This is a genomic window from Lancefieldella parvula DSM 20469, from assembly GCF_000024225.1.
Classification (GTDB): Bacteria; Actinomycetota; Coriobacteriia; order Coriobacteriales; family Atopobiaceae; genus Lancefieldella; species Lancefieldella parvula.
Map to the genome: position 1 here is coordinate 173,014 of NC_013203.1, position 230,686 is coordinate 403,699.

Consider the following 230,686-nt stretch of genomic DNA (forward strand, 5'->3'; position numbering starts at 1 on the left):
ATCCGCTCTCTAATGGCAGCCCTGAATGAGCAGCAAGCAGAGCTAGAGCGACTTGCAGCTGCCGGCTTGGTTACCGAGGCCGTTCCACAGGGCGTTCGCATGGCCGATGGTTCTTTGGAAAAGGCTAGGAGTGCAAGTTCTTCTCGCCGTGCGCCAGTGTATCGTGAGGCAGAATCTGCAGCTTACGAGAAGGTCCGCTACACCAAGGAGATGCAGGAAGCGGGTTACACCATTCTGGCTCCACAGATGGCACCGATTCACTTTGAGCTGGTAGAGGAGTTGCTGAAGGGTGCGGGCTATAACGTTGTGCTGTTGCCTTCAGTTGACCAGGGTGCCGTTGACATGGGTCTTCGTTACGTTAACAACGATATTTGCTACCCATCTATTCTGGTTACAGGTCAGATTATGGAGGCGGTGCTTTCGGGCAAGTATGATCTGACTAAGACTGCAGTCCTGATTTCGCAGACTGGTGGTGGCTGCCGTGCAACCAACTACATTGCGCTGATTCGTAAGGCGCTTAAAGATGCAGGCCATCCAGAGATTCCAGTTATTTCTATCTCCGCTGCTTCTGGTCTTGACGAGGACAACCCGGGATTCAAGCTCTTCAAGCCTGATTTGCTGATCAAGGCAGTCTATGCGTTGCTTTACGGCGATCTAATCATGCAGCTACTGTATCGCGTACGTCCATACGAAGCTGTCAAGGGCTCTGCAAACGAGTTATATGACCAGCTCATGGCCGATATGCGTTCCAAGATCAATAGAATTTCTCGCAAGGAATTCTACAAGCAGTGCCAGCGTACCATTGAGTTGTTTGACAGTCTGCCAGTGGTGAACGATCGACAGAAGCCACGTGTTGGCGTTGTCGGTGAGATTCTGGTTAAGTTCCACCCAACAGCCAACAATGAGCTGATCAAGGTCATTGAGTCCGAGGGTTGCGAAGCAAACGTTCCTGGTCTGGTGGACTTCTTCCTGTTTGGTCTCTCTAATGCAATCAATACGCATAAGGAGCTAGGCACCACGTTCAAGAGCCGCATGACGCATATCGCAGGAATTAAGATGGTTCAGGGTCTGCGCGCGCCAATCAATAAGATGCTGGAGAAGTCAGAGCGCTTTGAGCCGTACCCCAACATTGATGAATTGGCCGAGAAGGCTGGTCAGATTCTTTCGCTCTGTAACACGATGGGCGAGGGTTGGCTGCTTACCGCAGAGATGTGCGACCTTATTGAAACGGGTACACCAAACATTGTCTGTGCTCAGCCGTTTGCCTGTCTGCCAAACCACGTTGTTGGTAAGGCGGTTATTAAGCGCTTGCGTCAGATGCATCCTGAGTCCAACATTGTTGCCGTTGACTACGATCCGGGTGCGTCTGAGGTTAACCAGCTTAATCGTATTAAGTTGATGATTTCGGTTGCTAAGGAGAATTACAAAAACGGTGTGAATGGCGAGTTTAAGCTAGAAAACGCTGATGACCCTGTTACTAATGACGCAACTATGCCGTATACCGGCCGAGATAAGTATGGCCTAGATTCCGTTGTTCGCGAAGGCGGACATTCTTGCTCGTCGCATCATGTATCTGCATTGGAAGCAACTGGCGCTAATTTGGGTGATCATGGTCGCACGGCATCTGACCACGGAAAAGATTACGGTTCTATTAGGCTTTCTGAGGAGCAGATAGCTGCAATTGAGCGTGCCAAGAAGAAGGCAGGCGTCAAATAGGTGTGCATCACGTAAGGCGACTTGCGTGTTATAGCTGCTTGACGCTCTTGCGTGAAACCACGGTGGTGTGGAGCTGCGAAATACAAGGTGCGTAATGTGCGTCAGTTGTCTGGTCAATGAGGCGTTTAACTGCAATTTCTCCCATTTCATGCTTGGGAACGTGCACAGAGGTTAGAGAAGGCTGAATCAACTTACAGATGCGGTCGTCGTCAAAACCTACAACCGAGACATCGCTTGGAACTTCAATGTCCAACTCATGCAGAGCACGGACAACGGTAGCTGCCAAGCTATCACTTTCGCAGAAAAATGCGGTGGGTAGCGAGTTACGCTTTTGCTCCAGCCAATCGACCAGTTGGTGATAGGCCTCTTCGGGAGCCGAGTCAACAAGCACGCGATTTTCCTCGGCAAACGGGAATCGCATGTCGTCGAGAACGCGGCGCATACCGTGCTCACGCAGGGGATAATTCTTGCAGCGCTCCACGTGTCCAACGTATCCGATGACTTCATGGCCGTGCTCAACCAATAACGTGCACGCACGATATGCTGCGGTTTCGTTGGCGGTAACCACACAGTCAAACGGCAGTTTGTCACTCCAGCTATCTACGATTACTAGCGGTAGGCTAAATTCTTCCAGTAAGGAGAACTGATCGTCTGAGACAATCTCGGTGGCGAGAAGAACAATGCCAGCCCCCTCGTTTTGTTCCAGTTCCGCGATGTTTTTTCTACTGGTAACAGGGTCGGGGAGGTCTAACGTAACCATCGCCGACGGCAAACCAAGTCTACGAGCAGCTCGTTCAATGCCGGTATAAACTGCCGATTGGAAGGTGCTTTCGTCAACAATGTGGCCGTTGACACGTGCAATCGCAAAAATAATGCGGGAAATTTGAGTCGAGCGACTATAGCCAAGGCGGGTGATTGCCTCAAGGATGATATTAGTTGCCTTAGCTCCGACATTACCTTTTTCGTTGAGGACATTAGAGACAGTTGCAGGAGAATAGCCTGTTTCAGCAGCTATATCTCTAATGCTTACTCTCGTCATGGCGTCCCTCTCAAATATCAAAATAAACAGTTCAACTATTACGTTAAAAATGTTTTACCTGTAAGTTCAATGTAAAACTTATACATTCACTATATAAAAATTGTACATATAAAACAACATGGACAATCTTGTTTAATTTGTTTACAATACCTACATTAAGTGTTTAGACACCGAGAAACCTGGGCAATAAACAGGTAATATCAACCACATATCAGGGCGAGAAAATCTCGTTCTGTCTCAAAGGAGAAGATATGAAAAAGGTAGTCGTAGCTTGTGGTTCCGGTATCGCAACCTCTACTGCTGTTGAGGCAAAGGTCAAGGATCTTCTTGATTCAAACGGTCTTGCTGGAGCTTACACCATTGTTAAGTGCTCCATTGGCGAGGCAGTTAGCCAGTGTGCAGATGCAGATATTCTCATTGCAACTACTGAGGCGCCTGCAAGCATTACGTGCCCATATGTTAGCGGCGTTCCTTTTCTTACCACTATTGGTAAGGCAGCTGCTGAGCAGCAGATTCTTGATATCCTCAAGTAAGTAGTTCGGTAATGTACACCCGCTTGCCAACGGCAGCGGGTGTTTGTGTTTTGTTCGAAAGAAGGTAAGTGTGGAAGTAGTAATTTCATTCTTCTCGTTCCTTCAGGGCCTCGGTGTTGCAGTCATGATGCCAATCATCCTGACCATCATCGGTTGTGCTCTGGGAGCAGGCTTTGGTAAGAGCCTTAAGGCTGGCCTTATGGTAGGTGTTGGCTTTATCGGCCTTAACCTTGTCATCAACCAGCTGTTTGGTACCGCAATTGGACCTGCAGTTCAGGAAATGATTCACCGCTTTGGTCTGACTCTTAACGTCATCGACGTTGGTTGGCCAGCAGGTGCAGCAATTGCACTTGGCACCACCATTGGTCTGGTTATCATTCCTTTGGCACTCATCGTTAACCTGCTTCTTGTTTTGGTTAACTTCACTCAGACTGTCAACGTTGATATCTGGAATTACTGGCACTACGCATTCGTCGGTTCTCTTGTTGCAAATGTTACCAACAACATCATGCTTGGCTTTGCTGCAGCAATCATCGATGAGGTCATCCTGCTTGTTCTTGCTGACGCAACTGCAAAGGATGTCCAGAAGGCGCTCAACATGCCAGGCGTTTCTATCTCTCAGGGCTTCTCGCTTGCTTATGCTCCAGTTGCTATGGGTCTGAACTGGCTGATCGATAAGATCCCTGGTGTTCGTGACATTGACATCGACGTCGAGTCCATGCAGAAGCGCTTTGGCGTCTTCGGCGAGCCACTGTTCATCGGCACCGTCATCGGCCTCATCATCGGCTGCGTTGCATACTTCGACGCTGCTGATATCGCAGGCTCCATCACCAAGATCCTGACCATCGGCGTCACCCTTGGTTCCGTTCTGATTCTTATTCCTCGTATGGCAGCTCTTCTTATGGAAGGCCTCCTGCCAATCTCCGAGGCAGCTTCAAACTTCATCCAGCAGCGCGTTAAGAACCGCGGCAACATCTGGATTGGCCTCGACTCTGCAGTTGCAGTTGGCCACCCAGTAACTCTGTCTCTGGCTCTTATCTGCATTCCTCTGATGGTTCTGTTTGCACTTCTGCTTCAGCCAGTTGGCAATCAGACTCTGCCATTTGTTGACCTTGCCGCTGGCACCTACATGCTCGCAGTCGCAGTACCTGTCTGCAAGGGTAACGGCTTCCGCGGCCTGATCATCGGCATTGTTTCCGTCATCATCGGCCTGCTGATCTCCACCGCTCTTGCTCCACTCATCACACAGTCTGCAACTCAGGCTGGCTTCGACATCGCAGCTGCAGTTGGTAGCACCGGCGTTGCTGGTTCTTCCCTGATCACCGTCCTTTCCGACGGCGGCAGCCCACTGTCCGGCCTGTTTGTTCTGTTCTCCAGCATCAACCCAATCGTTGGCGTTGTAGTAACTGGCGCAATCGCAGTTGCACTTGCAGTGTGGAATCGCAGCCGCATCCTCAAGGAGGCTGCTGCAATGCACGAGGCTCAGGAGGCTTAGTCCCGAGCAGGCCTCGTTGCCTACAAAAAGTCGCAAGGAGGCTCGTCCAGGTTTTGCTTGGCGAGCCTCTCTGTTTACCGCTTAACCCAAAAGGCGAGAAACCATGTCTACTCCAGAGTCCTCTTCAACCAGCAAGCGCTCGTCGGCCGACGCCGCTGCAATCGCCGTTGCGACCGCGACCAAACCGGTCACGTACACATACAACCGACGTCGTTACGTCATTGACGTGCTACTGCCCAACTACGTCTCGATAGTCGTACTTATTGCAGCAATTATTTTGTTTGCGCTCGGATTTATCCGCTGGTTGATGCTCTTTTTGGCTGTGGTTTGCCTGTATTCGATTCTCAACGCGTTTCTCGCACATGCCTATCCTGAACAGGTTATTCTCGCCCCAGATTCAATCACATTTGTAACGGGTAAACATAAATCAACTTACAAGTTGTCTCAAATTACGCAGATTCGCGTGCGAGAGGCCTCGCAAGGACTGCGCTCGTACGTACGCATTAACAAGGCCACTCCGCTGCAAGGTCGCTTCTATTTGACCTGTGCAGATATGACCGATGCGGAGGGTAATGATGCACGAGAGGTCTATAAGTTGCTACTGGACCTCGAGGCAAAACTAGATCCTAACGGATTGCGCGTGCGAGCGCGCAACCAGCAACAGAAAGGGGAGTAGCAATGGCTACAACCGACGCTGAGCTCCTAAAGCCCGAGCTCGTTTTCTTTGACATTGAGGCCAAGGACGCCTTTGAGCTGTTTAATCAGCTGGAGACTCGCTTGAGCAATCTGGGCTATATCAAAGATACCTGGAAAGAGGCAATTTCAACTCGCGAGAAGAACTATCCAACTGGACTTGCTTTTCCTGCAGGTGAGATTGCAATTCCACATACCGATCCTGTCAACCTTGAGAAGCCTTACATCGCAATCGTAAAGCCATCCAGCCCAATTAACTTTGAGCCAATGGGTGGTGACGGTGACACTGTTCCAGCCAAACTTGTCATTAACCTGGGTATTATGCGTGATGGCGGTCAGGTAGAGATGCTTCAGAGCTTGATGGGTATCTTCATGGATGAGGCAAAGTCTGCCGATGTTTTTGGTCAGACCACCGCAGAAGGCATGGTCGCCGCGTTTTCCAAGTATCTCTCCGAGTAGTTTAATTGACCCGAAGTCGTGTACCTGCTGTGATGCTTGATTTAGAGAGGATAACAATGCCTGAAACTATGTCTAACCAGCTCCCTGATGTTGCCGAGCGCTTCATGCGCTACGTGCAGGTTGATTCCCAGTCTAATCCTGAGAACGATACCGTTACGCCTTCCACGCCTGCTCAGCACGAGATGGCTCGCTACTTGGGCGAAGAGCTCAAGGCGTTGGGCTGCACTGATGTCACTGTCGACGAGCATGCTTACGTTACCGGCACTTTCGCCGCATCTAAGGGCGCTGAATCGGCTCCTGCGCTGATGCTTTGCTCGCACCTGGATTCCGTTATTGATGCGCCTGCTTCGGGCATTAAGCCGCACGTCGTCTATTACGAGGGTGGTGACTTGGTTGCTGGCGTTGTTAACGGTAAGACCATCGCTACTACACAGGAACAGGTTCCTGACCTCAAGGATTTTGTGGGCATGGACATCATCTGCTCCGACGGCTCCACGCTGCTTTCCGCTGACGATAAGGCCGGTGTGGCAGAGATTTGCGCCTTGCTCAAACGCCTGGGCGACAACCCTGAGCTTGCGCATCCAACACTTAAGATTGCATTTGTCCCTGACGAGGAAATCGGTCATGGCGCAAGTCTGCTTGACCTAGAAAAACTCGGCGCAGCTTACGGCTACACTGTTGATGGTGAGGCGCTGGGAGAATTTAACTACGAGTGCTTCAATGCAGCTCATGCCGATGTCTATTTCAAGGGTGTTATGGTTCACCCTGGCAGCGCCAAGGATGTCATGGTCAACGCGATCACCGTTGCGTCTGAGTTCCAGCAAATGGTTCCCGCCTTCGAGCGTCCCGAGCACACCGAGGGTTACGAGGGCTTCTACCATCCAATTGCCATCGAGGGTTCCGCATCTGAGGTTAAGCTCAGCTACATTGTCCGCGATCACGATTCCCAGATTTTTGCCAATCGTCAGCAGGTTCTGCAGGATATTGCTGCGTTTCTGAACAAGCGCTATGGCGAGAATACCGTCCGCGTTGAGATTCATCAGGAGTATCGCAACATGGCCGAGAAGTTTGATGGCTATGAGTTTCTGATTGATTATGCTCTTGAGGCAAACCGTGAGGTTGGTATTGAGCCTAAGCCTGTTGCTGCTCGCGGTGGTACCGATGGTGCTCAGCTTACGTTCCGTGGTCTGCCATGCCCCAACATTGCTACCGGTGGATACAATGCTCACTCTGTGCGCGAGTTTATCCCCGTGCCAAGCCTCAAGGTCACCGTTGACCTTTTGGAGAAGCTTGTCGCTAAGTTTGCTACCCGCGGCTAAAAGCTCTGCGTGACCGTACCGCGCTTGCGCTGCACGCGCGTGCGTTGCCTGCGTCCGCGCAATGTACTCGCGTTCATATAGCCGTTTGACGTGCTGCTTTGCCACTCATTGCTTGATTACTACCGTCTACGCTCTCGTTCACCCTTGTCAACAAATGGTGAGTGGGAGCGTAGCATAATTATGAGAGGTCATTGTTCTTTTTTGTGGAGGGAGGCCGCAATGCTCTCAGTATTTTTTGGAATTATTGCCGTTGCGGCGCCCATCACGGCTGCAATTTTGGAGCACTCGGGTAACGTTGGAATTTCCGAGCGACGTCATAGTCACCACGATACATATGTGACTCCCGCTGCACTTACGCGTTCACTCATCATTGATATGGCGTTTGTCAGTGCAATTGCGGTTATTCTGGGATGGCTCTGCTACGTTAACGTATTTACACCAAACCCAGATATTGTTATGGCGTTCTTTGCATCTTTTTCAACTGTTATGTTTATGGCGTGGTACATCTTGAGTCGTTATAAGGTTTCGCTGTTTGATGATGAGATGGTCATAGTTCCTTTTGTGGGTTCAGAGATTAATATCAATTACCAGGACATTAAGCGTATGGAGTGGGCTGGCGATCGCCGCGGTTCTGGATTTAGAGATCTTTTAATTTGGACTTCAGATACGTCAAAGGTACGTCTCTCGGGTATGATTGGACTAGACCAAGTGCTGCTTAAGATTGATCGCTTTGATGTCTTGGCGCATAGCTCAACTAGGTAAAAGTGCAACGCCGTAGTTTGGAGTCGTGCCGGCTCGAGTTGCTTCGGTGTAGAGCTGCGTTCGCTTGGGGTGCGACGCGCGTCGCGTTTGCCCAGCTACACAGCATGCAGTAACGGGGGACGTTTGTGATTAAGCTTGTTTTATCTGATATGGACAACACGCTAGTGCCTTTTGGAAATAGGCGTGTGTCGGACTTCACGCGCAAGGCTATTCACACGCTCCTTGAAGAAACGGACATTGCATTTGGCCCGTGTACCGGCCGAGATTACGTTGAGTTGATGCGTCTTTTCAGCCTTGATGAGGCATGCATGCAAACGGGAGTCATGTCAACGGGTAAACGCGTGCTGTACAGAGGTAAGACCATCTCGCTTTCTATCTTTGATCACAAAACGTTGCAGGGTGTCGCAGACGCTCTTGCTGACGAGAAGAACATGTTCTTGGTTTGTTATCCCGAGAAGACCAACCTCTTCAATCCGGCATATGTTGTAGGTCCGCTGGACAAAGACATTCTTGCCGATTACGAGCGCAAATTGGTGTTTGTCTCGGGTATTGTTGATCAGGTTCCGGATGACGTCGATTTTGTCGCCGCAACAATTGCCTGTCCAGGCACGGAGAAGGACATGGAGCGCTGCCAAAAGAAAGTTGCCGCAGCTTGTCCTGACGTGTATACCATGTCGGTAGTTCCACAGTGGTTTGATGTGCTGCCCAAGGGCATATCTAAGCTGACTGGGTTTGAAACACTCCTAGAAAGAACAGGCATTTCTCCTGAAGAAGTACTCGTTTTTGGAGACGGCGAGAATGACGTTGAGATTTTAAGTAAAGTTCCGCACTCAGTGGCGGTGGCAAATGCAATTCCGGAGGTTAAGCAGGTAGCAAAGCATCACGTAGGTGCATCTGCAGACGATGGTGTTGCACATGCTCTGCTTGAGCTGGTGCGCGCGACAAAAGCAGGGGAGACTCCCCGTTTTATGATGGAGAACTAGCATGATTAAACTCATTGCATCGGACATGGACGGTACACTTTTGGACCAGAATTCCGAGGTTCCGCCAGAGACATTTGAACTCATTGAAGAGCTGCACAAACGTGGTGTTCACTTTGTAGCAAGCTCTGGTCGTCGTTACGACACACTGCGTTGGCTGTTTCAGCCGGTTGCAGACAAGATTGACTACGTGGCTTCTCTTGGTACGCAGGTCTATGTAGAGAACGAGGTCATCGACCGCGAGGTTTTCTCGTCAGCCTCTATTCGAGCACTGTTTGAGTTGTCGTCTGAGTTTGACTGCATTCATTTGGTTGTTTATGACCGCACTCATACGTATCTACTGGACGATCAGAGTTCGTTTGTACGTGAGTTGGACAAAGACTTGCCTAACGCCGAGCGTGTATTTGATCCGCCTTCACCTGACGTTAGTATCATCAAGGCTGCTGTTTGTTGCGATTCTAGGGCTCGCTCTATGGATATGGCCATGATTCTTGAGCGTGAGATGGGCGACAGATTGTCGTTCATGCCTTCTGGAGAGACGTGGATTGACGTGGTACCTCGTGGTGTGAACAAGGCTACAGGACTTGAGCAGATTCGCAGGTATTACGGCATTTCTCGTAATGAGATTGCTGTTTTTGGCGATTCTATGAACGATTACGCTATGCTGCGTTATGCGGGCACTGCTTACGTTATGGACAACGCTCGCTACGCACTTAAAACAATTGCTACAAAGGTTATTGCTCCTAATACTGAGCAGGGTGTGCAGAAAGAAATGCGTCGTATTTTGGAAGAGTTGGCGTAGTAAGAGCTGTTGCATAATATGAATTGTCATAACAAGGAAGAATCAGTTGCTGCAGTAAGCGCATGACTTGAAGTAACTTTTGTGAGCAGTTGTTTGCTCAATTGTTCGACGTGACCATTTGGCGATAATTTCATACCGTTGATCCCATTCTTTTCTGAATCTGATGTACTTATTTCGAGAGTCGAAATAAGGTAGTACAGACAGAAATAGAGAGGAGGGGATGCGCATGTCAATCGTCAGTACTAAAGACATTGCATATTCTAATAAACGCGCAGTTATTCAGGCATTATGCGAGAAAAATGCTCTGTCTCGTGTTGAACTAGCGCGTGAATTATCTCTTTCTCCTAGTACCGTTACTACTATTGTTCACGATTTGCTTCAGTCAAAACTGGTTGAGGAAAGTTCAGAACGTGTAGTTACCGCTGGTAGATCAAAGACGCTTCTGCAACTTGCTCCAGAGTTTGGTCTCTTGGGGCTTATTAGGGTTTCTCGCCAAAAACAGGAACTTGTGCTTGTTGACATGGCTCTCAATGAATGGGCTCGTACCACGTTATCAGAGGAATTTCCTTCCGGAGAAACTCTACTTGAAGGTACTAAGGTTGCTCTTACAAACCTTATTGTTGATGGAGCAATTCTTAAAGGAATTGGAGTTTTGCTTGAAGGAGACGTGCAGGAATCAGAACTTTCCGTTATGTATTCGACGGGACATGATTCGGCAACAATTTCTCTGGTACAAGCGTTGGAGAGTACTTTTAGGGTAGTAGTGAAGCAGTTTGAACAGAGTGATTTTGCACTGTCTCAAGTAGAGAGTGCAGACAACATTGATGATATTGCTTCGTATTTTCATCTTTCATTTGGAACTCGAATAGTAGCTCAGGTTGTTTGCAATAATGTCCTCCTTCCTATGAAAGAAGGGTTAAACGCAGATGTTACTCAGCAGCTTGTGACTGCAGATGGTCTGCAGCTTGATAAATTAATGAACCTTGTCCGTACAGTTCAGAGTCTATTTTCCTTTGATGCTGTGGTTGTGTCTGTGCCTGAAGAAGATAGTTCTACTTCTTCGTTTAAGGCAGATGCGCTGAGTAAGGCGTTGTCAACTCCTGCGATTTTGGCACAAAAGTTTGCTCAGTTTGAAAATTTTCCAAAACTGATAGTAACAAGAATGACTTCAAGAAACTTACTAAAGGACGCTGTTTCTGCCCTTAGATTAGTTTGTCTTTGTCCAGAAACTGTTCAGCTTTGGAAACGAGTGCTTGTTTCTGGTTGGCATCCAGTAAGTTCTGCGTAGCAAATCAGCAAGGTATCTGTAGGGAAGTAGTGCGTTATATGCTGCACTGGAACAAAGGTGTTTCTCGACTTTGTCTGCTCATCAAAGTCGTCAACATGGTGCTCATGCATCTATAGAAGTGCGTGTAGGTTATTTTAAGGAGAGATAGCTGCATCTGCTATCAAACAATGTGTTCCTAAGGAGGAAACATGGTTCAGGGTATTTTGATCCTCTTGGTTTTTGTAGCTGTCGCTGCATTAATGATGACCAAGAAGATCCCAACTCTGCTAGCCCTGCCACTGATGGCTATTTTGATTTGTGTCATCGCGGGCGTTCCAATGTTTGGAAAAGATGGCGACGGAAAAGAAATTGGTTGGCTAACATCAGTGTTTGAGGCTGGAACCGTTCGCATGGGCGCCGCAATCATGGCTGTTATTTTTGGCGCATGGTTGGGTCAGCTTATGAACAAGACTGGCGTTACTGAGACAATTATTAAGAAGAGTGCAGAGCTTGGTGGCGATAAGCCCCTGGTAATCACTTTAATTATGTCTGTTGCGGTCGCTGTCCTCTTTACTACACTTTCTGGCTTGGGATCAATCATTATGGTTGGCTCAATTGTTTTGCCAATTTTGATTTCTGTTGGTGTTCCCGCAGCTAGTGCAGCATGTATCTTCTTGATGTCATTCACCACTGGTCTGGCGCTTAATATTGCTAACTGGACAACTTTTGCTAAGCTCTTCAATCTTGATATTGCTCAGGTTCAGGGTTTTGAGGTATATCTGGCTGTTGCAACTGGTATTGCAACTTTAATCATGATTATTGTTGAGTTTAAGCGTAATGGTATTAAGTTTGCCTTCAGTGCTCCAGTTACTGAGCAGAGCAACTCTAAGCAGCTTACTGGTGTTGCAGGCGGTCTTGCAATGCTGACTCCATTGATTCCTATTGTGCTTGTTGCTTTCTTGAAGGTCCCTGTTACCCCAGCATTTACCGTTGGTATTCTGTGGTGCTTGCTGTTTACTTCTAAGAGCTTTAGTAAGGCAATGAATCTTTTGGCAAAGACCTGCTATGACGGTGTTACCGACGCTGGTCCTGCAATTATTTTGATGGTTGGTATTGGTATTCTCTATCTTGCAGTTACCAATCCAACGGTTAAGGCAGTTCTTAATCCATTCCTGCTTGGCATCATGCCACAGAATCTCATTGCATACATTATCTTCTTTGCGGTTCTCTCGCCATTAGCCTTGTATCGTGGACCTATGAACATGTTTGGTCTTGGTTCTGGTATTGCAGCTCTTATCATTGGTCTGAACACCTTGAATCCTCTTGCTGTTATGGGTGCATTCCTGGCTGCAGAGCGTATCCAGGCAGGTGGCGACCCAACCAATACTCAGAACGTTTGGACTGCAAACTTCTGTGAGGTTGACGTCAACACTGTTACTCGTAAGATGCTCCCTTATCTCTGGGTAGTTTCCATCTTTGGTGTAATTCTGTCTGGTGTTCTGTACTTCTAAGCTCTGACCTTGGGACGAGAAGATCCTTTGCGGTCTTCTCGTCTCGTTTTATCTTTGCGGCTGATATGTTGCTGCATATCGAGGAGGAAACGTGAAAGTTCGTATTGGAATTGACGTTGGCGGAACATTTACCGATGCTGTTGCCATCGACAATGATACGTACGAAATTATCGGCACGGTTAAAACGCCTACCACGCATACCGCTGAAGCAGGTGTTGCTGCAGGTATTGTGCAGGTGCTTCATGATGTGATGGAGCAGCATAGCATTAAACCCGAAGATGTTGTCTTCATTGCTCACGGCACCACTCAGGCCACAAATGCTTTACTTGAGGGTGATGTAGCTCAGGTTGGTATTGTGACGCTTGGTAGTGGCCTTCAGGGCGCTAAAAGTAAGAGCGATACTAATGTTGGAGATATTGAACTTGCTGCCGGTAAATTCCTGCGTACCAAAAATGCGTTTGTAGATACGTCTTCTGACGTTGAAGCCGGCATTAAGAGCGCAATTGAACAGCTTTTCTCGGATGGTTCAACTTCTTATGTTGCAGCTGAAGCATTTAGCGTAGACGATCCAACTAACGAGAATGCCGTTATTGCAGAATGCTCTGATAGAGAACTTCCTGCTACAGCCACAAATGACATCTCTAAGCTTTATGGTCTGGCTATTCGTACCCGTACAGCAGTTGTTAATGCATCCATCATGCCAAAGATGCTTGAAGCTGCAAACATGACTGACAAGAGTATTCGTGAGGCTGGTATTGAGTCGCCACTTATGGTTATGCGTTGTGATGGTGGTGTAATGACCGTTGATGAGGTTCGTCATCGTCCAATCCTTACTATTCTCTCTGGTCCCGCAGCTGGTGTAGCTGGTGCTTTGATGTACGAGAAGCTTACCGACGGACTGTTCTTTGAGGTTGGTGGCACTTCCACCGATATTTCTTGCGTTAAAGATGGCAAGGTTATGGTTAAGTATGCGGAAGTTGGTGGCCATAAGACGTATCTCTCGTCATTGGATGTTAGAACCGTTGGTATTGGAGGCGGTTCTATGGTGCAAATTTCTGATGGTAAGGCTGTTGATGTGGGACCTCGTTCTGCCCACATTGCCAACCTGGATTACGAGGTTTACACCAACGCAGAAAAGATTGTGAACCCACGTCTGGTTGCTGTTCGCCCTATGGATGGAGATCCTGAATACGCAGCTATTGAGTGTGATGACGGTCTTCGTGTTTGCTTGACTATGGCCGGCGCAGCAAATCTTGCGGGCTTTGTTCCTGAGGGCGATTATGCTTGCGGTTCTGTTGAAGCTGCTCGTGCGGCATGGGCTCCTCTTGCAGAGAATATGGGTGTGAGTGTTGAAGAGGCAGCAGCTCAGGTTCTTGCATTTGCCGCAAAGAAGAACGGTGCTGTAGCTGAACAACTTATGAAAGACTATGGCATGGACCCTCGTACAACCGTTTACGTTGGCGGTGGCGGTGGCGCTTCCACTGTTGTGTCACACTTGGCAAAGAGCATGGGCCATACCTTCCGTATTGCTAAGAACGCTCCTGTTATCTCAACTATTGGCGTTGCTCTTGCAATGGTCCGTGACATGGTTGAGCGTAGCGTTACCAACCCATCTGACGATGATATCGTTAGCGTCAGGCGTGAGGCAGAAGCTCGCGCTATCAAGATGGGCGCTGCTCCTGGAACCGTTGAGGTTACTGTTGAGGTGGATACACAGCGTCACGTTGTCCGTGCAATTGCTGTTGGTGCTACTGAACTGCGTAGTAAAGATGTTAATGCCACACGTCTGAGTGCAGATGAGCTTAAGAAACTTGTGATAGAGAATCTTGGCGAGGGTGCAGAAAACGTTTCTGAGGTTGCTCATTCTTCCGAGCTCTTTGCCTATACCGCAACCACTACAGAAAAGAAGCTCTTTGGTCTTCTCACCAAGAAACGCACTGCTCTTCGTCTTATTGATTCCGAGGGCGTTATTAGACTTCAGCGTCCTAATGCTGAGGTGCTTCAAGAAACTATTAGTTCATGGCGTAAGGGCGTAACAGCGCTGGTAGAGGACTTAACTGTATACAACGATGGCGGCGCTAATCTGCCAAACGTCTATGTTGTGGTGGGTAAGCGTATCATCGACCTTTCTGGAATGACTTCGCTTGAGCAGATCTTGAGCCTTGCAGCGGTAGAGCTGGGCGGTTATTCATCTGACGAGCCTGTTATTATTGCTGCCACACTTCGTTTGGGCGATTAGACTGACATGCAGAACGCAAAACACACTCTGGCGAGAAAATCGGCAAACCTTGAAGCGGAGTCTATTTCTGATTCTGCTTCACGGTTTCCTTTTCCAACTCGTGAGCTTGCTCTTAAAGAGCTCTCGTGGGATCGCTATGTTATGCGGATTCCTGAGGAGGATAAAAAACGCATAGTTGATTTAGCTTGGTCAAAGGGCGAGTGTGCTGCACATATGGTGTTTGAAGAGTCAAATGGTCAAAGTGACTTCTTTCAAATTTGTAAAGATGCAGGTATGACTATTATCAAAAAAGATATTGATTGCGTATATGGAAACCAGCGCTATTTCAGTGATTACGTTTCTGGTACAAAAGAAATCACACTCTACGAGCAGTCATGCGCGCTGTGGGCAAAACAAAATCAACTTGACTTGCATGAAGCTCAAAATCTTATTTTGATGCATGAGTTTTTTCATGTTTTGGAGACAACTCGACTTGGATTAACGAGCAAAGAATATACCGTTCCACTGTTTACCATTGGTCCTTTTAAGTTGGGAAAAACGGGCATTCATGCACTATCTGAAATTGCAGCGCACGCATTTACTAACACTTACTATGGTTTATTAAATAGCTCTTCTGGCTTAAATAGCGTTTCTGACACAGGAGGAAGCAATGATTCATAAAGAAATTACCTGGAATAACCTACGAATTCCTGTTGTTGGAAGTTTTGATGTAGTTATTATTGGCGGCGGTGTTTCTGGTTCTGCCTGTGGAATTCGCTGTGTTAATGAAGGTCTTTCAACGCTCATTGTGGATAAGTCAAACTTGCTAGGAGGATCTGCTACACGAGCGCTTGTATGCCCGATGATGCCTACGTATGTCCGTCACCTGCCTGTTCTTTCTTCCATTGAGCAAGAGCTTTTGGCTTCAGGTGACGCTACGCGTGATAATTACACTACCATGATTTGGTTTGCTCCTGAGCGCTTGGGAGAAGTATATGAGCAGCTTTACGCTGCTAAGGACGGTCAGATTCTCTACGATACGTCTCTTGTAGCTGTAGTTTTATCTGATTCTGATGGCGAGAAAACCATTACGCATGCAATTCTCGCCTCAACCGAGGGCCTGATTGCAGTAGCTGCTCAAACGTGGATTGATGCATCTGGCGATGCGGTTTTGTCCAGAGCTGCTGGCGTACCAGTTGCAGCTGGTGATAAGGATGGCATTAATCAGGTTTGCAGCCTGCGTTTTACCATGGGTGGTATTGATGTTGAGCGTTATAGGGATTACGTGCTTTCGCTTGATGATCACTTCTCACCATTAGTTGATGGATATTTCTTTGAGTCTGCAATGGTTGCGGGTAAAAATTTTAAGCTGGAGCCAAAGTTCCGCGAGGGAATTGAAGCAGGCATTCTTGAAGAAGAGGACTTGCGCTACTATCAGATTTTCTCGCTTCCCGGAAAACCAGGTTGCATGGCATTAAACTGCCCACATATTGCAAGTATGCGTACAAACACTACGGGAGCTGCACGTTCCAATGCAACGATTGAAGCTCACGCCCGCATTCGCCGGCTTGTTACTTTCCTGCAGCGTATGATGCCTGGATTTGAACAAAGCTATCTTATGGAGCAGGCTTCACTTTTGGGTGTTCGTGAGAGCTGGCGCGTTGAAGGCCAGGTAATGTTGACTGAAGAGGATTACGTTAACCAGGCCCGATTTGATGACGGTCTTGTTCGTGGCGATTGGTACATTGATGTTCACTCCAATAAGGGTGGACTCTTCCATAAAAATACGTACAAACAAGGTGACTATTACGAGATTCCGTTCCGTTCGATGGTCACCAAACATATCAGCAACCTGGGTGTTATTGGTCGTTGTATCTCTACGACTTTTTTGATGCAGGCAAGTGTTCGCATTATTCCAACGGTGACCGATATGGGAGATGCTATGGGTACAGCGTGTGTTCTCGCAAAACGTACGTCAACACCATTGGCCAAATTGGATGGCGCGGCGGTTCGTGCAGAAGTAGAACAAATGAAAGCGTTGAATTTATGATTGCCGCCTGAGAACTACAAAACCTGTGATAAACTTCTACAGTCATGGGCGATTGGCGCAGTGGCTAGCGCAGGTGCTTTACACGCACAAGGCCGGGAGTTCAAATCTCTCATCGCCCACCATAGAATTTCATGCGGCGCCTTCGGGTGCCGCTTTTTTATCGACTGCTTTTTTCTTATAAAATCGTCACCTTTTTGTAAGTTAGTTCGATGGTATCAATTAGGTATGTGGCGCATTATAAAAATGCAGATAAAAATAAAGACGATGTTGTTAAATCCAACAGAGTAAGGGCAACATACTATGAATTTGTTAACAAAAATTGCAGTCGGAAATGTACGCCGTAATCTTAGCGACTTTGGGGTTTATTTTGCTGCATTGGCAACGGGTGCTTGCCTTATGTATTCATATGCAGCGTCTGGGGATTATTTGTTTGCCTTGGTGAATGACGAATCGGTCCGTTCACTTTTTGTTGCGGAGGCAAATTATAGCCTGGCATTTGGTATTTTGCCTTTTTTGGTGTTTTTGAATGTTACGTCATACGCAAATAAATTTTTGATTCGTCGGCGTCTTCCTGAATTTGCTCAATATGAGTTGGCAGGTCTCGAAAAGAAAGATGTCATTAGGATATTGCGATATGAAACTATTCTGGTTTCAGGAAGTGCGCTCATTGGTGGAATTGTAATAGGTATTGCTATTTCGCCATTTGTAGAAATGATTGTAAGCTGGTCGTACGCACTACCAATGAAATTTGTTGTTGTTGCTTCTCCATTGGGTGCCATTGTGACAACAATAATATTTTTTATAACAATGCTCGTGCTCTCTCGGGGTAGTAAACGCATCTTAAAGAAGTCTACGTTATTGCAGATGATGTCTGCAAAAAAAGAAAATGATTCATCAAAACCACTTTCAATTTCACGAGCAATTTTTGACGCATGTATAGGCGTTTTGTTGCTGGCAATTGTTTATGTTGTGTGTGCTCAGGCTCCGTTTGCCTTTATTGGTTTCATGATTCCCTTTGGTGCCTGTGCCATTTTTGGATCATTTTTTGTATTCCGCTCAACACTTGTGTTACTTCCACGTATTCTTAAGAAAATTCCAGGTATATGGTATCGAGGTTTAACCGCATTTTCTGTGCGTCAAGCTGAAGGTGTCGCACGCAACGCTTCCAAAGCTATGACGTGTTCAGCAGCCCTATCTTCTGTAGGTATGTGCATGTTTGTCTTTGCCGTTGTTCTTCGTACTCAAATTTTTGAGGTAATTTCTTCACAGGATATGAGTGCTTCGGATGTTTCTGGACCTTTTGGCGTTATTGTATTTACCTGCTCTTTTTATGCGGTTGTGTTACTTGTATTTTCTTCTGTCATCTTGGCAGTCCAACAGCTTTCACTTGCTGCAGATAATAAAGAGAGGTATTACAAGCTGTATGAATTAGGAGCTTCTCGAGAAATACTTTCAAAAAGTTTGCTCACTGGCGTACTGTGCAATTTTTTGCTCCCGGGTATTTTTACCGTGATCCATGCAATTTTTGGACTTAATGTTATTCGTTTTATGAGCGTAGAAATGTTCCAAACTGCCATTGAGCCAAGTATTTGGCCTGTTGCATTACTCACACTTTTTGGTTTTGTAGTGTATTTCTTTATTACGTATATCGGAGCAAAAAAGAACGCATTATCAATGCATATTTAGTAATTGCATTAAAGGTAGTGGCAACAAATACCAATAAGTAGAACAAAGCAATACCAACAAGAGCAACAATAAAGTGTTTCAGAGGGTGGCGTACAGACAGGTATACTAGAGGCGTTTTAAAAAGAATTGACTGCTTTTTATGCAGATGTGAAAAGGAACGCTATGAAGTCTGACTCTACGCTGCAATCTAACGCTTCTTCGCAACCTTTACGTTCGTATAATCGTGCGTGGGACCAGATACGACCGGTTACGTTAGAACGAAATCTTATGAAGAATGCTGATGGATCTTGTTTGGTTAGCTTTGGTGATACGCGTGTGCTTTGTGCGGCCACCATTGAAGAAGGAGTTCCCGCCTGGCGTCGTGCTTCTCGTGCTGGTTGGGTGACTGCGGAATACGCAATGCTACCAGCATCAACAAATCAGCGTACTAAGCGAGAGCGCGCCAACCGTAAAGGTCGCTCTATGGAGATTGAACGTCTTATCGGGCGCTCCCTGCGTTCTGTTGTGGACCTGAATCGTCTTGGCGAGTACACCATTACGCTTGACTGCGATGTTCTCCAAGCAGACGGTGGCACTCGAACTGCCAGTATAACCGGTGCGTGGGTGGCGCTTCATGATGCGCTTTTTTCGCTTGTCGAGAAGGACGTCTTGTCCAGACTTCCCCTTACAGGTCAAGTAGCGGCAATTTCGATGGGCGTAGTTGATGGACAAGTGTTGCTTGACCTGGACTATCCTGAAGACTCACATGCAGATATTGATATGAATCTTGTAGGTACCGAGTCTGGCCAGATTATTGAGGTTCAAGGTACGGGCGAAGGTGGACCGTTTGATCGCGAGAAACTCAATCAACTTTTAGATGTTGGCCAGGCAGGAATTGCTCATCTTGTTGAGCTGCAAAACCAAGTTACTGGATTTAGGGAGTAAGCATGAGTCAGGATAACGCTACTAACCAGAATACTAAGGCTGTATTTGATCCCAACAAGACCATAGTTGTGGCAACGGGAAACACTCATAAGTTAGTTGAGATTGAGGCAATTCTTTCTAAAGTTATGCCTGGTATAAGTTTTGTTGCCCTTGGTCAACTGGGTGATTTTCCTGATCCAGAAGAAAACGGAAAGACTTTTCGTGATAATGCGTTAATTAAAGCAATGGCTGCACTTGATGAGGTAGATTGTGTAGCAGCTATTGCTGATGACTCTGGTCTTTGCGTAGATGCTCTTGATGGCGCTCCTGGAATTTATTCTGCACGTTATGCAGGAGAGCATGGTAATGACGCCGCTAACAATAAGAAACTGTTGGCTGAGCTTGCTGATGTTGCAGACGCTGAGCGTACTGCACGCTTTCACTCAACTGTTGCCCTCGTATATCGTGACGGTCGCGTACTTGTAGGTGAGGGAGACTGTGAAGGCGTTATTGGTCATGAGCCAAAGGGCTGCAATGGTTTTGGTTACGACCCGCTGTTTTGGCCGAATGATGCACCAGGTAAAGCTATGGCAGAACTTTCTCCCAATCAGAAAAATGCTATTTCCCACCGTTTCCATGCACTGCAAAATCTCTCAGAGCAAATTCTTCATTAAGTCGATGAGCGGTAGTTCAATCAGCTGTTTCACATGATAAACTGAGTGTCATTGAGAATTGCGATACCAAAATTAAGGTATTGAAAATAGAAGCATTGAGTGCTGTTTTGCAATGTTTATGGCAATGCAAAACACTTCATTTATGGAGGTAAGCATGAGGATTGTTCGTACACGTGATTACGAGGACATGAGTAGAAAGGCAGCAAATGTTATTTCCGCTCAAATTATTCTAAAACCAAATTGCATTCTTGGTTTGGCAACTGGTTCCACACCAATTGGAACATATACGCAGCTTGCCGAGTGGAATAAGAAGGGCGATTTGGATTTCTCGCAAGTTTCTACGTACAACCTCGACGAGTATCGTGGGCTTTCTCATGAAGATCCTCAAAGCTATCATTATTTTATGCGTAAGAATCTTTTTGACCTGGTAAATATTGATATTGAGAATACTCATGTGCCTGACGGATCAAATCCTAATGTTGCAGAAGCTTGCTCTGAGTATGACGCTCTTGTTGCTGCGGCAGGATATCCTGATCTTCAGCTTCTTGGTATTGGTCACAATGGTCACATTGGCTTCAATGAACCAGACGATCATTTCTCTAAGGGTACGCATTGCGTTGATCTTACTGAGAGCACTATTCAGGCAAATAGTCGCTTGTTTGACCGCATGGAGGATGTCCCTCGACAGGCGTATACCATGGGAGTACAGACCATTATGTCTGCTCGTAGTATTTTGGTTGTTGCAAACGGTGAGGATAAGGCTCAGGCCGTCTATGACATGTGTTACGGCTCTATCACACCTCAGTGTCCTGCATCCATCTTGCAGCTCCATACCAATTGCACTGTTATTGCTGACGAGGCGGCACTTTCACTCTGTCCTGCTCAGTAGGTGTGCTTTTTTAAAAGGAAATCGCAAATAAAGCTTTATGGCGAGAAACCCACGGTAATGACAACATGCCCGTGTTCTTCTCGTGTCATTTTTTGTACAGCTTGAGATTTTGTTCGCGAGCACGTATAGTGGAAACTTGGCTACTGTGACTATTGTTTGTTGATTGGGACAAAATTCCTATAAGGCTTTTCGTGTGTTGAGTCCAGGAAGTTCCAATTAACTTGGAGGATAGATGGAAAACGAGATTCCGCCAGTTAATCGTGTTGATGAGATTCATCAGAAGCTTCTTGAGCTTCAGGGTCAAAAAATTAAGGTTAAAGCTAATATGGGACGTTCTCGCATTATTGAACGGACCGGCGTTCTGGTGAATGCTCATCCATCTTTATTTATTGTAGAAGTTGGCGAGCGTCGCGGTCGTACTGCACGTCAGTCTTATCAGTACGTTGATGTTTTGACCGGTACGGTTGAACTTTTTGACGTTGAAACTGGCGAGCGTCTGTTTGATTTTGAGTTTGAAGAGTAATTAGTAGCACTATCTAGTGAATAGTACTCTTATGACTGCTTCTACGTCTTATAGTGGACGTCAATCCGCACAAGTTCCTTGCAAGATTAATCTTCATCTGGGTATTCATACTCAGAAAAATCAGCGAGGCTATCATAAAGTTGATTCACTTATGGTTCCCGTGGCCATCTACGACACCGTTACGGTTAACGATGCACCGGAGCTTACGGTAACGCACGATCCTACACTCTGCGTTATACCTGAACGTACAACCACGTGGAAAGCAGCTGTACTTTTAGCGCACAAGCTGGGAATTTCTCCTGATGTCTCTATTGACGTGCATGTACACATTCCCGAGAAAGCCGGTTTAGGTGGATCGTCTGCCGATGCAGCTGCAACGTTGCGCTTGCTTGCTGAGCGTTGGGGGGTTGACTCGTTAGATCCGCTGGTAGTTGATGTGGCAAAGTCTGTTGGAGCCGATGTACCGTTCTTCTTGGATCCGCGTCCTTCTCTTATGCTTGGTGCTGGCGATACGCTGGAAGAGGCTTATACACCTACATGTGACGCACCGCTTGTCATTGTATTACCTGCAGAAAAGGGTATTTTGACACAGGCCGCCTATGATCAGTTTGATGTTGCTCCAGAGCCACCAGCATCGTATGAAGCACTCGCTTCATTGTTTACTTCTGGCGAGAAAACCGTCCAACAGGTAGCTGATTTACTGTTTAATAATCTGGCGCCAGCTGCAAAAATACTTGAACCGCATGTTGCTGAGGTTGAAGCTTGGCTTAAACAGCAGCCAGGTGTTCTTGGGGCTCAAGTCTCGGGTTCTGGTAGTAGTTCGTTTGCACTTTGCGAGTCTCAGGATGCAGCGGACGCTATTGCTGACGCTGCTAAGGCAATGGGATGGCGGGGCTATTCCACTCAATGTGAGTTGTAGTTGCATATTATTCACACAACACATTGGCTACCTATTTCTCGCATTGTCGTGCGATTTCTGCTAAAGTGACGTTTGCGTTATCGTGTGGTAAGCATGTTTGATGCACACATTTTGTGTGCATCATGGCGCGCATATTGCTGTTGTCTTAAAGGCAGCAGGTAAGTGATTCGGGTTGTGGCTCAGCTTGGTAGAGCGCTCGGTTCGGGACCGAGAGGTCGCTGGTTCAAATCCAGTCAACCCGACCATTTTTTCATCAAACTTTTTAACTTTTAATACTTGATGCTTTGCAAAAAATACAGATTTTTGAAGAAATCAGGTGCGATGGCTTATCTCGTATAGGAGCCTTATTTTTTTGAACTTTACTTCAATATCATATGAACAAAATGAATGTTATGAACGTTTTTCTTTAGCAAAACATAAATAATTTTGCACAAAATAAACACAAATAGACTACAATCAGTTATTGGTATTGCTTACATGAAGGGACGAGCACTTAGAGCATAACTGTGGTGTAATCGCGATGAGCACCAGTGGCGTATATCTGTTCGTTCGGAATGCAGTTCCTTCAGGATGCAGCGCGCATTTTGTTGAAAGGGGTTTTATATGCCTGTTGTTGAGTTTTTTGTAAACGTGCTATCAACACCAGCCATCCTAGTTGGCCTAGTTGCCTTGCTAGGTTTGGCACTCCAGAAGAAGCCTGTTGAGGACCTTATTAAAGGTACCCTTAAAACCATCGTTGGCTTCCTTGTTCTTTCTGCAGGTGCAAGTTTCTTGCAGTCCGGCTCTCTCCTTGCCTTTGGCGAAATCTTCAACTTCGCTTTTGACATGCAGGGCGTTGTTCCAAACAATGAAGCCGTTGTTTCCTTGGCACTTGGTGAGTTTGGTCAGGCAACCGCAATCATCATGTGTATCGGTATGGTCCTGAACATTGTTCTCGCACGTTTTTCTCGCTTTAATTACATCTTCCTCACCGGTCATCACACCCTTTACATGGCAGCCATGCTTGCTATCATCCTGCACGTCGGCGGCCTTTCTGGCTGGATGCTCTACATCTCCGGCGCATGCCTGCTTGCTCTGATTATGGTTCTGTCTCCTGCTTACTGCCAGCCAACTATGCGCAAGGTTACTGGTAGTGATTCAGTTGCTCTTGGTCATTTTGGTGGCGTTGGCTATTGGCTTGCTGGTATGGTAGGTAAGCTTTTTGCTTCCGATCGCGAGAATAGCACCGAGAATATCAAGTTCTCCAAGCGTCTTATCTTCCTGCGCGACAACACCGTTTCTATTGGTCTGACCATGATTATTATGTTTATGGTTATTACTGGCGTTGCTGTCAGCCGTGGCCTTTTAACCATGGTACCTGCAGGAACTACTGCGGCAGAGTTTGCTTCTAACCCACAGTATGCTGGTTTCCAGCATCTCGCTGACCTGTTGAACATTGGTACTGAGACCACCACAAATTGGATTGTTTGGGCATTTACTCGCGGTCTCTCCTTTGCTGGCGGTGTTTACATCATTTTGTCTGGTGTCCGCCTGATTATTGGCGAGATTGTTCCTGCATTTAAGGGTATTGCTCAGAAGCTTGTTCCTGGCGCAAAGCCTGCAATTGACTGTCCAATCGCATTTACCTATGCTCCAAACGCCGTTATTATCGGCTTTTTGAGCTCCTTTGTTGGTGGCATCCTTGGCCTGCTTATTCTTGGTGTTATTAACGCACAGATTGCTGCTGTTGCTCTGATTCTCCCAGGCGTTGTTCCTCATTTCTTCTGTGGCGCAACTGCAGGCGTTTTTGGTAACGCAGAGGGCGGCATCAAGGGCTGCATCGCCGGCGCATTTGTTCATGGCTTGCTTATTACCTTCCTGCCTGCACTGTGCATGCCAGTCTTCACCCTCATGGGCTTCACTTCCGCTACCTTCTCAGACGCTGACTTCTCCGTCATGGCTCTGATCTTTGGTAACGTTGCCTTGAACGTTCAGGGTGCAATTCTTACTGGTATTTGCGTTCTTTGCTTCTGTCTTCCAATCATCTTCAACTTTGTTGCTCCTAAGAAGGCAGTAGAGCAGAAGTCCGAGTAGTAATCCGCTCACAGAATTGCAGCTAAACATCGAGGCAACTGCAATGAATGAGGGTAATATTTAGGTATCTAGGTCGGGCCTCGTCCTTGGATGGGGCTCGACTTTTAACTCAGAAAAATCCACGTAAACCCACATATCATGTGTGGTGAATTGAAAGGGGCATGTATGGCTATCCAGAAAATTCTTTGTTGTTGCGGAAGTGGACTTGGCTCCAGCCTTATGGTTGAGATGCAAATCCAGGATGTTTTAAACGAGCTGGGCATAAGTGGAGTTGAGGTTGAGCACTCAACGGTTTCCGACGTTACTCCTGGTGCAGCTGACCTCTTCATTGTTGCTCGCGATCTCGAAGATTTTATCGCTGATATTCCAGATAGCGAGAAAATCATTCTCTCCAACATTCTTGATAAAGACGAAATGAAGGAAAAGCTTACCGAGAAATTTGGCCTGTAAGCGCGGTTCCCTTACGCGGCACCGACTCGCATATGGCGCGCACTCACATGCGGCGCACTTGCACGCCGCGCAGAAGCGCACGTAGCACGTGAAAGGAAATTACATGGACGTCGACCTTAAACAGGTTGCTCGTGAGGTGCGCAAAAGCATCCTCACGCAGGTTTTTACGGCCAAATCCGGACATCCCGGTGGCTCGCTTTCTGCAACAGAAATCTTGACGTATCTCTATTTCAAAGAGATGCATGTAGACCCCACCAAGCCAAATTGCTGCTGCAGGGACCGCTTTGTGCTCTCAAAGGGTCACGTTACGCCAGCGCTTTACGGCGTTTTGGCCGAGCGCGGCTTCTTCCCCAAGGAGGAGCTCAAGACCTTCCGTGCGCTCAATTCGCGCCTTCAAGGTCACCCCAACATGAACGATACCCCCGGCGTTGACATGAGCACCGGCTCTCTGGGCCAGGGTGTCTCCACTGCCGTTGGTATGGCGCTTGCCGGCAAGAAGTTCAACAAGGACTATCGCGTCTATGCACTTCTGGGCGACGGTGAGATTGAGGAGGGTCAGGTCTGGGAGGCCGCAATGTTTGCAGGCAACCACCAGCTTGATAACCTCACGCTTATTGTTGATAACAACAATCTGCAGCTTGATGGCACACTTGAGCAGATTAACACGCCGCAGCCAATTGGCGAGAAGTTCAAGGCGTTTAAATTCCACGTTATTGAAGTGGCGGATGGACACGACTTTGATCAGCTTGCAGCGGCATTTGCTGAGGCTCGTACCATTAAGGGTCAGCCGACCGTTATTATCGCCCACACCGTAAAGGGCAAAGGCGTCTCCTTCATGGAGAACCAGGTAGGCTGGCACGGCAAGGCTCCTAACCAGGAGCAATACGAGCAGGCTATGAAAGAGCTTGAGGGAGAGGTGGCATAACATGGCAGACGTACAGAAGATTGCCACCAGAGAGGCATACGGAAAAGCTCTGATTGAACTTGGTAAAGAGCACGATGACCTTTTGGTCTTCGACGCTGACTTGGCAGAGGCTACTCGCTCCGGAAAGTACGGCGAGGAGTATCCTAATCGTTTTGTGGACTGCGGCATTGCTGAGGCTAATATGATTGGTATGGCAGCCGGTGTTGCAGCTACTGGTCACAAGGTCTTTGCAACTTCGTTTGCAATGTTCACTTCTGGCCGTGCGTTTGAGCAGATTAGAAATTCGGTAGGTTATCCTCACCTGAACGTTAAGATTGGCGCTACTCACGGAGGACTCTCGGTAGGAGAGGACGGCGCCACTCACCAGTGCAACGAGGATATTGCTGTTATGCGTACCATCCCTGGCATGACGGTTATCATCCCATCCGACGCTGTTGAGGCCGAAGCCGCTGTCAAGGCTGCTTACGACCATGACGGTCCTGTCTACATGCGCTTTGGTCGCCTTCCTGTTCCTGTGTTCAACACCAACCCTGATTACCACTTTGAGCTTGGCAAAGGCATTGTCCTTAAGGAGGGTACTGACGTTACGCTGGTAGCCTGTGGCCTTATGGTTCCCGTGGCTCTTGAGGTGGCCGAGCAGCTGGCAGCAGAGGGTGTCAACGCTGAGGTCATCAACATCCACACCATTAAGCCTCTGGATACCAAGCTGATCGCCGCTTCTGCAACAAAGACTGGCAAGGTTGTGACTATTGAGGAGCATTCCGTCATTGGTGGTTTGGGTAGTGCAGTTTGTCAGGCTCTTTCCGAGAATACCCCTGTTCCAGTCAAGGTCATCGGCGTCCAGGATACCTATGGCGAGTCCGGACCAGCACTTCAGGTTCTTGCTAAGTACGGCCTGGATACTCCAAGCGTTCTCGTATCCGTTAAGGAGTTCTTGAAGTAAGCACTTGTGACCTCGGTGTACGTTACCGTGTTCCGAAGAATCGCTGAGGACCATCGTATAAACAAAGCCCTTCTCGTTATCTGGCGAGAAGGGCTTTTTACGTGTAGAGAATTTGTAGTGCCACCAGATTGTCTACTTTTATCCTGCCTTATCCCGCCTGAAATGTGCAAAGAATCTGTATTTGAGTCACCGATTCTTTTGCAAAAACAGGCAAATCCACAGATTCTTTGATGTTTTCAGGCAGAATTTACAGATTCTTTGCAGGAATCAGGCTTGCACTTAACTTCCGCCGTCCATTTGGCGAGAAACCCCGTCTACTAGCAGCGTTTCCGCACAAGAAACCCGGCATCCAAACGAAATGGATGCCGGGTTGAAATTGCTTTGCGATCAGAACTTGCGCTCCAGCACGCAAGCGCCCCGCGCGTGCCCGAGCCTTACTTGTACTCGTAGAAGCCTTTGCCAGCAGCAACGCCCGTCTCGCCCTTGTCAATCTTCTCCTTGAGAAGCGCAACAATACGACCCTGTACAGACTCTGGGTCTTTAGCTGCAGGGTTCATTAGAGCAACGTTGTATGCGGTGACCAAGCCAATGATGTCCAGAATCTGGAATGGACCCTTTGGAGAGCCAGTGCCAATGCGCCAAGCCCTGTCGATGTCCTCGACGTCACCGACGCCGTTAGCCCAGAGCTGTTCAGCGGAAACCAGAAGAGGTACCAGCATGGAGTTCAGTAGGTAACCAGGCTGCTCCTTCAGGACCTTGACTGGAATCATACGAATGCTTGCTGCAAATTTGACGACCATGTCAAAGTTCTCTTGAGCGGTGCCTGCGTGACCCATTACCTCGCCAATTGGGTTACGCCAGATCTCGTTAGCAAAGTGGAGAGCCAGGTACTTCTCGGGACGACCAGTAGCTGCGGCAAACATGCTTGGAATCATGGTTGAGCTGTTGGTTGCAACAATAGTCTTCTCGGGCAGATGCTTGGCTAGCTCGGTGTAGAACTCAATCTTCTGCTCTGGATTCTCTGCGACAGACTCGATGACAAAGTCTGCGTCACCAAAAGCCTCGTCCCAATCGGAGGTGAGCTTGAGGTTGCTGTATGCGCGCTCTACCTGCTCTTTAAGCTGGTCGAGTTTCTCTGGAGTAATCTCGTCCTGAGCAATAAGACCGTAAGCGTAAGCCTTAGGATTGGTCTTCATAGCCTCAAGAGTGTTCAGATATACCTCTCTGAGGTGCTCAATCTTTGGACGAGCGCGCTCAATTGAAGCCTCGGACCTCAGCCAAATGGTGGTTTTGTAGCCGCGATAAGCAGTCTGGAATGCAATCTGGCTGCCCAGCACGCCGCCACCGGCAACAACAACGTTCTTTACCTGCGAAATGTCCATTGGACTATCCTTTCTACAAGCGTGGCGAGAAATGCCACGCGAACTGTCTACCATCCCTATACCCTAGAAAGTTTCTGTCAGACATTCGTTTGAAAAGTTTTCGACTTTTATTTAAATCCTACAAATCACTTCTTGGCGAGAAACCACATCTATCGTTTGCAGTTCTTAGGTAGAATAGAGGCGTGCAACCAGCAATTGGTTTCAATGTAGCTCATCGTCCGGTTTCGACACGGTCACTCGCTTGGCTTCAACGCAGCCGTTCGACTGAGCTTCAGCAAAATCATCGGCTGTAATTTAATAAAACGCCAGGCATAACGCTTGGGAAGAATAGAGGCATCATGATCGACGGAACATACAAGATTCAAATGGATTCTCCTGTTGGAGCCAAAGAGGGCACTGCTGTACTCATCACATCTGGTGAGAAACTTACCGGCTCTCTAACTGCCATGGGTGTTCAGATTGATATTGAGAACGGTAAGGTTACCGACAACTCGTTTACCTTTGGCGGCAAGCTTGAGTCTTTTGTGGGTCCTGTTATCTTTGCTGTTGGCGGCTCTGTTGAGGGTAATACCATTCAAGGCATTGCCCACATCGCTAACCGAGACTTCGTGTTTACAGGCACAAGGGAGTAGTTAAGGTAGCTGCACTTGTATTTGATTGATTACTCTGCAGTAATAAGCGCTATTTATAATTGAAAATGCGTAGCCTAATATAATGTAATTTTTTACAATTAGTTAGTGTTGAATTAGCTAATTAGAGCAATCGTCTGAGAGTGAGCGGAATATGCCTTGTGATAAGAAAGAGCTTCTAGAATTTGTCTCCCGCTGGCAAGGCAGGGGTTATGAAAAAGGAGATACTCAGCAATTCTGGCTACAGCTCTTACGCACTATTGGTTATCTCAAGGTAGATGACGTTCTCTTTGAATTTCACGTCTCATCTGGTGGATTTATTGATGTATGGATTCCTGACGCTGGAGTTTTAATTGAACAAAAGGCTCTTGGTATTGATTTAGACAAAGAAGAACTCCGTCAAGGTAAACAAAAGACACCTTTAACCCAAGCACTTGATTATGTTGACGAGCTTCCTAGGCTAGAGCAGCCTCGCTTCGTCATTACGTGTAATTTCTCTACCTTTAGAGTGTATGATCGTGATGCACACGGAAGGTCGCAACTTCCTAATAATGCATTCGAGTTCACTCTTGATGAGCTTGCAAGCCATCCAGAGTATCTTGCTTTTATCAATGACCCCACTAACAGCCGTCTTGAAAAAGAAAAGACGGTATCCATTAAAGCAGGAGATCTTATTGGAAAGCTCTATGACAAACTGCGTGAAGGATATATTGACCCTGATTCAGAAGAGTCAATGCATGCATTAAACGTACTTTGCGTACGTCTAGTATTTTGTTTATATTGCGAAGATGCAGGACTCTTTGGAAAAGACGCTTTCTATAACTATCTGAAAGATGTTCCAGCAAATAGAATCAGAACGGCACTAAAGAACCTGTTCCATGCATTAGATACTAATTTGTCTGATCGAGATCCGTACGATCTTGAAGTAAAGGCATTTCCTTATGTAAACGGTGGACTTTTTAGAGATGACTCTGAGATTCCTAATTTTACAGATGAAACAAAGAGCTTCTTGTTGGATGAAGTTTCTTCCCATATTAATTGGTCACAGATTAGCCCTACTATCTTTGGTGGAATTTTTGAGTCAACTCTGAATCCAGAGACTAGACGTTCCGGTGGCATGCACTATACCTCACCAGAAAACATTCATAAGGTAATTGATCCACTCTTTTTAGATGACCTTAAAGAAGAGCTTAAGTCCATCTGTACAGAAGAGGGAACAACTCCCCGTAAACGTGAAAATGCTCTTAAGCGTTTCCATGAGAAAATCTGCTCTCTTACTTTCTTTGATCCTGCTTGTGGCTCAGGCAACTTCCTTACCGAGACCTACACTTGCCTTCGTAAGTTGGAAGATACGGTTCTTAATGAGCTTAGAAAAGGCCAGACTGGCTTTAGCCTAGGAGATGAAGAAGAAACAGGAAAACGCGTTTCTTTGAATCAGTTCTATGGCATTGAGATTAATGATTTTGCTGTAACGGTTGCTGAGACTGCACTTTGGATTAGTCGCCTTAAAGCAAACGGTGAAACATCAATGTTCTACGATGCTGGTGGTGATGACTTCCCATTAAGTGAAAAAGCTCATATTGTTGAAGGCAATGCTCTCCGTATTGACTGGAATAGCGTATTGCTAGCAAGTGAATGCAACTACATTATGGGTAATCCTCCTTTTGTTGGTTATTCTAATCACTCTGCGGAACAACAAAAAGATCGAGCAAGCTTATTCGGTAAGGTGAAAACTGTTGATTATGTAGCTTGTTGGTATAAGAAGGCAGCTGATTACATTTCCAATTTTCCGATTCACTGCGCATTTGTATCAACTAACTCAATCTGCCAAGGGCAACAAGTACAGCCTGTATGGGAGCCATTGTTTAACAGTGGTATCCATATTGATTTTGCATGGCAAACGTTTGTATGGAGTTCTGAGGCTTCTATTCAAGCTCATGTTTACGTGGTAATTATTGGTTTCTCACGTTTTGGATATCAAAATAAAACACTATATCTTAGAGATGGTGTTAAAAAATTATGCTCTAACATCAATGGTTACCTAATGGACGGACCTAACATTTTTATAGATAAGAGAAACAAGCCAATTTGTAATATACCTCCCATGATCGGTGGTGGTAAGCCTTCTGATGCCGGAAACCTGATTCTGGAACCTTATGAAAGAGACAAGCTTCTTTTAGAGGAACCTGCGGCAGAGAAATGGATTAAGCCATTCTCGATGGGTAATGAATTTATAAATAATAAAGAGCGCTTCTGTCTTTGGATGGTGGGAATCACACCATCTGAGTTAGCAGGCCTACCTTTGGTATCTAAACGTGTGGAAGCTGTGCGAGAAATGCGTCTTGCATCAAGTAAAGCTGCAACCCGTAAAAAAGCAGAAACTTCATGGTTATTTGATGAGATAAAAGAACCAACCAGTGAAAATTTCATTGTAATCCCCGTAGTTTCATCTGAACGACGTTTTTATGTTCCTACGGGATTTGTAAATAACGGGCTAATTCCTGGCAATAAGTTATTTTTTATCGATGATGCTACGTTGTATGATTTTGGAGTAATTAACAGTCAATTTCAAAATGCATGGATGAGAACTGTAGCAGGTCGACTTAAGAGTGACTATAGCTACTCCAATACTATTGTTTATAACAATTTTGTATGGCCCGAAGCGACTGTTGAACAAAAGGATGCTATTGAAAAGACTGCAAAAGCAATTCTTGACACAAGATCTAAATACTCTAATCAATCATTGGCCGAGTTATATAATCCTGATAAGATGCCGTCTGATTTGCTTGCTGCGCATAAAGCTAATGATGTTGCGGTTGAAGCTGCTTATGGTGTTGATTTCGATGGTGATGAAGAAAAGATAGTTGCACATCTTTTCAAACTTTACGCTGAAAAATTAAGATGTTTGACTTAAGTCAAACATCTCTAGTGTATTAGGATACATTTTCATTAGATTTTAAAAGATTGTATTGAACTGAAATAAATCTCTTTTGTGAATTATTTTAGTTCAATATAATAATTATATTAAAAATTGCTTCCATAGACTAAATCAAATTAAAAGGCTATTGCTGTTGTGTTACTTGGATGTTATTCCTTTTCCAAAGGCCAATCAATCAAATAGTCACCATCAATCCCCCCTTTATGGGTGAAGCGAGATAGCTCATCATTTATTTTAAGTAAAATACTAATTAGCGCCGCTAGCATCATGCAGTAATCATATTGCATTTCTTGATTATTAAAATCAGTTATTGCTCCAGAGCCATGATTGTATTTATTCCTTAAGGCTAGAGAATTGCTGAATTTTGCGTTATTGAATAAGTATGCTAAATAGTCGGCTTCATCAGGTGAAAAAAATCTATCTGTGTACTTAATAATCTTTTTAGACACTAAAGATTCAATTTCATCAAAAGAAAAATCACTAAAATTTGCTGACCCCCGCATCCAAATCACTGCAAGTAAATTTGATTGTGGAGTTGGGCGCAAAAATTTATTTTCATTAAATTGTATGAATTTGTTTTCAACTAAATAGTCGATAGAAGGATAAGAGGTTTTATGAAAGTCTTTTACCGTTAAATCGAATTTATTCATAAGGCTAAATAAATTACGACCTCCTTCTGGATGTGTTGGTGAATAAGCAAGCAGTGATTGGTCACTAAGGAGCAAACTTGCTGGTTGGATAAATTCAATATCCTCTATTAGATATTTTCTATTAAAAAGAGAAGGTATTTCTGTAAAATCTTTTATTGTGATAAAAGGAAAATAATTAGTATCAATTGAATGATATTCTGTGTAAAGAATAAACGCTTTAAGAATACGTTCAATTTCAGGTCCTATTGCTTTGCATTTATCGAGCAAAGATGTCTCGTCGGTTGGTAGGCTGATACTAAAGCCTGTTATATTAAATTCTTTGTTGATGTAGTCGTTGAAGAACCATTCGATTGCACTTTCAAGTCGTATTCCCTGGTCCTTTAATATTTTATGGTAACCAGAAATTTCTCCAATTTTAAGAAAAATATCGAGATATGCCTTAGAGGTTATTTTGTATTGATTATGATAATGTGGTCCAAAGATTTTTAGCAGTGTTGGTATATCCCGAGAGTGTGAAGAAGAACTTATAAGGTTGTCTTTGTCCAAGAAATCAAACACGTAAATAAAGTTATTAAGTATTGAGGCGTAATTAGTATATTTTTGAAGCCACTGCTGACTAAAGGAACAGTTGAGAATATTGTTCTCAAATTTATATTTTTTACAAACTTTTTGTTTTTTACAAAAATAAACTGATGATCCGTAACGTACTCCACCGTTTTTATCTGAGATGATTTCGCTAGTCAAAGATTGATTAATTCTTTTTGCCGTAGTTCTAACTTCGGGAGATGGGTTATATTTACTGTTGGCACAAGCAGGCCAATTAGAAAGAACTTCAGTATAATTAGCATTTATTTCCGACTGTTTATCACCAAGATAGTTCAGCATAATTTGATTAATCCTGTTGTTTGTGAGAGATTTTGGTAAAAAGATTTTTTCATTTTTATAAATAGCGAATGCACTAATTATACATTTTGCTGCAATTTTGAAATTAGTTTCCATAGCTTCCGATAATATTTTGTCGTATTTAGTGGAAACTTGATTATTTTCAATTAGTTTTGGAATTTGGTTGGGGTGATTTTTAAGAAAATTTTGCATATCTTCTTCAAGAGTGATTTCCCAAAACTTTAGTAGGAATATAAAATCCCAAAATTGTTCAATATATTGAATTTCGATTTCATTAAATGTTCTCGAGAGTCCCTGTTCATTAAGAGTAATTGTGGTCGTCCGACACGCTTCACTGAAAATTTTATTAACAGATTTAGATGATATTATTGGACAGGTATCTGAAAAATATGAAGTATTATGCTCGTAGATTAACTTGCATTGATAGATTTCAATAGCATCGTTTATATTTGAAATATCTTCAACAGATGAATCTCTTAATATTTCAACTGCTCGATTAAAATAATAAGATGCCATTAAATCTTCCCGAGGAAAATATATTGCGCGCTTTTCATTAAAATCAGTGGGCATAGGTATCCTTTTTATTTGACCTAGTAAGTTAACTTTACTTTTATGAAACACGAAATCAAAGTAGCACAGAAGCAATTGACTTTCCGAAATTACTTCGTCTTTTTCCACCCACCGATAAAACTTAACCGTTCATGTAAACCCTACCTGTTTTAACGGGTGGGGTTTCTCGTCAGACATATAGTTAAAGTACTGTGCTTTTGACATGCAGAAATAAGAGAAAAGAGGCGAGAAATGCAAAAGTTGCAGAAACGGTTTACTGCGTTTTTGAGTATGTTTATGGCTCTGGTGCTCTCGTTTATGTTGGTAGGGTGCAACGTGGCGCCTTCTCAGCAAGAGAACAAGCCTGCGGAGCAAACGCAGCAGAAAGAGCTTACAACTGGGGCGCTTGCTGCTACGCATGAGACCAAGTTTGGTGGTATCTATCTGGATATTACCATCGAGGACTTTAATAAGATGGGCTTTGAGTTTGGTGATAGCGTAGACGTTACGTTTAGCAACGGCTACAAGCTTATCGATATTCCGTACTATAACGGCTACTATACCAAGACTGGTGAAGCTTTGATTAGCGGATATCCCGGATATCCTCATATTGACGTATGCGTGAACAACGGAGATCCTCTGTGGGAGACCGCTGGTCTTAAAGAGGGCGATACCGGCACCGTAACTCTGCACGAGAAGCAGAAATACGCAACAGTTCAGAAGGCTCTTGGCGCAACATACACTAAAAATCGCTCTGACTATGCAAGTGACGAGGTCTTTGCCAACTTCCGCGCTATGAGGGGCGGAAATATGGCAGAGAACGTAATGTATCGTTCGGCTTCACCTATTGATAACCAGAACAATCGTGCTCCTTATGCTGCCGAGCTTGCTCAAAAATGCGGCGTTCAATACATTTTGGATCTTGCTGATAGCAATGAAGAGATTGAGGGCTATTACCAGAAAGCCGATTACGATGTTTCTTGGCATAAGGGACTATATGAGGCCGGAAACGTTACGGCTCTGGACTTGAATGCAAATTATCGTAGTAAAAAGTATGCTGAGCGTCTGGTTGCAGGCTTGCGCGAGATGATTAAGCATGAGGGACCATATCTTACTCACTGCACGGAAGGCAAGGATCGTACGGGCTTTACCTGCGCTTTGCTTGAAGGCCTTTGCGGTGCATCGTATGAGGAAATGCGCGATGACTATATGGCTACCTATGACAACTATTACGGTATTAGCGAGAAGAACGACAAAGCTCGCTACGATGCTGTCGTAGACGTTAAATTCAACGACATTGCTCTTTGTGTTGGTGGACAGCCTCTGGGTGGCTCGCTTGACGGTTTAGATTATGCAGCTGGTGCTCGTAAGTATCTGACCGACGCTGGAATGACTGATGCCGAAGTCGATCAGCTTATTGCAAAACTGACAAAGAAGTAGTGGTAGCGGGTTGCAGCTACAAAGAACTGACGGATAAGAATCCTGGCGAGAGAAGCGATTTTCTCGCCAGGTTTTTAATAGAATGGGTAAGTACTGTTTTCATTATTCTTTAGTTTGGCGTTTCTAATCAACAAATGAATGGATACATATGGAGTTTACGATTAAAGAAATTGTTGATAAGAAAGAGAAAGCAACAATAGCTCAAGATATTCTGAACGATTTACCAGAATGGTTTGGGATGCCAGAGAGTACTAAGGAATACGTGGATGACTCACAAGATAAACCGTTTCTAGCATGCTTTATTAATGATGAGTCAGTTGGTTTTATTGTTTTGAATGCTACGAGTAAAGACTGTGCGGATATTTTTGTAATGGGAATCAAGAAAAAATATCATCATAAGGGTATTGGAACAAAGTTAAATACTGCTTATGAGGCCCTGGCAAAACGGCTGGGATATACATTTTCTCAGGTAAAAACTGTCGCGATGGGACACTATAAGGAGTACGACATAACTAATCAGTTCTATATTTCTATGGGATATAAAGAGCTGGAATGTTTTCCAACTTTATGGGATGAATGGAATCCTTGTCAGATTTATATAAAGTACCTCGGGGATTAATGAGTGTTTTAAAGGCTGGCAGTAGGGGTGTCTCTTATGAAAATATATTATGATCATGGAAAACTTAAGATAAGGAGCATGCTGGAAGGCGATGCTCAGGCAATCATTGAAGTATTTCAATCGTATGGTTGGAATAACAAAATAGAGACTTATCTTGGATATTTCAGAGATCAAGAGACGGATATTCGTAATGTATATATAGCTGAATATGACGATAAAATCGCTGGATATTGTACCTTGCTGTTTGACGCTCAGAGTGGACCTTGGAAAAAGGAAGGCAAGCCAGAAATATCAGATTTAAGGGTGTTTGATGCATATCAGCAAAAGGGCATTGGTAATATTCTTTTAGACGTTATAGAAAAAGATGTCGCAAGATTTTCTGACGAAATAACTCTTGCAGTTGGTCTCCATTACGGTTATGGAAATGCCCAGCGATTGTATGTTAAAAGAGGTTATGTGCCTGACGGATCTGGAGTATGGTACAACTCTGAGGTGCTTGAACAGTATGCTGAGTGTTGCAATGACGATTCGCTTGTTCTGTATATGAATAAAAAGTTACGTTAGAAGTTTGTTTTGTTAAGATTTATGTTGGATTAGGCACATAGATACTTTGTGCAAATAAGGGATTCTCATTTAGAATTTTAAATGGTTTATCCTAATAAAATGGCCCACCGCATTTCAGGACGCATTGCGTAGCCTTGGGTGGGCGCTGATGTAATAGTTATATTTTAAGTCTTCCACTTGTCTATCGAGAAATAATTAGAAAAACTATACATAATATTTAGTCTTTAAGGCGTTTTTTAGATTTGCGATACAAATGTGGTATCGAATGTTTCGTTGAGCTTTGGTTAGCATCCGGAGACAGTCATCTTTTCTTGGCGTATAGTTATAGAGTTACAAGAAGAAATATTGATGTGATACAAGGCGTTTTGCGCCGAGAAGAGTGTTTATGCTTGCTATAAAAAATGATACGAGCGTGGTGCTTGCGGTTGATACGTCAACGGACATGTTGGCGTGTACGGTCGCGCGTCTGACCAAGCGCAATGCCGACGCGGCGGTTGCGGCTGCGGCAGACGGCGCAAGCGCGGCGGACGGTGGGTTCAACGTTGAGGTACTGGCGTCAACAGATCACCTGTGCCGCAGGCAGGCAAACGTGGAGCTTGTAAGCTCGGTCCAGGAAGCGCTTGTCGCGGCTGACCTAACTATGGCTGACGTCGATGCTGTTATCGCAGGTAGAGGACCTGGTTCGTTCACAGGTGTCCGTATTGGCGTGGCAACTGCAAAGGGCATCTCCTGCGGTTCTGGCCTGCCACTTTATGGCGCAAGCGCTCTTGATGCTATGGCGTTTAGCGCGTGGAAGGTGGGCGTGCGCGGCACCGTGGGTGTTGTTGCAGATGCCATGCGCGGCGAGGTCTATCCGGGCATCTACCTGCTGGATGACGCCGGAGCACATAGAACGTTCCCGGTAGAGACCGTCTTCAAGGCAGACGCCTGTGTGGAGGAGTGGTCGAGCAGGACTGATAAGGACCAATTCACGCTCACAGGCAATGGTTTAGTGAAGTACCGTGAGCGTTTTGAGCGCGCGGGTTTCTCGACATACACCGATGAAGCAACGTGGTTCCCAACAGGAGAAGGCCTGGTACGCGCGGTGTGTATGCCCGAGTATCAGCAGGCGGGCGCGGGCGATCCGGCGCTGGTGCTGCCCATTTACACGCGACTTTCGGATGCGGAGGAGTCGGAGCGCAAGCGTTTGGGTCTGAAGGAGCCTGCAACGGTGGCTCTGACCGGCGTGGATGATGAGCTGGCTAATATTCACCTGCAGCTTCGCCCGATGACAGTGAATGATCTTGATCAGGTGGCGGAGCTTGAGGCAGCAACGTATGCCAAAGCTGCGCATTCTACCTGGTCAAAGCAGATGTTTTATGACGAGCTTTCGGGTGTAGGTCGTAGTTGGTGGTTGGCTCACGACCGCGGAACGGTTATCGGTTTTGCGGGCGGTCGTCTGGCGGGAGCTCAGTTTGAGGTCGAAGAAGTGGTGGTCACGCCCGAACGTCGCCGCCAGGGCATTGCATCCAAGCTGGTAGAACGTGTGGCGTACGATGCTCAGATGCTGGGCGCGTCTGCGATTACCCTTGAGGTGGAGGAAGATAACGCTCCAGCTCAGGGTGCTTATAGCAAGCTGGGATTTACTGAGGTTGGTCGTCGTCCGGGGTATTACGGTTCGGATTGTGCAGCGCTATTGATGACGGCGCAGTTGCCTCTGGCAGTTGGCGCTGGCTTTGAAGCCAGGAATCCTGAGCCTCATACGTCAGTACGTCCATGGCCTATTGTTGCAGGTGAGCGCTCTGAAGAGACGCTTGCGGCACTGCGTGAGGCAGGGGATTTGATCCTCAGTCTGGAGTCCTCCTGCGACGAGACTGCCATGTGCATCATGGATTCACACGGTGTGGTCTGTGCAAACGTTGTCGCAACTCAAATTGACTTCCACGCCCGTTTTGGTGGCGTCGTGCCCGAGATTGCTTCTCGCAAGCATACCGAGGCTATTGTGGGTCTCTTTGAGGAGACCATGGCCCGTGCGGGCGCTCATTTTGGATGCGATACGCTAGTGCCGTCTGACCTGGCTGCCGTTGGTGTTACCGCAGGTCCTGGTCTTGTTGGTGCGCTCGTTGTGGGCGTGGCATTTGCCAAGGGCTTCTGCGTGGCTACTGACCTGCCGCTTATTCCCGTTCATCACCTGGAAGGTCACCTGCTGGCCAACCTGTTTGAGACACCAGACCTGGAGCCACCGTTTGTGGCAAGCTTGGTCTCAGGTGGTAATACTATGCTGGTACACGTGCGTGCCTGGGGAGATTACGTGGTTCTGGGTTCCACTATTGACGACGCCGTGGGTGAGGCCTTTGATAAGGTTGCTAAGGCGCTTGGTCTGGGCTATCCAGGTGGCCCTGTAATCAGTAAACTTGCAGCTCAGGGTAACCCTAAGGCTATTCATTTCCCGCGTGCAATGATGCACAGCGGCGACTATTCCTTTAGTCTCTCGGGCCTAAAGACTGCCGTTATCACCTATATTGAAGGCGAGAATCGCGCTGGTAGAGCTATCAATCTGCCCGACTTGGCCGCTTCGTTTGAGCAGGCTGTTATTGACGTACAGGTTGCAAAGGCTAAAACTGCTGTTGAGGAGACAGGTGTCTCCGATTTTTGCGTGGGTGGTGGCGTTGCTGCAAACCCCGCACTTAGAGCTGCATATAAAGAAACCTTTGGTAAGATGGGCGTTCGAGTGACAGTGCCTCCGATGTCGGTTTGCGGCGACAATGCCGCAATGATTGCCGTGGGTGCTCTTCGCAGTTATCGTACGCAGGGTTTCTCGCCATTGACCTTGGATGCAAACCCCAACGCGCAGCTGGGATTGTGGTCGTCGGATGCGGCACCCGTTATCCCAAGCGGCATGTAAGGAGACCATTGTGCAAGACGGATTTATCAAAGTTGCAAGTATTACGCCGCGCGTCCGCGTTGCCGACGTTGCGTTCAACGTGGAGAGTTGCCTGGCTGCTATTGAAGAAGCTGCAGGTAATCGCGGCGCTAAGGTGGTCGTGCTGCCTGAACTCTGCATTACGGGCTACACCTGCGAGGATCTGTTCTGGCAGGATGCTCTCCTAGACGCTGCCGAGCGCGGACTGGTTTCTATTGCTGCTCGCACGGCTGACGTTGACGCGTTGCTGCTGCTAGGCTTGCCCGTTCGTGTAGCTAGCAAGCTCTACAACTGCGCCGCTGTCCTTTTTAGGGGAGAGCTTTTGGGCCTGGTTCCCAAGCGCTATGTGCCCATGTACAACGAGTTTTACGAGGGTCGTCACTTTGTTTCTGGTCCTAAGACCGTTACTAGCGTGGACTTTGGCCTGTTGGGCGAGGTGCCGTTTGGTACCAATCAGCTGTTTGCATGTGACACTATCCCTGAGCTGGTCGTGGGTGCAGAGATTTGCGAGGACCTTTGGGTGCCCATGCCACCTTCAAACTCACACGCCGTTGCTGGTGCTACGCTAATCTGCAACTTGTCTGCGTCGCCCGCGCTGGCTGGTAAGTCTGCGTACCGTCGTCAGCTGGTTGCACAGCAGAGCGCGCGTCTAATCTGCGGTTACGCTTACGCTAGTGCAGGTGAGGGTGAGTCTACGACTGATTTGGTTTTCTCGGGCCATAATCTTGTTGTCGAGAATGGCCGTGTGCTTGCCGATTCTGGTGTGTTTGGCGAGGGTATTGCAGTATCTGAGATTGACGTGTTGTCGCTTGCGGCTGACCGTAGACGCACCTCGACGTTTGAGGTTGCTCCGACGCCGGAGGATTACAAGCACCTGACCACGTATTTCTCGCTGGAGTTTGACGGCGAGGGTGAGGACAGCGCGCACGATGCTGCAAGTTGCGGCCACGACGGCGAGGGCAGCGAGATTTCGGTGCGCACACCGCTGACCAGATTCGTTGACCCGCATCCGTTTGTGCCTGCGATGGACGATGCACGCGCAACACGCTGCGAGGAGATCCTATCAATTCAGGCTCACGGTTTGGCTTCGAGGCTGGCACACACCGGCTCTGACCACGCGGTTATTGGCATTTCGGGTGGACTTGACTCTACGCTGGCTCTTCTCGTTACCGTGCGAGCTTTTGACCAGCTGGGATACGATCGCTCGGGCATTGTAGCTGTGACGATGCCGGGATTTGGCACCACAGACCGCACGTACACTAACGCTATTGAGTTGGTGCAGTCGCTTGGCGCTGACCTGCGTGAGATTTCCATTGTTGATTCAGTGTTGCAACACTTTGCTGACATTGATCATGACCAGGACATTCACGATGTTGTGTACGAAAACGCACAGGCTCGTGAGCGCACGCAGATTTTGATGGACGTTGCCAATCAGGTGGGCGGCATGGTCATTGGCACGGGCGACCTTTCTGAGCTGGCACTTGGTTGGGCAACGTACAACGGTGACCAGATGTCCATGTACGGCATAAACGCTTCGGTGCCAAAAACGCTGGTCAGATATCTTGTTGATTACTGCGCCGACACGTATGAGGAGCAGGGCGAGGATGAAATTGCTCACGTTTTGCGCGACGTTTTAGATACGCCAGTTTCTCCTGAGTTGCTGCCGTCTGCGGCGGACGGTTCTATTGAGCAGAAGACGGAGGACTTAGTTGGCCCTTACGAGCTGCACGATTTCTTCTTGTTCCATGTGCTTCGTCACGGAAGCGGCCCACTAAAGGTTTTGCGTCTTGCCGAGTGTGCATTTGGTACAGATACTGACCACGAGGTTTACGACCACGAGACCATCGTGCATTGGTTGAAGGTGTTCTATCGTCGCTTCTTCTCGCAGCAGTTCAAGCGCTCGGCAATGCCCGACGGACCAAAAGTTGGCTCGGTTTCACTTTCGCCACGCGGTGATTTACGCATGCCGTCTGACGCTTCCAGCTCGCTTTGGCTCTCTGAACTGGAGAGCTTGGACGCGTAAAGTGCCTGGTATCTAGACGCTTACCTCTTGTGATTGCGCTCTAGCCGCCTGTTTAATGTGTACTAGTTATAGCTTGTTCGTACCCTAGCCGTTCGCACATAACCGCTGACGGTCTATACTGCACGCCCGCAGAAAATCTAAGTCGGTTTTGTAAGATTTTCACAATATTTTGTATAAATTGTTTTTCTGTGTGGAATAACTAATAGCGTTGGAAAAGGGCGCTTGACGCCAATATCGGGCTTGGCCCGAAAGGGAGGTTTTCATTATGAATTTGAAGCCACTTGGAGATCGTGTTTTGGTAAAGCCTGCTCCAAAAGAGGAGAAGACATCCTCTGGTCTCTACATTGCATCCGCAGCTCAGGAGCTCCCTCAGCGCGGTGAGGTTCTTGCAGTTGGAACTGGCAAGCTTGATCAGAATGGCAATCGCATTGCTCTCGATGTCAAAGTTGGCGACCAGGTATTTTATGGCAAGTTCGGCGGTACCGAGGTCAAGGTAGACGGTGAGGAACTCCTGCTTCTCCGTGCTGATGACATCCTTGCAATCCTTGAGGACTAGTCGCTTGCAGCTTGTTCGCATGTTTTGTTCACGTGTAAATTCAGCTATTTTGGAGGAATACTATGGCTAAAGATATCGATTTTGGCACCGACGCTCGTGCCAAGCTTGCTAAGGGCGTAAACACCCTGGCAGATGCCGTAACCACCACCCTTGGACCTAAGGGTCGCTACGTTGCACTGCAGCGTTCTTATGGTGCACCAACTATTACCAACGACGGCGTTTCCGTTGCTCGCGAGATTGAGCTTAAGGACCCAGTAGAGAACATGGGTGCACAGCTGGTCAAAGAGGTTGCAACCAAGACTAACGATACTGTCGGTGATGGTACCACCACCGCAACCTTGCTTGCACAGGTTATTGTTAACGAGGGTCTTCGTAATGTTGCAGCTGGTGCAAATCCAATTGCAATTCGCCGCGGCATCGACAAGGCTGTTGAGGCTGTTGTCTCCCAGATGAAGGGTATTGCTAAGGAGGTCTCAACCAAGCAGCAGATTGCTTCCGTTGGTACCATTTCTGCAGGTGACCCTGTCATTGGTGGCAAGATTTCAGATGCTATGGACGTTGTCGGCAAGGATGGCGTCATTACTGTTGAGGAGTCTCAGACCTTTGGTATTGACATCGACACCGTTGAGGGTATGCAGTTTGACAAGGGCTATGTTTCCCCTTACTTCGCAACCAACAACGAGACTCTCACCGCTGAGCTGGACAATCCTTACATTCTGATGACCGATAGCAAGATCTCCTCCATCCAGGACATCCTGCCTATCCTTGAGGCTGTCCAGAAGCAGGGCGCACCTCTGCTCATCATGGCTGAGGACGTTGACGGCGAGGCTTTGACCACCCTCATCCTTAACAAGCTTCGTGGCGTTCTGAACGTCTGCGCAATTAAGGCTCCTGCATACGGCGACCGTCGTAAGCGTATGCTTGAGGACATTGCTGTTCTCACTGGTGGTCAGGCAGTCATCAAGGAGCTCGGTGTTAACCTCAATGAGATTACCGCTGACATGCTCGGCCGCGCTAAGTCCGTCAAGGTTACCAAGGAGACCACTACCATCGTTGGTGGCGCTGGTTCCAAGGACGCAATTGACGAGCGTATTGCTCAGATTAAGGCTGAGATTGACAACACCACTTCTGACTTTGATCGCGAGAAGCTCCAGGAGCGTCTTGCTAAGCTTGCTGGCGGCGTTGCCGTTATCAAGGTTGGTGCAGCTACTGAGGTTGAGCTCAAGGAGATTAAGCACCGCATCGAGGACGCACTTCAGGCAACTCGCGCAGCTGTCGAGGAGGGTATTGTTGCAGGCGGCGGCGTTTCCTTCCTGGCTGCATCTTCTGTTTTGGATAGCGTTCAGACCTCTGATGCAGACGAGAAGATTGGTGTTGAAATCATCCGTAAGGCACTTGAGGCTCCAGTTCGCACCATCGCTAACAATGCTGGTTTCGAGGGCAGCGTAGTTGTCGAGAAGATCAAGGCACTCCCAGCAGGTCAGGGTCTTGATTCTGCAACAGGTCAGTATGGCGACATGATTGAGATGGGCGTTCTTGACCCAGTTAAGGTCACCCGCACCACGCTTCAGAATGCAGCTTCCGTTGCATCCCTCATCCTCATCACTGAGGCAACTGTTTCCGAGATGCCAAAGGACACCACCATCGAGGAGTCCATTTCTCGTGCAGCTGCTCAGGGCGGCCAGGGCGGCATGTACTAATCTGAACCTTCGGGTTACTTCAATCGGGTCCAGCCTTTCGCTGGGCCCGATTTTTTCTACCACCACAGTTATCTGGCTAGAAGATGGTTTTGTCACAGAAAAAAGATTGTCTTGCTGCAAATTTAACGCTCACTCGCTTAGCACCTATTAATCGAAATCGTATGAATGTGGCGTCATTTGAGCGGAATTATTAGTCGTCACAGGTTAAAATGTTTATTTGCAATTGCGGTTGCAATTGTGACTGCGACTGCGGCTACATCCACAACTGCTACTGCTCGGTTGGTCCGTCCGAACAGCTCGCACGTTTGAACCATCGCTACGCGCCAAAGGAGAGGAGGCACCATGGCTCAAAATCATAACGAGGATCGAGATTTTCTCGACGACCTTATTGATATCCAGGATTCCCTGCGGGTGCTTTCTAATCCGCTTGACGCGCTGATGGGAAGCTTGTCTGTTGATCCAAACACAGATAAGCCGTTTGAGCCGATGGACTACAAAGAAATCCCTTGGTCAAACGCTAACCGTTGTCTGAGATGTGCCTCCGGAAAACCTGAGGCATGCTCCCGCTGTCTTGATGTTTGTCCAGCTAATTGCATTGATATCCATAATCAGTCTGTCCGCATTGACGATGAGGCTTGTCTCCAGTGCGGTCTTTGTGTTGCCGCATGTCCAACCGAGACGTTCAACACGCGTCGTCACACTTCTCGCATGCTGTATGACCAGGTGGCTCGTGCAGCTTCGGCATACGAGCAGTGCTACATTACCTGCACACGTGCGCTGGGGAGAAAACCTGAGGGCAACGAGATTTGTCTGCCCTGCGTGGGTATGCTCTCCGCTGATATCTGGTTCTCGATCCTTACAGACTTTGACAACGTAAGTGTTTACCTGCCTCTAGGCGTTTGTGACCGCTGCCGCACTACCACTGGCGAGGAAGCATATTCTGAAGCCATCGCCACTGCTGAGGAGTGGACGGGCGCCACGGTTGGCCTTGAGGTCGACGGCAACAACCTCAACCACAATTTCACGCGCGCCTATATTCGTTCGCAGTTTATTTCTAACGCAATGAACGGTGCTGAACGCCTGGTATCTGCATCAACGCCTGTTCTTGCGGGTGCCAAGGCAATCGCTGACCGCATTAACACTCATGCTCGCTCTTTAGATAAACTTCAGACGCAGCTTGATGACGTGATGGGCCTGCGTACTACTGATATGAGGCAGTCTATGCTTACGCAGGATCGCCGTTTGGTTATGGGCGCGCTCCAGCACGATCCAGACCTTGCTCCTTACGTTAAACTTAAGGCTCCTATTTGGGATTCCAGCAAATGTACGGTTTGTGGCGACTGTAAAAATACTTGCACTACCCATGCAATTGATATTGATGAACGCGGTAAGCTGACCATCAAAATGCCGTTCTGTGTTAACTGTGGTGCCTGTGAAATTGTCTGTCCGGAGCCTGGAGCACTTACGATGGTACCGATGAATACCTCTGAGCTGGTCGTTCGCGATCGCAAGGCTGAGGAGACCGAGCGTCTTGAGGCTTTGGCTCGTCGTAAGGCTCGCTTTATTTTTGACACTGGCAAGGAACAGCTCAAACATCTGACAGACTCGCTTGCTGAGGACTCAGATGCGGATCACGCCGCAAACTCCAGTGTAGACCCTGCAGAGGACCCTGCGAAGAATTTAGGCGACGCCGCACAACAGTTGCCAAAAGAGGATAATAGGGAGTAGCAAGCACACACAGCACAACGCTTCTAGCTCCACGTTTTTCTCGCGAGAAACACAAGTAACCGTAACCGTCCACCGACAATAAGAGGACTCACATGTCGCTTTCAATTGGTATCGTTGGTCTGCCAAACGTTGGTAAATCTACGCTGTTCACCGCACTGACCCGCAAAGGTGGTCTGGCTGCAAACTATCCGTTTGCTACCATCGACCCTAATGTGGGAATTGTTGACGTGCCCGACGCAAGGCTCCAGAAACTGGCCGAGATTGTTAATCCTGGTCGTATTATGCCTGCAACCGTTGAATTTGTGGACATCGCTGGCCTGGTCAAAGGTGCAAACGAAGGCGAAGGCCTGGGCAATCAGTTCTTAGCAAACATTCGCAACACCGATGCTATCTGCGAGGTTGTTCGCTACTTCAAAGACCCTGATGTCATTCACGTCGAGGGCCGCGTCAATCCTGACGAGGACGTGGACATCATCCAGACGGAACTTATCCTCGCTGACCTGGGAACTATTGAGCGTGCTCTGCCTAAACTGGAGAAAGAGGCCAAGCGCGATAAGGACCTCCAACCCAAGCTCAACGTGGCAAAGCGCCTTCAAGAGTGGCTGAATGAGGGTAATCGTGCCGCAGACATGGAGATGACTGACGAGGAGCGCCTGGCTGCTAGGGATTTGTTCCTGCTTACTATGAAGCCAATCCTGTACGTTGCGAATGTTGACGAAGACATGCTCACCGAGCCAGCTCCTGTTATTAATGGCGTCCAGTCAATCCCTGTTTGCGCAGGTGTTGAGGCTGAGCTGGCTGACCTTGATCCAGAGGAGGCTGCAGAGTACCTGGAGTCCTTGGGACTTGAGCACTCCGGCTTGGAGACGCTTGCTCAGGCAGCGTACAAGTTGCTTGGTCTGCAGAGCTACTTCACTGCTGGTCCTATGGAGGTTAGGGCATGGACCGTTCGCATTGGCGCCAAGGCTCCCGAGGCTGCTGGCGTCATCCACTCTGACTTTGAGCGCGGCTTCATCAAGGCAGAGGTCGCCAGCTACAACGATTACGTGGAGCTCGGCGGCGAGGCTGGATGCAAAGCTGCAGGCAAGTTGCGCATTGAGGGCAAGGATTACGTGGTCGAGGATGGCGACGTCATGCACTTCCGCTTTAACGTCTAAGCAACAAAAACGCTAACAGTAAACGTAGAACGGGCGAGAAGATCGGTCTTCTCGCCCGTTTTTGTGTGGAGTGTGGTGGCGCTGTTGGTCGCATGTTGTTGCTTCCGACCGCGCATTGCTTGGGATGCGCGATACTGCGAGTCGTTAACGCTTTGGTGCCTGATCGGTGCCTAGGACCACGGTAATGTCCGTGTCAGTGGGGTAGGTACCGTCGTTTGCCTTGATGTTTGCAGTAGGGATGTCTAGCGCCTTTGCAACACCAACAGCCTTAGCCAGGCCTGTGCGTGTGCCGTCGTAGACAATAATCGAGTTGCTTGGATGCTCTTGCGAACTGTCGGCGTAGGCGGTGTAACCCTTTGTCTTCAGGATGCCAGCCTTCTGAGCTGCAAGTCCTTGAACATCGGTACCGTTGAGTACGGCAACTTCTCCGGTGTAGTCCGGCTTAATGTTGTCGGTTGCGGAAGCGTCACCTGCAACGGTACCAGCAATACCTGTGGTTTCATCGGTACTTGCATCTTCCAGAGGAGGCAGCGCCTGGTTTACGCGGTCCATCATGGTCTTCCACGCGTCCTTATCAACAATCTCATACCAGACATCATCGATAAGCTCAGACGTTGTCGGCGTACGTGCGGAATACATATCCTTGGAGGTGTCCAGGCCTCTTAAAGACATAGCTAAGCCTACGATATCGGTAACGTTAAAGTCGGTGGTTACACTTTCAGCCATGGTGGAAACAGCTCCCGACATAGAAACAGGATCCAGCTTTAGGACTTTCTTGGCAATAGCCGTTAAAATCATGCGCTGGTTAGCCGCACGGTAGAAGTCGCCGGCGCCGTAATTGTCGTACGCGTGGCGACTGCGAGAAAGGCCAAGTGCTTGCTGTCCGTTAAGCTGCTGCTCTCCCGCGGGTAGATCGATGCCAGAATATTGCATGTCGGAAACAGCTACGGGCAGGTTGACCGTAATACCGCCAATGGAGTCCACAATTTTGGTGAATGACTCAAAGTCTACCTCGGCATAGTGCGAGATATTAACGTTTGCCAGTTTGGAAACGGCTTCGACCATTCCGGACGCACCGCCGTAGCTGTACGCGGAGTTAATCTTCTGTTTTCCGTGTTCTCCCAGGTCAACCATAGTGTCTCGTGGAATAGAAATCAACGTAATTTTCTTGTTCTTTGGGTCTACGCGGGCAAGAATGATAGTGTCGGCGCGGAAGTTTGCGTTGGAATCACCCCAGTTCTCTGCGCGTCCCTCGTCCTTATCCACGCCAAGAAGCAGCATGTAGAATGGATCAGATGGAGCAACTTGTACCAGCGTAGCCTGCAAGTTTGCGTCCAGACCCTGACGGAGTTTTGAGTTGGTATCTAACATCCACCAGGCAAACGCTATACCTGCTACCAGTAGCAACGTTCCCAGGATGCCCCCAAAAATCTTAAGGCCACGACCGCGAGAAGATCCTTGGCGCTTCTTGGAATACGCACCAACGCCCTCAGCACGTGAAGGAGCATGGCTGACGGCGCCAGCACGATGTGATGCATAGCGGGCGTTTCTTGGCTGCGTAGCAGGGTTATCCTCTGGCCACTCGTCACCCACATTGGTCTGGCCAATCAACGGCTCGCGAGTAAACCTGGATCCGTGAGATTCTGCGTGATTATTGCGAGCAGAGCTAGCACCAGCACTTCGAACACTGCCCAGCGTACGAGGCTGATAGCCACCCTGATCATATGCGTCATAATCGTCCTGTGCGAAGTCCTCTGTATCGTACTCAGGGGTATCTTCGTATCTATCACGGCTGTTGCGACCGCGATTCTGAGATGAATGTGACCTTCTGGCCATTGGGGCTCCTTTGTATTTAATCTGCGATTTGCCCAATGCGTTTTGTCAAACATCTACTATACGCAATTTTGCGTTTTTGTGCTTCATAGAAACAAACCTGCCACAAAAAATCCCCGCTCCAACAAGTGAAGCAGGGATTTATTACGCGAGAAGTTCGTGCAGCTTGTATTACTTACGGTGACGATTCTTTAGAGCATAGCCAAGAGTTGAAGCAACGCTACCAACAGTAGCTACTGCAACAAGAGCAATCTCGGAAACTTCGCCAGTCTCTGGAAGCTTAGATTGCTTCTTTTTAGGTTTCTTTGGAGTCTCTGATGGAGGAGCTGCAGGTGGAGTGTTCGGCGGGGTGGTTGGTGGAACGGTTGGGGTTTTCTCGTTCTCAACAGTCTTGATAACGCCGCTTGTTGCAGAGACGGTTAAGTTGTAGGTATCAGTACTAAGTTCGTAACCGTTAGGAGCGGTAATCTCTTGAACAGTGTAAGTGCCTGCAGGAAGCTTTTCGGTAGTAGCAGTGCCGTCCTCACCTGTGGTGATAGTCCAGGTCTTGGTTGGATCAGCAACGCTGGTTACCTTAAAAACAGCGCCCGCAAGCTTGGTGTTGTGGTCATCCTTATCAACCTTAATGACGCGGATGCGAGCGACGATAGTAGAAGTACCTTCTCCACTGGAAGTTGCATTACGCCAGACCCAGTCAGAGCTGTACTCAGGTTTATCGGAATACATCTTGATGAGGTTACGCAGGGCAACGCCAGGAACGTAGGTGGTTCGATACATAAACTTATAGCTCTGACCATTACTGAAGTCTACGCCGGAAAGATCAAGATCAAACGACTTACCATCAGGAGAAATGGTAATCATGTCGTCGGTAATTGGAACACGGTGAGCGGTACCTGGAATGGTTGAACCGTACTCATCAAAGACACCAGTCCAAAGTTCAAAAGAGCCTGGAACGTAGGTAATCTCTGCAGGAAGGTCTCCGCCACCCCAGTCAAGGAGCTGATCGTGAAGGTGGACATTGTTGAAGTTACCGCGGGAGAAGTTGATACGACCAGTCCACTGAATCTCGTTTGCGTTGCCTTCGATAACCTTTCCCCACTTATAGAGATACTCGGTATCAATAACGCCAAGAGCGGTGACGTCAAACGTTACAGGAACAATGTTGCCAGAAACAGTAAAGTTAAAGGTCTTGCCGGTACCTGTTTGAATACGTTCTGAATTAATGGTAAAGCCAAGACGGACACTACCACGCAGGTCAGTGTGATTGTTAACGTAGTCGGTAAAGACAACACGCATGGTTCCGCCAAAACCATCAGCACCTGGGCTGACGTGAGCAACTGCCATAACCTCACCAGTTGCTGCATCAGTGATGTTGAAGGTAGATGCAGGATGAGCCGCAGTAAACCTCATAGTGTCAGGAAGGGTGACGTCAAAGTAGTCACCAGGCTCAACATGAGCATTAGCAGAGGCGTCCCAGTTCATTGCAATGGCATAAAGATTTGCCTTGTTGACAACAGTGGTTGGGTTACCAAAACGGTCTTCAATTCTAAAGTCTGTAATGGTTGCAACAACCGCCTTAGGGGCGCCCGTTGCGCCTTCAACGCTTGTGGGCTCAGCAAAAGCTAATTTCACTGCAAGAGGAAGCGATAGAGCAAGAACGAGGACAAAACTAAAAAGCTTTAACAGTCGTTTGTTCATCAGGACTCCTTTGCTATTGATGTATTCATTTTGTATCAATACAAGGAGAATTTAGTTGAGAATCTGTGTATATCCTTTTTGTACATATATGAAGACTATTTTGAGCACATGGGGTTTCTTGCCAAGGAAATACGAGTGTCTTTTGTTTGCGTAGAATAAGAAGACTTTTTGGCGTGGGCAATCTCTTGTGGTGCCATCGGCTGGTTGAAGGTATTATTAATAGCAATAAATTCGTGGTAGAGATATGTGCCCATACGTGCGACATTGTGCGCCGGCGCAGAATCCAAGAGTGACCGGGAAACCGGAGAAGCGGAGTTATGCATGAGTGAGTCCAGGCCCAAGCAGTTTGTTGCAGTTCTAGACTTTGGTGCCCAGTACGGCCAGTTAATTGCACGTCGCGTGCGCGATCTTAACGTCTACTCCGAGATTGTTCCTTGTGATATTTCCGCAGATGAGCTTCGTGAGCTTAATCCATCTGCGCTTATTTTGTCCGGCGGCCCTGCTTCCGTTTACGCCGAGGACGCGCCAAAGATTGACCCAGAGATTCTGGAGCTTGGTATTCCTGTCTTTGGTTTCTGCTATGGACAGCAGATTATGGCGGTTACCCTGGGCGGCACTGTTGGACATACCGAGAAGGGCGAGTATGGCCCAGCTCATCTGACTCGTGCAGGGGAGAGTCGTATTTTTGACGGCACCGCTGAGCAGCAGACCGTTTGGATGAGCCACCGCGACGCTGTCTCTGAGGTTCCAGATGGCTTTACCGTTACCGCTTCTACCGACGTTTGCCCTATTGCAGCTATGGAAAACGCTGCTAAGAATCTATATTCAACTCAGTTTCATCCAGAGGTCAACCACACCGAATGTGGTTCCCAGATGCTTTCTAACTTTCTATTTAATATCTGTGGCTTTGAAAAGACTTGGACTATGGACAACATCATTGAGCAGAAAGTGGAGGAGATTCGCCAGAAGGTTGGTAATGGACGTGTCATTTTGGCGCTCTCCGGTGGCGTAGACTCTTCCGTTGTTGCCGCTCTTGTCCATCGTGCTATTGGTGATCAGCTGACCTGCGTGTTTGTCAATCACGGTATGCTTCGTAAGGGCGAACCAGAGATGGTTGAGCAGGTCTTCTGCAAGCAGTTTAACGTGCCTTTGATTCACGTTCACGCGGAGGAGCGCTACGCAGAGCTTTTAGCTGGCGTTACTGAGCCAGAGAAGAAGCGTCGTCTGATTGGTACCGAGTTCTGGAAGGTCTTCTTTGATGAGGCTCAGAAGCTGGATGGCGTTCAGTTCCTGGCACAGGGCACCATTTATCCTGACATTATTGAGTCTGGCGCTCGTAAGACGGGCGGTAAGGCTGCAACCATCAAGAGCCACCACAACCTGATTCCATTCCCAGAAGGCGTTCACTTTGACCTGATTGAGCCTCTGGATCACTTCTTCAAGGACGAGGTCCGCGCGCTGGGCGTTTCTCTTGGTCTGCCAGAGAACCTTGTCTACAGACAGCCTTTCCCAGGTCCTGGTCTTGCTATCCGCATCATTGGTGACGTTACCCCAGAAAAGCTGGAAATTCTTCGCAACGCAGATGCAATTGTCCGAGAAGAGATTGACGCTTACAATGCTCAGCTCTTTGACGAGACAGGCGATCGTAACTCCGAGCACAGTGTTTGGCAGTACTTTGCTGTGCTACCCGACATTAAGTCCGTTGGTGTTATGGGTGATGAGCGCACGTATGCTCGTCCAGTTATCCTGCGCGCCGTTGAGTCCAGTGACGCTATGACCGCTGACTGGGCAAAGCTCCCATATGAGCTGCTAACTCGCATTTCTTCTAGGATTGTTAGCGAGGTTGCTGGTGTTAACCGCGTAGCATACGACATTACTCCTAAGCCACCTGCGACTATTGAGTGGGAGTAGCCTAAGCACTCATCGAAACCATTGATATTATTGATTATTCTAAGGTTTCAAGTGGTTAGCTGAAGTATTTTTGAAGTACTTTTTCATAAGAAAAAAGTGGTAAGCCTCTTTCAAGAGAAAATAATTAAGCCAACAGAGTGTAAATTCTGCTGGCTTTTAATTTTTTATTCATAGTAGATTGCGATAGGATGAATGATTTTAACTTCGTCTTTATTTATAATTTCAGGGAGAATAGCTGAGTTTATTTGGTTTATTATTTCTGCAAATATTGGCAAATTTTGCTTAATATTTCTATGAATAATATTTGTAATATAACCAAATACTTTTATTTTTCCGCCATATTTAAATGATGACATTTGTATATCATCCCGAATAAATTCATCTGACAAAGTAACAATACAATCATTTATACAGAGAACTCTTTGATAAGGTATTATTTTTGTTATGATGTCAATTAATTTTAACGCATTGCTATATTCTGATTCTTGCTCTTTTCTAAATGCTGCAAGTTTATTATCTATCTCTTTAATTATTTGCTTTTTATTTGGTGTTCCAGTTGTTAATTTTGATTTTTCATTTTCGGTTTCTTTAATTAGATTTTCCATAGATGAATCAATTAAAAAATTTATAAAATTTGTATCACTAAATAACTCTTTGTAGTATAAGAAATCGAGAATATAAAATGAGTTGAAAAGTTCTATGAATTTACCTATATTTCCGTCTTTTAAATCTTCATGTTTATTTATGTGATTAATTAATAAATTAAAAGCATTGTCATGTAACATTTTTGTTTCAACTTTGTTAATCAACGTACTGTCTTTATTTGCTTTTAAGCTTTTAAAGATATATTCAACTTTCCCTTCTATTCCTTTACCCAATAGGGTGAAATCAATAGCTGCATTTGGGCTAATTGAGTGGGAAGATTCTTTACTGGATTCGTTAATTTGTTGTGTATTTTCTTCATTCGTTTTTATTAACCCATCATATATTTGAGCAATATATGAATTTAATGTTTCAGTATCAAGATATATAAATCTCCTCATAATTTTCTCCTTATTACCATTCCAAGAAATTCATAATTACATTAATCATAATTTCTTTTTCTCCTGATTTTGATTCTGCTAATAGTAAAGTAATTGCAACTAAGGTGCTGTCAGAAATTATTTTTTCATTATCCTCAAATAGTAAATTATTTTTGTTTAGGAAATGTAGGAAGATACTTGTAGCGATTCTTTTGCATCCATCAATAAAAGGATGATCTTTGACTATAAAATAAAGAAGGTTTGCTGCTTTTTCTTGAACAGATGGATACATATCTTCTCCAAATGTAGTTTGATAAACGGAACCAATAATACCTTCTAATGCACCTTTACTTTTCTCCTTACCAAATATAGTTGATGTAGCACTAAACGCCATATTATCATTAGATAAGATTTCTGATGATGAATTATATGAAGCTACCCTTGAGATATTAAATCAAGGAATTATGGAAGATGTCATCGCAAGAATTATTGAGAAAAAACAAGTGTAGAAAATGGTGCATTAGTTCTTAAGGAATCCACAGTAAATTATTATGTATTAGATGAAGTAATGCCATATGGAGACTTTTTAAAACAAATACAGTCTGATACAGGACTACCTGTGCAAGTAATGCATAGAGCATTATGTGAATATCATAAATCAAATAAGCTTGATAAAGCATTCTTTAATAGGAGAATACACTAACTAACTTTATTAAAGCCTTTCAAACTTGGTTTGAGGAAGCCTTTCTAAAGAGATTTTCATATAAGGCTTTGCGCGTAGATTCTTTAGAAACAGCTCTGATGGATATTAATGGTGAGCCAAAAGATGAGATTGTACAAGGAGCAGTAGGAATTATTAGAGATGATAACCTTTCAGTCCCTGATAACTTCTTGGATGACAAAGTGATTTTTGATAGTCCTAAGGAAAAGATAGCATCAAAGATAGTAATATTGATAAGGTTGTAGTGTTCGGAAAAATTCCAAGAAGAAGTGTTCAGGTGCCTCTGTATTTTGGTGGAACAACTAGCCCAGATTTTATGCATGTCATTAAGAAAAATGAAGATACTGAAATCAATTTGATTGTTGAAACCAAAGATGTGGATAAGGAATCAACATTGCGTGTTACAGAAAAATTGAAAATTGAATCAGCTAAGAAATTCTTTGGAGAACTGAAAAAAAAGAAGGTATTAATGTTTCCTTTGAAAAAGCAACTTAAAGATGATGATGTTGTAAATATGATTAATAAGCTTGTGCGATAACTTAAGATGAAAGATGTATAGTCTATTTTTTGAAGGGGGAATTTTAAAATGGCTATAGCTAAATGGTATAAAATTGATTTTCATACGCATACTCCAGAGAGTAGGTGTTTCCCAGATAAATCTATTACGGCAGCAAGATGGTTACAGGCTGCTAAAGATAGCGGATTGAATGCTGTAGTTGTAACTGATCATAATTCAGTTGGATTTATTAGTGAAATAGAAAAAGTCAAAAATCAATTTGAGGAGCTTAATCCTATTAAGGGTAATCTCTTTAAAGTTTTCTATGGTATAGAATTATGTGTTTCAGCTGAGTTCACACATATACTTATAATTTTTGATGACAAAATGTCAGTGACTGAAATTGAAGATGCAGTCATTGGTTGTTTGGGATTAAAAAGAAATGATTGGGCAAATACGGAGATAAATGTTTCTGAGGATAAATTAAAAAAGTTATGCCAAGAATACGAAAATAAAGTGTTTGTTATACCTGCTCATTTTGCATCAAATAAAGGCTTAGGAACATGTAGAACAAATGCAATAAAAAAATATCAAGAGTTTGTTAAGTTTTCAGCCGTAGAGGTTAGAAATTCTACAGATGTTAAAGAATATAAAAACAAACTAAATAATAAAGTGATTAATGAAGCTGTTTTAGTAACTGGATCCGACAATCCGTCAAATAAAGACGAGACTCAACATTCTATTGAAGGGTTTGGAAAGATATTTACGTGGATTAAAGTTTCAGATTTATCATTCAATGCATTAAGACAAGTTTTTATTGGTCCTGAACATAGATGTATAAATTGGTTGGATTTAGAAGCAATTGGCATAGATTATAATCCAAACAATATATCATTTAATTATATATCAGGGATAAACTTTAAGGGCATATCACATATGACTGATATGAATATAAGATTTTCACCACATCTAAATTGCATTGTTGGTGGAAGGGGAACTGGAAAATCAACACTTGTAGAAGCTATTAATTATGGCGTAGGTAATGAGTCTGATTTAAAAAGATGTAATTTAATGGAAAAAACTTTTGATAAAAGCGGGTCAATTAGTACTTTCTTTAATTTTGGGGAAGTAAAAGCATACAAGGCAAATTGTATTAGGAGTGGAAAGCAAACTGTTTTAACAATAGAAGATGATAATGGTGTTGTAGATAATCCACCAGAATTTAAAATAGACTTCTATGGTCAAAAGGAAATATTTGGATTAATAGAGGATGATAATGATATAAGTAGCAGTGATATAAGCCCATTGATAAAATTGATAGATGATAAAGTGAAAGCGGAGTTGTTTTCATATAAAGATGATATTGAAAATTCTATATCGAGCATGGTATCCTTATCAAATAATTACAAAGCTAATCGCAAAAAAATCCAAGATATGCCTGGAATAAAAGCCGAAATAGAAAAGAGTGAGGCTATTCTAAAAAAATTCCAAGCTAGTGGTATTGAAAGTGCTCGTGCAGAATATGAACAAACTGATAATGTTATTAAAACAATTAATGAGAAAGTTCAAACTGAAAAAGAGGTTATTAACGAATCTATTCAAAGATTTTCAGAACTAAAGGAAGATTTAAACAGAGATATTTTAGTTTTGTTGGAAAAGTTAGGTAGCGATGATGAGAATATCCAAATAGTTACAGAATTAAAAGATATAAACGATGAAATTATAAATCATGCTAATAATAAGATAGATTCTTTAAGCAAATTAGAAGAAAAATTTAATTCTTCAAATATTTACAATAAATTAAAAGTTGATTATGAAAAGTATAAAGAAGCGGTGGAAGAGGTTAATAATACCGGTGGGGAGAACATTGATTATATACAAAATCAATTGCAAAATAATAGAAACCGCTATGATCAATTAAATCAATTGCAGCAACAACAACGGATTCTTAAAGAGAAAATTAGGCAATCTATATGTGATTTTGTGGAAAAAAGGATTAAATTGTCTGACAAAAGAAAACATGTAATCCTTGAGTTAGGACTTGATACTATAAAAATTGAGATTGTTCCTTTGGGGCATATTTCAAGATGGAAAGCAAATTTACAAAAGGAATTTGGTAAAGAAGGAATATTTGATTCTGAGTTTGAAAAACTATCAGAAAATGTTTTATCAAAAACTAATAATTTTGAAAACTATAAAAAATTCCTTGAGTTTTTATTAATTGATGATACTGGAGATATAGAGTGTCTTTATGAAGATATAAAAACCGATCCAAGGTTTAATAAACTATGGTTAGATAAGCATAAGAACGATACATTAAGTTCAATGGTAAAAATAATTCCTGAAGATAAAGTGAATATAAAAATTTTAGAGGATTCTGGTGAAATTGATATAAATGATGGCTCTCCAGGTCAAAAGAGTGCAGCGCTACTTGCTTTTATTCTTAATAGTGGAGATAGCCCGTTAGTGATAGATCAACCAGAGGATGATTTAGATAACAGTTTAATATATAGTTTAGTTGTTACATCCATTAGGCGAATGAAAAAGAAACGTCAAATAATTATAGTAACTCATAATCCCAATATACCGGTATTAGGAGATGCAGAAGGAATATTGATTTTAGATAGAGATTCCTTTGGCAAAGTTACATTTAGAAAAGATAAGAAGGCGGGCTGTATAGAAGAACAAGTAATAAAAGAAGGAATTTGTGAAATAATGGAAGGTGGAGAAGCAGCTTTTAAAAAAAGAGAAGAAAAATATCTAAGCCTTCTGGGTTGATAATTAGTACAATTTATTTTATTGAAGTATTTTGCTTAAAAAGTACCTATAAAAATAAAGGAAACACAAAATGTATGCGAATAAGAATCTTGCAAATGCTTATTTTATAATGGGTAACAGACTTTATATGAAGAGTGGGAGTAGGGAAATAGCCCATTTCATCTAGTCTCATCCTACACGTCTAGTCGTGGTGATTAGCAACTAATAGCCTGTATTAGACAAAGCCACTGGGACTTTTGGGGAGTGGAAAATGCTAGAAAGCCCTGAAATCTTCGAGTTTTGGGGCTTGTTTTATGGGTGTTAACCCGCGGAAATACTCTTCACTCCACTGTGTTGGGGTGACGCGTTGCGACCCGTTGCAAAGAGAAGTGACTAGATGCCAAGACATGCCAAAGCGAGAAGAGTATTTTCATCGCGTTTTTTAGCCGCATGGGCATTTTAGGACGAACCATGTAGTCATTTTGTAGTCACCACGCCTTTTCAGCCCTCCGTTTCGCAAAGCCGCAGGTAGAAGTGAAGAGCGACAAATCGAGAAAATTCTCGTTTTCCGGCGATTCCGGGCCGTTTTCGGGGTATTCGGAAAGCCGTTTGTCACTCTCAACATCGTGTGCAATAGGCGATTTCGGGCCCGTTTTGGCCCCCGAAAACCGGCAATAGTAATGCGAGAGTGACGATTTGCGGCAAAGAAAAGGGGCACTGCAGCGTCCCCGTAAGCGCTCTACGCTCTGCCCTAGCCCATGAAACGGGCCTTCCAGGACTCGTAGTCGCCCTCGTCTATCTCGCCCGATGCAAGCTGGTCCCTCATGCGTTTCCATGCCTTGAGGGTCTGCACGGCCTTCTGCGAGCCTTCCTTCTTGGGATCGGGCGCTATGGCCACCCCGTCTTCGGTGACGACGGGTATGAGGCTCAGCTCCCTCTCGTAGCGGAATAGGACCTCGAGAGTACCCCTCGCGCCGCTTACGCCTATCTTGCGTATGGAGTCGGCGGCGACGTCGTCGACTTCATCGCCCGTGACGAGGACGACCTGGTCTTCGTCCACTGCCAGGTCGCACAGAACGGCGGCGAGGGATTTCCCGAGGAGGACGCGGACCGCGCGGCGCTCGAACGGCTCGCGGCTGCCTACCTCGTCGAGCACCTGGACTCCGAGGAAATCCGGATTAGGTTCGACGTTGTGAGCATGTTCATCGTCGGCGAGAGTCGGGCGCTTCTCCGTCACCACCTCAACGCGCTCGGCACGCTCTAAGCGCAGGGCATCCCTGGGAGCTTCGGCTCCCAGGGCGCTGGCTATGCTCAAAGCATGTCCATCATCTTCAATATGACGCTTATGCGGGCGATTGAAAGCAACGGTCTTGCCCAGATTCAAATCGCAGTTTGTCGGCCTGTTGGACGAAGGCCGCGAACTCTTGCTGAGCATCAAGTGAAGGAAGGGAGACGATAGTGGTACCAACAATTTTTGCGTTAAGGTTCTTCATTGTCTGTCCAACGGCTTTGCTTTCAAGGGCGTCCTTGAAAGACGGAAATGACAGCACACGTTGGAGATAATCAGGGCGACACTGCGCTGATGGACGGACAATCATGCTGCCTGTGCCGCACAAATAGCCCTCTTCACAAACAACCGCACATCTGCCAATTTCACCTCGGCGTCCAAGAACAATATCGCCAGGTTTAAGGTGATAGGTCTCCATTTCGTCATACTTACTGTCACTGATTGTGAGGTCGTTGTCAGGAACTATCTTTCTGCCTGCCATATGAGACGGATTAACAAGCGCGTGCCCGCCAGTGATGTAGTCTTGCTTATGTAGCGAGCTACCAAAAGGCCCAATTCGCAGTTCGCAGAAGTCCTTGATGTAATGTTGCGGCCAAGGCGAGCTTTCATCAATCGGATCCCCGAACATCTCGACAAACCGGGATTTGACGAGGGTGTCAAGGCGAGATGTTTGCTCCTGGGTTATAGCAATCTGTTGGTTGATTTTATTGAGTACGGCTGTTTGCGCAGACAAAGTTTCCTCATTTGGAATGGCTATCTCAATTTCCGAGATCTTACTCAGCTTGATGGAGGGAAAAGAGGGGTTTTCGATTAGTCGATTGGGCTTATTGTATTTGAAGTAGTGCTGAAGAAAAGTCGACATGGAGCCTTTGGGTGTCACGCAAGCCAAGTGCGAAACGACATAACATGGTCGTTCAAGGGTATAGACGTAGCCTTTTAGGCATGACATGCCGCTCTTCGCAAACAACACTGTTCCTGCAGGAAATAACTTGAGCTTGAGCTGCTTTGCCGTCGGCTCATCAACCTTATCAAGCATATCGTAATCGCCGTTCTTGATAAGGCCAGATAAACTACCTGCCCTAACAAAAGGAATCCCCTCTTCAGAAAAATCGCTTGCCTTCGGTGCGACGTTTCCAGTGGTAACGTTTGCGATGTCCCCAAGCCGAACTCGCTCGCCGACAAATTGCGGTTTGGCATGGAATCACCAGTACAGTTCGTTCTTTGCCTAGGCGATAAATTTTCGATGGGCTTGTTTGACATTTTCTTGGTCAACCATCGCGTAACACAGTGTGGTATCTATCTTGCTATGTCCCAACAACACCTGCACCTGCTCTATTGGCATTCCTTTATCGATGGCTCGAGTGGCCATGGTTCTTCTGAATTTATGTGGGTGCACCCTCGGAAGCCCGAGAGATCTGCCCAGCATGCGCAGTCGCAGCTCTACCCCGCTAATTTCAAGGCGCTTCTTTGTTCCATCGAGTGAAATAAACAAAGCAGGGTTCTCATCATGGCGACTATTTAGGTACTCATGCAGGTGCACTTTAGTACGCGCATCAAAATAGACTCTGCGCTCCTTGTCGCCTTTGCCTCTCACTACGCATTGCCTGCCCTCAAAGTCGATGTCTTCTCGATTGAGTCTCACAAGCTCGCCAACGCGCATACCCGATGAAGTGAGAAGGTCTACGAGCGCTAGATCTCGAACGCATGTACATCCATCACGCATGGTTTCAAGTTCGTCATCAGTGATTACGGGCTTGATGTTCCGAGGAGAACGAATCTTCTTAATGCGCCTTACAGGACTCTTCAGGATGTAATCCTCCGCCTCAAGCCAAGAGAAAAGGCTTGAGATAACCCGCCGCACGTTGTCGACCGTGATTTTAGAGACGCCTTTACGTTGCCCGTACTCAATGAGGTAGCTGCGCACTTCCTCAGTTGTTACCTGGCGAAATCCCGTTGTGATGTTCACCATGTAATGATGCAGAACACTTGCGTAGTAGCTTATCGTGCGTTCAGAGCATCCCTCCAGTCGCTTGGCTGCATAAAACGCATCAAGCATCCGCTTATTGCTCATCGATGTCTTTGCGTCTGCCCTGGCCGCATCATCATCCAGGCATTGGCGCAACACTGCGTGAAGGAGGTCCCTCTGACTTCCGCTCAGTGCTCCCTCCATCAAGTGTTCAATCCTGCTGATTGTCTGCTTGTATTCGTTCATAACCCATCCTTTCCAGAATGGGCCAGGCAGGGATGCGGGCGGACGGGCGCGACTAGCGCCAATTTTGCTTGGCCTAGGCGTACGTCCGCCCTCAGTTAAGCGGCAGGCGTGGTAGCGTTGTCGTTTACCGATTGAATAATCTGCACGAGGCGTCGTTGCCTTCTTCCGTCGAAGAGCCTTACGAAGCTCTGCGGTTGATCAAATGGAGGCTTGCCCAAATCGGCCAAATCCATAAAGCCATTGGTCTCTACGTAGTCGACGATCTTGTGAACGAAATCCATCTGCTGGCGCGAAAGAGACTCGTCTCCTAGAAATTCCGCAAAAGCATCCATCGCGGCTTCATGCGAAAGACCTGCAACTTGCCGTACAAGCTTCCCGAATGGAGTGTCACCATAAGCGGCTCGATAGTCCGCTTCATTACCTAGTTCGACCGTGAAAATACGCTCCAGCTCATTGAGCTCGAAGGAAGTCATCTGTTGGTTGTGATGAATCTTGGCGATTACCGTGTGGTTCGCATTCTGAGCGATATAGCGACTTACCTTTAGCTTATAGTCCTCGAAATCCTCTTTAGGGCTAATAGCATCGCCCTCGCAGCGTCCAACAACGGAGTCGGTGACTCGCGTTTCCACCATCAGAGGCCTGCTGTCGCCGATGAGGAACTTCATAAGGTCACGCAGCTCTACGCGTACCTCTTCAAGCGTGATTAGACTTGCACTCTCAAGGAAGCCCTCGGATGTAACGCGTTTCAGGAGATCCATTTTCTCCCGCACCTGGGGAATGCTTGCCTTATTTTGCAGCCTCACGGCAATGCCCACCACGCGTGTGCGATGGTTTTCTGTGTTGGTTCCACTTATGAGCACCACCATATAGGCATACATGAGCGCATCGAAGCGCAATGAGAGCTCTTCTTCACCATCTGCACGCACTAGAGGGGCGACCTTGTTGAGGTCTGCTATATCTACGTCCTCGAGGACTTGATATGAAGGAACTTGCGAGAACTTGTCAACTTCACGGATGTGCAATTTGACCGCAGCAGTAAGCGGTTCCTTAACGCTTTGGACTTTAACCGCCATTTCCTGGACTACTCGGACGCGCCACTCCTGGTAATCATCAGATGCGAAATCTGCTCCCTGCAGGGCTTGGGCAAGCAGAGCCTGACGCTTGAAAACCTTCTCCTGCATGCTTTCCGGGTTAGCACCCTCTGCTAACTTTTGCTCCTGGCGGAAAAACTCGAAGTTACCGCACCAGTCGAAAATGAAGAAGTGCTTCTTGTCTTCGTATTCTCCAGACACTTTGTCTTGGGCATGTATTCCCTCACAAAGCCTGGTTCCACGTCCTATCATCTGCCAGAACTTGACCTTCGACTTCACTTGCTTGAAGAACACGAGGTTAACGACTTCGGGCACGTCGATACCCGTGTCCATCATGTCGACAGACACGGTGATGGTGGGCATTTCCTTCGTCTCGAAGTCAGTAATAACAGTTGGGGCGTAATCGTCCGTGTGCACAACGCGCTTGCAAAAACCTTGTGCGCCAAACTTCGGATAGAGCTCGTTGAAGCGTTTGACGATTATCTCTGCATGCTTGCGGTTCTGGGCGAAGATGATCGTCTTTCCTATGTGCTCGCCGCCCTTGATTTTGATTCCCTCATCCATGAGGGTCGTAAGGACGAGATCGATTGTGTGCTCGTTGAATACAAAGCGGTCTAGCGCGCTTGCCTCGACGTAATCAGGTGCGGAAGTTCCCTGCGCTTCCTCCCAGTCATCGTCGTAGCGCTGGCGATCTTCCTCCGATAGCTCGTCATATGTGATGCCCTTGGAGAGAAAGTTCGTCTGGACCTCGATGTTGTAGTAGGGGACGAGAACCTTGTCTTTCTCAACCGCGGTCGCATACTCGTAGAGGTACGTTGGGATACCGCGTTCGACTTGGAAGAAGTCATAAGTATTGCGATCGACTTCATCTTTGGGGGTTGCCGTGAGCCCAACCACCGGTGAATCGAAGTAATCGAAAATGGCGCGGTATTTTTTGAAAATAGAACGATGGGCTTCGTCAACGATGATGAGGTCGAAATGAGCCGGCGTAAACAGGCGCGCATCCCCATCTCTCTTCACGTCATCTACCGCATTCAATATGGTGGGGTACGTGGAGAATACAATGCGTGCATCGACATTCTTCGCCTTGTCATCGGTCTCACAAAGGTTGCACACGGTCATTGTGGTTAGGTAGTTTTGGAAGGCATTCTTTGCCTGTCGAACCAATGCAACACGGTCTGCAAGGAAAAGAACGTTAGTCACCGCTCCCGCACGGGAGAGCACGTCCACCAAACCTGCTGCGGTTCGCGTCTTTCCAGTTCCCGTGGCCATAACGAGAAGGCTTCTCCGATGCCCTTCTTCCATATTCTGGCACACGGCTTCAATGGCCTCTACCTGGTAGTAGCGGTTTCGCCCGCCGCCAGCAATGTCGCGATTGACGGGCACGGTGGAAAGATTCTTTACCTTACCGCGCCTGTTCATAAGGCGCTCGAGATCTTCTCTGCCAAAGACGCCCGAACAGGCACGAGGTGCAGCAGTTCCGTCATCCATGAAGCGCGTCTCAAAGCCATTGGAGAGGAAGACGAAGGGTCGGTACCCGTACTTCTTTTCCAGGCAGTTTGCATAGAGACGAGCCTGTTGCTCACCTTTCAAGGGATCGTACATGGTGCGCTTGGCCTCGACGATTGCCAAGGGCTTGCCATTCCTGCCCAGAAGTACGTAATCGATAAATCCAGTACCCGTGGGGTTCGGCATACCGCTAACTTCAGCCTCGGTCTTTACACTGTCATCGAGGTTCCAACCTGCATATTCAAGATCAACATCGATATAGCGCTTGCGCGTCTCATATTCGGGAATCTCATCCGGATTGAAATGCGTTTCCTCGGGGCGCTGCTCCTTGGTTTCGCTGAACTGTGCCCGCTGTGCCCTCACCTGCTCTTCCAGTTGGGCTATGCGAGCATCTTTTTCTGCATTCTCCTGCAGGGTCTTTCGCAGTTTCTGCTCGTCAAGCGCCTGTTTCAGGACGGGAATCGCCTTGGGATCAAAATGGCGCTCCTCGTAACTTGGCCCATAGCAGTAGTCAATCCACTCAACGAAGTTAAAAAGTCCTGCTAATGCAGCGAGGGCATCGCGTGCATCAATTTGCCGTTGGGTGTGAGCCGCGTTGTTGCCGAGCTTCCAGATGTAGCGCAGCTGGCCCCAGGTAGTAGTGTCCATGGCATTCTTGAAGCTTGCCTCATGAATGAGGGAGGCGAGGTTGCTACGCCATGGCTCGTTCATTGTTTCGTCGGCCGCATAAACCCATTTGACGGCAAGTTCCATCGCCTTACGGCATGCAAGTGCGCACATAGCGGGACTTGATGCGAAGGTGCGTTCTGCATCTTCGCAAGCGCCAGAGAACATCTCGTACTCTTTAATGTCCTTAAGGAAGCTGAAATTCATGATGTTGTCCTATATCGCGAAGTATTCCTGAGCGAGACTGTCGTACAACGTCTGGAGTTTTTTCTTCTGCTCTTCTGCTACAACTCGCAGTTTGTCGACCTGCCGGACAAAGGTCGCGAACTCTTGCTGAAGAGATGGAGGGGGCACGCAGAACATTTTTCTTGATAGAGCTGTTTTGTTAAGGATGCCTTTGAGCTGCATGTTGATATCAGAGCAAAGATAGTCTTTTGAAAGCGACAGCATCCAGTAAAGATACTCAGTCAAGATTCCATCTGCAGGAATAATCGCATTTATTTGTTGGTTGAATGCTACGGGTCTATCGGCAATCGCCACTTTGCCTATGGATTTAACGCTTCCTGCAATGCATGACATCAGCACGCTTCCTGATGGAGCAATCCTGCCCGCAGATGCCCCGTCCTCAGAAAGCGATTCAGCTGCCTTTGTAAGCACTGGGGTTGATGTGATGTTGTCTGTTTTAATCCATTCAATATAGTCGCCGTAGTACTCAGGTTTTTTTCTTGATGGGGTATTCCCTGTGATTATTTTGGCAAAGCTATCTAGGCGCGACTTCTTATTCGAATTTAGAGCGATTGGGTCCCCGAACATCTCGATAAACCGGGATTTGACGAGGGTGTCGAGCGAAGCAATAAATTCTCCTCTTGCCTCAATCTGCTTTTCAAGTCGCGATAAGACAACAAGTCTTTTTTCCTGTACATCAATACTAGGCAAGGGCATCTCAAGCAAGCTAAGTGCATCGAATTTGAGATTGCTGCGCACGGTACCAGACGACCTAAACGCTATCTGGTTGAGTCCAGGCTTACTCTTGAGAAATCGCAGCAGGTAACCCGGCGCCAGATGTCTCGTATCAACCGAAAAGACTACATAGAGCGGGCTTACAACCACTCTATCGGCAGACTCTTGTAGTGCAATTGAACCTACGTTAATACGAGACGGGTTATAGGCAAGCATTCCTCTTTCGACAAGGCGATATGCTTCCAGTTCCTTGCTAAAGACCTCTTTGGAAAAGTATTCAGTTGATGGTACGAATCCATGTGAGTTCGTAACACTATATACATCCGTGCACTTTGCACCCTTATTTCTTTTGCCCGCAGCGCTAACAAAAGATGTAAGTCTCACTCGCTCGCCGACAAATTGCGGTTTGCTAGTCATCTAGCCCACCGCCAAGCACCTTCTTGAGCTCTGCAAGACCTGTCGCCATTTCCTTATTCAGCTCGTCGAGCTCTGCCACAATCTGTTCCGTAGGAGGATATTCAATGCGCTCGTACTCAGTCTCAACGTACTTGTTGAAGCTGAAGTCGTAGTCGTTGTCGATGATGTCCTGCTTGGAGACGAGGAAGCTCTTCTGCTTGCGGTCGCGTTTCTCTTCACTTTCCAAATGAGCCCAACGCTCCAGAATGTCTGGCACGTCGTTGTGGGCATCATCGATATCTCGCTTGTCATCGAGTGTGTAGCCGTCGCCCTCCATGTTGTAGAGCCACACCTTGTCAGTGCCACCGGCATTGGTTTTCGTGAAGACAAGTACAGCGGTACTTACACCGGAATAGGGTTTGAATACGCCGCTTGGCATGTAGATGATGGCGCGCAGCTGCTGGTTGTCAACGAGCTCTTGGCGCAGCTGACGATACGCCTTGGAATTGGTGCGGAAGAGCACGCCGTTGGGAACGATGCATGCGCAGCGGCCGCCCACTTTGAGCATACGCAAAAAGAGCGCCACAAAGAGCAGTTCGGTCTGCTTGCTGTTACAAATCGCCTTGAGGCTTGGTGCGATGTCTTCTGTGTCGACGCTACCTGTAAAAGGCGGGTTGGCAAGCACGAGGTCGTACTTGTCGCTGGTGGTGTTTTGCTTACTTACCGAATCAACTAGCTTGATGTCTGGCTGGCTAATGCCGTGCAGCATCAGGTTCATAGCGCTGATGCGGAACATGGTCTGGTCGGTCTCGCCTCCAGAGAACTGATGACGACCCTCCGCAACAACATTGCCATCCGCGTCCTTCTCCGCCGCCTCACCGGCAAAGACTGTCCAGTCATCGTCTTTCATAGCTGAGTCATTACGAAGATGGTCGGCGGCACTGATGAGAAAGCCCGCCGTACCCATGGCGGGGTCGCAGATGCGCTCACCGGGACGGGGATCGACCATAGCAACCATCATGTCGCGGATGTGTTTGGGCGTGCGGAACTGACCATTGGTGCCAGCGGTGGAAAGCTTGGAGAGCATGTATTCGTAGAGGTCTCCGAGATCATCCATGTCGTTCTCGAAGTCGTTCATGAGAGAGTCGATGCCCGAGACTGCTTTCTGCAGGGTGCGTGGGTTGTTGATGCCGAAGGTGGCGTCACGCATGCTGCGTGCAAAGGGCGTGTCATCATGCAAGGTTTTGATGAAGGGAAAAACCTTGTCCCGTATGGCTTCGAGCATTTTTTCCGGCGCCATGTTCTTGATGGAGCACCAGCGCATCTCCTGCCCCTCTGACGTCTGAGGGAAAAGGTACTCCTGCGGAATGCCAAGCTCTTCCATGCGCTCTGATTCTAGTTCCTTATCGTCGAGCGAACGGATGAACATAAGGTAGGTAAGCTGGGTGATAACTTCCTGCGGGTTGGTGATGCCGCCTTCCCACATCCTCTGCCAAACGTCGTCTACCTTGCTCTTGGTTGCTCCGGTAATCATGAGTGCTCCTTTTTGGTGGTGTAATCAGAATCGTTCCGTAAATCAGTGCATTGCTATTTGGTCAAACGTGCTGAAGAGCAGCTGGTCGCTCTTCGCTTCCGCCAGGCGATAGAGCTCCTTACGCTTTTGCGTGTTCTCGAAGAGCTCTGCAAGCAGCTGCTGCACGCTTTTCGACGGAGTGAGTACTGGTATGTCCAAGATGTCCTTCTTCTTGAGAAGCTGCAGCGTCACCCCCTTGCTCTCGCTCTGCAAAAGCTGTCGTGTCTGAGGCAAAGTAAGAAATGCAGCTAGGTATCTCATGTCGATGTCTGCATCAGGAAGTGGTCTGATGATGAGCCCAAATGAAGTGACCAACAGACCCTCATGTGCGCAATCGATATAGGCACAGTCATAGGGGGTTGATGTCTTTAGAATTACATCACCACAATGTGTGAGGAGATCTTCTTTTACTGCAGAGACCTTCGCTTCCACGAGTTCCTGATTGATGACTCGTCCGTTTTCTATTGCTTTTGGAACAAGGACCTGCGTTGCGTGAAATGGGACACCTTTTGTCTGCCGCTTCGCACGGCTAACGGGTGCGCCGGTCTTGACCGAACACAGTGCACCCAAGTGTTGATATGCAGCAGGCATCTTCGCTCCTCTCTTGAAGGACGGATTTTTGTTCTTACCATTATGAACATTTTATTCAAAATTATCGTTGGGTCAAGTGATAAACTGTTCTTATCGGTATGAACATCTAGGTGCGTATAGCGAGGAAATACACATGGATGACCTGTCACAGAACTCTTCAGAATCAACCGAGGGCAATAGCCCATTCAGCGGCCTGGCAAAGGCAATCAAGCAAGATGGAAGCTTCCCTGCGAGTTCATTTGGAAACGGAGCGTTTTCCAATGCTATTTTGGAGCATTCGAAGATACCCGAACCAGATTATCCGTACCTTATCGATGCTTCACCTACGGACTATTTACTTAAACCTGACTGGAACCAGCTAATCATCATAGGAAACGGCTTTGACCTAGAGTGCGGACTACACTCGACCTACCGTGATTTCTTCGCGTCGAGGCGGAAGATTCTTCTTTGCGAAACAACCCCGGGTAAACGCAGCGAACAAAGCTGGGGTAAATGCCTGAAGGAAGCTGGGATATCGGCGTGGGAACTGATTCTCCAAGACAAGTACGAGTCGTATTGGTACGACATCGAAAGAGCCATCAAGGACTGGGTTGCATGGGACTATACCAGGATTGGATTCCCTTCGAAAAATACTGCCATTGTCCTGCAGTACATTAAGAGCGGTGCAAAGTCGGACCAGGCCGACCCCGACAGGTTGGTAGGTGCTAAGGTCGCCCGCTATGTCGAGGACACGCATCCTGCGGCTGAGATTAGAGGTTGGGAGGCGGAGGACGTCTATGACTTCCTCCTTGAAGAACTACACGCTTTGGAGCATGAATTTGCATCTTACTTGAAAGGTGAGATTGCGCGTAGCAGCGACTATAAACAAAACGCTATCAGGCTCATGTGGAATCTTCTAAATGACGAGTTTCCAAAAGACAGCGATAAATACGAAATTGAAGAGTCCGTGCTCAGCTTCAATTACACAAGGCCCTTTGGCAGTCAGCTAGGGAGGGCCCCACGCACAAACATTCTCTCTAATGTGCATGGCAGCATCGAAAAGGACAACATCGTATTCGGCATAGACGGTAGTGATTGCATGGGCCTCAACAAAGTTATTGAGTTCACTAAAACCTATCGTCTGATGGCTTTGGGAAGCCCCGATTTCAGCCGAGTCGTCCATGGCGATGGGAAAAGCCCGATGAGTCATTCAACGGATTTAATTAAATTCTACGGGCATTCGCTTGCAGATTCAGACTATTCGTACTTCCAAGCGATATTCGACAGAGTTGGCCTATACAGTGGGAACACGCGCCTTGTCTTCTACTATCGCCCTCACAAGCTAAGAGATGGATCAATGCGCTCCGAGAAGGACGTAAGAGAATCCACAATGAAAAGCGCTATCAAGTTACTCACCGCCTACGGGAGGACAATGGAGAATGTCGATCATGGCAAGAACCTTATTCACAAATTATTGCTTGAAGGGCGTTTATCGGTGAAGTTACTCCCCGATGACGAAGTTGTTCCCATAGGCTAAATCCCTATTCGCTAATCAATGCGTGCTAAGACCATAGCTTAAGTTATCTGTCAAATGTAGCACGAAACCGTGCTGTATCGTAGCACAATCTAAACGATAGCAAGCTTCCTATGTCGTACGCACAAGGCGCACGCATAGGGCTTGGGTCGGTGGCGGCAATAAACCCTTCGTCAGCGTATGCGTTGCCGTGGGGCCGTCTTGCGACCGAGCGTCGCGGCCCTCCGGCCGATGACGCTGCGGGGGGGATGCCCCGCGCCCCTGGGAGGCAGGCGCCCTCCGAGCACCTGCCCTGAAGATGAAGAACAACGATGAACGGACGCTGTGAGTGCGTATACGTGAGGCTCACGCCCGGCGAGAAGGACCGGGCGCTCGACTTCGCGTCGCGAAACGGCCTCACTGTCTCGTAGCTCGTTCGCGCGCTCGTCCAGCTGCCCGCCGACTGCATGGTGGAAGGCACCCGCACCGCCGTGGTGCTCGACCGCGCCTCCGCAGGTAGGCTCGATCGCGAGATGCGTTGCTGGGGAAACCGCTACAACCAGGCCGTGCACGCGCTCAACCGCATCGCCTACTACGCCGCGCGCGACAGCCTCAGGACCCATGAGGCGCAGCGGCTGCTGAGCGTCGTGGTGGGAAACCTGGAGGATTTGAACGTCGCCGTCGTGCAGCTGCGCGAGGAGACGCATGATCTCTGTAGTCACGCAATCGTGAGCGTGTAGCCGTACCCTGAGAGAAGTGCATATCCGGCCATACGAGCGCTCGTGCCGTGTAGCGCTACCTCGAGAGGGATGGACGCGTCCTGGCAATTGACTTCCTGAACATCGACGCCCCGGTCTCCAGGGTGAGGAATGGCTTCGAGGACCACGGGCGCATCGACTGGTGGTGCGAGATGGACCGCACGCGCGCTGCCTTCGGAAACGATGCCGCCTGGAACGGACACCGCGCGCGGCCATGAGGTTCCAGATCAGATGTCGTTGCCCATGGCGCGAAGCGTCTCGTCTAACTCGTCTTTTCTGACACGCAGAAGTCTCCCGATCCTTATGGCGGTGGTCCACTGCCGTTTGATGAGCTTGTAGATCGACGTCTTCGATACGCGCAGGTATTCCGCGACCTGTGGCACGTCTACGAGGTCGTTGGGCAGGTCGTTCGCCTCGGATGTCGAGGAGGCGGCAGATTCCCGTATCTTCGCCCCGACATTCTCGAGGCTTTCGGCATCATTATCCGATATTCCGATAGGCGTCGGGAATGCGTCTCGTGGCATCTGGAGGATGTCGTCGTTCATGGGATGGTCTACCGTCCTTTCTTCTGGCATCTGGTGCGCTTGGGTCGCAACAAGGTCCAAGGAGTCGCGTTTCTTGGACGTGACAAGCAGAGAGATGCCTAATGGGAGGCGCGTGCGCAATGTCCCAGTGCCAATGTTGACCAACCGGCTGAAACAGGACGAGAAATCTTTCTGAGGTGGGATAATACAATAGTGAATAGGAAGAACACAGAAAGGGGTATCTAGTGAAAAAGCAGCTCGTCATTGTCGCAAACGAAAAATATCTAAAGTATGCAACCTACCTGCAGGGTCTCATTAGCTGTATCGACGATGAAGAAGACAGGCAAGTCGGCACCAAGGACGGTGCAGTATCTGCCGTTATTTGGGACGAAGAGCACCATAAGGCGAATTCAAAAAGCCTGGCATCTGGCAATAGCGTTGTATTCTTCGGCGACAGCGAGTATGTCCGCAAGAACTGCTCCGAAATCAATACAAAGTTTTCGAAGTTCGGCATGACCTATGGTTGGCTAGGCAACCATGCAAATCTCTGCGTGGCCAATGATACACTGAACGAAGATAATGCTGCTGATTTCTATCAGATGGCCGAAGAATACGGAAAGCGCTTCGAAAAAGAACTTTCGTTCTTGTTCAGTCCCAAGAGGGATAAGGAGATTGGGAACGACGTGGTCGATCACGCAATTGCTGTCGTTGAGTTCGCTTTCCCCCCGGCACGTATCGTCGATCTTGTCATGAACAGGGGTAAATCCTCTAAGCTTTCCAATAGGTTGGCCATGGCGATTGGAAAAGGCGTTGACAAGACAAAGAATGCCGAAGCCGTCGACCAGCAGTACACCTTGCTCACCCTGGTCTTCTACATGGATAGTCTCAGCGAATTCCTGGGCATCTAACATGAACGGTTTTGAGGAGGGTTACTCATTCTATGCCGACTCGAGCGGGGCAAACGTCGCTGCTCAAATGGGTAACCTATGGGTCGGAGAAGTAAATGCAGCAATAGACACACTCAGAAGTGACCTTCTCGAGTTTTCAACAAGTGGAAAGACTATCGATACGTTAAGCGGCGATCTTGCTGAATTCTGGCATGCGGACACTTACAACATCGACGCAATCCTAAACGGATCAGAAAATCGCGCGCACGTTCCAAGATCAACTAGGTTCGCCTCGGCAGATGTGGAGCTTGACACGGGCGAGTCTTTCCAAGTCAAGTACTGCCAAGATGGCGCCCACAGCGCGAAAGCTCACGCCGTTTCCTACAATGAAGCTTCTCGAAATCCTAGTACCTCAAAAGGAGCCACCGAAGCAATCCGAGCTGGAGCAAATCCCAACGATTCTGTTTATAAAGGCATGGGAAGGGTTATTCCCGAGGGACAAAAAGAAGATGCTGTCAGAGAGCTGAAAAGGAGAATTGCAAAAGAGTCCGTAACGAGAAAAGAGCAGGTCAGCCGGCTCGAAGAAACGCGAGAAGCGTTGACGGATACGGTCGGTAATGGGGATGGTGTCAAATCCAAATCACTGTCCAGAGAGGCTTCTAAAGAACTCGCTCGAGAGGTCAAGGAAGGAAGAGTCGACCTTGACGCGAAAGACATCAGCACTGAGCAGCTTGTAAAGCTCGAGCATGTTATGAAGTCGTCTCTAAAAACAGGAATGACTGCTGCGACTATTGCCATGGCCGTTAAGGCAGCACCGATTATTGTATCGACGATTAAAGATGCAGCTATTGAGGGTCGCATCGATGTTGATCAGCTTCTGAATGACGGGGCAGACACTGCAAAAACCGGCGCAGGGGCATTTCTTTCGGGAACCATTACGGCAGCTTTGACAGAGTCTATGAAGTCAGGACTTCTCGGTGAGACCTTCAAAAATGCATCTTCTGAAGCTGTTGCGCTAGCTGTTGTTCTGGCAGGAGAAGGCCTGCGAGAAGGATATCGTCTTGCCAAGGGCGAAATCACGTAGGTGCAGTTTACTGAGATCATTTTCCGCAAGTCTTATTATGCGCTGATTGCCATGGGCGGGGGTCATTTAGGGCAGGCTCTTATTCCTGTTCCTGTTATCGGATACATGCTCGGCAGCTTGGCAGGTTCTCTTGTTGGCGGAATAACCTACGAAATTGGAAGTACTGTGTTTGTTGGCCTGTGCGTCAACAGAGGTATGACGTTTTTCGGATTGGTTGAACAGGATTACACGCTTCCCGAGAATGTACTTAAGAGCATCGGCTTGGAAGTGTTTGAGTATGAGACCTTTGAATTCGAGAAGCCGGCATTCGAAACTTTTGCGCCCGAAACCCTGGCACTCGAATCATCTCGTCTTGATCAATTTGAAATCAGGTATTCGCGCAGGGGTCTTATCGCCTTCAACAAAATTGGTTATATCTAGCAAAAGCTACCTGCGACTATTCTTTGAGCATATGATGCTTCAGCAAGAGAAGATAGACCTCAACTGCACAAAATTTTTTCATATTTTTATTATTTGAGCGAATTATGTTATTTATAAATATTGCCGATATCGGCAATAAATATCCTCTTTTGCTATAATAATCTCATCAGTTTTTGCCGATAGGGAGGTGAAGCTCGATGGGATTTCTTTCTGTAGCAGAGGTTGCTGAGCTCTGGGGCATATCTGAGAGAAGTGTTCGCAATTACTGTGCTAATGGTCGCGTGCCGGATGCTTTTCTCGTGGGAAAAACTTGGAACATTCCAGCCGATGCGGCAAAACCTTCTCGAAAAAATGCTAAAACATCGTCAACAAGTTCGCTGCTTTCACGCTTGATTGAAGAAAAGCCCTCAAAAATAAAGGGCGGCATTTACCATAAGATTCAAGTTGAGCTTACCTACAATTCTAATCACATTGAGGGAAACAAACTCTCCCTTAATCAGACGCGCATGATTTTTGAGACGGCGACTATCGGTGTTGAAGAAAATCCTGTTCACATTGATGACATCGTAGAAACTCAGAACCACTTTCGCGCTATCGATTACGTGATTGACCATGCAAAAGACCCCCTTACAGAGGGCATTATCAAAGAACTTCACCGTATTCTTAAAACAGGAACAACAGATTCTGTAAAAGATTGGTTTGCTGTTGGAGGTTACAAACGCCTACCAAATGAGGTTGGTGGGCGAGAAACCACTCTTCCAGAAAATGTTGCTAAAGAGATGAAATCGCTGTTAAGGGCATATAACTCAAACAGCTCTCATACCTTTGAAGACATTGTTGATTATCACGTTCGTTTTGAACGCATTCATCCATTCCAAGACGGAAATGGACGTGTCGGCAGGTTGATTATGCTTAAAGAATGCCTTACCCATGACGTTGTCCCGTTCGTAATTTCTGATGACATTAAGTCTTTCTACTATCGAGGGCTCTCTAAGTGGAATAAGGAGAACGGCTATCTTCTTGATACGTGTCTTACAGCCCAAGATAGATTTAAAGCCACGCTGGATTACTTCCGAATTGCCTATATAACTCGCTAAAATAGAGTGGATTAATTAAAACTAATCGTTTCTGTGACACTCCCAGAAGCATACGATTGGAGCTTATATATGTGCGGCATCGTTGGTTTCACCGGACACCAAAGTGCAAAAGATATTCTTATTGAAGGTCTTAAACGTCTCGAATATCGTGGGTATGACTCTGTCGGCATCGCTTTGCAAAACGCTACCAATAAAGAACTTACGGTCGTACATCGCGTAGGAAAAGTTGCGGGATTAGCTGAAGCGGTGGAGTACCTCGATAACGTAAGTCCCTGTGGCATTGGACATACCCGCTGGGCAACGCATGGTGCTCCAAGCGAGCGTAATGCTCACCCACATACCTCTTGCGATAATAAAATTGCTGTCGTACATAATGGCATCATCGAGAATTTTGCCGAACTCCGTGAGCAACTTGAAGCTCATGGGCACAAATTCCGCAGCGACACCGATACTGAAGTTGTCGCTCACCTTATTGAAGAAGCCTACAGCGGCAACCTTCGCGATGCTGTTGCCAAGGCATGCTCGCAGATAGTAGGAACCTATGGACTTGCTGTTATATGCTCTCAGGAACCTGGTCGCATCGTAGTTACTCGTAAAGATTCCCCCATCGTCCTTGCACATGGCGAGAAGGGCAGCTACGTTGCATCCGACATCATCGCGGTTATCGAAGCCTCCCGAGACGTTACTGTCCTTGGCGACAACGAGTTTGCCGTTATGGAGCCCGATGGCATCAGCTACACCGATGCTGAAGGCAATCCTATTCAACCTAAAGTTATGCACGTCGATTGGGATGTTGACGTTGCCGAGAAGGGCGGCTACCCCGATTTCATGCTCAAAGAAATCCATGAGCAGCCACGTGTTATCCGCGACACCCTTGCAGGACGTCTGACCAACGGCGTACTTTCCATTGATGAGCTAGGTATGTCCTTGGAGCAGCTCCGTTTAATTGATCGCGTTTATATCATTGCTTGTGGAACCAGCTACCACGCCGGTCTTATCGCCCGTCAGCTTATCGAAGGCTGGGCACGCATACCTGTCGAAGTTGAAGCTGCAAGCGAATTTCGTTATCGCAACCCCATTATTACTCCGTCAACGCTGGTAGTTGCCGTTTCTCAGTCCGGTGAAACTGCTGACACTCTCGCAGCCATCCGCGATGCCCGCATCAAAGGGGCCAAGGTTTTTGGCATTACCAACGTTATTGGTAGTCCCGTGGCCCGTGAATCCGATGGTGTTATTTATACTAAGGCTAACAAGGAGATTGCCGTTGCCTCAACCAAATCTTTCCTCGGCCAGATTGTGAGCCTGACGCTTCTTGCCATGGTTCTTGCGCAGGCAAAAGGAAAGCTCTCAATCGCTCAGATACGCCTGCTCTTTAAGGAACTTGCCGATACCGCCGAGCAGGTCGAGGAGGTCCTCAGCGATACAAAGGCTATCGACATCGCAGCGCAGGCCTGCAAAGATGCTAATGATGCCTTGTTCATTGGCCGCGGCATGGGGGCTGCCATCTGCTACGAAGGCGCCCTCAAACTCAAGGAAATTAGTTATCTTCATGCCGAGGCATACGCGGCCGGAGAGATGAAGCATGGCCCCATTGCACTTCTGTCCAAAGGCTATCCTGTCATTGCCGTAGCAACTAACTCCCCGGTATACGACAAGATGATCTCCAATATCCAGGAATCCCGAGCACGCGGCGCCATGATTATTGCCGTAGCAACCGAAGGTGATCAGGAAATCAAAAAGCATGCCGACTATGTCATCTACGTGCCTAAAGTCAGAGATGCCTTCTCACCAATCATTGCCTCGGTACCTCTCCAGCTTTTTGCGCGCTCCATGGCTCTTGCACGCGGCTGTGACGTTGATAAGCCAAGAAACCTTGCAAAGTCAGTAACGGTCGAATAAGACACTGACGAGCCTGAAGAACGGCGGAACAAAACCTCAAAAAATTTTCTAAAATCTTCTTGACAACTATTACGACTCTCGATATATTATGTATAACGATATAACGTTACTCGATATATCGAGAGTCGTAGTTCTGTTTTTCGTCATAGTTACACAACGAAAGGAGGGGTTATGGCAAAGGCAATCGATTCCGGTACACTCACTGAACCGACGTTTTACATTCTTCTTTCTCTTTATCAACCTATGCACGGATATGCCATTATGCAAAACGTCCAAGAGATTACTGACGGTCGAGTTGCCATCGGAGCGGGCACACTTTACGGTGCCATTAATTCGCTCATTGAAAAAGGTTGGATAGAAGCTCTGCACAACCAACCCAGCGACCGTAAAAAAGAGTACCGAATCACTCAGCAGGGCAAGCAAGCTTTTTTGCAGGAAGTTAATCGACTACAGGCACTTCTCGCTAACGCACAAAACGTCATCAACACAGCCAATACAAAGGAGTCTTGATTATGAGCACCTCAACAACAATCAAAAAATTCTTTACCGACTTTGATGCAGAAGAAGCATGGCTCAATCAAATGAGCGCCCAGGGTAAAGAGCTGGTTAACTATCGCGGCGGAACGTACACATTTACTACAAGCGAGCCTCATATGTGGCAATATGCCATTGAGATCTTGGGTACAACCTCAAAAGAAGGTCGCGATTACCTCAGCTTCCTTGAAGACATGGGTATTGAAACCGTATCCACCTATGCCGGCCGAGCTTATCTGCGCAAGAAGGATGACGGAACCCCCTTTGTTCTCCACAGCGATCTGAAGTCTCGCATCGCCCAAGCTCAAAAGGCCAATTTTTGGCCCCCCATTATAATTACACAACTTTTCATTGTACTGGCACTTTGTGTAAACGGAGTTTTCCAACAGGTATCTCCTGTCGCCTTCGGCATTCTCGCTGGAATAGGTATTGCATTCATAATCGCTGCGGCTATTGAATTCTTTGTTTTTGCAAAACCATATCGCAAGCGCATCCGCCAGCTAAAGCAAGAGCTTGCTATTAAAGAGTAGCGAGAAGAACTTGTCGTAATGTATGTGATAACTGTTCAGTAATTGTCATGTAAACTTAGTCTTAGTTGATACAAAGTGTCATACAAACAGGGCCACATCTTTCGATGCGACCCTGTTTTGTTCTTACCTGTGAGATCTAGCCAATGGGAGTGTTATTCGCGCCGGCCTCTACGACGAAGGTATATTCCGCCACCAATGAGAACCACTGTTGTAGAGGCAAGTGCGATTGCAATACCTGTAGCGTTCGAGTCCCCCGTATAAGGGACAACTCCACCGGATTTCTTAGCAGGTTTTCTGTTGGACTTTTGAGGTGTGTCTTCTTTTGGCTTAGGGGTATCGTGAGGAACTTCTGTATTGGTAATGGTAAAGCCTGTTGTGGCGCGAGCGGATGTCCTTGTTGATAATCTTGCCGACAATTTCCTCAGCAACTGTCTGCATGAGACAAGAATTTCGGATACACGATCAATAGATGGGTTTCTCGCCCCACCAAGTCCCTCTTGTCTTAATGCGTTTCCAAAGCTACTATGGTTTTAACAGTCTGCCGGAGCCTTTGGCAAGCGCCGGTACGAGAAGGGATCAGGTGCATGAAGAACTAGCGATACTCATAAACCCGAATACATGTAACGTCGCCGACGGCTATCACGGGTGTAGCATCGCTTATTCATGTCTTAACACACGCTAAATAACGATATCTTTGCAGTTAGACATATTCAAAGTTAGATACAGTTAAAATTTATAATTTGCATGCTGCTCCGCATAGCCTTCGGCAGAACCGAGGTATCATGCAGCTTAATCTTTCAAATATTGAATATATCTATCCATCAGCGGTAGAGCCTACTTTATGTAAGGTGACTGCTACGCTTCCAGAAGGATGGACAGCTTTTGTTGGCGATAATGGCTCTGGCAAGACAACACTTGCACGTATTGTGTGTGGTTTGTTGCAGCCTGACGTGGGAGTTGTGAGCCCTTCGCTTTTCTCGACATATTGTGCTCAAAGTGCAAATGAACCTCCCAGTAATCTCTTTGATTTTGCGGTTGCTTATGATGACCTGGTAATAAGGTTAAGAAACGAATTGTCTATTGAGGATGATTGGTCTTGGCGCTTTGACACACTTTCTTGCGGGCAACAGAAGCGTCTTCAGATTGCGTGCGCACTGTGGTCTACTCCTGATGTACTTGTTGTTGATGAGCCTACCAACCATGTTGACGCATCCACTCGACATGCTTTGTTTACAGCGTTGTCAAAATTTAAAGGCGTTGGCGTACTCATTTCTCATGATCGAGAATTGCTTGATGCGCTTTGTTCGCAATGTCTGTTTATAACAAACGGTACAGCTACTATGCGGCCTGGTGGGTATTCGCAGGCATCTTCGCAGGTAGCTTTAGAGCGTTCAAGTGCAATTCATGCTCGAGACATAGCGCAAAAAGAGAAGGCACGAACAGAGCGAGAAGTTCAACGTCGTCGAGAAGAAGCATCTCGAGTACAAGCACGTAGGAGTGGAAAGGGTATTGCAAAGAACGATAGTGATGCAAGAGCAAAAAAGCGCCACTACATTGTTTCTGGTCAAGATGGAAAGGCGGGCAAGTTGTCCGCTCATATACAGAGCAGGCTTGAAAAAGCAGAGGATAACGTTGCTAACAGTAAAGTTGAAAAACGGTATGATGCTCACGTGTGGCTTGACGCTGAACCGAGTAGGAGAAAGGTTCTCTTTAGGATGGAACCTGGCCACATTTCCGTTGGTGAGTCTTTGCTTAGTTTTCCAGCACTTTTTATAGGTAATACAGATCATATTGGACTTGTTGGGGACAATGGATCTGGCAAGACTACTCTGGTTAAGAAAATTATCGCGAGCATTTCCGCTGATATGAGCCCTATTGATATGAGTTCTATGGATGCAATCTTTGCAAATATGGGTGGAGCGGATACAAAGGTACTGTATATTCCTCAGGAACCTGATATAGCGCAGAAAGAAAACACGTTGAAGAAAATACGAGAGCTTCCCAGCGCTCAGCGAGGACAAGTGCTTTCTACTGTGGCGCAACTTAACTCAGATCCAGATTGTATTCTTGAGGGAGATACCGTAAGTCCAGGTGAAATGAGAAAGCTTATGCTTGCGCTAGGTATTTTAGATTCTCCAGAACTTGTAATTATGGATGAACCTACTAATTATCTTGATCTTGGATCCACAGAGGCTCTTGAGCAGCTACTGTCCGTATACCCTGGGGCGCTTTTGCTTGTTTCACACGACGCATCGTTGGTAAGTTCGGCTACGTCCTTAACCTGGAGAATACAAAAGTTAGGGGACGGTTATGAGCTTGTAGTAGATTAGTGCATCAATTTTATGTGGCGAATTACTGTGCAGTGACTTGAAGTCTTTAAAAAATTTTATTTTAAGAATTGTTATAAATTTTCAAGCACACTACAGATATTGTCCACAACAGAACAAAGTACATCAAAGCTTTTCCCACTCGCATAGGTACAGACTGAAAGAGTGCATTTGTCTTTGTACGTAGACGCCGCCAGTTGAAAATAGGGCACTGGTTTATCTGCAGTAGCAATGAAAGCATCTGAAATAGAAACTCCTTGGAATACAAGGAGTTTCTCATCCATTTTTCCTAAATTTGTATATGAAGTTATGGGGACAGAAATAGCCCTGGAAAGTAATCCTTTTACAATTGAAAGGGGAAGAATGCGATATAAGATATGCAGCAACATTGGTTCCTTCAGACAGGAACTACTGTTCTTTTGCGTATGCATTTGTGTAGTGATTTCACGACAAATCTCGTCAAAGGTGCTATTGTCATTAAAGTTGATATGACAGTAATAATTCCCCGTTAAATTACAGATAGAGTTACGTGTGTCTGTACTAAATTTACGAAGATCAACTGGGCACGGAATAGTAATGTTATTCCATTGAAACATATCGTGCAGTGTTAACAGATATGCTGCAAGTAAAATATCATTAATGCTTGGTTTGTGTTCATTGGTGCAAGAATGATATTGCTCTAATTTAGATATGCTAATTTGCCTAGTTATGAGATTTGGCGTGCGACTACTCTCATTAAGCGGTAGATGTAGTTTTGTGCTGCTATGTTTTTGCGTCTTTGAGCATAAAATCTTTATTTTTTGCCCCATGGAAAACCTATTAATTACTTGAGAGAAACTTCTATCTCTATTTATTTGTTCTTTTATTTCAGTACCCGAATATAATTCAGCTAAAAGATATAGTAATTGCTCAAATCCTCTTCCGTCACAAAGTAAATGGCTTGCGATTATACAAAGAGAGTCTTTTTCTTCTCCACATAGCCAGTAAATTTTTAGTGGTAGATCAATTCCAATTTTAAGAGACGTTAATAATGAATCATTTTCTAAAGTTGAGAAATCATTTTTAGCAGATATGGTTGTTAATAAATCCTCACATGAAGCATGAGAATCTGTAGCCCATGTTCCTTTTTGAACTTTGTACTTACATAGTAAAATCGGATAAGTTGAAGCTAATTCTTCTATAGCACGTTTTAATTTGCCGCCTTGTAACTTTCCATTAAAACGGATACATCCTCTAATAATGGGATTTTGGACAAAGCTGTACATGTATTGCATGTAATCAAATGGCTGACCTTTTATATCCATAAGACATCTATGTCCTTAAACCGCCACTACATTATCTTTTTATACTGATTAACGTAAAATTCAGGACTTATCATCATGATGAGCTCCTTTCTGTACAAAAATATCTTGTCACTAATCAACCAATTAGACAATGCATCAGATACTTTTATATTGGGTTAAAACCATCTTTTTTGCTGTTTTTCTCTGGCAGAGTTAAAGAAGTGCAGACGGTTACTACAAGAAGTAGTTTTGAATAAGGTTTATACAGTGGAGACCATTGAGAATTGTGAGGTACACTTATAGGTAAATAGTTAGTCATTTCTAACATATTTGTTATCGAATGGAGCTGTTTTGTATGGTTAGTAACAGCAGGAAAAAAGATCATCTTCCCATATTTGGCGCTGGACCAGCATATGTGATTACTATTGTGGCTCTAACGATAGCTGGTATTGTTTTATCTCAGCTGGGGATTTTACCGTATCTACGTATTCGTTCGACTATCATTGTTCTTCATTCTTTAGGTACGATTTGTTTTATTGTGGGTATTTGGCTTTGGGTGTCTGCTGCCATTAAAGAGAAGCTTCAGGATAAAATTGTGGCAAATAAATTGGTAACGACTGGTGTATATTCTGTGGTTCGCCACCCAATTTATTCTGCATTTGCATTTGTTTTGACAGGTATTTTATTGATTTATAGCAATCTTTATTTGCTGTTATTGCCATTTATATATTGGGCCTTTTTAACAGTTCTTATGAAAGCCACAGAAGAAAAATGGCTTGTAGATCAGTTTGGTAAAGAGTATGAGGATTACTGTAGACAGGTTAATCGCTGTATCCCGTGGTTTCCAAAGCGCTAGACTTAAGGCATTAGAGAAGATAGTTAAAAGGAATTATCAGCTTAATTCATGTACTTACACGTATATGAATTAAGCCGATATATGGTATTGGGCAAAATCTATAAGTTTTAATATAAATCTGATGTTTCTAACCAATTTCGTAACTTGTTAAAGTCGTAATCACCCTTGAGGGCAATTCCTTTCTTTATGGTAGATGCGTTACATTCTCTTTCATAGTCTTCAAGCATATGACCAAATCCTCCGCCACCATGTGTGCAGAATGGAATAACTGTCTTTTTGCTTAAATCTGTTGTTCTTAGAAATGAAAGAACAGGTGGAGCAAAGGTTTTGAGCCAGTTTGGAGAACCAATAAAGATTGTTTCAAAATCATCAATGTTTACTGAGCTCTGGCACAGTTGAGGACCATAGCCCTTCTCTATTTGGCTTCTTACTTCTTTTATTGCTGTGTTATATGAAAAGGAATATGGGTCTTGAGGTTTAAGCTCTAGTAACTCTCCGTCTGTAATAAGTGCAATATCTTCTGCAAGTTTTCTTGTTATGCCTGAGTAAGAGTAATAGACAATCAGAGGTTTCATAATTATTTCCATCCTTGAAGAAGGGCGTCAAGCCCTCTTTCAAATTGCGTACTGAAGTTCCATTTGCCCTCCATTATATCTCCAATGAGCATACTGAGTGAATCAAGCTCATCAGCCGGCAGAGATTCAATTGCTTCAGAGAGACTAGGAGCATCTTCTTCGGAGGTGCTTCCCACAGGAGGTACAGCTTCCGAAGCAGAAAAACCCGTGGTATATACCGTAACAGCGGTTGCAATTCCAAGCATATCTAAAGGTGCAGAAAAGCCAGTTTTTGAAAGATTCGCGAGCATCTTAGCAAAAAGCGAGAGCTGTCCAGGAGTAGAAATCGGGTGAGTAAGCACTAACATAATGGCATTTGGATGCTGTAGAAGCGTGTCATGTAGTGACACCGCATAAGCACGTAGGTAGTTTTGCCAGCTCATTTGACCATAAACTTCTGTATTACGCTCAATACCAGAGATAAAACTTTCCAGAGCACGTCTCAGCACCTCCTCAGAGACGCCTTCAAGCAGTGCAGACTTGTTTGGTACGTGCCGATAAAAAGCAGCTTGGGAAACACCAAGGCGTTGTCCAAGCGCTCGAAGAGAAAGAGAGGACAGACCCTTTTCGTCTACAAGAGCAAGTGCTGTCGAGAAAATCTTTTTCTTTGAAAGCGTACGGCTCTTGGATGAAGTTTTAGTCAAGCTTTTTGTAGCGTTCTTTGCGGAACTTCCAGCTGGGCTCTTAAGCGACTTGCTAGGCACCTGTCCTCTTCCTTATTTAACGGGATTGTTGACCTTTCTTAAACGTAAATTGTATCACCACAAGTATTGTAAGAATTACAAAGAATATCCCAAGCATGCCAATTTGAGGCAATACGTCAGTCATACCAGCACCATCTAAACTGACTGCATGAACTGCATTAAGTGCCCAGTAAGCTGGTGAGAATTTTGCCACGGATTGAGCCCAGTCTGGAAAACTTGAAACAGTACAGAAAGATCCACCGATTCCTGCAGCAAGCATACCTACGATGTTAGAAAGAGACAAAGCAATGTCTTCTGTGGGCGTCCAAAGAGCAAGCGCTACACCTAAAGCAGCAAGAACTGCTGAGAATGTAAGGATTACCAAGATAAGTGCCACAACGTTTCCGGTTGGTCGATATCCAAAAATTAGTGCACCAAGACCAAGAACGGTAAGAACTTGAACGGCTTGTATGAGGTAAGCAACAAACGCTTTTCCTGCAAGAATTGTGCCTTGAGGAGTTGAGGACGCTTCCAGACGAGGCCACATACCCCAGGCATATTCACGGAAGAAAGATTGAATGATAGTTTGTACCGAGAGGAAAGAGAAAAATATAGCCATACCAGGTATTGCTTGTTCTACTCCCGTGACGTTGGTATAACCATCGGCTAAAAGCATAGATTTAAAAGCAGGCTCCATAAAAGGAATCATAACAAGAGGGAAGATGCTCAGAATGAGCGTAGGAGTTGGGTCCATTAGTTGGAGGCGAATATTAAGTCGTACGACTGCTGCAAATTGCTTAAGCGTTGTCATGATTTGTCTCCTCTCCAACAATCGATAAATATGCGCTTTGAAGGCTTGCCTGTGATATGTGTACGTTTTCTAGGGTGTTTTCTCTTAGAGCAGGATTGGCGAGAAGATCAGCAATGGCGCTTCCTGCATCGTTTGCATTGTTTTCTCGCAAAAGTTTCACGCCGCTGCTTTGCCAACCGTCAATAGAAGGAACAGGTTGTGAGAATTGCAGACTGACCGAGCTGCGTGCGTAGTTGGTAATAATCTTTTCAAGTGAACCTTCTGCTGCAATGCGACCGTTATGTATGATTGCAATATCAGCACCAAGTTCTTCAAATTCTGCTAGGTAGTGAGAGGTGTAAATGATTGTTGCACCATTTTTGGCAAGTGATTGCATGGTATGCAAAATGCGGCTGCGCGCTTCAACATCAGCTCCTACCGTTGGCTCATCCATAAAGATAACCTTGGGCTCGTGCATGATGGCCATACCTGAGTGTAGCCTTCTTTTTTGTCCACCGGATAGATGACGGGCTCGCTTGGTTTTTTCGCTTGTAAGTCCTAACAGCTCCATTACTTCTTCTGCTCGTGCAAATGAGCGCTTGCGAGAAAGTCCCTCGAGCTGTCCGTAATATGTAAGGTTCTCCATGACGGTAAGGTCAGGGTAGATTCCAAGGTCTTGTGGAGCGTATCCAATAAGATGGCCTACCGATTCTTTTGCAGGATTCATTCCACAGACGGAGATAGATCCTGAATCTGCTTGTCTAAGTCCGCAGAGTATTTCAATTAAGGTTGATTTTCCAGCTCCGTTTTTGCCGAGAAGACCAAGTATTTGACCAGGCATAACTTTGAGGTCTACACCACAAAGTACATGGTGGTCTCCATAGCTCTTTTGCACCGCGCTGAGTTGCAGGGCGGGGGAGCCTTTCTTTATGTCAGACACAAAAACTCCTTTTAGTACTGTTGATAACGGTTTATTGCTTTCGTCATCAGAGATTTCTTTTCAATAAGTTAACACTGTTAACTTATACCGGCGAGTAATATGTTAACAACGTTAACTTAAATGTCAAGAAGATTTTTGAATTGAGATAGTAATGGAGTTAATTACATGCGTGTTTGCAGGTATTTAGACCTATAAGGGCTCTGTCAGTATGGAGAAGTCCTCATTTTCAACAATGACGGCTTGTGAGTTATTTAATGGAATTAAATTGATTTTCTCGCCATAAACTTTGATTGTTTGAGCAGTTGTTTCAACAAAAGGAAACTCGCCATTATGGGGGAGGACATAATAGTCTACAAGTCCCATACCTGAGTAGTTTGTGAGTTCTGTAGCAACCGTCTTGTTATCCATGATTTGATTGTACGAGATATCTGGACAAGCAATTATCGCCCCTGCAGATTCACCAATATAGAGCGTGCCATCTTGGACCTTTTGTTTGATAAGATCGAGAAGACCGTTTCTTTTTAGTTCTTGTAAAAGATAGAAGGTGTTTCCACCGGATATGCATAGGCATCCGGAGTTTTTGATGGTTTGTACACTCTTGTTATGTGGAGTTGTTGCGACGTCAAGGATGGTTACGTTATAGCCGTTTTCTTTCAGTGCTGCTATTCCCTCATCAACATAGCCTCGGTATTCTTCTACATTAGCGGCTGTAGGAATAAATAAGATTTCCTGTATATCATTTTGGGTGAGGAAGTTCTGAACAAGTTCTTTTGTACCTGCTAAGTAGGACGTAAGAAAGAGTTTCATTGCACTCCTTTGCCGTATATTACGTGAGTAAGATTCTTCGATAAAAAGACAAGTTTTATGATATTTATACTATAGTGAGTCAATTTCATTTAAATAAAGTGTCCAACCAATCAAAAACGACATTATGGGCAAGTCTCAAATTGTTAACTTGACAATGAGCGTCTGCACCACTTTCCGCTTCAAATACTTGAATTTTCGTTTGCGGATTTTTGAATCTAAGCGCTTCATAGATTACCTTAGTTTGGTGTTGTAATTCAGCACTTTCGCCTTCTCCCATAATAAACAGGCAAGGACATTGAATCTTTTGATAATCTACAATCTTTGCACGGTCGAACACCTCATCGATAGCGCTCTTAAAATCAGAGGTGCCAAACTGCCAAGAATATTTTTTAAGGTTTAAATTTGCAGATTCGTTTAAATTTCCAGCTAACTTTAAAATAGTATTCATTAACCAACTGGGAGTTTTTAAGCTTGATCCAAATTCTTTTCTGAACACTTCTGCAACGTCGTAAATGGGTGTACTAGCAATCCAAGCATGAATTCTTGGATCTTTTTCAACGGCTTGCGCAGTAAAATACCCTCCTCCACTGACACCATAAATAGCTAGGTAATTCAGTTTAGAATTTCTATTTTCCAACCAGTCTATGCATAGCGAAATTGGAGCAGAGGCGTCCACATCAAAGACTAGCTCTCTACTAGGGTTGCTCCCTTGACCAGGAAGGTCAACCATTAGAACATTATATTTTCGTATCCATCCAGGATATCCTGCAAAGTAAAATAAGTCTTCACGATAAGTATCACCGCCGCCAATCATAATCAGTGTTGGGCAATCGTCGCCGGTGTGAAGATAGTAACCAGGCAAATAGGAATCTTGGTAAGTAATGGTTAGTTTTTCAATTGGTGCACCTAGCGAATGAATTGCGTTAGAAAACGCTTGCTCCATTTGGTGAACGGTAGACAAGTATTCATCAGAAAATGGATTTATAAACTGGATTGCCGAACGAAGGGAATAGGTTTGTGCTAGATAATACTGAGCTTTTGTTTGTTCACTTAAATCTGAATTGCTTGCTTTTTGTTTAAGATAGTTTCCATGTGATAAGAAGATATTTTTCCAGTCATCAGGTTTTGGTGATTTTCCTAGCTTTTGAGTAAGAAAGTAAAGTTCTCCGTGAGAAAAGCCAAAAACTTCACCAATTCCCAACAACCAATTAAAGAAGAAATCCGTATCACCATTTTTAAAATATATCCGAGTAGACTGTCTTTTTAAAATGACTTCGTTCTTCTTCATTATTTTCCTCCTTTTTAGGTTATTTTAATTGCTTATGCTACCGAATCAATAGTCTTTATTAGATAACTAGATGTATTGATTGCAATCCTACGCTTAGCATTTTTGGAAATAATGAAATAGATGTTCTTTAATGAAGTCTCATTAAAGAACTCTTACTTGTTGTTTAGTACTATTTCATATTTGTTCTATCTGTTCTATAACAAATATGGTAAAATAAGCTAACTTGATAAGATATGCAGATTTCTACTCGATTAATATAAAAGGGAAGAGGCGTGCGTGATTATACGTATTGATCAGATGGATCAAATGCCTGTTTATCAGCAGATTCGCAATCAAATCGTTGCAGCCATTGGGCAGGGTGAATTGTGTCCTGCAGATAGACTCCCGAGTGTACGTTCACTTGCAAGTGATCTTGGCATAAATATTCATACGGTAAATAAGGCATATGCCGTACTAAGGGATGAGGGATATCTTTTTATGCGGGGGCGTTCAGGCGCAATTGTGGCAGATTTTAAACAGACTGCTACACCTGAGCGTATTGCGATAAATTCAGACGAACTCGCAGAAAAGCTCCAACAGCTCGCTTTAGAACATCGTGCTCAAGGGGGAACTAAGGAGTCATTTCTAGAGATTGCACATACACAAGCTAAGTACGCGTTCGCCTAAGGGGGCGCATTGGTAATGGACATCATTTCAATTAGTGCACAGACAATAGTAACGTTTGTAGTTGGATTATTTCTTACTTTCATTCCGTATATAACACGCCATAACGAGTGTTTTGCTGTGACGGTACCAGTTTCTGCTCAAAAAGATTCACGTATGATTTCTTTAAAGAAACGCTATGTTGTGGAAATGCTTCTTACAACAATACTAGCAACCATTTCTTCTGTGATAGCAGGGAAGTTACTAACAACTAATCAAACTATAGCCGGCTTAACTCTTCTATATAGTGCTTTAGTGATTCCTGCAATTGTCTCTTTTGTGTTAATGTTGCATGCCCGTTCTAAGGTAATAGCCCTTAAGAAATCTGAAGGTTGGGATTTCGAGCAACATAAGATGACTGCTAGTGTTGTCGAAAAAGACTTCCCGAATCCAATCTCTTTAAGATGGAACCTTATGTATATTCCTATTATTTTGGGAACAGTTTGCTTGGGATTTGTTCTTTATCCGAGTATGCCTGATATGTTGCCTATGCACGCCGATTTCACAGGAACAATTGATAGCTACACGCCAAAAACGTTTGGTAGTGCCCTTGGATTTCCTGTTGCATTTGAAGTCTTCATGGCGGCATGCTTTATCTTTTCTCATTGGATGATTGTGCATTCAAAACATGCGGTTGATCCTAGTGAGCCAGCTACTTCTGCATTTTCATATGGAGTTTTTGCTCGTGCTCAGAGCATATTTCTCTTCATAATAGGCTTACTTATAAGTGGCGGTCTTGGTGTTTTGTTTATTCTTGCATCAGCAGGGCGTATTAGTCTTGGACAAGTGGGATTTATCGCTGAAATTTTTGCTGTGCTTACCGTCGTTGGTATTTTGGTACTTTCAGCTGTCTATGGTCAGTCAGGTTCACGAGTATTTAGGAAGTTAGACCACAACGAGAACTACCTATCAGATGAGGATAGACATTGGAAACTTGGCGTCTTTTATTTTAACCGTGAAGATGCAAGCATCTTTTTACCAAAACGATTTGGTGTTGGATGGACTATGAACTTTGCACGACCAGCTGTTTGGGTAATTATCGTGGGTCTTATTATTTTTCCTATAGTTTTTGTTGTACTTGTTTCTTATTTGGCGGGGTAAGGATATAAGGGTTATTTATAAGGGCTCTGTTAGTGTGGATGAGATTTCATTTTCAACAATGATTGCTTGTGAGTTATTTAATGGAATTAAATTGATCTTCTCGTCATAGGTCTGATTGTTTGTGTGGTTGTATTGTGGCAAGACTTACATTAGAATACATTGTAAGATATTGTTAGCTAATGTAGTAAGGAATTATGATGACTATTGCTGCTACAGAATCAATTTCTGCGAAGCTTCGTAAAGATGAAAAAGATCGTTTTTCTGTTATCTGCGATGAGATTGGGACATCTCCAAGTAATGCCATTCGCATGTTTGTGTCTGCGTTCAATCGTCGTGGCGGTTTTCCTTTTGATCCATCTAATCCTTATGGATTTGATGCTGAGACACTTGCGGCAATGGATGATGCGGTGGTTGGTAGGAATCTTTCTGGTCCTTATCGTTCTGTCAAGGAAGCCATGGATGCTCTTAATAAGGAGTAGACATGCTGGAGCTGAAATTTACAGCTAAATTTAAAAAGGACTATAAAAGGGCACAAAAGCAGGGTAAGGACCTTAAAAAGCTTGAGAAAATTCTTGAGAAGCTTGTATGTAGAGAAGAACTTCCTAAATCAGCGTGTGATCATTCTTTAGGAGGAGTGTATCGAGGACATCGCGAATGTCATATAGAACCTGATTGGCTTCTTATCTATCGTATTAATGAAGATGAATTTATTCTTGCTGCTACACGCTTAGGAAGTCATGGCGACTTGCTAGGGATGTAAATTTTTGAAACTAATAATGTAGTTTGTAACAATGAGGTAAAAGTCTTGCGTTGCGTTTTTCACCAACTATGATGAACAAGCCATTGGATAGTAAGTTTTTGTTGCTCTTTGGTAAATGCGTGGTTGAACACCTCATCGTGGAGCCAGCGTAATGTCTTTTTTGAAAGAAATTTTTTCATTTCTTTTTCTCCCTGGTGCATAACTCCGCTTATAAGACAAGGGCTTTTATCAGCTTTTTGAAGGACGCCGATTTCTTTGAGAGTTGAATTAGATAATCTGATTTCATGACATTGGAACAGAGGATCTTTTCCTTCAATTGCTTCAACAATGTCCCAAAAAGAAATAGACTGAGGAGATTTGGCAAGACGATAGCCACCCTTTATTCCAGGAGACGAAAGAACAATACCGGCTTTAGAAAGTTGGGTAAAAGTCTTGGATAAATAACTTTCAGAAATACCTTGAAATTCAGCAAAATCACGTACACGAATACTTTTATTTTCATTTAAATCAACCATGTATAGTAAACAATGAAGTGCGTATTCTATACCAATAGAGAATTTCATAGGTTATTCCATTTCAGCTAATTATAGATACAACATATCGGCGATACGTTTTTGGTGTTGATTATAACAAAAAGCTACGCATAGACTGAACTATAGAGAGTTTGTATCTGTAATTAGTTTTTAAGGGGTGTAAGACATGTTATCCGAGAAATTTTTTGAATGCTTAGATAAAGACGGCATTGTAGCAATTGCAACTGCAAATGAAGAAGGACAGGCTCATCTCGTTAATACGTGGAATAAATACATTATTGTTACTGAGGACGAGAAAATACTTATACCATGTGCGGGTTTTCATAAGACCGAGAAAAACGTGGCAAATAATTCTTATGTAGAGATGAGCATAGGTAGTCCTGAGGTAATGGGAAGAAATTACATGGGCGCAGGTTTTCATTTAACGGGAACGGCTGAATTTCATTCAGATGGACCACTTTTTGAGCGCATGCATCAGGAACGTAGTTTTTGTAGCCGAATTATGGTGTTTACGCCAGAGACATGCAGGCAGATGGTTTAAATGGAGCTTGATTTCTAGTTCATGAAATGTGTGTAATACCGATAAAGAATAATTAATTTTGATAGTATCATCAAAATTGAATATGACAGGTGGTTTGGAAAGGCGGCGCTATGAAAGCTCTCCTTGTTGTTGATGTACAAACTGATGTTATGAGATTTCGCGATACCAGAGGACTTATTGAGGCATGTAATGACCGGATTAGTCATTATGCACCAGAAAAGGTTATGTATGTCGTGCATAAGATGCCCTGGGAGCGTGCCTCAAAAAAGAAAAAATTTGGTTCTGGACTTTTAGTTGTTTCGGATCGTGTATTTGATAAACGAGTGGGTAATGCTTTTTCAAATTCTCAGCTATTACAGACTCTTAAAGATGAGCAGGTTGATGAAGTTGAGATTATTGGCATTGATGGTAATCATTGTGTCAAGGAAACCGCGCTTGGTGCTTTAGAGAATGGTTTTAAGGCAATAGTTAATGAGCGTGCAGTTGCATCAATGAATAAACGAGAGTTTGAAGGTACAAAACAACAATTGCGTGATGCAGGAGTAGCTGTTATTACTGAGTAGATTTTGTAATTTAATTGTTAACATGGGCGTTTGTTAAAGATTAAGGAAAAAATTGAAAGCGGCAATAGTGTATTATTCCAAGCATCATGGCAATACAAAGAAGCTGCTTGATGCAATAGCACAAGAATATGATGTAGAGCTTATTGATGTGTCAAACACTAAGGTGTTTGATTTATCTGAGTATGAGGTAATAGGTTTTGCATCAGGTATTTATTACGGAAATATGCATAAATTGGTTCTTCAGTATGCTAAGAAAAATCTTCCTTTAAACAAGAAGGTATTTTTCATCTATACCTGCGGAAATATAAATAAAATATATATGAATGCCATTAAGAGCATTGTAAAAGCAAAGCATGCAGAAATTTTAGGAGAGTATGAATGCTTTGGCTTTGATACCTTTGGTCCTCTTAAATTGCTAGGTGGAATAAGAAAAGGCCATCCAACGGTAGAGGAAATGAACAGAGCGGTAGAGTTCTATACGGGAATTGTAAACAAGTAAGGATGTGTATACGTAGGAATGTACATCTGTGCTTTTGCCGTTTAACTACCGTTTACCGCAAATTTATATAAGGTAAAACTTGGGTCAGATATTCTCATATAAGATGTGTACAAGCTAAATAGATTCCGAATAAGCGCAGGTTCGGAGGAGTTATGTTTCATTTTGATCGCAAGCTCCAACAACAAGAGTCTGACACATCATCTGCTTCTGATAACACAACAGATGTTATTTCTCGTATAGGAGTAATAACCCCTACTGAAGATGAAGAAGATGCAGAGGCACGCGAGGCATATGAAAGCCTTATGCGTCATCGCAAGATTCGTCGTAGAAAAAAATTTATAAAAGTAGGCATTGTACTGGGTATTGTTGTGCTAGTCGCAATACTGGTAATACTGCGTTTGTTGCAAGATGCCAATCAAGTCGAGGCTCCTGTTACAAGTACTACATTCATTACGCGTGGAGAATTCATTGACTCCGTATCTGCTTCAGGTTCCATTAAGCCAATTTCTTCAACGGTGGTGACTCCTGAGGTCAATGGAATCATACAGGACGTGCAGGTTACAGAAGGTTCAACGGTTAAAAAGGGCGATAAACTTTTTACCATTAAAAATGATGAGCTTGATAAAGCGGTGCGCAAAGCTGCACAGCAAGTAAAGGCGGCCGAGAACGAGGTCAGCAAGGCTCGTTCTGCTTTGGTTTCTGCACGCAACGGTGTCTCCGAGGTAGGTGAGAATGGTCAGGAGGCAAATGCTGCGTCCGGTGCGGCGGCTGTTGAAGCGGCTGAAGCAAATCTTGAGAGTGCTCAGATTGCACTTGAGGAGGCTCGTTCTGCCTATAACGACGCAGTTGACCAGGCAGATAAACGTGTAGTCACCGCGCCCTGTGATGGTACGGTTATTGTGATGAACGCGGTAAACGGTGCTTCTGTTGGTTCGTCTGCACCAGGCTCTGGTAATAGCGGTCCTCTGATTACTATCGCAGACCTTTCCCAAATGAAGGTAAACGTCCAGATTAACGAGGTAGATATTTCTCGTATCGCTGCTGACCAGAAGGCGCAGGTTACTTTCACTGCCTTGAGAGACCTATATTGCGACGCGGTTGTTACTCACGTTTCTGCTGTTTCATCTAGCGGAGCCGACGCTAGTACAAGCTATGATAGCCCTGGTCGCTCTATTGTTTCCTATACCGTTGATCTTCTCATTAGTAGCCCTGATGCGTCCATCAAGCCAGGCATGACCGCCAACGTGGACATCATGATTCAGCACATGGACAACGTTTTGACTGTGCCTCTTGTTGCCGTCATGGACGATGGTGATGGCGCTTACGTTAACGTTGTTACTTCTCGTGACGAGAAAGGCCATCTGCAGGTTAAGCGCGTACCAGTAACCGTTAAAGCACAAAGCTCCACGACGGCTGTCATTGAGGGCGCCGGCATTGAGGACGGTACTGAGGTAATGATTGGCGGCGGCAGCGGTCCGTCTCAGGGTGCGGATATGGACGCTCCAGAAGGTGCAACAGCTGGCTCGACAGGCTCTAAAGACTCCAAGTAGGCGACGCATATGTCCAAAGTAATTGAGGTACATAAGCTGCATCGCATTTATGAGACAGCTGCGGGTTTGACGCACGCTCTACGAGGTGTTTCACTAACTGTGGAGAAGGGTGAGTTTCTCTGCATTATGGGTCCGTCTGGCTCGGGTAAATCAACCCTGATGAACATCTTAGGCTGCCTAGATACACCTACTGCTGGTTCGTACAAGTTAGAAGGACTTGAAGTTGCGGATCTTTCTGATGATGATCTAGCAGAGATTCGTGCCACGCGTCTGGGCTTTGTTTTCCAGTCGTTTAACTTACTGCCGCGTACTACGGTGCTGCGAAACGTTACGTTGCCGCTCATCTACTCAGACATTCCTGCAAAAGAACGAGAGCTGCGTGCTTGGAAGGCACTACGCTCCGTTGGTCTGCCCGAGGAATACTACGAGCATAAGTCTAATGAGCTTTCCGGTGGTCAGGTGCAGCGTGTTGCAATTGCTCGTGCGCTTGTTAACGACCCGGCGGTTATTTTTGCTGATGAACCAACGGGTAATCTTGATTCCGCGACAAGTGAGATGGTTCTTAACACGTTTAAATCTATGCAGGAGCGTGGCAAGACAATCGTGCTAATTACCCACGACCCTGAGACTGCTCTGTGGGCTGATCGAGTAGTGCATATTCGTGACGGTCGCTTGCTTACTGACGAGCAGGAAAAAGAGTTTGTGAAGCATCACACTGCACAGACTTCAACGGACGTGCAAGCCGCAACGGGTGTGCAGACTGCAGTAGACGTACAGACCGCGACAGGAGGTGCCACGCTATGAGACTGATGGATCTACTGCGAGAAACCCTGTCCGCTCTCAATGCTAACCGCGGCCGCAGTCTTCTGACGGTGCTGGGTATTGTTATTGGCATCAGCGCGGTTATTACTATGACGGCATTGATTGACGGCATCAAATATTCGCTGGTCAGTTCATTGGGTCTCAACCAGTCGCGTATGGTCATGATCTACGCGTGGCCAGACCGTGAGGTTACACAACAAGACCTAGAAATGTTGCAGCTCAGCGTACCTGGTTACGAGCTTGTCACTGGCATTGACTCTACAATGGCCCACATCAGCTCAGCTGAGAAGCAGTTTGACGCGCGAATCATCGGTTGCACGCCTGATTACTTTACTGCCATGGGCCTCAAGGCATCCGTGGGTTCACTTTTCACAAAGTCCGACGTAGATGACAAATCAAGAAACGTTCTTCTCGACAAAAAGTCTGCCGAGAAACTCTTTGGTAGTGCAGATGCATCTATTGGACAGGTTGTTCGTATTGATAACGACAGCTACACCATCGTTGGTGTGACAAACGGTGGTCCAAATGCTGGTGGTCAAGGAGAAACGCTGCTGGCTTATATGCCGTACTCCACGTATTCCGTGCGTCTTACGGGTACCAAAACTATTAGTCAGATCTTTGGGTACGCTCGCGAAAATGTTGACATGAAGGCACTTGCGGATAAAACAAAGTCCTGGTTACTGGATTGGTTTAACATTCCTTCTGCGCAAGCTGAAGATCGCGTGACGGTTATGACGCTCTCGTCCATCATTGAACAGATGAACGCCACGTTGATGTCGTTCCAGATTTTGGTTACCGCTACGGCAAGCATCTCGCTTTTGGTTGGCGGTATTGGCATTATGAACATGATGCTTACCAACGTGACAGAACGCATTAGGGAGATTGGCCTGCGTAAAGCCTTGGGAGCTCGCGCGTCCGATATCACCAAGCAGTTCCTGTGCGAGTCTATCTTGATTTGCATTATGGGTGGTGTGATTGGTATTGCCTTGGGTTACGCCGGAGCATGGGGATTGGCTGGCTCATTTAGCAGGATGATAACGATTGATACGGGTATCACGCCCATTATTACCCCAACCATCGTGATGGTTACCTCGGGGATTTGCATTGGCATTGGATTGATTTTTGGCTACTGGCCTGCTCGTCGTGCCTCAAAGCTCAATCCTGTGGAGTCGCTCCGATATCAATAGCAGTGAGTGTATATAGATTTGAGATGTTTAAGCCTTCTTGATGATCAACCTTTCGGCGCTTTTGCCAAAGAAATGGTAACCGCTACCGCCTTCACTAATGCAGTCAAGTACTTCGTCAGGCTTGGTGACCAAAACGCCACCCATCATAGTGACACCATGTGTAAAGAAGACGTCTGGCAACATACTTGCAGTTGGTCCAGTGACCACTACTTCTGCACCAGGTTTTACAAGTTGTAATAAATCGGGTAGCGTATCATTGAGCACTGTAACACCAGTAATAACCACAAGGTCAGCATCGGGGATGTAGAGATGCGCATCTTCAGGTGGAGCGTAGTGGTCAAGTTCGGCACCTTTAAGCGTACGTTTATCCATTTCAAGTACTGTGAAGTCGGCATGGGACTTGATAAGACGTTTGAGAATAGGAACGAGCGCACCTACAACAACGGTTTTTCCCTCTACAGGAATTTCTACTTCATCAAACGTGTTCTTATCGAGTTCAAGGGCATAGCCGCCTCGTTTTGCCTCACCAGCATTCCAGCAACTTGCAGAGAGCGCATTTAAGGTGGCAATAGCAAGAGTTTTTCGCAAGATATTGTTGCTGTTGAGATCAGCAAGAGTTTCTTCAATGGAGCGTTTGGTTAACCTGCCTGAAAGCGGCATAGCACGAGCACTTGAGGGACAGCAAACTGCTTGTGGTATTTCTTTAACGGGAGTAAAGCACAGTCCACCTTGGCCATCGCTAAGTTTAACGCCGGAGAAAAAGAGACCAAAAACTGCGCGTTCAATGGAAAGGTCGTTGATTTTCTCGCCAAGAATATCCTTTACCTTGGTTGCAGTTTCTTCGAGCAGGAAGTTTCCCATTCTTTCTCCATTCCAATGCATTATTACATGCTGTTATGAAAATACTAACCTTTTAGACTTTATACATTTTGGCATACATGCAAGATAAAGAATTTTTATCAGATTTATCTAAAGTATGAGTTTATTAAGAATCAAATTGTTTTTGTTGTTAGAAATTTCGAGCAAGTACACTTTGTGTTTGGGTATAGTACCTGAGTTCGTATTTTTTTAGGTTCTAATGTCAATAAAGGCATGGCTAAGTAGAAAGCGTTGTATGAAATGGGTATTGTTTCAGTTCATACTAATAAACATCAAAAGTTGAAGCGAATCGATATAATTGGTGGAGTTGTTTTTGCCGTTTTAACGGTAGCCATTATTACAGTTTTCTTTACTAATAGCATGTTCTTTGAGTGGGCATTTGCCCGTCATCACAATACGTTAAGCTGGTATATTAGGCCTCTTTTTATTATTCCAATAGCTCTTGGAGCGTTCAAGAGGTCATACACCATTACTTTTGCGTCAATATTTTGTTTGTTTACAAGTATGTTCTGGTTTCCGGAACCAGCAGTAGTGGATAAGAGCGTAGACGGTTTTTTGAGTTTTGAGAAAACGTATCTTACAAGCGGTTGGTCTCTAGATAAAATTATTGCTCTTATCGCAATTATTCTGTTCTTTATATTCTTGATCTATACAACATGGAACAGAAAATGGAAATGGCTTTTGGTGGTAATTGCTGCTGGTGCGGTGCTAAAAGTAATTCATAGTCTTGTCTTTAGTGGAGAAGATGCTCTATCAATTGTGAAGCCTGCAGTATTGGGGTTAATTCTCTGCGTAGCAGCCGTAGTTTTCTTTGTGAGAAGAAGAAATAATACAGACAATTCAGGCCAGTAGGTAAGTTGTATTGCATAAGATAGTGTCTCTTATAAATCAGTTTAAAAGTCGCATATGGTACTTTTTATCAGTGATTTAAATACACGATATACGCGTGTTAAATCTTCTACAGGAACGTACTCATTTGGTTTATGAGCACGTTCAAGTTCTCCAGGTCCATATGACATACATTCTGTATTTCTGCAGGTGGATGCAATTACAGCGGTATCGGTATATCCAGTAAAAATATCGAGCTTTGCAGGCGTATTGCAAGATTCTGCACACGAGAGAAGCTGTGCGAGAAGTTCTGAATCCTTGGGAAGGACAACGGAAGGCCTATTTCCCGTAATGTCATAGCTGGCGTGAGTACCGCAAATCTCTGTTTGGGCTCGCTTGATTGCTTGTTGCACTATACGCTCTGCAGCTTGCGTTGTTGTAGGGGGTGCTAAGCGCATGTCAACCCAGAGTTCGGCTTTATCAGGAACAACGTACGGTTGATACCCACCCAAAATCTGCCCAAAGGTTACCGTTGATGATCCAAGCTCTGGATGAGTGGGTAGGCTCTGCACTGCAGTTCGTATCTCATTTATAACAATTGCCATTGCAGCGATAGCATCAGCACCTTTCCAAGGGGTGCTTGCGTGAGCTGTGATTCCGGTAACAGTAATTTTGAACCAGGTTCGACCTTTGTGAGATCCACGGATGGCGTTGTTTGTAGGCTCAGCGTCAAGTACCCAGCCTTTCTCGCCAACCCAACCAGCGTCTATAACACGTTCAACGCCGCGCATATTAGCTTCTTCGTCAACTGTGAAGATGACAGAAAGAGATTTTTGTGGAAGTGTCTTTTGTGTCTTGCATGTCTGACAAGCGTCTCTAAAGGCGAGAAGTGCACAGGCAAGCCCCCCTTTCATATCACATGAGCCTCGTCCATACAGCAGCCCATCTTTATATACGGGATTGAATGCAGGTGTTTCAGAGTCCCAGCCATCGCCATCAGTTACGGTATCCATATGGCAGATAAATGTCAGGTCTGATGGGGGGAGTGTAGAGGAATCAAATGATGTGGTAGCACTGGGGATTGTTGCCCTAAGGCAACGTCTATGAGGAAAAACTTCAACTTCTTGGATGATAGGAAACATCTCTTTTTTATTGGGCAGTGAAAAAGAACACGAGTTAACAATCCACGTTTTAATAAATGTTTCAATCTCTTCTTCATAAGAACCAGGATCAGTACTTTTAAGAGCAACAAGTTGTGCTGTCATTTTTGCAACTTCTGGTAGGTTGTTAGGAAGTTTGGATGCGTCAAAATTAGTTCTGCTTGACATGCTGTTCATCTCTCAAATTAACCGATTACCGAAAAAGGGTTGCTACTTGTATAAAAAAGATTACTCTATCTATGTCTAAATAATAGTTAGGTTACAAAACTTTTCATTAGATTTTGTAGTAGCGATGTTTGTTTAAGTAGGTTGTGGTGTGTAGGTTGGCCACAGAATATAAAGAACCACAAGTGAGAGAGGGCACTATGGCGGATTCAAAGAAATCCATTTTGTTTCAATGGGATGGGGTACCGTCTGTTGGCGAGCTTATTCCACTTTCATTACAGCATGTAGTTGCAGCTGTAGTGGGCATCATTACACCTGCAATTATTATTGCGGGTGTTTGCAACCTTGCGCCAGCGGATAAAACACTGCTTATTCAAGTTTCGTTAGTAATGTCTGGATTAGTTACTATTTTGCAGGCATATCCACTCTTCGGCAAGTTTGGTGCAGGGTTACCGATAATTATGGGCACAAGTTTTGCCTACGTACCTACCTTGCAAGCTATTGGCGCCGCTAATGGAATTGGGGCCATTCTTGGAGCTGAACTTATCGGTGGTATCGTTGCTGTTTTGTTTGGTTTCTTCTTTAAGAAGATTCGTGTGTTATTCCCTAATGTTGTAACAGGTACCGTAGTACTTTGCATTGGTCTTTCTCTATATAGCGTTGCTATTGGATATATGGCCGGTGGTAAGAGCTCAGCAAACTTTGGTGCTCCTCAAAACTGGATTGTTGCTCTTATTACTCTTGCTGCATGTATTTACTTCAGTAATTTTGCTAAAGGTGTTTTCAAGCTCGGATCTTTACTTTTTGGCATGCTCGTAGGTTATGTTGTTTCCATTCCTTTTGGCATGATTAACTACGAGTCTGTAGTCAATGCTTCTTGGGTTGAGCTTCCTCACTTTATGCCTTTTGCTCTTGAATTTGTTCCAGCAACAATTGCTTCGGTAACTATTGTCTTTATTGTTGCTGCACTTGAGGCTGTTGGTAACATGACTGGTGCAACGGTAGGCGGTATGGATCGTGAACCCACCGATACAGAGCTTACTGGTGGTCTTGTTTCTCAGGGTGTTATGACTATGGTTGGTGCTTTCTTTGGAGCATTCCCAACTTCAACATATGGTCAAAATGTTGGTATCGTGACACAAACTCGTGTTATTAATCGTCGTGTTTTTGCGGTTGCAGGTGCAATCCTTTTGGTAGCCGGTTTGGCTCCAAAGTTAGCGGCAATTCTTTCAGGCATTCCTCAGCCTGTTATTGGCGGAGCTACTATTAACGTATTCGGTACTATTTCAATGACTGGTATTCGTATTCTTTCTAAAGATGGTCTTACTCCTCGTAGAGCAACTATCGCAGGTTTGTCTCTTGCGTTAGGTATGGGTATTACCATGACGTCTAACTCTCTTGCAGGTCCTGGAATGCCTGCGTTTATTAATGAGGTATTTGGACATTCTGCTATTGTTGTTGCAGCGCTTTCTGCCATTATTCTTAATCTTGTTCTTCCTAAGGGTGGACCTGATAAGGAAGTTGTTGAAGCGGTTGAGGGAGCTGCAGAAGTACAGGAAGAAGCAGTTGGAGCATTGTATAAATCAGCTGCGACAGGTGTACCTGCAGTTGAGCATAAGCCAGGTTCTGTTAAGGCGTATAAAACAGGCTATAAGTCTGAGTAGTGAGGATTTACCTTAGTTTCTCGCCTTCGTTTTAAAGATTACCTCCCATTTCTTAGATAATAGGAAATGGGAGGTTTTATTGTTGGCGATATGTTACCTACAACTATGAATTTTGATTCTTTGCCTCGTCAAGATAGCTATAAAGAGTGTACTTTGAAATGCCAAAATAGGAACAGACTTTTTGACCTGATTTGGTAATAAGAAATGCTCCAGAATCATTAAGAAAACGGATTGCTTTGATTTTGTCATCTTTTGTCATAAGAGCAACGGGGCGCCCAACCATGTGTACGCTTTGATCAATAAGCTCATCGAGAAGATCGGTTACGTTATGTGGAATGGTCTGCGGAGTTTCTTCAGATGAATTACTGGGAGTAATGAGACCACGTAAGGATTCTTCCATTGCAGAGAAAAGTGCAATGTCGTAGTTAATAGCAAAAATTGCGATTGGTTTGTGTTTCTCGTCACGTAGGTAAATAGTTGTTGATTTGAGTATCTTGCCGTCTTCTGTTTTGGTGAGATAAGAGGGAGAGTCATGAAGCTTTTCTGGATTTGAATGGAGTGCTTTGAGTACTACGTTTGAAGGGCCATCTCCGATACTTCTTCCTGTTATATGACCATTCTCAATAGCAACTATGGTATGAGCGGGATCTTTACTCTGAAGATCATGAACAACAACCTCACAGTTTGAGCCAAATTGTAGAGCAATACCCTGTGCAAGACGTTTTAAAAAGTCAATTTGCTGCATGTCCATAGTGATGTACTCCAACTACGCAGATTAGTTTCAAAGATATTTTAAACAGTTCTATCCTAACAGGTTTTGTTTATGCAGAAATAGAACACTGTGTATATGTATTGATTAATGTGGCAAGAAACCGTTTACGCCAAGATTTGACCGTACACCGATAAGTTAGTTACTTTGACAAAATTTATGAGAATATAAACCAAATAAAAAATTAGAATATAAAACAAATTGTTTGTTTTGGTTTTTGCACAAAAGGGAAGTCGGGCTCTCTTTAATATATGTCCGAACGGGGTGTCGGAGAGGGCACATCCGTCATTTTATACGCCGTAGCTGATCTGCGGCACGTGGCAAGGAGTTCCTATGCTGCTTATTGTGAACGGTCGTGTTATTACGCGCGACGAAGCTCATCCGTACATTGAAGATGGTGCCGTAGCAATTGAAGGTCAGAAGATTGTTGCCGTTGATACGCGTGCGAAACTTGAAGCCGCCTATCCCGATGCAGAAAAGCTTGACGCGCATGGCGGCGTCATTATGCCAGGTCTTATCAACTGCCATACTCATATCTATTCTGGCTTGGCACGTGGTCTTGCTATCAAAGACTGTAACCCTCACAACTTCCTTGAAAATCTTGAGCAGCAGTGGTGGAACATCGACCGTCATTTGACGCTTGATGGAACTCGCGCTTGCGCTTACGCAACTATCCTTGATTCACTGCGAGATGGTGTTACTACTATCTTTGACCACCATGCAAGTTTCTGCGAGATTCCTGATTCACTTTTTGCTATCAAAGACGTCGCAAAAGAGCTTGGTATTCGTGCTTGCCTTTGCTATGAGACATCTGATCGTGATGGAGAGGCCAAGCGTGATGAGTCTATCGCTGAAAATGCTGCCTTTGCTAAATGGGCTGCAGATGAAGATGACGATATGATTGCTGCTATGTTTGGTGGACACGCCCTCTTCACACTTTCCGATGAGACGCTTGATAAGATGGTTGAGGCCAACAACGGTCTTACTGGTTTCCATATTCACGTTTGCGAGGGCATGGATGATGTGTATGATTCCGCCCTTAATCACGGAACCACTGCGGTACATCGCCTGCTTGATCATGGTCTTTTGGGCGAGAAAACCATGCTTGGTCACTGCATCCACGTGACTCCTGCTGATATGGACATTCTTGCTCATACTCATACCAGTATTGTCAACAATCCTGAGTCCAATATGGGTAATGCTGTTGGGTGTGCACCGGTGCTTGAGTTCTTCAAGCGCGGTATTGACGTATGCATGGGCACCGATGCATATACGCACGATATGCTTGAATCGCTTAAGGTCTTTTTACCTATGCAGCGTCATAACGCTTGCATGCCAAATGTTGGTTGGGTTGAAGCTATGACCATGCTCTTCAAGAACAATGTCAAGATGGCCGAGAAGTACTTCTCAACAAAGTCCAACGGCAAGCCTTTGGGTAAGCTCGCACCTGGTGCTGCTGCTGACATTGCAATCTTTGATTACAAGCCATTCACGCCGTTCTCTGACGAGAACATCGACGGTCACATGCTTTTTGGTTTTGAGGGCAAGAACTGCCGTACTACTATTGTCAACGGTAAGGTTCTCTATAAGGACCGCGAATTTGTTGCGTTTGATGAGGACAAGATTAATGCTTGGACTATGGTTGAGGCCAAGAAGCTTTGGGGAGAGCTCAACGGCCGCCAGTATTAAGTCGGTATGACGAGAAGAACTTTGAAAGTTCTTCTCGTCTTGCGCATATGCGCAAATAGGGCGTCGCCCGCGGACGCCATAAGTGCGGGGACTATAACTCACATTGGTTAAAAGGAGAGGAACCAAAATGAGCGACATTATGCGTCCCATGAAATTCGACCATCTGATGAATTGGATTTTAGATGAGTACGAAAATCAGAAGACTATCTTTGGAATTCATGCATTTGCCAAGACAGCTGGAGCTGCTCGTCCTATTTTTAACGAGAAAATTGAGACCCCATTTGGTCCTGCAGCGGGCCCCAATACACAGCTTGCACAGAATATCGTAGCATCATATGTTACTGGTGCTCGTTTCTTTGAGCTTAAAACAGTTCAGAAAATGGATGGAGAAGAGCTTTCAGCTTGCGTTAATAAGCCTTGTATTTTGGCATCCGATGAGGGATACAACTGCGAGTGGTCTACGGAGTTAACCGTACCTCAGGCATTTGATGAGTATGTCAAGGCATGGGTTATCTGCCATATTCTTTCTCGAGAGCTTGGCCTGGGAGATGCTGACGGTTTTGTCTTTAATATGTCCGTTGGATATGACCTTGAAGGAATTAAAACTCCTAAGGTAGATAAATATATAAATGACATGAAGGATGCCTCTGAGACTCCTGTATTTAAGGAGGCAATTGCATGGGCAAAAGCTAACATTAATCGCTTCCACAATGTTGACGAGGCATTTATTGATTCCATTCCTTCTCGTATTTCAGATTCTATTACAGAGTCAACTCTGCATGGTTGTCCTCCAGATGAGATTGAGCGAATTGCTTCCTATCTCATTACCGAGAAGCACCTCAATACCTTTATTAAGTGCAATCCAACACTTTTGGGATATGAGTATGCACGTAAAACGCTGGATTCTTTAGGATTTGACTACATTGCCTTTGATGATCATCACTTCCTAGAAGATTTGCAGTGGGCTGATGCAGTTCCTATGCTTGAGCGTCTTATGAAACTGTGTGCAGAAAAGGGTGTTGAGTTTGGTGTCAAACTTACCAATACCTTCCCAGTAGATGTTACTCGTGGCGAGTTGCCAAGCGAAGAAATGTATATGTCTGGTCGTTCTCTTTGGACCTTGTCACTTTCACTTGCTAAGCGTCTTTCTGAGCAGTTTGATGGTAAGCTTCGTATTTCGTACTCTGGCGGCGCAGACTATAACAACATTAAAGATCTTGTTGATACAGGTATTTGGCCTGTTACTATGGCAACTACCATTTTGAAGCCTGGCGGCTATGAGCGCATGACGCAGATTGCTGGACTCTTTGCAGATGAAAATACGGAAGCATTTTCTGGCGTTGATGTGGCAAAGGTATCTGCCTTGCTTGAAAGTTCGCTCAAAAATGCACGTTATCACAAAGAGATTAAGCCACAACCTGATCGTCACGTACGCGGGGCGCTTCCGCTGACTGACTGCTTTATTGCGCCATGTCGTGATTCTTGTCCAATTCATCAGGACATTCCAGGATATCTTAAGGCAGTAGATGAAGGCCGTTATGCTGACGCCTTACACATCATTCTTGAGCGCAATGCCCTTCCTTTTATTACCGGTACTATTTGTCCTCATACCTGCACAAATTCCTGCATGCGTAATTACGTTGATGAGCATGTTCATATTCGTAGCTGCAAACTTACCGCCGCAGAGAACGGCCTTATGGAAGTCCTTCCAACACTTGCCTCTCGTGGTGTGGTTAAGGATAAGAAGGTTGCTATTATTGGCGGTGGTCCCGCTGGTCTTTCGGCGGCATCTTTCTTATCACGCGCAGGTATTGAAGTAGTTGTCTTTGAGCGTACTAATAAACTGGGCGGTATTGTTCGTCACGTTATTCCTGGTTTCCGTATTTCTGAGGAAGCTATCGATAACGATGTCAAGCTGTGCCAGGCATATGGTGCAACCTTTAAGACAGGCGTTGAGGTTACAGATGTAAATACTCTGCTTTCTGAGGGCTATACCGACGTTGTAGTAGCAATTGGTGCATGGGCTCCTGGTCGTAAGACCTTGAAGTCCGGCGAGGCTCTGGATGCTCTTGAGTTCCTCGAGGAGTTTAAGCGTGCACCTGAGTCCGTTAACCTTGGCACTGACGTAGTTGTTATCGGTGCCGGTAATACTGCTATGGATGTGGCTCGTGCAGCAAAGCGTGTTGCTGGTGTACAAAATGTACGTCTGGTATATCGTCGTACCAAGCGCTATATGCCTGCTGATGAGGAAGAGCTCCAGATGGCCATTGATGATGGCGTGGAGTTCATGGAGCTTCTCGCCCCAGGAGATTTGTCCAATAATCATCTTACCTGTGAGGTAATGAAACTTGGCGCTCCTGATGAGTCTGGTCGTCGTCGTCCCGAGGGTACGGGCGAGTTTGTGACGGTTCCTGCAACCGCTGTTATTACAGCAGTTGGTGAGCAGATTGAGTCTAATCTTTATACCACCTCTGGAATTGCCCTTGACGAGAAGGGCCGTCCAGTTGTGGACAATAATCTTCAGACTTCTCTTGCGCACGTCTATGCAGTTGGTGATGGACGTCGTGGTCCAGCAACTGTTGTCAAGGGTATTGCAGACGCTATGACCGTAGCCGTTGCCATTGCAGATTTCAATTTCTCAAGCAAGGAACTTTCCAACCTTGAGGAAGACGTTGCTAAGATTTTTGGTAAGCGTGGACAGCTTTGCGGTGATACTGATGCGTGCGAGCAGTCACGTTGTCTTTCTTGTCCTTCGGTATGTGAAGCATGCGTTGAGGTATGTCCGAACCGTGCTAATGTTGCTATTAAGGTTCCTGGTGTTCAACAGCAGCAGATTATTCACGTTGATGGTATGTGTAATGAGTGCGGTAACTGTGCCGTGTTCTGCCCATACTCTGAAGGTCGTCCTTATAAAGATAAGTTCACTGCATTTTGGAGTCGTGAAGACTTTGACAACTCTGAGAATGAAGGCTTCCTTCCAACTGCAGACGGTTTCTTAGTACGTCTTGATGGCAGCACAGCAATTTATAACGTTGACGATGAAGCTTGTGGTCTTCCAGAAAATATCCGCAAGATGATTGTCACGGTAAGAGATTCTTATAGGTATCTTTTAAATGCATAGCTATGTGACGGTTGGTAAAAGTTTTACCAACCGTCTACGCTAAAAAGAGAGAGGGGAGCAATCTAAAGCTATAGATTAAAGCGATAAAAATTATTGATTTGTAATGCATGACAAAAATGTTCAGTTAGCGGGTTTGGGGTACGACACACAACATTCTCCCAGACACGTAAGGAGTGAAAATGGCCGAAGAAGTAGAAGAGTATACCTTTACGGTAAACGGAGAAACAATTACTACTACAAAAAATAAATCGTTGCTTCGTTTTCTTCGAGATGATTTACATCTTTTATCGGTAAAAGATGGTTGTTCACAAGGCGCTTGTGGAACTTGTACGGTTGTTATTGATGGTGTTGCCACGCGTGGCTGCATTATGAACACTAAGCGTGCACAGGGAAAAGTAATTGAAACTGTAGAAGGCCTTTCTCATGAGGAGCAAGAGGCTTTTGTGTACGCTTTTGGTGCAGTTGGAGCTGTTCAGTGTGGTTTTTGTATCCCTGGCATGGTAATGAGTGGCGCAGCTTTAATCCGTCGAAACCCTAATCCAACTGAAGCAGAAGTTAAAGAAGCAATTAAAAATAATATTTGTCGATGCACTGGATATAAGAAAATTATTGAAGGTATCTTAAAAGCCGCACGTATTCTTCGTGGAGAAGAGCAAATTGATCCAGACCTAGAGCGTGGCGATAATTACGGTGTTGGTTCAAAAGCATTCCGTGTTGATGTTCGTGCAAAGGTACTTGGATATGGTAAATATCCTGACGATGTTACCAATGTTGATTTCCCAGATATGGCGTATGGCTCGTGTGTACGTTCCAAGTATCCTCGTGCACGTGTGGTAAAAATTGATACAACAGAGGCAGAGGCTCTACCAGGTGTTGTTGGAGTCTTAAAAGCTGAAGACGTACCTGTAAATAAAGTTGGTCACATTCAGCAGGATTGGGATGTATTTATCCCTGAGGGTTCAAATACACGTTATTTGGGCGATGCACTTTGCATGGTAGTCGCAGAGGATGAAGAGACTCTTGAGGCTGCAAAAAAACTGGTAAAAGTTGAGTATGAAGAGCTTCCTATTGTGCGTAATATTGAAGAGGCTGCTGCTGAAGGTGCTCCTCTTGTACATACAGAAGCAGAAAGTAATCTTTGCCAGAGCCGTCATATTACACGCGGTAATGTTCAGGATGCACTTAAAAATTCTGCTCACATTATCACTAAGCATTTCTCGACACCTTTTACTGAGCATGCATTCCTTGAGCCTGAGTGTGCTGTTGCATTCCCCTATAAAGACGGTGTAAAGATTCTTTCTACCGATCAAGGCGCCTACGACACTCGTAAAGAAGTTGCCCACATGTTTGGATGGGATGAAACTCCTGATAAGGTAGTTGTAGAAACCATGCTGGTAGGCGGCGGATTTGGTGGAAAAGAGGATGTAACTGTCCAGCATATTTCTGCATTGGCTGCTTACATTTTTAAGCGTACGGTTAAGTGTAAATTTACTCGTAACGAGTCGCTTATCTTCCATCCAAAACGTCATGCTATGGAGGCAGATTTTACACTTGGCTGCGATGCTGAAGGTCACCTTACTGCTCTTGATTGCGATATTTATTTTGATACAGGAGCATATGCGTCACTTTGCGGACCAGTTCTTGAACGTGCTTGTACACACGCTGTTGGTCCGTATAAGTATCAAAATACTGATATCCGTGGTTATGGATACTATACTGATAATCCACCTGCTGGTGCATTCCGTGGCTTTGGAGTTTGCCAAACTGAGTTTGCTCTTGAGGAGCTCATGGATCTTCTCGCCGAGAAGGTCGGTATAAGTCCTTGGGAGATGCGCTGGAGAAATGCAGTTGCTCCTGGAGATGTACTTCCTAATGGTCAGATCTGTGATCAGTCAACGGCACTTAAAGAAACACTTCTTGCAGTTAAAGATGTATATGAAGCCCATAAGGGACGTGCTGGTCTTGCCTGCGCTATGAAAAACTCTGGTGTTGGCGTTGGTCTGCCTGACGCAGGTCGTGCAAACATTCGTATTGAAGACGGCAAGGTTGTTGTCTACTCTGCTACTTCAGATATTGGTCAGGGTTGCAATACAGTCTTTTTGCAGGATGTTGCTGAAGCAATTGGCCTTCCAAAGTCAGTTATCGTTAACGGTGAGTGCTCTACAGAAAATGCACCTGATTCAGGTACTACTTCTGGCTCTCGTCAAACGGTTGTTACCGGAGAGGCTGTTCGTGGCGTGGCGTTTTTGCTGCGTGATGCGCTTTTGGATATTGAAGCCGGCAAGGAAGTATCGTCTGAGCCTGTTGAGGCACACGGTGATGGAAAGACTATTGTGTACTCTGATGGTCGTCCTTACGAGGGTCTTGGATACGCAGATGGTAAAGCATTGGTTGCAGGTGCAGGTATTCATCCAAAGGATCCAGTTGCAGGCTTGAAGAAGCTTGAAGGTCATGAGTTCCGTTATGTTTACTTTGAGCCAACTGACAAGCTTGGCGCCGATAAGCCTAATCCAAAGAGCCACATTTGTTATGCCTTTGCCACAACGTGCGTGGTTTTAGACGATGAGGGCAAGGTTACTGATGTATATGCCGCGCATGATTCCGGCAAGGTCATTAACCCTATTGCAATCCAAGGTCAAATTGAGGGAGGCGTGTTGATGTCGCTTGGCTATGCCACAACAGAAAACTACAAGCTTCAGGATTGTGTGCCAAAGTCAAAGTTTGCTACTCTAGGCCTCTTCCATGCTCCTGATATTCCTCATATTGAGGCAATTTATGTCGAGAAGGAGCATTTACTCCCTGTTGCTTACGGAGGAAAAGGCATTGGTGAGATTTCAACAATCCCAACTGCTCCTGCAGTAGCAAATGCATACTATGCCTATGATCATGTGATGCGTACTAAGCTTCCTATGGAAGATACGTATTACACTAAATCTAAGGCCAAGAAGTAAGGATAGTATGTATTCCTTATGTTAAAGAACAACTGTCAGTAGCAATAAGCTGCTGGCAGTTGTTTTGCTTTTATAGGTAGGTATAAAGTTGGAAAACTTTTTGTTAGGTTTACTAACTTTTAGTCTGATTTAGCAGAAAAGTGGTCTACTATTAAAGATACGTTAGTAAACAAGAACACGTGGAAAAGGGGTCTACAACATGCAGCCAGAAATGAAGTGGGTACTTAATAAGATGCCTCAGAGTGAAGACAGAAATCTTCAGGTCATGTCACTTGAAAATGTTAAGAAGGCTCGCGCATTTCATAAAAGCTTTCCTCAATATGCCGTGACACCTTTGGCAAATCTTGAGGGTATGGCCTCTAATTTAGGTCTTGGTGGATTATACGTAAAAGATGAGTCGTATCGCTTTGGACTTAACGCATTTAAAGTCCTGGGTGGTTCATTTGCTATGGCTCGCTATATTGCTGATGAAACAGGAAAAGATGTTTCTGATTGCGACTTTGAGTATCTGACTTCAGAGCAATTGCAGAAAGACTTTGGACAGGCAACTTTCTTTACTGCAACCGATGGTAACCATGGCCGCGGTGTGGCATGGGCAGCAAATCGTCTTGGTCAAAAAGCTGTTGTTCATATGCCTAAAGGCTCTACAAAAACTCGTTTTGACAATATTGCAAAAGAGGGCGCACAAGTAACCATTGAAGAGCTCAATTACGATGACTGTGTTCGTCTCGCAGCAAAAGAAGCAGAAGAGACTGAGCATGCAGTAATCGTACAGGACACTGCTTGGGATGGTTATGAGAAGATTCCATCTTGGATTATGCAGGGTTACGGTACTATGGCCTATGAGGCAGCAGAACAGCTACGTGAGCTTGAGGTAAACCGTCCAACACATGTATTTATACAAGCAGGCGTTGGATCTTTGGCATCTGCCATGGTAGGCTACTTTACTAATTTATTCCCTTCAAATCCTCCTAAGTTTGTCATTATGGAAGCAGGAGCTGCAGATTGTCTGTATAAGGGAGCACTTGCAGCAGATGGCGAGCCTCGTATTGTTGGTGGAGATTTGATTACTATTATGGCTGGTCTTGCCTGTGGTGAGCCAAATACCATTGGTTGGGATATTTTACGCAATCATGCGACAGCCTTTATTTCTTGTCCTGATTGGGTTTCGGCAAAGGGCATGCGCATGCTCGCTGCTCCTGTTAAGGGAGACCCTTCTGTTGTTTCCGGTGAGTCTGGCGCTGTTGGTATGGGTGTGATTTCTACTCTTATGACAGACCCTGCATACAAAGAGCTTCGTGATGCGCTTGATCTTACAACAGATTCAAAGGTTCTTTTGTTCTCTACAGAAGGAGATACTGATCCTGTGCGTTATGAAGAGATTGTATGGGACGGTGCATGGCAGTCAACAGATGACGTCAAGTAAAAAAGAGAATTAGTAACAATAAACCGCTTGCCGAGAAAATAAAAAAGTAAGCGTTTACTGCTTGCAATGTCTTCTACAAGTGATTTAATAGATAGTACCAAACAAAAAGTTTGGTAAGCAAAAAAATGGTTTGTATTACGAGGGTACTGGTACAGTTTAGGATTTTATTCTCAACTGTTTGTAAGGTTACAAAAGGATAAAGACGTCCAGTTTTATCCTAATAAAGGAGGATGTATGAAAGACTTGGATTACGGCGCAATTAAGGATGCAGCAAACAAGTATTCAAAAGATATGACCGCGTTTCTGCGCGCAATGATTTCACACCCTAGTGAGTCCTCAGAAGAGGGCGAGGTTGTCGCATGCATTAAAGCTGAGATGGAGAAGCTTGGCTTTGATGAGGTAAAAGTTGACGGCCTTGGCAACGTTATGGGCTTTATGGGCACTGGCGATAAAATCATCGCAATCGACGGTCACATTGATACCGTTGGTATTGGTAATCGTGACAACTGGGATTTTGATCCTTATGAGGGCTTTGAGGACGATCAGCTCATTGGTGGTCGTGGTGGCTCTGACCAGGAAGGCGGCGTCTGCTCAGGCGTATATGCTGCAAAGATTATGAAGGATATGAACCTTATTCCTGAGGGCTACAAGGTTATGGTTGTTGGTACTGTCCAGGAAGAGGACTGCGACGGTATGTGCTGGCAGTACATCTACAATGTTGACAAGATTAAGCCAGAGTTTGTAATCTCAACCGAGCCTACTGATGGTGGTATTTATCGCGGTCACCGTGGCCGTATGGAGATCCGTGTTGACGTCAAGGGCGTTTCTTGCCACGGTTCAGCTCCTGAGCGTGGTGACAACGCAATTTATAAGATGGCTGACATCATTAATGACGTTCGTGCACTTAACAATAATGGTGCTGATGAATCCACTGCTATTCGCGGCCTTGTTAAGATGCTTGATCCTAAGTACAACCCTGATCACTATGAGGATGCTCGCTTCCTCGGCCGTGGTACCTGCACCGTTTCTCAGATTTACTTCACAAGCCCTTCTCGCTGCGCTGTTGCAGACTCTTGTGCAATTTCCATTGACCGTCGTATGACCGCTGGTGAGACCTATAAGAGCTGCCTCAAAGAGATTGAGGAGCTTCCTTCCGTCAAAAAGTATGGCGACGACGTCAAGGTCTCCATGTACATGTATGACCGTCCTTCTTGGACTGGCGAGGTTTATGAGACTGAGTCTTACTTCCCAACATGGATCAACAAAGAGTCCGCTCCACACGTTAAGGCACTTGTTGATGCTCACAAGGCACTCTTTGGTGATAAGCGCATTGGTTGCGAGAAGTCCATGGCAACTCGTGAAGGTCGTCCTCTATGCGATAAGTGGACCTTCTCTACAAATTGCGTTTCTATCCAGGGTCGTTATGGTATTCCTTGCGTTGGCTTTGGACCAGGTGCTGAGTCTCAGGCACATGCTCCAAATGAGATTACCTTCAAGCAGGATCTTCCTACTTGTGCAGCACTGTATGTTGCAGCTCTCAACCTGTATGACGCTTCTGCAGTAACTGATGATGCAACTGAATTCCGTGCAAGTCTTACCGATAACAACATTAAGTAAATGGTTTTGGCAATTAGTATATAAGTGGTTATTTAAACGAGAGGATGTACCATGGCAACTACCATTCAGCCGTATCTTGACAAGCTTGCAAAACTTGATTTCTCCAAGATGTATAACGAGGATTTCCTTTTGACATGGGAGAAGTCAACCGATGAGCTTCAGGCTCTCTATGCAGTAGCAGATGCTCTACGTAACTTACGTGAGCGTAACATTTCTACACGTCTTTTTGAGTCTGGTCTTGCTGTCTCACTTTTCCGTGATAACTCAACTCGTACTCGTTTTTCCTTTGCATCTGGCTCTAACCTTCTTGGTCTTCAGTTGATGGATCTTGATGAGGGTAAGTCTCAGATTGCTCACGGTGAGACCGTCCGTGAGACTGCAACTATGATTTCATTCATGGCTGATGTCATTGGTATTCGTGACGATAAGTTCATTGGTAAGGGCGACGCTTATATGCGTGAGGTTTCTGCTTCTGTTAAGCAGGCTTTTGAGGATGGCGTTTTAGATCATCGTCCAACACTGGTATCTCTTCAGTCTGATATGGATCACCCAACTCAGTCTACTGCTGACATCCTCTATCTTATCAATGAGTTTGGTGGCCTTGAGAATCTCCGCGGTAAGAAAGTTGCTGTTACTTGGGCTTATTCTCCTTCATATGGTAAGCCTTTATCTTGCCCACAGTCTCTTATTACTCTGCTTCCTCGTTTTGGCATGGATGTCACATTAGCTCATCCTGAGGGATACGATCTCATGCCTGAGCTTGTTGATGTTGCTGGTAAGTTTGCAGCTGAGTCTGGAGCAACCTTTAAGAAGACTTACAACATGGCAGAGGCTTTTGAGGGTGCTGACATTGTCATTCCTAAGAGCTGGGCACCTTATGCTGCTATGGAGAAGCGTACTAATCTCTATGCTGCAGGCGATGACGCTGGAATCGACGCTCTGGAGAAAGAGCTTCTTGCTCAGAATGCTACTCATAAGGATTGGTGCTGCACAACTGATCTTATGGCAAAGACTGCTCATGGTATGGATACCATCTATATGCATCCACTGCCTGCAGACATTAATGGTGTATCTTGTGAGCACGGTGAAGTTGAAAATGAGGTCTTTGATTATCACCGCGATGGTCTCTATAAAGAGGCTTCTTATAAGCCATATGCTATTGCAGCAATGATTTTCTTGCAGAAGGCAAAAGATCCAATTGCAACGCTTAAAGCTCTTGAGCAGGGAGATACTCCTCGCTGGTTCCAGGCATAAGTAGTATTTATATACATTGGGTCTGCGTGGAGACAAGCTCTCATGCAGACCCTTTTTTGTTTTTAACAAGTTTAGTAAAGAGTAAGAGAACCTGTTAAAAATGTTCAAGATCGTAATGTAAGCCCTGGGAGGGGACTATGGGAAAGCGTATTGTAATTGCTTTGGGTGGTAATGCCCTTGGCAAAAATTTACCTGAGCAGATGATTGCAGTAAAGCATACTGCTAAGGCAATTGTTGATTTAATTGAGCAAGGTAATGAAGTTATTATCGCCCACGGTAATGGCCCACAAGTTGGCATGATCCAAGAGGCTATGACCCAGCTTAATCGCTCTGATCCAGAGAAATATATTCCTTGCCCACTTTCTGTATGTGTTGCCATGAGCCAGGGATATATTGGCTACGATCTTCAGAATGCGCTTCGTGAAGAGATGCTTAACCGCGGCATTAAGAAAAATGCAGCTACGGTTCTTACTCAAGTTGAAGTTGATAAGAATGATCCAGCATTTAAGAATCCTACTAAGCCCATTGGTTCTTTTATGACAGAAGAAGAAGCCAAAAAGATGGTAGCTGAGCGTGGATATAACATTGTTGAGGACGCTGGTCGAGGATACCGTCGTGTAGTTGCATCTCCTCAGCCTGTTGCTATTGTTGAGCTTGATACCATTCGTTCACTTATTGAGACGGGCAATGTCGTTATTGCTTGTGGTGGTGGCGGTATTCCAGTATTTATTACTGAAGGCAATCATCTTAAGGGTGCTGCAGCTGTTATTGATAAGGATTTTGCAGCAGCTCGTCTTGCAGAGCAGGTTAATGCGGATGCACTCATTATTTTAACGGCTGTCGAGAAGGTCGCTATTCATTTTGGTACCCCTGAACAGGAAGACCTCTCTGAGCTTACACCTGAGAGTGCACAAGCTTATATTGAAGCCGGAGAATTTGCTCCTGGCTCTATGTTACCTAAGGTACAGGCTGCTTTGCAGTTTGCACAGTCTGGCGAAGGACGTACATCACTTATTACTTTGCTGGATAAGGCTGCTGATGGAATTGCTGGAAAAACCGGTACTGTGATACGCGGATAGTAGCTGTCTGTAATACTCTATGGGTATTACTTACTGTAATTTAAGAACTAAGGAAGGAGGTCATGCTATGTCACACATTGGGTGTATAGTCATGGCCTCCGGTGCTTCTACTCGCTTTGGATCCAATAAGCTTATGGCATCGTTTATGGGCAAGCCACTGATTCAACATGTTATAGAAACGGCTCAAACAGCAGGACTAGAGCCTATAGTGGTAACAATTGACAATCCGTTTCATGAACCTATTCTTGTACTGTGTAATAAGCTCAAGGTTCGCGCTGTAACACACTCAGGTACCCTTCAAAGTGACACAGTACGTCGAGCAATGCTTGAGGTACAAAAAGATGGTCTTGGTGAGAACTCATGGGATGGCGCCATGTTTTTACAGGGAGATCAACCGTGTGTACGTGCAGATAGTTTATGTGCTCTTATAGCTAGTTTTGAAGAACATCCAAAAGTGGTTTCTCGCTTATCTTGGCATGGAGTACCAGGTAGCCCCATAGTTTTTCCAAGCGTATTGTTTGATATGTTGTGCAGAGTACAAGGCGATAAGGGCGGTTCTGGAGTATTTTTATTATGTCCTGAGTACCAAGCTTCCGCTGTACTTGTAGAGGCACAATGCGAACAAGAACTTTTAGATGTAGATACTCCGTCTGATTTGAATTACTTACATTCGGTATCTATAAGCGGTTTGACGACCGAGAGATTGGGAGTTGACTGATGAATGTATTAAAGAATGGTTTTCTTGTATTGCCTGAAGGCGTCTTCTGTGGAGACTTAGTGCTCGATGGTACAAAAATCATCCAGGTGGGAGGTACGTACGAGGCACGTATAGATGACAACGTTATCGATGTTACGGGTAAATACGTATTCCCTGGTTTTATTGACGCTCATACGCATATGCAATGCTGGACAGGCATGGACTGGACAGCAGATAGCTTTGAGACGGGAACCCGTGCTGCTGCTTGCGGCGGTACCACCACTATTGTGGATTATGCCACACAAGACAAAGGCATGACGCTACCCGAAGCGCTTGATGAGTGGCATAAACGTGCAGATGGTACCTGTACTGCTAACTATGCATTTCATATGGCCATTGCTGATTGGAATGAACAAACTAAAGCAGATATGCAGGCTATGCGCGATGCAGGCGTTATGTCATTTAAGACCTATTTTGCCTACGATCATCTGCGTTTAGATGACGCTCAGACGCTTGAGGTACTTGAATATATCCGTGATATTGACGGTGTCCTGTGCGTTCACTGCGAGAATGGCACGCTTGTGAATGAGCTACAAAGACGTATGCTCGCAGCTGGTATTACTGGTCCTGAGGGTCATCCTATGAGTCGTCCTGCAGCTTGTGAAGCAGAGGCTATTTCTCGTCTGTGTTATCTTGCGGAGCTTGCCGATGCTCGTATCAACATTGTTCACCTGTCCAGCGCTCTTGGTCTTGAGGCGGTTCGTGCGGCTAAGGCACGCGGCAAGGTAAAGATGGATGTTGAGACCTGTCCTCAGTATCTGTTGCTGGATGATTCCCGCTATCTTGAGAGTGACTTTGAGGGTGCCAAGTACGTTATGAGTCCACCTTTGCGCAAGCCGCACGATATTGAGGTATTGCGTCGGGCCGTATGTGACGGCGAGATTGATACCATTGCTACCGATCACTGCAGTTTCAATCTTCACGGTCAAAAAGATCGCGGCATCGACGATTTCACTCACATTCCCAATGGCGGTCCTGGTGTAGAACATCGACCCGGTCTTATCATGACCTCGTTTGAGAATCGCTTGGGCGTCCAAGACTTTGCTCGTCTCATGAGTGAGGGACCCGCTCGTGTCTTTGGTATGTATCCGCGCAAGGGTGTCCTGCGTGTTGGCTCCGATGCTGACGTGACGGTATGGGATCCAAGTGTGACGTGGACCATCAGCGAGAAGAACCAGCATCAAAACGTTGACTATACGCCATATGAGGGCTTTGAGGTCCACGGACGTCCGGCGTATGTTTTTGTCAACGGAGAGCTGGCAGTGGTTGATGGTGAGCCAACCGGCGTGAAGCCAGGCGCATACGTCAAACGGTAAAGTAAGGGTAATATTCAAAGGCTCTTTAAATAGTCTTTGATTGGTTTTGCTGTTTGTGAAAACAAACACAAATAGGAAAGAAGGAGAATAATATGTCAAAGAAAGCTATCGTTACTGATAAGGCTCCAGCTGCAGTAGGTCCTTACTCTGCTGCTGTTTCTGCAAACGGTTCCATTAACGTGTCTGGTCAGCTTCCTGTTGATCCTGCAACTGGTGAATTTGCAGGTGAGGATATTAAGTCTCAGACCCGTCAGAGTCTAACTAACATTAAAAATATCCTCGAGGCAGCGGGTGCTTCCATGGCTGACGTTGTTGAGACTACGGTTTTGCTTTCCGATATCAATGAGTTTGGTGCAATGAACGAGGTTTATGCTGAGTTCTTTGCAGATCCTTATCCAGCACGTGCGGCATTCCAGGTGGTTGCACTTCCAAAGGGTGCAAAGGTTGAGATTAAGGCCGTTGCTCGTATCTAGTGTTTATTAAAATTTAGTAGGTTAAGATTTTTAGGGCGGATTCAAACGAGAAAATCCGCCCTAAATTTATTTTTTATACAGGTAATGCGCTCTGTTCTTAGAAGTCTTTCGATTGCACAGGAAACGTTATTTGCTGTGTGTTGATAGATAAAACCTATGTGTGTGAAAATAGTATCTATGAAGTTTGACTGATGGGAATAAAGGAGACAGACGTTGAGTGTCCGTGAAAATGACGCTGAAGTACCAGAAAATACTGACGTACAAAAAGCGATGGACTCGCTTGACCATGATTTCCTGACAGGCGAGACGTTAGACATTGGAGATAACGTCACGCATCAACTTCAACAAGAGCAAGCTACTCTACCGCGTCCTGCTGTAAAATCAGCAGATCCTATACAGGATACGCAAGGGGTTACAACAGACGTATCTGACAAGACTGCTAATAATCAGCTATTTATTGTTGCGATAGTAGCAATTTTTTCACTTGTGGTATGCGTAGCACTTTTAGTGTTTCATCCGTGGACATCAAACCAACCAGCACAGTCTGCACAACCTGTTCAGACTGAGACTGTCAAAAAAGAACCTGTGAAAGTAGAAGTTCCTCTCGCTAGTAAAGATGTCTCCGAGTATGACTATGAGGAAGCTCAAAAGAAGTTTGAGCATGCCGGCTTCACGAACGTTACGGTTCAAAAAGACGAAGACCTTAAAATTGGTCTCATCAATCATGAAAATCAGGTTAAAGAAATTACTATCGACGGTGATAAAAAGTTTTCAGTGGGCGAGAAGTACGATGAAAACGTTCCAGTAGTTATTACTTATCACGCATTTCCACAAAAGTCGAATTAAAAAGTGAACCTGCAATAACAGGTGTGTTGTCGCCCTGCAGACGAAGCTCCTGTGTAAAGTCTCTTGCCAGAGTGAGGTCTTTCTCGTTGTCAGTTTGATTGACAAGAATAACGTTTGCCTTTACAGCCCCTGAAGCGTGTTCTGCTGCAATAACAGTGGCAATACGAGTTGGCGTGACAATATCATCGGGCAAACAACTTGCCCATTTGCAGAAAATTTCACTGCGATGAACGGCTTGATGGATAGGTAGTCCAAAGCCAGAAAGCCCTATAACTTGGACAGTGCGCTGGGTACCTTCCGGAATGACGGGCTCATGTGATGCGTGAGCTTTGAGAGGTAACCGCTTAGATCCGTCTGCTTCCACAAATACGTAGTCAGCAACGGGTGCCAGTTCTTGAGCAGAAAGTACAGAGGAACCTAATTTGTGCTTCTCGCTAGAAAAGCTACCAACGCAAATGACACGATGTGTTATTAGAGCATCTGACACCTCAGTAAGCGTGGGATTTTCTAAAAGAAGTATGTTTGGAAATGGCAGAATATGCGTTGACGTAGTTAAAATAACCGTTCCCCGAACTTCCTGAGAAAGTTTTGTGAGCAGGGAAGTCTTGCCACCGCTTCCAATTACTGAAGTAATACCAGGTAATATTCCAAGCAACTCATAACAATTCATTTGTTTGCCTAACTAAATTATTTTTTTAAGCGATATACTTATTTTAGTGTAAAGATATTTGCTTTACACCTAGATAGTGTGAAGTTAAGAGGGGGATAAATGAAGATTGATGCTCGAAATTTAACGTGTCCAAAGCCAGTTATTTTAACGCTTGAGGCTCTCCCTAAGCTTTCTTCTGGAGAAAAACTTGATGTCGTTATTAACGATAATGTTGCTTTTGGAAATCTTACCCGCCTTGCTGATGAGAAGAACTGTGATTTGACTTCTGTAAAGAATGGTTCAGATACAACAATGACTTTTAGCCCTCGTAATAAAGTTGAAGCTAGTGATTCAGCAGTTGTTGAGGCTTCTCAGTTTTGTGATATCCCAGATCGTTCTGCAACCGTTGTTGCGGTTGATGCTGAGTATATGGGTCGCGGTAATGATGAGCTCGGTCATATTTTAATGAAGGGTCTTATCTACGCTCTTGCACATCAGGATACGGTTCCTGAAACTATGTTGTTTTACAACGGTGGTGCTCATCTGACCTGTGAAGGTTCAGAGTCACTCGAAGATATAAAGGAGCTTGAGTCTCGTGGTACCAAGATTTTAACGTGTGGTACCTGCCTTGATTTCTATGGCATTAAAGACAAACTTGCAGTAGGTGATGTCACCAATCTATATGCAATTGCAGAGATTATTTCACAACAGCCGGGCGTGATGGTGCTCTAAGGCGTCTTGCATGATATATCTCAACTGTGCTGCAACGTCATATAAGCGTCCTCAATGTGTTGTAGATGCTGTTTCACGCGCCCTTTGCTCATTTGGAAGTACGGGAAGGGGTGCAGCGTCTGCCGAGCTTGATGCTGCTCGCGCTGTTATGGTTGCACGAGAACGTATCGCTTTGTTGTTAGGTTTTTCACATCCAGAGCGTGTCGTGTTTACCGCAAACGCAACAGATGCCCTAAACAAGGCAATTCTCGGCATTGTTAAGCCCGGAGATCATGTAGTTGCAACAGATTGGGATCACAATTCTGTTTTGCGCCCTCTGAATCGTCTTCAAAAGAAACGCAATGTAAAGGTTGATTATGTTCCTGCTAATTTGCAGGGCTGCCTTGATTGGGATGTTCTTGAACGATTAGTTTCTCCTGGTACAAAGTTAGTGGTAGTAACACATGCATCTAATCTTACAGGTAATGTATGTGATCTTGAACGTGTGGTTACTGTTGCTCACGCTGTAGGTGCACTTGTGCTTGTTGATGCTTCACAAACCGCAGGGTCAATACCCATTAATTTTGATGATTTAGGTGTTGATGTACTTGCGTTTACTGGTCATAAGGCACTTATGGGTCCTCAGGGGACAGGTGGCCTTTTGGTTGCTCCACATGTTGCGATAGAAGCAGTTATTCAAGGAGGAACGGGCGTACTTTCTTTTGAAGAGGAAATGCCTCAAGTATATCCAGAACATCTTGAGGCAGGAACGCTTAATAGTCACGGTATTGCCGGTCTTTCTGCTGCAGTAGATTTTGTATCAACACAAGGAGTATGTGCTGTTCACCGTCATGATTTAGCATTGGTTAGACAGTTTGTAGCTGAGGCTCGTCAGGTGCCTGGGATAGAGTTATATGGATGTTTTCCTGATAACATTTCTGAACTGAATGGGGAGAGTTCGCAAAAAGATCACGCACCCATTGTGACACTTAATTTAGATGGGTGGACTTCTTCAGAACTTGCAAGAGTTTTAAGTGTTGAGTATGACATTTCAGTTCGTGCAGGAGCTCATTGTGCTCCTCGTATGCACAGAGCATTAGGAACGCAAGATACGGGGTCGGTCCGTTTCTCATTTGGATTTTATACGACAGAGGATGAGATACATAAGGCAACCACGGCCCTTAATGAGCTAGCAAAATCGGTGATGTAGTGTGGCAGAACAAAGTCACTCTTTCCATAAACGTTTCTCTCAGATAGTTGTTGCGTTTGATTCAACGCATGAGGCACTTACCTGTGAGCAAATGTGTAAGGAGCAAGATATCTCTGGGCGGCTTATTCCGACTCCGGTAGAAATTAAAGCAGACTGTGGCCTTGCGTGGGCAATGCTACCCGCAGAAAAAGAAGCGTTTGAAATAAAAATTGCAGGAAGTCTTAAGGCAGCGGGAATATATGAGCTTGATTTGTAATATAAAAATATGGCAGTGTAGGTTAAGTGGGGAGAAAAAATGCTGGTAGTCATACGAGGAGCAGGTGATCTTGCCTCAGGCATTGCTCTGAGATTATATCGAGCTGGCTTGAGTATTGTGATGCTGGATGTAGAGGTCCCTACAGCAGTTCGTCGCACAGTAGCATTTTCAGAAGCTATTCGTCTTGGAAAGAAAAAAGTGGAAAATGTGACGGCAGTACGAGCTAAAGACGCAGAAGATGCATTGCGCATTGTTAACGAGAAAAACATCGCTGTTCTCATTGATCCTCAAGGAACAAATATTGCAAAATTGCATCCTGAGGTACTTGTAGACGCTATTCTCGCTAAGAAAAATATAGGCACCACAAAAGATATGGCACCCTTAGTGATTGGTGTTGGACCAGGTTTTACTTCAGGTGAAACCTCCACTGCAGATTGTCATGCGGTCATAGAGACAAAACGTGGTCATTATTTAGGTCGCGTTATTTACGACGGATCGGCTATTCCAAATACGGGCGTTCCAGGAAATATTGGTGGCTTTACAAAGGAGCGTGTATTAAGAGCTCCTCAAGATGGAATTTTTGAGCCCGTTGCCAAGATTGGCGATTTGGTTTCTAAAGGAGACATTGTAGCTACTGTTTCTGGAATGCCTGTTAAAGCAACTATTAATGGAGTACTTCGTGGTCTTTTGCAAGAGGGAGTCCCTGTTTTTAAAGGCATGAAATCAGGGGATATTGATCCTCGTTGTGCTCCGGGACATTGTTTTTCTGCATCTGATAAAGCTCGAGCTGTTGGCGGTGGTGTTCTTGAAGCGCTTTGTCACTTTACTGAAAGACTGGTTGGATAAACATGAGTAATGACGTAAAACTCACAAAACTTGCTGATTGTGCTGGTTGTGGTGCTAAGGTTGGTGCCGGTGAGTTGGCAAAGCTTCTTTCAGATATTAAAGTTCATGAGGATCCTAATTTATTAGTTGGTTTTGATAAAGCGGATGATGCAGCTGTTTACAAAGTGACTGATGAAATAGCGCTTGTCGAAACAATCGATTTCTTTCCTCCAATTGCTGATGACCCATATACGTATGGCGCTATTGCGGCTACCAATGCTTTATCGGATGTATATGCTATGGGTGGAGAGCCAAAGGTTGCTCTTAATGTTATGGCTGTACCCGAAGACATGTCCTCGCATGTAGTGTATGAGATTTTACGTGGTGGTTACGATAAAGTATATGAGGCTGGTGCCAATATTGTTGGCGGTCATAGCATCTATGACAATGAACCAAAATATGGTCTTGCTGTTTCAGGGTTTGTTAATCCAAAAAAGATGTATACCAATTCTGGTGCACGTGCAGATGACGTTTTAATTCTTACAAAGGCTCTTGGTGTAGGTGTTCTGACAACGGCTGCTAAAGCAGATATGCTCTCTATAGAAGAGATGAGTGTTGCTGAGGCGTCTATGATGACTCTTAATCGGTACGCTCGAGACATTATGGTGAACTATGACGTGCATGCTGTTACGGATGTAACGGGATTTTCACTTATGGGACATTTGCTTGAAATGTGTCAGGGTTCGGGGCTTTTGGCAAAGATTACCGTAAATAATATAAAATTTTTATCTACGAGAGTATTTGAATTAGCACGTTTAGGAATTTTACCAGCTGGTATGTATCGTAATCGTCACTATGCAGAGAAGTACGTGCAAGCAGAAGGGGTTTCTCGTGAGATGAGTGACGTGCTCTTCTGTCCTGAAACTTCTGGTGGATTATTGATAAGCGTAGCCCATGATGATGCTCAGCATTTACTTGCGGCTCTTCAAGCAAATGAACATACTGCTAATTCTTGTGTTGTGGGATATATGGAAAAGCAAGACATAAGAAATAAGGATGCAACTTATATTGTGCTTCAGTAAGTATATATATCATGCGTATTGGTATATGTGCAGATAAGGATAGGTGTTTTTAATGGCAGATTTACAAGGAACCTTGTGCGATGAGCATTTTGTGCGTCGTCTGCTAAGTGAACTTGAAGCCGGTCGCAGCTTTGTGCTTTCAACAATTTTTGCTACTAAGGGGTCCATGCCGCGCCATGCAGGGGCACGTATGGTGCATTTTGAAGATGGCAGTTTCTTAGGAACAATCGGAGGCGGTTCTGTAGAACTTATTGCACAGGAACGCTCAAAAGGATTCTTTACAGGAGAAGAAAACAATCAAATCGAGTGGATGACGCGAGAAAAAACAGGTATGGCCTGTGGCGGCGACGCACTTGTTGGTATTCGTAAGGTTACTCCTGATCAAAAGGATTTTTTTGCAAAAGATTTAATGAATCTTATTGATGCAAAAAAGCCTTTTGTGGTTATAGAAAATTGGTCAGATCCTAGTCATGTTCTTGTTGAAGCAAAAGCAGTTGATATGTTTCCTCAAGATGATATTCGCGTTTGTTCCGATGTTCCCATATGGGATGAAGAGGCGGCAACCTATTCTGAACCTTTAGGGCCGGAGCCTGTTGCTTACATCTTTGGCGGCGGCCATGTAGGTCGTGCCCTGACTCCTGTACTTGCAAGTGTAGGTTTTAGAGTGATTGTGCTTGATGACCGCGAGGGAGTTGCGCAGAAGAAAGATTTTCCTTCAGCAGAAGCGGTTTATCATAATGACTTTTCTGATATATCCACAGATGTCACTGTCACGCGTCGCGATTATGCGATAGTTACTACTCATGGCCATGCCTTTGATATTAAGGTGTTGCAACAACTGTATAGCTATAAACCTGCGTATGTAGGTTGTATTGGTAGCAAGAGAAAAGCGGCGTTTGCCAAACATACGCTGGTGGAACGCGGTGTTTCTAAAGGGTGGACTCAAACAATCCATTCGCCAATTGGTGATGACATTAAAGCAATTACACCGTCTGAAATTGCTATTTCTATTGCGGCGGAGATAATCCGTTGTCGTGCAAATTTCCGTCCAGAAAAACTTCATTAGGGGTATATCGGCATACATCGTTGCTCACGTATATGTATGCCGTTAGTTGAGCGTGTATATATGCGCTGCAGTATAAGGTTAGGTTCGTTTGAAAGGGAAGTTTATGAAGTCCGAAAGCAGTGTGACTCGTCGTTCGTTTGTTGCCAGTGCAACAGGGGCTGCCGTGTTTGGCCTTTCCGCTTGCAATGGTAATGAAACAAAAAAGGAAGATACGTCTGGAAGCCAGAAAAAAGCTGATGCTCAAAAACTTATTGTGTTTGCGGCAGCATCTTTGACCGAGAGTTTGACTGAAGCAGGAGAGCTTTTTAAAAATGCCAATCAGGGTGTTGATATTAGTTTTAACTTTGATTCTTCAGGTACGCTTAAGACGCAGATTGAAGAAGGATCTGATTGTGACGTTTTTATTTCTGCTGGTCAGAAACAGATGAATCAGCTTGATGCAAATGCTAAAAAAGATCACGATAAGGACCTTGACTTTATTGCATCTGATACGCGCTTTGACATCCTTGAGAACAAGGTAACGCTTTGTGTTCCACAGGATAATCCTAAGGTTGTTAAGAGCTTTGATGATATGGCAACAAAGCTTACTTCGGGTGAAGTTTTGCTTGGTATGGGAAATTCGGATGTTCCGGTAGGTCAGTACACACAGAAGATTTTGAAATACTACAAGCTTGATGAAGAGAAGCTTGCTAAGGAAGGTCATATTTCATACGGAACTAATGTTAAAGAAGTAACCACGCAGGTTAAAGAAGCTTCCGTTGATTGCGGTGTTATTTATAAGACCGATGCTACTTCTGCAAAACTTCAGATGGTTGATGAAGCAACCGAGGAAATGTGTGGACGTGTGGTATATCCTGCTGCGGCAACTAAGAATGCAAAGCAGGCAGACCTTGCAAAGAAATTCCTTGAGTTCTTGAAAACCTCTGATGCGAGCGCTTGCTTTGAAAAGGTCGGATTTACTCCGCTTTCAAAGGCATAATTTCTCGCTGCTAAATCTGGATTGGTATTTCTATGGATTGGTATCCGCTGTATAACTCATTGAGGATTGCTGCGGCATCAACTGCTCTTGTTTTTTTATTGGGTATTGCTTTAGCAAACCTCGTTGCCAAGACTCCACGAATTATTAAGGGTCTTTTGGATGTCATACTGACGTTACCGTTGGTGTTGCCACCGACGGTTGTGGGCTATCTGCTGTTATTGCTTTTGGGTCCACGTCGTCCCATTGGCTTTTGGGTTATGGATGTGTTTGGTATAAAACTCACGATGGTATGGTATGCAGCAATTTTTGCAACAGTAGTGGTGAGTTTGCCGTTGATGTATCGCACAACCCGAGGTGCATTTGAAAGCTTTGATGAAACGCTTGCAGATGCAGCTCGCACGCTAGGCAAATCAAATACATGGGTGTTTTGGCATGTTAAGATGCCTTGCTGCATGAAAGGCGTGGTAGCAGGAACTGTTTTGGCGTTTGCTCGGGCGCTGGGTGAGTATGGAGCAACTTCAATGATATGCGGATATACTCCAAACACCACAGCAACCGTATCAACAACAGTCTATCAATTGTGGAGAACTGGCGACGATGCAGCGGCTATACAGTGGGTGCTTATCAACCTTGCCATTTCTGCCGTGGTGCTTCTTGCTCTTAACATCTTTGAAAAAGGTAGCCGCCGAGCACGTGTGGCAACACCAGTTCAGGAGGCGTAGTTATGGCGCTTTCTGTTGATATTGCCAAGCATTTAGATGGTTTTGATTTACATGTTTCGTTTGTTGTCGAGAAGGGCAATGAGGTATTGGCTCTTCTTGGTCCTTCCGGCTGCGGTAAATCAATGACGCTCAAGTGTATTGCTGGCATTGTAAAGCCGGATAGCGGGCGCATTGTGCTCAATGATCGAGTTCTGTTTGATTCTGAAGCTCATATTAATTTGCCACCGCAAGAGCGACACGTAGGGTATTTGTTTCAAAGCTATGCTCTCTTTCCGCATATGAGTGTTATGCAAAACGTACTGGTAGGAGCTAAAGGAGAAACACAAGCAGAGCGTGAGGCGTGTGCGCTTGAACAGCTTAAGAAGGTACAACTTGATGGTCTTCTTGATCGTCGCCCTCATGAGCTTTCTGGTGGCCAGCAACAGCGCTGCGCTATGGCTCGTATTCTTGCAAGCAAGCCTGATCTTATTTTGCTTGATGAGCCTTTCTCGGCACTTGATAGTTATCTCCGATGGCAACTTGAACTGGAGTTAAGCGATACTCTCCGTGCGTTTCCGGGAGGAGCAATTTACGTTTCACATAATCGCGATGAGGTGTATCGTCTGTGTGATTCCGTGTGTGTTATCAATCACGGAAACTCTGATGATAAAGTTTCGGTGTATGAGCTTTTCTCGACACCGACTACGCTTGCTGCGGCACGAATTTCAGGATGTAAGAATATTTCTCGTGCACATAAGGTGGGCGAGAAGAGCTTGTTTTGTGATGAATGGGGCTTAAGTCTTACAACCGCTTTGCCAGTAGATGAACAGGTGAAATACGTAGGAATTCGTGCACATTATTTTCAGGTAGTGGACTGTGCAAGTGAATACAAAAATATCATTCCTTGTCAGGTGAATCGCGTGATTGATAATACGTTTTCAACTATTGTGATGGCTCAAACACCGGGAGGGTCACTGCTTCGTTATGAATGCTCCAAAGAGTCGTGGGCACGTTTAGGTGAGCCTCGCCAGGTTTTGCTTCACGTTGCTCCAGAATATGTCATGCCACTTTGTGATGGTGAAGAAAAGCACAGCGTAGTGGAAGAAAAGAAGTCACTGTATGTATGATGAGTTGGGTCGAAACATTCGCTATTTGAGACTTTCAGTAACCGATCGCTGTAATTGTCGTTGTTTGTATTGCATGCCGGCACACGGTATCTCTATGCTTCGACATGAAGATATACTTTCGTTTGAAGAGATGCGCGCTATTGTTGAAGCATCTGCGCAGTTGGGAGTAAGAAAGGTTCGTCTTACAGGTGGAGAGCCATTAGCACGTCGCGGTATTGTAGATCTCGTACGTATGGTTTCTGCTGTTGAAGGTATTGAAGAGGTAGTTATGACTACCAACGCTACGTTACTTGCACCTCTTGCAAAAGATCTCAAAGCAGCAGGGCTTTCTCGTCTCAATATTTCTCTTGATACACTTGATTCTGAACTGTATACAAAGCTCAGTCGTACGGGAACACTTGATGATGCGCTGGCTGGTATTGAGGCAGCAAGAGAAGCAGGGTTTATCTATACAAAGTTCAATACCGTACTTTTAGGAGGACTGAATGAATCTGAGATTCGTCCTCTTGCAGAGCGAGCTAAAAGTGAGCCTGTTGATGTGCGTTTTATTGAGCTGATGCGTATGGGTGAATGCTCAAAATGGCCGGCTGAGCGTTTTATAAGTGCTGATTGCGTATTAAAAGTATTGCCTGAACTTGAAGCTGCTGGCTCTAATGGCGTAACAGAGCTCTTTCAGGCACCGGGATGGCGGGGACGTGTAGGGCTTATCCGCCCAATGACGCATACATTTTGTAGCTCTTGCGACAGAATCCGCGTAACTGCAGATGGTATGTTAAAACCGTGTCTGCATTCTGCACGAGAAATTCCGCTTAGGGGACTTGTGGGAGATGAACTTGTGCAAGTTTTGCGTCAAGGTATTTCTCAAAAGCCTGAAGGTCATATCATGAGTCTTTCTCATGCAAGCGAGTCGCTTCGAGCGATGAATAAAATAGGGGGTTAGCATGGCGTTTACACATTTTAATTCGCAAGGTCATGCGCATATGGTTGATGTGTCTGCAAAGGAAAAAACAGCACGTACCGCTCGCGCAAAAGGTAAGATTTTTATGCGCCACGATATGCTTGAGCTTGTTCGTACAGGTGGTATTCAAAAAGGTGATGTACTTTCTGTGGCGCAAGTTGCAGGCATTATGGCAGCAAAGCGAACTTGGGAAATCATTCCCATGTGTCATCCTATTCAGCTTACCGGAGTAGATATTTCATTTGCATTTGAGGGCGATGGTATTGCGGTAGAGGCATGTTGTCGATGCACCGGAGAAACTGGGGTAGAGATGGAAGCGCTGACTGCAGCATCTACGGCGTGTTTGACTATCTATGACATGTGTAAAGCACATCAGAGGGATATGGTTATTGACCAGATTTGCTTGCTTGAGAAAGACGGAGGAGCATCAGGTCATTTTGTGCGAGAGGAACAGAATAAATGAGTGTTGGAGTGACTGAATCTGCTAAAAGAGGCACGGTACTGTCTTGTTGTATTAGCGTGAAAAAGGGCACACGAAAAGTACCTGTTGATTCTATTGAAGTGTGCGTAGGAGAAGGTATCAAAGGTGATGCCCATGCTGGAAATTGGCATCGTCAGGTGAGCCTTCTTGGTAACGAGTCTGTTGATACTATGCGCGAGAAGGGCGCAGAGTTACATCCAGGAGATTTTGCAGAAAATATACTAACTTCTGGTCTTGCACTGCGCGAGCTCCCTGTTGGTACGGTACTTGCAATAGGAGATACTCTTCTTGGGGTAACTCAGATTGGAAAAGTATGTCATCACGATTGTGAAATTCGCAAACTGGTTGGTACTTGCGTAATGCCTACTGATGGTATTTTTACCGTGGTTTTACGTGGAGGTACTATCAGACCTGGAGATGCCATTTGTGTAGTTGATGCAAAGGAGCTCTTGCATGAAACAGATTAGAACAGAAGATGCAGTAGGACATGTACTGTGTCACGATATGACTCAGATTATTCCTGGCGAGAGCGCTGACGACAAGACGCGCTTTAAGGGCGTGCGCTTTAAGAAGGGTCACGTAGTAGAAAAGGCTGATATTCCTGTATTGCTCAGCATGGGTAAAGAGCATCTTTATGTGTGGGAGTTGGGAGACAACCAACTTCATGAAAACGATGCGGCATATCGCATGGCAGCGCTTTGCCATGGCGAGAATTGCCTTGTATCCAAAGAGCCTCATGAGGGAAAGCTCACTATCACTGCGGCAGTTGACGGTGTCTTTGAGCTTGATGTCCAGCGTCTTAATGCAGTGAATGCAGTAGATGAAGTTATGATTGCTACTCGTCGCGGCAATATTGCAGTTAAGAAGGAAACCCCTCTTGCGGGAACTCGTGTTATTCCTTTGGTAGTAGATACGTCTGTTGTTGAGGCTGCCGAGGCTGCTGCTGATGTTGAGCATAAGGGAGCTCTTATGCGAGTAGTACCGTTTTGCGTTAAGACTGCGGCGCTTATCGCAACAGGGTCTGAAGTGCAAAAGGGACTTATTGAGGATAAGTTTACACCGGTAGTTGAGAAAAAACTTGCAGCTTTTGGCATTGAAACAGTGCATTGTGCAAAGCCTGGCGATGATATGGATGCACTTGTTGCTGCTATTCGCAAAGCACAACATTTGGGTGTAGACATGATTGTCTGTACAGGTGGAATGAGCGTAGACCCAGATGATAATACCCCAGGTGCTATCAAGCGCTCCGGTGCTCATATTGTTACCTATGGTGCTCCGGTTCTACCTGGTGCAATGATGTGTTTAGGATATTTGGATGCAGCCAATAGTTCTACTTCTCAAATTCCTATCTTAGGACTTCCGGGATGTGTCATGTATAGCGCAACAACAGTATTTGACTTAGTTCTTCCCCGTATTGCGGCTGGTATTGAACTGACAAAGCATGATTTTGTAGCCCTTGGCGAGGGTGGCCTCATAGTAAAGGAATAAATATGCCAGAGAGTTCTTGCGATGCCACATCCTTCTCAGCGCGTGTCATTACTGTAAGTGATCGTTCTTCGCGTGGGGAACGACCAGATGCAAGCGGTCCTGCACTTGTTGCTTTTTTAGGCGAGAAGGGCTTCGCAGTTGATGCATATGCAGAGGTTGTACCTGATGAGCGTCAGCAAATTGCCCGTGCGTTACGTAATGCAATTTCGGATGACATTGCGCTTGTGGTAACTACGGGTGGGACGGGTTTCTCGCCACGAGATATTACTCCTGAAGTTACATCTGAAGTATGCGAGCGTATGGTGCCGGGCATTCCTGAGGCTATGCGTGCGGCATCACTACTTATTACACCTAAGGCATGTCTTTCAAGAGAAGTAGCAGGCATTGCCCAGCGTACTTTAATTATAAATTTGCCAGGAAGTCCTAAAGCTGCAATAGAAAATCTTGCAGCTGTTTTGGACGTTTTACCTCATGGACTTGGAATTTTAAGAGGTACCATACTTGATGGTTAACAAACTCCCCAACAAACAAGTTTGTTGGGGAGTTTGCATAAGTACTCTTATGTAAAGTTTTCAATAAGTTAGGCGCTTGCTCCAGAGATTGCATCAACGCTTGAGTTTGATCCATCTGCATTACCACTTGGTGCTCCTGTAGGAGGCATAGGCATTCCAGCACCGCCGACAAGACGCTGACCAGTAGTTTGGAGATACCAATCCAACCATGGCTTAAAGTTGAAGACAATCTCGTTGATGCCTGCATAAGAGCCATCAGGGTAATACATTGCTTGGTAGTTATGGGTATTGATAATGTCGGCTGGTGTACCTGGGACAATGGTGCGAACATACTCTTTGTCGCCGTTGCGAAGTACGCCAATGACATATTCAACGTTTTTCATACGACCTTCAGGAAGAGAGCTGTGAACTGTGGACAGACGGTTGCCTGACTGCTCAGGTACGCGTTTTGCCAGCATGGTATCTGGATTGTCGTGAACGTTGTTGTAGTAAAGGAATTGGTTGTTGTCATCTGCGTAGGTCAGCTCAAATGGCATTGCTTTTAGGAACATATCAATTTGGTTGACTGTTAAAATGCCATGGTTAAGTTTTACGTATGTGTCACCTGAAACTGCACCCACAAGCTCAGCGGCCTTCTCGACCCAATCAGGATCATCGGGATCAATGCCTTGGATAGTAGTGGAAATTGAGTTGGTCACGTCCAGATCCTCTGGTGCAATTGGCTTTGGCTTCTTCAATTTGGAGACCACCTCTACGTATTTAACAAAGTTATCCAAGCAAAAGCCCAGGAAACTAACAGTGCGCTCATCGATAATGTTGCCATCTTCATCAAAGGCCTGCTTAGCCTTTCCAAGAAGGAACTCGTTACCAGGTAAGACGAATGCGTTTACGCCTGGAGCATCCAAAATCTTGCGCAAATGAACTTGTGCGCGAGAAGTTCCTTGGTCGTAGTAAGAAGCTCCGACAATCATGACAGGCTTGTCTTCAAATGGATGTACATCGTAAGAGAGCCATTCGATAACGCTTTTCAGCGCAGGTGAGATGGTATGGTTGTGCTCCGGTGTAGAAATAATGACGCCGTCAGCTCGAGTAATCCTGTTGTACAGTAGGCGAAGCTGGAAGTTTTCATCCCACTTAAGGTCCTGGTTGAACAGGGGAATGTTATCAATCTCAAGAATTTCAAGCTCAAACTGCTTGGCAAAGTGTTTTTTAATGAAGTGTAGAAGTTTTCGGTTATAAGAAATCTCCGCATTTGAACCGACAATTCCGACAAATTTCATAATAGTAGTTCCTTCCAGGCCTACAGGTTTTCCCAGTCAAAGTTTTCGGCCTCTTTGCGGAGAAGTTCGCGCGATGCGGCCATTTTTTCGTTGAGTTTTACAAACAGACGGAAGTCGTCAAATAGCAGATCAAGCTTCTTGACGGTAGCCTTGTCCTTCAAGTTGCCCTTCTCGTCAAATGCTTGCTGAGCGCGACCAAGAAGGAATTCGGAACCTGGCATGATTGCTGCTTTGAGTTCTGGAGCGTCCAGGATTTGGCGGAGCTGCAGCTGCGCGCGAGAAGATCCGAGTGTGCCTAAGGATGCGCCAACAATCATGACTGGCTTGTTGACCATAGGGAAGATGCCATAGGACAGCCAAGCAAGTGCGTTTTGCAGTACAGCTGGAATGGAGTGGTCGTACTCTGGGGTTGCGATAATGACGCCGTCAGCAGCTTCAATTTTCTTTGCAAGCTCAGAGACAACTTTGGGAACCCTCATTTTTGCAGGCTTGTTGAACAGGGGAATGTTGTCGATTTCCACCAGCTCGATGGTGGCCTTGTCGGCAAAATGCTTTTGCATAAATTGTAAAAGCCTTCGGTTATTTGATTCTTTTGAATTGGTGCCAATAAGGCCAACAAAGTTAAGCATCAAAATTCCTTTCTGGGTTACGCAAGGAGCTCAGGTGAGATTCCCGACGAATAATATACGCGATTATCATTAGTTACGATAAGTGCATCGATGTCCTTTTCTTGTTCTACGCGGGCAAGAAGTTGATTGGGTTTCTCGCCATAAAGGCGCGTTGTCCAAATTTCTCCGTCAAGCGAGTTGTCCGAGATAATCGTGATGCTTGCAAGTTGCGTGTCAACTGGATAGCCGGTATCTCGGTCAAGAATGTGGTGGTAAGACTGTCCGCTTACCTGAAGTTTCCTTTCGTAGGTACCGGAGGTCACTACGGACTGGTTGCGAATAGGCAGCACAGCAAGGTTGGTGCCTCTTGGTTGTTGCGGATCCTGGATACCAATCTGCCACGGTCTGCCTGCAAGTAAATTGGTACCAATTGTTTTAATGTTACCGCCAAGGTTAATAAGCGCGGAAGTGACGTGTTGACTTTTCAGATAATCTGCAATTTTGTCGGCAATGTAACCTTTTGCCAGACATCCCAAGTCTAGCTTCATGCCTTCTTTGGCAAGAAATACAGTGTAATTCAGCGGATCTAATTCAATGAGTTGTGGGTCAGTTAACGCTAACGCATGCGCAATCTCGGTTTTGTTTGGAATGCGAGCGTCAGTAAAGCCGATTCGCCAGGCTTGAACCAAAGGGCCAATGGCAATATTTAAATGACTTGCAGGTAGGAGACTTTGTTCTTTTCCAATTTGAATAAGTTCAAACAACTCGGGGTGAACTGGAATAGAATGTTTGCCCGCTGCATGGTTGACCTGCATGAGCTCGGAATTTGCGTCGTTTGCGCTAAATCGCTGGTTATAAATGTGCAGGAGGTCAAAGACGCCATTAAGCAACTGCTCTGCCGAGCATTCCATCTGCATATCATTTTGAGGTGATAATAAAGAGATGGTGATAGTTGCACCCATCAGGTGAGTTGATCTGGAAACGTAGGCTAGTTCTGACACGACTCTCCCATATTGTCCAACAGTGGTTTGTCTAATCTTACCTGTAGATTGCTTGGTAAGTAGCATAATTTTATGCTTGTTCGTTGCATTTGTTTGTTGTATCAACAACATTTTTGGTGAGAAAATCTATAGTCCTTTAGGTTCAAGTGCCGTTGTAAAGGCGGCTGTATATCCATTGATGCGGAAAATTTATTTTGGTGTCCGTAAAATAATTGTCCAGTAACACGATATAATTTTATGAAGTTCCTAGTTATTTCCTGTACTGCAAAAAGTGGAGGTAAAAGGCATATGAGAAGCATCTTTGAAGATCGACAAGTATCAATTAAGTGTGACAACAAGTATTCTTATACCGTTACAAAAGACGGCTTGGCTTATGTCCCAGGTAATGGTAAGCCAGAGGTTAGAATCTTGTTTTCTGAAGTCGGTTCAACTTTTTTGCTGAACTATTGCAGCTCTAACGGTCCTTACGAGATTACCTTTAAGAGCAATGATGGTCATGACATTGCTAGCATCGATACAGATCTTAAGCTCCGCGAATTTGGACATAATATCCTGGATACCAAGACTATTATTCTTGCTTTTGCGGCTCATAAGCTTACTAACGAGTTTCCCAATAACCTTGAGATATTGAACACCACGCTCGGATTCAGCTTCAAAGAGAAAAAGATTACTATCTCAAATGGTGTGATTTCCGGCGCAAAGCATCAGGTTAAGCTTTCTGACATTCGCCGAGTTCAGTGTGTTGCAGGAGGCGCACTCAATAACCTCTTTGTTTTCACTAAGGAGAAGGGTGGCTTCTTTGATAGGGCAGACATTGTTGTTCCCGTCAACGAGCTTACAGTTCCTATTCTTGAAGCTACAATGAGAAGAAATACTGGTCACGGTATTGATTTCAGTAGAGGCAATGGATTTGATCAGCCAAACAGCAACTTCATCATTATTCGTTATTTGGACTCTAGCTTCTTTGAGACTGCCCCTGGCGTCTTCAAGGAGGACTGGCAGAAGGATGCCTACGAGTTCGTTAAGTCCTTTGGTTATGATTTGCAGACCATGCTAGGGGAGTAACCTCTGGCGAGAAAAACGTCTTGTCCAAGAAAAACAGCCGCCCTCAGATAAGAAGGCGGCTGTTTCATTTAGGTACAAAGATTGCTCTGACAGTGTTTTTTTACTTATTTTTACGACGCTTAGTAATGCCAAGTGAAGTCATTACAGTTGTCATACCTGCGAGAAGTACACCAAGAGGTGCTGCAACAGAAGCGTCTCCTGTATATGGAGTCTTCTTTTTCTTAGATGGCTTCTTCTTAGTTGGAGTGGAAGGAGAAGGTGTCTCTGGGGTCTTATCCTCTGCAACAGTAATAGTTAACTGGATGGTGTCGTTATTAGTTGCAACAGCGTCTTTACCATCTGGCCATTGAACACCATTCCAAGTGAACGAGAAGGCTTTGCGGTTGCCGGCTGCGGAATCAGCAATAGCGCTAAAGGAGCCTGTAACTGTACCAACAGCGGTGAGCTGAGTACCTGCAGCAACATTGGAGTCAATGGTGACACCAGGAATGGTGAGCTTCATCCAACCACCGTTTGCACTGGCTTCGTCGACAATACGTTCAAGGTCAGAGTACGTTCTAATGGAAGATGGATCGCTGAGCTCAAACGTGACAGTAACGGTACGGCCGTTAACCTGGACATCGCTGACCTTAAAGCCACTACCAAAGTTAGAAGCCTGGACAGTGCTGGCATCAAGGTTGCTTGGGAGTGTCATTCCTTCAGGAACGGTCAGAGTTGCTGTGAACTTGAACTTAAGATTGCTCAGCGTAATGGTGTCGTGGTTGGTATTAGGATAGGCACGCTCGATGTTGTTCATCTGCTCTTGGATAGAGGAAGCAAGAATTGAACCAGTGAGATTAAAGGTAGAGCCTGCCTTCATGGTGATGACCTGGTCATGCTCGGTATTCTCGTCTGCGAGCATATCTGCAGGGATGTTCATATCAATAGGGTTGTTAACAATCAGAGTCTGCTGAATATCTGTACCACGAGGATCTCTGTTTGCAGTAATCTGAACACCGTTCCAAGAAAGGTTGTACTTCTTGGTAACGTTAGTGACGGTATTCTTTGCATAAGACTCAAAAGTACCAGTAAGAGTACCTGTAGCGGTAAGCTCCTGACCATTGGTAACCTGAGTTGAGTCAAGGGTGAGGCCGTTAACGGTTACGGTAAGGGGTCTTGCGATCTCTGCGGTAGCTGCGTCGTCTTTGCCGACTGTTTCAACAGCATCTTTGAGCTGCTTATAGTTGCTGTAAGTATTCTTAAGCTTCAGGGTAACGGTAACTTCTTGGCCGTTAACGGAGACATTTGAAACATCAAAGAGGTCACCAAGACCAGAGGTGGTTACTGTTGGATTAGCTGGGACAACAACGCCAGCAGGAAGAGTAAGTTTTGCAGTAAAGGTAGAAGTTGTGCCTGAAAGCGTAATCTTGGTTAGGTCGTCAAGGCCACCAGCGATGTTATTCTCAAAGTTAGTCATTTGGTTAATGACGGAAGTAGCATCAATGGCGCCCGTAAGACTGAAGCTCTTATCGTTAGAAACTTCTTTAATCTGAGTGGTGTTGTTCTGAGAATCGCTCCACATATCAGCAGGAAGATCACTGGTAAGCTCAACTTTCTGGATGGAAGGATCATCTTTCCACTTGAGGTAGTAAGTGACGTCGTTAGTAAGCGTTGCACCACCGTTGATAGTTGCAGGGGAGTTGCCTGCAGCGTCAGTAAACCAGTAGTGATAGTCGTGGCCAACAACAAAACCAAAGAAGGTCTTTGGTTTATCCTCGCTGTCTAGGATATGGTTTTCAAGAGTTGCAATATTTGTGTATGCAGTATTGGTGTTAGAGTCGGTTGGACTTGCAATTCCAGCAGTTGTAGCGCTTAGGGTATTGCCACTGAGGTTTCTAAGCAGTGCGTTGATGTTAGTCTGCTCAGCAACGGTTGGATGAGTTTTGATAGTAGCAACCTCTCCACCGTTTGCATCGGTAGTGATGTCAAAGACGTTTGGGTTCTGCTTAAATACGCTATTTGCAGAGAAGGTTCCACCATTTGCCGAGAAGGACACGGTAAGGCGCTGCTCCTCCCAGTCTGCATACAAATCAATGGTATCGGTACCAGTAGGAATAGCTAGGTTGGAGTTAGCTGCAACCTCATCGCCAGCGCCGTTTGCCTGGGTAGTCCAGCGCTTGAAGGTCTTACCAGCAATATTGAAGTTATTGTTGAGGTTGTTGACCTCAGTATTAGAGCGAACTGTTACGGTACGGTTTGCGTTAGTAGCAACGCGGTCAATGACAGAGACGCCGTTACCATTGTGATACCTGACGTAGAGCCAAGAGGTGTTAGCTTTCCAGTGTGGATAGACTGTCATGTCAGAGGTGACCTGAGTATCAGCGGTAAATTGATGTTCTGTGCCAGAAGCGTCAGTGTAGTACCAGCCGTCAAACTCCTGGCCGCTTGCATAGGGGTCTGCAGGCAGGGTAGTGGAGCCTTCTGCTACAGAAGAAGCGGTTGCAAGAGAGTTGCCACGCATGGCAAGAGCTGTTTTGTTAGCGGTAGTGCCATCAGCAAATGTTGGATTAATGCCCGTAACGCCTGGGGCGTTAAGATCAAAGGTGACAGTTGCAGCAGGTGCCCAGACGTGCTTCTGACCATCACTTGATGCGTTAGCAACTGGGTAGGTGTATGTTGCACCATTAGCATTAATGAGGCTTAGAGAGTTAGTTGATACGTCAGCAAGTGTAAAAAGCGAGAGTGCTTCGTTTCCGTTAGCTGCACCGTTTGTAGGAATAGTGCTACCAAAGCCGCTGTTGTAGTCAGGTGCATATTTGAGCAGATACGAACCGCCAACAACATTGTAATTTTGACGAGTCTGGCCAGCACCGTTATCAGAGTTCTTGGTCGCAGGGGTCTCTACTAGGCTGTTTCCAGTGAACTGGATGGAGCCATTAGTCTGTGCACCAAAGAGAGCGCCAGAATTACGACCATCTCCTTTAATGGTTGAGTTGTTAATGATGACATTACCAGTGTTGACGTTCAGACCACCAGTTCCACCATTGGTAAAGTTAAGGGTTGAGTTAGTAACGTTTACAGTTCCTCCAGCTACACCAACAGAAATGCCAGAAGTAGAACCAGCATTTGCATTGATGGTGGAGTTAACAATATTGGAAGGACCCTGGATGGTCATACCCGTCTGTCCCCAGTAAGATGGGTTAATGGTCAGGGTAGAATCAGTCATGTTGAGCTGGTTGACATAGAAAGTCTGACCAAAGCCCTTAACCTTAAGATCAGTGTTCTTGAGGGTAAGATTACGAGCATCATTCCAGGTACGTGCCTGTGAAGTGACGTTGATAGTAGCGTTTTCAAAAGTAGAGCCGGACTCAAAGAAGTTTGTATTGCTCTTATCGTCTGCAGTGATGCTAACGCTGTTTTTGTTGGTAGTGCCTTTAACGGTTCCGCCAAGAGAAATACCGCGAGAGCCACTAGAACCTGCGTTGTTTTTAAAGACGTAGGTACCGTCGGTGATAGTTGAACCAGGCTGTGCAGTTAGGGCAGTTTTGAAGCCAGACATAGTAAGGGTACCAGTGCCGGTTAGCGTTGAACCAGACTTCAGAACAAGACCATCAATTCTGTTACCAGTGCCAGTAAGAGTTGCACCTTCATCAGCAATTTTGAGTGTGAGACCAGCAGGAATAGTAACCGTAGAGGTCAAATCAAGATTGCCTTTAAGATGAATGGTATTGATGGATGGAGTTTCTGAACATAGCTCCAGTGCTTTCTGTAGAGTTTTGAGAGCATTTGTATTAGAGCCATCATTGGCGTCGTTACCATTGGTTCCGTCTACCCAGAGCTCAGTTGAGGTAACTGAAAGGCTTCTTGCAACACGGCGAGAAGATCTATCTGTAGGAGTAGTAGTCTGCTCGGAAGTTTGCTGGTTAGTGGAAGTCTGCTGGTTAGTAGTAGCTTCGGTGTTAACGGTAGATTCAGCTGTTGTTTCTGCTGTTGCTTCAGAAGTTGAAGCTGTTGTATCACTTGTTTGGGTTGCCGCAACTTCTTGCGCTTGAGTTGTTTCTTGAGTGTTAGCAATTTCTGCTAATGCTGAAGAAGGAACTAAAGAGAGTGCGAGTACCAAAGACATAGCTGTCTTAGCACCTTTACCTGCAAAGTTCTTATTTTTTCTTTCCATATCTGCCCCAAACAAATAGTAAATACCCCAACAAAATTTGCAATCAAATTTTGTGCTGTATGTGACGAACTACGATAAGCACAAAAGAAATACGTGGCACAAATTTAGAGCATTTTTTGTATAGATGATTATCTATCATTTTTGATAAAGATTGTTGTCTCAAGCAGGCATTTTTATAGTTTGTACATATTTTAAAAGTCACTTTTAACTCGTGTTATATAAGTAATTTAATCAAAATATTTAGCGCGTTTAAGAATGACACTTAAATTGCGCTATTTTTGACAATTTTTTGGTATTTGTCATAAACGTGTAACGAATAGAAATTTCAAAAGAAATGTATTAAATCTTTAAGACAAATACGAGTCATGTGGAAATCGGATAGTTAACAAGTTCATGAAATTCAATTTTTAAATTTTGTTTGTAATACAAGCTTTGTACACTAAGTAAAAGTAAGTTAAGAAAAAGACTACTTTGCGCGTGGATAAAGCGTAGAAGACGTTTTTAATGTATTAAGCGGGGAAGCTATGAACCCAAAAATTATTGATGACGCTTTGGACTTTGTGAAACAGATCTTTTCCACAGATTTTAGTGGTCATGATTATTTTCATACGTTACGCGTGTATAAAATGGCAGTAAAAATTGCGCAAGAAGAAGGAGCAAATCAAGAGATTGTTGCTTTGGCAGCTCTTTTGCATGATGTTGATGATATTAAGCTCTCTCCAGAGACACATGAGCATAAAGAGCGTGCTGTTGCTTTTTTGCGTCAACACGTCGTTGATGAGGTCATTATCCAGGCAATTTGCACTGCAATTGATGAAGTATCGTTTTCTGGAACAGATTCTGTTATTCCTTCAACGCTTGAGGGGATGTGCGTTCAGGATGCAGATCGCTTGGATGCGCTTGGAGCCGTTGGTATTGCACGCACTTTTGCCTATGGCGGAAGTCACGGTCGCGCAATGTATGATCCGGATGAGCCACCAACTCTTAACATGAATGGCGAGGAGTATCACTCACACAAATCAACATCGCTCAATCACTTCTACGAGAAGCTCTTTTTGTTGGCTAATATGATGAACACGCGTAGCGGTAAAAAGCTAGGAAAAACACGCGAGAAATACATGCGTGAGTATGTGGATGAATTCTTAGATGAGTGGAATGGTGAACGCTAACTTATAGTTTTTAGCTATATGAATTAGTTAAGTATTTGTATTTCACAAGTGAAGTTTTGATTGTCATACTGGTTTCTCGTAAGTAGTTCTAAGGGGTTATGATGGCAATCAAAAATGATAAAACTACTCCACATCGCTTTGATGTTGTTGGTAGCTTTCTTCGTCCAGAAAATCTCAAGCAAGCTCGTATTCAGTTTGAAAAAGGTCAGATTGATGCGCATGAGCTCAAGCTAGTAGAGGACAAAGCTATTACAGAGCTCATTCAAAAAGAAAAGCAAGCAGGTCTTAAAGTCATTACTGATGGTGAGTTTAGGCGTGCAACATGGCACCTTGATTTTATGTGGGCGTTCGAAGGTATTGGCCATGCACCAACTAATACTGGCCTGCCTTTCCATGATGAGACTGCAGAGATTGACGACACGTTCTTGGTAGGAAAAGTAGAGCTTACCAAAGAGCACCCGTTTATTGAGCATTTCCGCTTTGTTCAACAGTTTGAGGATGAGACAACCGTTGCAAAACTCACTATTCCTGCTCCTGCACAGTTTATCGAGCAGTTTATTATGCCAATGAATCGTGAGCAGACCAAAAAGTATTATGCCGATGACCAGGAGCTTCTAGAAGACATTGTTGCTGGCTACGGTACGTTTATTGAGCAGGCATATGCTGCAGGCTGTCGTAATCTTCAACTTGATGACTGCTCATGGGGTGTTTTGGTTGACCCTCGCGCCGAGCTCTTCTTTGGTGCTGACCAGGAGGGTCTCAAGAAAATTAAGGCACTACTCTTGGAGATTAACAACCGTGTTCTTGATGCAGCGCCAGCTGATTTAACTATTAACACGCACGTTTGTCGCGGCAACTTCCACAGCACCTGGGCCTGTGAGGGCGGCTATGACGATGTAGCTGATACACTTCTTGCTCAAGAGCACGTAAATGCATTCTTCCTGGAATTTGACGATCATCGCTCCGGTGGCTTTGAACCCTTGGCTTCTGTTCCAGCTGGCAAAAAGGTTGTGCTTGGCCTGATCACCACCAAGCACGCTCAGTTGGAAGAAAAAACCAAAGTTATCGAGCGTATTCATGAGACCGCTCAGTATGTGCCTCTGGAGAACCTCTGTCTTTCTCCTCAGTGTGGTTTTGCAAGCTGCGAGATTGGCAACAAACTCACTGAGGAAGAGCAGTGGGCAAAAATTGCGTTTGTTAAAGAAATTGCTGAAGAGGTTTGGGGTTAAACGCCAGTTGATTCACGGCTAGTTTACGATTAATGCACCGTTTACCGAAGAGTTTCTGACCATACGTTCTTCTTGACTCCTGTCCACTAAAATGGACAGGAGTTTTTATTGGAGCTAGACTTCGGAGGCAGTATGCCAAGCGAGAAGACCCGCTGCTTGCATCTCGTAAAAATATTCGAGGAAGAAACTGACGATGACCACGGTTTGAGTACTCCTCAGCTTATTGAAAGACTTGCTGAGCGTGGTCTGAGCGTAGAGCGTAAAACGTTGTATGACGATATTAAATCGTTGCAGAATTTTGGCTACGACATCCAGTCCTACCAGCGTCATCCCGTTGAATATGGCCTGGCAACTAGGAAGTTTCAGGCTGAAGAACTTATGCTGATGGCAGACGCAGTGCAGTCGTCAAAGTTTTTGACGGAGCGTAAAGCAAACAATCTGGTAAGTCTTATCGGAGATTTAGGTGGCAAGTCCACCTCTGATACGTTGAAGAAGCGCATTCATGTTGAAGGACGTATTAAATCGCAGAATGAGTCTGTGTTTTATGCGCTTAATGCTATTCAGACAGCGCTTTTACAGAAGAAAAAGGTCTCATTCAAGTATCGCAAAAAAGGGTTTAAAGATAAGGTTATTGAAGAGCTGCCTGTAAGAGAAGAAACCCCTGTTCAGCTTACATATATTGATGATTTCTACTATCTTATTGTGTGGAACGATAAGCATCAAAACTTTGTCAATTATCGTGTTGATCGTATGTTTAGACTTGAGGTTTCTGATGCCGATGCCACGGTTAACGAACAAATAAAACGTTTTGATATAGACAAGTATCAAGAACGCGTCTTTGGTATGTATTCAGGTGAGGTTGTTGCGGTAACTCTTCGTGTTAACGAGCGCGTTATGTGCTCGGTGTATGATCGCTTTGGCAAGAACATCATTTTGAATAACTTAAGTTCTGATGGAGCTACAGCTGACGTGCATGTTTCTGTAATGGAAGCTCCTACTTTTTATGGGTGGCTTGCAACATTTGGAACAGATATTGAACTGGTAGCTCCAAAGAAGACCAGACAAAAATATCAAGAGTACTTAAGTGGAATTCTTCAGAGCTATCAGTCACAGAAAGAAGATTAGTCATAACAAGCTAAAACAGACAGGTTTGAGCGCACCAATTATCGAGCATCAATGACGTAGAGACCTGCTTTAACAAGAAGATGACCATGATGATCACTGAGCTGAGTAATTTTGCAAGTAATAATGTTTTGATGTCCGTAGAAAAGCAAGGTGCTCCAGAGAGAATTACTTTCTTTAGGAATAAAACCCAGCTTGTTGTTATTTGAATACAGAGCCAGAGCTTCAGGATCGTAAGGGTTATCGCGCTCAGGAACAATGGTTAGATCTGAGCCAAGTTTTAGCTGATCAAATATAAGAGGAGCGTCGTAGTAGGGAAGACCGGAAATAACAAAGGAATCAACAAGCTTTGTAGGACTGTACATAAGAGCCTCCTTAGAAAATGTTAAGAACAGAGTAAAGAAGATAAAAAGCATGAGTGTCCAACAGACTGGACAGTATAAGAAAGCTGTAAGGTAGTAAAGAACTTCAAAGGGAGTTTGTATGATTACAACTAAGAGATTGTTTCTTATTCCATGGCATGCATCTGACGCCGATGAGCTTTATGAACTGGCAAAAGACCCAGAGATTGGCCCGCTTTGTGGATGGGAACCTCATAAGACTCTGGAAGATTCTAAGCAGGTTCTTGCAAACGTGCTGTCCGATAAGTCCTGTTACGCCGTAAAAGATATGAAGACAGGTCACGTAATTGGTTCAATGTCGTTGAATTTCGAAGAAATTTCTGATTTAAAGGATCCCTCAAAGCAGCTGCATCAGGCAGAAATTGGCTATTGGATTGGTCGTCCTTATTGGGGACAAGGGTTGGCACCTGAGGGTGTTCAAGCTCTTACCTCATATGCATTTGAAGAGCATGGCGTTGACCAGGTGATTATTAGATATCTTGAGCATAATAAGAAGTCTGCTTCAGTGGCTCGTAAGTGTGGCTTTACGGAGGTGGGCATTATTACAGACTTTAATAAGTACACGGGTAAAGAAGAGCAGTTTGGTATATCGATGCTCACAAAAGCAGACTGGGAACGTGTTCAAAAATAGTGGTTCTTCTCGCCATGTTGTGTGTTGCTTTAAAATGTTATATAAGGCAAACTCTTATAATCAAAGACAAAATTACATGCAGTAGTTAAAACTGTTATTGGACTTATAGGTATTCTCGTACCTCAAATTTGGCGCAGAATTGAAATGATATCGTCGTTATTGGATTAAAGATTCTGCTTGTAAGAAGAGCGAGAGAAGTTTTATATGATGATCAACAAACGCCTCATTGCCCTCATTGAGGAGAGTAAAAAATATATTGGCTTAACTGTGCTGTATCAGTGGATTGCGCTGATTGCCAATATTGTATTTATGTATTCTCTGGCAAGAATGATAGAAGCTTTGTTCATGGATTATTTTGTCTTTGAAGAGCAGCTGTTATTTATTGTGTTATGCCTCATTGCTATTGTGATTAGGTATTTCTGTAAACTCGCTCAACACAAAACAAGTTTTTATGCAGCAAAAAGAGTTAAAAAGACCCTTCGCGAGAAAATCTATCAGAAACTCTTAGAGTTTGGTCCTTCGTATAAAAACTCATATGCTACCAGCGAGATTGTTCAACTTGCTGTTGAAGGCGTTGATCAGCTTGAAACGTATTTTGCACAGTATTTACCACAGTTCTTCTATGCTGTTTTAGCTCCACTCACACTTTTTCTTGTTTTGCTTTTTATTAGTCCTGTAGTTGGTATTGTTTTGCTGGTATTTGTTCCACTTATTCCAATGACCATTGTTTTTATCCAGAGGTTTGCGAAGAAGCTTCTGTCTAAGTATTGGGGTCAGTATACGCAGCTCGGCGATACATTTTTGGAGAACTTACAAGGTCTGACTACGGCAAAGATTTACAAGGCTGATGACTTTAAGCACAAGCAGATGAACGAGGAAGCCGAGCACTTCAGACGTATTACCATGAAGGTCCTGACCATGCAGCTAAACTCTATTACTGTGATGGATGTGGTTGCATTTGGTGGAAGTGCTCTTGGTACAATCCTTGCAATTCAGCAGGTGAACGACCAGCTTCTCTTTATGTGGGAGGGCGTCTTTGTTATTTTGATTTCGGCTGAGTTCTTTTTGCCTATGCGTCTTTTGGGCAGCTATTTCCATATTGCCATGAATGGTATGGCAGCATCGGATAAGATCTTTAACTTACTTGATATGCCCGTTCAAGAGCAAGGTGCCAAAACTTTTCCAGCTTCCAGTGATGTATCGTTACGCAATGTTTCTTTTTCCTATGATGGCGAGAAACCCGTTTTGGTGAATGTATCTTTTGGAATGCATGCTAACTCTTTAAATGCACTGGTAGGAGAGTCAGGCTGTGGCAAATCAACAATCGCAGCACTTTTGACTGGAAAGCTTCGTTCGTATTCTGGTGATGTTTTGTTTGGAAATACCAGTTTGGCAGACATTTCCGATCAGAATTTACTTCAAAACGTTACGTATATTGGACATCAAGCGCATCTCTTTATGGGAAGTGTTCGTTCCAACCTTGTCATGGGTAACCCCGAAGCAACTGAAGACCAACTTTGGCATGCTCTTGAGCAGGTCAATCTTGCTGAGTTTATAAGGTCTCTAGGTGGACTTGATGCTCCCGTTGCTGAGAAGGGCTCTAACTTGTCTGGTGGTCAGCGTCAGAGGCTGGCACTTGCTAGAGCGCTGCTTCATAACAGCCAGATGTACATCTTTGACGAAGCAACTTCAAACATTGACGTTGAGAGTGAGGATGTCATCATGCAACAGGTTCACCAGCTTGCTCAGTCAAAGATGGTGCTGGTGATTTCGCATCGTTTGGTGAACGTCAAAAACGCTAATCAGATTGTGGTCATGCAACATGGTCGCGTTGTTGGAAGTGGTACTCATCAAGAGCTGCTTGCAACAAATGACGAGTACAAGCGAATGACACAGGCCCAGACCGAGCTTGAGAATTATGTGAAAGGAGTTGAGGCGTAGTGAAGACAGAAGTTAAAAATAACGCCACAACTGCACGTACTTCTCGCCGTGGTGCATTTACTGTCATGTTGAGGTTGGTAGGACTGGTACGCCCTCTGGCCGGCTATATGATACTTGCAATTTTGATGGGCGTTTTAGGTAACCTTGCTGCTACGTTCATTAGCATTTTTGGAGCGTATGCCCTGCTCAGTGCTACGGGCTTTGCTTCATCATCTCCTATGGTGTTGCTTTTTGGTGGCATGCTTCTGTTTGCATTGGTTCGTGGTTTGCTACGCTATGCCGAGCAGGAGTGCAACCACTTTATTGCGTTTAAACTGCTTGCGCTTATTCGAGACCGCGTGTTTACGGCGTTAAGAAAGCTTGCACCAGCAAAACTTGAGGTTAAAAATAAAGGTAACCTGATGAGTGTTATCACCTCAGACATTGAGCTGCTCGAGGTTTTCTATGCGCATACTATCTCACCCATTTGTATTGCGACTGTTTTCTGCATTGTTATGGTGTGGTTTATTGCGGGTAGCACCAACTGGATTTTAGGTGTTATTGCACTTGTTTCTTATCTGATTGTTGGTGTAGTTATCCCGTTTAACATGTCTAAGCGCTCCGAACAAGACTCTGCTGAAGCAAGAGATCTTGCTGGCAAGCTTTCGACGGTTACCCTTGATAACCTGCGCGGCCTTGACGAGATTCTGCAATATAACACTGGTAAGCAGATGATTGAGCAAACAAGTCAACTAGCCAATCAGTTAAGTGACAGACAGCAGGCAGTTAAGAAAGCATTTGGTGTCAACGATGCCGTTACCTCAACGGTCATTTTGCTTGCTGGTCTTGTCATGTTCTTTAGCTCGTTCTACTTGGCTCATACCCAGCAGATTCTTATGAACGAAGCTTTTATTGTTACTATTGCATTGATGAGTTCATTTGGTCCTGTTGTTGCTTTAGCCTCACTTGGTACAACGCTTACCAGTACTTTTGCTGCCGGTAATCGCGTTTTGGATATTCTGGACGAGAAGCCTCTGGTTGAAGATGTAGTAGACCAAAAAGATGTCTCTTATGAGGGCGTCCGTGTTTCTGAGCTTTCATTTGCGTATGATGATGAGCAGATTCTGGATAATATTTCTGTAGACATTCCTACCGATAAAATTGTAGGAATTGTAGGTAAGAGCGGCTCGGGTAAGTCTACGCTGCTTAAACTTTTGATGCGTTTCTGGCCAGCAACACCTGGTGCCATTGAGATTTCTGGAACTCCTTTAGAGCAGATTAATACCTCTAACCTGCGTGATCTTGAGAGTTATATGACACAGGATACGCATCTGTACCATGATTCCATCAAGAATAATCTGCGCATTGCAAAGCTTGATGCAACAGATGAGGAGATTATTGAGGCATGCAAGAAGGCTTCAATTCACGAGTGCATCTCTACGTTACCTCAGGGCTATGACACGCCTGTTGCAGAACTTGGCGACTCGCTTTCTGGCGGAGAGCGCCAGCGTATTGGTCTTGCTCGTGCTTTCTTGCACGATGCACCTTTGATGCTGCTTGATGAGCCAACCAGTAATCTAGACAGTTTAAATGAGGCTATTATTTTGCGTTCTCTTGATAAAGAGACTGAGCACAAATCCGTGGTTCTTGTTTCTCACAGAGCTTCTACCATGGGAATTGCAGATGTTGTTTACACCGTTGATGGGGGACGAGTGAGCTAATGACACCTGAAGAAATTGAACAGAAACGTCAGAAAGAAAAAGATCTTTTCTCGTTAATGATTCGTTTTTATTGCGAGAAGTACCACCACACTAAAGCTCATGAACATCTGTGTGAAGGGTGCGCTGAGCTTGAAAAGTATGCCCATATGTGTGTACAGCGTTGCCCATTTATAGAGACAAAGACGTTTTGCTCAAAATGTAAATCACACTGCTATAACAAAGAGATGCGCGCTCGTGTTAAAGAGGTCATGAAATCTACGGGACCTCGTCTCTTGTTGCATCATCCAATTCTTGTGATTAAGCATGCGCTACAGTAACGTGGTTCTCTAGTATGTCCTGTAGCATTTTTTGAATCTTTTTCATTTGAAACATAACTGTTAACTCTGAGAATTATGTATTTTTGCCGCGGCGCATTAGGGTTACAGTGACCTCTTGCTTTACAGAAGGAGGTACTGCGTTGATTAAATCAAAGAAAGCGTCATTTATTTTTAAGCTGTTTATTGCTGTGATTGGCACCTTTGTGCTGTGTGATTCGGCGGGTATTTTCCGAATGAACTTCCGCGTTTCTTTCTTGTATTACTTTACTAATATTTCTAATTTGCTTCTTGTTGCCTATTTCTGGGGAGCGTTGTTCCAGGCTTACAAGCATCCTGAGACTGCTCAGAAACCATGGATGCCAACAGTTAAACACACACTTATGTTGGGTATTACTGTAACTGGTCTGGTAGCTTACTTCTTGCTTGACCACGGTGAGGTCTTTGTAAATGGTGTTTTTAAGTTCAACAATTTCATTTTGCACGATATGATTCCTATTTGTGGCGTTCTGGACTGGTTGCTCTTTGACGAGAAGCCAACTATGAGCTTTAAAGAGCCTCTTATCTGGCCTTTGTATCCGCTTACGTATTTTGTGTACATCATCGTCTTGGTACTAGGCTTTGGTGTACAGATCAAAGAGAAATCTCGTTGGCCTTATGGATTTATGGACTTTGACAAGCTGGGAGTTCCTGCGGTTGCTTTGACCATTGTGATTCTGGTTGTTGTCTTTGTTGCTCTGGGTTACCTCTACGTTTTCATTGATAAGAAACTTGGCGAGAAGATCAAGAAGGCTCAAAATTAAGTTATTCAAGTGGGATAACTGTAAGGTCGAAATCTGACTTGTTGCGAAGTAAAATTTAATTCATTGCAAAGCACCTGACACTTCTTGTCAGGTGCTTTTTATGCCGTTTACGGGGCTATATTTGGAACGACGCATATGTACTGGTAAAATATTAAAGAAGTTGATGAAGGAGGTATTATGTCACTATATCGTCATCTACATTCTCGTTTGGGATCAGCCCATAAAATTGTACTTGCGGTCTGTACTTTTGTGATGGCAATTGCGCTTCCAGCTATTGCAAAAGCCGATGTAGTTTCTACGCCAAGAGTTGGCAGATCATCTGTTTTTCTAGTTGCGGCTGCAGTCAGTATTCTTGTAGCAGTAATTGGCGCTATTTTCATCATATGGCGCAACAGGTAAAACTTTGTCAACTCCACAGCAGCTTTTCCCCAAAAAAGAAGTCTCTACTTTTGCATATGCGTTGTGCCATTTTGTAGTTGACTTTGCATGTGTATCCACGATGCTCTGCGCAGTAAGCCGAGTGTTGGGGGAATCTGGTCAAGGTTCGCTTGAATTAGCGACGCTCAGCATTCTGCTCTACGACGTAGTTGCTTTTGCATTCCAGCTACCAGTTGGTATTGCTTTGGATAAGTTAGATAAAAACTCGTTCGCTGCGATGCTTTCATATGCGCTGATTGGCGGCGGAGTGTTACTTTCGCTTGTTCCTGTAGCACTTCTTGAGTGGCCGACAGTTCTGTTGCTTGCTGTTGGAAATGCGCTTTTCCACTGCGCAGGAGGTCTTTGTGTACTCAACATCTCTCAGAAACATGCAGGACCATCGGGAATTTTTATTGCAACGGGTGCAGTAGGAGTATTTTTAGGTACGTTTAGCGCGCGGTATGGAAGACTTCAAGTTGCGTTTGCGCTGCTCGTCTTACTGTTTTTATGTGCGATTATTACCCAAGTGGTACAAAAGGTTAATAAAAAGTACTGGAATATACATAACACTCCGCTTGCTATTCCTGAGCTTTCGTCCCGCACTTTGCTTGCAATTGTTTTGCTCTGTTTTGTTGTTGCGCTTAGAAGTTATGCTGGTATGGTCATGGCGTTTCCTTGGAAGAGCGAGATGCTTTTGTTGGTTCTGAGCATTCTAGGTGTATTTTCAGGTAAAGCTCTTGGCGGAATGATTGCTGACCGTATTGGCTTTAGAACCACGGCGATTTTCTCGCTGATTGCTGCAGCTACTTTATTTATACCTTCATGGGAGATACCTTTTATGGGTCTCTTGGGTGTATTTTTCTTTAATTTTTCGATGGCAATTACGTTGGCTTCTTTGGCTAATATTTTGTCCAGCGCAAAGGGAACCGCATTTGGTTTAGCCAGTTTCTCTTTGGCAATAGGTGCATTACCTGCGCTTTTAGGCCTGCGTCTGGAGCATCCTTTGGCGCTTTTTGCAATGAGTTTGGTCTCGGCGTTTGCTTTGGGTGTGGGTCTGACTTTGGTAAAAGATTCCATAGTCATAGGTCCATTTGGTCACGAACGCTCGGTACAAGTTTTAAATGAAGCACAGGCAGAGCAGGCGTCGCAGATCGAACAAGCAACACAGGAGTCACAGGCCACGCAGGCTGCACATGTCACACCAGAAGCTTCAATCGCACAGACTGAGCATATAGCTCCAGACGACGAGTCTACGAAAACTTTGGGAAACGAGCAGCATGACTAGCTGGATGTTTTTCTCGTCGTATTTTATTTCGACGATTCAAACATTTCTGTTTTGTCTGATTCTTACTATTTTTGTTGAGCTTGTTGTTGCCTATCTGATTGGTATTAAAAATAAACAGGCGCTCTTGATTATTGTTGCAGCTCAAGTATTTACTAATCCAATTGCCGTTTTTATAACAAGTGCATGTATGGAGTGGACTACTGATAGTGCGCAGTATTTTGCCTGTGTTATAGTCGTTGAGCTGGTAGTCATTGCCGTTGAAGGTTTAATTTACAAGTTTAAAGGAGTGAGTAGCGCTCCGTGGAAACTGTCAATTTTATGCAATCTTGCGTCGGTATCTTTAGGTATTCTCATTCAAGTATTTATATAAAAATTTAGCGAGAAACCCTTTGAGTAGGAGGGGTTTCTCTCCAAATATGGGTGATATATAAGATGAAGCTTTAATGAACGATTGCGATAAGAAGAGCTCCCACCATAAGACCAATGGACGTTCTGAGTGCTGCTGTAGCTTGTCTGTGTAAGAGCTTTTGCGCACGAGATGCGCGAGTAAGCTTGGCTTGTGAGGTGTTGAGTGTGTGCATTGGTCCTCCTTTCTTAGTTCTTGTTTAGTATATGCCCAAAAGTAAGTCTAGGTAAACTTTTAAGTATAAAAATGATACAGAAAATCACACCAAGGGTGAGTCCAATCATGCCTCCAGAAGAGGCATCTAAGTAATAACTGCCAGTTATTCCAATCAAAATGCTGAGTGTGGCAATAAGTGGAGAAATCCAGAGCATATGCTTCATTTGGTTAGTGAGGAGTCTTGCGCAGGCGCCCGGAACAATAAGGAGTGAAACGGACAAAATAACACCAACTGCTTGGAGGGATATGACAATTGCTAAGGCTAGGGCAACAAGTAAGAATGAGGTGAGTGTTTTGATGGAGAGACCGATTGCTTGAACCTGTGTTTGATCAAATGAAAGCAAGGTCAGATCCTTGTTTTTAAGTATGAGTAGGATTGCAATAGGAAGGCCAATGCAAAGAACTTGCAGCATGTCGGGCGTGGTGACACCCAAAAGATTTCCAAACAGTATGTGTGACAGGTTAATTTGGCTTGGAACTTTTGATATGAGAACTGTTCCTAGCGCAAAAAACGTTGTAAATACGATACCGATTGCTGTATCAGCACGTACAATTTGACTCTTTTTAACCTGTCCGACCAACACCACGGTAATAAGGGCAAACACTAGCGCTCCCACCAGATAGGGAAACCCGAGTAAATGGGCAATAACTACGCCTGGAAGAATAGAGTGGGAGATAGCATCGCCCATGAGCGACCAACCCATGTGGGTAATCCAGCAACTCAAAAGTCCGCAGACTATTGCAGTTGCAATACCAGTGATGAGGGCTCGCTGCATGAATGCATATTGGAGAATATCAACCTCAGGCATGGAGTACCTCCTCAATATGGGTGTCCTCAGAAATTCCGAGGTTCTGTAGGAGCGCGTCTCCGGAAAGAATTTCTTTTGAAGGTCCCTGCGCGGTGATAGTCCTGTTGATGACCAGGCAAAGCGGGAATTTTTGCTGAGCTAAGTTAATGTCGTGAATTGAAACGAGCAATGTTTTGCCTTCTTTACTGAGATTATTGAGCTGTTCAGTGATGATGGCTTCAGAACGAGCGTCTACTCCTGCAAACGGTTCATCGAGAAACACCAGTTCAGCGGCTTGTGCGATTCCGCGTGCCACAAACACGCGCTTTCTTTGTCCACCAGAAAGCTGGGCAAGCGGACAATTCATAAGGTCGGCCAGGTTAACGCGTTCTAGTGCTTGAGCAACCAGCTCCTTGTCCTGGGCGGAAGCTATGCGCATCCAACCTTGATGAACATATCTACCCTGCATGACAACGTCTTTTACGAGCAGGGGAAAGGTCGCATCAATTGCTTCCGTTTGAGGAACGTAGCTGACTTTGCCCAGCTTACGTGCTTGTGAAAGAGTCTGATTGCCCCAGGTGATGGAGCCCTCGCATGCGATGGTATCCATCAGCGCTTTGAAGAGCGTAGACTTACCGGCACCGTTGACGCCTACAAGTGCGCATAGATCTCCTGTTGAGAGGGAGAAATTCACGTCATGAATGATGGGTTTCTCGCGGTCTTTTTTCTCGTACCAGGCGCAAAGTTGTGAAACGCAAAGATTCATTGAGCAATTACCTTCCCATGAGGCCAGATACGATTGCGTCTGCATCGTGTTGAAGCAGATCAAGATAAGTGGGAACGGGACCGCCGGCTTCCGAAAGAGAGTCAACGTACAAGATGTTTTTCTCGTCAGTTTTGAGGGTTGCGCCTGTCTCGTCAGCTACCTGCTGCATTGCCTTGGGGTTTACCGTGGATTCACAGAATACCGCAGGAATTTGCTGTGATTTTACAGCTTCAACGACCTTGGCAATCTGCTGTGGAGTACCTTCATCAGCGGCGTTAACTGCCCAGAGGTAGAGCTCCTTCATGGTGGTGTCGCGACATAGATATGAGAACGCACCCTCGCAAGTCACAAGCGTGCGCTGGTTTTCCGGTAGGGCACTGAGCTCTTCGATTAGTCGAGAAGAGATGCTGTCGAGTTCTTTTTTGTATGCGTTGCCGTTGGCTTCAAAGTCCTTGGCATGGTCAGGAACAAGGCTGCTTAGCGCGCGGACGATATTCTCGACATAGATCTTGCCGTTTTCAGGCGACATCCACGCATGTGGATTGGCCTGACCCTGGAAATCGCCCTCGGCAATAGGAATCGCGGTAATACCCTCACTGAGGTCAGCACGTTGGGCAGGTGATTCGTCGACAAAGCGCTCAAACCAACGCTCAAGCCCCAAGCCATTGTTGAGGATAAGCTGGGCTTTCTGCGCTCGCTTGAGGTCGTCGGGAGTGGGCTCGTAGTCATGAATTTCAGCGCCAGCCTTTGTGATGGATTCTACCTGGCAGAACTCGCCTGCTACGCGAGAAGCCATGTCTTGGATGACGGTGAAGGTAGTCAAGACAAGGGGAGCCGATGAGTTCTGGTTTGATGTAGAGCCTGAATTGGTTGCAGAATTGCGTTGCCCGCAAGCAGAGAGCGAAGCGATGGCAATTGTGGAACTTGCGACGATTAGAGACAACGCTGATCTGCGGGTTAGGAGAGGGTTACGGTGAGCGTGTGGCTGCAGGTTTGTATGCGGGCGCAGATTTGCAGCTGTTGAGTGATGTGTGCAGTGATGTTTCATGGTAACTTCCTTCGTAGAGATTAGAGCTGGTAGTCGCGAAATTGGGAACGTGGGACTAGGAGCTCAACGGGTTTCTTGCTATAGTATATTCCTAAAAGTTAGCTATGTCTAACTTTTAATAAATAAGATTCTATTTAGAGGTGATTTGAGGACAAAAATTTGAAAGATTGAGCATGAATTTTAATGTGTCATTTGTGTCACATTTTAAGCAATTTACTTTCTTTTACTTAATTAACCATAGGATTTGTCTCTCAAAAATAATTTTTTTGTAGAAAATTATGTGAATATAGCTAAAATTTATTTTGTTCCCTAATGGTTTTGCTCGTGAGTAATAAGGAGAGAGCATGACGTTCGATTTTACAGGCAAATTGGTTCTGGTTACAGGCGGAAGCGCTGGCATTGGCGCTGAAATCTCCAAGGGTATTGTTGCTGGAGGTGGACATGTAATCGTTTGCTCTCGCCATGAGGACACTGGCCGTAAGTTTGTTGAAGAACTTGGCGAGGGTAACTATTTCTACCCAATGGACATTTCAGATGCAGAGGGTGTTAAGAAGACTGTTGCTCAGATTCTTGAGGAGCGCGGAGACGTTAACGTTCTTATCAACTGTGCTGGTCGCATCAGCTCCGTTCCTTTTGCTGAGGTAGATGACGAGGAGTGGAATAAGACCATCAACACCAATCTCACTGGTACTTACAACGTGACTCACGCTCTCTGGCAGCACTTCATTAAGCGTGGCGGCGCACGTATCGTCAATGTTTCTTCCGTTGCCGGCAAAATTGGTGGCGGCCTCCTTGGTACCGTTGCGTACGCATCTTCCAAGGCTGGCATGAATGGCTTTACCAAGGCTATTGCTAAAGAGGGTGGCAAGTACGGCATTTCTTGTAATGCTGTTTGCCCATCTTTTACCATTACAGATATGACCACTGCACTTTCCAATGATGAGGAGAAGTACAAGAAGGTTGTAGGTATTATTCCTCTTGGTCGTCCTGCTCAGGCATCTGAGCCTGCACAGATGGTACTGTTCTTTGCTTCTGATGCTGCTAGCTTTGTCAACGGTGAGGTTGGCGACTGCGACGGCGGCATTGTTATGGACTAGGTGATTGTTGATGGCTACAAAAGATCCAATTTCTATTCAGCACCCATTTAAGGCATTGGGTCGTATTCCAGGTGCAAATATCCTGATACCATTGCTGCTTGGTGTTTTCATGAACACATTTTTCCCAGAGGTATTTCCAACGCTTGGTAGCTTTACTGCAGCTATGACCGTCAAGGGTACTGCTGCTCTGGTTGGTGCTTTCATGCTGTGTGTTGGTGCAACCATTTCGTTCAAAAGCGCTCCAAAGGCTGCACTTCGTGGTGCAATCATCATCACCTCTAAGGTTGTGTTCTGCGTTGCTCTGGGTCTTGCTGTTTTGTTCTTCCTGAACGACAACCTGCTTGGTCTTTCATCTATGGTTATCCTTGCTGCTTGCTCTGGTGCAAACAACTCTATGTATGCAGGTCTGATGGCTGATTACGGTAACGAGTACGAGCAGGGCGCAGTTGCAATTACCACACTGGTTGTTGGTCCTCCAGTTACTATGCTTGCTCTTGGCGCAACTGGCCAGTCTCCAATTAACTGGTCTTTGCTTGGTGCAGTTCTTCCAATTATCTTAGGTATTTTGCTTGGCAACTTCTTCCCATCTATGAAGAAGATGCTGACTAACGCTCTGCCAGCAATTATTGTTATGACCTTCTTTGCAATGGGTACTACCATGAAATTTGATTCTCTAATCATGGCTGGTCCTGCAGGTATTCTGCTTGGCGTTATATGCTCTGTCTGCGGTGGCTTTATTAACTACTTTGTTGATCGTGCAACTGGCGGATCTGGTATTGCTGGTGTTGCAATTTCTTCCTGCGCAGGGGCAAACGCACTTACACCTGCTGCTATGGCAGAGGCTAATCCAGCTCTGTACGGTGGAGCTGCTCTTGCTACCGCAAATGCACAGGTCGCAGCTGCAGTTATCGTAACTGCAATCTTGACTCCTTTGATTACTGGTTATGTCGCTGAGCATTTTGCTAAAAAGGACAACACCTCAGAGGAAGTTGTTGAAGCTGCTTAACAAGTTTCACAAATCTAAGCGTAAAATCCCAACACCTAAAGGTGCTGGGATTTTTTGTTGCTTGAATAGTTAATTTTGTAACTCAAAAGCTTGTTATTAGTTTTTATTACAAGTAATAACTACTTAATCAGAATATTTCCTTCATAGCGGTCATGAACATCCTGAGGTGTAACGCCCATGTGTTTCTTGTACAGTCTGCTGAAGTAGAACGGATCGTTGTAACCAACTGCCTCGGAAGTCTCTCGTACAGAAAGACCAGACTGAAGTAGCTGTTTAGCATGATCAAGACGCTTTGCAATGATGAACGTCATTGGGCGAACGCCAAATGTTTGGACAAAATTGTTAGAGAAGCGCTGAGTACTCATTCCGCAGCGTTTGGCTAAGTCGGGAATGGTAATTGGATTTGCAAAGTGGAGTTCGATATATGTGCGAGCGTCGGCCATACTCTCCTGGACTTTTTGGCTGTTGGTAAGCAGAAACATTGATTTGATAAGCTCGGTGCCATTGACAATCTGCGCAACACGATTGTCCAGTGATGGGGTGGTATTAAGTTTTTCTAGGTCAAGTGTCTTATTAAGAATGCGATCAAACCCTTGAGGATCGAATGCATATGCATTGAAGATTGGACTAGTGACATCGTCCTGCACGCCGTCATAATAGATATTTACGTGGTCAAAAGAACGCCCGTAAAGTGTGCGATAAGAAACGGTCTGACCTGCGGGAGCGTGTACAACGGTGGTTCCTTCGCAGATAAACTCTTCGCCGCCAATAGTAATTTCAGCTGCTCCAAAAATAGGAATGATGAAAACAGAATGGGCAAGCGAAAAAGTAACTTGGGAGTCAGCAATCTTCTGCTGACGGTTTATTGAAAACACACTATACGTCTGCCGCGAATAGGTCTTTTTTAGTTCTTGCAGATTAGCCTGCATAGAATCTCCTCATTTCACAAGCGTCCTACCATACTGAATATAAAAAATGACATGGAGAGTATTTTAGTCAGCAGAGCAGCGATTGCAACCCAAAATAAAAGAAAAAATACCATTTCAGGGGTTAATTTTTGATTAACGAAAAAGACAATTGGCTACGTACTTTTTATGAAATGATTCAAAAAAGAGCAATTTATGTCTAAATTTTATCCATTCAGTTTAAAGATTTTATCTGTTGTCTATTTGCTTTAAACTGCCGATAAATAGTGTTTTTGATACCATAACTAACTATGCACAAAATGGGTACTACAGGTTTCTTTAGTTTGTTATGAATTCTGTTGGCTTTTGCAGAGATTTCTCGTAGAAAGTTTGTATATGGAGCAGCTTGCACACGTTTTTTCGCTTATTGTTCAACCCGCATATGACTTGACCGGTAGTTGGTGGGCGGCAATTTTCCTTTTTACCTTTGCGACTAAAATTATTCTGATGCCTTTGGCGCTTTGGACGCAGCAAAACTCTATTGTTATGGTACGTCTTATGCCCGAGACCTTCCGCTTGAAGACGCGTTACTTTGGCGATAAAGAGACAATCGAGGAGCGTTCAAATGAGCTCAACAAAAAGGCAGGCTATCACCCACTTCTAAGCCTTATTCCTCTTGCAATTCAGGTAGTCATTCTGTTTGGTCTGGTTGACGTCATTCATGGCATCACAGATTCCGGTGCTCCTGGCACTGAGTTTTTGGGTATGACCCCAATCATTGATGGTGGTATCACTTGGATTATGCCACTAGCAGCAGCTCTTTCTTCAGTAGCCTTAGGTCTTGCCTCCAACAAGCTGAATCCACTTCAGCGCGAGCAGTCCCGTGCTGAGAAGAACACCACAAATGGTCTTTCCATTGCAATGTCGCTTGTGTTAGCAGTTTACGTTGTTTGCGGCATGGCGTTCTACTGGGTTTGCTCAAATCTCCTTTCAATTCTTGTCCAAATCGTATGTAACATTATTATTGACCCTCGTAAACAGGTTGATTACGAGGATTTGAATGCTGCGCGTGATGAGTTTGAGGCAATGGACGCAGCAACCAAGTCCACTCACAAATGGTTCCAGCGCGATCCTCATGCCGCCCGCGAAAAAGAAGATTACAAGCGCTTCTTTGATACTATTGGCAAGCACTTAGTTTTCTACTCCGAATCAAGTGGCTTCTACAAATACTTTCAAGGCGCAATTGAGTGGCTGTTGGCAAATTCTGACATTTGTGTCCACTACGTTACCTCTGACCCTAATGATCAGGTCTTTGAGCTTGCAAAACAGCAGCCTCGTCTGATTCCGTACTACTTGGGTCAGCGTCGCCTTATCACGCTTTTTATGAAGCTTGACGCGGACGTTGTAGTTACTTCCCTCGGTGATCTGGAGAGCTCTTACATGAAGCGCTCCTACGTGCGTAAAGACGCTGAGTACATGTATATGTGCCACCACATGACTTCTATGACGGTCACCTCAACACGCAACGAGTACACCTACTACGATGACGTTCTGTGCGTTGGTCCTCATCAGCAACATGATCTTGAGCTGGTCGAGAAGTACTACGGTACGCCATCAAAGAGAAAGCCTGCCATTGGTTACGATCTTCTCGATAGATCAATCCAGAATTACCAGAAGCAGAATCTGGGCCAGCGTAAACCTGGCGAGAAACCCCTGTTGTTGATTGGTCCTTCGTGGCAGTACGACAACTTGATGGACAGCTGCCTTGACGGAATTCTTAAGCAGCTTATGGGTCGTGGCTGGCGCATTGTGGTTCGTCCGCACCCAGAATATTTGAAGCGTTATCCTGCCCGTATGGAAGAGATTCTTGCTCGCTATGCTGACGCGGATCCCGAGGAGCTTTCCTTTGAGACTGATTTCAGCTCCAACACTTCAGTTCTCTCAGCTGACCTGCTCTTTACTGACTGGTCAAGTGTTGCCGAGGAGTTCTCGTTTACTACGCTCAAGCCGTCGGTCTTCATTGACACTGCAATGAAGGAGAATAATCCCGATTGGAGCAAAATCCACTCGGATCCATGCGATATTACGTTGAGAAATCAGATTGGTCGTAGTTTTGATCCTAAGGATCTCTCGGGTCTTGGCGATGCAGTTGCACAGATGCTTGAAGAGACTGATAGCTGGTCGCATAAGATTGAAGAAATTCGCAACAACATGATCTTCAACCTTGGTCACGGCGGAGAAGCTGCAGGTAAATTTATCCTCGAACGTGTTTTAGCACATCAAGAGGAGGCTGCTGAGCAGGGTGATGCCGCAGGTGCTAACACGACTTCCAAGAAGAGTGATGCTGTTGAGGCTGACGCTGCCGACAAGGGCAACGTTGCCGCCATCGACGAAGTCACAACAACAATTGATGAGGACGGTGTTTCTCGTGATTAAAGCCACAACCTCTACCAAGAGAAACTCCCACAGCTCAGCTGCTCAAAGGCGCGCAACATTCCTCCACGCTGTGTTCTACCTTGCAGTGTTGACCTTTGCGTGGTGGGCGCTTCTGCCTGCAACAGCTCAGGCGTACGTTGACCCATCCGTCATGACCTACACCATCCAGGCGCTGGCAGCCGTGGTGGTTGCGCTGTCGGCCGTACTTGGTGTGGCATTTAGGCGCTCGCGCAAGGTGCTCTTCCGTATGCTCAAGATTGACGAGAACGCAGACAAAATCGTCGAAGGCGCCGTTCACAAGGTGGATGCAAAGGGTGCACAGGCTGCAGACGCTCAGATGCGAGAAACCCTTGCAGCTGAAGCCATCCGCATCAAGGAGCGCAAAGAGGGCACGCTTAAACCTAAGGGGCGTATTGGCGTTGCGTTTACTGTCTCGTTCTTCACCGTCTTTACTATTCTGGTGGTAGCTCCTCTTGAGCTGGTAGCCAATAGCGCGCGTGACCTCTCGTTCAATCTTAATGATGTTGCAGGTCCTGTTATTATTGCCGGTCTTGTGCTTACGCTTATCTTGACGGTATTTCTTTCGCTGCTGCGCAAGCGCCTCTTTAACGTTGCAGTGGCCCTTGTGGGTGCGGTCGGTTTTGCTGCATATATCCAGGTAGTGTTTATGAATGGCGGAATGCCTCTTGCTGACGGTCACGAGGTCATCTGGTCAAACTTCACTAAAAAGATGGTTATCTCGGGCTTTGTCTGGTTGGTAATCATTGCTGGTAGTGCGGTTTTCTCGATCATTCGTGCCCGTCAATTCCGCACCGGTCTTTTGGTAACGTCCGTAGCGCTTGTCATTGTTCAGGCAGTAGGCGTTGCCAGCCTTTGGGGGCCATCTATTGCTGCATCAATTGACGCAAATCCAGAGAATTACCAGGTAGTTGCAACTCGTGAGGGTCTGCATAGTGTTTCTTCTAAGAAAAACGTCGTGGTGTTTGTTCTTGATACTACTGACACCGCTTTTGTCCAGAGGCTCTACGATGAGCAGCCAGAGACATTTGCCGGTTTAACTGGCTTTACGTGGTACAGAAATTCTGCGGGCTCTATGATTCCAACCCGATACGGCGTGCCTTCACTGCTCTTTGGTACACGTCCTCAGCCTGGCGAGAATTTCAACGAGTTTGTTTATAACTGGGCACAAAGTGATCAGTATTTGAGGGATATCCAGAATGCTGGATTTGAGGCCGGGTTGTACACTGACCAGCTCAATTACGACCGTTATAGAGGTACAGCTCAGAAGTACTCTGTGAACTATCATCCACCGGTTGGTAGGGGACTTGATAACCAGCTGGATGTTTTTGGTGCACTGCGTATTCTTTACAAGACGGCTCTGTGTAGGGACATGCCTTGGGTGTTTAAGCCCCGTTTCTGGTATTACACGGAGGACCTCAATGTGCGCATGCGCCGCCAGGTCAATATGGATGAAGTTGATCTCTCCTCTCAGCCATACACCGAAGACGATCTCAAGTATTACCAGGAGTTGCAGCATTACGGACTCTCGATTGATGATACGGGTCAGAACGGTTCGTTCCGTTTCATTCACCTGTTTGGCTCGCATCCACCTTACACTCTTGATCGTAACGTTGAGCGCACTGAGGATCCAAGCAAGCAAAACGTTGACGAGCAAACCATTGCATCTTATCGAATTGTTGAAGCATACATTGCTGAGCTTAAGCGTTTGGGTGTATATGAGAACACGTCTTTTATCATTACTGCTGACCACGGTGATTGGTATTTGACGGACAATGATATTCAAACGCCTTCAAATCCAGTTATTATGTACAAGCCTGCAGGCCAAACTGCTGAAGAAGCTGCTCAGCCTATGCAGATTTCTGACGCACCTGTCTGGCACTATGACATTTTGGCCCAAACTCTGAAGGATATGGGTGTTGACCAGCAGACGCTCTCCAACTACACTACACCTCTCGATGAGGTCCATGAGGGAGATGTTCGTCCTCGCTACTACATCGAGACGCTCTCCAATGGCAAGCGCGATATTTTTGTCAGGGAGTTTGTCATCAACGGCAATGCTAATGACATGAATGACTGGAGTCTTACGGGTAACGAATGGCGCGTTGACCCCTGGCATGATTAATTAGGCTGTCCTCTAGCAATAAGCCCTGGCGAGAAACCCAGCTAATCGCACTATCCATCCACAAGAAAAGCCGTGTCTTTGTGACGCGGCTTTTCTTGTGGGAATTTATGTGAGCGAGCTTGTAAAGCGGAGTTCAACGATAAGTTGGAGCGACTACGGCATAATCCATGCCGGTAAACCATCAGAGAAAATGCGTGCTAGAGGATATGCCTCTTCAATGGTCAATGTAGCAACAACGCGATAAGGACCTTCTGCTTGTATGTCAAAGACTAGTGCAAGGGGTTTCTCGCCATCAGTGGTAGGAAGTGCAAGGTAGATGCAGTGTTTGGAGGGATTGTAGAGCTCAACCGCTATACGCCAGCCACGCTTTGCAGCGCGAAGAGCATTCTGAACCAGAGGTGAGTCGGTATCAAATCCGCGTTCTGAATCAAAGAGTGGGGTAGTGTGAGTTGAGACAGGTAGCGAGAAGTCAGTATCGGCGTGCATGAGCTGCTGCTCGTTCTTTCTGTATACATACGCTGCGGAAAGACAAGCCTGTGCCGCCTGAAGAGATGGTGCGTCACTTAGATAAGCGGTACTGAGTGCATGCCAATCGGAGATAGGAGCCTCGTGCATGACCACGTCAATTGGGTTGATAGGCAGCGCTTTTTCTGCTGCAGGAAGCTTCTCCCAAGAGGCAATGCTGGATTTTGGCAGTCCGCGGTACGCGTCAACCGCTTGATCGTGCAGTTCATCAGCGGAAACACTAAGCTCTAAAAGTATCCAGGGACGCAGAGCTCCGCGTCGAGACTTGCGAATGGTAGCAGTAATAACCTCGTCTGTCTGGGGTTTCTTGTAGCGCGTGTTAAACGTAAAGATCCCACCGGTAGAAATGAGCGAGCGAGAAGCCTTGGCCAGTTCAAAGTCTTCCTCGAGCTGCTGGACGACATTGGCATCGACAGGGGCCATTTGATACAAAATGCCAAGAAGCTCATTGCTGATGTGCAATTCTTCTTCGAAGTTGGAAGGATATGCTGTGGTTGTAACAGGAGTTTCTACCTGTATTGATACTTGATCGGAATTCTTTGGTTCAGGTGCAACTGCTGAAGAGGACTTTGCTGTGGAGTTAAAGGCCTTCTGTACCACAGAAGGTGTCGCTTCGAGCTTCTTCTCTTCGTCAGAGCCGTCGTAGGGGTTGTAGGTAACTGTGAGCGAGATGGTTGGCTCAGGCGCTATGGGTTCCGGAGCTTCAGTTGCAGGCTCAAGTTCAGGCTCTGGGGCTGCGACGAAGTCGGACTCTTCTATCTTTGGATTTGTGGACTCAGGCTCAAGTTCAGGCTCTGGGGCCGCGACGTTGTTGGACTCCTGCTGGGGTACTTCCTTTGTAGAAACTTCAACTTCAGTGACTTCTGGCACAACAACTTCAGGCTCTTCTGCTTCTGTTTGAGTCTCTGCTACCAGGCGCTTAGGCTTGAGGGCGCGAATGGACTTTGCTCCACGGCGACGCTTCCAAGGTTTGCCGTTATTTTGAGCTTCAACGTTTTTCTCGCCAGCAGCAAGAGCAGCTTCAAAGGCATCAAAGGTTAAAAGCGTTGCGTAGATATAACCTTTTTTGAACGCCGTGATTTTGATGAAATCAGGACATGCTTCCATGAGTGTACGAATGTCATCAAAACCAAAATCTTGCGGGGCAAGGTCATCCTCAATAAGGATGCCCTCAACGGTAGAAAGGGGAGTCTGCTTAGAGATGCCGATGGTATTCTTTAGTAGTTTATACAGGTAGAGGGCGTATTCTTGTTTTATAACAGCCATGATGCTCCTGAGATAGTAGTTAATGGACTACATACTACTCGATTTTGAACAGACAAAGATACTGATTACGCACAGAAAGTCGCAATATGTAACGTAAAGAAGCGGCTGGACTGATAGAATAAAGCTAGATTGAGGGGAGGCCATATGATTGGTCGTTTTATTAAAAGAGCTGCGGTTAGAGCTGCAGGTTTAGTAATTACTCAGTATGCCGCAAAGGCAGCGCTTCAATCTGAGGCTGGAAGAAAGTTACTGGCCACAACGGCTTCTAAGGCCGCTAACTTAGCTGGTAATATTGCTAAGGAGCAGATTGCGGCTGGTTTTAATGCTCATGTGAAACCAGCACTTCCAAGTGCTGATTCTATTCAGACGTCAGTTGCTCGTGCTCAATCCGCGCTTCGTTCAGCTCAGACTTCGGTTTTGGCTGCTCAAGCTCAGTTTCAGTCTAATTTAGAGAATCGTTTTTCTCGCTCAAAGAACAAGCTTTCAAAGCAGCTTTCAAGCACTGCTGAGTCGCTTGAAGAGATGGGGAACACTTTAGCTGAGCATCAGGATGCTGTCACAGATATTGCAGTTACAGATGCTGTTGAGGAGATTGCTACTCAAAATGGACAGGATTCAGAGGAACTGCTAGCTCCTGCTCAGAAGGGCAAGACGCTTAGAAACGTAGCAATTGCCGGTGGTGTTGTGGCTGGTGCAGCTCTTGGTTTAGCAGCATATGGTGCCTACTCCATTGCTCCTCGTAAGCAGAACGATCGCCTGCTTCTGGAGCGTTGGCATGAGATTGCTCGTCATCGCTATGCTCATCGTGGTCTTTACAACAACGAGGCTGGTATTCCAGAGAATTCTCTGCTGGCTTTTCGTACAGCTTGCGAGAAGGGCTTTGGCTCCGAGGTTGATGTTCACCTGACCGCAGACAATAGGCTGGTTGTTGTTCACGATTCAGCACTTGATCGTCTTTGTGGTGTACAGAAGATTGTTGAGGAATCCACGCTAGAGGAGCTTCGTGGTCTTAGGCTCCTTGCTACAGATGAGCAGATTCCAACATTTGAGGAAGTTCTTGAGGTCTATGCGTGGAGTGGCTCTGGTGAGTTGCCTGCACCTTTGATTATTGAGGCTAAGACATGCCACAATAATGCTGAGCAGCTTACAGAAAAAATTATGCAGGCTCTTGATCTTCGTCCTGTTCGCGCATGCATTGAGAGCTTTGATCCTCGTGTTTTGCAGTGGCTGCGTCAGAACCGTCCTGAAATGCTCCGCGGCCAGCTTTCGGAGAATTTCTTGATTGATCGTCAGACCAGGCACATGAACATCGCTACACGTGCTGGTGCTACAGCTCTCTTTGGTAATTCTGTTGGTCGTCCTGACTTCATTGCATACAAGTTTGAGGATCGCAAGAATCCCTTTGTTAAGTTGGCTTGTAACACCATGGGCGCACATCTCATCACTTGGACTGTTAGGAGCGAGGAGGACATGATTGCTTCTGAGCTCGAGGGTGCTCCTGTCATCTTTGAGGGATTTATTCCAACTTCTGCATCGCTAATTAATTAGTTTTTCAAGCAGCAAAAATATTGTTGAACTACAGAGGTATTTAGGACTCCACGGGTTTCTCGCCCGTGGAGTTTTTAAATAACAAATTTCTTCAATATTATCGTATGAATATATGTACATATATAAATTTATAGGGTAGACTAGGTATAACAACAACCCAAGGAGGAGCTATGAGCCCAAAGACAAAGGTGAAGATTGTTCGCATTGTCTGTTCTGCTGTTTTGTTAGGTGTTGCTTACGTGGTTGAACATGTATTTAACCTGCAGCTATGGCAGGCGCTTTTGCTCTATCTGTTGCCTTATGCCGTTGCAGGATATGATGTTGTTCTGGAGGCATGGGAGAGCATCACTGAGGGCGAGTGCTTTAACGAGGACTTGCTTATGACCATTGCTACCCTTGGTGCTTTGTTTATTGGTTTTGTGCCTAATGGATCTCCTATGTTTGACGAGGCTGTCTTTGTCATGCTGTTCTTCCAGGTAGGAGAGGTATTTGAGCACCTCGCTTCCGATAACAGCAAGAAGTCTATTGCTAAGCTTATGGATATCCGTCCCGATAGCGCAACGGTTGAGCGCGACGGACAGCTGCTCACTGTCTTACCAGAAGAGGTTGAGCTAGGAGAGATTATCGTAGTAAAACCAGGTGATCGTGTTCCTGTTGATGCAGAGATTGTCGAGGGTTCTACCAGTCTTGATACTGTTGCTCTTACCGGTGAGAGCGTTCCTCGTGACGCGACAGTGGGAGATAATATTATCTCGGGTTGTGTCAATCTTTCTGGCGTGGTGCGCGCTCGTGTTACCCACCTCTTTGAAAACTCTACAGCTACTCGCATTATTAAGCTTGTAGAGAGTTCAAATCAAAACAAGTCTAAGAGCGAGAGCTTTATTCGTCGTTTTTCTCGCGTCTATACCCCAGCTGTTGTTTACAGTGCTATTGCGCTTGCGTTTTTGCCTCCTCTGTTCTCGGGTGATTTTGTAGGCAATGCTTCTACCTGGATTGTAAGAGCGCTTACCTTCCTTATTGCGTCGTGTCCTTGTGCGCTGGTAGTTTCTGTACCACTAACCTTCTTTGGCGGCATTGGCGCTGCTTCAAAGGAGGGTATTTTGATCAAGGGTTCTGCATACATTGATACGCTGTCTACTCTTGATACTGTTGCATTTGATAAGACCGGTACGCTGACTGAGGGTGTCTTTGAGGTTCTCGCTGTTCACCCTCAAACTATTGGCGAGAAGGACCTTCTACACCTAGCTTCTCATGTTGAGATGCACTCTACACATCCAATTGCGGCAGCTCTTCGCGCTGCCTATCCTAGTGAGGATGATGGTTGTGTTATTACGGATATCAAGGAAATTGCAGGTCAAGGTATCTGTGCTAACGTAAATGGTAAGAGTGTTGCTGTTGGCAATTGTGCACTCATGGAGAGCGTTGGAGCTTCTTGGAAGGCATGCAAGAATCATGGAACCATCATTCACGTAGCTGTTGATGGAACCTACATGGGTCATATTGTTATTTCTGACCGTGAACGAGCTGACGCTCCAGCAGCAATCGTTTCTCTTAAAAATGTTGGCGTTTCCAAGGTTGTCATGCTCACGGGCGATAAACGCGATGTTGCAGAAGAAATTGCAGCTCAGATGAGTATTACCGAGGTCCGCGCAGAGCTGCTCCCACAGGATAAGGTATCTGCAGTCGAAGGTCTTCTCGCCCAGAAGGCGGCTGGTAAGTCACTTGCTTTTGTAGGTGACGGCATCAACGATGCTCCTGTTCTTGCTCGTGCAGATGTTGGTGTTGCTATGGGCGTTTTAGGATCTGATGCTGCTATCGAAGCTGCTGACGTAGTGCTTATGGATGACAAGCTCTCCAAGCTCTCAAAGGCTGTAAAGATTGCTCGTTATACCTTGGGCATTGCGAAGCAGAACATTGTGTTTGCTATTGGCATCAAGGTTGCTATTTTGATTCTTGCAGCCTTTGGTTTGGCGCCTATGTGGCTGGCTGTCTTTGGAGACACGGGCGTTATGGTGCTTGCAGTTCTTAATTCCACTAGGGCTTTAAATATTAAGTCAATTAAGTAAGAGAGAGAGGCTAAGACTTACTTGCCAAAAAAAGGACGCTCACAAAGGAGCGCTCCTGCAAATGATCGATTACAGATTACTGCGATTTTTTACGAAGTTTACGGGCACGGTTTGCAAGATTGCGAACCGTGCTTTCCATTCCGTGTGGAACATAGGTAAGCGATTCTAAGTCTTCTGGAAGGTAGTCAACAAGACTAACAGGCTTTGTAGGTGTGAAATCTGCTGGTATAGGACCTGGAGTAATCAGGTAAGCATGCACTTTGGCTCCTTGGGCGCTAAGTTTCTTTTCGTATTCACTAGGAATATCATTAGGAAAATCTGCTTGAGCATCACGCGTTTTCCAAATAAAGTTGTAACCAGCAACTTCAACTTGCTCAAGAGAAAAATCAAAAAGTGGCTGGCTGTCTGTTTTGAGACGAACAACGCCATCTTTAGTTAAAACGTTTCTGTACTGCATAAGACGCTCAGCATCGGTGAGGCGCAGCTTTGCCTGTCTGATTCGAGGAAATGGTGCGGGAAAGTTAAGGTAAATAACAGAGATTTCTTCTGGCGAGAAGTACTCATCAATTTTCATACCAGTACCAGGTACCACGATAGCATTAGGTATTCCTGCTTCATAAATTGTTTTTGCAGCATATGAAATGCAGATAGGCTCTGTATCAATGGCTACAAAGAGGACATCAGGATTTGCTTTAGCTTGAGCAGCAGTAAAAGACCCTTTACCACAGCCAAGGTCTACACGAACTTCAGAATAGAAGGCATGTCCCTCAGCAGTAATTGGCGCACATGCAGAAGCCCATATGCCTTTTAAACTCTCTGGATGAGGCTCAATAACGCTGGAATAGGCCTTTAAGCGCTCCTCAAGAACAAAGTTTTTGGGTAAACGTGCATGTAGTGCGCGCAAAACAACTCCTCAACTAGCGGGTTTAATCAGCGTAATTTACAGAAGCTGATCAAGTGTTTCTCCGTATGAAGGTAGGAATTCTGTCATAAAATCTCGCACTTCTGGAAGAGAATCTGCTAAATCTTCAACAACTCCACGAGTTGAGGCTTCAGCAGTAATAAATTCTGAGTTTCCGGATTGAGCCTCCTCAATGCACTTGATGAGCGCTGCAATTTTATCTGCAGCTTTAACGAGCTTTCTGAGGTATGTTTCATCTTCTGAAGTCTCAGCATTATGAGTGAGTACTTGAGCGTAGGCATCTTGCAAGTCTTCTGGAAGCGTGGAGAGAATGGTTTTCTCGGCACGTGCTTCTACCTGATGGTATGCATCTCTAATCTCCGAATTAGCGTACTTTACTGGGGTAGGCATATCTCCTGTAATAATCTCTGAAGCATCGTGATACATACCAATAAGCGCCGCACGATCTGCGTCAAGATTTCTGTGATAGCGCACATTTGCGATAGTTGCCAGGCAGTGAGAAATAATAGCCACGTCAAGGGCGTGTTCAGCAAGACTTTCTGAGCGAGAATTGCGCATAAGCGACCAGCGCTCAATGTAGCGCATGCGAGAAATAAGTGCGAAAAAGCTAGATTGAGACGAAGAATTCTGAGACATTGCCCCTCCTTAATTTGTTTTCTAAACCTTACCACGTATACCGGACAAAAACTGTTTTGACACAACTATGCAATGTAGTCATAGCAAATATGAAGTAATCAAATACTTTAGATGTATATATGAAATTATCGATATCTGAACATCCGTTCATGGGTATTTTTGCCCCGTTTACCGGCAACCTTGGCTAACTTATTCTCATGAAGTTAGCCAACGCTTACTATTCAAGTAAACCCGTCCGTTTAAAAGAAGTGAGCGGACAGTCAAGGAAGGATGGGAAACATGAGTAAGTATGCTTTTGTAGGCGGCAAGCTCGTTGACGGTACTGGCTCTGCACCAGTTGAGGACTCTCTTGTCCTTATTGATGACGACAAGATTACCTATGCTGGTCCTCGTAAAGAGGTTCCAGAGGGATATGAGGTACGTGACGCATCCGGTTATACCGTAATGCCTGGTCTTGTTGATACACACCTACACTTCTCCGGTAACCTGACCGACAACGATAACGATTGGGTTATTGAGTCCGTTGCTCAGAAGCAGGCATGCGCAGTCAAACAGGCTTATGACGCTCTTACCCACGGTCTTACCACTGTTGTTGAGATTGGTCGTAATGGTATTGCTATCCGTGACCTCGTTAACATGGGCATTATGCAGGGTCCTCGTATCTTTGCTACCGGTCTTGGTCTTTGCCGCGTTGCTGGTCACGGTGACTCTCATCACCTGCCATTGCAGATCTCCAAGGACGGACACCCTTGGGGTGACCAGGTAGACGGTCCATGGGAGCTTCGTAAGGCAATTCGTCGTCGTCTTCGTGAAGATCCTGATGGTATCAAGATTTGGGCAACTGGTGGCGGCATTTGGCGCTGGGACTCTGACCGTTTGCAGCTCTTCTGCACCGAGGAAATTAAGGCAATTGCTGACGAGTGCGCACTGGTAGGTATTCCTCTTTACGCTCACTCTTATAACAACTTTGACGCTGCGTATGACTGCGTCCGCTTTGGCTGCAAGCAGCTCATTCACGGCTTTGAGATTGACGAGCGCACCATGAAGCTTATGGCTGAGCAGGGTACCTTCTTTACCCCAACTATCGGCTTCTTGCCAACTTGGTACGGAACTTATCCACCAGACTGGACTCCAGAGCTTGATGCATTCCCAGGTGAGACTGTTGTCGAGAAGGGTCTTGCACGTACCTATGATAACCTGCGTAAGGCATATGATATGGGCATTACCATTACCATTGGTTCCGACTCCTTCAGTTTTGTTACTCCTTACGGCTATGTCACCATCGACGAGATGTATGACTTTGTCGAGAAGGTTGGCATTTCTATTCTTGATACCGTTGCAGCTGCTACTTACAACGGCGCAAAGATGCTGGGCAAGGAGAACGAGTTTGGTGCTGTCAAGGAAGGCCTCTCTGCTGATATCCTTGTAGTTAAGGGCGACGTTGCTAATAACATCCGCGACCTCACGCCTGAGAACATGGACGTCATCATGAAGGAAGGTAAGATTATCGATCGCGGTAGCTTCTAAGCTTCCTGTTTGATAGTTTGTAACGCGAAGGTTGGGCCCTGACTCACTTAAGCGTCAGGGCCCACTTTTACAAGCAAGAAGTTTATTCTTTGATATAAAAGGTTGACATTTGATAGGAGCTCACTATGTCTGAACCAAAGCAGGTGAAAATTGTGCTGCTTACCGGCTATTTAGGCGCAGGTAAGACCACTATTTTGAACCATATTCTTTCTAACACTGAAGGTATTCACGCAGCAGTTATCGTCAATGATATTGGTGAAATTAACGTTGATGCTGGTCTTATTAAAGACGGCGGCTACGCTAAAGAAGGCGATGTTATACCTCTAACTAATGGTTGTCTCTGCTGCACGCTTTCTAATGACTTGGCACTTCAATTGGGTGATTTGGCAGATACCGAAGAGTTTGATTACATCATTATTGAGGCTTCAGGCATCTGCGAGCCAATCCCCATTACCTATAATATTTCTGCATTCTGCAATCAGAGTCAGCATGCAACTAACCACTCTCATCTCAATCTAGATAACATTGTTGCAGTTGTTGATTGCGCTCGCATGTTTGAGGAATTCCACAACGGCGCCGATCTTCTCGACCCAGATATTGAAGAGGATGACATCGAGAACCTGCTTATTCAGCAGATTGAGTTCTGCTCAACGCTGGTACTGAACAAGACCGATCTAGTTACTCCTGAGCAACTTCACGAGCTCAGGGCGCTTGTACGTGGTCTGCAGAAAGACGCTGTTATTGTTGAGGCAGTCAACGGTGACATTCCTATGAGTGAGCTTATCAATACTGGCCGTTTTGACTTTGACAAAGCATATGCTTCTGCTGCTTGGATGAATGCAATGGAGCATCCTGAGGAGCACGAAGATCCAGAGGTTTTGGAGTATGAGATTACCACCTTTGTGTATCGCCGCCGCCAGCCGTTTGACCTGGATAAACTCAATCAGTTTGTGGCTAGCTGGCCAAAGAACATTATCCGCGTCAAGGGCAGCATCTGGGTTTCGCAAGACCCAGAGATGAGCTACGTATTTGAGCAGGCAGGCAATCAGGTTCAGTTCTATGAGAATGGAATGTTCTATGCTTCGCTGCCAGAGGATGAGCGAGAAAACCTTCTTGACGAGAAACCCGAGCTACGCGCAGAATGGGATGATGAACTGGGTGATCGTCAAACAAAACTGTGCTTCATTGGTCGTCATATGAATCATGAAGAAATTGAAGCCGGTCTGGATGCATGTCTTACTGAGTATGTGTCTGACGAGTTTGACTACTAGCGTTTTCAGCGCCAAGAGCTCCGGCGCTTGAAATCGAGGGACCCAGTTTATCCTGGTCCCTTTTTTAGGTTAGAGGTGCCTAATGACCAAGATTGAACAGCTTAAAGATTGGATTCAGTCGTCAGATAACATTGTTTTCTTTGGCGGTGCTGGCGTATCAACAGAAAGTGGTATTCCAGATTTTAGAGGTACTAACGGCCTGTATCGACAGGGCGGTATCAAGATAGAGAATATGACCATTGGACTGGGGCAAGATGGTTATGATATGGGAAAAGAAACTTGCGACCTGGGAAATGGAATAACGGTAGACCCAGACAATGAGGAATCTTTTGCTTATAGTAAGGCACCGGATTTTACACTTGAAGAGATCTTCTCGCTTGATGTGTTTCTAGATTATCCTGCAGCGTATTATACGTATTTTAGAAACTCTCATCATTTAGGAGAGGCTCAACCAAACATTGCTCATAAGTGGCTGGCAGCCTTGGAAGCAGAGGGAAAGTTGCGCGCGGTGGTGACGCAAAACATCGACGGATTGCATCAAGCTGCTGGTAGTAAGCGTGTGTTTGAGCTCCATGGCAACGAGACACGTTTTTATTGTCCCGAATGCGGTCATGTCTATACGCTTGATCAGATTGAAGAGCAGTCGTCTGTGGTGCCGCTCTGTCAATGTGGCGCAGTTATTAGGCCTGATATTGTCTTTTACGGAGAAGGCCTCAATATGGATACCGTTTATGGGGCTTTAAACGCTATCTCACAAGCGGAAGTCCTTATTGTTGCAGGAAGTTCACTGGTGGTGCAACCTGCCGTCGGTCTTCTCGACTACTACGAGGGCAACAAGATGGTCATTATCAACGACCAACCCACGCCGTACGACGGCCGAGCCAATCTGGTGATTAGAGACAGAATAGGTGCCGTCATAGAACATCTCCTGTAGAAAAACACCTACCCGCAAATATGCAGGTAGGCGTTCTCATTTCAAATAATGGCGAGAAGTTTGTATGAACGGGAGGCTCGCGAGAGGTGCGAGAAACCCGTGCGTTAGTTGGCGGCTTCCTCGGCAAGCGTTTGAAGTGTTGCCATCAGTGATGGAACAACCTGCTTCTTACGGCTAACAACACCAGGAAGAACAGCAATGTTGCCGTCAACCTTTACGTTAAAAGCTCTCTCGATGACATTAGCAGCATTAGCACCATAGAAGAGCATCTCGGTGACCTGGCTCTTAACGTCGGTGAACATATAGAAGACCATTGGAAGTTCTTCTGATTTAGCGGCGGTTTCCAAAAATGGTCCAACAAGTTCCTCTGCAGCCTTACGGCTAGTCTCGGTCATGAAGGAACCTTGACCAACACCAAACTTTACGCCGCCACGGCTGAATACCTTGTAGTCACCATGGAAGACTTCCTCTGCGGTACGGCCAGTAAGGTCTGCACCAGCATCAAACATCTGCTCAGAGTAGGAGTCAATGTCTTCTCCACAGATTTCCGCTAGTTTCTTACCTGCAACAATATCGCGCTCGGTGCATGTAGGGGAGCGGAATGCAAGGGTGTCAGAAAGAATTGCAGAGAGCATAAGACCAGCAATGTTTTTAGGAATATCAATACCGTATTCATGGTAGAGACCATAGATGATGGTACAGGTGCAGCCAACAGGAACATTTCTAAAGGTAATTGGATTAGAAGTCTCAATGGAGCCAATGCGGTGGTGATCAACAATCTCCATAATTTCGGCCTGCTCAAGACCATCGACAGCTTGAGTGCGCTCGTTGTGGTCAACAAGAATGACATGCTTCTTGCGAGGATTTAAAAGACCAGGACCGCTGATTAGGCCAGCAAAGGTACCGTTTTCATTGATAACAGGAAAGAAGCGGTGTCTCGAGTTGGTCATAGCTTTGCGTGCATCATCAATTGCCGTGTTAACGCTGAACTTGAGAATGTCATCGGTGAGCATCTTCTCGCGTACAGGCATAGACATGATGAGTAGACGAGCTACCTCAAAGGTATCACGAGGAGTGCTGATAATAGCGCAATCACGCTTTTTAGCTAGGTCAATGACGTCTTGAGCAATTGGAGCATCGCAAGAGACAATAAGGCAGGAAGCACCGTGCTCAACTGCGATGGTTTGATTTTCATGATTGCCAGCAACAACAATGATATCGCCAGCGTCAACAATCTCTGAAAGGGCTGAAGCACTAGTACCAACGCGAATGTTACCCTGCTTAACAACGCCCTGGGGATCACCAAGAACCATGGTTCCACCAAGCGTTGAAACAATGTTTGCATAGCTTGTCTTTGCCTTGGAAAGTAAGTTTGGCTCGGAAAGGCTCATGTTTGCATTTGCAATGTCTTTAACTGCAATCAGACCAGTAAGTTCTTCTTCTTCATCAGTAACGCAGAGCGTATCAAGCTTGACGTTTTGCATAAGCTGCCAAGCGGAATAGAGACTCATCTCAGCATCAACTTTTGGCTGAGTCTGAATCTCTGCATCTTTAATCTGAGGAGTAACGGTAGTAATAAGTTGTGGCTCTTCAAAGCCAAAGTGATTCAAGACAAAAGCGGTCTCACGATTAAGAGAACCAGCACGACGAGCTTCATAGATAGGATTGTCAATCTGATTTTTGAGATACGCATAAGAAATTGCAGCACAAATGCTGTCTGTATCTGGGTTCAAATGGCCAATGATATTTACTTTACGAATTGCTTCTGCCATCTTCGCCTCCTTGATGATGTCGATGATGTAACTTTCTAATTAGAACACACTTTAGTAAGCACATTTTGTTTCTTTTTTAATACCAACCTGTAGTGTACCCCTCTCTGTTTTTACTTAGAACGGAAAATCACAGAAAAACAGCAGGCGTACCTGTGAATCTGGTAAATGTATGTAGGATAAATGACAATTCAAAAGTTGAAGGAAATTAGTACAATGAGAGATGTAAAAAATCGATTGAATTGGAATATCAAGTGAGTTCTCCTACGCGTTTTTCTGCTAAAAAAAGAAACGCTCGCCATACAAATAAAGAGGCGGATACTCTCGAGCCTTCTTCTGAGGCAAGGGAAGTTGCATCTGTAGAAACACAGCAAGTTCCCACAGAGAAGGCTGATGCTACTGGAAGCCCAGTAGTTTTTCTGCAGACTGTATCTGAGCAACTTTCATCAGCTTTTAAGTTATTTGCTCAGCGTAAGCCTGTAGAAGACTCAAAGTCTAAGGTTGTACCAGAAAAAAAGAAGAGCGAGAAAACATCTCTGTCTTCACGTAAAAACACTCGTGTGGAGATGCACCATCGCGTTCAAGCAGATCCTGAGCCAGAAGAGCGTCATTCTCGCCCCGTGAGTGCGGGTAGGAAAAAGCTCGAGTTGATAAGCGTTGTTGCAATTTTGCTACTTGCGGTGCTCTCGATTGTATTGGTTAACCGACCAAGTACAAAAACGCTGGTATTTGGCAATAATCAGGTTACTTATACCGGCACTACCATTCAGGGAAAGATGAATGGCCAAGGCAAGATGACCTTTGAAAATGGCGATACTTACGAGGGAGAATTTGTTGACGGGTATTTCCAAGGTCAGGGAACGTATACCTCAAAAGACGGCTGGACGTACGAAGGTCAATTTGTAAAAGGCCAGGCAGATGGCCAAGGAAAGCTCACTACGCAAGATAATATTGTGTACGAAGGAACTTTTAAGCAAGGGATTTATCAAAGTGCGAATTAAATGGTTTTCGCTTGTGCGTATAACAGGACTTGTTTTAGTCCTCATATATCACTTTTTTAAGGAAGCACTTCCAGGTGGCTTCATTGGCGTTGACGTATTCTTTACGTTCTCGGGATATCTCATCACAGCTCTTCTGATTGATGAGTTTGCCCGCTTTAGATCCATTGATGTCATAGGATTTTTACGTAGACGTTTCTACAGAATTGTGCCACCGCTTGTATTTATGGTGCTTGTATGTACGCCATTTCTTTTGCTTGTACGAGCCGAGTTTATTGCCGGCATTAAGTATCAGATTGCCGCAGCTCTTGGCTTTGTAACTAACTATTTTGAGATTGTTTTGGGCAACAGTTATGAGAACCAATTTGCTCCACATGTGTATCTTCATACTTGGAGCCTTGCAGTTGAGATGCACTTTTATGTGTTGTGGGGTCTTTGTGCCTGGCTACTTGCTTGCTTAAGCAAAACAATTAGAAGTTATAAGGTAAAGATTGCCGGAGCTTCTCTGGTGCTTTTGGTTGTTACCTATTTGGCAATGGCTACAAGCGCTCCAAGTTCTACTAATCTTTCTATTCAGTATTTTTCTACGCAAACACACGTGTTCCCTTTCTTTATCGGCGCGCTTTTATCGTGCGTTGCAGGAATTGCTCAGACGGGCGCACTTTTTGACCAGCTTGAGCAGAAACTTTCTACTCAGCTGACGCTTGTGGGTCTTGTGGTAAGCCTTGGTGTTCTTGTTTGCTTGAGTGTCTTTATGCACTTTGACAATCTCTTTACGTACACCTTTGGTTTTCTTTTTGCCTCGCTTGCATCTGCAGCAATGATTTTCTTTGCACGCATGCTGCATCAAAAAACTGACGGTATTAAAGAACCTGGCATTGTTTCCTTTGTGGCAGATACCAGCTACAGTGTGTATCTGTTCCACTGGCCTTTGTACATTATTTTTGCCGAGAAGGTCAATCCTGTTCTGGCCGCACTTTTAACCTTGTTGCTTTCGTTTGTGTTTGCAAGCTGCTCGTTCTATGTAATTGAGCCAGCGTTGGCGGGAAAGTCTCCAGAGTTTTTCTCGCATATTAAGCTTGACGGTCATAAGATTTTGCGAGTCACTGGGCTTGCGCTCATTCCGTTTGCGGCAGCAGTTGCTTTTATTGCGCTTACCGCTCCGCAACTGAGCGATTTCCAGAATGATTTGCTGCTCAACGCCTCATTGCAGGAGCAGAGTACTATGACCATGACTCGTAAGCATGCGGATACCTCACAGGCAAGTAATTACAACGTTGTCGAGGGCGTCACTTATATTGGCGATTCTGTTTCGCTTCGTGCTCGTTCTTACCTACAGGACGCTTTGCCCGATGCGCAAATTGACGCTTCGGTTAGTAGAAATGTAGCAATGGGCGTAGATTTGCTGCAGTCGGCAATCAATAACAATACGCTTTACCAGAATGTTGTTGTAGCTTTGGGTACCAACCCTGTTGGTGGTACTGACGCGGTTGACAAGATTGTAGAAATGTTGCCACGTGGTCATCGTTTGATCTTTGTGACTCCGTACGACGGCAGAAATACTGATCCTAATGCTGGTGCAAATGCTATTCGTGCACATGAGCTTGAGCTTGCTCAGAAGTATGACTTCATTACCATTGCAGATTGGGCTCAGGTTGCTCAGGATAATCCTGATATTTGGGCAGGTACTGACTACGTACACTTTGGCTCGGATTCAGATTCCATTAATCGTGGTGGTACCCTGTATGCACAGATGGTCAAAGACGCTGTAGAAAAAGCAAATCAAGGCCACGTAAAACCTTAATTTAGTTGCCATTCTTCTGGTCCGTTTGTAATGACATGGCTGAATGGCAATTTATGGCGTAATTTTGCTAGATAATTTGAAGGCTTGGTGTCTGACTATGAGCTGTCTAGCAATTTGTTGTTTGGTAACAAGTTATGGTCAGTGATTGATTTTTAGCGATTGATGAGCAAATTCATTTCTTTGTATAAATTATACTTAATATTCAGAATCATGAATAACATTATATAAAAGGTTTAACTGTTGCTAATTTCTGCTTCTAAATTCACATCTATGTCGGATATTCTGCAATATACGAGGCAAAAAACACATCTAAGTCCAATAATCTGCATGGTATTGGGGTTTTTAGCGTAATGTATACGTCTTTTTGACAGATTATCCGACATAGGTGTGTTTTCACGTGCCACAAACGCACTCTGGCGTTCTGTAAACATACTCTCACGTTCTGCAAACAGCCCTCGCGTGCTGTTTGCAACGGTAGGCGCACCAAAAACCACATCCATAACAACGTATCCTCTTTTCCAATTTCTTCTGCTGTATAGTCCTTTCAATATTTCATTAGAATGGACTATGTGAATATTTCATCTGACAGCCCCTTAAGGAGGAGCATATGGCAGAGTTTGTCTATCAGATGTACAAAGCTCGTAAAGCAGTTGGCGAGAAGGTCATTCTTGATGACGTTACTGTAGGCGTATATCCAGGTGCAAAAATTGGCGTTGTTGGTCCAAACGGCATGGGTAAGTCCACGCTGCTCAAAGTTATTGCGGGCTTAGAGGATGTCTCTAACGGTGAAGCTAAGCTAACTCCAGGCTATACTGTTGGTCTACTTCAGCAGGAGCCACCTCTAGATGAGACTAAAACGGTCAAGGAAAACATTGAGCTTGCCTTTGGTGACCTGCTTTCCAAGATTGCACGCTTCAATGAAATTGGCGTTGAGATGGGTAATCCAGATGCCGATTTTGATGCGCTTATGGCAGAGATGGGTCAGCTTCAGACCGAGATTGACGCAGCTAATGGCTGGGATTTGGACAGTCAGCTCTCCCAGGCAATGGATGCCCTTCAGTGCCCAGACCCAGACTCTCCTGTTACTCATCTTTCTGGTGGCGAGAAACGCCGTGTAGCCCTGTGTCGCCTGCTACTTGAGGCACCTGATCTGCTTCTTTTGGATGAGCCTACCAACCACCTCGATGCTGAGTCAGTGCTCTGGCTTGAGAAATTCCTGCATGATTATCCTGGTGCTGTTATGGCCGTAACACATGACCGCTACTTCCTCGATGATGTTGCTGAGTGGATCTGCGAGGTTGACCGTGGACAGCTGTATCCTTACGAGGGCAATTACTCAACCTATCTGGAGAATAAGGCAGCACGTCTTGAGGCTCAGAATCAGCAGGATGCCAAGCGTGCAAAGAAAATGCGTGCTGAGCTGGAGTGGGTTCGTTCTTCTCCCAAAGCTCGTCAGGCAAAGAACCGCGCTCGTCTTGATCGCTATGAGCAGATGGAAGCAGAAGCTCGCGCATCCAAGAAGCTTGATTTTACCGAGATTCAAATTCCTGTGGGGCCACGCTTGGGCCAGAAGATCCTAGAGGCTAGTCACATTCACAAAGCTTTTGGGGATCGCGTTCTTATCGATGACCTTTCGTTTAGCTTGCCAAGAAACGGCATTGTTGGCGTAATTGGTCCCAATGGTGTTGGTAAGTCCACACTGTTCAAGGCTATTGTTGGTCAGGAAGAGCTCACTTCTGGCACTCTTGAGATTGGCGAGACAGTTCAAATTTCTTATGTTGACCAGCTCAGACAAGGAATTGACCCAGAAAAAACTATCTGGGAGGTTGTTTCTGACGGAAACGATTTCATTAAGGTGGGAGATACTGAGATTCCAAGTCGTGCTTATGTGGCTAGCTTTGGTTTCAAGGGACCTGATCAGCAGAAACGCGCTGGCGTTCTTTCTGGTGGCGAGAGAAACCGTCTAAACCTTGCTCTTACGCTTAAGCAAGGAGGAAATCTTCTGCTTCTGGACGAACCTACTAACGACCTTGATATTGAGACGCTGGAAAGCCTTGAGGATGCACTTGAGCGCTTCCCGGGATGTTCTGTGGTAACCAGTCACGACCGTTGGTTCTTGGACCGTATTGCTACACATATTCTTGCGTGGGAAGGCGATGATGAGAATCCAGGTAAGTGGTTCTGGTTTGAGGGAAACTTTGAGGCTTATCAGGCTAATCGTATTGAACGACTTGGTCAGGAGGCTGCTCGTCCTCATCGTATTCATCGTAAACTTACACGCGACTAACGCAAACGGAGCGCTTACAAATAGAAGATAAAAATAGTAACTATTTTTATCATTGAGATTTTTGTGTGACCTGTCTAAGAGACTTACAAGTGGGTATTAAAAATGAGAAGCCAAAGGGCTTCTCATTTTTATAAGTAAAGAACATTGTAATGAGAAAAGAGAAGAACATGGCACTTGATGCAAACGTTGGTAACATTCTTAACCAGCAGATTAACAAAGAGTTTTATTCCGCTTATCTGTATCTAACCTTTGCAGATTTCTATGAGGAGCAGGGTCTTAAGGGCTTTGCAAATTGGTATGTCATCCAGTCTCAGGAAGAGCTTGCTCATGCACGTATTCTTCGCCGTTACCTGCTTGATAATGATTGGACTCCAACCATGGAGGCAATCGCAAAGCCAGATCTTACCTTTACTAAGGTAATTGAGCCAATTAAGGCAGCATATGAGCACGAGCAGTTCATTACTGCAAGCATTAACGAGTGCTATGTCGTTGCACAGAAGGCAAACGATTTCCGTACTATGCAGCTTCTTGATTGGTACGTTAAGGAGCAGGGTGAGGAAGAGGCAAATGCTTCTGATCTTCTCAAGGCCGTAGAGCTCTTTGGCGGAGATCCAAAGAACCTGTATGATCTTGACCTCGAGAACGCTGCTCGCGTTTATGTTGCACCTACTATGCCAATGTAAGCAGCAGCTTATACGTTAAAGTGGAGTTTCAATAGCCTCTGATTTGTTAGAAGAGGCGCCTGATAACTCAGCAAAGATGGCACCGCCTATGATACAGGCGGTGCCTATTATTTTAAGAAGACCAAAAGGCTCGCCAAGGATAAGTGCTGAGAAGATAACAGCAGATAGTGGTTCAAGATAACCAAAAACTGCTACACGTTGAACAGGAATTTTGGTAAGTTGTGGGAAATACAAGAATGATCCAAGGCCTGTGTTGAAGAGACCGATGGTCAGAACGGCTAGCCAATTTACTGACGCTGGATCTGCAGGCAACTCAATGCTATGGAACACAATGGTAACCAGAGCAACAACGGCGCAGCCAATGCCCAGTTGAATGCTGGTGCCTTCAATACCAGAAACATTTTTGAGCTGCCTGTTACAAATCACCATAATGGCATATAAAACAGCAGATAGAGCGCCTAAAAGAAGGCCAGTGGGCGAGAGGTTCAGTCCAACTCCATAGCCAATAATTAAAGCAGCTCCAATTACAACTACAAGGAAGCCAAGTATTTTTTTAGTAGTGAATTTCTCGCCAAATAAAAACGGAGTCAGTGCCATTACAATGACGGGACCACAGTAGTACTCAAGCGTTGCAATACCAACGCCTACCAGTTGGTATGCTTCAAAAAGAAAAGTCCACTGAAGTCCTAAGGCAATGCCCGATCCAATAAGCGCTTGGAAGTCTTTAGGATACTTTTGTATGGTGAAAGCTTCTTTTTGTACAAACTTAACAGTAAGCAAAAAGAGCGTGCCTAAGAGCATGCGAAAGAAGACAATTTGATAGCTTGGAAGGTTAATAAGGCTTGCAACGATTCCGTTAGAACCGCAGATAATAAGTGCAATTAAGTAGAGCACGGTAGGCTTAAACGTGGCGTCTTTCATTAGCTACTCGCAAATTTTTGTATCTACGGGCTGTGGAATTCTGTCGTTACAAATTACCTGGTAAAACAATTTTTCTTGCTCGCGTTGATCTGAGGTCTGACCAAGTATCCACATGGTTTTTGCAACCAAGGCTTCGGTGGTCATATCGTCTCCAGAGAGAACACCAGGCATATCTTGATAGGTCCTACCAACCTCGTAAACACCAAGGTCAAGCCCCTCTTCAGGGACCTGTGTAGTAATAACAACCGTGCGACCAGAAGCAATCCAATCGGTGATAGCTTCTTCGTAAGAGCCATCGTATGAGGGGATGCCACCAATACCAAAGGTTTCAAGCACAATGGCATCGTAGTCGTTTTTCAGAAGATAGAAGATAGATGGATTAAGCTCTGGAGTCAGCTTAAGCACAATGACGCGTGTGTTGAGTGTTTTGTAGGTAACAAGACCACCCTCTACCTGCTCGTTATTTGGCGCGCTACGAATAATCTTGTTGCCACGAATGTGAGCAAGTGGTGGATAATTCATGCTGGTAAATGCATTGAAGCTGAGCGTGCGCTGCTTGTGGGCGCGGGTGCCTGCAATAACCTCGTTGCCAAAGACCACAACAACTCCAGCGCTTTTGTTGTCGAGTGCGTAAAGAACGGAGTGGTAGAGGTTGAGTTTGGCATCAGTAAATGGATTTGCCATTGGCTGTTGAGAGCCTGTGAGCACAATGGGTTTCTCGCTATTTTGAATGAGGTAGGAGAGGGCAGCTGCGGTATATGCCATAGTATCGGTGCCGTGAAGAATGATAAAGCCGTCGTAGGTATCGTATGACTCAATAATGGCGTCTCTAATCTGGAGCCAGTTTTGAGGACGCATATTAGTGCTGTCGATATTCATGACTTGCTGGAAATCAAATTTACAGAGGTCATGAACAAGAGGGACGTTGGCCAAAAGTTCTTCTCCTGAAAGTGAAGGAGCCAAGCCCGATTCAGTGGAAACAGAAGCAATAGTGCCTCCTGTTGCCATCAATAAAAGTTTCTTCACACGTCCCCCATGAACTCCAATTGTGCAGACTTTACAGAAAATTAGTCTGTATAGCGCTTTATTGTAACGGGATAGATGCTTTTCAAGGCGAGAAAAGCAAAGTCGGTGTATTCTTTTTTCGGTAAACGAATTATTTAGCAAGGATTGTTGATGGCAGAGAAAAACCTTTTTGGTTTTGGTAAGAAAAAGCGTCCAGCTCAGGTTCCACCTACTGTCTCCCGTGAGGAGGAATCGTCCACTTCTCCACGTGAGGTACGAGGCCGTCATGCGGCTGTTGGAGATCGCGCACAGGCACAGCGTAGAATGAAACAAGATCGCCCAACTAATCCCGTTAACCATGCCCGCGCAGATGCTGCTCGCGCACGTGGTCGGGCAAGGACTGCTTACGGTAATCATTACGGAACGCTCAACCCCAGAGATGAAGTTCAGGCGGCATATGCGGCCAGAAGACGTCGTTCTTCTCGCATGAGACTGGGCCGTGTGGTGCTGGCGGTGTTCCTTGCAGCCATTATTTTGTGGGTAGTGTTTACGTTGGTAAGCTCATGTAGCCCAGGCGGTGCTTTTGCGCACGCTCAGGCGCTTGATCCTACCGTTACCCTGACTGGTTCTGTCAAAGTTGGATAGCCTCATAAGTTGTGCGATTAGTTGTTTATTAGTTGTTGATTAGTTGTTGCAGTGCGCTGAGCGGTTTCAGTGCATAAGTTTCTATTTTTGATTCTTTCTTGTAGAAACGTTAGAGAAGTCCAGATTTAAATCAACTGAACCGGTAATACCATTAACTTGTCCTGTTGAGGTGTATTGCCATATCAAAAAGTTAAAGTTTACGTCAGGCTGATCGACGTATTGTGCCAGCCATATAGGCTCGTCAAGTGAGACAAGATCAAAACGATCCAAATCAACTTTGTTGCCATAGACAATGACACGGTATCCTGCTTCTTGAATGGTGGCACAAAACGCGCGCGCAATAGCGTTAGTTTCTGCAGGGGAAAGGTTATCGGCGCGACCGCTGTAATCGGGAGAAGGTTCCAGGTCAAATGCAACAGGAAGATTAAGTTTTGTAACTCCTGCTTCTTTTAGTTGTTGTAGAACAAAAGCGGCTTCTTCGCGAGCTTCGTCCACGTTAATAGCCTGTGAGAAGAAGTACACGCCCACATCAAGGCCGGCGTTTTGCGCGCTCTTTAGGTTGGTTTCAAAGAGCTCGTCAGCGCGAATGCCACCTTCAGTGGAGCCTCGGTAACCAATGCGAAGCATAGCAAACTGAATGTTATCGGCTGCAACGGACTCCCAGTCAATAGATCCTTGGTGAGAAGAGACGTCTACGCCTGTACGCGTTAGTTCTTCTCCATCTACAATATAATGTGCACGTCCTGTTGCATCGTAGCTGAGGTTTTCCCACTCATACGGGACTTCGTTTTTGACAATCCAGTTGTTATTAAAAGATAGAGAAAAAAGTCCCTGACACGATTGCAGTAATGCCAGTACAAACACAATAGCCAGCATAACGAGTCCCCATGTAACAATGGGGTTGTTCTTGGAATTTTTCCCAAGTGTATGCATTGCCTGCTGCTTACGTTTAAAGGCGTTTGCAGAAACAGGCGTATGTTTAGTTTTAGAACGAGTTGTAGAGTTTCTCGTTTTCTTGCTTTTATGTGAGCTGTTAAAAATCACTGGTGAAAGAAATGTCCTTGTTCAAAAATTGGCTCGCAGCATACGTTAATGCCCAGTTTGTGGTAGATGGACTCGTCATCGATTGGAATAATTGATGAGAAGTACGCATCACATCCGAGGAGCAACTGAGTGGCATCAACCGCTTTTCCAGCTAACGGATTGGTAATTGAGCTAATGGAGAGCGCAATAAGCATTTCGTCAGCATACAGGCTGGTGTGAGCTAGTTTAAAGTTGTTTTCTTTAAGTGCACAGATAGGCCTTAAGACTTCATTCGAGACAATAAACGTTTTCTTCTCAATACCAACTACGTATTTGAGGGCATTGAGCAGTAGCGACGCTGGTGCACCCAAAAGCTCCGAAGTCTTGCCGGTAATAATGGAACCATCAGGCATAACCATAGCACCTGCAAGTTTTCCTGTTTCTTCTGCTTTGTGAAGACAAGCGGCATGAGCTGGCGAGAAGTTCTGGTCAACGTTAACGTCTTTCATTAAGAGATTAATCTTTGTGAGTTCACGTTCGCCCATGCCTGTACGCTCGAGTTTCTCGGCAGCCCTAAACCACCTGCGTACAATCTCTGCCTTTGAAGCTTCTTGGCAAACTTCATCATCAACAATGCAGTTACCAACCATATTGACGCCCATATCAGTTGGGGACTGATAAGGGCTTGTACCTGCGATTTTCTCCATCATAGCCTTGAGCACGGGGAATGCCTCAACGTCGCGGTTGTAGTTAACGGTAACCTCACCGTGCGCTTCAAGGTGATAGGGATCAATGATGTTGTTGTCACCTAAGTCTGCCGTAGCCGCTTCGTAGGCAACGTTTACGGGGTGCTTAAGTGGAAGGTTCCAAACAGGGAAGGTCTCAAACTTTGCATAGCCTGAGCGGATACCACGGACATTCTCGTTGTAGAGCTGCGAGAGGCAGACCGCAAGTTTGCCAGAGCCAGGACCAGGTGCCGTCACTACTACCAGAGGATGTGTAGTCTTTACGTACTCGTTTTTACCGTAGCCCTCCGCTGAAACAATCAAGTCAATGTTGGAAGGGTAGCCCTCAATGGGGTAGTGACGATACACGGCAATGCCCATGTTTTCCAGGCGCGCGCGATAAGCCTTTGCTTTAGGCTGACCAGAGTACTGCGTAATCACAACACCGCCAATAGCAAGGCCACGAGCGCGGAAGATATCCATAAGCCTAAGCACGTCATCAGCATAGGTAACGCCAATATCGCTTCTACGCTTACCGTTTTCAATGTCATTTGCGTTGATCGCAAAGACAACTTCTGCCTCGTGAGCAAGCTGCTGAAGCATTTGGGCTTTTGCATCTGGAGCAAATCCAGGGAGGATACGAGAAGCATGGTTATCGTCGAGTAGCTTGCCACCAAACTCAAGGTAGAGCTTGCCACCAAACTCATTGATACGCTGGTGGATTCGATCTGCCTGCATAGTGATGTACTTCTCGTTATCAAAGCCGATACGCATGCGTCCTCCTGCCAAGATTTACTGTAGAAATTGTATCATCAAGCGAAGAGTTCTTATACGCTATAAGCTATACAGAAAACAAATAAACAACCAAGGAGTTGTGTATGGATAGCAAGTTTTCGCAAACACCTTTTCGTGGCGAGAAGTTCAAAGAGTTGGCCCTGAGCGCCTTGCGTGCATTTGGTTATGGTTGTCTTGCTGCGGCAGGAATGAGTGCTGTTATCTTTGCATTTGCCTACTTCACTAGCGGTATGGACATGTTTACGGGAATAGACTGGGTACGTCGCGTCATGTATGTCATTTCTTCGCTGGGAATTATTGCCTGTGGCGTTGGCTTGCTCTTTAGTGGAAAAGAGTACGAGGATCGTCAGATAGGCTTTACTCGCGATATTGATGATCCTATCAGCCTTAAAGAAGGAAAGCTTGATCCTCGTATTTCAAACATTGAGACCAATCACTTATCTTGGCAGGCTGCAATTCTCTATGCCTCAATTGGTATGTTTGTAGTTACCACTATCTTTGACGAGGTCATGAGCCATATCTTTTTGATGTAGATTTTGATCCACTGTAAAGGTACTTATAAACATATTAAGAACGCACTTAGAAACGCTCTAAAAGAGTGCTTACGCTGTGCACTAGTACAGGGGTAACTCGCCAGTTAACGGATCAATATCTTCTGCAGCAAGCGGTTCAAAAGCAAGACAGGTAAACGTTGGCTCTCCATGGAACTCGGTAAAGCCAGCATCTCTAATAAGAGCCACTACAAAACCACGAGCTTTTCCTTCAGCGGCAAGCTCAAGCAACTCTTCTTCAGAATCAACGTAAACACATACCTTTGCTACACCAGCATCAAACCAGTTGGTGATTGCAGAGGTATCTTCATCAGCATGGTCTAAATAGACCCAATTCTGATCATCTGCGACACGAACTTGATTAAGTCGATGCTCTTTTGCAAGCGCCATTAGCGTAGCTTCAACACACGCATGGCTTGCCTGGGCAGCAATTTTTCCTTTACGCATCTTGAGATCGCGACGAATGACAATCATTTGTTTTGATTTATATGAAGAGCTCGGCATAAAAAACCTTTCTAAAAACTAGATGCTAAGTGTACCATTCACGGCTTTCCAATTTTTGTCACGAGAAAATCCTGGAGGTTTAAAAAAGATTCTCCAAAACTAAGAGCAGCGAAAAGAACCTTGGATAATCAGATTGTTTCATCAATAAGTTAAATAACGGCACATGTGTTAAGAGTTATTTTTTGTACACATTGATAGGGTTGAGTAAGGAGGTGTTTATGAAAGAGTTTGTTATTCTCGTGATGTATATCTGTGCTTCAATATCGGATATGCGAGATCGTACTATTCCAAATAGAATCCCTATCATGCTTGTTTTCCTATGGCCCATTTGGTTAGCGGTAAATAAGAATCGAGCCGAGATGATTATGAGCAGTCTATGGAGTGAACTCTTTGTTATATGCGTATTGATTCTGGTAAGCATAGTTACCAAATTTATAGGTCATATGTCTTCTATAGGAGGAGGAGATATTAAGCTTATTCTCTCAACATGTCTTTATCTTGAAATAAAAGAGACATTTGTCTTTTTATTTTTGGCAAATATTTTAGGTGTTATGTTTTCTTTTCTGTTTACAATATGGAGCAATTTTTCAAAGAGAAGACACAAAAATAGTCAAGAAAATACCAGTTCAAACAATATACTTATGTATACATTTCCTTTTGCACCATTTCTTACTATTGGTGTGGCACTTGCGCTATTTTTACGCTAAAATCGGGAAGTGTTATATGAATTTAAAAAATCTTCTAATTCCCGAATATATAAAAAGTTTTTTCTGCTATCAATAGTTTACACGTTGCATTGAGAGATTGAGTTCCCCCAACACTCAATTTCATTGCTAAATGGCCCCGATCATTTAGATTTCTCGTTATGCGAGGCAACGTATGCCATGGAGGCAGGACGACTTTTAACGTGGTCGCACACATGTCGTACCTGCCTCATGGCAACCATTTAGAGCTATACGCTCTGTCTTTGATATACCCGTTATTTGAGTATTTAAAAGTAATAATACGGGAATTGAGCTATTTTCCTGCGGTTTTATATTTGACCAGAAATCAGTTACGATGATCATCTAAAAATCAAACAACAAGATGATGCAATATCTCTTTATCGCAGCAGAAAACTGCTGATACATTATCTTGCATAGATGAATAGATTTTTGTATATCTTTTGTATTGTTAAGCAATCACAAACAGTAGGGTTACTTATATTTTTGTTTACGTAACAGGTATGCGATTTTCTTAAAGTTTTGCTTGTAAAACAACATAACAAATTGTATCTAAAGATATTTTAGTGTAGTATCATACGGTAACAACACGAGACTATGCATAAAACATACGCGTGTTTTTCAGACATCGTTTGAGCAGATGGGGCTGTGAGATGGCTAAGGCAGGTGTTACCAAAAAGACTGACCCAGGTTTGGGTAGGACAGTAGCAAGGTTGTTGCAAGAAAGTGGCAAGCGCCAGGTAGACCTGTGCGAATTCTCACATTGGTCGCGTGCGTATGTTTCTTATATTTGCACCGAGCGCCGTAAGTGGCCTTCATTTGATAAAGCAAAAGTTATTGCTGACTTCTTCTCTTTAAGTCTTGATCAGCTTTGGGTTGAGCATCTTAAAGATCTTGTTGATGCTGGCGTAGAACTTTCTGAGTCGCAGAAGAAGAATTTAGCTGAAGGTATTAATCTTCCAAATCCTACTGTTATGCATGACGGAAATAACAATAGAGAATACCTCCAACCTGTTGCTCCTTCGGGGAACGGTTCAGATTACACGCTCCCGGAAATTCTTGGCATCGAATAAGTATTTTTGGCTATTTTTATTGTTTACAATGCCATACTTGCTGTATACGCGTATGATTCAGCGTTGTTCAGATTGCATAGGGCTATCTGAAGAGTAGGAGATGTGCAAGATGGCTGGACTACACTGTTCAGATTGCGCTTTTAGTTCGTTCAAGTTTAACGAGGACGCCCAGATGTATCAGGCGTACTGCTCGCGCGGCTATTTGCTGGCTGATCCACATATTCATGAGCTTTTTGCCATGCACTTTGCTAAGTCTCCAGAGGATTTTGTTCCAGTTAAAGATCCGTTTAATCGTGAGTATCTGAGAAAGTCATATATTTGTGGAGAGTTTATTAAGCGCAAGGATGATTTGGGTTAACGGCATGTCTTAAAAACCCTGTTATGTAATATAGCAGGGTTTTATTATGCTTTTGACGTGTTTCTCGGTTATTGATATCAAAGAATTAAGTAAATATTACAAAATTTGTTATGTAACGCTTATAGATTTTTGCATAATTAGTTAACTTTCTGTTATATGTTTTCCTTAAAACAAGGTAGTATTGATTTGGGGGGAATCTCCTTATTACAAGGGGATTTAAAACATTTATAAAGGAGCGGCAGCAATGTCGAGGCGACCACAAACAGAAAGTTGTGACACACGTTACAGACTTCTTAAATCTGCAGAGCAAGAGTTTGCTTTACAGGGATACGACAAAGCTTCACTTAGGCAGATTTGTGCACATGCAGGCGTTACTACAGGCGCTCTCTATTTCTTCTTTGATAATAAAGAGGATCTCTTTAAAAATGTTTTGATTCCTATAACTGAAGGTGCAGTTCGGATTCTAGAGGATTACAAAAATCATCTGCTGGTTTCTGGTGAAAGAAATCTTGAAGATACTCCTTTGGGCGATAAAGAAACTCTTGATAAATTTTTAGACCTTTTATACGGCAATAGGTACGTGGTGCGGATTCTTGTGAACAACCGAGAAAATCAACATGTTGTTCGTTTCTTTGAAGAATTGACCGAGGTCATTTCTTCAACAATTAGAGCTATTCTTTATCCTAATGTTGCGCAGGTTAAGCCCTATGATGAGTTCATTATTACGTGGCTTGCACAAACTGAGATGACCACTATTGTCAATATTCTTAAAAATGATGAGACTCGTGAAGAGGCTGATGGTCACATTAATTCAGCAGTAATGTTCACACAAGGTGGCATTAAGGCCTTAGTTGATGAACATTAAGTGCTCATCTGTGCATAAAAATTGACAAAATCTATTTAATTCGGCTATTCTCAATAAAGGTAAATAAAAACCCAAAGGAGACCTTTATGAAGTTTAATAAGCTCGGCCTCGTAGCAGTTTCCGCTTCCGTTGTTTTTGCTCTTGCAGGCTGCAGTAATCTTATTCCTAACCTTTCTGATACAGGAACTACAACTGGTGATCAGCAGCAACAGCAGCAGACTAAACCTGATGCAAATACTGCAACCAAGCCTTCAGATTCCCGTGCTGGTGACTCTGACTCCAAGGATCTCTATAATTCTCTGATGGACAAGCATAACACTGATGAGATGATTGCTAACGTTCAGAAGTACGTTGATGATGTTAAAAAGACTGACGATAAGACTGAGGTTCTTATTGATACCGACAAGATTACCGTTACCGTTACGGGTATTGGCGTCGACTATGAGAACTCTAATGGCTATCTGGTAGAGGTTGTCAACAAGACCGATTCAAACATCTTCATCCAGGCACACGATACCACTATTGGTAAGAATGAGCTTAGCATGTTTATTAACGCAGCTCCTAATACCACTACCAAGGGCTTCGCATTCTTTGATCCAGGCGTAAAGCTTGATTCGTCTACAACTCTTCGCGGTACCATCTATGCTCTTTATGGTTCTGATTACAGCATGGATTCCTTCGACGTTATGTACTAAGTTTTTCTTAGTTCGTTGACTGTAAAGGCTCAGCTTTTTGGCTGAGCCTTTTTTATTAACAAGAAATCTTGATAAATAGTGGCTAAATGAGTTGATGTTTAAGCAGTTAGAATCCGTTAGACTATAGAGTTGTGATGCATCAAAGAAGCATGTATGCACTAAATATAAGGAGCTACGATGCTGGATTTAGACAAGAATACAGACAGCTTATATAACGACCTTATTTTTTTAAAACCCCTTTTTCACAATAAGATTTGGGGCGGAAGAAGGCTTGCTGAAGAGTATGGCTATGACATTCCTGAGGGTTCAGTAGGCGAGTGCTGGGCAATTAGCGCGCATCCTAATGGAGACTGTGAAGTTGCATCTGGTGCATATGCTGGAAAGACCCTTTCTAAGCTTTGGGAAACTCATCGTGAGCTTTTTGGTAATGCAGAAGGAGACCGTTTTCCACTTCTCATTAAAATTCTTGATGCAAAAGATGACCTTTCTGTTCAGGTACATCCAGATGATGAATATGCTGCAGAGCATGAGAATGGCTCGCTAGGTAAGTCTGAATGCTGGTACATTTTGGAGGCAAAACAGAATGGCGATATTGTTGTTGGCCAAAATGCTTCATCAAAAGAAGAGTTTGCTGAGCTAGTTAAACAGGGTAAGTGGAGTCAGCTGCTAAATTACGTGCCAATCAAGCCTGGAGATTTCTTTAGGATTGATCCTGGTACGGTACATGCCATCAGAACAGGTACGTTGATTCTTGAAACGCAGCAAAGTTCAGATATTACGTATCGTGTGTATGACTATGATCGTTTAGGTGATGATGGTAAGCCTCGTGATTTGCATTTGGCACAGAGTCTTGAGGTTATTGATTACGCACAGGAAGCCCCGACATCCGGAGCAATTACTGCTCCAGAAATTGATGGCAAAACTGAGCTTATGAGCTGTAAGTATTTCTCGGTAGAAAAATATGAGATTCAAAAGATAAAAACTATTGCTCAGCCTTGGCCGTTTATGTGCGTAAGCGTTATTGAGGGAGAAGGAACAGTTTGTGCTGATGGTGGTAAGGGATGTGAGCATAAGCTTTATAAAGGCTCGCATTTTATTGCTCCTGCACTTTCTGGTGACCTTCATTTTGTAGGTACCATGACTTTGATTGTGTCTCATCTTCCTCAACCAAGGAGCACAGCTCTTTGAGACAAATGTTTTAGTTTTTATAACATTTGATACCTTTGAAGTAGAATATAAGAAGTTGAGCCTTTCATACGCTTATAGGAGGAACGTATGAACAAAGAAATAATGAGTCGTCGTGCTTTTGCAGGATTGGCTGCAGGAGGCGTTGCTAGCACGCTTGCTGCATGCAATAACGATGTTATACAGGCATTCTTAAATCCAGATTCTGTTCTTGGTGGAACTGATCAGGCAAACCCCCAAAATGGCGATCAAGGTGGTGACACCTCTAAGTCGAACCTTACTAAGCTTGAAGAGATTCCAGATAATCCAACATTAACCGGCGATCTTACTAAAATAATTACTGGTGTTTGGTGTGTTGACTATGGCGTTGGAATTAAAGGCGGCAAGATGGATGGAAAGACCTTTGACCATAGTGGCATGCTTAATCAGGGCTATAACGATGGAACCGTTCTTAATTATTCCTTCAAAGCAGATGGCACCTTCTATATGCACAATTTTAAGGGTGTAAAGACTGACGGTAAATGGACCGTAAAGGGAGATAACACCATCCAATGCGATTATAAAGATGACTCTGCTTCAATGATTTTTGATAAGGATGACAACAATTATTTGAAGTTCAGTGATACTAATAGTGAGATTACCTTTACCTGCAAAAAGCTTTCTGACAATCCTGATGATACCTCACAGATTGCCTACCTTGATGGCAAGGTAGTCAATTTTGCTGCTACAGTTCCAGGTACTTATTATCTTTTTGGTCTGCATTATGCCGATGGTTCTAAAGATGATCTGACCAGTGATCAGATTGAGTCTATGAATAAAGGTTCAGGAGCAGGCTACACCTTTTCTGCTCACAAGGATGGAAATGCTGCACTGTTTTATCCAGATGGTAGTGTTATTCCTATTCAGATTGTTGCAGAACAGCCTTCTTCAGATGGTCTTTCTTTCCCTATTCTTGCTATGGGTATTTCAGCAACCGAGGAACTTTCTAAGTCAATTCTGTATACTACCGAGGATAATAAGAAGCTTGTCTGCATTGATGTCCCTAAATACACCCTTAAGTTTGCTCGTCTTAATCATCGTGAGGATGATTGGAGCAAATATGAGTATGCGCCAAAGGCTCAGTTCCCATGGCAACCAGATGGCAAAGGTGGTTTTAAGTTAGTAACACCTACTTCTGGTTCTGGTGATGGCTCATCAGGAAATGGTGACAGTTCGTCAGGAAATGGTGACAGTGGCAACGGGGGATCTGGCAAGAAATAACCACAGCTTTTTTCAGGCATTTTTACTGATACAAAAAAGCAGGCATATGATATGCCTGCTTTTTTCTTGCCCAACTTTTACATGTGTAAAAGAACGAGTAATGTAAAACTTAGTGTTAAAACTTACGCAGCGTGTGCGCCGCCCTCAATCTCACCAGTGCAGTGTGGGCAGCGAGTTGCGCCTTCCTTAACCTCTTCGAGGCAATGTGGGCAGTGTGGAGCTGCAACCTCTTCAACAGCCTCTTCTTTATCTTTCTCAAGCTTGGAAGCTTTCATGAACTTGTTGAGGGCTTTAACCATGCAGAAGACAATGAATGCAATAATCAGGAAGTTGATGATTGCGCTGATGAACGCACCAAAGTCAATGCCGTTCTGGGTGCCAGGAACTGGAATAGAAAGACCAGAAACCTCAGTACCGCCACCAGAGATTAACTTAATGAATGGGTTGATGATGTCATTGACAAGGGAGGTAACAATAGCGGTAAATGCTCCACCAATGATGATACCAATAGCCATATCCATGACATTGCCCTGCTGGATAAATTCTTTAAACTCTTCTAAAAACTTTTTCATGTTATCCCTTTCGTTTAATTAGCAGAGGATAGATATTTCTACTTGCGTTTTAAACTAGCGCTTATGCACTGGTTAGACCATAAATGCGAGAATATTTGTCAGTCAGATATTCTGTGTAGTAGTGGACGTCAAAAGGTTCACCGCATGCGTCTAAGATGAGTTCCTTGGAGTCCTTTGCGCGACCCCAGGTCCAAATACGACTACCTAACCACTCTCTGATAGGAGTAAGGTCTCCAGATGCGCAGACGGCATCAAAATCCATGCCTTCAGCAATCATAGCGTGTTTGTATTGTGCACCATAAGCGCTGCCAAGTGCATAGGTTGGGAAGTATCCAAACTCACCCCATGACCAGTGAACATCCTGAAGAGCACCTTCGGTGTTGTTTGAAACCGTAACACCCAGGTACTGCTTGTACTTCTCGGCCCAAAGCGTTGGGACATCTTTTGCGGTAATTTCGCCAGATAGGAGTGCTTGCTCCATCTCATAACGGATAAGGATGTGCAGAGGATAGGTGAGTTCGTCTGCTTCAGTACGAATGAGACTTGGCTGCACCTTGTTAGCTGCCGAGAAAAGCTGGAAGGCAGTGACACGATTAAGCTGACCAGGGAAGTGCTTACGCATAAGCTGAATCAGTGGTTCGGCAAATGCCTCAGAAAGGCCGACGTAGTTCTCAAAGAATCTAGATTGAGACTCGTGCATGCCCATGGAAGTGCCGGTGCTCAGAGAGGTAAAACGGTACTCCCAGTTAATACCTTGTTCGTAAAGGGCATGACCGTTCTCGTGCAGCATGGAATAGACATTGGAGAGAACGTTATTCTCGTAAGCATGACTTGCAACCATAACAAAGCCAATACCAGGACCTCCTGTATAAGGATGCTCGGTTTTGCCAAGCCAGTAGGCATCCTCGTCAAGACCCTGGAGTTTTACCAGGTCTTTTGCAAGGTCCCACTGACGATTGACGTCAAACTTGCCCTCAAGAGGTTTGGTGCTTGGCTGACGCTTAGAAGCCATGCAATCGGCAACAAGTGGTACTACTACTTCTTTAACATTATTGAAGAAAGTGTTGTAAAACTCTCTGTTGGTATCGTGCTCAAAATCGCTGAGCAAGAGATCGTATGGATCTTTTGAAGCATCGCGTGCCTGGCACATTTCTTTGCGGAGCTCAATTAAGCTATCCAGTTTTGGTTCAAAGAGTGACCAGTCATCATTGTTCTTTGCCTGCTCCCAGACCTCGTTAGCTTCTGTAGTTAGACGAACAAAGTTACTTTGAAGTTCAACAGGTACATCTACCAGTTGGCTTCTGTCACGGCGTAGAATTTTTACTTGTGCACGATGAGTCTCATCAAGCAGAGCGCGGTTCCCGTGAAGTCTATCAAGAAGTGCACCAACAGCGGGATCACAGAGGGTCTCCTGGATCTGTTCGCCTAAGATTGCCAGAGCTTCTCCACGCTCTTCAGCAGCTTTTTTTGGGTCAATACATGGTCCAAAAGAGCCAATCTCATTAGCTGCGTAGTTGAGAGCAAAAAGCTTTTTCTCAAGCTCATCAAGTTTAGCGATATCATCGCGGGGATTTGAAAGCGCTGCGTTTAATTCAACAGTGTTATTTGCGCTGTCCATAAAAATCCTCTCTACAAAAATAGGTGCGACCAGTTATTTTACCGGTCAACAGAAACCGTTTAGCGTATGCGCCATATTTTACCCTGTAATTTATTGATATTTGAGCGATACTAAAAAGACTACGTCCTAAAACAATAAGTACATCTTTTCGGCACAATTTTGTCTAAAGATGGCTTGTAAGGAGTATGAGTTCTATGGATGACAGCAGAATCTCGTTTGATCAATGGGGTGATCTGTATGCAGATCGCGTTCAAACCATGCGAAAGAGCGAAGTACGAGATTTGTTTGCGGCTCTGTCTCGTCCAGGCGTTATTGCGCTGTCTGGTGGCCTGCCGGACATTTCTTCGCTGCCGCTTGATCAGGTTGCAGAGTGCGCTCGACGCTGCGTTGCTGTTGAGGGACTCAGGTCTCTTCAGTACGGTAACTCTGATGGCCGTATTGAGTGCAGAAAGACCATCTGCAAGATTTTAGCTGTTCAGGGTATTGAAGCTGACCCTGATGAGATGATTTTGACTTCTGGTTCTCAGCAGGCGCTTGATTTCTTGGGTCGTGTTTTTCTTAATCCGGGTGACGATATTATCTGTGAGGGTCCAAGTTATCTTGGTGCATTCCAGGCATTTTCTGCGTATGAGCCTTCCGTTCATACTATTGATATGGACGAAGAGGGCATCAGAACTGATTTGCTTGAGGCAAAGCTTAAAGAGCTTGCAAGTCAAGGTAGAAAGCCTAAGTTTATCTACGTTATTCCTAACTTTAATAATCCCGCTGGTATCACCATGTCTATGCCAAGGCGCTTGCGCCTTCTTGAGTTGGCCCACCAGTACAATATTCCTGTTGTCGAAGATGATCCGTATGGTCTTATTCGTTTTGAGGGAGAAGATTTGATACGTTTGAAGTCGCTTGATTCAAACGTTATTTACCTAGGGACTACTTCAAAGATTTTTGCCCCTGGTCTGCGTCTAGCATGGATGGTTGCACCTCGTCACTTCCTCGAGCGCATTAATCTTGCTAAGTCTGGTTCTGACCTGTGTACCAGCCCCTTTAATATGATCCTTGCTGAGCACTACTTTAATGAGGTTGATTGGCAAGCAGCACTTGAGGTTTCCAAGTCTCGCTATAAAGAGAGAAAAGATGCCATGCTGGCAGCTCTTGAGGAGTTCTTTCCCCAAGATGTTACCTGGACTAAGCCTGAGGGCGGTCTGTTCCTGTGGGTAACCTTCCCGCCATACCTTAACACTGAGCAGCTGCTTCCTCGTGCCATTGAGGAAGGAGTTGCCTTTGTACCTGGCGTTTATTGCTATCCTGACCAGCGTATTAGCTCAAGTATGCGTCTGTGTTACTCATTTGAAACTCCGGAACGCATTCGTGAGGCAATCCGTAGGTTGTCTTTGTGCGTCCAAGATCGTATGGCGTTGTATCGTGCATTCTTGGAGGCAGGAGCTCTGCCCGAGTCTTCTCGTTCCGAATCTTATTCTTCTGCAAGGGAGTGTTAAGTATGGCTACAAAAGTTGCTGTCATTATGGGTGGAGCCTCATTTGAGAGGAACTTCTCGCTAAAAAGTGGGGCTCTTGTCTCCGAGGCTTTAGAGAAGTGCGGTTATGAGGTTTTGCCACTTGATGCTGATGCTCATCTGGTTGATACCCTTCGTGCCGAGAAGCCCGATGTTGCCTTTGTGTGCCTTCATGGTGCAGGTGGAGAAGATGGTGCGGTACCTGCACTTTTGGAGTTTCTCAAGATTCCGTATGTGGGCTCGAGGCCAGCGTCGTGTAGGGCTGCGTGGAATAAAGCAGACATGCCATTTATTGTGCGTCAAGCCTGGTCAAAGGAGGAATCCGAGGTCATTTGGCCCCCTCAGATTGTGTTGACCGCCAGTGCATTCAAAGACCTTGGGGCAGCAGCTGCTCTGGACATGGTCCCCGAGCGTCTTGGTGGTGGAGTTGGTTTCCCCTTAGCGGTCAAGCCAGTTCATGGTGGTTCTGCTATGGGTCTTTCTAAGGTTGATAGCGCCGACCAGCTTGGTAAGGCGCTTCTCGGCGCACTTGGCTTTGATGATTCCGTCATTATTCAGCAGTGGGTTGATGGCGTTGAAGTAAGCGTTACCGTGCTCTCTGATGCAGATGGCGAGAAAACCCTGCCACCTGTAGAGATTTCGGTGATTAAAGGCATTTACGACACGGACGCTCGTCTTGATCCAGAGCGCATTGAGCATTTCTGTCCAGTTCGTTCTGAGTCTCTGGCGGCTCTTGGCGCAGATCCAGTTGCTGCTCGTGAGGCTCTTGAGCGTGCGGCTCTTGAGGTATTTACCGCGTACGGCTGCAGAGATCTTGCTCGTATTGACTTTATTTGGGATGGACATCACGTTATGGTCATGGGTTTGAAGACATTCCCAGGACTTACTGAGACCTCCCTTGTTCCAATGGCAATTGAGGCTGCAGGATATGCTGTTGAAGACGTTCTTGCACAGCTTGTTGAGGGCGCGCTTAAGCGCGGTAACTAGGGGGTTTCATGGAATACGTATTGGGCATTGATGTTGGTGGTACCACCATTAAACTGGGACTTTTCTCCACAGAAGGAGAGCTGCTTTCTGAGCAGAAGGTCAAGACGCCTGCACTTGATAACGAGGACGGTTATCAGACGGTAACCGATGCAATTAGGCTTATTGTTCATGGTCAAAAAGCAAGCCGCAATGATGTTATTGCGTGTGGTTTGGATATTCCAGGTCCTGTTGCAGATGATGGAACCGTCGGTTTTCTCGCTAATGTAGACATTGACCCTGAGGGATTGGTACAGGCAATTAATATGTGCTTGCCAAACGCAACCATCGCGTTTGTTAATGACGCAAACGCCGCGGCTTTGGGCGAAGCGTGGGCTGGCGTTGCCGTGGGCGTGCCGTCGTTTGTGCTGATTGCGTTGGGAACAGGTGTTGGCGCAGGCGTTGTAGTAGACGGTAAGCTTGCTGCAGGTGCTTTTGGCGCTGGTGGCGAGATTGGCCACATTATTGTTGAGCCAGAAGAAACTTTGACTTGTGGCTGCGGTCGTCATGGCTGCCTGGAGCAGTACGCTTCCGCTAAGGGAGTTGTTCGCTTGTACCTGGAGGAATGCGCCGCTCGTGGTGTTGTTCCTGTGAACATTGAGCACGAGACTGATACCGTGTCCGTGTTTAGAGCCCATGCTCAAGGAGATGAGTGCGCAACCCTTGCTATCCACAAGATGTGTCACTACCTTGGCCTTGCTATGGCGCAGGTTTCGTGCGTGGTTGATCCTGCTATGTTTTTGATTGGCGGTGGCGTAGCAGGCTCGTTTGCAACATTTGCGTTGGAGCTTCGCGAGACCTTTGAGCAGTATGCTCTACCGGTTAGCAAGGGCGCTCGTATTGAGGCCGCTAGCTTGGGTAATCAGGCTGCAATGTATGGTTGCGCATATGAGGCGTTGCGTCTTAGAAAAGAACGCTTTGGCCAGGAGGAAGCAGAGTAGAAGAGCATGCTCTACGATTAATGAGCGCAACCTACGTTTGAAAGTTTCTGTGCTCTTTATGTTTCTGGATAAGACATAACTCGTGGACTGAATTTTACGTAAAAGTATGGTTATTTAAGCTGCTCAATGCTAATATTGAGCAGCTTTTTGGTTGTGTTTAGAACAATTCTGAACACTAGGATGAAAGGGGAGTGCTGTGGCTGACGAGTCAAAGTATGACATCGTTGCTGCTACTGGTTGTCCAACCGGTATCGCGCACACCTTTATGGCTAAGGAGGCCCTTGAGAAGGCCGCCGCAGCTAAAGGTCTTACCATTAAGGTTGAGACGCACGGTCAGGTCGGTGTAGAGAACGAGCTTACCGCAGCTGAGATTAGGAACGCCAAGGCAGTAGTTGTTGCTGCCGATAAGGACGTTCAGGCTGAGCGTTTTGCCGGAAAACCAATGGTAAATGTTGGCGTTACAGCAGCTATTAAGGATGCGGAAGGTCTCATTGACCGTGCACTTGTTGCTCAGCCTGAGGGTGAGCTTGCAGAAGCAGACGATGCCCCAGTCTCAAGTACCATTGAGAAAGAGTCTGTAGGCCACACTATCTACAAGCACCTTATGAATGGCGTTAGCCACATGCTGGTCTTTGTTGTTGCTGGTGGTGTTTTGACCGCAGTTTCATTCCTCTGGGGCATCACTTCCTTCAGCTCCACTGAAGCTGACTACAACAGCTTTGCTGCCATGCTCAAGATTATTGGTGGCATTGCAATGGGCCTTATGGTTCCAGTCCTTTCTGCTTACATTGCTGAGTCTATTGGCAAGCGTCCTGCCCTGGTTCCTGGTTTTGTTGCAGGTATGATTGCTATCCAAGGTCTTCCAATCAACCCTAATACCGGCATGATTGATGCTGTTGGCGCTGGTGTTGGCTTTGGCTTCCTGGGCGGCATCGTCGGCGGCTTCCTTGCTGGTTATGTTATCGTTGGTCTTGAGAAGCTTCTTTCTGGTCTTCCAAAGAACCTTGATGGCTTGAAGGCAATTTTCCTGTATCCTCTGCTTTCTACCACCATTGTTGGCCTGGTTATGCTGGGCATTTCTGGTCCTATGGCAGCAATCAACACTGGCATGATGAACTTCCTGCGCGGTCTGTCTGCTTCTGGCCCAATTGTCCTCGGCCTTGCAATTGGTTGCATGTGCGCATTTGATATGGGTGGTCCAGTCAACAAGGCAGCTTACGTTACCGGTACAGCACTTCTGACTGAGGCTCTCAATGCTGGCATTGGTACTCCAACCTATGAGTTTGGTACCAACTTTATGGCTGCAGTTTCCGCTGCGTGTATTGTTCCTCCACTGATTACAACCTTTGCTGTTGTCGTTGGTAAGAAGTACTTTACTAAGCCCGATTTCAACGCTGGTTTGGTCAACTTCATTCTTGGCTGCACCCACATTACCGAGGGCGCAATTCCATTCATGACCAAGAACATTTGGCCTGTTATGCCTATTATGATGATCGGTTCTTCCATCGGCTCCATTTTGACCCTGCTCTTTGGTGTTCACGATCCAGCACCTCACGGTGGTTTCTTGGTTCTTCCAGTTGTTGATGGCGGCCTTAAGTGGGTTCTCGCTATTCTTATTGGTGCTGTTGTTGGTGGCATTCTCTTTGTTGCTTTCAAAGCATACGAGTACCGCAAGAACGGCGACAAGATTGTCGAGGACTAAGCGCTTGAACTAAGCGCGAGAATCAATCGAGAAGATTAAGCTTCACGCTTAGCACCATTTGAGTTTCAGCTTAGATTTTATGTACAGATCAGGCGTAGACTCAGATAATCGAAGTAAAATATGGACTCGGCGATTTTGTCGGGTCCATATTTGTTTTTAGAGGGAGCTTTGATGATTTACACACTTACCACTAACCCCGCTATTGACATGAATGTCAACTCGGGAGTTCCTTCTTATACGCACGTCAACCGCACAACTGATGCTGTTTATACGCCAAACGGCAAGGGTCTGAACGTTTCGTTTACGCTTGCCCACTACGGCGTTAAATCCACCATCCTGGGCTTTTTTGGTGGCTTCTCTGGCAACTATATTGTTGAAGAAGCATCTAAGATGTGCCCGGTTAAGCCTGTGTGGATTGATGGTATTACTCGTGTAAACATCTTTGTTACCACGCCAGAGGGCGAGCTCAAGTTTCCTAATGCAGGTGCTCCTGTTGTTCGTTCCAAGCAAGAAGAGATGCTTGAGCTTCTGTGCAACGCTCCCAATCTGGACGTGCTGGTGGTCTCTGGTTCGCTTTCCCTTGAGATGGATCAAACTTTCTACGACGAACTTTTTGATCTTTGTCATGAGCGTGGTGCTGAGCTGGTTCTAGATATCTCTCATAAACACCTTGCAGAACTTGTCGAGAAAAAACCACTGCTCATTAAGCCAAACGATGAAGAAGTAGCGGAGATTTTTGGTGTCAACGTCCATAACGAGGCCGACGTTCTTCTCGCCCTCCACAAGATTCACGAGCGTGGAGCAAAGAACATCCTGCTCACGCTGGGTGGCGAAGGCGCGTACTTCTTTAACGGCAAACACGTTTGGCGCGCAAATGCCTCGCAGGTAGAGGTACTTTCGACGGCATGTGCGGGCGATTCGACGCTTGCGAGCTTCATGTCGATTTGGCTCGATGACCCTTCGGATGTCGAGAAGGCTCTGACGCGCGCAATGGCTACCGGCGGAAATGTTGCTATGAGTGCTGGTCTGGGTGATTTTGCGCTGGTCGAGAAGATCGCAGAGTCCATACACGTTGAGTTGGTGGAGTAGGATGTGTCTGCTGTGTGGATGCCGAGCTTCAGCGTTTGTACGTAGGATGCGTAGCTACTCCAAGTGTCTTTACATGCGTCTTACGAGAAGACCAGGTTTCTCGACGTATGGCTTGTATAAGTCTTCATATCTGCAAAATAAGTCTTTTCTCGCCCCTTGATTTCGTGTAACGTATAGGGGCTAATGTGATAATTAGGTTTTCGAACCTCTAAAGAAGGAGAGTGCAATGTCCGGACACTCTAAGTGGGCCACAACTAAGCACAAGAAAGCAGCTATTGACGCTAAGCGTTCTTCGCTGTTCTCTAAGCTTTCCCGCAACATTACTGTTGCTGCAAAAATGGGTGGCGACCCAAATCCGGACAACAACGCTAGCTTGTCTGCCGCTGTTGCCCGTGCTCGCATGGTTTCCATGCCTAACGCAAAGATTCAGGCCGCTATTGATAAGGCATTTGGTGCTGGTGCTGATGCTGCCGTTTACGAGGAGATTGTTTACGAGGGATACGGTCCTGCAGGCGTCGCAGTTTACGTTGATTGCCTGACCGATAATAAGAACCGTACCGCAGCAGACGTTCGCTCCGCATTTACCCACTCTGGCGGCAACCTTGGTACCGCTGGTTCCGTTGCGTTCCAGTTTGAGCGCAAGGGTTCCATTGCAGTTGACAAGGTCATTGTCTCCGAGGATAAGAAGGTTGCTGACCGCGAGAACGCTGTCGATGAGGACGAGTTCATGATGGCAGTTGCTGAGGCTGGCGGAAACGATTACGAGGATGCTGGTGATCAGTGGATTGTTTGGACTGCATATGACAAGATGCAGGACGTCCAGAAGGGTCTTGAGGCTCAGGGCATTGAGGTTAAGGGTTCCGAGCTCACCATGGTTCCTACTACCCCAACTGATGTTTCTGTTTCTGATGCAAAGAAGGTTCAGCGCCTTATCGATAAGCTTGACGAGCTTGATGACGTCCAGAACGTCTATAGCACTATGAACATTACTGACGAGATTGCTGCTGCTCTTGAGGAAGAGTAAGGATAGCTTTTCTCATCTGGAGTTTACTTTTGCGCATGATTTAAAGCCCCGCCAGTTAGCGGGGCTTTTTGTATTGGATAGCGTTTAATTAGTCTAGGGTAAAAGACGGCGTAAGATATGTTGAGCTGCACTGGACCATACTGTTTCACAGTAAAACGGCTAAATTGCGCGAATCTGAGAAGCCCGACCACAGCAAAGTCGGATAATCTGTATATACAGGGCCGAAAACATAACTTACAGACCTAAAAAACACAGCAAATGACGATATTCTGCCTAAAATAAGGCTTTTGAGGGGAAATTTTGCAGAATAAGTGACATTGCTGTGTTTTTTAAAACGTAAAAATGAGCCTCTAAAAAAATTATGCATGAAAATGAATTAACTTATATGAATATTCATATAGATGAGTATTTTCATATCATGATAGTTAAAGTTTTGATGTTTCATCTTTTGAACAAGAGGAATGACAGCCAGCATCAGCTGAAGCCAGCTTCTAGAGCAAAATTCCGCTGCTTGCCGTCACTTGTCGTCCGTAACCCGCTACTTTTTACTTTTAGATGCGAAGATTCTACAGGCTCACGCGGACAACCTTGCGAACACCGGCAGCTTCAAGAGCCGTTACCTGCGAGATTGACGCAGAATCGTCTGTCATAAGCACGTCGATATCGGAAGGAGATCCATATTGGAAGCTGGAGTTAACACCCAGCTTACTGGAATCGGCTAAAACGATGTGCTGTTCAGAGTGCTTAAGCATGAGCGAGTTTACACGCATCTCGTTTGAAACCAGTGTGGTAAGACCACGTTCAGCAGAAATTCCCGAGCAACCCAAAATACACTTTGCGGCGCGAATCTGGTTGATTGAAGCAAGCGCAAAATCGCCGGTCATAGACTTCTTAGCTGGTCGAACTTCTCCACCTGTAACTAAAACGGTCATTGATGGGGGATAGTCAGCTGCCAGGACGCTCCCGTTATTGGTAACAATTGTGATGTTCTCAGCAGTAATAAATTCCAGAACTTTAATGGCAGTTGAGCTGGTATTAATGAAGACCGTATCGCCATCTTTAATTAGTTTTGCCGCAGCTTGGGCAAGCTTGAACTTTGCGGTCACTTGGTTAGAACTGAGGCCCGTAGAGAGTGGGTCAAGCAACGTAGCCATGCCATAGCTTCGAGAAATGAGACCTTGAGCTTCAAGTTCATCAAGATCGCGACGGATAGTAAGTGAAGAAACTTCGAACCTATCAGCAAGATCGCTTACGGAAACTTGGCGGTATTGTTCAAGAAGACTCATGATAGAACTTCTGCGTGATGTTACAAATGAACGACTTGTGGCCATGAATCCCCCAATAGAACTCAAACTGCTGGTAAACCTATAGAAATAGTTGCAAACTTTTCAAGTACACGTTAGCGAGAAACTCGACTGCTCGTGAGAAACTCGTATGGAGCTCATAAGAAGCTCGTGAAAAAGAACAGTTTGCTGTGATTTGACGTCACCATTTCTACAGCTAGGAGTCTTATGTAACAATATATTATATAAGACTTTTAACTAATTCAGTTTCGCGAAAAACATCGTACAAATTGTTAGTATCTTTTGAATGGTTCATGAACAATTGCACAGAAGCTTTTCGGCGAACCTTAGTGTATCTTACCCTACATGATGAACGTTTTGAATACTTAAACGGATATTTTTTAACGGTCAACGGTTTTTATGACGTAAATCTCTAAAGTGAGCATAAATAAGTATTGATTAACTCCCAACTTTAGCTATACTGACATTATCGATTCGATTGGTAAAACGTTCTAAACGTTCAACAAATAGGGAAATTTGTAATATAGCAAGTCAAATGTCATATAAATTATTTATCTAATTGTTGAAGTGTTCAGAACATTCAGGTTTTTCTCATTAAGCAACGTGTTCTTGTGTGGTCTTGCTATAGTCCAACATAAGAAGAAGATTCACAGTAGTCTACTGGAGAGGAGTGAATCGCATGTTACTTCGCGATATTTATGAGCAGAATCATTATGCATTCGTAAAAACCCCTATGACTTGGGAAGAGTCAATTAGAGAGTGCTGCAAACCACTGGAGGCTGATGGAACAGTTAATCCAGAGTATGCAGACGATATTATCGAGTGTATAAAAAAGTATGGTCCTTACATTGTTATCGTTCCAAACGTTGCAATGCCACATTCTACTGCTCGCATTGGCTCTAATGGTAAGACTGCTATTGGTTTTATGCACTCCGATGTTCCCGTTAATTTTGAGGATGGCGATGAAGAGAAGCAGGTTAAGACCTTCTTTACTCTGAGCGCAACCGATCAAGAAGCACACCTTAAGAATATGCAGATGCTCGTTCAGGTACTTATGAATCAAGAGGTTCTTGAGCGCCTAAAGAATATTCAATCTCCAGAAGAGCTCTTGGAGATTGACAAGCTTATCTCTGAGTAAGCATGTTGTTGTGTACGTTTTTGTGTACACAGTATTGAGGATTTCCTTTTGTAGTGTGGGCTGCAGAAGGTAAGTATGTAGGACCCTTTGAAAGGGGTATCAATGGATATCGTTCTTGGTATTTGGAAATGGTTTGCGAGTAACTTCTTGACTCAGCCAGCCTATTTCATCGGTTTGATTGTTGCTATTGGCTACATTCTTCTTAAGAAGAAGTGGTACGACGTACTCGCTGGTTTCCTTAAGGCAGTCATTGGTTATCAGATTCTCTTGGTTGGTTCTGGTGGTCTGGTAACTGCATTCCGTCCAGTTCTCGTTGGACTTGAAGCTCGTTTCAACCTTTCTGCAATGGTCATTGACCCATACTTTGGCCAGAACGCCGTACAGGCAGGCATGGAGGCAGCTGATGCGCCTGCATTTATTGCAGGTCGTTCTTTCTCCTCTGTTATGCTTCTGCTGCTCTTCGCTTTTATTCTGAACATTGTTCTGGTTGCTTTTAAGAAGCAGACTAAGCTTCGTGCAATCTTTACTACTGGTCATGTCCAGGTTCAACAGGCAGCAACTGCATTTTGGCTCATCCTCTTCTGCTTCCCACAGCTTAACGACGTTGCTATCCTTGCAGTCATGACTATTCTTCTTGGTCTTTACTGGGCAGTTGGTTCTAACCTTTGTATTGGACCTACTCAGGATCTTACTGATGGCGCTGGCCTTACCATTGCTCATCAGCAGATGTTTGGTGTTTATTGTGCATCTAAGGCTTCCGAGTGGCTTGCTAAGCACTCTAAGAAGGAGTCTAAGCGCATCGAGGATATTGAGCTTCCAGGTTTTCTGAAGATTTTCAATGAGAATCTCGTTGCAACTGCAATTCTTATGACAGCATTCTTTGGTGTTATTCTTGCTGTTCTTGGTCAGGATTTCTTGCTTGAAAACAAGTTCATGAAGCCAGGTCAGGATTTCTTCTTCTACATCATGACCACTTCCTTCCAGTTTGCTGTTTACCTTTCTATCCTGCAGCTTGGTGTTCGTACCTTTGTTACCGAGCTCACCAACTCTTTCCAGGGTATTTCTAACAAGCTTCTTAAGGGTTCCGTCCCAGGTGTCGACTGCGCAGTTACCTACGGTTTTGGTTCTCCAAACGCAGTTACTCTTGGCTTCCTCATGGGTGCAGCTGGCCAGTTCCTGGCAATTGCAGCTCTGCTGCTTCTCAAGTCTCCAGTTGTTGTTATTGCAGGCTTTGTTCCATTGTTCTTCGATAACGCTACCATCGGCGTTTATGCAAACAACAAGGGTGGTCTCCGCGCAGTTCTTATCATGCCTTTCATCTCTGGTCTTCTCCAGGTCTTCGGTTCAGCTCTTATCGCTGGCTGGGTTGGCATGGCTGCATACGGTGGATACCTTGGCATGTGGGACTGGGCAGTTGTCTGGCCAATCATGACCGGTGTCATGAAGTTCCTGTCCTACGCAGGTCTCGCAATTGTTGTTATTGCTCTTATCGCAATTCCACAGCTCCAGTACCGTGCAAATAAAGACACGTACTTTATGGAGGTTGAGGATTATCAGAAGTGCAAGGAAATTCGTGCACAGAAGGCCGCCGCAGCTAGTGCGGAAAGTAAGTAGCCCTCTTTCTTCCTACCCTGAGCAGACCCCCATCTGCTCAGGGTTATTAGTAATACTCGGCACATTGTTTGGTGCAGTATTTGCCCTAAAGGCAATCCGCGTGGCGCTCAAATGGGTATATACAAAATGTGTCCGTAATCAGTTTGTTTGATCGAAGGAGTCAATATGAACGCAAAGATTTTGGTCGCATGTGCAAACGGCGCAGGTACTTCTCTGATGATGAAAATGACCGCTGAGCGCGTTACTCAGAAGCTCAACATGGGCGTCGATAAGATTCATCACTGCGCACTTTCTGAGGGCGTAAGCTCCGCTCGTCAGTATGACATCGTTTTTGCACCTCTTAACTTCCTGAACATGTACGACGATGCTGCTAAGGCTGGCGTCACCGTCATTGGTCTGCGCAATGTTCTTTCTGACGCAGAGATGGAGGAGAAGCTTAAGGAAACCGGTGCTGCAGAGAAGTTTTCCGCATAGTTTATGTTTCTCAGGAATCGAGCACTTTAATGACTTTTGAAAAGAAAATTCTTGCCGAGATGCCTAAGTGCTATGCGCTTGGTATGTTTGAGGGAGAAGATACACCAAGCTTTTTAGCTGCTGTCGAGAAGGACGGTCCAATCCGTCGTTTTACGCTTGACGGTGAGCCGCTGGAGACTGTTGTTCCAGGCCCTGGTGGTGTCATGACCATTACACAGGTCCCTGGCAGGAAAGATCAGTTCCTTGCAACCCGCAAGTTCTTCTCGCCAAACTTTGGTGGAGATGACGCGGCAATTGCATCCTATACCAAGCAAGCAGATGGTTCGTGGTCTGAGCAGATTCTCTGCGATCTTCCCTATGTTCACCGTTTTGGCATCCTAAAGGCTGCCGACGGTCAGCTTTGGGTTCTTGCTTGCTCTATCAAGGGTGGAGCTGAGACGGGCGTCAAGGATGATTGGCGCACTCCAGGTGCTGTTTGGGCTGCTCCTTTAAGCGATAACCTTGAGCAGTACACGGTAGACAACCAGCTTAAGCTGACTTGTGTTGCTAACTATCAAGTTCAGAACCATGGTTTCTGGACTGCACCTGATAAATCGTACGCTTTGATCTCAACCGCCGCAGGCGTGTTTAGATATGTGCCACCAACAACCCCCGAGGGTTCTTGGGATGTCACTTGCCTTCTGGTTCAGCCAACAAGCGACATTGTTGCAACAGACTTTGACGGCGACGGCAAGCTGGAGATTCTTACTTTCTCCAAGTTCCATGGTGATACGCTGGCAATTTGGCACGAAGGACAGACTCGCGATCGCTACGAGCAGGTTTGGTGTGACCCACAGAAACGCAGCTTCCTTCATGCGCTTTGGGCAGCAGACCTTAATGGCGAGAAGTGCGCGGTTATTGGTAACCGCAAAGATGGTCGCGATTTGTTACTTGTTAGATACGTTGACGGTCAGTACACCGTAGACGTTATCGACCATGACCTTGGGCCGGCAAACTGCATGGTGTATAAGCATGACGGCAGCAATTACATTGTTGCTGCATATCGTGAGACAGACCAGCTAGCTCTCTACAAAGTAGTGGAGTAAAGCTGCGTTTTGTAGAGAGTGCTCAGGATGAGCTTCTGAGCATGCAGGCGAAGTCCTGAGCACCTCTCAAACTACCTGCACATACACCAAGTACTAGTCTATGTTTTTAGAAAGGAGCGCGTAATGGCAGATTTGAAAGACGTCACACGCGACAGTTGGATTATGAGTACCTTCCCTGAGTGGGGAACGTGGCTTAACGAAGAGATTGATAATGCCGTAGTAGAGCCAGGCCAGGTTGAAATGTGGTGGCTCGGCTGCGTTGGTATTTGGTTTAAGACTCCTGGTGGAGCAAACGTTGCTGTTGATTTCTGGGCAGGCAATGGTAAGCGTACTCACGGTGACGGTCTCATGAAGCCTGGTCACCAGATGGCAAACATGGCGGGCGTTCGTAAGATGCAGCCAAATCTTCGTAACGTTCCATTTGTTATTGATCCATTTGCTATCAAGAACCTTGACGCTGTTGTGGTAACTCACATTCACCAGGATCACATGTCCAAGGAGCTTGCAGCTCATGTTGTTAACAACAACATGACTACCACTGACGAGAATGGCAAAGAGATTCCTGTTCCATTTATTGGTCCTAAGGATGCAGTTGACATTTGGGTTGGCTGGGGTGTTCCACGCGAGCAGTGTATTGTTGTTAAGCCTGGTGACCGTGTCAAGATTAAGGACATGGAGATCGTTGCATACGATTCCTTTGACCGCACTATCATTGTTACCACTACTGATACTTCTGAGAACCGCCCTGACCTCTGGGGTAAGTGCCCAATGGACATGGATGAAAAGGCAGTTAACTATCTCTTTGTCACCCCTGGTGGAAACATCTATCACTCTGGTGACTCTCACTACTCCATTTACTTTGCTAAGCACGGCAAAGACATCGCTAAGGAGTTTGGTGGCGTAGACGTCTGCTTTGGCGCTTATGGTTGCAACCCAATTGGTATCCAGGACAAGATGGAAGCAACCGATATGCTCCGCATGGCTGAGGCCCTTCAGTCCAAGGTTGTTATCCCAATTCATCACGATGTTTGGACAAACTTCCAGGCAGACGTCCAGGAGATCAAGGTTCTTTGGGACATGCGCAAGGATCGTCTTGACTACAAGTTCCACCCATTCTTCTGGGAGGTTGGCGGCCACTACACCTATCCACAGGATAAGGACCGCTTTGCTTACCATCATGACCGTGGCTTCCATGATTGCTTCGATCACGAGCCAAACGTTCCATTCCGCAGTGTTCTCTAAGGAGCAGTCTTTATGATGCTTAAAGAGCTTCGTGATGAAGTATATGAAGCAAATATGGATCTGCCAAAGCATGGCCTGGTAGTTTTTACCTGGGGTAATGCTTCTGGACTTGATCGTGAACGTGGTCTGTTTGTTATCAAGCCATCGGGTGTTTCTTATGAGGAGCTCAGCCCGGAGAACTTGGTTGTCTGTGATCTTGATGGCAATGTTGTTGAGGGTGAGTTGAACCCATCTTCCGATACTCCAACTCATGCTTGTTTGTATCGTGCATGGGGCGATAAGATCGGCGGAATTGTTCACACTCACTCAACCCACGCTGTTTCTTGGGCACAGGCTGGACGCTCTATTCCTTGCTATGGCACCACACACGCAGATTATTTCTATGGAGATATTCCTTGCGTGCGCAGCCTAACTAAGGGCGAGGTAGAGAGTGCATATGAGCTTGAGACCGGAAACGTTATTGTTGAGGGCTTTGCTAACTTGGATCCAATTGCGGTTCCTGGAACGCTCCTTCACAACCACGGTCCTTTCTCTTGGGGTAAAGATGCCATGGCTGCTGTGTACCACGCTGTAGTCATCGAGGAGGTTGCTAAGATGGCAACACTCACCGAGCTCAATAACCCTAAAGTTCAGGAGGCACCACAGTACCTTCAGGACAAGCACTACATGCGCAAGCATGGTCCAAATGCCTACTACGGACAGGGTAATCATTAAAGCCTGTTCAGTGAGTAGAATTTGTTTCAGTCAGGCGGTCTTTTATAAGGCCGTCTGTTTTTAAAAGGAGAAGATATGTCCAAGTATCAGCTAGGACTTTATGAGAAGGCCACTCCAACTGATCTTTCTTGGGAAGAGCGCCTCAGCATAGCAGGAGAGTCTGGCTTTGATTATGTTGAGATCTCCGTTGATGAGTCTGACGCTCGTCTTTCTCGCCTTGAATGGAGCGGTGAGGAGCGTGCAGCAGTTTGTCAGGCAATGGTAAACTCTGGTGTTCGCCTGGGCTCTATGTGCCTTTCTGGTCATCGTAAGTACCCTTTTGGTTCTCGTGATCAGGCAACTCGTGAGCGTAGTCTTGAGATTATGCAGAAGGCACTTGATCTTGCGGGTGACTTGGGACTTCACACCATTCAGCTTGCTGGCTATGATGTGTACTACGAGGACGGTGCAGAGGATACGCGCAAGTATTTTGAGGAGAACCTGGCTAAGGCTGTAGAAATGGCTGCTAAGGCGGGTATTGTTATGGGCTTTGAGACCATGGAAACTCCTTTTATGGATACGGTCGAGAAGGCCATGCACTACGTAAACCTTATCAAGAGCCCTTACCTTGGTGTTTATCCCGACGCTGGCAATCTTACCAATGCATCGTTTATTTACGGCAATACTGTTGCTGATGATATTGCTCTTGGTGCAGGTCATATCTTGGCAGCTCACCTAAAAGAGACTGTTGCTGGCGCTTATCGTGAGATTCCATTCTCTACGGGTACCACTGACTATGAGGGCGCTCTGTCACAGCTTGTTCCTCAGGGTGTTAGACGTTTTGTTGCAGAGATGTGGTACACCGGAAACGAGAACTGGAAAGAAGATCTTGTCTTTGCTTCCACATACGTTCGCAGCAAAATTGATAAGGTGTTTGAAGGGTAAACGGTCTTTTTGCACTTGTTTTGGGTTTCTCACCACAGACGGTACATAAGAATCTGTACAATGTGATTAGCTCTTTCTTAGTACGACGTACGTTTCCAAACTCGTTTAAGTTTGTACAGGGAAGGATTACACATGAAGTTCTTTATTGACACTGCGGATATCGATGAGATTTCTGAGGCTTTAAGCTGGGGCTGCTTGGCAGGCGTTACTACTAACCCATCACTGTATGCAAAGATTGGTGGTAAGCTAGCTGACTTTGAATCTCATATGGTTAAGATTGCCCAGCTCTGCGAAGGTCTTCCTGTTTCTGCAGAATCTACGGCAACAACAACTGAGGGCATGATTGAGGAAGGCCGTCACCTGGCTTCTCTTGCTCCAAATATTGTTGTTAAGCTTCCTATTTGTGCCGAGAGCCTTGCTGCTACTCATCAACTTGCTTCTGAGGGAATCCGTGTCAATATGACGTTGATCTTCTCGGCACCTCAGGCCCTTCTTGCTGCAAATGCAGGTGCTCGTTATATTTCACCATTTGTTGGTCGTTTTGATGATATTGGTGAGGACGGCATTGAGCAGCTTGCAACCGTAGTTTCATGCATTGAGAACTACGCATGGGATAAAAACGTTGACCACACCGTAGAGATTATTACTGCTTCTGTTCGTACACCAAACCACGTAACTCAGGCAGCTCTGCTTGGTGCTGATATTGCAACCGTTCCATTTGGCGCTCTGAAGAAGTGTTTGAAGCATCCTTTGACCGATGCCGGTCTTAAATCTTTTGAGGCTGACTGGGAAAAGGTTAAGGCTCAGCAATAATAGTGATGAAGTACGCCCGGCCTAGGTTGGGCGTACTTATTTTAAGTATTGATTTGGGTGTCTGTTTGGCTACTGTGTTAGAACCATTTAGACACCTGTTTGAGAGGATGAGAATGGGAACATCTGCATTACCCGAGCGCAATCTCACTGATGACGAGCTCAAGTTAGCGGCTAATACGCTAAGACGTGATGTTATTGACATGCTTGAGAAGAGTAAGTCAGGACATCCCGGCGGCTCACTGAGTGCGGCAGATATTGTGGCTACACTGTTTTTCTCGGGAGTGATGAAGTACAACCACAATAACCCAGAGGACCACACCGAGGACAGATTCTTCCTGTCTAAGGGTCACGTAGCTCCTGTGTTGTATGCTGCGTACCACTTGCTTGACTGGCTTCATGACGAGGATATGGTTACCCTTCGCCAGCTTGGCAGTCGCTTGCAGGGTCATCCAGACTGTCACGCATGTCCTGGCATTGAAGTTTGCTCCGGTTCTCTTGGCCAAGGACTCTCAGTAGCCGCAGGATGTGCTCTGGGTCTTTCTATGGACGCTCTGGCAAGCGGCGAGCGTGCCAAGAAGGTTTTTGTCCTTCTGGGCGACGGCGAGCTGCAGGAGGGCTCTAACTGGGAGGCATGCATGTTTGCTGCTCACCAGAAGCTGGATAATCTCATTGCCATTGTGGACCTCAACAACTTGCAGATTGACGGCCACGTAACCGACGTGTGCTCTCTTGGTGATATTGACGAGAAGTTCCGTTCCTTTGGCTGGAACGTGCTGCGCGTTAACGGTCACGAGGTCGTCTCGGTGCGCAAGGCCCTTCTCACCGCACGAGATGGTCGCGAAGCAGGAAATACCGCACCTACTGTGGTTATTTGCCAGACTGTCAAAGGCAAGGGTGTTTCGTTTATGGAAGACAAGGCTTCCTGGCACGGAAACGCTCCTTCGGCAGGTCAAGCTGACATTGCGCGAGAAGAACTTGATGCAGCAAGAGAGCTTCTTTTGATTGATCTTCAGGGTGAAGGTAAGGAGGTTGCCAATGTCTAGAGCAACTCGTGAGGCATATGGTCAGACTCTTGTTGAGCTGGTTAACGAGGGTCACGATATTATTGCCGTTGATGCTGACCTTGCTGGCTCCACTAAACTTGCTGACCTCCAGAAAGCTTTCCCACAGCGCATGGTTGACGTGGGCATTGCCGAGCAAAACATGGTGGGCGTTGCGTCAGGACTTTCGCTCACAGGACGTACTGTGTTTACCGGCTCGTTTGCTGTGTTTGCAACCGGTCGCGCCTATGATCAGATTAGAAACACCGTCTGTGATTCCGGTCTTAACGTAAAGATCTGCCCAACACATGCAGGTATTACGGTAGGAGAGGACGGCGCTACTCACCAGTCTCTTGAGGATATTGGCATGATGCGTGCCCTGCCTCAGATGCGCGTGCTTGTTCCTGCAGATTACAATGCTACTAGGGCAGCGCTCAGGCTTGCTGCCGAGGCTGATGGCCCGTTTTATGTGCGTATGGGTCGTCACAAAGTTGCCGATATTTACGACGAGTCCTTCAAGGGCGGTCTGCCTTTTGCAAATGTCTTGCGAGAGGGTACAGATGTCACAATTGCTGCCTGTGGTGTGGAGGTTGCTCAAGCACTTGCTGCAGCAGACTTGCTGGCAGAGGAGAAGATTTCTGCCGAGGTTATCGATGTGTTTTCCATTAAGCCTTTGGACGAGGAAGTTATTTTGGCTTCTGCCGAGAAGACCCGTCATGTAGTAACTGTTGAGGAGCATAACGTGGCAACAGGTCTTGGAGCTGCAGTTGCTGAGCTTCTTGCTGAGCAGCTGCCAACGCCTATGCGCTTTGCTGGTATGCGCACGTTTGGCACCTCCGCTCCTGGTGACGTACTACTTTCACACTTTGGCTTGGATGCCGAGGGCATTGCTGCTCGCGTCAGGGAGTTTGTGCTCTCGTAGTCTTTGTCATATTTTGATGGCAAATACAATTAAAGGCGGGATGAAATTTGAAAGGGAATTCTTTAGGAGAGACCATTTATTCTCTTCGTCATAGTAAGGGATTGACGCAGGAGCAGCTTGCAGAGGGTATCTGTTCTCCGGTTTCTCTTTCAAGAATTGAAAATGGCCGCCAGATGCCCTCCAAGGTAATTCTCGACGCATTGTTAAGCAGACTTGGAGCGAGTACCTATCAGCTTTGTGATGTTTTTTATCAAAGTGATTGCCAGCGTAGCTTTAATGAGATTACAAGACGAGCAAGTCTGCTTATAGAAACAGGTAAAATCCAACAAGGCCTATCCTTGCTGGAGAGCTTGGATAAAAATGATGCATCTCATGCATTGGAGCGACAGTCAGTTTTGCTTATACAGGCAGCCGCACAACTTAAGCAGAATAAAGATCCCGAAGATTCATATGTCAAATTATATGAGGCTTTGGAGCTTACAAAGCCTCATATTGACCTATCTGATTTTCGACATGAACTTTTATCTCCTATTGAAGCTGAAATAATTGGTTTGATGGTTGTAGCGCTTCAACAAAAGGAAGCCCGTATTAAGGCTATTCGAGTGGGAGAAGAACTTGCAAGAAACCTTTCTGATCAACAATCGAGCAGCAATGACTTTATGGTTGTCCGTATCAACCTTGAGGTTAATATATCTTCCTGTTTAGACCTTGAGGGAAGGTTTGAAGAAGCTGCTCAGCATGCGTATCTGGCAAGAGATTTGAGTATTGAAAGTCATGAACAGATACTTTTACCGGTGATTTTTTATTTGATTGGTCGATCTGAATTTCGTAGTGGAAATATTGAGAAGGCACGTTCAATAATGCAGACGATTATTCCGTATATGGAACTTATCGGCCAACATGATAATGCGGAAATGGTACGCGCTTTTGTTGAAGAGAATCTAAGCGCTTAAAATTAAACTTAGACGCTTAAAACTAAGCCTAAGCGCTCAAAGACAGTGAGTAGGGCAGCTCACAGTTCTCATTACCAAAAGTCGAAGTTTTTACGTGTCATTCTCATTATTTTGATACTTTGCATGGATACTTAACATTTGAGGTAATACAAGAATTGTCACGAGATGTTATGGATGGTCTCCTCCTCTTTCGAGATGATGTACTCGTCAAAGAGAGAGGAGAGAGATACATGAGCGTAAAGTATCTTTTAAAGAATGCCAGTAAACGAAACGTGATCATTTTTGTATTAGTACAAATTATGAGTTCTTGCGTCGTTGCCGGTGTGGCTTTTTTACTGAGTGCACTTCTCAATACGGTTTCTGAAGTCATTATTTCAGGAGATATTGCTCTGTTACTTAAATTTATAGGTTTGTGCTGTATATATGCTATAGCAACTGGCATCCTTCTTATGCTACAGGGATATGTGCGCGCCCGCCTGGTTCGCGACACCGTAATTAAGATGAGAAATTCTGCCGTGAAGGCTTATTTGCGCAGAAATGATATTGTAGACATGAATGAGAACAGTGCTGAGTTTCTTTCTCTTTTAAGTCAGAATATGGATACCATTGAAAAAGATTGGCTTGGCGGACTGCTTGATGCATTTTCTTCATGCTGCGAAATTACTATTGCGAGTCTCTTACTTTTGTATATAAATCCAATAGTGGCAGTAATTTCGATACTTGTGATGGCAATTCCAACAATCATTCCCGGAATGTTTACAAAACAACTTACACATTGCCAAGAGGAGATCGTAAAAAATACGGTTTCGTATAACGGGCAGATTCGTGACATATCGCTTGGAATTGATGTTATTAGGTCATTTCATAAAGAAAGCAATTTTACAAACCGACACTTGATGGTTGCGCAGCAGTTGGAAGGTAAGAAGGCACATTTATCTGAAGTTACGGCTCTTATATCTGGGCTTGTTACAGCAATCTCGGTTTCATCTCAATTTATTATTATGGGCATAACAGGTATTTTTGCGGTGCAAGGATTTGTTTCTCTTGGTAGTGTTGTGGCTGTAACACAGCTGTCAGGTCAGGTAATTACGCCCGCTTCAACATTTGCTTCATTGCTTGGAAAAGTCAAGGCTGCCTACCCGGTTTTAAAGGTGGTTATACGCGACGATGAAGAAACTTCGTTCGACAACGAGGCACGGCACTATGACGTAGAGCGTGAAATTGAGCTAAAAAATGTTACTTATAAATACCCTGATTCAATTTCCGGAGTGTCTAAGATATCTGCGCGTTTTAAGACCGGGAGGAAGTATGCGATTATTGGAAAAAGCGGGAGTGGAAAGAGTACGCTTTTAAAACTGATTTCAGGCCAGATAGAACCTCAGGACGGAGACATTCTGATTGACGGTTCAAGAGATATTTCATGTGATCCGGCAATGATTCACCAGAATGTGTATTTGTTTGACGATACGCTAAAAAATAACATTACGCTGGGAAGTTCGTATTCGAATGAGCAAATCGATGAAGCTATTAAAAAGTCTGGCCTCTCAGAGGTAGTTGCGGCTCTTCCAAAAGGACTTGACACTCCAGTGGAAGAGAACGGAAAGCGCTTCTCAGGAGGTGAAAGACAGAGGATTGCTATTGCGCGAGCCTTACTGTATGGAAAGAAGTTACTGCTTGTTGATGAAGCTACGTCTGCATTGGACACACGCATGGCTACTGAGGTCGAGAATAACCTGCTTGGTCTAAGCGGAGTTACCATGATTGAGGTAACTCATCATCTCAATGTTGCACAACAATCAAAGTTTGATGCCGTATTTGAAATGACTCCAAGTGGGCTTTTGGAGATAAAACAATAGTAGGAGCTCAATAAGTTTGTGATAGCTGTCTTTGAGTTCAATTGCGCTCAATTAGAGATGTTACTGGTGAAGAATATGAGAAAACCCCAGCTGCTTTAACAGCTGGGGTTTATGTTTATTGTAATGAAAACGGGGAATCTAGAGTGGGAACCGTCAATTAACCAATGTGTTTGGTAATGGAAGCGGCTGCTATCTTACCAGCGCCCATTGCCAGAATGACGGTTGCAGCACCAGTCACGATGTCGCCACCAGCCCAGATGCGAGGATCGGAAGTACGGCCCTCTTCGTCGGCCTCAATGTAGCCCCACTTGTTGAGCTTAATGTCACCGATCATCTTTGCGAATGGGTTAGCGTTAGTGCCGATTGCAGAAATTGCAACATCGCAAGGAATGTCCTCGATGGCGCCCTCGATAGGTACTGGACGACGACGTCCATCAGCGTCAGGTTCGCCGAGCTCCATCTTTTGAACGCGAACTGCGCAAACTGTGCCATCTTCGCCAGCGATGAACTCAAGAGGAGAGACAAGAGGAAGTACCTCAACACCCTCAGCCTTTGCGTGGTGAAGCTCTGCACGACGAGCAGGCATCTCGTCCTCAGTACGACGGTAAGCAATAATTGCACGTTCAGCGCCAAGACGCTTAGCAGTACGGACAGCGTCCATAGCAACGTTACCTCCACCAAAGACAACAACGTTTTTGCCGTGCTTGGTTGGAGTATCGTACTCAGGGAACTTGTTAGCCTTCATAAGGTTAACACGGGTGAGGTACTCGTTTGCAAAGAAGACGTTAGGCAGATTCTCGCCAGGGATGTTGAGAAGCTTTGGAAGACCAGCGCCAGTTGCAATGTAGATTGCGTCAAAGCCCTGCTCAAAGAGCTCATCTGCATCGGTGATACGACCGACAACAGAGTTGTACTCAAATTTAACGCCCAGCTCTTGGAGACCGTCAATCTCGCGTTTAACAACAGCCTTTGGAAGACGGAACTCAGGAATACCGTAGACAAGAACACCGCCGCCGGTGAAGAAAGCCTCAAAAACGGTAACGTCAAAGCCGTTACGAGCAAGCTCGCCAGCGCAAGCAATACCAGAAGGACCGGAGCCTACAACTGCAACCTTCTTGCCGTTCTTTGGTGCGATTGCTGGCTTGGAAGCAAGCTCAGGCTGATCGCCAAGGAAGCGCTCGAGCTGACCAATAGCAACTGGTTCACTGCGCTTACCCATGATGCAGACGCCCTCGCACTGGTTCTCCTGTGGGCAAACACGACCACAAACTGCAGGAAGCATAGAAGACTCACGGATGATGTCAAGACCGCGACCAAACTCCTCTGCACGGATAGCCTCGATGAAACGAGGAATGTTGATGTTTACAGGGCAGCCCTGAACACACAGTGGATTCTTACAATCCAAGCAGCGGTTTGCCTCTGCAATTGCCATCTCTTTAGTGAAGCCCTTGTCGACAGGGCGGAAGTCTTGTGCTCGCTCTGCAGCTGGCTCTTCGTTGTCAGCTGTACGAGGTGCCTTGACGTTTGGAATGTAGCGACCGTTTACCTGTGGCATGCGCACCTCGTCTCCTCGTAAGCTTTAATGGACTGACCTTCCTCGGTGAGGTAGGCTGCCTGACGCGCACGAAGATCGTTCCAGTCAACCTTGGTTGCGTCAAAATCAGGGCCGTCAACACAAGCAAATTTGGTCTCGCCACCAACTTCAACACGGCAGCAACCGCACATACCAGTACCGTCGACCATGATTGGGTTCAAAGAAGCGATGATAGGCGTGTTGTACTTCTCAGCAGTGAGAGTGGAGAACTTCATCATAGGAACTGGGCCAACGCAGAATACGCGGTCAACCTGCTTGTCCTGTAGAAGACGCTCGAGAGGTGCGGTTACAACGCCCTTCTCACCAAGAGAACCATCGTCTGTGGTGATGTGGATGTGATCGTCGTCCAAAATGGAACGGAACTGATCCTCAAGCAGCAGCAGCTCTTTGGTACGAGCGCCCATGATTGCGTGAACCTCACGGCCAGCTGCTACAAGTTGACGAGCAACAGGGAAGGCGATAGCAAGGCCAACGCCGCCGCCGATAACTGCCCATTTGCCTTCGCCCATCTCGGTAGGCTCACCCAGAGGACCAGTGACGTCTTGTAGTGAGTCACCAACCTCATAGGTGGAAAGCATCTGGGTAGTCTTGCCAATTACCATAAAGATGAATTCGACCCAACCCTCTTCAGGATTCCAATCCGCAAAGGTAAATGGGACGCGCTCACCACACTCGTTTGCGCGAACCATTAGGAACTGGCCAGCATGGGCATGCTTAGCCATCTGTGGTGCCTCGATGCGGAACTTAAAAACCTTCTCTGAGAACTGAGTCTTTTCGAGGATTTTATACATTCAGTGGTACTCCTCTCCCGAATTAGGTATCCTCGTGCAGCTGATTGAGACTGTGCTCAACTTGCTAACAATTAAATGACCGCCTGGGTAGCGGTCAAAAAACACACAGGTAATATTGTATAACGCCGCTAGAATTTATGTGGCGAGAAAAGCTGTTTGCATTGCAAATTCATGCTTATAATGAAGTTGAAATTGATGATGTGAAACGTTCTTATATAAGTTCTTTTTTCTTGTATTGATGAAAAATTTTATAAATGGATAAGCTCTTCAACTTTATCTGCAGCAGCTTCTGCTTCTATATAAAAATTTGTAAGCGAGACACCTTTAAGCTCTTTTAATACATAATTTGCAACTGTCATGCGACCAGGTGGCCGACTAATACCACACTGTAGACGCATAAAATCACGAGTTCCTAATTTGTCAGCAATGGAGCGTAGGCCATTATGGGCATTGAGTCCACCACCTGTACGAAAACGAATATGTTCGTCTTCGAGATCAATTTCATCATGAATAACAAGTATCTGATCAGCAGTTATGTTATGTGCACGTGCAAGTTTGCAGAGAGGACCTCCACTTGTGTTCATAAAATCCCATGGTTTAGCAAGGATAATTTTTTGTGACTGACCGCTAGCATTTGTGATGTTAATGGTAGACACTTGACAACCCGCTTCATTTTTCCAGTAGTGTACGTTATAGCGGGCAGCAAGTACGTCGATTACTGCAAAGCCAATGTTATGTCTCGTATGAGCATATTTTTCTCCAGGATTACCAAGTCCACAGATAAGCATGGGAATTTTAGGATGCTCACATGATTGCTTCTGTTTGGGAGAGTTGTTGAGCTTATACTGCGATTGTCTTTGCACGTGTATGTATCTTTCTTTGATGATAAGAATGATTCTGTTTACGGAATGTAACATATTATTCAACTTTTTGTATTTGTCTTTGTATCAAATGATTTTACCTGTAGTTTGTACTGTATTTAGCGATGTTGTTTGTTGCTTATCTAACACTGTTTCTGTAGTAATTGATGGAGGTTGTTGTGCCAACAATTCTTGTAACCGGTTTTCAGCCTTTTGGTGGCGAGAAGATAAATCCAGCGTGGGAAGCTATTAGAGTACTTCCGGATAGTATTGTTGGATCTAAAGTTGTTAAGCTTCAAATTCCTGTAGTCTTTGGGGTAGGCGCTGATGTAGTGTCTACAGCAATTGATCATATTAATCCTGATATCGTACTTTGTGTTGGGCAGGCAGGAGGCCGCGCAAAGATTACTCCGGAGTTTGTGGGAATCAATTATCGGGATGCTCGTATTCCTGACAATGATGGCAACCAACCACATGCTCAGAGGATTGTTGAAGATGGTCCCGATGCTTATTTTGCAACGCTTCCCGTTCGCGCTATGACAGAGGCAATGAATGAATCAGGCATTCCTGCTGCTTTGTCGTATACAGCAGGTACGTATGTCTGCAACGATGTGATGTATTCCATGCTGCATGTTCTTGCTACAAAGTATCCTAATGCGCGCGGAGCTTTTATGCATGTTCCTTTTGCAACCGAACAGGCAACAAAGCAGCCAGTAAATACTGCGAGTCTTCCTATTGAGGTTATGGCACGTGGTCTTGAAGTTGCATTATCAGTCGCTGTAAAGCATAAGATTGATGTTACGAGTGAATCAACTGGAACTATTTATTAACCCAGTTATAACTAAGAGCTTTAGAGTGTATTAGTGTTCTTAGTGTATTTCTATTACACTATGTATTGGTGTAGTGCGAGTATGTGAACATAGGAGAAATTTATGCGAAAAGAACTGTTTACTCGTCGCTCTTTTACCGGATTAGCGGCAGCAACTACGGTAGGTCTTCTTACCGGATGTAGTACGTTTATGCAGGTTTTTAATGGACAGAACGCAGATGAAAATCAAGGAGACAATAAGGATAAAGATCAAAGCAAGGGCTTCTCTCAAGAGGATCTCAAGGCTGAATGGAATTCAACACCGCTTGCAGAACAGCCAGATAATCCAACATTAGATGGAGATATCAAAAAGATTATTATTGGTGTATGGCAGGTTGATTCTGCTGCAGGAGCTGGTGATAAAGCAGGTCAGACTTATGACCATGCGGGAATATTAAATCAGGCATATAAAGATGGTACCGTTCCACATTACATTTTTAAGAGTGATGGCACTCATGAATTGCATCATTTCGATGGTAAGGTAGATCAAGGCAAATGGACTATCAAAGAGGGTTCAACCATTTCATGCTTTTATGAAGAAGATAACACGACAGATGAGCTGACTTATGATAAAGATAAGCAGCGTCTTAGGTTCACAGGAAAATCTGCCGTTTCTGATTATCAAAAGTTAACTGATAACCCTGAAGATACTTCTCAAATTGCTTATGACAATGGTAAAGTTGTTAATTTTGCTGCAACACTCCCAGGTGTCTGGGAGGTTATATATGTTGATCATGCCGATAAAAATGAGCCTGATTTAGACTTAAAAGCTATTCAGAAGAATATCAAAGAAACAAATTCGAGTTATTTCTTTTCAGTACATAAAAATGGTTTTTGTGCTCTTTTTTATCCAAGTGGAAGAGTTTTACCTGCAAAAATTTATACAAAAGATTTATCCGATGATGGACTTTCTTATCCGCTGATGGTTGCTTCATCAGATCAATTTGAGAACGTCGAAGATGCTGTACTTACAAGAGAAGCAAATAATCCAAGGACTATTCGCGTTAAATTGAAAGATGTGGAATATTTGTTCCAGCATTACAACCATCGTGAGGATGATTTTGGTGACATTTCTTATGCGCCAAAGGCACCATTTCCTTGGAATTTAGACCATCTGAATGATCAAAATTCTAAATCGGATAGCAGTAGTTCTTCAGGTTCAAAGTAGACATCCAAAAAGAAATAGCATGGATTATAGAGATATGGGCAATGAGTTATTTAGAACAAACTAAGACGATATTTGACTTTGCTCAATAAGAATAAGCTTATATATAATTCCACTCCAAAGTTTTGGAGTGGAATTATTAGTTAGAAAAATTTTATAGATGAAGTTCTCATCGTAAAAGCATACTACGAGGATTAGTCTTTGTAAGAAATGCTCTATAGGTTGAAATCGCCACCAAAGATGTCAGAGACAGGTCTATCGGTGTAGACAGCATAGATTGCCTCGGCAAGCTCGTTTGCAATGGTGATTGTCTTGATCTTGGAGCCTTTCTGGTTTGCTGCTGGACAAGGAATTGCATCAGTAACAATGCACTCCTCGATAGGAGCATTATTGAGACGCTCAATTGCAGGACCAGAGAAGACACCGTGAGTAGCGCAGACATAAATGTCGCCAGCGCCCATTTCCTTTAGCTTTACAACAGATGCGCAAAGGGTGCCTGCGGTATCAATCATGTCATCATTAACAATGCAGGTTTTGCCTTTAATATCACCGATAATGCCCATAACAGCACTCTCGTTGTGGCGTGGACGGCTTTTATGTGCAATAGCAAGTCCGCAATCAAGATAGTCAGAGAGTTTTTTGGCTGCTTTTGCACGACCCATGTCAGGGGAAACAACAACGGTATTCTCCCAGTCAAGTGATTTGCTCTTAAAGTAATCACCCAAAAGATATAGGGCGGTTAGGTGAGAAACGGGGATGTCAAAGAAGCCTTGAATCTGACCTTGGTGAAGATCAAGAGTAATGACACGATCAACACCAGCATTTTCAAGTAAGTTTGCCATAAGACGAGCAGTAATAGGCTCACGTGCAGCAGCTTTACGGTCCTGACGAGCGTATGCGTAGTGAGGGATAACTACAGTAAAGCTGTTAGCAGATGCGCGCTTTGCAGCGTCAGCAACAATCAGCGTTTCCATAACTAGGTCGTTGACGTTGACACCCGCCAAAGACTGAATGAAGAAAACCTCATCGCCGCGGACAGATTCATCAAAGCGAGCGTAGATTTCTCCGTTAGCAAACTTCTCAAGAAGAAGGCCTTGTAGCTCTAGGTGAAGAATGTCTGCAACCTTACGAGCCAGTTCAGGATTACCTGTACCGGTATAGAGCTTGATATTTCTAGCAACTAACAGTGGTTCACTCAGGTTCTCGAACATCTAGTCCTCTTTCTCAAGCTTGTGACGCCTCTGAGCGGCGTATCCCTCAACAATTTTTTGCTCAGAGCGCTCGAGTGCAAGCGCATCTGCTGGTACATCCTTTGTAATGCACGAACTTGCCCCCACAAGTGCGCCATCACCAATTGAAACAGGTGCTACCATCATGGTATCGGATCCAACAAAGACGTTGTTGCCAATGTGGGTCTTAAACTTGTGGTAACCATCGTAATTGCACGTAATTGAGCCTGCACCAATATTGACGCCAGAGCCCATGGTAGTATCACCAATGTAAGAGAGGTGAGGAACCTTGGAGCCTTCGCCGATAGTTGAGTTTTTGATTTCAACATGTGTGCCGGCTTTAGCGTGGGGCATAAGGTGCGTACCTGGACGAAGATAAGCGCGAGGACCACAAGTGGCGTAATCGTCAACTTGTGCGTTAATGGCAACAGTTTCGTCGACAATAGCGTCGTTGCCAACGCAGGTATCGGTTAGACGAGTGTTAGGACCTATCACGCAATTCTCGCCAATTGAGGTTTTGCCATAGAGCATGGTCTGAGGGAGAACCTCGGTATCCATGCCAAGCGTGACCTCGGGGCCAATCCAAACCGAGGTTGGATCCAGCATGGTGACGCCTTGGCTCATCCAGTGCTCGTTGATGCGCTCCTGCATGATACGGGTAGCAACAGCAAGCTCGGAGCGGGAGTTGACTCCCAGCGCTTCTTTGTAGTCGTCAACGTGGACGGCAGCAACAGGCTCACCTTGGCTTACATAGAGGCCCACCATATCGGTGATGTAGTACTCGCCTTGGACGTTATCGTTGCCGAGAAGATCGATGTTTGCGGTCAGTCTTCCGCCACAGAAGCAGTACACACCAACGTTGCATTCACGTTCTTGTTCGCGTTGCTCTGGTGTAGCGTCTTTATGTTCAATAATGGCAGTTACCTGGCCGTTAGAAGAAATAACGCGACCATATCCAGTTGGATCTGGCGGCGTCATCGTAAGTACAGTACACGCGTTGTGATGAGCTTTAGTTTCTGCGACAAGGTCGAGAATAGACTGTGCGCGCAACAAAGATGCGTCACCATTAATGACAACAACGGGTCCCTTGAAGCCACCAAGAGCATCCTTTACAACCTTGACTGCGTGGCCAGTACCAAGACGCTCGGTCTGGGCAACATACTCAAGGTTAGGGAAGCAAGAAAGTGCAGATTTAACCTCGTCGGCGTGGTTACCAACAACTACAATGACGCGGTCAGCGCCAGCAGTAATTGCGGCGTTGACACTCCACCAAACAATAGGTTTATCTAGTAATTTGTGCACAATCTTAGGGTGGTGGGACTTCATGCGCGTTCCCTCGCCTGCGGCGAGGACAATCGCAGTAAGTGGCATACGTAAGCCTCCAAAGTACTTCGTATTATTTAATACGAATACGTCCCTACACAAAAGTTGCGTAAAAAATGGCTGGGGTAGTAGGATTCGAACCCACATTCCAGGCACCAAAAACCCGTGTCCTAACCGTTGGACGATACCCCAATGTAATCACTACGTTGGTTTTGTCCGCAACCCTATTAAGTGTATCAGCTTAGCGAGGCAAATGCTCCACAAATTGCATCAAGAACAAGAACTGCTAAAGTTTGTGCGTCTGCGGTAGTAAATGAACCGTCAACATTTGTTCCTTCTGGAAGCACAATCCTAATAGGAGCTCCTGTTGCATCTGCAGATTCAATAGCAGTGCGAAGTCTTGCGGGCAATGTCTCGTTTTCTTCCATAGAAACAGATCCAATGCCAATTTGTCCGCGAGCGGGTATGTTTGGCTTATCGTCTGTGGTAAGTACCAAAATGGTAGCAGCATCAGTGGGGGAATCGGCGCGATCAATCATGGTCATGCCGCTTGCCTCGGTAGTTGCCTTAGAAAGGTTATAGACGCGAGCAGCTACGTTTCTAGAGATAGGATCTTCTCCTGTAATAGCAATGCAGGTGGTCTCAAGAACATTGGCTGCGCGAGCAAAGCCCATAGGGCCCTGTGGATGTGGACCTTTTGCCTGCTTGCCCGACCAAACGTGGCGCAGACGCTCAATAGCATCGAGGGTGTCCTGGAATGCCATACCGTCTGCAAGCTCACCGACGCTCTCTTGAAAGAGCTTAACGGCAGCTTCGGTGTGAACACCATAGTGACCGTCAACTTTTCCGCACGAGAAACCCAAGATGTTGAGGCGTTCCTGCAGCTGACGCACATCATTGCCATGGAAGTTAGGAAGACGCAAGTAGAGAGTTCTATCGCCAAGTTCATAGCCCTCATCGACCATGATTGCCCAGGTAGAGGCATCTACTTCTTCACCAAGAGAAAGATCATGGTCAAGCCTAAAGCGGGCAACCGCACGAGCAGTAGATTTGTCAAACACGTGGTTCTGGCGCTCATCGTCTTCAATGGTGTAGCCAAGCTTTACAAGTCGTTCTTGAATGTCTTCAACGGCAGCACCGATGCTACCAGGAGTAATTGGATCCATAATTACCTTTCTCGGTTCACAAAGAAGTCTGCCATAGACAAAAGTGTGTCGCGAGCGTCTTCAGTAAGTATCACATTTTTAAGCACAAGCTTTGCTTCTTCAACTAAGGCAAGAGCGCGCGTGCGGACAAATTTTATCGCATTAACGCTTTCCATGAGTTCCACAGCATGCTGAAGCCTCAAAGTATCGGTAGTATGCGCAGAAAGTATGGAGACAAGCTCGGCCTTATCTGCTGAGCCAAGATGTTCAAGTGCGTAGACCACAGCAAGAGTGCGCTTGCCTTCAGTAATGTCCGACCTAAAGTCTTTACCTTGTTCCTTGGCGTCTCCTACCAGGTTGAGAAGATCGTCTTGTAGCTGAAAGGCAAGGCCAACCTTAAGGCCAAAATCTTTGAGTGCGTCAAGTGTTTTCTGGTCAGCGCCACCAATAAGTGCACCCAATACCAAGGGATATGCAGCAGAGTAATAGGCAGTCTTAGAGAGTGCCATAAAAAGATACTGGTCAGAGGTAACATCCCAGCGCTCGTTTTGAGCCCAGCCAAGGTCAAGTGCCTGGCCTTCAAGAGTATGCTCTTCCATGCTGAGAAGAGCGTCGATAACGCGAACTTTAATCTGGTCAGAGAGGTGGTCGGCTACGGTAACGCGTCTGACAACATTTACCAGGGCAGAATCACCAACATTAATGGCAAGTCCGGTGCCAAGTGTCTTGTAGAGGCATTTCTCGCCACGGCGCAGCTCTGATTTGTCTGCAATGTCATCGTGGATAAGAGCTGCCGACTGGAAGTCCTCGATGGCGCAGCCCACAGGCAGAGCAGCTTCTGCTGATCCGCCAACTGCCTCGGCGCCTAGGCAGCACAGAACCGGACGTACGCGCTTGCCGCCGCCTGCACTAAAGTGAGCGAGTGGCTGGTAGAGGTAGGTGTTCAAGTCCGCGTGGGTACGCTCTGAGCTGGCATTAGCCGGTGAGGTGGATGCCGCGGGAAGTCCGCGCATAATTTCCGCCTCAACAGCAGGGAGTTTTTGTTTGAGATAGTCGGCGAAGTTCACGGAAATCCTAGCCGCGATAGCCGTCTGGGTTCATTGACTGCCACTTCCAGGAGTCGCGGCACATGTCGGCAAGATTGTACTGAGCCTTCCAGCCAAGTACCTTAGCAGCCTTCTGGCAGTCGGCGTAGTTGGTTGCAACGTCACCTGCACGACGAGGCTCAATGACATAAGGAATCTCTTTGCCGCAAGCCTTTGAGAATGCCTTGATAACGTCAAGTACTGAGCTACCAGTGCCGGTACCCAGGTTGAAGACCTCAACGCCGGTACGGCCAGCCATCCACTTAAGTGCAGCAACGTGGCCGGAGCCAAGGTCACAGACGTGGATGTAGTCGCGAACGCCCGTGCCATCTGGAGTGTTGTAGTCGTCGCCAAAGACGTGAACTGCCTCGCGCTTGCCCACGGCAACCTGAGCCACGTAAGGGACTAGGTTATTTGGAATACCTGCAGGATCTTCTCCGATGAGGCCAGATTGGTGAGCGCCAATAGGATTGAAGTATCTGAGCAGAACAACGTTCCACTCTGGATCTGCAGTGTGAACGTCGGTGAGAATTTGCTCAATCATCCACTTGGTCCAGCCGTAAGGGTTGGTTGCGTTCTTCTTGGGACTTCGCTCGGTCAGAGGAAGACTATCTGGGTCTCCGTAGACAGTTGCAGAGCTCGAGAAAATAATTGACTTGCAGCCATGGTTCCTCATGACATCAAGAAGGGTGAGGGTGTTACCCAGGTTGTTTGTGTAGTACTCAATAGGCTTGGTAACAGACTCGCCAACAGCTTTGAAACCTGCAAAATGAATAACAAAATTAATAGGATGCTCGTCAAAGATACGGTTCAGTGCGTCTGCATTATTGACGTCTGCCTTATAGAACGAAAGACGCTTGGCGTTCTCTTCTCCCACAATGGTTTTGATGCGATCAATAACCTTTGCCGAGGCATTGGAGAGGTCATCAACAATTACAGCCTCGTAGCCGGAGTTGAGCAGTTCAACAACGGTATGGCTACCAATAAAGCCCGCACCACCAGTAACAAGTACGCAGCCATTTGATGAGGTAGACGTATCTGACATAACAATCCTTTCATGAACACTATGTGTCACAAGTATACGGCTTTTTTATGAAGCGATGCGCGTTGCAAGTGCACGGGTTTCTTGGCAGGCGGGTCAACCCCGTACGTCCTTCTCGCTAAGCACGCAGAAATGAAACGCGCGCCTAAAAAGTTCAAAGAATCTGTGTTTGAGACACCGATTCTTTAAGGAAATCAGGCAAATTCACAGATTCTTTGATGTTTTAAGGCAAAAGTTACAGATTCTTTGAGAAAACAGGCTCACTCCAGAAGCTCTCCGCCTCGTATTACCCACTTGGCGAGAAACCCTGTCCACTAGCGGCGCTTTCGCACAAGAAACCCGGCATCCACACGAAATGATTGCCTGGGTTTTGGATTAATCGATCCTAGGATATCTACGATTCGGGCTCGCACGGTCCCTCATAGATCCTTCTCTAAAAAATTGATCGAGACACTTTCTTTTCTAATGGGTTCTCATAAGCTCATCAATTATTTAATGGTGCTCAATTATTCTTTTTTCTTATAAGAAATATGATTAAAAGGAATAACTTATTTAATAGTTAAATATATTTTCATCTATAAAAAGTAAATATTTAGATATAAAAAATAATCATGCATGCTGTTTACTGATTGTTTTTAGAAAATGAATTTTACAATTTAGAAGTAGAGAAAGATGCGGCCTATTGTCATGATGCAGAAGGGGAGTCTTATGTCTAATTCAGAAGACGGACTGAAAGATATTTGCAGAATAATCAGATTGACACGAGTGAGCTTGAAGAGCTTGAAGAGATGATTGCTCCAACATTTGGATGTGGTTGTGGAGGAATTTGCTGGTAATTCTTTTTGAGATAGGAGTTCTTCCTGTCTTAGATCATGTGTTTTGACTAATTAAAGGCCTACATCTTCCTTTTCTTTGGAGAGTCTTATGGGATTAGGTGATTGTAATTTAGGAGCTGTATCATATCCCCTAAAAGATAAAGGATTAAACATTACTCCTGAAATGTGCTTTGGCATTGGGGAAGGTTATGGCTTTTCTTTCTGGGTTGAGAAAAGCAATCGGTTGCCCATAGTAGCCATAATGGGCAGAACAAGAAGTTGTGAAGAGGACCTATTTAGAAAATGTATTAGTACATTTTCTCTGTTTGATGCCCTGTTCCCTCAAGAAAGTGAAATTGAAAAAGAGATTGTTGCTCTTGGAAGAAGCTTTACAGGAAGCAAGAGTAGGGAGTCAAAGTAAATAAAGGGAGGTAAATTAACATGATACGGTTTGAGAATGTTTCAAAATCTTTTAAAGATGGCGATAAATATCACACAATTTTGAATCGTGCGTCTACGAGTTTTAACGATGGCCAGAAAAACTGTATTGTTGGACGTTCTGGTTTGGGAAAATCAACTGTTCTTAAATTAATCTCATCAATTGAGAATGCAGATGAGGGCTCAATTTATATAAATGATATTAATATTTCAACTGCCTCTCAAGAAGAGATTCGTAGCATTCGTCAGCATCTAATAGGCTACGTATTTCAATCATTTAACCTTATCAAGTCCTTAACCGTAGAAGAAAACATTTTGCTTCCGACATTTTTCCTTGAAAGTCCTAGCGATTTGTTTGACATCTCATATCTGTTAGATGTTTTGAATTTGCCTTCAAGCATACTAAAACAGGATGTCTCTACGATTAGTGGAGGCGAAAAACAGAGAGTAGCAATTGCTCGCGCTCTTATTAATAAGCCTAGAATTCTATTAGCAGATGAGCCGACAGGTAATCTTGATAGTAACAATGAGGAAAACGTTCTAAAGCTGTTTGACCGAATTACCAACGAGTTAGATATGACTTTGGTCATTGTGACCCATTCTTCAAAAGTAGCTGCAAATTGCGACTGTATAGTGACTATTGAAAATGGAGAGTTCCAGCAGGTAAAAGATACTTTTAGTCAAAATCAGTTTGTTTGATTGGAGATTGTAATGCATTCTTCAATGTATTTATTAGTCAAAAGAGCTTATTCAGCAAACAAAAAGAGAAATAGTTTGACGATTCTTGCTGTTGGGATTTCAGTATTTCTTCTAACTGCTATTTTGACTTTTTCGACATCGTTCTATCATAAGATGATAGAAGAGATGAGAGTAGCTGACGCAGACGTTGTAACAGTTGCTTTTGGAGCTGGCGACAACGCCTTAAACTATACGTATTTAAACCTTTACACCGATGATGATATAAAACTTATCAATCAGATTGATGGAGTGACTGACGTTACAGGAGTGAAGGGTTTAAATGTTTCAGCGGTTACTTATGATAACAATAAGAGAATACTTGCAAATTCACTTAGAGGAATTGATAGAAGCTATCTAGACAATTATAAAATTAGTTACACAGGTACATTCCCGGATAAGGATGATGAAATAATCATTGGCGCAAGGATTGCCGATGCCTCTGGTCTTCAAATAGGGGATAGTATTGATATTGATTTTGGCTCGCAAAGAAAAACATTTAAAATTGTTGGGATTTTAGATAAGCAAGAAGAACAGCTTTTCTCGACATTTCCTACCGAAATCAATCAACTAATTGCAACTTATTCAAACAGCTCTTTGTTTGAGACTTCAAATTACATTTATATATCTGCACGAGTTAAAGATCAGGATCAGTTGTCAGAAGTTTCTAAAAAGATTGTTGAAGCGATTAATACAGACTCTAACCTTACTGAAGCTTTAGAAAATACAGGGCTTCATCCACTTGTGGCAACAAGGCAAAATGTATTAGACATGCTTGATACTTGGTTCAGCTACATCCTACTGTTTGTCTATGTCGTCTCAGTTCTTCTTGGAATAATTTCAACTGTAAATATTTTTAATATTTTTGTTATCACCATCCAAGAGCAATTCAAAGATATTGCCGTTTATAAAATTGTCGGCGCTTCAATTAGACAAATCAGAAATATCTTTATCTATCAGAGCGTTTTTATTGGAACAATGGGTTCAGTTTTAGGAATTCTACTTGGCTATCTCTTATCAGCTATTGTTATTTTGCTGCTTCATTGGCCAATTAGGTTTGATGTCTATACCGTTCTTATTCCTTTTGCTATTGGAATGACTTCTCCTATTTGTGCTGGAGTTTGGTCATCTAAGAAATCTGAAAAAGTTGATATTAATATTTTAACAGGGAATCTATAGGTGGTCAGAATGTTACATACTCTAAAAACAGGACACATTTTTTTATTCGATAACGAAACTCTTTCTATCTATTCTCTTGATAAAGAGCAGGGGCAGCGTTTTTACGATATCGGCGATATTGAGCTGACTAAGGCTTTTCAAAAGAATAAGAGCGGGAATAAAAAAGTGAGCTTGTTGAGGATAATCAGATTGCCTCTAGGTTAGTATTGGTCATCACTTTTTCAGTAATCCATTAAGGGCTATGCAGATTTCTAATATTGAAAAAGAACTAGCTGAAAACTGCTAAGACAAAAAGAGTAATTTTTAAAAGGGTTCCACATTTGTTCGAAATGTGGAACCCTAACTTATCTTGTATTTCCTAAGATTAGCTTACTTGAAGTACTCGACGCCGCCCTCAATGAGAGGCTGGAACTGGTCGCCAGGGGTGAGCTCGGGGATGTTCTTGTAGAGGCCTGCGCCAGAGCGCTCCGTGTGACCCATCTTGCCCAAGATACGACCGTCGGGGCTGGTGATGCCCTCGATAGCCAGGACGGAGCCGTTAGGGTTAACGGAGAAGTCCATGCTTGGAGTACCTGTTGCGTCAACGTACTGCGTTGCAATCTGGCCGTTTGCCTTGAGCGTCTCAAGCAGCTCGTCGGAGGCAACAAAGCGGCCTTCTCCGTGGCTAATTGCAATGGTGTGAATGTCGCCAAGCGCGCATTTGGAGAGCCATGGGGACATCGTTGATGCAACGCTGGTGTGAACAAGCTGGCTCTGGTGACGGCCGATGGTGTTGAACGTTAGCGTTGGACAGGTGTCGTCCATAGGACGAATGTTGCCGTAAGGAACAAGGCCCAGCTTGATGAGTGCTTGGAAGCCATTGCAGATGCCCAGCATAAGTCCATCGCGCTGCTGTAGAAGGTCGCAAACAGCCTCGGTAACCTGAGGAGCACGGAAGAGAGCGCAGATGAACTTAGCAGATCCGTCTGGCTCGTCTCCGCCGGAGAAGCCGCCTGGAATCATGACAATCTGGCTCTTCTTGATAGACTCTGCCAGCGCATTTGCGGACTCAACAATGTCTTGAGGTGTCAGGTTGTTGATGACCAGCGTGGTTGGGTCAGCGCCCGCACGCTCAAAGGCACGCGCAACATCGTACTCGCAGTTGTTACCTGGGAATACGGGGATGATGACGCGTGGGCGAGCAGGTGCGATAAGGGTTGGACCAGCGTAGGAGTGTCGTGTGGATGCACCATCGAAGCTGATTTTCTCCACAGCCTCGTCGGAGCCTCCGCGGTAAGGGAAGACTTCCTCAAGTGGGCGCTCCCACGCTTCCTGAAGCTCGGAGAGATCGATTTTCTCGCCACATGCGCTGAAGGTGTACTCGGACGTGGTGGCGCCTAGCGGAGCTACGCACACGCCGTCGACGTCGTCAACGGATACGCCGTCTGCCAGCTCAACAATGAAGGCACCGTAAGTTGGCGAGAAGAGCGCGTTGGCAGAAATCTCTGGCACAAGCTCAACGCCCAGCTTGTTGCCCAGACAGCTCTTGAAGAGAGCCTCGGCTACGCCGCCGTAACCTGGTGTGGTGATGGCAAGCGCACTCTTGGACTGGACAAGAGTGCTGACCAGCTTGTATGCGGTAAGCAGGGACTCGTTGTTGGGGAGAAGACCGCTCTCGTCGTAGGACGGAACAATAGAGATAAGCCTATGACCTGCGCCCTTGAACTCGTTGGAGACAATCTTGTCTACTTTGGTAAGGCCGGTGGCAAACGAAACCAGTGTTGGTGGAACGTCCAAGTCCTCAAAGGTACCGGACATGGAATCCTTACCACCAACAGCCGCAAGACCAAGGTTGACCTGCGCCATCAGTGCGCCGAGCAGTGCTGAGGTAGGTTTGCCCCAACGGTTTGGATTCTGGCCAAGTTTCTCGAAGTACTCCTGGAAAGTGAGGTAGAGGTCCTGGTACTTAAAGCCGGTAGCAACCAACTTGGAGACGGACTCGACAACAGAGAGGTATGCACCGCGGAACTGGTCAGCCTCCATGAGGTAGGGGTTAAAGCCCCAGGCCATGCCCGAGACGGTGCTGGTTTGGCCCATAACAGGGAGCTTAGCCACCATAGAAAGGGCAGGGGTTAGCTGGCGAGCACCACCAAAGGGCATGAGGACAGTACCTGCGCCAATAGTGGAGTCAAAGCGCTCGGAGAGGCCCTTATTAGAGGCAACGTTTAAATCGCGTACCAGCGAGTGGAGTTTCTCGCCAAGGGTTGAGCCTGCCCAGGTGCGCTGGTAGACAAGAGGTTTGGCCAGGCGTACGGTGATTGATTTAGGCGCGCCGTTTGAGGCGAGAAATGCGCGGCTGATGTTGACAATCTTCTGACCGCGCCAACGCATGACTAAACGAGGGTCTTCAGTGACTGTTGCCACAATGGTTGCCTCGAGATTTTCTTCGCGGGCGTATGCGCAGAACTGCTCAACGTCTTTTGCCTCAAGCGCAACAGCCATGCGCTCCTGAGACTCGGAGATTGCCAGTTCAGTGCCGTCAAGACCGTCGTACTTTTTAGGAACAGCGTCCAGGTTAACGTCAAGGCCGTCGGCAAGCTCGCCAATAGCAACAGAAACGCCACCTGCACCAAAGTCATTGCAGCGCTTGATAAGCTTGCAAGCGTCTTCACGGCGGAAGAGACGCTGAAGCTTGCGCTCAACAGGGGCGTTACCCTTCTGAACCTCGGCGCCGTCGCGCTCAATAGAGCCTGCGTCGTGAGCCTTGGAAGAACCAGTTGCGCCGCCAATGCCATCGCGACCAGTGCGGCCGCCGAGAAGAACAATGACGTCGCCATCTTCTGGGCGTTCGCGACGGACGTGGCTTTGAGGAGTTGCGCCTACAACAGCACCAATCTCCATGCGTTTTGCAACGTAGCCTGGGTGGTAGAGCTCAGAAACTTGACCGGTAGCAAGGCCAATCTGGTTGCCGTAGCTGGAATAACCTGCAGCTGCCGTGCGTACGATGGTGCGCTGGGGAAGCTTTCCAGGAAGTGTCTGGAAAACAGGAACGGTTGGGTCTGCAGCACCAGTGACGCGCATTGCCTGGTAGACGTAGCTGCGGCCAGAAAGAGGGTCGCGGATAGCACCGCCGATGCAGGTTGCTGCGCCACCAAAAGGTTCAATTTCGGTTGGGTGGTTATGAGTCTCGTTCTTGAAGAGGAAGAGCCAGTCTTCGTCTTTGCCGTCAACGTCTACTTTGACCTTTACGGTACAAGCGTTAATCTCTTCTGACTCATCAAGATTGGTGAGGATACCCTTCTTGCGAAGGTACTTTGCACCAATAGTTGCCATATCCCAAAGAGACACGGCACGATCTTCTCGCCCAAGCTCTTTACGCATGGAGAGATACTTTTCAAACGCAGCCTTTACCAGGTCATCATCAATCTGTACGCCGGTAATTCCGGTGTTAAAAGTGGTGTGGCGGCAGTGGTCTGACCAGTAGGTATCAATGACGCGAATCTCGGTGATGGTTGGGTCTCGCTGCTCATCGGTGAAGTACTGTTGGCAGAAGGTGAGGTCAGCCAGGTCCATAGCAAGGCCGTGAGAAGAAATGAACTCTTTGAGACCGTCTTGGTCAAGGGCGTTAAAACCCTCAAGAACCTCTACGTCAGCAGGTTCTGGAATGGAAATCTTGAGAGTCTCGGGTAGCTCAAGGGATGCCTCGCGAGCCTCAACGGGGTTAATCAGGTAGTTCTTAATGGCGGCAACGTTTGCCTCAGTAAGGTTTCCGGTTAGCACATAAAGGCGAGCAGAGCGGACAAGAGGGCGTTCTCCCTGGCTGATGAGCTGTACGCATTCAGCAGCAGAGTCTGCGCGTTGGTCAAACTGTCCAGGCAAAAACTCAACAGCAAACGTATGAACAGCTGCACCTTCAGAAGAAAATTCTGGCATGGTACGGCTGGCAAAATCGGACTGTGGCTCAGAAAAAACGGTGGGGATGCA

General features: G+C 45.4%; 203 protein-coding genes, 3 tRNA genes and 1 pseudogene (2 of these 207 running past the window's edge). 146 read left to right on the top strand and 61 right to left on the bottom strand.

The genetic code is table 11. The annotated features are described in order from the left end of the window. A protein-coding gene (locus APAR_RS00790) for a 2-hydroxyacyl-CoA dehydratase (RefSeq protein WP_012808245.1) crosses the window boundary here: on the top strand, positions 1–1,716 show its 3' portion. 3,039 nt of this gene lie to the left of the window's left edge; only the last 1,716 of its 4,755 coding nucleotides appear in the window; its start codon lies off the left edge, out of view; it ends in the stop codon at positions 1,714–1,716. A 28-nt stretch (positions 1,717–1,744) separates the two neighbouring features. On the opposite strand, the gene APAR_RS00795 is transcribed toward APAR_RS00790, so the two are convergent. Further along, positions 1,745–2,755, bottom strand: a complete 1,011-nt coding sequence (locus APAR_RS00795) for a LacI family DNA-binding transcriptional regulator (protein WP_012808246.1) — start codon at positions 2,753–2,755, stop codon at positions 1,745–1,747. A 251-nt stretch (positions 2,756–3,006) separates the two neighbouring features. Here APAR_RS00795 and APAR_RS00800 point away from each other — a divergent pair, with 251 nt between their 5' ends. The 25 genes from APAR_RS00800 (at position 3,007) to APAR_RS00920 (ending at position 26,829) form a co-directional block, all read left to right on the top strand. Beyond that, positions 3,007–3,288 (top strand): PTS sugar transporter subunit IIB, encoded by a 282-nt coding sequence (locus APAR_RS00800; protein WP_012808247.1) that lies wholly within the window; start codon positions 3,007–3,009, stop codon positions 3,286–3,288. Between the two features lie 70 nt (positions 3,289–3,358). Then, on the top strand, positions 3,359–4,783 hold the full coding sequence (locus tag APAR_RS00805; protein ID WP_012808248.1) for a PTS galactitol transporter subunit IIC: 1,425 nt from the start codon (positions 3,359–3,361) through the stop codon (positions 4,781–4,783). A gap of 103 nt (positions 4,784–4,886) precedes the next feature. Further along, the gene (locus APAR_RS00810) at positions 4,887–5,459 is read left to right on the top strand and encodes a hypothetical protein (RefSeq protein WP_012808249.1); all 573 of its coding nucleotides are present in this window, start codon (positions 4,887–4,889) and stop codon (positions 5,457–5,459) included. 2 nt (positions 5,460–5,461) lie between these two features. Next, complete coding sequence (locus APAR_RS00815; RefSeq protein ID WP_012808250.1) at positions 5,462–5,935, top strand: PTS sugar transporter subunit IIA; 474 nt, start codon at positions 5,462–5,464, stop codon at positions 5,933–5,935. A gap of 56 nt (positions 5,936–5,991) precedes the next feature. Next, positions 5,992–7,254 (top strand): peptidase T, encoded by a 1,263-nt coding sequence (gene pepT, locus APAR_RS00820; protein WP_012808251.1) that lies wholly within the window; start codon positions 5,992–5,994, stop codon positions 7,252–7,254. 219 nt (positions 7,255–7,473) lie between these two features. Next, entirely contained in the window at positions 7,474–8,016 is a 543-nt protein-coding gene (locus APAR_RS00825; protein WP_012808252.1) for a hypothetical protein, read from the top strand. A 125-nt stretch (positions 8,017–8,141) separates the two neighbouring features. Beyond that, positions 8,142–8,999, top strand: coding sequence for an HAD family hydrolase (locus APAR_RS00830; RefSeq protein WP_012808253.1), 858 nt, complete (start codon positions 8,142–8,144; stop codon positions 8,997–8,999). A gap of 1 nt (position 9,000) precedes the next feature. Next, positions 9,001–9,798 (top strand): HAD family hydrolase, encoded by a 798-nt coding sequence (locus APAR_RS00835; protein ID WP_012808254.1) that lies wholly within the window; start codon positions 9,001–9,003, stop codon positions 9,796–9,798. A 226-nt stretch (positions 9,799–10,024) separates the two neighbouring features. Then, positions 10,025–11,086: a winged helix-turn-helix domain-containing protein gene (locus APAR_RS00840; RefSeq protein ID WP_012808255.1), complete on the top strand. Its 1,062-nt coding sequence runs from the start codon at positions 10,025–10,027 to the stop codon at positions 11,084–11,086. 188 nt (positions 11,087–11,274) lie between these two features. After that, positions 11,275–12,576 carry a C4-dicarboxylate ABC transporter gene (locus APAR_RS00845; protein ID WP_012808256.1) on the top strand — a complete coding sequence of 434 codons (1,302 nt, stop codon included), beginning with the start codon at positions 11,275–11,277 and terminating at the stop codon, positions 12,574–12,576. A 91-nt stretch (positions 12,577–12,667) separates the two neighbouring features. Continuing rightward, a complete protein-coding gene (locus tag APAR_RS00850) occupies positions 12,668–14,815 on the top strand; it encodes a hydantoinase/oxoprolinase family protein (RefSeq protein ID WP_012808257.1) in 2,148 nt (715 codons plus the stop codon). Positions 14,816–14,821: 6 nt separating this feature from the next. Beyond that, on the top strand, positions 14,822–15,475 hold the full coding sequence (locus APAR_RS00855; RefSeq protein WP_012808258.1) for a hypothetical protein: 654 nt from the start codon (positions 14,822–14,824) through the stop codon (positions 15,473–15,475). Beyond that, a complete protein-coding gene (locus tag APAR_RS00860; RefSeq protein ID WP_012808259.1) occupies positions 15,465–16,844 on the top strand; it encodes an FAD-dependent oxidoreductase in 1,380 nt (459 codons plus the stop codon). Before APAR_RS00855 ends, APAR_RS00860 begins: the two co-directional genes overlap by 11 nt. Positions 16,845–16,890: 46 nt before the next feature. Next, positions 16,891–16,966 (top strand) — tRNA-Val (locus APAR_RS00865). Between the two features lie 178 nt (positions 16,967–17,144). Then, entirely contained in the window at positions 17,145–18,530 is a 1,386-nt protein-coding gene (locus APAR_RS00870; protein ID WP_012808260.1) for an FtsX-like permease family protein, read from the top strand. A 162-nt stretch (positions 18,531–18,692) separates the two neighbouring features. Continuing rightward, positions 18,693–19,454, top strand: coding sequence for a ribonuclease PH (gene rph / locus APAR_RS00875; protein ID WP_012808261.1), 762 nt, complete (start codon positions 18,693–18,695; stop codon positions 19,452–19,454). Between the two features lie 2 nt (positions 19,455–19,456). Continuing rightward, positions 19,457–20,107: an RdgB/HAM1 family non-canonical purine NTP pyrophosphatase gene (gene rdgB, locus APAR_RS00880; RefSeq protein ID WP_012808262.1), complete on the top strand. Its 651-nt coding sequence runs from the start codon at positions 19,457–19,459 to the stop codon at positions 20,105–20,107. Positions 20,108–20,261: 154 nt separating this feature from the next. Then, a complete protein-coding gene (nagB, locus tag APAR_RS00885) occupies positions 20,262–20,996 on the top strand; it encodes a glucosamine-6-phosphate deaminase (protein WP_012808263.1) in 735 nt (244 codons plus the stop codon). Between the two features lie 232 nt (positions 20,997–21,228). Continuing rightward, positions 21,229–21,519, top strand: a complete 291-nt coding sequence (locus APAR_RS00890; RefSeq protein ID WP_012808264.1) for a Veg family protein — start codon at positions 21,229–21,231, stop codon at positions 21,517–21,519. 16 nt (positions 21,520–21,535) lie between these two features. After that, a complete protein-coding gene (locus APAR_RS00895) occupies positions 21,536–22,438 on the top strand; it encodes a 4-(cytidine 5'-diphospho)-2-C-methyl-D-erythritol kinase (protein ID WP_012808265.1) in 903 nt (300 codons plus the stop codon). Between the two features lie 168 nt (positions 22,439–22,606). After that, positions 22,607–22,683, top strand: a tRNA-Pro gene (locus APAR_RS00900). Positions 22,684–23,041: 358 nt separating this feature from the next. Beyond that, the gene (locus APAR_RS00905) at positions 23,042–24,511 is read left to right on the top strand and encodes a PTS ascorbate transporter subunit IIC (RefSeq protein WP_012808266.1); all 1,470 of its coding nucleotides are present in this window, start codon (positions 23,042–23,044) and stop codon (positions 24,509–24,511) included. 165 nt (positions 24,512–24,676) lie between these two features. Beyond that, a complete protein-coding gene (locus tag APAR_RS00910) occupies positions 24,677–24,961 on the top strand; it encodes a PTS sugar transporter subunit IIB (RefSeq protein WP_012808267.1) in 285 nt (94 codons plus the stop codon). A gap of 103 nt (positions 24,962–25,064) precedes the next feature. Next, a complete protein-coding gene (locus tag APAR_RS00915) occupies positions 25,065–25,886 on the top strand; it encodes a transketolase (RefSeq protein WP_012808268.1) in 822 nt (273 codons plus the stop codon). Position 25,887: 1 nt separating this feature from the next. Continuing rightward, positions 25,888–26,829 carry a transketolase family protein gene (locus tag APAR_RS00920; protein WP_012808269.1) on the top strand — a complete coding sequence of 314 codons (942 nt, stop codon included), beginning with the start codon at positions 25,888–25,890 and terminating at the stop codon, positions 26,827–26,829. A gap of 434 nt (positions 26,830–27,263) precedes the next feature. Here the strand turns inward: APAR_RS00920 and APAR_RS00925 are convergent, their stop codons facing one another. Then, positions 27,264–28,211 carry a 3-hydroxyacyl-CoA dehydrogenase gene (locus APAR_RS00925; protein ID WP_012808270.1) on the bottom strand — a complete coding sequence of 316 codons (948 nt, stop codon included), beginning with the start codon at positions 28,209–28,211 and terminating at the stop codon, positions 27,264–27,266. Positions 28,212–28,549: 338 nt separating this feature from the next. Here APAR_RS00925 and APAR_RS00930 point away from each other — a divergent pair, with 338 nt between their 5' ends. Continuing rightward, positions 28,550–28,843, top strand: a complete 294-nt coding sequence (locus APAR_RS00930; RefSeq protein ID WP_012808271.1) for a hypothetical protein — start codon at positions 28,550–28,552, stop codon at positions 28,841–28,843. 151 nt (positions 28,844–28,994) lie between these two features. Then, positions 28,995–31,754 (top strand): class I SAM-dependent DNA methyltransferase, encoded by a 2,760-nt coding sequence (locus tag APAR_RS07430; RefSeq protein WP_012808272.1) that lies wholly within the window; start codon positions 28,995–28,997, stop codon positions 31,752–31,754. A gap of 173 nt (positions 31,755–31,927) precedes the next feature. Here the strand turns inward: APAR_RS07430 and APAR_RS00940 are convergent, their stop codons facing one another. Next, on the bottom strand, positions 31,928–33,901 hold the full coding sequence (locus tag APAR_RS00940) for a hypothetical protein (protein WP_012808273.1): 1,974 nt from the start codon (positions 33,899–33,901) through the stop codon (positions 31,928–31,930). Positions 33,902–34,132: 231 nt separating this feature from the next. On the opposite strand from APAR_RS00940, the gene APAR_RS07075 reads away from it, so the two are divergent. The 9 genes from APAR_RS07075 (at position 34,133) to ychF (ending at position 46,569) form a co-directional block, all read left to right on the top strand. Beyond that, entirely contained in the window at positions 34,133–35,320 is a 1,188-nt protein-coding gene (locus APAR_RS07075) for a tyrosine-protein phosphatase (protein ID WP_012808274.1), read from the top strand. A 148-nt stretch (positions 35,321–35,468) separates the two neighbouring features. Then, the gene (locus tag APAR_RS00950) at positions 35,469–35,939 is read left to right on the top strand and encodes a GNAT family N-acetyltransferase (protein ID WP_012808275.1); all 471 of its coding nucleotides are present in this window, start codon (positions 35,469–35,471) and stop codon (positions 35,937–35,939) included. Positions 35,940–36,017: 78 nt separating this feature from the next. Next, a complete protein-coding gene (locus tag APAR_RS00955) occupies positions 36,018–36,503 on the top strand; it encodes a GNAT family N-acetyltransferase (RefSeq protein WP_245526055.1) in 486 nt (161 codons plus the stop codon). A gap of 385 nt (positions 36,504–36,888) precedes the next feature. Further along, positions 36,889–39,387 (top strand): tRNA (adenosine(37)-N6)-threonylcarbamoyltransferase complex transferase subunit TsaD, encoded by a 2,499-nt coding sequence (tsaD, locus tag APAR_RS00960; RefSeq protein WP_012808277.1) that lies wholly within the window; start codon positions 36,889–36,891, stop codon positions 39,385–39,387. Between the two features lie 10 nt (positions 39,388–39,397). After that, entirely contained in the window at positions 39,398–41,428 is a 2,031-nt protein-coding gene (locus tag APAR_RS00965; protein WP_012808278.1) for an NAD(+) synthase, read from the top strand. Positions 41,429–41,693: 265 nt separating this feature from the next. After that, positions 41,694–41,984: a co-chaperone GroES gene (locus APAR_RS00970; RefSeq protein ID WP_012808279.1), complete on the top strand. Its 291-nt coding sequence runs from the start codon at positions 41,694–41,696 to the stop codon at positions 41,982–41,984. A gap of 62 nt (positions 41,985–42,046) precedes the next feature. Beyond that, the gene (gene groL / locus APAR_RS00975; RefSeq protein ID WP_012808280.1) at positions 42,047–43,684 is read left to right on the top strand and encodes a chaperonin GroEL; all 1,638 of its coding nucleotides are present in this window, start codon (positions 42,047–42,049) and stop codon (positions 43,682–43,684) included. Positions 43,685–44,026: 342 nt separating this feature from the next. Further along, the gene (locus tag APAR_RS00980) at positions 44,027–45,412 is read left to right on the top strand and encodes a 4Fe-4S dicluster domain-containing protein (RefSeq protein WP_012808281.1); all 1,386 of its coding nucleotides are present in this window, start codon (positions 44,027–44,029) and stop codon (positions 45,410–45,412) included. Between the two features lie 92 nt (positions 45,413–45,504). Beyond that, the gene (gene ychF / locus APAR_RS00985; RefSeq protein ID WP_012808282.1) at positions 45,505–46,569 is read left to right on the top strand and encodes a redox-regulated ATPase YchF; all 1,065 of its coding nucleotides are present in this window, start codon (positions 45,505–45,507) and stop codon (positions 46,567–46,569) included. A gap of 144 nt (positions 46,570–46,713) precedes the next feature. Here the strand turns inward: ychF and APAR_RS00990 are convergent, their stop codons facing one another. Further along, entirely contained in the window at positions 46,714–48,405 is a 1,692-nt protein-coding gene (locus tag APAR_RS00990) for an LCP family protein (RefSeq protein ID WP_012808283.1), read from the bottom strand. Between the two features lie 168 nt (positions 48,406–48,573). Further along, positions 48,574–50,100 (bottom strand): Ig-like domain-containing protein, encoded by a 1,527-nt coding sequence (locus APAR_RS00995; protein WP_012808284.1) that lies wholly within the window; start codon positions 50,098–50,100, stop codon positions 48,574–48,576. A gap of 321 nt (positions 50,101–50,421) precedes the next feature. On the opposite strand from APAR_RS00995, the gene guaA reads away from it, so the two are divergent. Next, positions 50,422–52,011: a glutamine-hydrolyzing GMP synthase gene (gene guaA / locus APAR_RS01000; protein ID WP_012808285.1), complete on the top strand. Its 1,590-nt coding sequence runs from the start codon at positions 50,422–50,424 to the stop codon at positions 52,009–52,011. Between the two features lie 164 nt (positions 52,012–52,175). On the opposite strand, the gene APAR_RS01005 is transcribed toward guaA, so the two are convergent. Both APAR_RS01005 and APAR_RS01010 read right to left on the bottom strand, forming a co-directional pair. Next, entirely contained in the window at positions 52,176–53,054 is an 879-nt protein-coding gene (locus APAR_RS01005; RefSeq protein WP_012808286.1) for a DUF6414 family protein, read from the bottom strand. 13 nt (positions 53,055–53,067) lie between these two features. Beyond that, entirely contained in the window at positions 53,068–53,427 is a 360-nt protein-coding gene (locus tag APAR_RS01010) for a type II toxin-antitoxin system death-on-curing family toxin (RefSeq protein WP_081433503.1), read from the bottom strand. 407 nt (positions 53,428–53,834) lie between these two features. Here APAR_RS01010 and APAR_RS07340 point away from each other — a divergent pair, with 407 nt between their 5' ends. The 3 genes from APAR_RS07340 to APAR_RS01020 are packed head-to-tail and all read left to right on the top strand — an operon-like array spanning position 53,835 to position 57,028. Then, a complete protein-coding gene (locus APAR_RS07340) occupies positions 53,835–53,999 on the top strand; it encodes a hypothetical protein (protein WP_169302130.1) in 165 nt (54 codons plus the stop codon). Next, complete coding sequence (locus tag APAR_RS01015; RefSeq protein ID WP_143714095.1) at positions 53,999–54,292, top strand: restriction endonuclease; 294 nt, start codon at positions 53,999–54,001, stop codon at positions 54,290–54,292. The genes APAR_RS07340 and APAR_RS01015 overlap by 1 nt, the downstream gene beginning before the upstream one ends. Positions 54,293–54,340: 48 nt before the next feature. Beyond that, positions 54,341–57,028 carry a TrlF family AAA-like ATPase gene (locus APAR_RS01020; RefSeq protein WP_012808287.1) on the top strand — a complete coding sequence of 896 codons (2,688 nt, stop codon included), beginning with the start codon at positions 54,341–54,343 and terminating at the stop codon, positions 57,026–57,028. A 730-nt stretch (positions 57,029–57,758) separates the two neighbouring features. Here APAR_RS01020 and APAR_RS07080 read toward each other — a convergent pair. From APAR_RS07080 to APAR_RS01060, 8 genes and pseudogenes are all read right to left on the bottom strand, one after another. Further along, a complete protein-coding gene (locus APAR_RS07080) occupies positions 57,759–58,322 on the bottom strand; it encodes a hypothetical protein (RefSeq protein ID WP_012808288.1) in 564 nt (187 codons plus the stop codon). Between the two features lie 28 nt (positions 58,323–58,350). Next, on the bottom strand, positions 58,351–58,923 hold the full coding sequence (locus APAR_RS07465) for a restriction endonuclease subunit S (RefSeq protein WP_280990952.1): 573 nt from the start codon (positions 58,921–58,923) through the stop codon (positions 58,351–58,353). Between the two features lie 51 nt (positions 58,924–58,974). Further along, positions 58,975–59,454: pseudogene (locus APAR_RS07470) on the bottom strand (restriction endonuclease subunit S); the annotation flags it as partial. 66 nt (positions 59,455–59,520) lie between these two features. Beyond that, entirely contained in the window at positions 59,521–60,507 is a 987-nt protein-coding gene (gene xerA, locus APAR_RS01040) for a site-specific tyrosine recombinase/integron integrase (protein ID WP_012808289.1), read from the bottom strand. Positions 60,508–60,602: 95 nt separating this feature from the next. After that, a complete protein-coding gene (locus APAR_RS01045; RefSeq protein WP_012808290.1) occupies positions 60,603–63,980 on the bottom strand; it encodes a DEAD/DEAH box helicase family protein in 3,378 nt (1,125 codons plus the stop codon). A gap of 9 nt (positions 63,981–63,989) precedes the next feature. Then, positions 63,990–65,150 (bottom strand): restriction endonuclease subunit S, encoded by a 1,161-nt coding sequence (locus APAR_RS01050; protein ID WP_012808291.1) that lies wholly within the window; start codon positions 65,148–65,150, stop codon positions 63,990–63,992. Then, the gene (locus APAR_RS01055; RefSeq protein WP_012808292.1) at positions 65,143–66,663 is read right to left on the bottom strand and encodes a type I restriction-modification system subunit M; all 1,521 of its coding nucleotides are present in this window, start codon (positions 66,661–66,663) and stop codon (positions 65,143–65,145) included. Before APAR_RS01055 ends, APAR_RS01050 begins: the two co-directional genes overlap by 8 nt. A gap of 42 nt (positions 66,664–66,705) precedes the next feature. Next, positions 66,706–67,293 carry a restriction endonuclease subunit S domain-containing protein gene (locus tag APAR_RS01060; RefSeq protein ID WP_012808293.1) on the bottom strand — a complete coding sequence of 196 codons (588 nt, stop codon included), beginning with the start codon at positions 67,291–67,293 and terminating at the stop codon, positions 66,706–66,708. 133 nt (positions 67,294–67,426) lie between these two features. Between APAR_RS01060 and APAR_RS01065 the strand changes: the two genes are divergently transcribed. Both APAR_RS01065 and APAR_RS07275 read left to right on the top strand, forming a co-directional pair. Further along, positions 67,427–68,809 (top strand): AbiH family protein, encoded by a 1,383-nt coding sequence (locus APAR_RS01065; protein ID WP_012808294.1) that lies wholly within the window; start codon positions 67,427–67,429, stop codon positions 68,807–68,809. Between the two features lie 443 nt (positions 68,810–69,252). Then, on the top strand, positions 69,253–69,525 hold the full coding sequence (locus tag APAR_RS07275) for a hypothetical protein (protein WP_143714096.1): 273 nt from the start codon (positions 69,253–69,255) through the stop codon (positions 69,523–69,525). Between the two features lie 245 nt (positions 69,526–69,770). On the opposite strand, the gene APAR_RS01075 is transcribed toward APAR_RS07275, so the two are convergent. Further along, positions 69,771–70,088 carry a helix-turn-helix domain-containing protein gene (locus tag APAR_RS01075; protein WP_169302131.1) on the bottom strand — a complete coding sequence of 106 codons (318 nt, stop codon included), beginning with the start codon at positions 70,086–70,088 and terminating at the stop codon, positions 69,771–69,773. Positions 70,089–70,312: 224 nt separating this feature from the next. Between APAR_RS01075 and APAR_RS01080 the strand changes: the two genes are divergently transcribed. From APAR_RS01080 to APAR_RS01110, 7 genes are all read left to right on the top strand, one after another. Then, positions 70,313–70,975 carry a hypothetical protein gene (locus APAR_RS01080; protein ID WP_012808296.1) on the top strand — a complete coding sequence of 221 codons (663 nt, stop codon included), beginning with the start codon at positions 70,313–70,315 and terminating at the stop codon, positions 70,973–70,975. Position 70,976: 1 nt separating this feature from the next. Continuing rightward, entirely contained in the window at positions 70,977–72,038 is a 1,062-nt protein-coding gene (locus tag APAR_RS01085) for a hypothetical protein (RefSeq protein WP_012808297.1), read from the top strand. Then, the gene (locus tag APAR_RS01090) at positions 72,039–72,458 is read left to right on the top strand and encodes a hypothetical protein (protein WP_012808298.1); all 420 of its coding nucleotides are present in this window, start codon (positions 72,039–72,041) and stop codon (positions 72,456–72,458) included. Positions 72,459–72,655: 197 nt separating this feature from the next. Next, a complete protein-coding gene (locus APAR_RS01095) occupies positions 72,656–73,555 on the top strand; it encodes a Fic family protein (protein WP_012808299.1) in 900 nt (299 codons plus the stop codon). Positions 73,556–73,624: 69 nt separating this feature from the next. After that, entirely contained in the window at positions 73,625–75,454 is a 1,830-nt protein-coding gene (gene glmS / locus APAR_RS01100) for a glutamine--fructose-6-phosphate transaminase (isomerizing) (protein ID WP_012808300.1), read from the top strand. Positions 75,455–75,625: 171 nt separating this feature from the next. Beyond that, a complete protein-coding gene (locus tag APAR_RS01105; RefSeq protein WP_003150265.1) occupies positions 75,626–75,964 on the top strand; it encodes a PadR family transcriptional regulator in 339 nt (112 codons plus the stop codon). Positions 75,965–75,966: 2 nt separating this feature from the next. Then, positions 75,967–76,518, top strand: a complete 552-nt coding sequence (locus APAR_RS01110) for a DUF2812 domain-containing protein (protein ID WP_003150416.1) — start codon at positions 75,967–75,969, stop codon at positions 76,516–76,518. Positions 76,519–76,670: 152 nt separating this feature from the next. On the opposite strand, the gene APAR_RS07280 is transcribed toward APAR_RS01110, so the two are convergent. After that, positions 76,671–76,934: an LPXTG cell wall anchor domain-containing protein gene (locus tag APAR_RS07280; RefSeq protein ID WP_169302132.1), complete on the bottom strand. Its 264-nt coding sequence runs from the start codon at positions 76,932–76,934 to the stop codon at positions 76,671–76,673. Between the two features lie 366 nt (positions 76,935–77,300). Here APAR_RS07280 and APAR_RS01115 point away from each other — a divergent pair, with 366 nt between their 5' ends. Continuing rightward, entirely contained in the window at positions 77,301–78,848 is a 1,548-nt protein-coding gene (locus tag APAR_RS01115) for an ATP-binding cassette domain-containing protein (protein ID WP_012808301.1), read from the top strand. A gap of 71 nt (positions 78,849–78,919) precedes the next feature. Here APAR_RS01115 and APAR_RS01120 read toward each other — a convergent pair whose 3' ends face one another. Next, positions 78,920–80,149, bottom strand: coding sequence for a condensation domain-containing protein (locus APAR_RS01120; protein ID WP_012808302.1), 1,230 nt, complete (start codon positions 80,147–80,149; stop codon positions 78,920–78,922). 334 nt (positions 80,150–80,483) lie between these two features. Here APAR_RS01120 and APAR_RS01125 point away from each other — a divergent pair, with 334 nt between their 5' ends. After that, positions 80,484–80,984, top strand: coding sequence for a methyltransferase family protein (locus tag APAR_RS01125; protein WP_012808303.1), 501 nt, complete (start codon positions 80,484–80,486; stop codon positions 80,982–80,984). 107 nt (positions 80,985–81,091) lie between these two features. Here APAR_RS01125 and APAR_RS01130 read toward each other — a convergent pair whose 3' ends face one another. The 6 genes from APAR_RS01130 to APAR_RS01155 form a co-directional block, all read right to left on the bottom strand. Further along, the gene (locus tag APAR_RS01130; protein WP_012808304.1) at positions 81,092–81,559 is read right to left on the bottom strand and encodes a flavodoxin; all 468 of its coding nucleotides are present in this window, start codon (positions 81,557–81,559) and stop codon (positions 81,092–81,094) included. Between the two features lie 2 nt (positions 81,560–81,561). Next, positions 81,562–82,302, bottom strand: a complete 741-nt coding sequence (locus tag APAR_RS01135) for a TetR/AcrR family transcriptional regulator (RefSeq protein WP_012808305.1) — start codon at positions 82,300–82,302, stop codon at positions 81,562–81,564. A gap of 16 nt (positions 82,303–82,318) precedes the next feature. Continuing rightward, on the bottom strand, positions 82,319–83,092 hold the full coding sequence (locus APAR_RS01140) for an ABC transporter permease (protein WP_012808306.1): 774 nt from the start codon (positions 83,090–83,092) through the stop codon (positions 82,319–82,321). After that, entirely contained in the window at positions 83,079–84,011 is a 933-nt protein-coding gene (locus tag APAR_RS01145) for an ABC transporter ATP-binding protein (RefSeq protein WP_012808307.1), read from the bottom strand. The genes APAR_RS01140 and APAR_RS01145 overlap by 14 nt, the downstream gene beginning before the upstream one ends. A gap of 189 nt (positions 84,012–84,200) precedes the next feature. Continuing rightward, positions 84,201–84,818, bottom strand: coding sequence for a Type 1 glutamine amidotransferase-like domain-containing protein (locus APAR_RS01150; RefSeq protein WP_012808308.1), 618 nt, complete (start codon positions 84,816–84,818; stop codon positions 84,201–84,203). Positions 84,819–84,903: 85 nt separating this feature from the next. After that, entirely contained in the window at positions 84,904–86,106 is a 1,203-nt protein-coding gene (locus APAR_RS01155) for an alpha/beta hydrolase family protein (protein WP_012808309.1), read from the bottom strand. A 276-nt stretch (positions 86,107–86,382) separates the two neighbouring features. Between APAR_RS01155 and APAR_RS01160 the strand changes: the two genes are divergently transcribed. The 4 genes from APAR_RS01160 (at position 86,383) to APAR_RS01175 (ending at position 88,669) form a co-directional block, all read left to right on the top strand. After that, on the top strand, positions 86,383–86,772 hold the full coding sequence (locus tag APAR_RS01160) for a GntR family transcriptional regulator (protein ID WP_012808310.1): 390 nt from the start codon (positions 86,383–86,385) through the stop codon (positions 86,770–86,772). A gap of 15 nt (positions 86,773–86,787) precedes the next feature. Next, the gene (locus APAR_RS01165) at positions 86,788–87,909 is read left to right on the top strand and encodes a DUF1648 domain-containing protein (protein WP_012808311.1); all 1,122 of its coding nucleotides are present in this window, start codon (positions 86,788–86,790) and stop codon (positions 87,907–87,909) included. A gap of 197 nt (positions 87,910–88,106) precedes the next feature. Further along, positions 88,107–88,388, top strand: coding sequence for a type II toxin-antitoxin system RelB/DinJ family antitoxin (locus tag APAR_RS01170; protein WP_012808312.1), 282 nt, complete (start codon positions 88,107–88,109; stop codon positions 88,386–88,388). 2 nt (positions 88,389–88,390) lie between these two features. Continuing rightward, the gene (locus APAR_RS01175) at positions 88,391–88,669 is read left to right on the top strand and encodes a type II toxin-antitoxin system YafQ family toxin (protein ID WP_012808313.1); all 279 of its coding nucleotides are present in this window, start codon (positions 88,391–88,393) and stop codon (positions 88,667–88,669) included. 59 nt (positions 88,670–88,728) lie between these two features. Here the strand turns inward: APAR_RS01175 and APAR_RS01180 are convergent, their stop codons facing one another. Continuing rightward, on the bottom strand, positions 88,729–89,232 hold the full coding sequence (locus APAR_RS01180; protein WP_012808314.1) for an RrF2 family transcriptional regulator: 504 nt from the start codon (positions 89,230–89,232) through the stop codon (positions 88,729–88,731). A 136-nt stretch (positions 89,233–89,368) separates the two neighbouring features. Here APAR_RS01180 and APAR_RS01185 point away from each other — a divergent pair, with 136 nt between their 5' ends. The 6 genes from APAR_RS01185 to APAR_RS01210 all read left to right on the top strand — a co-directional run bounded on the left by APAR_RS01185 (position 89,369) and on the right by APAR_RS01210 (position 94,364). Continuing rightward, a complete protein-coding gene (locus APAR_RS01185) occupies positions 89,369–89,743 on the top strand; it encodes a pyridoxamine 5'-phosphate oxidase family protein (RefSeq protein ID WP_012808315.1) in 375 nt (124 codons plus the stop codon). 110 nt (positions 89,744–89,853) lie between these two features. Further along, positions 89,854–90,306 carry a cysteine hydrolase family protein gene (locus tag APAR_RS01190; RefSeq protein WP_012808316.1) on the top strand — a complete coding sequence of 151 codons (453 nt, stop codon included), beginning with the start codon at positions 89,854–89,856 and terminating at the stop codon, positions 90,304–90,306. Positions 90,307–90,373: 67 nt separating this feature from the next. Then, a complete protein-coding gene (locus APAR_RS01195) occupies positions 90,374–90,805 on the top strand; it encodes a flavodoxin family protein (RefSeq protein ID WP_245526056.1) in 432 nt (143 codons plus the stop codon). A 152-nt stretch (positions 90,806–90,957) separates the two neighbouring features. Then, positions 90,958–92,355 (top strand): efflux RND transporter periplasmic adaptor subunit, encoded by a 1,398-nt coding sequence (locus APAR_RS01200; RefSeq protein WP_012808318.1) that lies wholly within the window; start codon positions 90,958–90,960, stop codon positions 92,353–92,355. Positions 92,356–92,364: 9 nt separating this feature from the next. Continuing rightward, positions 92,365–93,159 (top strand): ABC transporter ATP-binding protein, encoded by a 795-nt coding sequence (locus tag APAR_RS01205; RefSeq protein ID WP_012808319.1) that lies wholly within the window; start codon positions 92,365–92,367, stop codon positions 93,157–93,159. Then, positions 93,156–94,364: an ABC transporter permease gene (locus APAR_RS01210; protein WP_012808320.1), complete on the top strand. Its 1,209-nt coding sequence runs from the start codon at positions 93,156–93,158 to the stop codon at positions 94,362–94,364. The genes APAR_RS01205 and APAR_RS01210 overlap by 4 nt, the downstream gene beginning before the upstream one ends. 27 nt (positions 94,365–94,391) lie before the next feature. On the opposite strand, the gene APAR_RS01215 is transcribed toward APAR_RS01210, so the two are convergent. Further along, positions 94,392–95,225: a DUF364 domain-containing protein gene (locus APAR_RS01215; RefSeq protein WP_012808321.1), complete on the bottom strand. Its 834-nt coding sequence runs from the start codon at positions 95,223–95,225 to the stop codon at positions 94,392–94,394. A 258-nt stretch (positions 95,226–95,483) separates the two neighbouring features. On the opposite strand from APAR_RS01215, the gene APAR_RS01220 reads away from it, so the two are divergent. Continuing rightward, positions 95,484–96,095: a hypothetical protein gene (locus tag APAR_RS01220; RefSeq protein ID WP_012808322.1), complete on the top strand. Its 612-nt coding sequence runs from the start codon at positions 95,484–95,486 to the stop codon at positions 96,093–96,095. Between the two features lie 41 nt (positions 96,096–96,136). On the opposite strand, the gene APAR_RS01225 is transcribed toward APAR_RS01220, so the two are convergent. Next, the gene (locus tag APAR_RS01225; protein WP_012808323.1) at positions 96,137–97,399 is read right to left on the bottom strand and encodes a M20 family metallopeptidase; all 1,263 of its coding nucleotides are present in this window, start codon (positions 97,397–97,399) and stop codon (positions 96,137–96,139) included. Between the two features lie 197 nt (positions 97,400–97,596). Here APAR_RS01225 and APAR_RS01230 point away from each other — a divergent pair, with 197 nt between their 5' ends. Next, positions 97,597–99,060 (top strand): uracil-xanthine permease family protein, encoded by a 1,464-nt coding sequence (locus APAR_RS01230; protein ID WP_012808324.1) that lies wholly within the window; start codon positions 97,597–97,599, stop codon positions 99,058–99,060. Between the two features lie 103 nt (positions 99,061–99,163). Here the strand turns inward: APAR_RS01230 and APAR_RS01235 are convergent, their stop codons facing one another. After that, a complete protein-coding gene (locus tag APAR_RS01235; protein ID WP_012808325.1) occupies positions 99,164–99,811 on the bottom strand; it encodes a helix-turn-helix transcriptional regulator in 648 nt (215 codons plus the stop codon). 351 nt (positions 99,812–100,162) lie between these two features. Between APAR_RS01235 and ssnA the strand changes: the two genes are divergently transcribed. From ssnA to APAR_RS01290, 11 genes are all read left to right on the top strand, one after another. Beyond that, on the top strand, positions 100,163–101,518 hold the full coding sequence (ssnA, locus tag APAR_RS01240) for a putative aminohydrolase SsnA (RefSeq protein WP_012808326.1): 1,356 nt from the start codon (positions 100,163–100,165) through the stop codon (positions 101,516–101,518). Positions 101,519–101,645: 127 nt separating this feature from the next. Further along, positions 101,646–104,639 (top strand): putative selenate reductase subunit YgfK, encoded by a 2,994-nt coding sequence (gene ygfK / locus APAR_RS01245; RefSeq protein WP_012808327.1) that lies wholly within the window; start codon positions 101,646–101,648, stop codon positions 104,637–104,639. A 179-nt stretch (positions 104,640–104,818) separates the two neighbouring features. Next, on the top strand, positions 104,819–107,590 hold the full coding sequence (gene xdh / locus APAR_RS01250) for a selenium-dependent xanthine dehydrogenase (protein ID WP_012808328.1): 2,772 nt from the start codon (positions 104,819–104,821) through the stop codon (positions 107,588–107,590). 199 nt (positions 107,591–107,789) lie between these two features. Further along, positions 107,790–109,016, top strand: a complete 1,227-nt coding sequence (gene dpaL / locus APAR_RS01255) for a diaminopropionate ammonia-lyase (RefSeq protein WP_012808329.1) — start codon at positions 107,790–107,792, stop codon at positions 109,014–109,016. Positions 109,017–109,250: 234 nt separating this feature from the next. Continuing rightward, positions 109,251–110,633, top strand: a complete 1,383-nt coding sequence (locus APAR_RS01260) for a YgeY family selenium metabolism-linked hydrolase (protein ID WP_012808330.1) — start codon at positions 109,251–109,253, stop codon at positions 110,631–110,633. Between the two features lie 51 nt (positions 110,634–110,684). Then, the gene (ygeW, locus tag APAR_RS01265; RefSeq protein WP_012808331.1) at positions 110,685–111,887 is read left to right on the top strand and encodes a knotted carbamoyltransferase YgeW; all 1,203 of its coding nucleotides are present in this window, start codon (positions 110,685–110,687) and stop codon (positions 111,885–111,887) included. Between the two features lie 137 nt (positions 111,888–112,024). Next, positions 112,025–112,966, top strand: a complete 942-nt coding sequence (gene arcC, locus APAR_RS01270; RefSeq protein ID WP_012808332.1) for a carbamate kinase — start codon at positions 112,025–112,027, stop codon at positions 112,964–112,966. 67 nt (positions 112,967–113,033) lie between these two features. After that, on the top strand, positions 113,034–113,684 hold the full coding sequence (locus APAR_RS01275; RefSeq protein WP_012808333.1) for a nucleotidyltransferase family protein: 651 nt from the start codon (positions 113,034–113,036) through the stop codon (positions 113,682–113,684). Further along, the gene (gene hydA, locus APAR_RS01280; RefSeq protein ID WP_012808334.1) at positions 113,684–115,039 is read left to right on the top strand and encodes a dihydropyrimidinase; all 1,356 of its coding nucleotides are present in this window, start codon (positions 113,684–113,686) and stop codon (positions 115,037–115,039) included. Before APAR_RS01275 ends, hydA begins: the two co-directional genes overlap by 1 nt. A 92-nt stretch (positions 115,040–115,131) precedes the next feature. Then, the gene (locus tag APAR_RS01285; protein WP_012808335.1) at positions 115,132–115,512 is read left to right on the top strand and encodes a RidA family protein; all 381 of its coding nucleotides are present in this window, start codon (positions 115,132–115,134) and stop codon (positions 115,510–115,512) included. A 213-nt stretch (positions 115,513–115,725) separates the two neighbouring features. Beyond that, entirely contained in the window at positions 115,726–116,358 is a 633-nt protein-coding gene (locus APAR_RS01290; RefSeq protein WP_012808336.1) for a hypothetical protein, read from the top strand. Here the strand turns inward: APAR_RS01290 and yqeC are convergent. Continuing rightward, positions 116,324–117,028 (bottom strand): selenium cofactor biosynthesis protein YqeC, encoded by a 705-nt coding sequence (yqeC, locus tag APAR_RS01295; RefSeq protein WP_012808337.1) that lies wholly within the window; start codon positions 117,026–117,028, stop codon positions 116,324–116,326. The two genes, APAR_RS01290 and yqeC, sit on opposite strands and share 35 nt — an antisense overlap. Before the next feature lie 99 nt (positions 117,029–117,127). On the opposite strand from yqeC, the gene yedF reads away from it, so the two are divergent. The 14 genes from yedF to APAR_RS01365 all read left to right on the top strand — a co-directional run bounded on the left by yedF (position 117,128) and on the right by APAR_RS01365 (position 128,403). After that, complete coding sequence (yedF, locus tag APAR_RS01300; protein WP_012808338.1) at positions 117,128–117,739, top strand: sulfurtransferase-like selenium metabolism protein YedF; 612 nt, start codon at positions 117,128–117,130, stop codon at positions 117,737–117,739. A gap of 10 nt (positions 117,740–117,749) precedes the next feature. After that, on the top strand, positions 117,750–118,928 hold the full coding sequence (locus APAR_RS01305; protein ID WP_012808339.1) for an aminotransferase class V-fold PLP-dependent enzyme: 1,179 nt from the start codon (positions 117,750–117,752) through the stop codon (positions 118,926–118,928). 1 nt (position 118,929) lies between these two features. Next, positions 118,930–119,184 carry a putative Se/S carrier protein gene (locus APAR_RS01310; RefSeq protein WP_041654041.1) on the top strand — a complete coding sequence of 85 codons (255 nt, stop codon included), beginning with the start codon at positions 118,930–118,932 and terminating at the stop codon, positions 119,182–119,184. 39 nt (positions 119,185–119,223) lie between these two features. Continuing rightward, on the top strand, positions 119,224–120,030 hold the full coding sequence (gene yqeB / locus APAR_RS01315) for a selenium-dependent molybdenum cofactor biosynthesis protein YqeB (RefSeq protein WP_012808340.1): 807 nt from the start codon (positions 119,224–119,226) through the stop codon (positions 120,028–120,030). Between the two features lie 2 nt (positions 120,031–120,032). After that, positions 120,033–121,091, top strand: coding sequence for a selenide, water dikinase SelD (gene selD / locus APAR_RS01320; protein WP_012808341.1), 1,059 nt, complete (start codon positions 120,033–120,035; stop codon positions 121,089–121,091). A 52-nt stretch (positions 121,092–121,143) separates the two neighbouring features. Continuing rightward, on the top strand, positions 121,144–122,157 hold the full coding sequence (locus tag APAR_RS01325) for an XdhC family protein (RefSeq protein WP_012808342.1): 1,014 nt from the start codon (positions 121,144–121,146) through the stop codon (positions 122,155–122,157). Between the two features lie 103 nt (positions 122,158–122,260). After that, positions 122,261–123,136 carry a molybdate ABC transporter substrate-binding protein gene (modA, locus tag APAR_RS01330; protein ID WP_012808343.1) on the top strand — a complete coding sequence of 292 codons (876 nt, stop codon included), beginning with the start codon at positions 122,261–122,263 and terminating at the stop codon, positions 123,134–123,136. A gap of 32 nt (positions 123,137–123,168) precedes the next feature. Next, complete coding sequence (modB, locus tag APAR_RS01335; RefSeq protein WP_012808344.1) at positions 123,169–123,858, top strand: molybdate ABC transporter permease subunit; 690 nt, start codon at positions 123,169–123,171, stop codon at positions 123,856–123,858. A gap of 2 nt (positions 123,859–123,860) precedes the next feature. Continuing rightward, the gene (locus tag APAR_RS01340; RefSeq protein WP_012808345.1) at positions 123,861–124,964 is read left to right on the top strand and encodes a sulfate/molybdate ABC transporter ATP-binding protein; all 1,104 of its coding nucleotides are present in this window, start codon (positions 123,861–123,863) and stop codon (positions 124,962–124,964) included. After that, entirely contained in the window at positions 124,957–125,904 is a 948-nt protein-coding gene (moaA, locus tag APAR_RS01345; protein WP_012808346.1) for a GTP 3',8-cyclase MoaA, read from the top strand. The genes APAR_RS01340 and moaA overlap by 8 nt, the downstream gene beginning before the upstream one ends. 1 nt (position 125,905) lies before the next feature. Further along, positions 125,906–126,385 (top strand): cyclic pyranopterin monophosphate synthase MoaC, encoded by a 480-nt coding sequence (moaC, locus tag APAR_RS01350; RefSeq protein ID WP_012808347.1) that lies wholly within the window; start codon positions 125,906–125,908, stop codon positions 126,383–126,385. After that, a complete protein-coding gene (locus tag APAR_RS01355; protein ID WP_012808348.1) occupies positions 126,382–126,870 on the top strand; it encodes an MOSC domain-containing protein in 489 nt (162 codons plus the stop codon). Before moaC ends, APAR_RS01355 begins: the two co-directional genes overlap by 4 nt. Then, positions 126,857–127,891, top strand: a complete 1,035-nt coding sequence (locus tag APAR_RS01360) for a molybdopterin-binding protein (RefSeq protein WP_012808349.1) — start codon at positions 126,857–126,859, stop codon at positions 127,889–127,891. The genes APAR_RS01355 and APAR_RS01360 overlap by 14 nt, the downstream gene beginning before the upstream one ends. 2 nt (positions 127,892–127,893) lie before the next feature. Continuing rightward, positions 127,894–128,403, top strand: a complete 510-nt coding sequence (locus APAR_RS01365; RefSeq protein ID WP_012808350.1) for a MogA/MoaB family molybdenum cofactor biosynthesis protein — start codon at positions 127,894–127,896, stop codon at positions 128,401–128,403. Positions 128,404–128,471: 68 nt separating this feature from the next. Here APAR_RS01365 and APAR_RS01370 read toward each other — a convergent pair whose 3' ends face one another. Genes APAR_RS01370 through APAR_RS01380 form a run of 3 tightly spaced genes read right to left on the bottom strand, consistent with a single transcriptional unit; the run spans position 128,472 to position 131,292 of the window. Continuing rightward, positions 128,472–129,683, bottom strand: a complete 1,212-nt coding sequence (locus APAR_RS01370; protein WP_012808351.1) for an NAD(P)H-dependent oxidoreductase — start codon at positions 129,681–129,683, stop codon at positions 128,472–128,474. 20 nt (positions 129,684–129,703) lie between these two features. Then, entirely contained in the window at positions 129,704–130,312 is a 609-nt protein-coding gene (locus tag APAR_RS01375) for an NADPH-dependent FMN reductase (RefSeq protein WP_012808352.1), read from the bottom strand. A gap of 17 nt (positions 130,313–130,329) precedes the next feature. Next, entirely contained in the window at positions 130,330–131,292 is a 963-nt protein-coding gene (locus APAR_RS01380) for an FAD:protein FMN transferase (protein WP_012808353.1), read from the bottom strand. A 288-nt stretch (positions 131,293–131,580) separates the two neighbouring features. On the opposite strand from APAR_RS01380, the gene APAR_RS01385 reads away from it, so the two are divergent. After that, on the top strand, positions 131,581–132,357 hold the full coding sequence (locus APAR_RS01385) for a hypothetical protein (protein ID WP_012808354.1): 777 nt from the start codon (positions 131,581–131,583) through the stop codon (positions 132,355–132,357). A 100-nt stretch (positions 132,358–132,457) separates the two neighbouring features. Here the strand turns inward: APAR_RS01385 and APAR_RS01390 are convergent, their stop codons facing one another. Continuing rightward, complete coding sequence (locus APAR_RS01390) at positions 132,458–136,510, bottom strand: beta strand repeat-containing protein (RefSeq protein WP_012808355.1); 4,053 nt, start codon at positions 136,508–136,510, stop codon at positions 132,458–132,460. A gap of 524 nt (positions 136,511–137,034) precedes the next feature. Between APAR_RS01390 and APAR_RS01395 the strand changes: the two genes are divergently transcribed. The 3 genes from APAR_RS01395 to APAR_RS01405 all read left to right on the top strand — a co-directional run bounded on the left by APAR_RS01395 (position 137,035) and on the right by APAR_RS01405 (position 140,033). Then, positions 137,035–137,679, top strand: a complete 645-nt coding sequence (locus APAR_RS01395; protein WP_012808356.1) for an HD domain-containing protein — start codon at positions 137,035–137,037, stop codon at positions 137,677–137,679. Between the two features lie 101 nt (positions 137,680–137,780). Next, complete coding sequence (locus APAR_RS01400) at positions 137,781–138,908, top strand: 5-methyltetrahydropteroyltriglutamate--homocysteine S-methyltransferase (RefSeq protein ID WP_012808357.1); 1,128 nt, start codon at positions 137,781–137,783, stop codon at positions 138,906–138,908. A 132-nt stretch (positions 138,909–139,040) separates the two neighbouring features. Then, positions 139,041–140,033: a helix-turn-helix transcriptional regulator gene (locus APAR_RS01405; protein WP_012808358.1), complete on the top strand. Its 993-nt coding sequence runs from the start codon at positions 139,041–139,043 to the stop codon at positions 140,031–140,033. Positions 140,034–140,071: 38 nt separating this feature from the next. Here the strand turns inward: APAR_RS01405 and APAR_RS01410 are convergent, their stop codons facing one another. After that, positions 140,072–140,395 (bottom strand): HIRAN domain-containing protein, encoded by a 324-nt coding sequence (locus APAR_RS01410; RefSeq protein ID WP_012808359.1) that lies wholly within the window; start codon positions 140,393–140,395, stop codon positions 140,072–140,074. A 118-nt stretch (positions 140,396–140,513) separates the two neighbouring features. On the opposite strand from APAR_RS01410, the gene APAR_RS01415 reads away from it, so the two are divergent. The 8 genes from APAR_RS01415 to APAR_RS01450 all read left to right on the top strand — a co-directional run bounded on the left by APAR_RS01415 (position 140,514) and on the right by APAR_RS01450 (position 147,892). Then, positions 140,514–141,062, top strand: coding sequence for a GNAT family N-acetyltransferase (locus APAR_RS01415; RefSeq protein ID WP_012808360.1), 549 nt, complete (start codon positions 140,514–140,516; stop codon positions 141,060–141,062). A gap of 204 nt (positions 141,063–141,266) precedes the next feature. Then, a complete protein-coding gene (locus APAR_RS01420; protein ID WP_012808361.1) occupies positions 141,267–143,003 on the top strand; it encodes an ABC transporter ATP-binding protein/permease in 1,737 nt (578 codons plus the stop codon). Then, positions 143,003–144,703 carry an amino acid ABC transporter ATP-binding/permease protein gene (locus APAR_RS01425; RefSeq protein ID WP_012808362.1) on the top strand — a complete coding sequence of 567 codons (1,701 nt, stop codon included), beginning with the start codon at positions 143,003–143,005 and terminating at the stop codon, positions 144,701–144,703. The genes APAR_RS01420 and APAR_RS01425 overlap by 1 nt, the downstream gene beginning before the upstream one ends. Next, positions 144,703–145,020, top strand: a complete 318-nt coding sequence (locus APAR_RS01430) for a nitrous oxide-stimulated promoter family protein (RefSeq protein WP_012808363.1) — start codon at positions 144,703–144,705, stop codon at positions 145,018–145,020. Before APAR_RS01425 ends, APAR_RS01430 begins: the two co-directional genes overlap by 1 nt. Positions 145,021–145,160: 140 nt before the next feature. Next, on the top strand, positions 145,161–145,820 hold the full coding sequence (locus APAR_RS01435) for a Pr6Pr family membrane protein (protein ID WP_012808364.1): 660 nt from the start codon (positions 145,161–145,163) through the stop codon (positions 145,818–145,820). Positions 145,821–145,997: 177 nt separating this feature from the next. Beyond that, a complete protein-coding gene (locus tag APAR_RS01440) occupies positions 145,998–146,219 on the top strand; it encodes a hypothetical protein (protein WP_012808365.1) in 222 nt (73 codons plus the stop codon). A gap of 4 nt (positions 146,220–146,223) precedes the next feature. Next, positions 146,224–147,522, top strand: coding sequence for an MFS transporter (locus APAR_RS01445; protein WP_012808366.1), 1,299 nt, complete (start codon positions 146,224–146,226; stop codon positions 147,520–147,522). Beyond that, positions 147,515–147,892, top strand: a complete 378-nt coding sequence (locus APAR_RS01450; protein ID WP_012808367.1) for a hypothetical protein — start codon at positions 147,515–147,517, stop codon at positions 147,890–147,892. Before APAR_RS01445 ends, APAR_RS01450 begins: the two co-directional genes overlap by 8 nt. Positions 147,893–147,962: 70 nt before the next feature. Here APAR_RS01450 and APAR_RS07345 read toward each other — a convergent pair whose 3' ends face one another. Genes APAR_RS07345 through APAR_RS01465 form a run of 4 tightly spaced genes read right to left on the bottom strand, consistent with a single transcriptional unit; the run spans position 147,963 to position 150,746 of the window. Beyond that, positions 147,963–148,103 carry a hypothetical protein gene (locus APAR_RS07345; RefSeq protein WP_012808368.1) on the bottom strand — a complete coding sequence of 47 codons (141 nt, stop codon included), beginning with the start codon at positions 148,101–148,103 and terminating at the stop codon, positions 147,963–147,965. A gap of 13 nt (positions 148,104–148,116) precedes the next feature. Then, a complete protein-coding gene (locus APAR_RS01455; RefSeq protein ID WP_012808369.1) occupies positions 148,117–148,953 on the bottom strand; it encodes a metal ABC transporter permease in 837 nt (278 codons plus the stop codon). Further along, a complete protein-coding gene (locus tag APAR_RS01460; protein ID WP_012808370.1) occupies positions 148,946–149,698 on the bottom strand; it encodes a metal ABC transporter ATP-binding protein in 753 nt (250 codons plus the stop codon). The genes APAR_RS01455 and APAR_RS01460 overlap by 8 nt, the downstream gene beginning before the upstream one ends. Before the next feature lie 7 nt (positions 149,699–149,705). Further along, entirely contained in the window at positions 149,706–150,746 is a 1,041-nt protein-coding gene (locus tag APAR_RS01465; protein ID WP_012808371.1) for a metal ABC transporter substrate-binding protein, read from the bottom strand. Between the two features lie 344 nt (positions 150,747–151,090). Between APAR_RS01465 and APAR_RS01470 the strand changes: the two genes are divergently transcribed. Then, a complete protein-coding gene (locus APAR_RS01470; protein WP_012808372.1) occupies positions 151,091–151,843 on the top strand; it encodes an SDR family NAD(P)-dependent oxidoreductase in 753 nt (250 codons plus the stop codon). A 10-nt stretch (positions 151,844–151,853) separates the two neighbouring features. Continuing rightward, complete coding sequence (locus tag APAR_RS01475) at positions 151,854–152,849, top strand: 2-keto-3-deoxygluconate permease (RefSeq protein ID WP_012808373.1); 996 nt, start codon at positions 151,854–151,856, stop codon at positions 152,847–152,849. Positions 152,850–152,968: 119 nt separating this feature from the next. On the opposite strand, the gene APAR_RS07090 is transcribed toward APAR_RS01475, so the two are convergent. Beyond that, a complete protein-coding gene (locus APAR_RS07090) occupies positions 152,969–153,778 on the bottom strand; it encodes an AraC family transcriptional regulator (RefSeq protein ID WP_012808374.1) in 810 nt (269 codons plus the stop codon). 372 nt (positions 153,779–154,150) lie between these two features. On the opposite strand from APAR_RS07090, the gene APAR_RS01485 reads away from it, so the two are divergent. Continuing rightward, the gene (locus APAR_RS01485; RefSeq protein WP_012808375.1) at positions 154,151–156,190 is read left to right on the top strand and encodes a YidC/Oxa1 family membrane protein insertase; all 2,040 of its coding nucleotides are present in this window, start codon (positions 154,151–154,153) and stop codon (positions 156,188–156,190) included. Further along, complete coding sequence (locus tag APAR_RS01490) at positions 156,183–158,333, top strand: alkaline phosphatase family protein (RefSeq protein WP_012808376.1); 2,151 nt, start codon at positions 156,183–156,185, stop codon at positions 158,331–158,333. The genes APAR_RS01485 and APAR_RS01490 overlap by 8 nt, the downstream gene beginning before the upstream one ends. 153 nt (positions 158,334–158,486) lie before the next feature. Here the strand turns inward: APAR_RS01490 and APAR_RS01495 are convergent, their stop codons facing one another. Continuing rightward, a complete protein-coding gene (locus APAR_RS01495) occupies positions 158,487–160,124 on the bottom strand; it encodes a hypothetical protein (RefSeq protein WP_012808377.1) in 1,638 nt (545 codons plus the stop codon). 144 nt (positions 160,125–160,268) lie between these two features. Between APAR_RS01495 and APAR_RS01500 the strand changes: the two genes are divergently transcribed. Together APAR_RS01500 and APAR_RS01505 are read left to right on the top strand one after the other, a co-directional pair. Further along, positions 160,269–161,672: a glycerophosphodiester phosphodiesterase gene (locus APAR_RS01500; RefSeq protein WP_012808378.1), complete on the top strand. Its 1,404-nt coding sequence runs from the start codon at positions 160,269–160,271 to the stop codon at positions 161,670–161,672. A 170-nt stretch (positions 161,673–161,842) separates the two neighbouring features. Then, positions 161,843–163,738, top strand: coding sequence for a heavy metal translocating P-type ATPase (locus APAR_RS01505; RefSeq protein WP_012808379.1), 1,896 nt, complete (start codon positions 161,843–161,845; stop codon positions 163,736–163,738). 76 nt (positions 163,739–163,814) lie between these two features. On the opposite strand, the gene trmB is transcribed toward APAR_RS01505, so the two are convergent. Both trmB and yfbR read right to left on the bottom strand, forming a co-directional pair. Continuing rightward, positions 163,815–164,642, bottom strand: a complete 828-nt coding sequence (trmB, locus tag APAR_RS01510; RefSeq protein WP_012808380.1) for a tRNA (guanosine(46)-N7)-methyltransferase TrmB — start codon at positions 164,640–164,642, stop codon at positions 163,815–163,817. Between the two features lie 36 nt (positions 164,643–164,678). Continuing rightward, positions 164,679–165,296, bottom strand: a complete 618-nt coding sequence (gene yfbR / locus APAR_RS01515; protein ID WP_012808381.1) for a 5'-deoxynucleotidase — start codon at positions 165,294–165,296, stop codon at positions 164,679–164,681. 279 nt (positions 165,297–165,575) lie between these two features. On the opposite strand from yfbR, the gene APAR_RS01520 reads away from it, so the two are divergent. From APAR_RS01520 to APAR_RS01530, 3 genes are all read left to right on the top strand, one after another. Beyond that, positions 165,576–166,823 (top strand): metal-dependent hydrolase family protein, encoded by a 1,248-nt coding sequence (locus APAR_RS01520; protein WP_012808382.1) that lies wholly within the window; start codon positions 165,576–165,578, stop codon positions 166,821–166,823. Between the two features lie 125 nt (positions 166,824–166,948). Continuing rightward, a complete protein-coding gene (locus APAR_RS01525) occupies positions 166,949–168,094 on the top strand; it encodes a CobW family GTP-binding protein (RefSeq protein WP_012808383.1) in 1,146 nt (381 codons plus the stop codon). Between the two features lie 82 nt (positions 168,095–168,176). Then, positions 168,177–169,028 (top strand): SIR2 family NAD-dependent protein deacylase, encoded by an 852-nt coding sequence (locus tag APAR_RS01530; protein WP_012808384.1) that lies wholly within the window; start codon positions 168,177–168,179, stop codon positions 169,026–169,028. 104 nt (positions 169,029–169,132) lie between these two features. Here APAR_RS01530 and APAR_RS01535 read toward each other — a convergent pair whose 3' ends face one another. After that, positions 169,133–170,800 carry a putative manganese-dependent inorganic diphosphatase gene (locus tag APAR_RS01535; RefSeq protein WP_012808385.1) on the bottom strand — a complete coding sequence of 556 codons (1,668 nt, stop codon included), beginning with the start codon at positions 170,798–170,800 and terminating at the stop codon, positions 169,133–169,135. 251 nt (positions 170,801–171,051) lie between these two features. Between APAR_RS01535 and APAR_RS07435 the strand changes: the two genes are divergently transcribed. From APAR_RS07435 to APAR_RS01560, 4 genes are all read left to right on the top strand, one after another. Further along, positions 171,052–171,798 carry an MORN repeat-containing protein gene (locus tag APAR_RS07435; protein WP_012808386.1) on the top strand — a complete coding sequence of 249 codons (747 nt, stop codon included), beginning with the start codon at positions 171,052–171,054 and terminating at the stop codon, positions 171,796–171,798. Next, positions 171,788–173,599, top strand: coding sequence for an acyltransferase family protein (locus tag APAR_RS01545; RefSeq protein WP_012808387.1), 1,812 nt, complete (start codon positions 171,788–171,790; stop codon positions 173,597–173,599). The genes APAR_RS07435 and APAR_RS01545 overlap by 11 nt, the downstream gene beginning before the upstream one ends. Positions 173,600–174,206: 607 nt before the next feature. After that, positions 174,207–175,886 carry an energy-dependent translational throttle protein EttA gene (gene ettA, locus APAR_RS01555; RefSeq protein WP_012808389.1) on the top strand — a complete coding sequence of 560 codons (1,680 nt, stop codon included), beginning with the start codon at positions 174,207–174,209 and terminating at the stop codon, positions 175,884–175,886. A gap of 167 nt (positions 175,887–176,053) precedes the next feature. Continuing rightward, a complete protein-coding gene (locus APAR_RS01560; protein WP_012808390.1) occupies positions 176,054–176,569 on the top strand; it encodes a ferritin in 516 nt (171 codons plus the stop codon). 15 nt (positions 176,570–176,584) lie between these two features. Here the strand turns inward: APAR_RS01560 and APAR_RS01565 are convergent, their stop codons facing one another. Together APAR_RS01565 and APAR_RS01570 are read right to left on the bottom strand one after the other, a co-directional pair. Further along, positions 176,585–177,490, bottom strand: a complete 906-nt coding sequence (locus APAR_RS01565; protein WP_012808391.1) for a DMT family transporter — start codon at positions 177,488–177,490, stop codon at positions 176,585–176,587. A gap of 3 nt (positions 177,491–177,493) precedes the next feature. Further along, positions 177,494–178,516 (bottom strand): asparaginase, encoded by a 1,023-nt coding sequence (locus APAR_RS01570; RefSeq protein WP_012808392.1) that lies wholly within the window; start codon positions 178,514–178,516, stop codon positions 177,494–177,496. A 150-nt stretch (positions 178,517–178,666) separates the two neighbouring features. Between APAR_RS01570 and APAR_RS01575 the strand changes: the two genes are divergently transcribed. Next, entirely contained in the window at positions 178,667–179,140 is a 474-nt protein-coding gene (locus APAR_RS01575) for a hypothetical protein (protein WP_012808393.1), read from the top strand. An 81-nt stretch (positions 179,141–179,221) separates the two neighbouring features. On the opposite strand, the gene APAR_RS01580 is transcribed toward APAR_RS01575, so the two are convergent. After that, a complete protein-coding gene (locus tag APAR_RS01580) occupies positions 179,222–180,016 on the bottom strand; it encodes a glycoside hydrolase family 25 protein (protein WP_143714153.1) in 795 nt (264 codons plus the stop codon). Between the two features lie 164 nt (positions 180,017–180,180). Further along, complete coding sequence (locus tag APAR_RS01585) at positions 180,181–181,662, bottom strand: DUF1846 domain-containing protein (RefSeq protein WP_012808395.1); 1,482 nt, start codon at positions 181,660–181,662, stop codon at positions 180,181–180,183. A 104-nt stretch (positions 181,663–181,766) separates the two neighbouring features. Here APAR_RS01585 and APAR_RS01590 point away from each other — a divergent pair, with 104 nt between their 5' ends. Continuing rightward, a complete protein-coding gene (locus tag APAR_RS01590) occupies positions 181,767–182,216 on the top strand; it encodes a hypothetical protein (protein WP_012808396.1) in 450 nt (149 codons plus the stop codon). 81 nt (positions 182,217–182,297) lie between these two features. On the opposite strand, the gene pth2 is transcribed toward APAR_RS01590, so the two are convergent. Further along, entirely contained in the window at positions 182,298–182,738 is a 441-nt protein-coding gene (pth2, locus tag APAR_RS01595; RefSeq protein ID WP_012808397.1) for an aminoacyl-tRNA hydrolase, read from the bottom strand. Positions 182,739–182,956: 218 nt separating this feature from the next. Here pth2 and APAR_RS01600 point away from each other — a divergent pair, with 218 nt between their 5' ends. From APAR_RS01600 to APAR_RS07350, 7 genes are all read left to right on the top strand, one after another. Next, positions 182,957–183,445, top strand: coding sequence for a prepilin peptidase (locus tag APAR_RS01600; protein ID WP_012808398.1), 489 nt, complete (start codon positions 182,957–182,959; stop codon positions 183,443–183,445). A gap of 668 nt (positions 183,446–184,113) precedes the next feature. Then, positions 184,114–184,533: a helix-turn-helix domain-containing protein gene (locus tag APAR_RS07440; protein WP_012808399.1), complete on the top strand. Its 420-nt coding sequence runs from the start codon at positions 184,114–184,116 to the stop codon at positions 184,531–184,533. Positions 184,534–184,642: 109 nt separating this feature from the next. Then, positions 184,643–184,891, top strand: coding sequence for a hypothetical protein (locus tag APAR_RS01610; protein WP_012808400.1), 249 nt, complete (start codon positions 184,643–184,645; stop codon positions 184,889–184,891). A gap of 244 nt (positions 184,892–185,135) precedes the next feature. Further along, positions 185,136–185,756: a TetR/AcrR family transcriptional regulator gene (locus tag APAR_RS01615; RefSeq protein WP_012808401.1), complete on the top strand. Its 621-nt coding sequence runs from the start codon at positions 185,136–185,138 to the stop codon at positions 185,754–185,756. Between the two features lie 86 nt (positions 185,757–185,842). Continuing rightward, positions 185,843–186,451 carry a hypothetical protein gene (locus tag APAR_RS01620; RefSeq protein ID WP_012808402.1) on the top strand — a complete coding sequence of 203 codons (609 nt, stop codon included), beginning with the start codon at positions 185,843–185,845 and terminating at the stop codon, positions 186,449–186,451. Between the two features lie 177 nt (positions 186,452–186,628). After that, complete coding sequence (locus APAR_RS01625) at positions 186,629–187,639, top strand: type I phosphomannose isomerase catalytic subunit (protein WP_012808403.1); 1,011 nt, start codon at positions 186,629–186,631, stop codon at positions 187,637–187,639. 87 nt (positions 187,640–187,726) lie between these two features. After that, entirely contained in the window at positions 187,727–188,896 is a 1,170-nt protein-coding gene (locus APAR_RS07350) for a hypothetical protein (protein ID WP_012808404.1), read from the top strand. Positions 188,897–189,018: 122 nt separating this feature from the next. Here the strand turns inward: APAR_RS07350 and mscL are convergent, their stop codons facing one another. Together mscL and APAR_RS01640 are read right to left on the bottom strand one after the other, a co-directional pair. Then, the gene (gene mscL, locus APAR_RS01635; protein WP_012808405.1) at positions 189,019–189,468 is read right to left on the bottom strand and encodes a large conductance mechanosensitive channel protein MscL; all 450 of its coding nucleotides are present in this window, start codon (positions 189,466–189,468) and stop codon (positions 189,019–189,021) included. Between the two features lie 61 nt (positions 189,469–189,529). Then, positions 189,530–191,086 (bottom strand): carboxypeptidase M32, encoded by a 1,557-nt coding sequence (locus tag APAR_RS01640; protein WP_012808406.1) that lies wholly within the window; start codon positions 191,084–191,086, stop codon positions 189,530–189,532. 194 nt (positions 191,087–191,280) lie between these two features. On the opposite strand from APAR_RS01640, the gene APAR_RS01645 reads away from it, so the two are divergent. From APAR_RS01645 to APAR_RS01670, 6 genes are all read left to right on the top strand, one after another. Continuing rightward, positions 191,281–192,579 carry an aminotransferase-like domain-containing protein gene (locus APAR_RS01645; protein WP_012808407.1) on the top strand — a complete coding sequence of 433 codons (1,299 nt, stop codon included), beginning with the start codon at positions 191,281–191,283 and terminating at the stop codon, positions 192,577–192,579. Between the two features lie 2 nt (positions 192,580–192,581). Continuing rightward, positions 192,582–193,583, top strand: coding sequence for a D-alanine--D-alanine ligase family protein (locus APAR_RS01650; protein WP_012808408.1), 1,002 nt, complete (start codon positions 192,582–192,584; stop codon positions 193,581–193,583). Between the two features lie 8 nt (positions 193,584–193,591). Continuing rightward, positions 193,592–194,560, top strand: coding sequence for an ROK family protein (locus APAR_RS01655; protein WP_012808409.1), 969 nt, complete (start codon positions 193,592–193,594; stop codon positions 194,558–194,560). 196 nt (positions 194,561–194,756) lie between these two features. Beyond that, on the top strand, positions 194,757–196,262 hold the full coding sequence (locus tag APAR_RS01660; RefSeq protein ID WP_012808410.1) for a PTS fructose transporter subunit IIC: 1,506 nt from the start codon (positions 194,757–194,759) through the stop codon (positions 196,260–196,262). Positions 196,263–196,433: 171 nt separating this feature from the next. Further along, a complete protein-coding gene (locus tag APAR_RS01665) occupies positions 196,434–197,351 on the top strand; it encodes a 1-phosphofructokinase family hexose kinase (protein WP_012808411.1) in 918 nt (305 codons plus the stop codon). 226 nt (positions 197,352–197,577) lie between these two features. Then, complete coding sequence (locus APAR_RS01670; protein ID WP_012808412.1) at positions 197,578–198,375, top strand: YebC/PmpR family DNA-binding transcriptional regulator; 798 nt, start codon at positions 197,578–197,580, stop codon at positions 198,373–198,375. Positions 198,376–198,941: 566 nt separating this feature from the next. Here APAR_RS01670 and APAR_RS01675 read toward each other — a convergent pair. After that, positions 198,942–199,706, bottom strand: a complete 765-nt coding sequence (locus APAR_RS01675; protein ID WP_012808413.1) for a DeoR/GlpR family DNA-binding transcription regulator — start codon at positions 199,704–199,706, stop codon at positions 198,942–198,944. A gap of 652 nt (positions 199,707–200,358) precedes the next feature. Here APAR_RS01675 and APAR_RS01680 point away from each other — a divergent pair. The 12 genes from APAR_RS01680 to APAR_RS01735 all read left to right on the top strand — a co-directional run bounded on the left by APAR_RS01680 (position 200,359) and on the right by APAR_RS01735 (position 212,454). Beyond that, the gene (locus tag APAR_RS01680) at positions 200,359–200,817 is read left to right on the top strand and encodes a PTS sugar transporter subunit IIA (protein WP_012808414.1); all 459 of its coding nucleotides are present in this window, start codon (positions 200,359–200,361) and stop codon (positions 200,815–200,817) included. A gap of 102 nt (positions 200,818–200,919) precedes the next feature. Then, positions 200,920–202,431, top strand: coding sequence for a PTS ascorbate transporter subunit IIC (locus APAR_RS01685; RefSeq protein WP_012808415.1), 1,512 nt, complete (start codon positions 200,920–200,922; stop codon positions 202,429–202,431). 165 nt (positions 202,432–202,596) lie between these two features. Then, entirely contained in the window at positions 202,597–202,905 is a 309-nt protein-coding gene (locus APAR_RS01690; protein WP_012808416.1) for a PTS sugar transporter subunit IIB, read from the top strand. 29 nt (positions 202,906–202,934) lie between these two features. Beyond that, positions 202,935–203,990 (top strand): VCBS repeat-containing protein, encoded by a 1,056-nt coding sequence (locus APAR_RS01695; RefSeq protein ID WP_012808417.1) that lies wholly within the window; start codon positions 202,935–202,937, stop codon positions 203,988–203,990. Positions 203,991–204,113: 123 nt separating this feature from the next. Continuing rightward, positions 204,114–205,232 carry an L-ascorbate 6-phosphate lactonase gene (gene ulaG, locus APAR_RS01700; RefSeq protein ID WP_012808418.1) on the top strand — a complete coding sequence of 373 codons (1,119 nt, stop codon included), beginning with the start codon at positions 204,114–204,116 and terminating at the stop codon, positions 205,230–205,232. Positions 205,233–205,244: 12 nt separating this feature from the next. Next, positions 205,245–205,946, top strand: a complete 702-nt coding sequence (locus APAR_RS01705; RefSeq protein WP_012808419.1) for an L-ribulose-5-phosphate 4-epimerase — start codon at positions 205,245–205,247, stop codon at positions 205,944–205,946. Between the two features lie 75 nt (positions 205,947–206,021). Continuing rightward, positions 206,022–206,870, top strand: coding sequence for an L-ribulose-5-phosphate 3-epimerase (locus APAR_RS01710; protein ID WP_012808420.1), 849 nt, complete (start codon positions 206,022–206,024; stop codon positions 206,868–206,870). A 132-nt stretch (positions 206,871–207,002) separates the two neighbouring features. Then, positions 207,003–207,683 carry a transaldolase family protein gene (locus APAR_RS01715; RefSeq protein WP_012808421.1) on the top strand — a complete coding sequence of 227 codons (681 nt, stop codon included), beginning with the start codon at positions 207,003–207,005 and terminating at the stop codon, positions 207,681–207,683. Between the two features lie 113 nt (positions 207,684–207,796). Then, the gene (locus tag APAR_RS01720) at positions 207,797–208,726 is read left to right on the top strand and encodes a transketolase (protein ID WP_012808422.1); all 930 of its coding nucleotides are present in this window, start codon (positions 207,797–207,799) and stop codon (positions 208,724–208,726) included. Next, positions 208,719–209,645: a transketolase family protein gene (locus APAR_RS01725; protein WP_012808423.1), complete on the top strand. Its 927-nt coding sequence runs from the start codon at positions 208,719–208,721 to the stop codon at positions 209,643–209,645. Before APAR_RS01720 ends, APAR_RS01725 begins: the two co-directional genes overlap by 8 nt. Before the next feature lie 47 nt (positions 209,646–209,692). Continuing rightward, the gene (locus APAR_RS01730; RefSeq protein ID WP_012808424.1) at positions 209,693–210,598 is read left to right on the top strand and encodes a helix-turn-helix domain-containing protein; all 906 of its coding nucleotides are present in this window, start codon (positions 209,693–209,695) and stop codon (positions 210,596–210,598) included. A gap of 230 nt (positions 210,599–210,828) precedes the next feature. After that, positions 210,829–212,454, top strand: coding sequence for an ABC transporter ATP-binding protein (locus tag APAR_RS01735; RefSeq protein ID WP_012808425.1), 1,626 nt, complete (start codon positions 210,829–210,831; stop codon positions 212,452–212,454). 157 nt (positions 212,455–212,611) lie between these two features. Here the strand turns inward: APAR_RS01735 and gltA are convergent, their stop codons facing one another. The 3 genes from gltA to pth all read right to left on the bottom strand — a co-directional run bounded on the left by gltA (position 212,612) and on the right by pth (position 215,702). After that, positions 212,612–214,009, bottom strand: coding sequence for an NADPH-dependent glutamate synthase (gene gltA / locus APAR_RS01740; protein ID WP_041654164.1), 1,398 nt, complete (start codon positions 214,007–214,009; stop codon positions 212,612–212,614). Next, the gene (locus APAR_RS01745; protein ID WP_012808427.1) at positions 213,997–214,839 is read right to left on the bottom strand and encodes a sulfide/dihydroorotate dehydrogenase-like FAD/NAD-binding protein; all 843 of its coding nucleotides are present in this window, start codon (positions 214,837–214,839) and stop codon (positions 213,997–213,999) included. The genes gltA and APAR_RS01745 overlap by 13 nt, the downstream gene beginning before the upstream one ends. A gap of 248 nt (positions 214,840–215,087) precedes the next feature. Continuing rightward, positions 215,088–215,702, bottom strand: a complete 615-nt coding sequence (pth, locus tag APAR_RS01750) for an aminoacyl-tRNA hydrolase (RefSeq protein ID WP_245526058.1) — start codon at positions 215,700–215,702, stop codon at positions 215,088–215,090. A 176-nt stretch (positions 215,703–215,878) separates the two neighbouring features. Between pth and pcp the strand changes: the two genes are divergently transcribed. Together pcp and APAR_RS01760 are read left to right on the top strand one after the other, a co-directional pair. Beyond that, a complete protein-coding gene (gene pcp, locus APAR_RS01755) occupies positions 215,879–216,529 on the top strand; it encodes a pyroglutamyl-peptidase I (RefSeq protein WP_012808429.1) in 651 nt (216 codons plus the stop codon). Positions 216,530–216,631: 102 nt separating this feature from the next. Further along, positions 216,632–217,735, top strand: coding sequence for a hypothetical protein (locus APAR_RS01760; protein ID WP_012808430.1), 1,104 nt, complete (start codon positions 216,632–216,634; stop codon positions 217,733–217,735). 212 nt (positions 217,736–217,947) lie between these two features. Here the strand turns inward: APAR_RS01760 and APAR_RS01765 are convergent, their stop codons facing one another. The 6 genes from APAR_RS01765 to galE form a co-directional block, all read right to left on the bottom strand. Further along, positions 217,948–218,943 (bottom strand): ribose-phosphate diphosphokinase, encoded by a 996-nt coding sequence (locus APAR_RS01765; RefSeq protein ID WP_012808431.1) that lies wholly within the window; start codon positions 218,941–218,943, stop codon positions 217,948–217,950. Then, a complete protein-coding gene (glmU, locus tag APAR_RS01770) occupies positions 218,944–220,332 on the bottom strand; it encodes a bifunctional UDP-N-acetylglucosamine diphosphorylase/glucosamine-1-phosphate N-acetyltransferase GlmU (RefSeq protein WP_012808432.1) in 1,389 nt (462 codons plus the stop codon). Between the two features lie 69 nt (positions 220,333–220,401). Further along, positions 220,402–220,476 (bottom strand) — tRNA-Gln (locus APAR_RS01775). Between the two features lie 44 nt (positions 220,477–220,520). Further along, positions 220,521–221,450, bottom strand: a complete 930-nt coding sequence (locus APAR_RS01780; RefSeq protein WP_012808433.1) for a peptidoglycan-binding domain-containing protein — start codon at positions 221,448–221,450, stop codon at positions 220,521–220,523. Positions 221,451–221,452: 2 nt separating this feature from the next. Next, positions 221,453–222,496: a polyprenyl synthetase family protein gene (locus tag APAR_RS01785; RefSeq protein WP_012808434.1), complete on the bottom strand. Its 1,044-nt coding sequence runs from the start codon at positions 222,494–222,496 to the stop codon at positions 221,453–221,455. Positions 222,497–222,503: 7 nt separating this feature from the next. Then, a complete protein-coding gene (gene galE / locus APAR_RS01790) occupies positions 222,504–223,559 on the bottom strand; it encodes a UDP-glucose 4-epimerase GalE (protein ID WP_012808435.1) in 1,056 nt (351 codons plus the stop codon). A gap of 921 nt (positions 223,560–224,480) precedes the next feature. On the opposite strand from galE, the gene APAR_RS01795 reads away from it, so the two are divergent. The 3 genes from APAR_RS01795 to APAR_RS01805 are packed head-to-tail and all read left to right on the top strand — an operon-like array spanning position 224,481 to position 226,723. Next, positions 224,481–224,792: a BtrH N-terminal domain-containing protein gene (locus tag APAR_RS01795; protein WP_012808436.1), complete on the top strand. Its 312-nt coding sequence runs from the start codon at positions 224,481–224,483 to the stop codon at positions 224,790–224,792. Positions 224,793–224,812: 20 nt separating this feature from the next. Beyond that, a complete protein-coding gene (locus APAR_RS01800; protein ID WP_012808437.1) occupies positions 224,813–225,508 on the top strand; it encodes an ABC transporter ATP-binding protein in 696 nt (231 codons plus the stop codon). Between the two features lie 12 nt (positions 225,509–225,520). Continuing rightward, entirely contained in the window at positions 225,521–226,723 is a 1,203-nt protein-coding gene (locus APAR_RS01805; protein WP_012808438.1) for an ABC transporter permease, read from the top strand. 369 nt (positions 226,724–227,092) lie between these two features. Here the strand turns inward: APAR_RS01805 and APAR_RS01815 are convergent, their stop codons facing one another. Next, positions 227,093–230,686: the 3' portion of a phosphoribosylformylglycinamidine synthase gene (locus APAR_RS01815; protein ID WP_012808440.1), read on the bottom strand. Its footprint extends 162 nt past the window's final position; only the last 3,594 of its 3,756 coding nucleotides appear in the window; the start codon falls outside the window, past its right edge; the stop codon is at positions 227,093–227,095.

What these genes read in the sequence shown, in the direction of transcription:
- APAR_RS00795 (WP_012808246.1), bottom strand. Translation starts at nt 2,755, where the DNA reads ATGACGAGAGTAAGCATTAGAGATATAGCTGCTGAAACAGGCTATTCT.
- APAR_RS00800 (WP_012808247.1), top strand. Translation starts at nt 3,007, where the DNA reads ATGAAAAAGGTAGTCGTAGCTTGTGGTTCCGGTATCGCAACCTCTACT.
- APAR_RS00810 (WP_012808249.1), top strand. Translation starts at nt 4,887, where the DNA reads ATGTCTACTCCAGAGTCCTCTTCAACCAGCAAGCGCTCGTCGGCCGAC.
- APAR_RS00815 (WP_012808250.1), top strand. Translation starts at nt 5,462, where the DNA reads ATGGCTACAACCGACGCTGAGCTCCTAAAGCCCGAGCTCGTTTTCTTT.
- pepT (WP_012808251.1), top strand. Translation starts at nt 5,992, where the DNA reads ATGCCTGAAACTATGTCTAACCAGCTCCCTGATGTTGCCGAGCGCTTC.
- APAR_RS00825 (WP_012808252.1), top strand. Translation starts at nt 7,474, where the DNA reads ATGCTCTCAGTATTTTTTGGAATTATTGCCGTTGCGGCGCCCATCACG.
- APAR_RS00835 (WP_012808254.1), top strand. Translation starts at nt 9,001, where the DNA reads ATGATTAAACTCATTGCATCGGACATGGACGGTACACTTTTGGACCAG.
- APAR_RS00840 (WP_012808255.1), top strand. Translation starts at nt 10,025, where the DNA reads ATGTCAATCGTCAGTACTAAAGACATTGCATATTCTAATAAACGCGCA.
- APAR_RS00845 (WP_012808256.1), top strand. Translation starts at nt 11,275, where the DNA reads ATGGTTCAGGGTATTTTGATCCTCTTGGTTTTTGTAGCTGTCGCTGCA.
- APAR_RS00855 (WP_012808258.1), top strand. Translation starts at nt 14,822, where the DNA reads ATGCAGAACGCAAAACACACTCTGGCGAGAAAATCGGCAAACCTTGAA.
- APAR_RS00860 (WP_012808259.1), top strand. Translation starts at nt 15,465, where the DNA reads ATGATTCATAAAGAAATTACCTGGAATAACCTACGAATTCCTGTTGTT.
- APAR_RS00870 (WP_012808260.1), top strand. Translation starts at nt 17,145, where the DNA reads ATGAATTTGTTAACAAAAATTGCAGTCGGAAATGTACGCCGTAATCTT.
- rph (WP_012808261.1), top strand. Translation starts at nt 18,693, where the DNA reads ATGAAGTCTGACTCTACGCTGCAATCTAACGCTTCTTCGCAACCTTTA.
- rdgB (WP_012808262.1), top strand. Translation starts at nt 19,457, where the DNA reads ATGAGTCAGGATAACGCTACTAACCAGAATACTAAGGCTGTATTTGAT.
- nagB (WP_012808263.1), top strand. Translation starts at nt 20,262, where the DNA reads ATGAGGATTGTTCGTACACGTGATTACGAGGACATGAGTAGAAAGGCA.
- APAR_RS00890 (WP_012808264.1), top strand. Translation starts at nt 21,229, where the DNA reads ATGGAAAACGAGATTCCGCCAGTTAATCGTGTTGATGAGATTCATCAG.
- APAR_RS00905 (WP_012808266.1), top strand. Translation starts at nt 23,042, where the DNA reads ATGCCTGTTGTTGAGTTTTTTGTAAACGTGCTATCAACACCAGCCATC.
- APAR_RS00910 (WP_012808267.1), top strand. Translation starts at nt 24,677, where the DNA reads ATGGCTATCCAGAAAATTCTTTGTTGTTGCGGAAGTGGACTTGGCTCC.
- APAR_RS00915 (WP_012808268.1), top strand. Translation starts at nt 25,065, where the DNA reads ATGGACGTCGACCTTAAACAGGTTGCTCGTGAGGTGCGCAAAAGCATC.
- APAR_RS00920 (WP_012808269.1), top strand. Translation starts at nt 25,888, where the DNA reads ATGGCAGACGTACAGAAGATTGCCACCAGAGAGGCATACGGAAAAGCT.
- APAR_RS00925 (WP_012808270.1), bottom strand. Translation starts at nt 28,211, where the DNA reads ATGGACATTTCGCAGGTAAAGAACGTTGTTGTTGCCGGTGGCGGCGTG.
- APAR_RS00930 (WP_012808271.1), top strand. Translation starts at nt 28,550, where the DNA reads ATGATCGACGGAACATACAAGATTCAAATGGATTCTCCTGTTGGAGCC.
- APAR_RS07430 (WP_012808272.1), top strand. Translation starts at nt 28,995, where the DNA reads ATGCCTTGTGATAAGAAAGAGCTTCTAGAATTTGTCTCCCGCTGGCAA.
- APAR_RS00940 (WP_012808273.1), bottom strand. Translation starts at nt 33,901, where the DNA reads ATGCCCACTGATTTTAATGAAAAGCGCGCAATATATTTTCCTCGGGAA.
- APAR_RS07075 (WP_012808274.1), top strand. Translation starts at nt 34,133, where the DNA reads ATGCAAAAGTTGCAGAAACGGTTTACTGCGTTTTTGAGTATGTTTATG.
- APAR_RS00950 (WP_012808275.1), top strand. Translation starts at nt 35,469, where the DNA reads ATGGAGTTTACGATTAAAGAAATTGTTGATAAGAAAGAGAAAGCAACA.
- APAR_RS00955 (WP_245526055.1), top strand. Translation starts at nt 36,018, where the DNA reads ATGCTGGAAGGCGATGCTCAGGCAATCATTGAAGTATTTCAATCGTAT.
- tsaD (WP_012808277.1), top strand. Translation starts at nt 36,889, where the DNA reads ATGCTTGCTATAAAAAATGATACGAGCGTGGTGCTTGCGGTTGATACG.
- APAR_RS00970 (WP_012808279.1), top strand. Translation starts at nt 41,694, where the DNA reads ATGAATTTGAAGCCACTTGGAGATCGTGTTTTGGTAAAGCCTGCTCCA.
- groL (WP_012808280.1), top strand. Translation starts at nt 42,047, where the DNA reads ATGGCTAAAGATATCGATTTTGGCACCGACGCTCGTGCCAAGCTTGCT.
- APAR_RS00980 (WP_012808281.1), top strand. Translation starts at nt 44,027, where the DNA reads ATGGCTCAAAATCATAACGAGGATCGAGATTTTCTCGACGACCTTATT.
- ychF (WP_012808282.1), top strand. Translation starts at nt 45,505, where the DNA reads ATGTCGCTTTCAATTGGTATCGTTGGTCTGCCAAACGTTGGTAAATCT.
- APAR_RS00990 (WP_012808283.1), bottom strand. Translation starts at nt 48,405, where the DNA reads ATGGCCAGAAGGTCACATTCATCTCAGAATCGCGGTCGCAACAGCCGT.
- APAR_RS00995 (WP_012808284.1), bottom strand. Translation starts at nt 50,100, where the DNA reads ATGAACAAACGACTGTTAAAGCTTTTTAGTTTTGTCCTCGTTCTTGCT.
- guaA (WP_012808285.1), top strand. Translation starts at nt 50,422, where the DNA reads ATGAGTGAGTCCAGGCCCAAGCAGTTTGTTGCAGTTCTAGACTTTGGT.
- APAR_RS01005 (WP_012808286.1), bottom strand. Translation starts at nt 53,054, where the DNA reads ATGAGGAGATTTATATATCTTGATACTGAAACATTAAATTCATATATT.
- APAR_RS01010 (WP_081433503.1), bottom strand. Translation starts at nt 53,427, where the DNA reads ATGGCGTTTAGTGCTACATCAACTATATTTGGTAAGGAGAAAAGTAAA.
- APAR_RS07340 (WP_169302130.1), top strand. Translation starts at nt 53,835, where the DNA reads ATGGATATTAATGGTGAGCCAAAAGATGAGATTGTACAAGGAGCAGTA.
- APAR_RS01020 (WP_012808287.1), top strand. Translation starts at nt 54,341, where the DNA reads ATGGCTATAGCTAAATGGTATAAAATTGATTTTCATACGCATACTCCA.
- APAR_RS07465 (WP_280990952.1), bottom strand. Translation starts at nt 58,923, where the DNA reads ATGTTCGGGGATCCGATTGATGAAAGCTCGCCTTGGCCGCAACATTAC.
- xerA (WP_012808289.1), bottom strand. Translation starts at nt 60,507, where the DNA reads ATGAACGAATACAAGCAGACAATCAGCAGGATTGAACACTTGATGGAG.
- APAR_RS01045 (WP_012808290.1), bottom strand. Translation starts at nt 63,980, where the DNA reads ATGAATTTCAGCTTCCTTAAGGACATTAAAGAGTACGAGATGTTCTCT.
- APAR_RS01050 (WP_012808291.1), bottom strand. Translation starts at nt 65,150, where the DNA reads ATGACTAGCAAACCGCAATTTGTCGGCGAGCGAGTGAGACTTACATCT.
- APAR_RS01055 (WP_012808292.1), bottom strand. Translation starts at nt 66,663, where the DNA reads ATGATTACCGGAGCAACCAAGAGCAAGGTAGACGACGTTTGGCAGAGG.
- APAR_RS01060 (WP_012808293.1), bottom strand. Translation starts at nt 67,293, where the DNA reads ATGCCTGCTGCATATCAACACTTGGGTGCACTGTGTTCGGTCAAGACC.
- APAR_RS01065 (WP_012808294.1), top strand. Translation starts at nt 67,427, where the DNA reads ATGGATGACCTGTCACAGAACTCTTCAGAATCAACCGAGGGCAATAGC.
- APAR_RS07275 (WP_143714096.1), top strand. Translation starts at nt 69,253, where the DNA reads ATGGTGGAAGGCACCCGCACCGCCGTGGTGCTCGACCGCGCCTCCGCA.
- APAR_RS01075 (WP_169302131.1), bottom strand. Translation starts at nt 70,088, where the DNA reads ATGAACGACGACATCCTCCAGATGCCACGAGACGCATTCCCGACGCCT.
- APAR_RS01085 (WP_012808297.1), top strand. Translation starts at nt 70,977, where the DNA reads ATGAACGGTTTTGAGGAGGGTTACTCATTCTATGCCGACTCGAGCGGG.
- APAR_RS01095 (WP_012808299.1), top strand. Translation starts at nt 72,656, where the DNA reads ATGGGATTTCTTTCTGTAGCAGAGGTTGCTGAGCTCTGGGGCATATCT.
- glmS (WP_012808300.1), top strand. Translation starts at nt 73,625, where the DNA reads ATGTGCGGCATCGTTGGTTTCACCGGACACCAAAGTGCAAAAGATATT.
- APAR_RS01105 (WP_003150265.1), top strand. Translation starts at nt 75,626, where the DNA reads ATGGCAAAGGCAATCGATTCCGGTACACTCACTGAACCGACGTTTTAC.
- APAR_RS01110 (WP_003150416.1), top strand. Translation starts at nt 75,967, where the DNA reads ATGAGCACCTCAACAACAATCAAAAAATTCTTTACCGACTTTGATGCA.
- APAR_RS01115 (WP_012808301.1), top strand. Translation starts at nt 77,301, where the DNA reads ATGCAGCTTAATCTTTCAAATATTGAATATATCTATCCATCAGCGGTA.
- APAR_RS01120 (WP_012808302.1), bottom strand. Translation starts at nt 80,149, where the DNA reads ATGGATATAAAAGGTCAGCCATTTGATTACATGCAATACATGTACAGC.
- APAR_RS01125 (WP_012808303.1), top strand. Translation starts at nt 80,484, where the DNA reads ATGGTTAGTAACAGCAGGAAAAAAGATCATCTTCCCATATTTGGCGCT.
- APAR_RS01130 (WP_012808304.1), bottom strand. Translation starts at nt 81,559, where the DNA reads ATGAAACCTCTGATTGTCTATTACTCTTACTCAGGCATAACAAGAAAA.
- APAR_RS01140 (WP_012808306.1), bottom strand. Translation starts at nt 83,092, where the DNA reads ATGACAACGCTTAAGCAATTTGCAGCAGTCGTACGACTTAATATTCGC.
- APAR_RS01150 (WP_012808308.1), bottom strand. Translation starts at nt 84,818, where the DNA reads ATGAAACTCTTTCTTACGTCCTACTTAGCAGGTACAAAAGAACTTGTT.
- APAR_RS01155 (WP_012808309.1), bottom strand. Translation starts at nt 86,106, where the DNA reads ATGAAGAAGAACGAAGTCATTTTAAAAAGACAGTCTACTCGGATATAT.
- APAR_RS01165 (WP_012808311.1), top strand. Translation starts at nt 86,788, where the DNA reads ATGGACATCATTTCAATTAGTGCACAGACAATAGTAACGTTTGTAGTT.
- APAR_RS01170 (WP_012808312.1), top strand. Translation starts at nt 88,107, where the DNA reads ATGACTATTGCTGCTACAGAATCAATTTCTGCGAAGCTTCGTAAAGAT.
- APAR_RS01175 (WP_012808313.1), top strand. Translation starts at nt 88,391, where the DNA reads ATGCTGGAGCTGAAATTTACAGCTAAATTTAAAAAGGACTATAAAAGG.
- APAR_RS01180 (WP_012808314.1), bottom strand. Translation starts at nt 89,232, where the DNA reads ATGAAATTCTCTATTGGTATAGAATACGCACTTCATTGTTTACTATAC.
- APAR_RS01185 (WP_012808315.1), top strand. Translation starts at nt 89,369, where the DNA reads ATGTTATCCGAGAAATTTTTTGAATGCTTAGATAAAGACGGCATTGTA.
- APAR_RS01190 (WP_012808316.1), top strand. Translation starts at nt 89,854, where the DNA reads ATGAAAGCTCTCCTTGTTGTTGATGTACAAACTGATGTTATGAGATTT.
- APAR_RS01200 (WP_012808318.1), top strand. Translation starts at nt 90,958, where the DNA reads ATGTTTCATTTTGATCGCAAGCTCCAACAACAAGAGTCTGACACATCA.
- APAR_RS01205 (WP_012808319.1), top strand. Translation starts at nt 92,365, where the DNA reads ATGTCCAAAGTAATTGAGGTACATAAGCTGCATCGCATTTATGAGACA.
- APAR_RS01210 (WP_012808320.1), top strand. Translation starts at nt 93,156, where the DNA reads ATGAGACTGATGGATCTACTGCGAGAAACCCTGTCCGCTCTCAATGCT.
- APAR_RS01215 (WP_012808321.1), bottom strand. Translation starts at nt 95,225, where the DNA reads ATGGGAAACTTCCTGCTCGAAGAAACTGCAACCAAGGTAAAGGATATT.
- APAR_RS01220 (WP_012808322.1), top strand. Translation starts at nt 95,484, where the DNA reads ATGGGTATTGTTTCAGTTCATACTAATAAACATCAAAAGTTGAAGCGA.
- APAR_RS01225 (WP_012808323.1), bottom strand. Translation starts at nt 97,399, where the DNA reads ATGTCAAGCAGAACTAATTTTGACGCATCCAAACTTCCTAACAACCTA.
- APAR_RS01230 (WP_012808324.1), top strand. Translation starts at nt 97,597, where the DNA reads ATGGCGGATTCAAAGAAATCCATTTTGTTTCAATGGGATGGGGTACCG.
- APAR_RS01235 (WP_012808325.1), bottom strand. Translation starts at nt 99,811, where the DNA reads ATGGACATGCAGCAAATTGACTTTTTAAAACGTCTTGCACAGGGTATT.
- ssnA (WP_012808326.1), top strand. Translation starts at nt 100,163, where the DNA reads ATGCTGCTTATTGTGAACGGTCGTGTTATTACGCGCGACGAAGCTCAT.
- ygfK (WP_012808327.1), top strand. Translation starts at nt 101,646, where the DNA reads ATGAGCGACATTATGCGTCCCATGAAATTCGACCATCTGATGAATTGG.
- xdh (WP_012808328.1), top strand. Translation starts at nt 104,819, where the DNA reads ATGGCCGAAGAAGTAGAAGAGTATACCTTTACGGTAAACGGAGAAACA.
- dpaL (WP_012808329.1), top strand. Translation starts at nt 107,790, where the DNA reads ATGCAGCCAGAAATGAAGTGGGTACTTAATAAGATGCCTCAGAGTGAA.
- APAR_RS01260 (WP_012808330.1), top strand. Translation starts at nt 109,251, where the DNA reads ATGAAAGACTTGGATTACGGCGCAATTAAGGATGCAGCAAACAAGTAT.
- ygeW (WP_012808331.1), top strand. Translation starts at nt 110,685, where the DNA reads ATGGCAACTACCATTCAGCCGTATCTTGACAAGCTTGCAAAACTTGAT.
- arcC (WP_012808332.1), top strand. Translation starts at nt 112,025, where the DNA reads ATGGGAAAGCGTATTGTAATTGCTTTGGGTGGTAATGCCCTTGGCAAA.
- APAR_RS01275 (WP_012808333.1), top strand. Translation starts at nt 113,034, where the DNA reads ATGTCACACATTGGGTGTATAGTCATGGCCTCCGGTGCTTCTACTCGC.
- hydA (WP_012808334.1), top strand. Translation starts at nt 113,684, where the DNA reads ATGAATGTATTAAAGAATGGTTTTCTTGTATTGCCTGAAGGCGTCTTC.
- APAR_RS01285 (WP_012808335.1), top strand. Translation starts at nt 115,132, where the DNA reads ATGTCAAAGAAAGCTATCGTTACTGATAAGGCTCCAGCTGCAGTAGGT.
- yqeC (WP_012808337.1), bottom strand. Translation starts at nt 117,028, where the DNA reads ATGAATTGTTATGAGTTGCTTGGAATATTACCTGGTATTACTTCAGTA.
- yedF (WP_012808338.1), top strand. Translation starts at nt 117,128, where the DNA reads ATGAAGATTGATGCTCGAAATTTAACGTGTCCAAAGCCAGTTATTTTA.
- APAR_RS01305 (WP_012808339.1), top strand. Translation starts at nt 117,750, where the DNA reads ATGATATATCTCAACTGTGCTGCAACGTCATATAAGCGTCCTCAATGT.
- yqeB (WP_012808340.1), top strand. Translation starts at nt 119,224, where the DNA reads ATGCTGGTAGTCATACGAGGAGCAGGTGATCTTGCCTCAGGCATTGCT.
- selD (WP_012808341.1), top strand. Translation starts at nt 120,033, where the DNA reads ATGAGTAATGACGTAAAACTCACAAAACTTGCTGATTGTGCTGGTTGT.
- APAR_RS01325 (WP_012808342.1), top strand. Translation starts at nt 121,144, where the DNA reads ATGGCAGATTTACAAGGAACCTTGTGCGATGAGCATTTTGTGCGTCGT.
- modA (WP_012808343.1), top strand. Translation starts at nt 122,261, where the DNA reads ATGAAGTCCGAAAGCAGTGTGACTCGTCGTTCGTTTGTTGCCAGTGCA.
- modB (WP_012808344.1), top strand. Translation starts at nt 123,169, where the DNA reads ATGGATTGGTATCCGCTGTATAACTCATTGAGGATTGCTGCGGCATCA.
- APAR_RS01340 (WP_012808345.1), top strand. Translation starts at nt 123,861, where the DNA reads ATGGCGCTTTCTGTTGATATTGCCAAGCATTTAGATGGTTTTGATTTA.
- moaA (WP_012808346.1), top strand. Translation starts at nt 124,957, where the DNA reads ATGTATGATGAGTTGGGTCGAAACATTCGCTATTTGAGACTTTCAGTA.
- moaC (WP_012808347.1), top strand. Translation starts at nt 125,906, where the DNA reads ATGGCGTTTACACATTTTAATTCGCAAGGTCATGCGCATATGGTTGAT.
- APAR_RS01355 (WP_012808348.1), top strand. Translation starts at nt 126,382, where the DNA reads ATGAGTGTTGGAGTGACTGAATCTGCTAAAAGAGGCACGGTACTGTCT.
- APAR_RS01360 (WP_012808349.1), top strand. Translation starts at nt 126,857, where the DNA reads ATGAAACAGATTAGAACAGAAGATGCAGTAGGACATGTACTGTGTCAC.
- APAR_RS01365 (WP_012808350.1), top strand. Translation starts at nt 127,894, where the DNA reads ATGCCAGAGAGTTCTTGCGATGCCACATCCTTCTCAGCGCGTGTCATT.
- APAR_RS01370 (WP_012808351.1), bottom strand. Translation starts at nt 129,683, where the DNA reads ATGAAATTTGTCGGAATTGTCGGTTCAAATGCGGAGATTTCTTATAAC.
- APAR_RS01375 (WP_012808352.1), bottom strand. Translation starts at nt 130,312, where the DNA reads ATGCTTAACTTTGTTGGCCTTATTGGCACCAATTCAAAAGAATCAAAT.
- APAR_RS01385 (WP_012808354.1), top strand. Translation starts at nt 131,581, where the DNA reads ATGAGAAGCATCTTTGAAGATCGACAAGTATCAATTAAGTGTGACAAC.
- APAR_RS01390 (WP_012808355.1), bottom strand. Translation starts at nt 136,510, where the DNA reads ATGGAAAGAAAAAATAAGAACTTTGCAGGTAAAGGTGCTAAGACAGCT.
- APAR_RS01395 (WP_012808356.1), top strand. Translation starts at nt 137,035, where the DNA reads ATGAACCCAAAAATTATTGATGACGCTTTGGACTTTGTGAAACAGATC.
- APAR_RS01400 (WP_012808357.1), top strand. Translation starts at nt 137,781, where the DNA reads ATGGCAATCAAAAATGATAAAACTACTCCACATCGCTTTGATGTTGTT.
- APAR_RS01405 (WP_012808358.1), top strand. Translation starts at nt 139,041, where the DNA reads ATGCCAAGCGAGAAGACCCGCTGCTTGCATCTCGTAAAAATATTCGAG.
- APAR_RS01410 (WP_012808359.1), bottom strand. Translation starts at nt 140,395, where the DNA reads ATGTACAGTCCTACAAAGCTTGTTGATTCCTTTGTTATTTCCGGTCTT.
- APAR_RS01415 (WP_012808360.1), top strand. Translation starts at nt 140,514, where the DNA reads ATGATTACAACTAAGAGATTGTTTCTTATTCCATGGCATGCATCTGAC.
- APAR_RS01420 (WP_012808361.1), top strand. Translation starts at nt 141,267, where the DNA reads ATGATGATCAACAAACGCCTCATTGCCCTCATTGAGGAGAGTAAAAAA.
- APAR_RS01430 (WP_012808363.1), top strand. Translation starts at nt 144,703, where the DNA reads ATGACACCTGAAGAAATTGAACAGAAACGTCAGAAAGAAAAAGATCTT.
- APAR_RS01440 (WP_012808365.1), top strand. Translation starts at nt 145,998, where the DNA reads ATGTCACTATATCGTCATCTACATTCTCGTTTGGGATCAGCCCATAAA.
- APAR_RS01450 (WP_012808367.1), top strand. Translation starts at nt 147,515, where the DNA reads ATGACTAGCTGGATGTTTTTCTCGTCGTATTTTATTTCGACGATTCAA.
- APAR_RS07345 (WP_012808368.1), bottom strand. Translation starts at nt 148,103, where the DNA reads ATGCACACACTCAACACCTCACAAGCCAAGCTTACTCGCGCATCTCGT.
- APAR_RS01455 (WP_012808369.1), bottom strand. Translation starts at nt 148,953, where the DNA reads ATGCCTGAGGTTGATATTCTCCAATATGCATTCATGCAGCGAGCCCTC.
- APAR_RS01460 (WP_012808370.1), bottom strand. Translation starts at nt 149,698, where the DNA reads ATGAATCTTTGCGTTTCACAACTTTGCGCCTGGTACGAGAAAAAAGAC.
- APAR_RS01465 (WP_012808371.1), bottom strand. Translation starts at nt 150,746, where the DNA reads ATGAAACATCACTGCACACATCACTCAACAGCTGCAAATCTGCGCCCG.
- APAR_RS01470 (WP_012808372.1), top strand. Translation starts at nt 151,091, where the DNA reads ATGACGTTCGATTTTACAGGCAAATTGGTTCTGGTTACAGGCGGAAGC.
- APAR_RS01475 (WP_012808373.1), top strand. Translation starts at nt 151,854, where the DNA reads ATGGCTACAAAAGATCCAATTTCTATTCAGCACCCATTTAAGGCATTG.
- APAR_RS07090 (WP_012808374.1), bottom strand. Translation starts at nt 153,778, where the DNA reads ATGCAGGCTAATCTGCAAGAACTAAAAAAGACCTATTCGCGGCAGACG.
- APAR_RS01485 (WP_012808375.1), top strand. Translation starts at nt 154,151, where the DNA reads ATGGAGCAGCTTGCACACGTTTTTTCGCTTATTGTTCAACCCGCATAT.
- APAR_RS01495 (WP_012808377.1), bottom strand. Translation starts at nt 160,124, where the DNA reads ATGGCTGTTATAAAACAAGAATACGCCCTCTACCTGTATAAACTACTA.
- APAR_RS01500 (WP_012808378.1), top strand. Translation starts at nt 160,269, where the DNA reads ATGATTGGTCGTTTTATTAAAAGAGCTGCGGTTAGAGCTGCAGGTTTA.
- APAR_RS01505 (WP_012808379.1), top strand. Translation starts at nt 161,843, where the DNA reads ATGAGCCCAAAGACAAAGGTGAAGATTGTTCGCATTGTCTGTTCTGCT.
- yfbR (WP_012808381.1), bottom strand. Translation starts at nt 165,296, where the DNA reads ATGTCTCAGAATTCTTCGTCTCAATCTAGCTTTTTCGCACTTATTTCT.
- APAR_RS01520 (WP_012808382.1), top strand. Translation starts at nt 165,576, where the DNA reads ATGAGTAAGTATGCTTTTGTAGGCGGCAAGCTCGTTGACGGTACTGGC.
- APAR_RS01525 (WP_012808383.1), top strand. Translation starts at nt 166,949, where the DNA reads ATGTCTGAACCAAAGCAGGTGAAAATTGTGCTGCTTACCGGCTATTTA.
- APAR_RS01530 (WP_012808384.1), top strand. Translation starts at nt 168,177, where the DNA reads ATGACCAAGATTGAACAGCTTAAAGATTGGATTCAGTCGTCAGATAAC.
- APAR_RS01535 (WP_012808385.1), bottom strand. Translation starts at nt 170,800, where the DNA reads ATGGCAGAAGCAATTCGTAAAGTAAATATCATTGGCCATTTGAACCCA.
- ettA (WP_012808389.1), top strand. Translation starts at nt 174,207, where the DNA reads ATGGCAGAGTTTGTCTATCAGATGTACAAAGCTCGTAAAGCAGTTGGC.
- APAR_RS01560 (WP_012808390.1), top strand. Translation starts at nt 176,054, where the DNA reads ATGGCACTTGATGCAAACGTTGGTAACATTCTTAACCAGCAGATTAAC.
- APAR_RS01565 (WP_012808391.1), bottom strand. Translation starts at nt 177,490, where the DNA reads ATGAAAGACGCCACGTTTAAGCCTACCGTGCTCTACTTAATTGCACTT.
- APAR_RS01575 (WP_012808393.1), top strand. Translation starts at nt 178,667, where the DNA reads ATGGCAGAGAAAAACCTTTTTGGTTTTGGTAAGAAAAAGCGTCCAGCT.
- APAR_RS01580 (WP_143714153.1), bottom strand. Translation starts at nt 180,016, where the DNA reads ATGCTGGCTATTGTGTTTGTACTGGCATTACTGCAATCGTGTCAGGGA.
- APAR_RS01585 (WP_012808395.1), bottom strand. Translation starts at nt 181,662, where the DNA reads ATGCGTATCGGCTTTGATAACGAGAAGTACATCACTATGCAGGCAGAT.
- APAR_RS01590 (WP_012808396.1), top strand. Translation starts at nt 181,767, where the DNA reads ATGGATAGCAAGTTTTCGCAAACACCTTTTCGTGGCGAGAAGTTCAAA.
- pth2 (WP_012808397.1), bottom strand. Translation starts at nt 182,738, where the DNA reads ATGCCGAGCTCTTCATATAAATCAAAACAAATGATTGTCATTCGTCGC.
- APAR_RS01600 (WP_012808398.1), top strand. Translation starts at nt 182,957, where the DNA reads ATGAAAGAGTTTGTTATTCTCGTGATGTATATCTGTGCTTCAATATCG.
- APAR_RS07440 (WP_012808399.1), top strand. Translation starts at nt 184,114, where the DNA reads ATGGCTAAGGCAGGTGTTACCAAAAAGACTGACCCAGGTTTGGGTAGG.
- APAR_RS01610 (WP_012808400.1), top strand. Translation starts at nt 184,643, where the DNA reads ATGGCTGGACTACACTGTTCAGATTGCGCTTTTAGTTCGTTCAAGTTT.
- APAR_RS01615 (WP_012808401.1), top strand. Translation starts at nt 185,136, where the DNA reads ATGTCGAGGCGACCACAAACAGAAAGTTGTGACACACGTTACAGACTT.
- APAR_RS01620 (WP_012808402.1), top strand. Translation starts at nt 185,843, where the DNA reads ATGAAGTTTAATAAGCTCGGCCTCGTAGCAGTTTCCGCTTCCGTTGTT.
- APAR_RS01625 (WP_012808403.1), top strand. Translation starts at nt 186,629, where the DNA reads ATGCTGGATTTAGACAAGAATACAGACAGCTTATATAACGACCTTATT.
- APAR_RS07350 (WP_012808404.1), top strand. Translation starts at nt 187,727, where the DNA reads ATGAACAAAGAAATAATGAGTCGTCGTGCTTTTGCAGGATTGGCTGCA.
- mscL (WP_012808405.1), bottom strand. Translation starts at nt 189,468, where the DNA reads ATGAAAAAGTTTTTAGAAGAGTTTAAAGAATTTATCCAGCAGGGCAAT.
- APAR_RS01640 (WP_012808406.1), bottom strand. Translation starts at nt 191,086, where the DNA reads ATGGACAGCGCAAATAACACTGTTGAATTAAACGCAGCGCTTTCAAAT.
- APAR_RS01645 (WP_012808407.1), top strand. Translation starts at nt 191,281, where the DNA reads ATGGATGACAGCAGAATCTCGTTTGATCAATGGGGTGATCTGTATGCA.
- APAR_RS01650 (WP_012808408.1), top strand. Translation starts at nt 192,582, where the DNA reads ATGGCTACAAAAGTTGCTGTCATTATGGGTGGAGCCTCATTTGAGAGG.
- APAR_RS01655 (WP_012808409.1), top strand. Translation starts at nt 193,592, where the DNA reads ATGGAATACGTATTGGGCATTGATGTTGGTGGTACCACCATTAAACTG.
- APAR_RS01665 (WP_012808411.1), top strand. Translation starts at nt 196,434, where the DNA reads ATGATTTACACACTTACCACTAACCCCGCTATTGACATGAATGTCAAC.
- APAR_RS01670 (WP_012808412.1), top strand. Translation starts at nt 197,578, where the DNA reads ATGTCCGGACACTCTAAGTGGGCCACAACTAAGCACAAGAAAGCAGCT.
- APAR_RS01675 (WP_012808413.1), bottom strand. Translation starts at nt 199,706, where the DNA reads ATGGCCACAAGTCGTTCATTTGTAACATCACGCAGAAGTTCTATCATG.
- APAR_RS01680 (WP_012808414.1), top strand. Translation starts at nt 200,359, where the DNA reads ATGTTACTTCGCGATATTTATGAGCAGAATCATTATGCATTCGTAAAA.
- APAR_RS01685 (WP_012808415.1), top strand. Translation starts at nt 200,920, where the DNA reads ATGGATATCGTTCTTGGTATTTGGAAATGGTTTGCGAGTAACTTCTTG.
- APAR_RS01690 (WP_012808416.1), top strand. Translation starts at nt 202,597, where the DNA reads ATGAACGCAAAGATTTTGGTCGCATGTGCAAACGGCGCAGGTACTTCT.
- APAR_RS01695 (WP_012808417.1), top strand. Translation starts at nt 202,935, where the DNA reads ATGACTTTTGAAAAGAAAATTCTTGCCGAGATGCCTAAGTGCTATGCG.
- ulaG (WP_012808418.1), top strand. Translation starts at nt 204,114, where the DNA reads ATGGCAGATTTGAAAGACGTCACACGCGACAGTTGGATTATGAGTACC.
- APAR_RS01705 (WP_012808419.1), top strand. Translation starts at nt 205,245, where the DNA reads ATGATGCTTAAAGAGCTTCGTGATGAAGTATATGAAGCAAATATGGAT.
- APAR_RS01710 (WP_012808420.1), top strand. Translation starts at nt 206,022, where the DNA reads ATGTCCAAGTATCAGCTAGGACTTTATGAGAAGGCCACTCCAACTGAT.
- APAR_RS01715 (WP_012808421.1), top strand. Translation starts at nt 207,003, where the DNA reads ATGAAGTTCTTTATTGACACTGCGGATATCGATGAGATTTCTGAGGCT.
- APAR_RS01720 (WP_012808422.1), top strand. Translation starts at nt 207,797, where the DNA reads ATGGGAACATCTGCATTACCCGAGCGCAATCTCACTGATGACGAGCTC.
- APAR_RS01725 (WP_012808423.1), top strand. Translation starts at nt 208,719, where the DNA reads ATGTCTAGAGCAACTCGTGAGGCATATGGTCAGACTCTTGTTGAGCTG.
- APAR_RS01735 (WP_012808425.1), top strand. Translation starts at nt 210,829, where the DNA reads ATGAGCGTAAAGTATCTTTTAAAGAATGCCAGTAAACGAAACGTGATC.
- gltA (WP_041654164.1), bottom strand. Translation starts at nt 214,009, where the DNA reads ATGCCACAGGTAAACGGTCGCTACATTCCAAACGTCAAGGCACCTCGT.
- APAR_RS01745 (WP_012808427.1), bottom strand. Translation starts at nt 214,839, where the DNA reads ATGTATAAAATCCTCGAAAAGACTCAGTTCTCAGAGAAGGTTTTTAAG.
- APAR_RS01760 (WP_012808430.1), top strand. Translation starts at nt 216,632, where the DNA reads ATGCGAAAAGAACTGTTTACTCGTCGCTCTTTTACCGGATTAGCGGCA.
- APAR_RS01765 (WP_012808431.1), bottom strand. Translation starts at nt 218,943, where the DNA reads ATGTTCGAGAACCTGAGTGAACCACTGTTAGTTGCTAGAAATATCAAG.
- glmU (WP_012808432.1), bottom strand. Translation starts at nt 220,332, where the DNA reads ATGCCACTTACTGCGATTGTCCTCGCCGCAGGCGAGGGAACGCGCATG.
- APAR_RS01780 (WP_012808433.1), bottom strand. Translation starts at nt 221,450, where the DNA reads ATGGATCCAATTACTCCTGGTAGCATCGGTGCTGCCGTTGAAGACATT.
- galE (WP_012808435.1), bottom strand. Translation starts at nt 223,559, where the DNA reads ATGTCAGATACGTCTACCTCATCAAATGGCTGCGTACTTGTTACTGGT.
- APAR_RS01795 (WP_012808436.1), top strand. Translation starts at nt 224,481, where the DNA reads ATGGGATTAGGTGATTGTAATTTAGGAGCTGTATCATATCCCCTAAAA.
- APAR_RS01800 (WP_012808437.1), top strand. Translation starts at nt 224,813, where the DNA reads ATGATACGGTTTGAGAATGTTTCAAAATCTTTTAAAGATGGCGATAAA.
- APAR_RS01805 (WP_012808438.1), top strand. Translation starts at nt 225,521, where the DNA reads ATGCATTCTTCAATGTATTTATTAGTCAAAAGAGCTTATTCAGCAAAC.